233 protein-coding genes, 2 tRNA genes and 8 pseudogenes (2 of these 243 only partly in view) are annotated in these 226,347 nt (G+C 54.5%); 113 read left to right on the plus strand and 130 right to left on the minus strand.

Features of this window, described 5'->3' with window-relative positions; genetic code table 11:
• From DBQ51_RS04415 to DBQ51_RS04445, 7 genes are all read right to left on the minus strand, one after another.
• Positions 1-1,070, minus strand: partial view of a glycerol dehydrogenase gene (locus DBQ51_RS04415; RefSeq protein ID WP_054326805.1) — the 5' portion only. It extends 43 nt beyond the left edge of the window; 1,070 of the gene's 1,113 nt are visible here — the first part of the coding sequence; it begins with the start codon at positions 1,068-1,070; the stop codon falls past the left edge of the window.
• A gap of 40 nt (positions 1,071-1,110) precedes the next feature.
• Positions 1,111-2,079: a transketolase family protein gene (locus DBQ51_RS04420; RefSeq protein ID WP_107630889.1), complete on the minus strand. Its 969-nt coding sequence runs from the start codon at positions 2,077-2,079 to the stop codon at positions 1,111-1,113.
• 6 nt (positions 2,080-2,085) lie between these two features.
• A complete protein-coding gene (locus tag DBQ51_RS04425) occupies positions 2,086-2,949 on the minus strand; it encodes a transketolase (protein ID WP_107630890.1) in 864 nt (287 codons plus the stop codon).
• A 17-nt stretch (positions 2,950-2,966) separates the two neighbouring features.
• The gene (locus DBQ51_RS04430; RefSeq protein ID WP_107630891.1) at positions 2,967-4,025 is read right to left on the minus strand and encodes a zinc-dependent alcohol dehydrogenase; all 1,059 of its coding nucleotides are present in this window, start codon (positions 4,023-4,025) and stop codon (positions 2,967-2,969) included.
• A 43-nt stretch (positions 4,026-4,068) separates the two neighbouring features.
• On the minus strand, positions 4,069-5,472 hold the full coding sequence (locus DBQ51_RS04435; RefSeq protein ID WP_107630892.1) for an MFS transporter: 1,404 nt from the start codon (positions 5,470-5,472) through the stop codon (positions 4,069-4,071).
• A gap of 133 nt (positions 5,473-5,605) precedes the next feature.
• Complete coding sequence (locus DBQ51_RS04440) at positions 5,606-6,433, minus strand: sugar phosphate isomerase/epimerase family protein (protein ID WP_159068067.1); 828 nt, start codon at positions 6,431-6,433, stop codon at positions 5,606-5,608.
• A gap of 359 nt (positions 6,434-6,792) precedes the next feature.
• Complete coding sequence (locus tag DBQ51_RS04445; RefSeq protein WP_054326799.1) at positions 6,793-7,377, minus strand: GerMN domain-containing protein; 585 nt, start codon at positions 7,375-7,377, stop codon at positions 6,793-6,795.
• Positions 7,378-7,615: 238 nt separating this feature from the next.
• On the opposite strand from DBQ51_RS04445, the gene DBQ51_RS04450 reads away from it, so the two are divergent.
• Positions 7,616-8,293, plus strand: coding sequence for a TIGR00266 family protein (locus DBQ51_RS04450; RefSeq protein ID WP_054326798.1), 678 nt, complete (start codon positions 7,616-7,618; stop codon positions 8,291-8,293).
• A 63-nt stretch (positions 8,294-8,356) separates the two neighbouring features.
• Here the strand turns inward: DBQ51_RS04450 and trpA are convergent, their stop codons facing one another.
• The 10 genes from trpA to DBQ51_RS04500 form a co-directional block, all read right to left on the minus strand.
• The gene (gene trpA, locus DBQ51_RS04455; protein ID WP_054326797.1) at positions 8,357-9,133 is read right to left on the minus strand and encodes a tryptophan synthase subunit alpha; all 777 of its coding nucleotides are present in this window, start codon (positions 9,131-9,133) and stop codon (positions 8,357-8,359) included.
• Entirely contained in the window at positions 9,126-10,310 is a 1,185-nt protein-coding gene (trpB, locus tag DBQ51_RS04460; protein ID WP_054326796.1) for a tryptophan synthase subunit beta, read from the minus strand. Before trpB ends, trpA begins: the two co-directional genes overlap by 8 nt.
• Positions 10,307-10,918 (minus strand): phosphoribosylanthranilate isomerase, encoded by a 612-nt coding sequence (locus DBQ51_RS04465; RefSeq protein ID WP_107630894.1) that lies wholly within the window; start codon positions 10,916-10,918, stop codon positions 10,307-10,309. Before DBQ51_RS04465 ends, trpB begins: the two co-directional genes overlap by 4 nt.
• Positions 10,915-11,697 carry an indole-3-glycerol phosphate synthase TrpC gene (trpC, locus tag DBQ51_RS04470; RefSeq protein ID WP_107630895.1) on the minus strand — a complete coding sequence of 261 codons (783 nt, stop codon included), beginning with the start codon at positions 11,695-11,697 and terminating at the stop codon, positions 10,915-10,917. Before trpC ends, DBQ51_RS04465 begins: the two co-directional genes overlap by 4 nt.
• Positions 11,694-12,710 (minus strand): anthranilate phosphoribosyltransferase, encoded by a 1,017-nt coding sequence (gene trpD / locus DBQ51_RS17050; RefSeq protein ID WP_054326793.1) that lies wholly within the window; start codon positions 12,708-12,710, stop codon positions 11,694-11,696. The genes trpC and trpD overlap by 4 nt, the downstream gene beginning before the upstream one ends.
• An 18-nt stretch (positions 12,711-12,728) precedes the next feature.
• Positions 12,729-13,298, minus strand: coding sequence for an anthranilate synthase component II (locus tag DBQ51_RS17055; protein WP_107630896.1), 570 nt, complete (start codon positions 13,296-13,298; stop codon positions 12,729-12,731).
• Positions 13,298-14,755, minus strand: coding sequence for an anthranilate synthase component I family protein (locus tag DBQ51_RS04485; RefSeq protein WP_107630897.1), 1,458 nt, complete (start codon positions 14,753-14,755; stop codon positions 13,298-13,300). The genes DBQ51_RS17055 and DBQ51_RS04485 overlap by 1 nt, the downstream gene beginning before the upstream one ends.
• A 446-nt stretch (positions 14,756-15,201) precedes the next feature.
• The gene (locus DBQ51_RS04490) at positions 15,202-15,378 is read right to left on the minus strand and encodes a ribbon-helix-helix domain-containing protein (protein WP_082396942.1); all 177 of its coding nucleotides are present in this window, start codon (positions 15,376-15,378) and stop codon (positions 15,202-15,204) included.
• 73 nt (positions 15,379-15,451) lie between these two features.
• The gene (locus DBQ51_RS04495) at positions 15,452-15,709 is read right to left on the minus strand and encodes a hypothetical protein (RefSeq protein WP_054326790.1); all 258 of its coding nucleotides are present in this window, start codon (positions 15,707-15,709) and stop codon (positions 15,452-15,454) included.
• Positions 15,710-15,723: 14 nt separating this feature from the next.
• Positions 15,724-16,734 carry an SPFH domain-containing protein gene (locus DBQ51_RS04500; protein ID WP_107630898.1) on the minus strand — a complete coding sequence of 337 codons (1,011 nt, stop codon included), beginning with the start codon at positions 16,732-16,734 and terminating at the stop codon, positions 15,724-15,726.
• A gap of 160 nt (positions 16,735-16,894) precedes the next feature.
• On the opposite strand from DBQ51_RS04500, the gene DBQ51_RS04505 reads away from it, so the two are divergent.
• Together DBQ51_RS04505 and DBQ51_RS04510 are read left to right on the plus strand one after the other, a co-directional pair.
• A complete protein-coding gene (locus DBQ51_RS04505; RefSeq protein ID WP_107630899.1) occupies positions 16,895-18,175 on the plus strand; it encodes a glycosyl hydrolase family 18 protein in 1,281 nt (426 codons plus the stop codon).
• A gap of 167 nt (positions 18,176-18,342) precedes the next feature.
• Complete coding sequence (locus DBQ51_RS04510) at positions 18,343-19,155, plus strand: CAP domain-containing protein (RefSeq protein ID WP_199855179.1); 813 nt, start codon at positions 18,343-18,345, stop codon at positions 19,153-19,155.
• A gap of 78 nt (positions 19,156-19,233) precedes the next feature.
• On the opposite strand, the gene DBQ51_RS04515 is transcribed toward DBQ51_RS04510, so the two are convergent.
• The 4 genes from DBQ51_RS04515 to DBQ51_RS04530 form a co-directional block, all read right to left on the minus strand.
• Positions 19,234-20,256: a hypothetical protein gene (locus DBQ51_RS04515; protein ID WP_107630900.1), complete on the minus strand. Its 1,023-nt coding sequence runs from the start codon at positions 20,254-20,256 to the stop codon at positions 19,234-19,236.
• Entirely contained in the window at positions 20,253-20,735 is a 483-nt protein-coding gene (locus DBQ51_RS04520; protein WP_242977825.1) for a sigma-70 family RNA polymerase sigma factor, read from the minus strand. Before DBQ51_RS04520 ends, DBQ51_RS04515 begins: the two co-directional genes overlap by 4 nt.
• Positions 20,736-20,921: 186 nt before the next feature.
• A complete protein-coding gene (gene cysK / locus DBQ51_RS04525) occupies positions 20,922-21,854 on the minus strand; it encodes a cysteine synthase A (RefSeq protein WP_054327746.1) in 933 nt (310 codons plus the stop codon).
• Between the two features lie 257 nt (positions 21,855-22,111).
• On the minus strand, positions 22,112-23,302 hold the full coding sequence (locus DBQ51_RS04530) for a glycoside hydrolase family 3 N-terminal domain-containing protein (protein ID WP_107630901.1): 1,191 nt from the start codon (positions 23,300-23,302) through the stop codon (positions 22,112-22,114).
• Positions 23,303-23,405: 103 nt separating this feature from the next.
• On the opposite strand from DBQ51_RS04530, the gene gluQRS reads away from it, so the two are divergent.
• Positions 23,406-24,323 (plus strand): tRNA glutamyl-Q(34) synthetase GluQRS, encoded by a 918-nt coding sequence (gene gluQRS / locus DBQ51_RS04535; protein ID WP_107630902.1) that lies wholly within the window; start codon positions 23,406-23,408, stop codon positions 24,321-24,323.
• A 42-nt stretch (positions 24,324-24,365) separates the two neighbouring features.
• Here the strand turns inward: gluQRS and DBQ51_RS04540 are convergent, their stop codons facing one another.
• From DBQ51_RS04540 to DBQ51_RS04595, 11 genes are all read right to left on the minus strand, one after another.
• Positions 24,366-24,533: a FeoB-associated Cys-rich membrane protein gene (locus tag DBQ51_RS04540; protein WP_082397256.1), complete on the minus strand. Its 168-nt coding sequence runs from the start codon at positions 24,531-24,533 to the stop codon at positions 24,366-24,368.
• A 33-nt stretch (positions 24,534-24,566) separates the two neighbouring features.
• Entirely contained in the window at positions 24,567-27,068 is a 2,502-nt protein-coding gene (gene feoB, locus DBQ51_RS04545) for a ferrous iron transport protein B (protein ID WP_107630903.1), read from the minus strand.
• Positions 27,069-27,118: 50 nt separating this feature from the next.
• A complete protein-coding gene (locus tag DBQ51_RS04550; RefSeq protein ID WP_054327742.1) occupies positions 27,119-27,340 on the minus strand; it encodes a FeoA family protein in 222 nt (73 codons plus the stop codon).
• Positions 27,341-27,353: 13 nt separating this feature from the next.
• Complete coding sequence (locus DBQ51_RS04555; RefSeq protein ID WP_207724445.1) at positions 27,354-27,563, minus strand: FeoA family protein; 210 nt, start codon at positions 27,561-27,563, stop codon at positions 27,354-27,356.
• Between the two features lie 571 nt (positions 27,564-28,134).
• Complete coding sequence (locus DBQ51_RS04565; protein ID WP_054327740.1) at positions 28,135-28,566, minus strand: flavodoxin; 432 nt, start codon at positions 28,564-28,566, stop codon at positions 28,135-28,137.
• 64 nt (positions 28,567-28,630) lie between these two features.
• A complete protein-coding gene (locus DBQ51_RS04570) occupies positions 28,631-29,194 on the minus strand; it encodes a DUF3793 family protein (protein ID WP_054327739.1) in 564 nt (187 codons plus the stop codon).
• 461 nt (positions 29,195-29,655) lie between these two features.
• Complete coding sequence (locus tag DBQ51_RS04575) at positions 29,656-30,066, minus strand: secondary thiamine-phosphate synthase enzyme YjbQ (protein WP_054327738.1); 411 nt, start codon at positions 30,064-30,066, stop codon at positions 29,656-29,658.
• Positions 30,067-30,069: 3 nt separating this feature from the next.
• A complete protein-coding gene (locus DBQ51_RS04580) occupies positions 30,070-30,639 on the minus strand; it encodes an HD domain-containing protein (protein WP_054327737.1) in 570 nt (189 codons plus the stop codon).
• A complete protein-coding gene (locus tag DBQ51_RS04585) occupies positions 30,605-31,963 on the minus strand; it encodes a CCA tRNA nucleotidyltransferase (RefSeq protein WP_107630904.1) in 1,359 nt (452 codons plus the stop codon). Before DBQ51_RS04585 ends, DBQ51_RS04580 begins: the two co-directional genes overlap by 35 nt.
• Positions 31,963-32,175 carry a DUF896 domain-containing protein gene (locus DBQ51_RS04590; RefSeq protein ID WP_054327735.1) on the minus strand — a complete coding sequence of 71 codons (213 nt, stop codon included), beginning with the start codon at positions 32,173-32,175 and terminating at the stop codon, positions 31,963-31,965. Before DBQ51_RS04590 ends, DBQ51_RS04585 begins: the two co-directional genes overlap by 1 nt.
• Positions 32,176-32,255: 80 nt before the next feature.
• Positions 32,256-32,516 (minus strand): hypothetical protein, encoded by a 261-nt coding sequence (locus DBQ51_RS04595; RefSeq protein ID WP_054327734.1) that lies wholly within the window; start codon positions 32,514-32,516, stop codon positions 32,256-32,258.
• An 89-nt stretch (positions 32,517-32,605) separates the two neighbouring features.
• Here DBQ51_RS04595 and DBQ51_RS04600 point away from each other — a divergent pair, with 89 nt between their 5' ends.
• The 5 genes from DBQ51_RS04600 to DBQ51_RS04620 all read left to right on the plus strand — a co-directional run bounded on the left by DBQ51_RS04600 (position 32,606) and on the right by DBQ51_RS04620 (position 37,183).
• Positions 32,606-32,827 carry a helix-turn-helix domain-containing protein gene (locus DBQ51_RS04600; RefSeq protein ID WP_107630905.1) on the plus strand — a complete coding sequence of 74 codons (222 nt, stop codon included), beginning with the start codon at positions 32,606-32,608 and terminating at the stop codon, positions 32,825-32,827.
• Between the two features lie 528 nt (positions 32,828-33,355).
• Positions 33,356-34,624 (plus strand): O-acetylhomoserine aminocarboxypropyltransferase/cysteine synthase family protein, encoded by a 1,269-nt coding sequence (locus tag DBQ51_RS04605; RefSeq protein ID WP_054327733.1) that lies wholly within the window; start codon positions 33,356-33,358, stop codon positions 34,622-34,624.
• A gap of 62 nt (positions 34,625-34,686) precedes the next feature.
• Positions 34,687-35,142, plus strand: a complete 456-nt coding sequence (locus tag DBQ51_RS04610; protein ID WP_054327732.1) for a GNAT family N-acetyltransferase — start codon at positions 34,687-34,689, stop codon at positions 35,140-35,142.
• 81 nt (positions 35,143-35,223) lie between these two features.
• Positions 35,224-36,573 carry an MATE family efflux transporter gene (locus tag DBQ51_RS04615; RefSeq protein ID WP_107630906.1) on the plus strand — a complete coding sequence of 450 codons (1,350 nt, stop codon included), beginning with the start codon at positions 35,224-35,226 and terminating at the stop codon, positions 36,571-36,573.
• Positions 36,574-36,661: 88 nt separating this feature from the next.
• Positions 36,662-37,183 carry an HD domain-containing protein gene (locus DBQ51_RS04620; RefSeq protein WP_107630907.1) on the plus strand — a complete coding sequence of 174 codons (522 nt, stop codon included), beginning with the start codon at positions 36,662-36,664 and terminating at the stop codon, positions 37,181-37,183.
• 44 nt (positions 37,184-37,227) lie between these two features.
• Here DBQ51_RS04620 and DBQ51_RS04625 read toward each other — a convergent pair whose 3' ends face one another.
• The 6 genes from DBQ51_RS04625 to DBQ51_RS04650 form a co-directional block, all read right to left on the minus strand.
• Positions 37,228-37,659 carry a hypothetical protein gene (locus DBQ51_RS04625; protein WP_147573870.1) on the minus strand — a complete coding sequence of 144 codons (432 nt, stop codon included), beginning with the start codon at positions 37,657-37,659 and terminating at the stop codon, positions 37,228-37,230.
• A gap of 12 nt (positions 37,660-37,671) precedes the next feature.
• Complete coding sequence (locus DBQ51_RS04630; protein WP_107630908.1) at positions 37,672-37,995, minus strand: hypothetical protein; 324 nt, start codon at positions 37,993-37,995, stop codon at positions 37,672-37,674.
• A 1-nt stretch (position 37,996) separates the two neighbouring features.
• A complete protein-coding gene (locus DBQ51_RS04635; RefSeq protein ID WP_054327727.1) occupies positions 37,997-38,299 on the minus strand; it encodes a DUF2089 family protein in 303 nt (100 codons plus the stop codon).
• Positions 38,300-38,409: 110 nt separating this feature from the next.
• Positions 38,410-38,901 carry a GNAT family N-acetyltransferase gene (locus DBQ51_RS04640; protein ID WP_054327726.1) on the minus strand — a complete coding sequence of 164 codons (492 nt, stop codon included), beginning with the start codon at positions 38,899-38,901 and terminating at the stop codon, positions 38,410-38,412.
• Between the two features lie 3 nt (positions 38,902-38,904).
• Entirely contained in the window at positions 38,905-39,678 is a 774-nt protein-coding gene (locus DBQ51_RS04645; RefSeq protein WP_107630909.1) for an alpha/beta hydrolase, read from the minus strand.
• Positions 39,679-39,700: 22 nt separating this feature from the next.
• Positions 39,701-40,483, minus strand: a complete 783-nt coding sequence (locus tag DBQ51_RS04650; RefSeq protein WP_107630910.1) for an IclR family transcriptional regulator — start codon at positions 40,481-40,483, stop codon at positions 39,701-39,703.
• Between the two features lie 195 nt (positions 40,484-40,678).
• Between DBQ51_RS04650 and eda the strand changes: the two genes are divergently transcribed.
• Genes eda through DBQ51_RS04665 form a run of 3 tightly spaced genes read left to right on the plus strand, consistent with a single transcriptional unit; the run spans position 40,679 to position 42,718 of the window.
• Positions 40,679-41,323: a bifunctional 4-hydroxy-2-oxoglutarate aldolase/2-dehydro-3-deoxy-phosphogluconate aldolase gene (gene eda, locus DBQ51_RS04655; protein WP_107630911.1), complete on the plus strand. Its 645-nt coding sequence runs from the start codon at positions 40,679-40,681 to the stop codon at positions 41,321-41,323.
• Entirely contained in the window at positions 41,316-41,663 is a 348-nt protein-coding gene (locus DBQ51_RS04660; RefSeq protein WP_054327722.1) for a VOC family protein, read from the plus strand. Before eda ends, DBQ51_RS04660 begins: the two co-directional genes overlap by 8 nt.
• A 29-nt stretch (positions 41,664-41,692) precedes the next feature.
• The gene (locus tag DBQ51_RS04665; protein WP_107630912.1) at positions 41,693-42,718 is read left to right on the plus strand and encodes a sugar kinase; all 1,026 of its coding nucleotides are present in this window, start codon (positions 41,693-41,695) and stop codon (positions 42,716-42,718) included.
• Between the two features lie 109 nt (positions 42,719-42,827).
• Here the strand turns inward: DBQ51_RS04665 and DBQ51_RS04670 are convergent, their stop codons facing one another.
• The 14 genes from DBQ51_RS04670 to ychF form a co-directional block, all read right to left on the minus strand.
• On the minus strand, positions 42,828-43,538 hold the full coding sequence (locus DBQ51_RS04670; RefSeq protein WP_107630913.1) for a hypothetical protein: 711 nt from the start codon (positions 43,536-43,538) through the stop codon (positions 42,828-42,830).
• On the minus strand, positions 43,531-45,714 hold the full coding sequence (locus DBQ51_RS04675) for a M1 family aminopeptidase (protein ID WP_107630914.1): 2,184 nt from the start codon (positions 45,712-45,714) through the stop codon (positions 43,531-43,533). The genes DBQ51_RS04670 and DBQ51_RS04675 overlap by 8 nt, the downstream gene beginning before the upstream one ends.
• Positions 45,711-46,565, minus strand: a complete 855-nt coding sequence (locus DBQ51_RS04680) for an ATP-binding cassette domain-containing protein (RefSeq protein WP_107630915.1) — start codon at positions 46,563-46,565, stop codon at positions 45,711-45,713. Before DBQ51_RS04680 ends, DBQ51_RS04675 begins: the two co-directional genes overlap by 4 nt.
• A 100-nt stretch (positions 46,566-46,665) precedes the next feature.
• Positions 46,666-48,165 (minus strand): sensor histidine kinase, encoded by a 1,500-nt coding sequence (locus DBQ51_RS04685; protein WP_107630916.1) that lies wholly within the window; start codon positions 48,163-48,165, stop codon positions 46,666-46,668.
• Positions 48,143-48,814: a response regulator transcription factor gene (locus DBQ51_RS04690; protein ID WP_054327718.1), complete on the minus strand. Its 672-nt coding sequence runs from the start codon at positions 48,812-48,814 to the stop codon at positions 48,143-48,145. Before DBQ51_RS04690 ends, DBQ51_RS04685 begins: the two co-directional genes overlap by 23 nt.
• A 166-nt stretch (positions 48,815-48,980) precedes the next feature.
• Positions 48,981-49,056 (minus strand) — tRNA-Ala (locus DBQ51_RS04695).
• 84 nt (positions 49,057-49,140) lie between these two features.
• Entirely contained in the window at positions 49,141-49,911 is a 771-nt protein-coding gene (locus DBQ51_RS04700; protein ID WP_107630917.1) for a TatD family hydrolase, read from the minus strand.
• Between the two features lie 16 nt (positions 49,912-49,927).
• Complete coding sequence (locus DBQ51_RS04705; protein WP_107630918.1) at positions 49,928-50,692, minus strand: HAD hydrolase family protein; 765 nt, start codon at positions 50,690-50,692, stop codon at positions 49,928-49,930.
• 257 nt (positions 50,693-50,949) lie between these two features.
• Positions 50,950-51,159: a DUF4177 domain-containing protein gene (locus DBQ51_RS04710; protein WP_107630919.1), complete on the minus strand. Its 210-nt coding sequence runs from the start codon at positions 51,157-51,159 to the stop codon at positions 50,950-50,952.
• A 287-nt stretch (positions 51,160-51,446) separates the two neighbouring features.
• A complete protein-coding gene (metG, locus tag DBQ51_RS04715) occupies positions 51,447-53,399 on the minus strand; it encodes a methionine--tRNA ligase (RefSeq protein ID WP_107630920.1) in 1,953 nt (650 codons plus the stop codon).
• 21 nt (positions 53,400-53,420) lie between these two features.
• Complete coding sequence (locus DBQ51_RS04720; RefSeq protein WP_054328312.1) at positions 53,421-53,954, minus strand: N-acetyltransferase; 534 nt, start codon at positions 53,952-53,954, stop codon at positions 53,421-53,423.
• 562 nt (positions 53,955-54,516) lie between these two features.
• A complete protein-coding gene (locus DBQ51_RS04725) occupies positions 54,517-55,461 on the minus strand; it encodes a DUF975 family protein (protein ID WP_107630921.1) in 945 nt (314 codons plus the stop codon).
• A gap of 56 nt (positions 55,462-55,517) precedes the next feature.
• Entirely contained in the window at positions 55,518-57,221 is a 1,704-nt protein-coding gene (locus DBQ51_RS04730; RefSeq protein ID WP_159068068.1) for a VanW family protein, read from the minus strand.
• Positions 57,222-57,504: 283 nt separating this feature from the next.
• Positions 57,505-58,608 (minus strand): redox-regulated ATPase YchF, encoded by a 1,104-nt coding sequence (gene ychF / locus DBQ51_RS04735; RefSeq protein WP_186949735.1) that lies wholly within the window; start codon positions 58,606-58,608, stop codon positions 57,505-57,507.
• A gap of 159 nt (positions 58,609-58,767) precedes the next feature.
• Between ychF and DBQ51_RS04740 the strand changes: the two genes are divergently transcribed.
• Positions 58,768-59,664, plus strand: coding sequence for a hypothetical protein (locus DBQ51_RS04740; RefSeq protein ID WP_107630924.1), 897 nt, complete (start codon positions 58,768-58,770; stop codon positions 59,662-59,664).
• Between the two features lie 211 nt (positions 59,665-59,875).
• The gene (locus DBQ51_RS04745) at positions 59,876-61,105 is read left to right on the plus strand and encodes a M23 family metallopeptidase (RefSeq protein WP_159068069.1); all 1,230 of its coding nucleotides are present in this window, start codon (positions 59,876-59,878) and stop codon (positions 61,103-61,105) included.
• A 104-nt stretch (positions 61,106-61,209) separates the two neighbouring features.
• On the opposite strand, the gene DBQ51_RS04750 is transcribed toward DBQ51_RS04745, so the two are convergent.
• Both DBQ51_RS04750 and DBQ51_RS04755 read right to left on the minus strand, forming a co-directional pair.
• Entirely contained in the window at positions 61,210-61,764 is a 555-nt protein-coding gene (locus DBQ51_RS04750; protein ID WP_107630926.1) for an ECF transporter S component, read from the minus strand.
• Positions 61,765-61,915: 151 nt separating this feature from the next.
• Entirely contained in the window at positions 61,916-63,259 is a 1,344-nt protein-coding gene (locus DBQ51_RS04755) for a butyryl-CoA:acetate CoA-transferase (protein ID WP_054328306.1), read from the minus strand.
• A gap of 241 nt (positions 63,260-63,500) precedes the next feature.
• Between DBQ51_RS04755 and DBQ51_RS04760 the strand changes: the two genes are divergently transcribed.
• The 10 genes from DBQ51_RS04760 to DBQ51_RS04805 all read left to right on the plus strand — a co-directional run bounded on the left by DBQ51_RS04760 (position 63,501) and on the right by DBQ51_RS04805 (position 74,159).
• Entirely contained in the window at positions 63,501-64,352 is an 852-nt protein-coding gene (locus tag DBQ51_RS04760; protein WP_054328305.1) for a transporter substrate-binding domain-containing protein, read from the plus strand.
• Between the two features lie 78 nt (positions 64,353-64,430).
• Complete coding sequence (locus DBQ51_RS04765) at positions 64,431-65,162, plus strand: amino acid ABC transporter permease (protein WP_054328304.1); 732 nt, start codon at positions 64,431-64,433, stop codon at positions 65,160-65,162.
• A 13-nt stretch (positions 65,163-65,175) separates the two neighbouring features.
• Positions 65,176-65,964 (plus strand): amino acid ABC transporter ATP-binding protein, encoded by a 789-nt coding sequence (locus DBQ51_RS04770; protein ID WP_107630927.1) that lies wholly within the window; start codon positions 65,176-65,178, stop codon positions 65,962-65,964.
• Positions 65,965-66,244: 280 nt separating this feature from the next.
• Positions 66,245-67,426: a 4-hydroxybutyrate dehydrogenase gene (locus DBQ51_RS04775; RefSeq protein ID WP_242977827.1), complete on the plus strand. Its 1,182-nt coding sequence runs from the start codon at positions 66,245-66,247 to the stop codon at positions 67,424-67,426.
• 95 nt (positions 67,427-67,521) lie between these two features.
• Entirely contained in the window at positions 67,522-68,967 is a 1,446-nt protein-coding gene (locus tag DBQ51_RS04780; RefSeq protein WP_390125245.1) for a 4-hydroxyphenylacetate 3-hydroxylase family protein, read from the plus strand.
• 82 nt (positions 68,968-69,049) lie between these two features.
• Positions 69,050-69,316: a hypothetical protein gene (locus tag DBQ51_RS04785; RefSeq protein ID WP_054327257.1), complete on the plus strand. Its 267-nt coding sequence runs from the start codon at positions 69,050-69,052 to the stop codon at positions 69,314-69,316.
• 47 nt (positions 69,317-69,363) lie between these two features.
• A complete protein-coding gene (locus DBQ51_RS04790) occupies positions 69,364-70,932 on the plus strand; it encodes an acyl CoA:acetate/3-ketoacid CoA transferase (protein WP_054327256.1) in 1,569 nt (522 codons plus the stop codon).
• A gap of 186 nt (positions 70,933-71,118) precedes the next feature.
• Positions 71,119-72,306: an acetyl-CoA C-acetyltransferase gene (locus tag DBQ51_RS04795; RefSeq protein WP_054327255.1), complete on the plus strand. Its 1,188-nt coding sequence runs from the start codon at positions 71,119-71,121 to the stop codon at positions 72,304-72,306.
• Positions 72,307-72,428: 122 nt separating this feature from the next.
• Positions 72,429-73,244: an enoyl-CoA hydratase-related protein gene (locus DBQ51_RS04800; RefSeq protein ID WP_054327254.1), complete on the plus strand. Its 816-nt coding sequence runs from the start codon at positions 72,429-72,431 to the stop codon at positions 73,242-73,244.
• A 45-nt stretch (positions 73,245-73,289) separates the two neighbouring features.
• The gene (locus DBQ51_RS04805) at positions 73,290-74,159 is read left to right on the plus strand and encodes a 3-hydroxyacyl-CoA dehydrogenase family protein (protein ID WP_054327253.1); all 870 of its coding nucleotides are present in this window, start codon (positions 73,290-73,292) and stop codon (positions 74,157-74,159) included.
• 166 nt (positions 74,160-74,325) lie between these two features.
• Here the strand turns inward: DBQ51_RS04805 and DBQ51_RS04810 are convergent, their stop codons facing one another.
• Positions 74,326-74,847: a nucleoside recognition domain-containing protein gene (locus DBQ51_RS04810; protein ID WP_242977829.1), complete on the minus strand. Its 522-nt coding sequence runs from the start codon at positions 74,845-74,847 to the stop codon at positions 74,326-74,328.
• A gap of 142 nt (positions 74,848-74,989) precedes the next feature.
• The gene (locus DBQ51_RS04815) at positions 74,990-75,574 is read right to left on the minus strand and encodes a nucleoside recognition domain-containing protein (RefSeq protein WP_054327251.1); all 585 of its coding nucleotides are present in this window, start codon (positions 75,572-75,574) and stop codon (positions 74,990-74,992) included.
• Positions 75,575-75,686: 112 nt separating this feature from the next.
• On the opposite strand from DBQ51_RS04815, the gene DBQ51_RS04820 reads away from it, so the two are divergent.
• A complete protein-coding gene (locus DBQ51_RS04820) occupies positions 75,687-75,929 on the plus strand; it encodes an AbrB/MazE/SpoVT family DNA-binding domain-containing protein (RefSeq protein ID WP_054327250.1) in 243 nt (80 codons plus the stop codon).
• A gap of 34 nt (positions 75,930-75,963) precedes the next feature.
• Here DBQ51_RS04820 and DBQ51_RS04825 read toward each other — a convergent pair whose 3' ends face one another.
• From DBQ51_RS04825 to DBQ51_RS04850, 6 genes are all read right to left on the minus strand, one after another.
• Entirely contained in the window at positions 75,964-76,260 is a 297-nt protein-coding gene (locus DBQ51_RS04825; protein ID WP_054327249.1) for a sporulation transcriptional regulator SpoIIID, read from the minus strand.
• A 144-nt stretch (positions 76,261-76,404) separates the two neighbouring features.
• Entirely contained in the window at positions 76,405-76,980 is a 576-nt protein-coding gene (locus tag DBQ51_RS04830; RefSeq protein ID WP_159068070.1) for a TetR/AcrR family transcriptional regulator, read from the minus strand.
• A gap of 181 nt (positions 76,981-77,161) precedes the next feature.
• Positions 77,162-78,313: a sodium ion-translocating decarboxylase subunit beta gene (locus DBQ51_RS04835; protein ID WP_107630929.1), complete on the minus strand. Its 1,152-nt coding sequence runs from the start codon at positions 78,311-78,313 to the stop codon at positions 77,162-77,164.
• A 15-nt stretch (positions 78,314-78,328) separates the two neighbouring features.
• Positions 78,329-78,706, minus strand: coding sequence for a biotin/lipoyl-containing protein (locus tag DBQ51_RS04840; protein ID WP_107630930.1), 378 nt, complete (start codon positions 78,704-78,706; stop codon positions 78,329-78,331).
• A 15-nt stretch (positions 78,707-78,721) separates the two neighbouring features.
• Positions 78,722-79,063, minus strand: coding sequence for an OadG family protein (locus DBQ51_RS04845; protein ID WP_199855180.1), 342 nt, complete (start codon positions 79,061-79,063; stop codon positions 78,722-78,724).
• 2 nt (positions 79,064-79,065) lie between these two features.
• A complete protein-coding gene (locus DBQ51_RS04850; protein ID WP_242977964.1) occupies positions 79,066-80,433 on the minus strand; it encodes a pyruvate carboxylase subunit B in 1,368 nt (455 codons plus the stop codon).
• 439 nt (positions 80,434-80,872) lie between these two features.
• On the opposite strand from DBQ51_RS04850, the gene DBQ51_RS04855 reads away from it, so the two are divergent.
• From DBQ51_RS04855 to DBQ51_RS05120, 53 genes and pseudogenes are all read left to right on the plus strand, one after another.
• A tRNA-Arg gene (locus DBQ51_RS04855) sits at positions 80,873-80,949 on the plus strand.
• A 569-nt stretch (positions 80,950-81,518) separates the two neighbouring features.
• Positions 81,519-81,722 (plus strand): hypothetical protein, encoded by a 204-nt coding sequence (locus tag DBQ51_RS04865; RefSeq protein ID WP_223385014.1) that lies wholly within the window; start codon positions 81,519-81,521, stop codon positions 81,720-81,722.
• Positions 81,719-82,648, plus strand: coding sequence for a DUF6017 domain-containing protein (locus tag DBQ51_RS04870; RefSeq protein WP_002304312.1), 930 nt, complete (start codon positions 81,719-81,721; stop codon positions 82,646-82,648). The genes DBQ51_RS04865 and DBQ51_RS04870 overlap by 4 nt, the downstream gene beginning before the upstream one ends.
• A gap of 6 nt (positions 82,649-82,654) precedes the next feature.
• Positions 82,655-83,482: a ParA family protein gene (locus DBQ51_RS04875; protein WP_002304313.1), complete on the plus strand. Its 828-nt coding sequence runs from the start codon at positions 82,655-82,657 to the stop codon at positions 83,480-83,482.
• Positions 83,439-84,365, plus strand: a complete 927-nt coding sequence (locus tag DBQ51_RS04880) for a ParB/RepB/Spo0J family partition protein (protein ID WP_002304314.1) — start codon at positions 83,439-83,441, stop codon at positions 84,363-84,365. Before DBQ51_RS04875 ends, DBQ51_RS04880 begins: the two co-directional genes overlap by 44 nt.
• An 8-nt stretch (positions 84,366-84,373) precedes the next feature.
• Positions 84,374-84,901 (plus strand): hypothetical protein, encoded by a 528-nt coding sequence (locus tag DBQ51_RS04885; RefSeq protein ID WP_002304315.1) that lies wholly within the window; start codon positions 84,374-84,376, stop codon positions 84,899-84,901.
• Between the two features lie 54 nt (positions 84,902-84,955).
• Positions 84,956-85,597 (plus strand): DUF3846 domain-containing protein, encoded by a 642-nt coding sequence (locus tag DBQ51_RS04890; protein WP_002588969.1) that lies wholly within the window; start codon positions 84,956-84,958, stop codon positions 85,595-85,597.
• A 10-nt stretch (positions 85,598-85,607) separates the two neighbouring features.
• A complete protein-coding gene (locus DBQ51_RS04895) occupies positions 85,608-85,919 on the plus strand; it encodes a DUF5720 family protein (protein WP_002304317.1) in 312 nt (103 codons plus the stop codon).
• A gap of 36 nt (positions 85,920-85,955) precedes the next feature.
• Positions 85,956-86,438 (plus strand): PcfB family protein, encoded by a 483-nt coding sequence (locus tag DBQ51_RS04900; protein WP_002304320.1) that lies wholly within the window; start codon positions 85,956-85,958, stop codon positions 86,436-86,438.
• Positions 86,438-87,433, plus strand: a pseudogene (locus tag DBQ51_RS17520) (type IV secretory system conjugative DNA transfer family protein); the annotation flags it as partial. The gene DBQ51_RS04900 and the pseudogene DBQ51_RS17520, both read left to right, overlap by 1 nt.
• 43 nt (positions 87,434-87,476) lie before the next feature.
• Positions 87,477-89,345, plus strand: a complete 1,869-nt coding sequence (locus DBQ51_RS17525) for a recombinase family protein (RefSeq protein WP_055163286.1) — start codon at positions 87,477-87,479, stop codon at positions 89,343-89,345.
• Positions 89,342-89,740 (plus strand): TnpV protein, encoded by a 399-nt coding sequence (locus tag DBQ51_RS04915; RefSeq protein ID WP_055163287.1) that lies wholly within the window; start codon positions 89,342-89,344, stop codon positions 89,738-89,740. Before DBQ51_RS17525 ends, DBQ51_RS04915 begins: the two co-directional genes overlap by 4 nt.
• Positions 89,741-90,022, plus strand: coding sequence for a DUF6809 family protein (locus DBQ51_RS04920; protein ID WP_055163288.1), 282 nt, complete (start codon positions 89,741-89,743; stop codon positions 90,020-90,022).
• A gap of 122 nt (positions 90,023-90,144) precedes the next feature.
• The gene (locus DBQ51_RS04925; protein ID WP_070101529.1) at positions 90,145-90,423 is read left to right on the plus strand and encodes a hypothetical protein; all 279 of its coding nucleotides are present in this window, start codon (positions 90,145-90,147) and stop codon (positions 90,421-90,423) included.
• Positions 90,416-90,706, plus strand: coding sequence for a hypothetical protein (locus DBQ51_RS04930; protein WP_055163289.1), 291 nt, complete (start codon positions 90,416-90,418; stop codon positions 90,704-90,706). The genes DBQ51_RS04925 and DBQ51_RS04930 overlap by 8 nt, the downstream gene beginning before the upstream one ends.
• A gap of 216 nt (positions 90,707-90,922) precedes the next feature.
• Positions 90,923-91,171: a helix-turn-helix domain-containing protein gene (locus DBQ51_RS04935; RefSeq protein WP_055163290.1), complete on the plus strand. Its 249-nt coding sequence runs from the start codon at positions 90,923-90,925 to the stop codon at positions 91,169-91,171.
• Positions 91,171-91,839, plus strand: coding sequence for a response regulator transcription factor (locus DBQ51_RS04940; protein ID WP_055163291.1), 669 nt, complete (start codon positions 91,171-91,173; stop codon positions 91,837-91,839). Before DBQ51_RS04935 ends, DBQ51_RS04940 begins: the two co-directional genes overlap by 1 nt.
• 1 nt (position 91,840) lies before the next feature.
• Positions 91,841-92,848, plus strand: coding sequence for a sensor histidine kinase (locus DBQ51_RS04945; protein WP_055163292.1), 1,008 nt, complete (start codon positions 91,841-91,843; stop codon positions 92,846-92,848).
• 100 nt (positions 92,849-92,948) lie between these two features.
• Complete coding sequence (locus DBQ51_RS04950) at positions 92,949-93,629, plus strand: ABC transporter ATP-binding protein (protein ID WP_055163293.1); 681 nt, start codon at positions 92,949-92,951, stop codon at positions 93,627-93,629.
• Positions 93,629-96,133: an ABC transporter permease gene (locus DBQ51_RS04955; protein ID WP_055163294.1), complete on the plus strand. Its 2,505-nt coding sequence runs from the start codon at positions 93,629-93,631 to the stop codon at positions 96,131-96,133. The genes DBQ51_RS04950 and DBQ51_RS04955 overlap by 1 nt, the downstream gene beginning before the upstream one ends.
• A 42-nt stretch (positions 96,134-96,175) precedes the next feature.
• Complete coding sequence (locus tag DBQ51_RS04960; protein WP_055163295.1) at positions 96,176-96,538, plus strand: hypothetical protein; 363 nt, start codon at positions 96,176-96,178, stop codon at positions 96,536-96,538.
• A 463-nt stretch (positions 96,539-97,001) separates the two neighbouring features.
• The gene (locus DBQ51_RS04965; protein WP_055163297.1) at positions 97,002-98,237 is read left to right on the plus strand and encodes a hypothetical protein; all 1,236 of its coding nucleotides are present in this window, start codon (positions 97,002-97,004) and stop codon (positions 98,235-98,237) included.
• 60 nt (positions 98,238-98,297) lie between these two features.
• Complete coding sequence (locus DBQ51_RS04970) at positions 98,298-98,918, plus strand: CHC2 zinc finger domain-containing protein (RefSeq protein ID WP_055163298.1); 621 nt, start codon at positions 98,298-98,300, stop codon at positions 98,916-98,918.
• 16 nt (positions 98,919-98,934) lie between these two features.
• Positions 98,935-100,200, plus strand: a complete 1,266-nt coding sequence (locus tag DBQ51_RS04975) for a virulence-associated E family protein (RefSeq protein WP_227589489.1) — start codon at positions 98,935-98,937, stop codon at positions 100,198-100,200.
• A gap of 252 nt (positions 100,201-100,452) precedes the next feature.
• Positions 100,453-100,641 carry a transposon-encoded TnpW family protein gene (locus DBQ51_RS04980; protein WP_055163299.1) on the plus strand — a complete coding sequence of 63 codons (189 nt, stop codon included), beginning with the start codon at positions 100,453-100,455 and terminating at the stop codon, positions 100,639-100,641.
• Positions 100,642-100,671: 30 nt separating this feature from the next.
• Positions 100,672-101,475 (plus strand): annotated as a pseudogene (locus tag DBQ51_RS04985) (VirD4-like conjugal transfer protein, CD1115 family); the annotation flags it as partial.
• A 12-nt stretch (positions 101,476-101,487) separates the two neighbouring features.
• Positions 101,488-101,808: a hypothetical protein gene (locus DBQ51_RS04990; RefSeq protein ID WP_002304332.1), complete on the plus strand. Its 321-nt coding sequence runs from the start codon at positions 101,488-101,490 to the stop codon at positions 101,806-101,808.
• Between the two features lie 5 nt (positions 101,809-101,813).
• Positions 101,814-102,206, plus strand: a complete 393-nt coding sequence (locus tag DBQ51_RS04995) for a helix-turn-helix domain-containing protein (RefSeq protein ID WP_002304334.1) — start codon at positions 101,814-101,816, stop codon at positions 102,204-102,206.
• An 83-nt stretch (positions 102,207-102,289) separates the two neighbouring features.
• Positions 102,290-102,505, plus strand: coding sequence for a Maff2 family mobile element protein (locus tag DBQ51_RS05000; RefSeq protein ID WP_002576404.1), 216 nt, complete (start codon positions 102,290-102,292; stop codon positions 102,503-102,505).
• 25 nt (positions 102,506-102,530) lie between these two features.
• Positions 102,531-103,397: a VirB6/TrbL-like conjugal transfer protein, CD1112 family gene (locus DBQ51_RS05005; RefSeq protein WP_002304374.1), complete on the plus strand. Its 867-nt coding sequence runs from the start codon at positions 102,531-102,533 to the stop codon at positions 103,395-103,397.
• Positions 103,398-103,414: 17 nt separating this feature from the next.
• On the plus strand, positions 103,415-103,849 hold the full coding sequence (locus DBQ51_RS05010; RefSeq protein ID WP_002304375.1) for a PrgI family protein: 435 nt from the start codon (positions 103,415-103,417) through the stop codon (positions 103,847-103,849).
• The gene (locus tag DBQ51_RS05015; protein WP_002588967.1) at positions 103,809-106,196 is read left to right on the plus strand and encodes a VirB4-like conjugal transfer ATPase, CD1110 family; all 2,388 of its coding nucleotides are present in this window, start codon (positions 103,809-103,811) and stop codon (positions 106,194-106,196) included. Before DBQ51_RS05010 ends, DBQ51_RS05015 begins: the two co-directional genes overlap by 41 nt.
• Before the next feature lie 3 nt (positions 106,197-106,199).
• Positions 106,200-107,936, plus strand: coding sequence for a C40 family peptidase (locus DBQ51_RS05020; RefSeq protein WP_002304377.1), 1,737 nt, complete (start codon positions 106,200-106,202; stop codon positions 107,934-107,936).
• Positions 107,937-107,950: 14 nt separating this feature from the next.
• A complete protein-coding gene (locus DBQ51_RS05025; RefSeq protein WP_002304378.1) occupies positions 107,951-108,208 on the plus strand; it encodes a DUF4315 family protein in 258 nt (85 codons plus the stop codon).
• Positions 108,198-108,881 carry a DUF4366 domain-containing protein gene (locus DBQ51_RS05030; RefSeq protein WP_002578950.1) on the plus strand — a complete coding sequence of 228 codons (684 nt, stop codon included), beginning with the start codon at positions 108,198-108,200 and terminating at the stop codon, positions 108,879-108,881. The genes DBQ51_RS05025 and DBQ51_RS05030 overlap by 11 nt, the downstream gene beginning before the upstream one ends.
• 151 nt (positions 108,882-109,032) lie before the next feature.
• Positions 109,033-110,265, plus strand: coding sequence for an ATP-binding protein (locus DBQ51_RS05035; protein WP_002304383.1), 1,233 nt, complete (start codon positions 109,033-109,035; stop codon positions 110,263-110,265).
• A 177-nt stretch (positions 110,266-110,442) separates the two neighbouring features.
• Positions 110,443-111,840 (plus strand): annotated as a pseudogene (locus tag DBQ51_RS05040) (DNA topoisomerase); the annotation flags it as partial.
• 50 nt (positions 111,841-111,890) lie between these two features.
• Complete coding sequence (locus DBQ51_RS05045) at positions 111,891-113,753, plus strand: DUF4368 domain-containing protein (protein WP_107630934.1); 1,863 nt, start codon at positions 111,891-111,893, stop codon at positions 113,751-113,753.
• 186 nt (positions 113,754-113,939) lie between these two features.
• The gene (locus tag DBQ51_RS05050; RefSeq protein ID WP_107630935.1) at positions 113,940-114,254 is read left to right on the plus strand and encodes a hypothetical protein; all 315 of its coding nucleotides are present in this window, start codon (positions 113,940-113,942) and stop codon (positions 114,252-114,254) included.
• A gap of 84 nt (positions 114,255-114,338) precedes the next feature.
• A complete protein-coding gene (locus DBQ51_RS05055) occupies positions 114,339-114,899 on the plus strand; it encodes an RNA polymerase sigma factor (protein ID WP_107630936.1) in 561 nt (186 codons plus the stop codon).
• A complete protein-coding gene (locus DBQ51_RS05060; protein ID WP_107630937.1) occupies positions 114,896-115,744 on the plus strand; it encodes a hypothetical protein in 849 nt (282 codons plus the stop codon). The genes DBQ51_RS05055 and DBQ51_RS05060 overlap by 4 nt, the downstream gene beginning before the upstream one ends.
• Positions 115,745-115,896: 152 nt before the next feature.
• Positions 115,897-116,190 carry a DUF3847 domain-containing protein gene (locus DBQ51_RS05065; protein ID WP_008982219.1) on the plus strand — a complete coding sequence of 98 codons (294 nt, stop codon included), beginning with the start codon at positions 115,897-115,899 and terminating at the stop codon, positions 116,188-116,190.
• A 233-nt stretch (positions 116,191-116,423) separates the two neighbouring features.
• Positions 116,424-117,938: a MobQ family relaxase gene (mobQ, locus tag DBQ51_RS05070; RefSeq protein ID WP_107632130.1), complete on the plus strand. Its 1,515-nt coding sequence runs from the start codon at positions 116,424-116,426 to the stop codon at positions 117,936-117,938.
• 16 nt (positions 117,939-117,954) lie between these two features.
• The gene (locus tag DBQ51_RS05075; RefSeq protein WP_107630938.1) at positions 117,955-119,856 is read left to right on the plus strand and encodes an AAA family ATPase; all 1,902 of its coding nucleotides are present in this window, start codon (positions 117,955-117,957) and stop codon (positions 119,854-119,856) included.
• Positions 119,857-119,974: 118 nt separating this feature from the next.
• Positions 119,975-120,166: a transposon-encoded TnpW family protein gene (locus DBQ51_RS05080; RefSeq protein WP_055059682.1), complete on the plus strand. Its 192-nt coding sequence runs from the start codon at positions 119,975-119,977 to the stop codon at positions 120,164-120,166.
• A gap of 29 nt (positions 120,167-120,195) precedes the next feature.
• Positions 120,196-120,873 (plus strand): annotated as a pseudogene (locus DBQ51_RS05085) (DNA topoisomerase); the annotation flags it as partial.
• Entirely contained in the window at positions 120,870-121,715 is an 846-nt protein-coding gene (locus tag DBQ51_RS05090) for an LPD16 domain-containing protein (RefSeq protein ID WP_002304387.1), read from the plus strand. The pseudogene DBQ51_RS05085 and the gene DBQ51_RS05090, both read left to right, overlap by 4 nt.
• Positions 121,716-121,728: 13 nt before the next feature.
• Positions 121,729-122,325: a YodL domain-containing protein gene (locus tag DBQ51_RS05095; RefSeq protein ID WP_002304389.1), complete on the plus strand. Its 597-nt coding sequence runs from the start codon at positions 121,729-121,731 to the stop codon at positions 122,323-122,325.
• A complete protein-coding gene (locus DBQ51_RS05100; RefSeq protein ID WP_015564218.1) occupies positions 122,325-122,528 on the plus strand; it encodes a transposon-transfer assisting family protein in 204 nt (67 codons plus the stop codon). The genes DBQ51_RS05095 and DBQ51_RS05100 overlap by 1 nt, the downstream gene beginning before the upstream one ends.
• Positions 122,529-122,546: 18 nt before the next feature.
• Positions 122,547-130,877 (plus strand): LPD11 domain-containing protein, encoded by an 8,331-nt coding sequence (locus DBQ51_RS05105; protein ID WP_107630939.1) that lies wholly within the window; start codon positions 122,547-122,549, stop codon positions 130,875-130,877.
• On the plus strand, positions 130,877-131,209 hold the full coding sequence (locus tag DBQ51_RS05110; RefSeq protein WP_002578947.1) for a plasmid mobilization protein: 333 nt from the start codon (positions 130,877-130,879) through the stop codon (positions 131,207-131,209). Before DBQ51_RS05105 ends, DBQ51_RS05110 begins: the two co-directional genes overlap by 1 nt.
• Before the next feature lie 116 nt (positions 131,210-131,325).
• Positions 131,326-131,610, plus strand: a complete 285-nt coding sequence (locus tag DBQ51_RS05115) for a hypothetical protein (protein ID WP_002578946.1) — start codon at positions 131,326-131,328, stop codon at positions 131,608-131,610.
• Between the two features lie 62 nt (positions 131,611-131,672).
• Complete coding sequence (locus tag DBQ51_RS05120; protein ID WP_002578945.1) at positions 131,673-133,085, plus strand: relaxase/mobilization nuclease domain-containing protein; 1,413 nt, start codon at positions 131,673-131,675, stop codon at positions 133,083-133,085.
• Positions 133,086-133,363: 278 nt separating this feature from the next.
• Here the strand turns inward: DBQ51_RS05120 and DBQ51_RS05125 are convergent, their stop codons facing one another.
• The 14 genes from DBQ51_RS05125 to DBQ51_RS05215 all read right to left on the minus strand — a co-directional run bounded on the left by DBQ51_RS05125 (position 133,364) and on the right by DBQ51_RS05215 (position 143,030).
• A complete protein-coding gene (locus tag DBQ51_RS05125) occupies positions 133,364-134,233 on the minus strand; it encodes a zinc metalloprotease HtpX (protein ID WP_002588966.1) in 870 nt (289 codons plus the stop codon).
• Between the two features lie 49 nt (positions 134,234-134,282).
• Complete coding sequence (locus tag DBQ51_RS05130; RefSeq protein WP_002304397.1) at positions 134,283-134,546, minus strand: DUF1292 domain-containing protein; 264 nt, start codon at positions 134,544-134,546, stop codon at positions 134,283-134,285.
• A 16-nt stretch (positions 134,547-134,562) separates the two neighbouring features.
• Entirely contained in the window at positions 134,563-134,817 is a 255-nt protein-coding gene (locus DBQ51_RS05135) for a hypothetical protein (protein ID WP_002588965.1), read from the minus strand.
• A gap of 9 nt (positions 134,818-134,826) precedes the next feature.
• Positions 134,827-135,867: a hypothetical protein gene (locus DBQ51_RS05140; protein WP_002304399.1), complete on the minus strand. Its 1,041-nt coding sequence runs from the start codon at positions 135,865-135,867 to the stop codon at positions 134,827-134,829.
• Positions 135,868-135,886: 19 nt separating this feature from the next.
• Positions 135,887-136,756 (minus strand): hypothetical protein, encoded by an 870-nt coding sequence (locus tag DBQ51_RS05145; protein WP_002578944.1) that lies wholly within the window; start codon positions 136,754-136,756, stop codon positions 135,887-135,889.
• 1,093 nt (positions 136,757-137,849) lie between these two features.
• The gene (locus DBQ51_RS05165) at positions 137,850-138,395 is read right to left on the minus strand and encodes an AAA family ATPase (RefSeq protein ID WP_002304402.1); all 546 of its coding nucleotides are present in this window, start codon (positions 138,393-138,395) and stop codon (positions 137,850-137,852) included.
• Positions 138,396-138,442: 47 nt separating this feature from the next.
• Positions 138,443-138,604: a hypothetical protein gene (locus tag DBQ51_RS17685; protein WP_002304403.1), complete on the minus strand. Its 162-nt coding sequence runs from the start codon at positions 138,602-138,604 to the stop codon at positions 138,443-138,445.
• 1 nt (position 138,605) lies between these two features.
• Positions 138,606-138,878 carry an antitoxin gene (locus DBQ51_RS05175; protein WP_000301765.1) on the minus strand — a complete coding sequence of 91 codons (273 nt, stop codon included), beginning with the start codon at positions 138,876-138,878 and terminating at the stop codon, positions 138,606-138,608.
• Positions 138,879-138,894: 16 nt separating this feature from the next.
• Positions 138,895-139,104 carry a peptide-binding protein gene (locus DBQ51_RS05180; RefSeq protein ID WP_000527318.1) on the minus strand — a complete coding sequence of 70 codons (210 nt, stop codon included), beginning with the start codon at positions 139,102-139,104 and terminating at the stop codon, positions 138,895-138,897.
• A gap of 97 nt (positions 139,105-139,201) precedes the next feature.
• Positions 139,202-140,056 carry a ParA family protein gene (locus DBQ51_RS05185; RefSeq protein ID WP_002594335.1) on the minus strand — a complete coding sequence of 285 codons (855 nt, stop codon included), beginning with the start codon at positions 140,054-140,056 and terminating at the stop codon, positions 139,202-139,204.
• A gap of 144 nt (positions 140,057-140,200) precedes the next feature.
• Positions 140,201-140,485: a topoisomerase C-terminal repeat-containing protein gene (locus DBQ51_RS05190; RefSeq protein ID WP_073459356.1), complete on the minus strand. Its 285-nt coding sequence runs from the start codon at positions 140,483-140,485 to the stop codon at positions 140,201-140,203.
• A 145-nt stretch (positions 140,486-140,630) separates the two neighbouring features.
• On the minus strand, positions 140,631-141,368 hold the full coding sequence (gene erm(B) / locus DBQ51_RS05200; protein WP_002292226.1) for a 23S rRNA (adenine(2058)-N(6))-methyltransferase Erm(B): 738 nt from the start codon (positions 141,366-141,368) through the stop codon (positions 140,631-140,633).
• Positions 141,369-141,475: 107 nt separating this feature from the next.
• Entirely contained in the window at positions 141,476-141,859 is a 384-nt protein-coding gene (locus DBQ51_RS05210) for a helix-turn-helix domain-containing protein (protein ID WP_099323097.1), read from the minus strand.
• A 34-nt stretch (positions 141,860-141,893) separates the two neighbouring features.
• The gene (locus DBQ51_RS05215; RefSeq protein ID WP_002304408.1) at positions 141,894-143,030 is read right to left on the minus strand and encodes a tyrosine-type recombinase/integrase; all 1,137 of its coding nucleotides are present in this window, start codon (positions 143,028-143,030) and stop codon (positions 141,894-141,896) included.
• Positions 143,031-143,412: 382 nt separating this feature from the next.
• On the opposite strand from DBQ51_RS05215, the gene DBQ51_RS05220 reads away from it, so the two are divergent.
• Positions 143,413-143,790: a helix-turn-helix domain-containing protein gene (locus DBQ51_RS05220; protein ID WP_002578940.1), complete on the plus strand. Its 378-nt coding sequence runs from the start codon at positions 143,413-143,415 to the stop codon at positions 143,788-143,790.
• A gap of 162 nt (positions 143,791-143,952) precedes the next feature.
• Here DBQ51_RS05220 and DBQ51_RS05225 read toward each other — a convergent pair whose 3' ends face one another.
• Positions 143,953-144,507 carry an ImmA/IrrE family metallo-endopeptidase gene (locus DBQ51_RS05225; RefSeq protein ID WP_002304410.1) on the minus strand — a complete coding sequence of 185 codons (555 nt, stop codon included), beginning with the start codon at positions 144,505-144,507 and terminating at the stop codon, positions 143,953-143,955.
• A 51-nt stretch (positions 144,508-144,558) separates the two neighbouring features.
• Complete coding sequence (locus DBQ51_RS05230; RefSeq protein WP_002304411.1) at positions 144,559-145,008, minus strand: helix-turn-helix domain-containing protein; 450 nt, start codon at positions 145,006-145,008, stop codon at positions 144,559-144,561.
• Positions 145,009-145,294: 286 nt separating this feature from the next.
• On the opposite strand from DBQ51_RS05230, the gene DBQ51_RS05235 reads away from it, so the two are divergent.
• From DBQ51_RS05235 to DBQ51_RS05285, 11 genes are all read left to right on the plus strand, one after another.
• On the plus strand, positions 145,295-145,858 hold the full coding sequence (locus tag DBQ51_RS05235) for a hypothetical protein (protein WP_002304412.1): 564 nt from the start codon (positions 145,295-145,297) through the stop codon (positions 145,856-145,858).
• A 262-nt stretch (positions 145,859-146,120) separates the two neighbouring features.
• On the plus strand, positions 146,121-146,426 hold the full coding sequence (locus DBQ51_RS05240; protein ID WP_002304413.1) for a helix-turn-helix transcriptional regulator: 306 nt from the start codon (positions 146,121-146,123) through the stop codon (positions 146,424-146,426).
• Between the two features lie 517 nt (positions 146,427-146,943).
• Positions 146,944-147,348: a type II toxin-antitoxin system PemK/MazF family toxin gene (locus DBQ51_RS05245; protein WP_002304415.1), complete on the plus strand. Its 405-nt coding sequence runs from the start codon at positions 146,944-146,946 to the stop codon at positions 147,346-147,348.
• A 6-nt stretch (positions 147,349-147,354) separates the two neighbouring features.
• On the plus strand, positions 147,355-147,591 hold the full coding sequence (locus DBQ51_RS05250) for a helix-turn-helix domain-containing protein (protein ID WP_002304418.1): 237 nt from the start codon (positions 147,355-147,357) through the stop codon (positions 147,589-147,591).
• A 117-nt stretch (positions 147,592-147,708) separates the two neighbouring features.
• Entirely contained in the window at positions 147,709-148,332 is a 624-nt protein-coding gene (locus tag DBQ51_RS05255) for a helix-turn-helix domain-containing protein (RefSeq protein ID WP_002304420.1), read from the plus strand.
• 4 nt (positions 148,333-148,336) lie between these two features.
• Positions 148,337-149,710, plus strand: coding sequence for a site-specific integrase (locus tag DBQ51_RS05260; RefSeq protein WP_002304423.1), 1,374 nt, complete (start codon positions 148,337-148,339; stop codon positions 149,708-149,710).
• Between the two features lie 85 nt (positions 149,711-149,795).
• Positions 149,796-150,101, plus strand: a complete 306-nt coding sequence (locus tag DBQ51_RS05265) for a hypothetical protein (protein WP_002304425.1) — start codon at positions 149,796-149,798, stop codon at positions 150,099-150,101.
• 576 nt (positions 150,102-150,677) lie between these two features.
• Complete coding sequence (locus DBQ51_RS05270; RefSeq protein ID WP_186950121.1) at positions 150,678-151,301, plus strand: TlpA family protein disulfide reductase; 624 nt, start codon at positions 150,678-150,680, stop codon at positions 151,299-151,301.
• Positions 151,298-151,444 (plus strand): CD1871A family CXXC motif-containing protein, encoded by a 147-nt coding sequence (locus DBQ51_RS05275; protein ID WP_054327901.1) that lies wholly within the window; start codon positions 151,298-151,300, stop codon positions 151,442-151,444. Before DBQ51_RS05270 ends, DBQ51_RS05275 begins: the two co-directional genes overlap by 4 nt.
• A gap of 19 nt (positions 151,445-151,463) precedes the next feature.
• Positions 151,464-152,312 (plus strand): 4Fe-4S binding protein, encoded by an 849-nt coding sequence (locus DBQ51_RS05280; protein WP_054327902.1) that lies wholly within the window; start codon positions 151,464-151,466, stop codon positions 152,310-152,312.
• A 125-nt stretch (positions 152,313-152,437) separates the two neighbouring features.
• Entirely contained in the window at positions 152,438-153,100 is a 663-nt protein-coding gene (locus DBQ51_RS05285; RefSeq protein WP_054327903.1) for a 4'-phosphopantetheinyl transferase family protein, read from the plus strand.
• Between the two features lie 99 nt (positions 153,101-153,199).
• On the opposite strand, the gene DBQ51_RS05290 is transcribed toward DBQ51_RS05285, so the two are convergent.
• From DBQ51_RS05290 to DBQ51_RS05300, 3 genes are read right to left on the minus strand one after another with little or no spacing between them, the layout of a single operon-like run.
• Positions 153,200-153,457 carry a TIGR03905 family TSCPD domain-containing protein gene (locus tag DBQ51_RS05290; protein WP_054327904.1) on the minus strand — a complete coding sequence of 86 codons (258 nt, stop codon included), beginning with the start codon at positions 153,455-153,457 and terminating at the stop codon, positions 153,200-153,202.
• A 14-nt stretch (positions 153,458-153,471) separates the two neighbouring features.
• A complete protein-coding gene (locus DBQ51_RS05295; RefSeq protein ID WP_054327905.1) occupies positions 153,472-154,176 on the minus strand; it encodes an HAD family hydrolase in 705 nt (234 codons plus the stop codon).
• Between the two features lie 7 nt (positions 154,177-154,183).
• Positions 154,184-154,744, minus strand: a complete 561-nt coding sequence (locus tag DBQ51_RS05300; RefSeq protein ID WP_107630940.1) for a TIGR01440 family protein — start codon at positions 154,742-154,744, stop codon at positions 154,184-154,186.
• Positions 154,745-154,870: 126 nt separating this feature from the next.
• Between DBQ51_RS05300 and DBQ51_RS05305 the strand changes: the two genes are divergently transcribed.
• The 3 genes from DBQ51_RS05305 (at position 154,871) to DBQ51_RS05315 (ending at position 156,383) form a co-directional block, all read left to right on the plus strand.
• Positions 154,871-155,068 (plus strand): spore coat associated protein CotJA, encoded by a 198-nt coding sequence (locus DBQ51_RS05305; RefSeq protein ID WP_054327907.1) that lies wholly within the window; start codon positions 154,871-154,873, stop codon positions 155,066-155,068.
• Entirely contained in the window at positions 155,065-155,322 is a 258-nt protein-coding gene (locus DBQ51_RS05310) for a spore coat protein CotJB (RefSeq protein WP_107630941.1), read from the plus strand. Before DBQ51_RS05305 ends, DBQ51_RS05310 begins: the two co-directional genes overlap by 4 nt.
• Before the next feature lie 167 nt (positions 155,323-155,489).
• Entirely contained in the window at positions 155,490-156,383 is an 894-nt protein-coding gene (locus DBQ51_RS05315; protein ID WP_107630942.1) for a LysR family transcriptional regulator, read from the plus strand.
• A gap of 113 nt (positions 156,384-156,496) precedes the next feature.
• On the opposite strand, the gene DBQ51_RS05320 is transcribed toward DBQ51_RS05315, so the two are convergent.
• Entirely contained in the window at positions 156,497-157,831 is a 1,335-nt protein-coding gene (locus tag DBQ51_RS05320; protein WP_107630943.1) for an SLC13 family permease, read from the minus strand.
• A gap of 585 nt (positions 157,832-158,416) precedes the next feature.
• Between DBQ51_RS05320 and DBQ51_RS05325 the strand changes: the two genes are divergently transcribed.
• The 10 genes from DBQ51_RS05325 (at position 158,417) to DBQ51_RS05370 (ending at position 169,419) form a co-directional block, all read left to right on the plus strand.
• Complete coding sequence (locus DBQ51_RS05325; protein WP_159068071.1) at positions 158,417-159,691, plus strand: SLC13 family permease; 1,275 nt, start codon at positions 158,417-158,419, stop codon at positions 159,689-159,691.
• 89 nt (positions 159,692-159,780) lie between these two features.
• Positions 159,781-160,923 (plus strand): acyl-CoA dehydrogenase family protein, encoded by a 1,143-nt coding sequence (locus tag DBQ51_RS05330; protein WP_054327911.1) that lies wholly within the window; start codon positions 159,781-159,783, stop codon positions 160,921-160,923.
• Positions 160,924-161,034: 111 nt separating this feature from the next.
• Positions 161,035-161,811: an enoyl-CoA hydratase/isomerase family protein gene (locus DBQ51_RS05335; RefSeq protein WP_054327912.1), complete on the plus strand. Its 777-nt coding sequence runs from the start codon at positions 161,035-161,037 to the stop codon at positions 161,809-161,811.
• 33 nt (positions 161,812-161,844) lie between these two features.
• Complete coding sequence (locus tag DBQ51_RS05340) at positions 161,845-163,032, plus strand: CaiB/BaiF CoA transferase family protein (protein WP_107630945.1); 1,188 nt, start codon at positions 161,845-161,847, stop codon at positions 163,030-163,032.
• Positions 163,032-163,811, plus strand: a complete 780-nt coding sequence (locus DBQ51_RS05345; RefSeq protein WP_054327915.1) for an acyl-CoA dehydratase activase — start codon at positions 163,032-163,034, stop codon at positions 163,809-163,811. The genes DBQ51_RS05340 and DBQ51_RS05345 overlap by 1 nt, the downstream gene beginning before the upstream one ends.
• Positions 163,812-163,849: 38 nt before the next feature.
• Entirely contained in the window at positions 163,850-165,127 is a 1,278-nt protein-coding gene (locus DBQ51_RS05350) for a 2-hydroxyacyl-CoA dehydratase subunit D (protein ID WP_054327916.1), read from the plus strand.
• The gene (locus DBQ51_RS05355) at positions 165,127-166,251 is read left to right on the plus strand and encodes a 2-hydroxyacyl-CoA dehydratase subunit D (RefSeq protein WP_107630946.1); all 1,125 of its coding nucleotides are present in this window, start codon (positions 165,127-165,129) and stop codon (positions 166,249-166,251) included. The genes DBQ51_RS05350 and DBQ51_RS05355 overlap by 1 nt, the downstream gene beginning before the upstream one ends.
• Positions 166,252-166,292: 41 nt before the next feature.
• The gene (locus DBQ51_RS05360; protein ID WP_054327919.1) at positions 166,293-167,096 is read left to right on the plus strand and encodes an electron transfer flavoprotein subunit beta/FixA family protein; all 804 of its coding nucleotides are present in this window, start codon (positions 166,293-166,295) and stop codon (positions 167,094-167,096) included.
• Positions 167,097-167,112: 16 nt separating this feature from the next.
• Entirely contained in the window at positions 167,113-168,117 is a 1,005-nt protein-coding gene (locus DBQ51_RS05365) for an electron transfer flavoprotein subunit alpha/FixB family protein (protein ID WP_054327920.1), read from the plus strand.
• A gap of 159 nt (positions 168,118-168,276) precedes the next feature.
• Positions 168,277-169,419, plus strand: coding sequence for an acyl-CoA dehydrogenase (locus DBQ51_RS05370; protein ID WP_107630947.1), 1,143 nt, complete (start codon positions 168,277-168,279; stop codon positions 169,417-169,419).
• 92 nt (positions 169,420-169,511) lie between these two features.
• On the opposite strand, the gene DBQ51_RS05375 is transcribed toward DBQ51_RS05370, so the two are convergent.
• Positions 169,512-170,984 carry a recombinase family protein gene (locus DBQ51_RS05375; protein ID WP_107630948.1) on the minus strand — a complete coding sequence of 491 codons (1,473 nt, stop codon included), beginning with the start codon at positions 170,982-170,984 and terminating at the stop codon, positions 169,512-169,514.
• Position 170,985: 1 nt separating this feature from the next.
• On the minus strand, positions 170,986-171,120 hold the full coding sequence (locus tag DBQ51_RS17340) for a hypothetical protein (RefSeq protein ID WP_256435212.1): 135 nt from the start codon (positions 171,118-171,120) through the stop codon (positions 170,986-170,988).
• Between the two features lie 573 nt (positions 171,121-171,693).
• Here DBQ51_RS17340 and DBQ51_RS05380 point away from each other — a divergent pair.
• Positions 171,694-173,640, plus strand: coding sequence for an oxidoreductase (locus tag DBQ51_RS05380; RefSeq protein WP_107630949.1), 1,947 nt, complete (start codon positions 171,694-171,696; stop codon positions 173,638-173,640).
• An 88-nt stretch (positions 173,641-173,728) separates the two neighbouring features.
• Positions 173,729-174,835: an NAD(P)-dependent alcohol dehydrogenase gene (locus DBQ51_RS05385; protein WP_107630950.1), complete on the plus strand. Its 1,107-nt coding sequence runs from the start codon at positions 173,729-173,731 to the stop codon at positions 174,833-174,835.
• A 68-nt stretch (positions 174,836-174,903) separates the two neighbouring features.
• Here the strand turns inward: DBQ51_RS05385 and DBQ51_RS05390 are convergent, their stop codons facing one another.
• From DBQ51_RS05390 to DBQ51_RS05400, 3 genes are read right to left on the minus strand one after another with little or no spacing between them, the layout of a single operon-like run.
• Entirely contained in the window at positions 174,904-176,442 is a 1,539-nt protein-coding gene (locus DBQ51_RS05390; protein WP_242977833.1) for a glycine betaine ABC transporter substrate-binding protein, read from the minus strand.
• Positions 176,439-177,065 carry an ABC transporter permease gene (locus DBQ51_RS05395; protein WP_054328561.1) on the minus strand — a complete coding sequence of 209 codons (627 nt, stop codon included), beginning with the start codon at positions 177,063-177,065 and terminating at the stop codon, positions 176,439-176,441. Before DBQ51_RS05395 ends, DBQ51_RS05390 begins: the two co-directional genes overlap by 4 nt.
• Positions 177,066-177,069: 4 nt before the next feature.
• Entirely contained in the window at positions 177,070-177,423 is a 354-nt protein-coding gene (locus DBQ51_RS05400) for a CBS domain-containing protein (RefSeq protein WP_082397435.1), read from the minus strand.
• A 284-nt stretch (positions 177,424-177,707) separates the two neighbouring features.
• On the opposite strand from DBQ51_RS05400, the gene DBQ51_RS05405 reads away from it, so the two are divergent.
• Positions 177,708-178,919 carry an IS110 family RNA-guided transposase gene (locus DBQ51_RS05405; RefSeq protein ID WP_107630951.1) on the plus strand — a complete coding sequence of 404 codons (1,212 nt, stop codon included), beginning with the start codon at positions 177,708-177,710 and terminating at the stop codon, positions 178,917-178,919.
• A 481-nt stretch (positions 178,920-179,400) separates the two neighbouring features.
• Here the strand turns inward: DBQ51_RS05405 and DBQ51_RS05415 are convergent, their stop codons facing one another.
• The gene (locus DBQ51_RS05415; protein WP_307718888.1) at positions 179,401-180,282 is read right to left on the minus strand and encodes an ABC transporter ATP-binding protein; all 882 of its coding nucleotides are present in this window, start codon (positions 180,280-180,282) and stop codon (positions 179,401-179,403) included.
• 277 nt (positions 180,283-180,559) lie between these two features.
• On the opposite strand from DBQ51_RS05415, the pseudogene DBQ51_RS17080 reads away from it, so the two are divergent.
• Positions 180,560-180,748 (plus strand): annotated as a pseudogene (locus DBQ51_RS17080) (manganese catalase family protein); the annotation flags it as partial.
• Positions 180,749-180,754: 6 nt separating this feature from the next.
• Here the strand turns inward: DBQ51_RS17080 and DBQ51_RS05425 are convergent.
• Together DBQ51_RS05425 and DBQ51_RS16475 are read right to left on the minus strand one after the other, a co-directional pair.
• Positions 180,755-182,254, minus strand: a complete 1,500-nt coding sequence (locus tag DBQ51_RS05425; protein WP_159068072.1) for a recombinase family protein — start codon at positions 182,252-182,254, stop codon at positions 180,755-180,757.
• The gene (locus DBQ51_RS16475) at positions 182,251-182,445 is read right to left on the minus strand and encodes a hypothetical protein (protein WP_054328488.1); all 195 of its coding nucleotides are present in this window, start codon (positions 182,443-182,445) and stop codon (positions 182,251-182,253) included. Before DBQ51_RS16475 ends, DBQ51_RS05425 begins: the two co-directional genes overlap by 4 nt.
• Positions 182,446-182,673: 228 nt before the next feature.
• Between DBQ51_RS16475 and DBQ51_RS05430 the strand changes: the two genes are divergently transcribed.
• The gene (locus tag DBQ51_RS05430; protein ID WP_107630953.1) at positions 182,674-184,197 is read left to right on the plus strand and encodes a 4Fe-4S dicluster domain-containing protein; all 1,524 of its coding nucleotides are present in this window, start codon (positions 182,674-182,676) and stop codon (positions 184,195-184,197) included.
• A 59-nt stretch (positions 184,198-184,256) separates the two neighbouring features.
• Here DBQ51_RS05430 and DBQ51_RS05435 read toward each other — a convergent pair whose 3' ends face one another.
• Positions 184,257-185,297: an alcohol dehydrogenase gene (locus DBQ51_RS05435; RefSeq protein WP_054328487.1), complete on the minus strand. Its 1,041-nt coding sequence runs from the start codon at positions 185,295-185,297 to the stop codon at positions 184,257-184,259.
• A gap of 28 nt (positions 185,298-185,325) precedes the next feature.
• The gene (locus DBQ51_RS05440; RefSeq protein WP_054328486.1) at positions 185,326-185,712 is read right to left on the minus strand and encodes a (deoxy)nucleoside triphosphate pyrophosphohydrolase; all 387 of its coding nucleotides are present in this window, start codon (positions 185,710-185,712) and stop codon (positions 185,326-185,328) included.
• A 98-nt stretch (positions 185,713-185,810) separates the two neighbouring features.
• On the opposite strand from DBQ51_RS05440, the pseudogene DBQ51_RS05445 reads away from it, so the two are divergent.
• Positions 185,811-186,035, plus strand: a pseudogene (locus tag DBQ51_RS05445) (manganese catalase family protein); the annotation flags it as partial.
• 28 nt (positions 186,036-186,063) lie between these two features.
• On the opposite strand, the gene DBQ51_RS05450 reads toward DBQ51_RS05445, so the two are convergent.
• The 9 genes from DBQ51_RS05450 to DBQ51_RS16480 form a co-directional block, all read right to left on the minus strand.
• Entirely contained in the window at positions 186,064-187,629 is a 1,566-nt protein-coding gene (locus tag DBQ51_RS05450; RefSeq protein WP_242977834.1) for a recombinase family protein, read from the minus strand.
• Positions 187,630-187,702: 73 nt separating this feature from the next.
• Positions 187,703-187,849, minus strand: a complete 147-nt coding sequence (locus DBQ51_RS16800; protein WP_162838366.1) for a hypothetical protein — start codon at positions 187,847-187,849, stop codon at positions 187,703-187,705.
• 403 nt (positions 187,850-188,252) lie between these two features.
• Positions 188,253-188,465 (minus strand): helix-turn-helix domain-containing protein, encoded by a 213-nt coding sequence (locus tag DBQ51_RS17535; protein WP_107630955.1) that lies wholly within the window; start codon positions 188,463-188,465, stop codon positions 188,253-188,255.
• 26 nt (positions 188,466-188,491) lie between these two features.
• On the minus strand, positions 188,492-189,046 hold the full coding sequence (locus DBQ51_RS05460) for a hypothetical protein (protein ID WP_159068074.1): 555 nt from the start codon (positions 189,044-189,046) through the stop codon (positions 188,492-188,494).
• Positions 189,047-189,383: 337 nt separating this feature from the next.
• Positions 189,384-190,199: a DEAD/DEAH box helicase gene (locus DBQ51_RS05465; protein WP_107630957.1), complete on the minus strand. Its 816-nt coding sequence runs from the start codon at positions 190,197-190,199 to the stop codon at positions 189,384-189,386.
• On the minus strand, positions 190,157-190,831 hold the full coding sequence (locus DBQ51_RS05470) for a hypothetical protein (RefSeq protein ID WP_107630958.1): 675 nt from the start codon (positions 190,829-190,831) through the stop codon (positions 190,157-190,159). Before DBQ51_RS05470 ends, DBQ51_RS05465 begins: the two co-directional genes overlap by 43 nt.
• A complete protein-coding gene (locus DBQ51_RS05475) occupies positions 190,828-191,841 on the minus strand; it encodes a hypothetical protein (RefSeq protein WP_107630959.1) in 1,014 nt (337 codons plus the stop codon). Before DBQ51_RS05475 ends, DBQ51_RS05470 begins: the two co-directional genes overlap by 4 nt.
• 313 nt (positions 191,842-192,154) lie before the next feature.
• A complete protein-coding gene (locus tag DBQ51_RS05480; protein WP_054328139.1) occupies positions 192,155-192,724 on the minus strand; it encodes a DNA-3-methyladenine glycosylase I in 570 nt (189 codons plus the stop codon).
• 132 nt (positions 192,725-192,856) lie between these two features.
• Entirely contained in the window at positions 192,857-193,348 is a 492-nt protein-coding gene (locus DBQ51_RS16480; protein ID WP_159068075.1) for a hypothetical protein, read from the minus strand.
• A 104-nt stretch (positions 193,349-193,452) separates the two neighbouring features.
• Between DBQ51_RS16480 and DBQ51_RS05490 the strand changes: the two genes are divergently transcribed.
• The 3 genes and pseudogenes from DBQ51_RS05490 to DBQ51_RS05500 all read left to right on the plus strand — a co-directional run bounded on the left by DBQ51_RS05490 (position 193,453) and on the right by DBQ51_RS05500 (position 197,340).
• Positions 193,453-193,878, plus strand: a complete 426-nt coding sequence (locus DBQ51_RS05490; protein ID WP_107630961.1) for a MarR family winged helix-turn-helix transcriptional regulator — start codon at positions 193,453-193,455, stop codon at positions 193,876-193,878.
• 8 nt (positions 193,879-193,886) lie between these two features.
• Positions 193,887-195,605: pseudogene (locus tag DBQ51_RS05495) on the plus strand (ABC transporter ATP-binding protein).
• Positions 195,605-197,340, plus strand: a pseudogene (locus DBQ51_RS05500) (ABC transporter ATP-binding protein). The pseudogenes DBQ51_RS05495 and DBQ51_RS05500 overlap by 1 nt, the downstream one beginning before the upstream one ends.
• 41 nt (positions 197,341-197,381) lie before the next feature.
• Here the strand turns inward: DBQ51_RS05500 and DBQ51_RS05505 are convergent.
• The 23 genes from DBQ51_RS05505 to DBQ51_RS05605 all read right to left on the minus strand — a co-directional run bounded on the left by DBQ51_RS05505 (position 197,382) and on the right by DBQ51_RS05605 (position 220,680).
• The gene (locus DBQ51_RS05505; protein WP_107630962.1) at positions 197,382-198,443 is read right to left on the minus strand and encodes an ABC transporter substrate-binding protein; all 1,062 of its coding nucleotides are present in this window, start codon (positions 198,441-198,443) and stop codon (positions 197,382-197,384) included.
• On the minus strand, positions 198,440-200,041 hold the full coding sequence (locus tag DBQ51_RS05510) for a response regulator transcription factor (RefSeq protein WP_107630963.1): 1,602 nt from the start codon (positions 200,039-200,041) through the stop codon (positions 198,440-198,442). Before DBQ51_RS05510 ends, DBQ51_RS05505 begins: the two co-directional genes overlap by 4 nt.
• 3 nt (positions 200,042-200,044) lie before the next feature.
• A complete protein-coding gene (locus DBQ51_RS05515; protein WP_107630964.1) occupies positions 200,045-201,805 on the minus strand; it encodes a cache domain-containing sensor histidine kinase in 1,761 nt (586 codons plus the stop codon).
• 134 nt (positions 201,806-201,939) lie between these two features.
• The gene (locus DBQ51_RS05520; RefSeq protein WP_107630965.1) at positions 201,940-203,253 is read right to left on the minus strand and encodes a transaldolase family protein; all 1,314 of its coding nucleotides are present in this window, start codon (positions 203,251-203,253) and stop codon (positions 201,940-201,942) included.
• A gap of 113 nt (positions 203,254-203,366) precedes the next feature.
• Positions 203,367-204,359, minus strand: a complete 993-nt coding sequence (locus DBQ51_RS05525) for an ABC transporter permease (protein ID WP_107630966.1) — start codon at positions 204,357-204,359, stop codon at positions 203,367-203,369.
• Positions 204,356-205,843 (minus strand): sugar ABC transporter ATP-binding protein, encoded by a 1,488-nt coding sequence (locus DBQ51_RS05530; RefSeq protein WP_107630967.1) that lies wholly within the window; start codon positions 205,841-205,843, stop codon positions 204,356-204,358. The genes DBQ51_RS05525 and DBQ51_RS05530 overlap by 4 nt, the downstream gene beginning before the upstream one ends.
• A 91-nt stretch (positions 205,844-205,934) precedes the next feature.
• Positions 205,935-207,053: a sugar ABC transporter substrate-binding protein gene (locus DBQ51_RS05535; RefSeq protein WP_107630968.1), complete on the minus strand. Its 1,119-nt coding sequence runs from the start codon at positions 207,051-207,053 to the stop codon at positions 205,935-205,937.
• A gap of 37 nt (positions 207,054-207,090) precedes the next feature.
• A complete protein-coding gene (locus DBQ51_RS05540; protein WP_107630969.1) occupies positions 207,091-207,822 on the minus strand; it encodes a cyclase family protein in 732 nt (243 codons plus the stop codon).
• Between the two features lie 104 nt (positions 207,823-207,926).
• Positions 207,927-209,528, minus strand: a complete 1,602-nt coding sequence (locus DBQ51_RS05545) for a response regulator transcription factor (protein ID WP_107630970.1) — start codon at positions 209,526-209,528, stop codon at positions 207,927-207,929.
• Positions 209,503-211,293 carry a cache domain-containing sensor histidine kinase gene (locus DBQ51_RS05550; RefSeq protein ID WP_107630971.1) on the minus strand — a complete coding sequence of 597 codons (1,791 nt, stop codon included), beginning with the start codon at positions 211,291-211,293 and terminating at the stop codon, positions 209,503-209,505. The genes DBQ51_RS05545 and DBQ51_RS05550 overlap by 26 nt, the downstream gene beginning before the upstream one ends.
• Positions 211,294-211,369: 76 nt before the next feature.
• The gene (locus DBQ51_RS05555; RefSeq protein ID WP_199855231.1) at positions 211,370-212,086 is read right to left on the minus strand and encodes an ABC transporter ATP-binding protein; all 717 of its coding nucleotides are present in this window, start codon (positions 212,084-212,086) and stop codon (positions 211,370-211,372) included.
• Positions 212,055-212,852, minus strand: coding sequence for an ABC transporter ATP-binding protein (locus DBQ51_RS05560; RefSeq protein ID WP_199855181.1), 798 nt, complete (start codon positions 212,850-212,852; stop codon positions 212,055-212,057). Before DBQ51_RS05560 ends, DBQ51_RS05555 begins: the two co-directional genes overlap by 32 nt.
• 1 nt (position 212,853) lies before the next feature.
• The gene (locus DBQ51_RS05565) at positions 212,854-213,858 is read right to left on the minus strand and encodes a branched-chain amino acid ABC transporter permease (protein ID WP_107630973.1); all 1,005 of its coding nucleotides are present in this window, start codon (positions 213,856-213,858) and stop codon (positions 212,854-212,856) included.
• Between the two features lie 16 nt (positions 213,859-213,874).
• Complete coding sequence (locus DBQ51_RS05570; protein ID WP_107630974.1) at positions 213,875-214,741, minus strand: branched-chain amino acid ABC transporter permease; 867 nt, start codon at positions 214,739-214,741, stop codon at positions 213,875-213,877.
• An 80-nt stretch (positions 214,742-214,821) separates the two neighbouring features.
• Positions 214,822-216,006, minus strand: coding sequence for an ABC transporter substrate-binding protein (locus tag DBQ51_RS05575; RefSeq protein WP_107630975.1), 1,185 nt, complete (start codon positions 216,004-216,006; stop codon positions 214,822-214,824).
• A 228-nt stretch (positions 216,007-216,234) separates the two neighbouring features.
• Positions 216,235-217,272, minus strand: coding sequence for a zinc-dependent alcohol dehydrogenase (locus DBQ51_RS05580; protein ID WP_107630976.1), 1,038 nt, complete (start codon positions 217,270-217,272; stop codon positions 216,235-216,237).
• 203 nt (positions 217,273-217,475) lie between these two features.
• Positions 217,476-218,078: a DUF4368 domain-containing protein gene (locus DBQ51_RS17540; protein WP_407923223.1), complete on the minus strand. Its 603-nt coding sequence runs from the start codon at positions 218,076-218,078 to the stop codon at positions 217,476-217,478.
• Complete coding sequence (locus DBQ51_RS17545; RefSeq protein ID WP_407923281.1) at positions 218,000-218,392, minus strand: recombinase family protein; 393 nt, start codon at positions 218,390-218,392, stop codon at positions 218,000-218,002. Before DBQ51_RS17545 ends, DBQ51_RS17540 begins: the two co-directional genes overlap by 79 nt.
• Positions 218,295-218,984 (minus strand): recombinase family protein, encoded by a 690-nt coding sequence (locus DBQ51_RS17550; protein WP_407923224.1) that lies wholly within the window; start codon positions 218,982-218,984, stop codon positions 218,295-218,297. Before DBQ51_RS17550 ends, DBQ51_RS17545 begins: the two co-directional genes overlap by 98 nt.
• 84 nt (positions 218,985-219,068) lie before the next feature.
• Positions 219,069-219,236 carry a hypothetical protein gene (locus DBQ51_RS05590; protein ID WP_107630977.1) on the minus strand — a complete coding sequence of 56 codons (168 nt, stop codon included), beginning with the start codon at positions 219,234-219,236 and terminating at the stop codon, positions 219,069-219,071.
• Positions 219,237-219,343: 107 nt separating this feature from the next.
• Positions 219,344-219,775 carry a transposase gene (locus DBQ51_RS05595; RefSeq protein WP_107630978.1) on the minus strand — a complete coding sequence of 144 codons (432 nt, stop codon included), beginning with the start codon at positions 219,773-219,775 and terminating at the stop codon, positions 219,344-219,346.
• Positions 219,776-219,781: 6 nt separating this feature from the next.
• Positions 219,782-220,222 (minus strand): transposase, encoded by a 441-nt coding sequence (locus DBQ51_RS05600; RefSeq protein WP_159068077.1) that lies wholly within the window; start codon positions 220,220-220,222, stop codon positions 219,782-219,784.
• Positions 220,223-220,227: 5 nt separating this feature from the next.
• A complete protein-coding gene (locus DBQ51_RS05605) occupies positions 220,228-220,680 on the minus strand; it encodes a transposase (protein WP_107630980.1) in 453 nt (150 codons plus the stop codon).
• A gap of 127 nt (positions 220,681-220,807) precedes the next feature.
• On the opposite strand from DBQ51_RS05605, the gene DBQ51_RS05610 reads away from it, so the two are divergent.
• A complete protein-coding gene (locus tag DBQ51_RS05610; RefSeq protein WP_407923225.1) occupies positions 220,808-221,455 on the plus strand; it encodes a recombinase family protein in 648 nt (215 codons plus the stop codon).
• 482 nt (positions 221,456-221,937) lie between these two features.
• Here the strand turns inward: DBQ51_RS05610 and DBQ51_RS05615 are convergent, their stop codons facing one another.
• The 6 genes from DBQ51_RS05615 to DBQ51_RS05640 all read right to left on the minus strand — a co-directional run.
• A complete protein-coding gene (locus DBQ51_RS05615; RefSeq protein WP_107630981.1) occupies positions 221,938-222,762 on the minus strand; it encodes a hypothetical protein in 825 nt (274 codons plus the stop codon).
• Entirely contained in the window at positions 222,755-223,219 is a 465-nt protein-coding gene (locus tag DBQ51_RS05620) for a hypothetical protein (RefSeq protein WP_159068078.1), read from the minus strand. Before DBQ51_RS05620 ends, DBQ51_RS05615 begins: the two co-directional genes overlap by 8 nt.
• Before the next feature lie 83 nt (positions 223,220-223,302).
• A complete protein-coding gene (locus DBQ51_RS05625; protein WP_107630983.1) occupies positions 223,303-223,578 on the minus strand; it encodes a hypothetical protein in 276 nt (91 codons plus the stop codon).
• 39 nt (positions 223,579-223,617) lie between these two features.
• Entirely contained in the window at positions 223,618-224,388 is a 771-nt protein-coding gene (locus tag DBQ51_RS05630) for a replication initiator protein A (RefSeq protein WP_107630984.1), read from the minus strand.
• Positions 224,385-226,340 carry a VirD4-like conjugal transfer protein, CD1115 family gene (locus DBQ51_RS05635; protein WP_107630985.1) on the minus strand — a complete coding sequence of 652 codons (1,956 nt, stop codon included), beginning with the start codon at positions 226,338-226,340 and terminating at the stop codon, positions 224,385-224,387. The genes DBQ51_RS05630 and DBQ51_RS05635 overlap by 4 nt, the downstream gene beginning before the upstream one ends.
• 3 nt (positions 226,341-226,343) lie before the next feature.
• Positions 226,344-226,347, minus strand: partial view of a C39 family peptidase gene (locus tag DBQ51_RS05640; RefSeq protein WP_107630986.1) — the 3' end only. 992 nt of this gene lie beyond the right edge of the window; only the last 4 of its 996 coding nucleotides appear in the window; its start codon lies beyond the right edge, outside the window; it ends in the stop codon at positions 226,344-226,346.

The raw sequence follows: 226,347 nt of genomic DNA on the forward strand, positions 1-226,347 counted from the left end.
TCTGCCGCCTTATAAGCCCCAAGCACCTTCTCATAAGTGACCTCAAACGGCTGGTTGTGTATGAAGCCCTGCTCCAGCGCCGCTTTTGTCATGATATCGTACTCTTCGTCCGTCAGGTCGCTCAAATGCATATCATCAAAGGTGATGGGCAGGCCCACATCCCGACAGAAGCGGTAAACCTCGTCAAGCTGTTCATTGGATGCGCCCTGCATCACGAGCTGGCAGCAGGTGGAGAACGCCACGCCCTCGCCGTGGTAAACATATTCCTCTCGGTCCGGCAGCGCCAAGGTGCCGAAATAAAAGCTGTGATCCGAAGAAGAGCCGTTGTTTTCAAACCCCATGCCGCTCATCAGTATGTTCACTTCTATTATAGCATTATATGCGTCGCTCAGCGCCCTTTTTTCCGCGGCCAGCTTGGCCTGCCGGCCGTACCGGAACAGCATGTCGTAGGACAGCTTGGCGATCGCCAGCGCGCTGTGCGTACCCACGCCGCCGTGGTGATTATTAAAATAATTGTCCTGACACACTAGGCCGCCGACATAGGTGGAAAGCGCGTCGCCCATGCCAGAGACGAATTGGCGTACCGGCGCTTTCAGCAGGATCTCGGTATCCACCAGCACAAGGTCGGGGTTTTTGGGGGAGTTGATCGCCTCGGTCATCATGTGCGTCTGTTCGTCGTAAATGCAGGACGCCGCGCTGGTATAGGCGTCGGTCGCCGCAATTGTCGGAATGATGACCTCGTTGAGCAGCCCGCCCTTAAACGCCGCCGCCTTGACCGAATCCACCACCTTTCCACCGCCAATGCCAATCAGCGTCTGTGCGCCGAACGACTGCGCCGCGTCCATCAGCTTCTGGATATTGGACCAGCTGCATTCGCCGGAAAACTCATAAAAGGAGACTTCTTTTCCCGCGAGCGCGACGGATATGGTGTCCTTCAGGTCGCGCATCCGGTTTTTGCTGGCGACGACCAGAAATTTTGAACCCATCCAGTCCACATATTTGTTCAGGTCGTGAAGCACGCCGTAGCCCTGCACATACTTTCCGCAGCAGCCCATGACTTGTGTCATCATTTCAGTATTCCCTCGCTTTCCCTCTAAAACAGTCGTCCGGTCACAGGCGCAGCATCTCTTCCAGCTTTGCCGTGATGCCATCGCGGTCCATGCCGTAATAATGGTAGATGTCGTCCGTCGAGCCCAGCACAGCGAACTCATCCGGCATGCCGACACGGCGGAAATTGCCCTTGTAGCTGACCTCGCACAGAACCTCGGCCACCGCGCCGCCCAGACCGCCGTTGATCGAGTGGTCCTCTACGGTGACGATATTGCCGGTCTTCTGCGCCACACGCAGGATGGCGTCCTCGTCGAGCGGCTTGATGGTGTGCATATCCAGAACGCCGATGCTCGAGCCATGCTTTTCCTTCATCATTTTGGCCGCCATCAGGCACTCGTACAGGTTGGAGCCGCACGAGATGATGTAGGCATCCGTACCCTCCAGCGTCTCGATCGCCTTGCCAATGGTCAGCTCATAATCCTCGGCGTAGACGTTCGGCGAGCCTGCGCGGTCGATGCGGATAATCATGGGGCCTTCGTAATCCATCGACGCACGGATAAACTTGCAGCACTGCGCCGCATCAGCAGGAACGACGACCGTCAGGTTGGGGATAGCGCGGTAGAGCGCCAGGTCTGCGATATCGTTATGGGTCGGGCCGCCGCCCGCGGTCACGCCCGAATGGGTGCCGATGAGACGGACCTTCACGTCGTTATACGCAATGTCGGTATGGATCTGGTCGGCCGCGCGCAGGGGCAGGAACGGACCGAACACCTGAGAGAACACCGTGCAGCCGGACAGCGCCAGACCTGCCGACGCGCCGACCTGGTCGGGCTCGGCGATGCCAAAGTTGAAGCACCGCTCCGGAAACTCCTTGAGCAGCTTGCCCGCCGAGGAGGACGGCGCCACATTATCACTGAAGGTAAACACAAAATCCTTGCCCTCGCAGGCCATCTTGTAAAGCTCCTCGCCGTACGCCTCGCGGGCGTTGGAGAGCATCATATCAAAATCGTAAGTCGTTTTCGCTGCCATCGTTCATCACGCCTTTCTCATTTTTGCAACGTCCGCGAGCGCGGTCTTGAGATCCTCTTCACCGATGCCGCCGCCGTGCCACTTGTGGTTGCCTTCCATGAAGGAAACGCCCTTGCCCTTGACCGTGTTGGAGATAATGAACGTCGGCTTGGCGCGCTTTGCATAGTCGCGCTCCGGCAGGTGGTCGAGCGCCGCGCAGACCTGCGCCATGTCGTTGCCGTCCTCGATTTCGATGACCTCCCAGCCGAATGCGCGCACCTTGTCCGCCACCGGATCTATGTTCATGACATGTTCGGTCGTACCCGTCATCTGCAGGCCGTTTTTGTCCAGGATGCAGGTCAGGTTGTTTAGCTGGTAATGGCCGCCCGCCATCAGGGCCTCCCAGTTGGTACCCTCGTCGAATTCGCCGTCGCCGATCATGACGATAACGCGGTAGTTTTCCTTGCGGTAGCGCGCGCCGAGTGCATAGCCGACCGCGATCGGCAGGCCGTGGCCGAGCGAGCCAGCCGAAACCTCGATCTGCGGGCATTTCTTTCGGTTGGAGTGCATGCCAAACTTGTACTGGTCGAGGTTTTCAAAGTGCTCGACCATGTAGTCCTGCGTGTACGCCCCCAGATCGGAAAAGATGGTGTACAGCGTCTCCGAGCAATGGCCCTTGGAGAGGATGAAGCGGTCGCGGCCCTCCTTGTGCGGGTCCATGACGTCAAAGTTCAGGTATTTGTAATACAGCGCGACCGCCATCTCCACAATGGACAGCTCGCCGCCCAGATGGCCCATGCCGATGCGGTAAATAAAATTCAGCAGATCGCTCCGGATATCGACGCACTTGTCCTCCAACTCCGCAATCGTCAACAGCTTTTTCTCGCTCATCTTCAAGACCCTCCTTGTTATTCCCCGTCAAACCGGTTGCAGCGGATGACGATTTTCGGATATTTGCCGCTCAGGTGCGCCGCAAACGCCTGCTCGCAGTCATCGATATCAAAGATCTGCTCCGGCTTTGTGAACGCGCTGAAATCCATATCCGGCAGCATCAGCGCCGTGCGCTCAAAGTTGAAATGCGTGCAGTAGGTGCCGCTGACCGTGATCTGCCGGTTATAGCAGTACTCGTACAGGTTGAACGGCAGGTCGTACGAATTCGGGAACATCGCGGAAAACAGCACGGTGCCGCACTTTGCCGCAAGCGGCAGCACAGACTGCGCCGCGCCCGGCACGCCGGAAACCTCGACAATCACGTCATAGCCATGCCCCTCGGTGATCTCCATGCCGCGCGCAAACAGGTCCTCTTTCGTGGGATCGACCGTGTAATCCACGCCGATGCTCCTGGCGATCGCGCAGCGCTCCTGGTTCGGCTCGGACAGGGTCAGGCAGGCCGCGCCGCGCTTTTTGAACAGCTGGCAGGTGATCAGGCCGATCGGACCGCCGCCGGAAACCAGCACGCGGCCGCCGGTCTGCAGGTTGGACTTATCCATGATGCGCACGCCGATGGAAAGCGGCTCCATCATGCAGCCCTGTAGCAGGCTGACGCCCTTGGGCAGCTTGACCACCTGGGACTTGTGCCAAACGACATACTCCGCCATGCATGGCTCATTGCCCGCGTTCTCACAGTATTCCGGATTGCCGGTCTTGCAGTAATAGCAGCTTCCGCAGTAATGCAGGAAATTGCCGCCCACACGGTCGCCCACCTTGAGTCCAGTATCGCCGGCGCGCTCGCCCAGCTCGACGATCACGCCCGACATCTCATGCCCCAGGCCGAACGGCGGCTCCAGACCAAACGCGCCGCCCACGATATGCGGGTCCGAGCCGCAGATCGAGCAATACGCAACCTTGATCTTCACTTCCTCCGGCCCGACCGGCTTTACCGCAAAGTCGACAATGCCGACCTTACCCCGCTTCGCCTCGTCCGGATCCTTCATATTACCGACCTTAATACCGCATACCACTTTCATTGCGTTTAGCCTCCTTATTCTTGTTGCGTTGTTGTGTTGCAGCTCAGTCCTCCGCCTGCTTGGCAGCCATACGGCGGCGGGTCAGCTCCTCTACGATCTCGTCAAACCGCTTTTCGGTCAGCGAGTACCGCGTATAAACCAGAATGCCAATGATCAGGATGACCGCCGGCACCAGAGAATTCAGCGCCTTGATAACGGTCAGCGTCGCTTCGTTCTGCACCGCGTTCGCCACATAGCCGGTGAAGCTGAACAGGATGGTCGGCAGGATGCCCGCGATCGTCATGGAGATCTTGATCGAGAACGATGCGAGCGAGAAGATCAAGCCGCCGCAGCGGCGTCCGGTGACATATTCGCCGTATTCCACGCAATCCGGCAGGGTGGACCAGATCGTTGCCAGCGTCATACCGTAGCCGAACGAGCCGAGCGCCTTGCCAATGCAGAAGCCGATCATCATTGTGTTTGGCATGACAAAGAACAGCAGCATGCCGATCGTGGAGATCGCGCAGCCGTAAATTACGGTCATTTTTTTGCCCACGCGCCGTGCAATCGCCGGTACGAACAGCATCGGGATAATGGACGGAAGCGTTTGCAGCAGATTCCAAGTACCCATATCCATCGAGGTAGAGATGTTATACTGCACCACGTTGTACTGCAGGAAGTAAGTGCCGACCGAGGAAACCAAGATGTTGTAGGTGTAGGCCGCCAGATACATGACAAACAGGATGAGCAGCGGCTTGTTCTTTGCAAACTGCGTACCGATATCCCGCCAGCGGAACGGCTCCTCCTTATCCATCGCGGATTCCGGCACGCGCTCCTTGCACACCTTACCAGCCACAAGGAACGAAATCACCATTACGACCGAGAGGATCAGCATGGCGCGCTGGTAGCCGTTTTGCGGCGTAGTACCCAGCGATTCTGACAGCTTTGGCACCAGAATAGAGCAGGCCACGCCGCCGATACCCGAGCAGAACATACGGAACGAATTGAGTTTAGCGCGCTCAATCGGGTCCTGCGTCATGGAAGAGGACAGCGAGGTCACCGGAATGATGATGCCGGTAAACAGCATACCAAACAGGATATAAGTAAACCACGCGTACGCAACCTTGCTGATGCTTTCCGGCGTTGTGAATACCAGCACCGTCGAAATGCCGTACGGGATACACAGCCCCACGAACCAGGGGATGTATTTGCCATGCTTGAAATGACATTTTTCCACGATCGCGCCCATCAGAGGGTCGTTGATCGCGTCCCAGACACGCGCGGCCAGGAACAGTGCGGTTACCTGAGCAGGCGTGATGCCGAAGATATCCGTGTAGAAAAACGTTAAGTAAATCGTGATCGTCTGGAATACCAGGTCGCTGCCAAAGCCCCAGAAGCCATAGGCGAGCTTTTCTCCGGTACCAATTTTGACATAGAAGCGTTTGCTTTCATTTTGTAAATTCGTCATACCGTTCTCCTATTCCGTATCATTGTTTTATCCTCTTTTCCGCTTATGCTTGATTCCGTCTCCCCCTCCTAACGCATGCATCATTCCTCAATCCGCGGCTGTCCTGCAGCAACAGCCGCGCATCAATCGCACATCAATCGACGAATTTCCCCATTTTCTCATAGGCCTCAGGGATAACCGTCTCCGGTCCTTTCGCCCAGATCTCCGAATTGAGCACCTCAACCGATACCGGACCGTCATAGCCGCAGGCGCGGACGCATTCCATGTATCGCCGCACGTCGATCCGCCCGTCTCCCGGCATGCAGCGGTGGTTCTGGTCAAGCCGCGCAAACGGAATCTTTTCCGCATCGTTGAGATGCACCATGAACACCTTTTCCGGCGCGATGCGGCAGATCACATCAAAGTCCGCGCCCACATCCCACAGGTACAGGTTGAAATCGTCGATCACCAGCCCGACCTCCGGCCGGTCCGCCGCCTGCACCAGCCGCCAAGCGGTGCCGATATCCCCGATCGCCATGGTTCCGACCGGCTCGAAAGCGATCTTCATCCCTCTCGCCCCGCCCCTGTCCGCCAGGCGATGCAACGCCTGCAGCGTGTCCGTGAAAATCGCTTCGTCGGTGACGCCTGCCGGCAGATCGGCCCGTTCGTTAGAAAGGACGATCACCCGATCCGCACCGGCCGCTTCCCCCAGGTCGCAGGCGAAGTCCAACTGGGCGCATACGTCCTCCCACTGCTGCTCTGTGCAAAAGTTTATGGAAAATATTGCATTTATCGAGGCGCACCGCATCCGGTGCGCTTGCATCAGCCGGCTGAGATCCTGCAGCGTGTGTTCCTGCAGATAGTTTCTTGCCTTTTGAAAATCGATTTCCACCGAGGAAAAACCCACGTCCGCGCAAAGCCTGATATCCTGCTCCAATGATGAATTCGCCGCGCAGGTCTGCAAATTGTAACATCGTTCCATATCCTGTCCTCCTCCGCCTCCAATCGTACCATTGCATATATTTTTTCTTTTTGTACGTTTCATTTTAAGCAATTCGCACAAACTTTCCATGTTTCAGAGGGACAGCTTCCAACTTTTTAGGTCCATCTGAATAAAGATTTAACACACTCCCGACAATAATCACAAATTTCCCTACGGCGCTTTGTCAGGATTGCTACAATAAAAATTTATAACCCCGCAAAGAAAAAAGCCGCCGGACGCCTCGGGTGCGTCCGGTGGCTTACCGCCTGTGCTTTTTATCAATATGAATTATCCCCTGTCTTTTCCTGCATATGGCGCAAAAAACGGCCCCTGCGTTTTCGCAGGGGCCGTCCATACCTTTACGGGTTGCTGTTTGCCGTTAACGGATAGTCATAGATATCGTGTCCGGTTTCGAGCGGAGCGCCGTCCACTGTGATCAAAACCTGATCCACGCCGCGCGCCTGCGCGAACGTATTGACCAGCGAATAGATCAGCATGCTCTCTCCCGTGGTGCCGGACGCGCGGACCGCCTCGCCATAGGCGGCGTTCATGTCCAGCTTGAGTACGCTGTCCTCCACGGACGACGACTGGACCTCGACACCAGCCGGCAGGGAATTGGCCGCGATCAGCGCGTCCACCAATGCCTGATCCGAGTCGTCCTTCGCGTCCGCGCCGACCGGCGTCAGGGTTTCGCCCTGTTCATCCGGCACATACACGATCACCGACTCCCCGCCCGAAGGGTTGGGGTTGTCTGGCTGCACCGGCTCCTCGTCCGGCTTGTCCGGCGTATCCGGCCCTTCCGGCTCCGCTGGCTTTTCCGGTTCGCTGACGGGCGGCTCTTCCTGTGTCTGCTGCCGCCCCGACACATAGCCATATACGCATGCCGCCGCGATCAACGCGACTACTATCAGGACCACAATAACAATCAAAGTACGTTTTTTCATCCAAAACGCCTCCTTCCTTTTGCATCACAGCGCCACGGCAGCAGCCTTCCGGCACAAGGGCCGCGCACAGCCAAACCCGCCCTGGCAAATCGGTATTCCTTTTATTATATTTTCAATTATATCATATTAGACGAACCGGATACAAGCCTTGTTCCATTTGCTTGACAGCATCCCGTTTCCACGATACTATAAAAATGGAAGTTTTATTCACCTCAGCACTGTAAAAGGAGGATACCGTATGAATTATGAAATCAAGGGCGGCGTATTTCCGGTCGTGGTCTGCCAGTTGGCCGACGGCGAGCAGATGATCACGGAAAAGGGTTCTATGGTCTGGATGAGTCCCAATATGCAGATGGAAACGCGCGGCGGCGGCCTTGGGAAAATGTTTTCCAAAGCTTTTTCCGGCGAAAGCATGTTCCAGAACATCTATACCGCGAACGGCGCGGGCATGATCGCTTTCGGCTCCAGCTTCCCCGGCAAAGTCCTGCCGCTCGATATCGCCCCCGGCCGCGAAATGATCGTGCAAAAAAACGCATTCCTCGCCTCGGAAGCGGGAGTTGAGCTTTCCATCCATTTCAATAAAAAGCTGGGCGCAGGCTTTTTCGGCGGTGAGGGCTTCATTATGCAGCGCCTGTCCGGTTCCGGCACCGCCTTTGTTGAGATTGACGGCGAGTTGGTCGAATACGATCTGGCTGCGGGGCAGAAAATGGTGGTTGACACCGGAAACGTCGCGGGCTTTGAGCCGAGCGTGTCCATCGATATCCAGCAGGTACCCGGCCTGAAAAACAAGCTGCTCGGCGGTGAGGGGCTGTTTAACACTACCCTGACCGGCCCGGGCAAAATCTGGCTGCAGACCATGCCGATCTCCGGCGTCGCCATGGCCATCCGCCCGTTCATCCCTACGGGCAACGGCTGACCGGCTGGTCATTATTTGCAAAAAAGTGGAGGAAACAGGAGTTTCCTCCACTTTTTTGCATTTTTACAGCGCATGCACTGCCTGTACCATCTCGCGTACATAGGCTGTGACCGGCGGCACGCAGTCCGCGCCGTACTGGGCGCACAGCTTGACGATCGCCGAGCCGACAATCGCGCCGTCCGACTTCGCCGCCATTTCCGCCGCCTGCGCGGGTGTGGAAATGCCGAAGCCGACCGCGCACGGGATATCGCGCTCCTCCCGCACCAGCCGCACCATCGCGCCCACGTCGGTCGTGATATGTGAGCGCACGCCGGTCACGCCGAGCGAGGACACGCAATACACAAAGCCCTCGGCCGCGCGCGCAATCGCACGGACACGCTCGTGCGAGGTCGGCGCGACAAGCGAGATCAGATCAAGCCCGTACTGCCGGCACAGCGGATCAAATTCACCCTTTTCCTCATACGGCAGATCGGGCAGGATCAGCCCGTCCATGCCGGCCTCCGCCGCAGTGCGGATAAACCGTTCCGCCCCATAAGAGAACACCACGTTGGCATAGGTCATGAATACCATAGGCACGTCGGTTCTGGCGCGCAAACGGCGCACCATGTCGAAAATCTTATCCGTCGTCACGCCGCCCGCGAGCGCACGTTCGTTCGCCGCCTGAATGACCGGCCCCTCCGCGGTCGGGTCGGAAAACGGAATGCCAAGCTCGATCAGGTCCGCGCCCGCTTCCGCCATTGCGCAGACCAGCGCCTCGGTCACCGCGAGCGACGGGTCGCCGCAGGTGACGAACGGGATGAACGCCTTGCCGCGGGCAAATGCCTGCCTTACCTTACTCATGGATATCCTCCCCCCGATAACGCGCGATCGCGGCGCAGTCCTTATCGCCGCGGCCTGAAATGTTGATGACAATGATCTGGTCTTTGCCCATCTGCGGCGCGAGCTTCATCGCATGCGCGACCGCGTGCGCGGACTCGATCGCCGGTATAATGCCCTCGGTTCGGGACAGGTACTCGAACGCTTCCACCGCCTCGTCGTCCGTGACGGCGACGTATTCCGCGCGGCCGATGTCGTGCAGGTAGGCATGCTCCGGCCCGATGCCTGGGTAGTCCAGCCCTGCGGAAATCGAATACACCGGCGCGATCTGGCCGTACCCGTCTTGGCAGAAATAGCTCTTCATGCCATGGAAAATGCCCAGCCGTCCGGTGGCGATAGTGGCGGCAGTCTCGGCCGTGTCCACGCCGCGGCCCGCGGCCTCGCAGCCGATCAGCCGCACGCCCTTATCCTCAATGAAGTGGTAGAACGCGCCGATGGCGTTCGAGCCGCCGCCCACGCAAGCCAGCACCGCGTCCGGCAGGCGGCCTTCCCGCTCCAGCACCTGCGCCCTGATCTCCCTGGAGATCACCGCCTGGAAATCGCGCACAATGGTCGGGAACGGGTGCGGCCCCATGCACGAGCCGAGGACGTAATGCGTATCCTCGATGCGGCTGGTCCACTCGCGCATGGTTTCACTGACCGCGTCCTTGAGCGTACCCGTGCCGTTGTCCACCGGATGCACCCGCGCGCCCAGCAGCCGCATGCGGTACACGTTGAGCGCCTGCCGCTCGGTGTCCTCGCGCCCCATGAACACCTCGCACTCCATGTCCATCAGCGCGGCGGCGGTTGCTGTAGCCACACCGTGCTGTCCCGCGCCAGTCTCCGCGATCACGCGGGTCTTGCCCATTCTTTTGGCCAGCAGCACCTGCCCGAGCACGTTGTTGATCTTGTGCGCGCCTGTGTGGTTCAGGTCCTCGCGCTTGAGGTAAACCTTCGCTCCTCCCAGATCGCGCGTCATGCGCGCCGCATGATACAGGCGGCTCGGACGGCCTGCATAATCGTTCAGCAGTCCGGTCAGTTCCGCTTGAAAGGTGGGGTCGTTTTGATAGCGCTCATACGCCTGTTCGAGTTCAATGACCGCGTTCATCAGTGTTTCCGGCATGTACTGTCCGCCGTGTACGCCAAATCGTCCTTTGCTCATGGCTGTTCTCCCCTTACCAGCGCCGCCACGCGGCGCATTTTTGTTTCGTCCTTGACGCTGTCCGTTTCGATCCCGCTCGACAGGTCGAGCGCGTACGCGCCCGTGCGCAGGGCGAGCGGGAGGTTGCTTTCATTCAGGCCTCCGGCGAGGAAGTACGGCTTTTCCACCGCCCCGATCAGCGACCAGTCAAATGTGTGTCCGCTCCCACCGCAGACGCCTTTTATCGAAGCATCCAACAGCAGGAATTCCACTGGATAGTCTTTTACCCGTTCAATATCCGCATACGCCCCCACACGGACCGCATACAGCACCTGCGCGCCTGTCATACCGCGCAGGCGATCGAGATACGCCCTGTTTTCCCCGCCGTGAAGCTGCACCAGGTCGATTACGCCCGCGTTTACCAGCGCTGCGATGCGCTCCGGTTCGTCATTGACAAACACGCCCACGGCCTGTATGCCCGGCGCAAGCTGCGCGCGCAGCCGCGCCGCCTGTTCCTCGGTCACACGGCGGCGGCTGTCCGCAAACACAAAGCCGACATAGTCGGGGCGGGCCGCATTTGCAGCCAGGATATCCTGCATGCGGGTCAGGCCGCAGAATTTGAGCTTCATTTCACCGCCTCCCTCAGGCCGCGCAGCGCCTCCTCCTTATCGAGCGACCGCATCAGGTATTCGCCCACCAGCAGCGCGTCCGCCCCAGCCTGCCGCAGCGCAGCCGCGTCCGCCGGACAGGATACGCCGCTCTCTGCGACAAAGACCGCGCCCGCCGGCACGCCCGCGCGCAGCCGCGCTGCATTGTTCAAATCGACCGAGAAATCCTTCAGGTTGCGGTTATTCACGCCGATTACCCGCGCACCCGCTGCAGCTGCGGAACGCAACTCCGCTTCGTCGTGCGTCTCCACCAGCGCGGACAGGCCGAGCGCGTCACAGATCGCGAGATATCGCCGCAGCGTATTCGTATCCAGCAGCCCACAGAGCAGCAGTACCGCGTCCGCGCCCAACACCTTCGCCTCGTAGAGCTGATATTCGTCCACCGTAAAATCCTTGCGCAGCAGGGGAACATCGACCGCCAGCCGTACCGCACGGAAGATATCGTCCGAGCCGAGGAACCATTTCGACTCGGTCAGCACCGAGATGCAGTCCGCGCCCGCCTCCTCGTACTGCCCGGCAATGCCAAGGTAGTCGAACTGCGGATCGATCACGCCCTTGGAGGGGCTGGCCTTTTTGATCTCGCAGATGAATGCGGCTTCTCTGCCCGCGAGCGCCTTTTCAAAGCGGAAGTCTCCGCGCGGCAGGGCTTCGGCCCGCGCCCTGAGCTCCTCCAGCGGGACACGCGCCCTGGCTGCCGCGACCCGCTCGCGCGCATGGGCGGCAATTTCGTCCAGGATCATGCGGATACCTCCTGTGTCGTCCGGATAAACTGTCCCAGCTTAGCATACGCTGCGCCGCTGTCGATCAGCTCCGCGGCCTTTTTGATGCCATCTGCGAGCTGGATGCCGTCGATACCAAGGTAGAGCGCGATACCCGCGTTGAGCAGTATCTCGCTGCGCTTCGCGCCGCGCTCTTTGCCCGAAAGTACGTCGCGCGTGATCTGCGCGTTCTCTTGCGGCGAGCCGCCGCGCAGGTCGGCCACCGTGCAGGACGGCAGGCCGAGGTCGGCCGGCGTGAACGCATACGGCGTCAGCTTGCCGAAGCGGATCTCGCACACCTTGTTCTCCCCGAGCAGGCTCGCCTCGTCCATGCCCCCGCCGCAGACCACCATGCCGCGCGTCACGCCGAGGTTGGAGAGTACCTGCGCCATCGGCAGCACCAGCTTTTCGTCGTACACGCCGAGCAACTGCATGGTCGCGCGCGCCGGATTGGACAGCGGCCCCAGCACGTTGAACAGCGTGCGCTCGCGCATACCCTTGCGCACGGGCGCAACGTTTTTCATCGACTTGTGATAGCCCTGCGCGAACAGGAAGCAGATACCGGTTTCCGTGAGCACGCGCTCGTTCTGCTCTGGGGACAGGTCGATCGCCGCGCCCAGCGCTTCGAGCACGTCTGCCGCGCCCGACTTGGACGACACCGAGCGGTTGCCGTGCTTGGCGATCGGCACTCCGCCCGCCGCCGCGACAAAGGACGCGGTGGTCGAGATGTTGAACGAGCCGACCTCGTCCCCGCCGGTGCCGACAATGTCCATCACCGCGCCGCGCGGCTCGATATGCGCGCCCTTTTCGCGCATCACCTCGGCACAGGCCGTGATTTCGGTGATGGTTTCGCCCTTCATGCGCAGGGCGGTGAGCAGCGTCGCCATCTCGATATCGGTCGCCGTACCGTCCATCATCTCCTGCATCGTGGCGCGGGCGGTGTCATAATCCAGATCCCTGCCGTTGATCACTGTGTGGATCGCCTGCTGTATCATTTGCTTTGCCTCCTTAGCTCAATGGGTGGATAGGAAATTTTTCAGTATCGTATCGCCCCGCGGGGTCAGGATGGATTCCGGATGGAACTGCACCCCGTAAACGGGCCACGTTTTGTGCCGCACGGCCATGATCTCGCCGTTCCCATCGCGCGCGGTCACGACAAGGCAGTCCGGCAGGGTGTCCGGCTCGGCCACCAGCGAGTGGTAGCGCGCGACCGTCACCTGCCCTTCCAGCCCGCGGAACAGCGGATCGTCTGGATCGAGTGTGACCGTACTCTGCTTGCCGTGCATCAGCCGTTTCGCGTGTACGATACGCGCGCCGAATACCTCGCAGATCGCCTGATGCCCGAGGCACACGCCGAGAATGGGGATGCGGCCGCCCAGGCGCCGGATCACGTCCTCGCAGACGCCCGCGTCCTTCGGGTAGCCTGGGCCGGGCGACAGGAGGATGTGCGAGGGCTGCATCTGCTCGACCGCGCCGGCCGTTACCGCGTCGTTGCGCACCACCCGAATATCCGGCCGGATCGCCGCGGCCTGCTGGTACAGGTTGTAGGCAAAGGAATCGTAATTGTCGATCAGGAGTATCATCAGCCGTCCACCTCCGATGCGCGTTCGATCGCGCTCATCACCGCGCGCGCCTTGTTCGCGCTTTCCATATATTCGTTATGCGGCACGGAGTCCGCCACGATACCGCCGCCCGCCTGCACGGTGACCATGCCCTCCTTCTTCGCCGCCATGCGGATGGCGATGCAGGTGTCCATATTGCCCGCCAGATCCAAATAGCCGAGCGCGCCGCCGTATACGCCGCGCGGCGCGCGCTCCAGCTCCTCAATGATCTCGCACGCACGTATTTTAGGCGCGCCGGACAGCGTACCCGCGGGCAGCACCGCCTCGAGCGCGTCGAGCGCGTCGCAGCCGTCCGCGAGATCGCCCTCGACCTGCGAGCAGATGTGCATGATCTTGGAATAGCGGTGAATCATCTGATAGGCGGTCACCTCCACCGAGCCGATCCGCGACACCCTCCCCAGGTCGTTGCGTCCCAAATCGACCAGCATATTATGCTCGGAAAGCTCCTTTTCGTCCGCCAGCAGCTCGCGTTCGAGCGTCTTGTCCTCGGCCGGTGTCGCGCCGCGCGGGCGGGAGCCGGCGACCGGAAAGGTGGTCAGCCGCCTGTCCTGCAGACGCACCAGCGTTTCGGGCGAGGAACACATGATCTCGTCTCCGTCGATGGACAAAAACACCATGTAGGGCGAGGGGTTGGTCGTGCGCAGCACACGGTAGGCCGGAAGCAGGCTGCCCGTATAGGGGCTGGTGAACTGCCGCGACTGCACTGCCTGAAAAATATCGCCGTTATAGATGTATTCCCGCGTTTTGCGGACAACTGCCGCGTACTGTTCCTCGGTTATGCTGCAGGAGAAGCAGGGCGTTTCCGCGGCCTGCAGCGGCGGGAGCGGGCTTTGGTCGTTCACCAGTGCGGCCATGTTTTCCAGCTCGGCGCAGGCTTTGCCGTAATTCTCCATCACGCTGTCCGTACTCATGTTGACAACCAGCACGAGCTTTTGCCGCAGATGGTCGTAGGCGATCACCTTGTCGAACAGCAGCAGGTCGAAGTCCTCCCACGCGCCGCGCCGGATGCGCAGCTTAGGTTCGGCGTAGCCCAACATTGCGTAAGCGAAGTAGCCCACGAACCCGCCGGTAAACGGCGGCAGTCCCTCGATGCGGGGCGCGCGGTACTTGCCCAGCAGCTCCCGCAGCACATCGAGCGGCTTTGCGGTCTGTATGGTGCGGTTTTCCGCGCCCTCGATCGTGACCACGCCGTTTTTACACCGTGCGCGCAGCACCGGATCGTAGCCGAGGAAGGAGTAGCGCGCCCATTTTTCGCCACCCTCCACGCTTTCCAGCAGGAAAAACCGTCTGGACCGCGCCTGCAGCCGCCGCAGCAGCGCGATCGGCGTGACCATATCCGCGTAGATTTCGCGGCAGACCGGAATGGTCGCATACCGCTCCGCCAGTTTTACGATTGCATCACAGCCTGGTGTTATCATATTTACCGCCCTCCGTTTGAAAACGATCTGGGCATCGGGGCAAGAAAAAAAGCCTTTGCCCTCACGATGCCGTCCTGCATCATGGGACAAAAGCCGAAACTTCTGCGGTGCCACCCAAATTGGCGTAAAAACGCCCGCTCAACAGCGCGCCAACACGCGCCCTCCCCTGGTAACGGCGGGATGCCCGTCAGCCATACTCTCCGGCGCGCCGGATTTGGGGCTGCCCTCACAAGTCCATTCGGAAACGGCCTTCGCTGCCACCCTCGCACCAACGGGCGGCTCTCTGGGAGCGCGGTCTCGCTCTTACTTACTCTTGCTCTGCGGTTTTGCCTTGTTCTGGTACACAGTATATGCTTTCTATAATAATTTGTCAAGCATTTTCTCTTCATTTTTTATTACTATAAAAATGGACAGGCCGCCGCACAGCAGCCTGTCCGGTTTGTCCGCTACTCGTCATCCTTCGTCTGTACTTTTTTCCTTTTGCGCACCGCTTCGGTGAGCAGGTACTCGATCTGGCCGTTGACCGAGCGGAACTCATCCTCTGCCCATCGGGCCAGCTCGTCGTACAGCGAGGCGGACAGCCGCAACGGCACCTGCTTTTTCGCTTTTTCCTTGTCCGCCATGGCCGCGCCCCCTTAAATCATTTTTCAAACTCGGATATATACCGCTCACACCGCCACCCAGCCGTTTTTCAGGCTATGCCTCATTATGCAAAATGCGCCGCACAAAACGTACCAGTCGTGCCAGGCCTATCACGCCCAGCGCCGCAATCAGCAATGCCGCCACCATGTTCTCACGCATTGACCACGCGAGGAACAGGCAAAAGCCGGAAGCAGCGGTAATCAGCACAAGGAACAGTATACGCAGCACATACCGCAACGGTTTAGGCAAGATTTCCGATGCGGCAGCATTCATCGCGGCATTGCGCGCGAGCCGCACAAAAAACGTAAACATGTTTTATCCCTCTTTTAGTAAATACTGCCCGAATTAACAACAGGCTGCGCGTCCTTTCCTGCGCAAAGCACAACCATCAGGTTGGAAACCATCTGCGCCTTGCGCTCATCGTCCAGATCCACCACCTGCTTGGCGCTCAGCTCTTCCAGCGCCATTTCGACCATACCTACCGCGCCCTCGACAATCATCTTGCGCGCGTCCACAACCGCGCTCGCCTGCTGGCGCTGCAGCATGGCCGCCGCGATCTCGGGCGCATAGGCCAGCGTAGTGATGCGCGCCTCTTCAATCCGCAGACCTGCGCATGCTACGCGTCCCTGTATCTCCTCCGCCAGTACGGCGGCAATCTCCTGCGCGGACCCACGCAGGCTTTTTTCGTCCCCTCCCTCGGATACATCGTAGGGGTACAAGCGTACCGTATTGCGCAGCGCCGTGTCCGACTGAATGGACAGGAACTCCTGATAGTTATCCACCGCGAACACCGCCTTTGCCGTGTCCTCAATATGCCAGATGACCGCGATGCCAATGACGATCGGATTGCCGAGCAGATCATTGATCTTCTGCTTGTCGTTGTTAAGCGTCATGGTCTTGAGCGAAAGCTTTTTGCTCATGCTCGCCGCCTTGACAATCTTACCACTCGAAGTATTTTCATTCTTGGCAAGATCATCGAGCGCTTTCTCGCTGGCGCTTTCTACCGTCGGATTGACCGAGCTGCAAAACGGATTGACAAAAAAAATGCCCTCACCCTTGAGCGTACCGATGTACTTGCCGAACAGCGTCAGTACGAGCGCCTCATTCGGCCGCAGCACCTTGATGCCGCACGCCAGCAGCCAACTCGGCACCGCCAGATATACGATGCCCACAACCAGCATAGCAGCCGCCATGCCTCCCATTTCATCCAGATTGACCGCGCCCAGTATGATCAGCGCGACCGCTGCGATGCATAGCAGGATGTCCAGCAGCAAAATCCCCAGTCCATTGGGCGCGCGCAGCGCTTTTTCCTCGTAAAATATGTTCTTTTCGTTCATGCTCTATCCCTCACAATGATATTAATTTAATATCATTATAATACACTTCCCTTTCCCCTTTGTCAACCGCTTTTTCGCTTTTCCGAAATCCATGCGCCGCGCACGACTATTGGCAACCTCTCCCATTCCAGCATAGATTGCAGGGAAAGGTGGTTTTTCTATGGTAATTCATGTCGTACAGCCCGGCGATTCGCTTTACCGCATCGCACAGACGCACGGCGTGCCGCTCCCGTTCCTCATCCAGCAGAACGAGCTGCGCGAACCGGCGCGGCTGACTCCTGGACAGACGATCGTGGTGCCGCAGCCCTCCGAAACCTATCTGGTCAAACGCGGGGATACGCTCGGCAGCATTGCGGCGCGGCACGGCACGACCGTCCTGTCCCTCTGGCAGAACAACCCGCAACTCGGCGGCACAGACCGCATCTATCCCGGCCAGATGCTCGTGCTTTCCTATCCGACGCCCAAGCTCGGCGCCTTTGCGGTCAACGGATATGCGTATCCGAATATCGACCCGCGCTTGCTGCGCAAGACCCTGCCCTATCTGACGTACTTATCCGTTTTTTCCTACGGCTTTGACCGTACCGGCCGCATTCTCCCACAGAATGCCGACCTGCTGATCCGCATGGCGCGGCAATATCAGGTCAAGCCGCTGCTGGTTCTGACCACGCTCGGCGAGGATGGCCAGTTTTCCGGCGAACGAGCGCATCTTGTGCTGCAAAATCCGTCCACGCGCGCGGCGCTGATCGATAACCTTGTTCAAACCCTGGAAAAACAGGGATATGCTGGCGTGGACATTGATTTTGAGTACATCCCGCCCGAGGACGCGGAAAGCTATACCGCTTTCATCCGTGAGGTGCGCGCGCGGCTGGAGCCGCTCGGCAAGATCGTCATGGTCGCGCTCGCCCCCAAAACCTCGGCCGGGCAGCGCGGGCTCCTATACGAGGCGCACGATTACCAAATGCTTGGCGAGGCCGCGGACTATGTGCTGCTGATGACCTATGAATGGGGATACGCCCTTTCCGAGCCTATGGCGGTCGCCCCCATCAACAAGATAGAGCCAGTCGTCCGGTTCGCCACCTCGGTCATCCCGCCCGCGAAAATCTTTATGGGCATTCCAAATTATGGTTACGTCTGGTCTCTCCCCTATATAAAAGGACAGACGCGCGCACGGAGCCTCGGCAATGTTCAGGCGGTCGAGCAGGCGATCCAAGTCGGCGCGCCCATCCAATTCGACGAAACCGCCCAGTCGCCGCATTATAATTACTGGCGCGACCGTGCCGAGCACGAGGTCTGGTTCGAGGACGCCCGTTCGATCCGCACCAAGCTTGCGCTGGCCGGCGAATACCAGCTGCACGGCATCAGCATCTGGAATATCATGCGGTACTTTCCCCAGCTTTGGCTGGTACTCAACAACCTCTATGAAATTGAAAAACTCCCATAAAATACGGGAAATCCGGCCGGAAAATTCCTTTTCCGGCCGGATTCTGCTGTATATATCCGTGGGCGGCAGCTATTTCCATTGCAAAACGGTTACAAAATGCGCTATACTTTGCCCCAGAGAGTAAAACAATCCAGTTTACTCTACGAAAACCAAGGAGGTATCCAAATATGCAGTTCAAGAAAATCGTACCGTTGGCGTTAGCGCTGACCATTTCGACCACCGCTGCGGCCGGCGCGGCCAATCTCGATATGAGCAAATTCTACAACCCCACCATATTCGCTTCCCAGTCCCAGCGCCAGCTGCTCCAGCGGTTGTGCGACCGCTTTGATATTTCGTTCTGCGGCCAGCAGGTCAACTGTCCGGTCGTAAAGCCTGACAACAAGCCGGAGCAGACGCCGGACGAAACGCCCGACCAACAGCCGGAGGATACACCGGAGCAGACACCGGAGGATACGCCGGGCGAAGAGCTTCCCGACCAGACGCCGGACGACGAGCCGGAGAACCAGCCGGACGACCAGCCCGGCCAGCTTCCAGACAACAACCGTCCCGAGGGTACGCCGGACAATGATACCGAGCAGACGCCGGACGGCGATACCGGCTCCTCCCAGGGCAGCTTCGCCTCCCAGGTCGTCGCGCTGGTAAATGCGGAACGCGCCAAGGAGGGCCTGTCTCCCCTGACGATCGACGCCCGCGTGCAGCAGGCGGCGCAGGTGCGCGCACAGGAATCCGCGCAGTCCTTCTCGCACACCCGTCCCAACGGCTCCTCTTTTTCGACTGCGCTGACCGAGGCCGGCGTTTCCTACCGCGGCGCGGGTGAAAACATCGCCTACGGCCAGAGTACGCCGCAGGCGGTCGTCACCGCGTGGATGAACTCGTCCGGACACCGCGCGAATATTATGAGCAAGAACTTCACCACCATCGGCGTCGGCTACTCCGTGGTAGGCGGCACGCCGTACTGGGCTCAGTTGTTTACCTATTAATTTTATTTTTGCGCTTCCGGCACCGCCGGGTGAAAAAACAGGCCGCAAACCGCGGCCTGTTTTGCTTTTCCCTCTAGGTCAGGCGGAAAGCGGATACTCGGTATCGTTTATAACGACCGCCTGCACATCCGCAAGGTCAAAGGTCCGCGCAAGCACATACACGGCGGCTTCGTAGTCAAAGCCGGCATCCGCGCCAAAGCCAAGCGCATACAGGGTGCGGTCGATATGGTTTGCCTGGTCGGTGATAACTACTACAGAGCCATCCCGCATCTTCACCGCAATGTATTCCACCGCGTCCACGATTATATCCCCCGTCTGCTGCGAGGTGATGCGCAGGCCGATCTGAGACAGCGTGACGGCCCTGTCCGCGCTCGTGTAGCTGGGCATCCGCTGGAATTCCGGCAGAGGCACCTCCAGCGCGACCAGGCCGATGCTTGCACCGTTGGAAACCACCTGCTCCCTGCCCTGTTCCTGCATAACAAGGCGCAGGGGCGTACCCGCCGAGTAGTCGCCGCTGGGGATGAAAGCGCCTTCCAAATAGTAATCGTTTTCGGTCGAACGGCTCTTATCCAGATAGAAGCGGCTGCCGCAGAAGCCATATTCGCCGTACATCACGCTGAAATTGTACTGCCCATCCTGCACGGCGCAGCATTCGGACAGAGTACTCCAAACCAGGTCGGGCTGGTTTTGATACTCTGGCAGCAGCTCGATCACGGCGAACGGCATCACCCCATCGCCCGACTTATTCTGCAGGTGCAGGCTGACGATGCCCACGCCCGCGCTCTCGTCAAACAGAACCGATTCCACCGACAGGCGGTATTGGTCGTTCTCATCCGTCAGCGTACCCGGCTCGGAGGCGGCGACATAGTCCGTGAGGGGCGCGTCCGTGCCGTTGGGGAAAAGCAGCGGAAAGCCGCCGCTGACGCCCGCCGCAAACGCTGTGCCGCCGATGCACAGCGCGGCGGCACAGCCGATCGATACCACGCGCTTCCATGGGAAACGCCGCGTCCGGCACGGACGCTCGGGCAGGCTCTCCAGCGCCGCGCGGACGCGCTGGTCAAACTGCGGGGTCATCTGGGGAAAATCATTCGGGTGCATCATGCAAAACACGCTCCTTCCAAATCCTTGCGGAGCAGCTCGCGCGCTGTCCGCAGCCTGCTTTTGACCGTACCCTCCGGCACCCCGAGCAGGCTGGCGATCTCGCGCGTTTTGAAGCCCTCCAGGTAAAACAGCACCACCGGCAGGCGGTATTTTTCATCCAGCGACAGCAGCGCTTCATACAGGTCGCTGTGGTCGTCCGCCGCCGGTGCGGGGATACACTCGGCCTGCTCCTGCTTATAGGGCGCGAGCCGCTGCCGCAGGCGCAGGATCGCGCGGCATTCATTAATCAGGATGCGCGTCAACCAGGTTTTGAAATATTTCGGCCGGCGCAGCGTATCCAGCTGCTCCCACGCGCGCAGGATAGCCTGCTGCGCTGCGTCCGCGCAGTCCTGCTCGCTGCGGAGCATGGCCTTTGCGACGCGGTATAGCGCCGGCTCTGCTTCCAGCACTGCGGCGGTGAATTCTGCTTTGTCCATCATAGGCGGGTCGTTCCTTTCCGAAAGCGTTTGGCGGCCGCCTCAACCTGCTTTCGCTTCATTAGATGGAACAGGCGGGGCTTTGGTTCGGCCTTTCAAAAATTTTTCTTTCCCCGCCCTTTTCTGGGCGTAAAAAGCGGCGGAGCATATGCTCCGCCGCTTGCTGTATCGAATGGAAGAGCCGCAGGCTCAATCGCTGACCAGCGGGGTGGACAGATACCGGTCGCCCGTATCGGGCAGGAGCGCGACAATGGTCTTGCCTGCGTTCTCCGGTCGCTTGGAAAGCTCGACCGCCGCCCACAGCGCCGCACCGGACGAAATACCGACGAACAGACCCTCGCTGTGCGTGAACACCCGCGCGGTCGCGAACGCGTCCTCGCCCTTGACGCGCATGACCTCGTCATACACCTTGGTATCCAGCACCTGCGGCACAAAGCCCGCGCCAATGCCCTGTATCTTATGCGGACCGCCCTTTCCAGTGGACAGCACGGGGGATTCATCCGGCTCCACCGCCACGACCTTGACGTTCGGGTCCTGCTCCTTGAGATACTGGCCGACGCCGGTAACCGTGCCGCCCGTGCCGACGCCCGCGACAAAAATATCCACCTTGCCGCCCGACTGGCTCCAGATCTCCGGTCCCGTACTCGCACGGTGCGCCGCCGGGTTGGCCGCGTTGACAAACTGGCCGGGAATAAAGCTGTTCGGGATGTTCTTTGCCAGCTCATCCGCACGCGCGATCGCGCCGGACATACCCTTCGCCCCCTCGGTCAGTACCAGCTCCGCGCCGTATGCTTTCAGCATATTGCGACGCTCGACGCTCATGGTTTCCGGCATAGTGAGGATGATCCGGTAGCCACGCGCCGCCGCGACCGCCGCCAGGCCGATGCCAGTGTTACCGCTCGTCGGCTCGATGATGGTCGCGCCGGGCTTTAACGCGCCGCTCGCCTCTGCGTCGTCGATCATCGCGTTGGCGATGCGGTCCTTGACCGAGCCCGCAGGATTGAAATACTCCAGCTTTGCCAGGATCTCGGCGCCCGCGCCGGACTTCTGAGCAAATTTATCCGCCGCGTACAGCGGGGTGTTGCCGATCAGTTCGGCAAAGCTTCTTTTAATATCAGACATGGTGAATTACCGCCTTTCCGTTATGTGAATATTTATCGAACCAGGGCCTGTCTATGTTACAGCCCGCCGGTACATCGTTTCCCTCGCGGAAGCATCATGGACTGCCGCCTCCCTTTATTTCCACTATTCATAGGTGTTTTATATGAATTAGGATACAGGGGTTTGCAGCATTTGTCAAGTAGTATTTGCAAAAAAACAGGAAAAGCTGCTCAGCTACAGACTGGTAATAAAAAATCTCCCCGAGGGGAGATTTTTTATCAAACCGCCAGCAGGCCGAGATCGATTTTCCACTGGATCACGCGGATCGCGGATTCCCGTATCCGGTCAGCGCTGATCGTACCGTCCTGCACCGCCGCCAGCACCGCGTTATACTGCGTAACGAAATCCGAGGAAACCAGCATATCGTTGCCCGCCTGCACCGCCAGCACCGCCGCGTCCGCGCCGCCCGTATAGTCCGTGATCGCCTCCATGATAAGGTCGTCGGTCATGACCACGCCGTCAAAGCCCAGTTCGTCCCGCAGCACCTGATGCACCGCGGGGGAGAGCGAGGCGGGCAGCTCGGCGTCCATGCAGGTCACGATATTATGGCTGACCAGGACCGATTGCGCGCCCGCGTCGATCCCCGCTCGGAACGGCAGGAAATCGCTTTCCCGAAATGATTCGATGGGCCGCTCGTCGATGGCGATGCCGGTATGCGTGTCCAAATTATTGCCATAGCCTGGGAAATGCTTGAGCACCATGCCGATCTGGTCGGACAGCATCTGCGCGACGACCGTGCGGACGTATTCGCTGGTCTGCGCTGCGTCCCTGCCGAAAGCGCGGGCGTTGATGAAGTCCGCGGGGTCGGTGGATACATCGCACACAGGCGCAAAGTTGACGTTTACACCGATCGAGGCGAGCAGCTCGTCCTTTTCCTTGGCATCGCTCGTGATCAGCGCAAAGCCGCCCTCGTTATACAGCGCCTGCGGCGACCAGAACCTGTCCGCGCGGAAATTGGGGTTGGAGCTAATACGGACGACCGTTCCGCCCTCCTCGTCCACGCCGATCAGCATGGGGGTCGCCGCCGCATCCTGATAGGATTGGATGACCGCGGCCACGCTCTCCTTGGTCTGCCCCTCAAAGTCGCGGCCGAACAGGATATAGCCGCCGATATCGTACTGACCGGCGAGTACCGCCGCGTCGGCCTCCGGACAGCGCGCAAAAAACATCTGCGCGACCTGGGATTCGAGCGGCAGGTTATTGACATAATGCTCGGCCGCGGAGATATCCTCTTCCGCAACGCCCGCCGCTGCTTCCACGCTGTCTTCCGCCGCTTCGCCGCCGGTTCCCGTCTCTACCTGCGCAGGCGCGTCCGGCGGCGCCGTATCCGCCGGCGTATCCCCCTTGCACGCTGCCAGCCCGCACAGGCACAGCACGGCGAGCAATAGGGAAAGCCATTTCTTTTTCATTTTTCCACCTCCTGAATATTGTTTCTATTATACCGAAAAAAACCGCCGTTGCAAAGCCCATTCCATTTATGGTAAGATAGGGAGGCGAAAGGGGGCTTTGCCCATGCATACCATCGGACGCTTTGCGCCCAGCCCGAGCGGGCGCATGCACCTGGGGAACGTGCTGTGCGCGCTGCTGGCATGGCTGAGCGCGCGGCGTCAAAACGGGCGCTATCTGCTGCGCATTGAGGATCTGGACGCAATGCGCTGCCCGCGCCGCTATGCGGACCTGATCCTGGACGACCTGCGCTGGCTCGGTTTGGATTGGGACGGCGAGGTTCCCTATCAATCCGAGCGCGCCGCTGTTTACGAAACATACGAGACTATGCTGCGCGGCAAGGGGCTGCTCTACCCCTGCTTCTGCTCGCGCGCCGCGCTGCACGCCGCCAGCGCCCCGCATCTTTCCGATGGGCGCGTGGTCTATGCCGGCACCTGCCGCGGGCTGACGGCTGAGCAGGCTGCGGAAAAGTGGAAAACACGCGCCCCGGCAACACGGGTGCGAGTGCCGGACGAAACCGTTTCGTTCACGGACGGGGTGTTCGGCGCATACAGCGAAAACCTCGCGCGGGAGTGCGGGGACTTTATTATCCGCCGGTCGGACGGTGTGTTCGCCTACCAGCTTGCGGTCGTTGTGGACGACGCGCTCTCGGGCGTGACCGAGGTAGTGCGCGGGGCTGACCTGCTCTCCTCCACGCCGCGCCAGATCTGGCTGCACCGGCTATTCGGCTTTCCGTCGCCCGCGTTCTTCCACATCCCGCTGCTCTGCGACCATGACGGGCGCAGGCTGAGCAAGCGGGACGAAGACCTTGACCTCGGCCGGCTGCGCCAGCGGTTCTCCCCCGAGCAGGTCGTCGGCGCGCTGGCTTATGCCGCCGGCCTGACCGAACGGCCAGAGCCGGCCGCCGCGCGCGAACTGATCCCCCACTTTTCCTGGGCGCGTATCCCCCGGCGCGACCTGTTCCTGCCCGACCTGTTCCGTTGACATGATAAAACGCCCATCCGGCAGTGCCGGATGGGCGTTTCTTTACTTTTTCGGCTCGCAGTGGCAGCTTCCACCGCTGCATTTGCCGCAGCCGCCCGAACAACCGGAACAGCCGCCGGATTGGAATTGGCGGTAAACACTGCGCGCTGCGAAGAATATGGCGGCGGCAACGAGCGCGCCGACCACAAGGTTAGAAACGATAGATAACATAGTCACGCTTCCTTTCCAGGGTGCCGCGCGGCGTTACGCCTGCACGCTCATTTTGCGAAGCCCCTCGGCACCGTCGGCCTTGGCCGGCTTACGGACCAGCAGGTAGATCATCAGCGCCAGGACGATAACCGCCGCAATGGTACCCACGCCGAACGAAAGCTCGCCCGTGAGCAGGCCGCCGAACTGGTAAACCATCAGGGCAACCGCATACGCAAACACCATCATATAGCCAATCGCAAAGCAGGTCCACTTGGCGTTGTTCATCTCACGCTTGATTGCGCCCATCGCCGCGAAGCACGGTGCGCAAAGCAGGTTGAAGCACATGAACGAATACGCGCTGACCGCGGTGAAGGAAGCCTGCAGGTTGGCCCAGATTTCCACGCCATCTTCCGCGACCTCGGCAAAGCCATAGGTCTGTCCAAAGGTGGCGACGACGTTCTCCTTGGCGATCCAGCCGGTGACGGTTGCCACCACGTTCTGCCAGCTTGCCCAGCCAAGCGGCGCAAAGATCGGTGCAAGCGCGTTGCCGATGCCGGCCAGAATGCAGTTGTCGATATTCTCGACCGCGCCGAACGCGCCGTTCTCCCAGCCATAGCTCTGGAGGAACCAGAGGACGATGGTGGAGAGCAGAATGATCGTACCGGCCTTTTTAATGAACGACCAGCCGCGCTCCCACATCGAGCGGAGCACGTTGACCAGAGTGGGCGTATGGTAGGCAGGCAGCTCCATAACAAACGGCGCCGGTTCGCCCGCGAACATCCTGAACTTTTTGAGCATGATGCCCGAAACAATAATGGCCAGCACGCCGATCACATAGGCGGAGAACGCAACCCAGCCCGCGTTGTCGAACAGCGCGCCCGCGATCAGCGCGATGATTGGCAGCTTCGCGCCGCAGGGTACAAACGTAGTCGTCATGATCGTCATGCGCCGGTCGCGCTCCTGCTCGATCGTGCGCGACGCCATGACGCCGGGTACGCCGCAGCCCGTGCCGATCAGCATGGGGATAAAGGACTTGCCCGAAAGGCCGAACTTGCGGAAAATACGGTCCATGATGAACGCGACGCGCGCCATGTAGCCGCAGTCCTCCAGCAACGCCAGGAAGATGAACAGCACCAAGATCTGCGGGACAAAGCCCAGCACCGCGCCGACGCCGGCAACAATTCCATCCATAATCAGGCTGTACAGCCAGTCAGCGATGCCAAGGCCGCCCAGCGCGCCTTCCAGCAACACGGGAATGCCAGGCACCCAAATGCCATAGTTCGCCGGATCCGGCTCCTCGGCCGCCATCGCGGTTTCAAACATACCGAAGTCAACCGCTTCCTCGGTGACCGTGCCGGTCTCCTCGTCCTCAAACGCCGCGGTGCCTACGATATCGGCTGCGGAAGCGTCCGCAGCCAGCGCGGCGGTTGCGCCCGCAAGCACGTCGGCGTCAGGCTCCTCGGCCTCCAACTGCTCGGTAATGGCCGAAACATCCACGCCGCCCTCTTCCGCGGCCGCCAGCCATGCGTCGCGGTAAGCGGTCTGCGTTTCGTATTCCGCTCCGGCTTCCTCATACGCGCCCGCGCCATAGCCGGCCAGATGCCAGCCGTCGCCGAACACGCCGTCGTTGGCCCAGTCGGTCAGGATGGTGCCGACCGTGGTCACCGATACATAATACACAATGAACATGACCAGCGCAAAGATCGGTAGCGCCAGGATGCGGTTGGTCACGATATGGTCGATCTTGTCCGACACGGTCATGCCGGTCTTTTTCTTTTTGACGCAGGCCTTGACAATGCCGCCGATATACTGGTAGCGCGCATCCGTAATGATGGATTCCGCGTCATCGTCCAGTTCCTCCTCGACGGCGCTGATGATGGCTTCCAGCTTTGCCTGCGTATCCACGCTGAACTGGAAACGGGCCATCACCTTCTGATCGCGCTCGAACAGCTTGACCGCATACCAGCGGCGCTGGCTTTCCTCGGTCACGCCCGCGATCATGTCCGTGATCTGCTGCAGCGCCTTTTCAATATTCTCCGGAAATTCATGCTGGGGCGGGAGCTTGCCGGCAGACACCGCCTTCTTCGCGGCCTCCACCAGTTCCTTTGTCCCTTTGCCCTTGACCGCCGCGGTTTCCACGACCGGCACGCCCAGCAGGCTGGACAGCTTCTTCACGTCGATCACATCGCCGCGCTTCTCCACAATGTCCATCATGTTCAGGGCCACGACGACCGGAATACCCATTTCGAGCAGCTGGGTGGTTAAGTACAGGTTGCGCTCTATGTTGGACGCATCCACCAGATCCATGATGGCATCCGGCTTTTCCCCCACCAGATAGTCGCGTGCGACCACTTCCTCCAGCGTATACGGCGAAAGCGAGTAAATACCCGGCAGGTCGGTGATACGGATTTCCTTGTCCGCTTTCCAGCGGCCCTCTTTCTTTTCCACGGTAACGCCCGGCCAGTTGCCGACATACTGCGTCGCGCCGGTCAGGTCGTTGAACATCGTGGTCTTGCCGCAGTTCGGGTTGCCGGCAAGCGCCAAACGAATAGACATGTTGTTTCCCCTTCCTTTCAATTAGCTTTCGCTAACCTATGTGCAATTTTTTAGTCAACCAGTACTTTTTCCGCATCCGCCTTGCGCAGCGAAAGCTCATAGCCGCGCACCGTGACTTCGATCGGATCGCCCAGCGGCGCCACCTTGCGGACATATACCTCAGCCCCGCGCGTCAGCCCCATATCCATGATGCGGCGACGGGTCGCGCCCTCGCCCTCGATCTTACGCACGGTAACAGTTGCGCCGCACGGCGTAGTTCTCAGATTGCCCATTGTTTTTCCCCCTTCAGACATAGATACGAGACGCCATCTGCTGCGAAATCGCAACGCGGACGTCTTTTACGGATACGATCAGGTTGCCCTGCAAAGAAGAGACGACCCTCACCTTCGCCCCCTCGACAAAACCAAGGTTCTGCAGGAACCGGCGTGTCTGATCCCGACCGTGGATCTGTTTTACCGTAGTCTCCACACCGGCGTCTATCATCGTAAGCGGCATAATAGCAATCCTCTCCTTTTCTTTGTTAGTAGGAGCTAACCCAAACCCTGTAAAGCAGGGGTTAGCTCTTTCTAACCCCTTAACCGTGCTAAGTTTACCATCGCTAACTTTATTTGTCAAGCGGACCGGAACAGGTTTGTCAATTCTCACCAAGAACAGCAGGGTTTGCGGCAGCTAATTTGTACAGTGCTTCCCATTCCTGCCAGTCGGGCAGGAGGAAGCCCGCAGCCGTTGTTCCGGACAGCCGCGGGCTCATGTTATGTTGGGCATACCGGGCAGTATACCCTGGGGTTTCCCCCGGGACAAGAAAGGATATTTGTATCATAACCACCGCCGTCGCGGCGGGTATGACCGGTTTATTTTCGATGGAAGCCGACGGCTTCCATCGAGGGACGCACCGCGCTGCGCGCGGATGCGCCTGCTGCTTCGAAACGCTCCGGCACGCGAAGCCTTTCTCCGCACGGGTATTCAAACACACGCTGTGTGTTTCCGCGGCTTTCCGCGGAAAACCGCGGAAAGCCAATCGAATACGCGCTTCGCGCGAAAAGGCGCGCCGGCGCGGGAAATTGTCTTAGTAAGCGGCAAAGCCTTTGCCGAACTCCCTGCACTTGGCCAGCCCGTCTTCGTCGGGCGTCTCGTTGATCATCAGGCCTTCGTCCGTGTAAATATTGGCGTTTGCATCGTTGGTGCGCTGCACCCAGTCGCGCATCCACTGTCCGTCGCCCCAGCCGTAGGAGCCGAACAGCGCGACCTTGCGGCCCGCGAGCCTGTTCTCCAGCTCGGTGAAGAACGGATCGAACTCCGCTTCCTCGAGCACCTCCGCGCCCATCGCCGGACAGCCAAGCGCAATCTTATCGTATCCTGCCGCAGCGCCGGCGTTGGTATCCGCCACGTTCAGCAGATCGCATTCCATGCCGCCCTCGCGGATTCCTTCCGCGATCGCGGTTGCCATTTGCTCGGTATTGCCGGTCTGGCTCCAATAAATTACTGCAGCTTTGCTCATTTCTGTCAAATCCTCCTGTTGATTATTGTTGATTATTTTAGATGCATTATGAAACGCTTTGCGCCTATGCCGCGGCAAACACCTCGAGCAGCGTTTCCCCTTGCTCGATCCGTTTTGTCACCGCGCGGCACACCCGCGAAAGGCGGTCAAACAACCGCGACGCAGCCTGCGCGTCGCCATATACTTTCCAGTAGCCGCTGAGCTTGCAGCCCCGTCCGGCATTCCGGATAAACCCCACGACATCTTCGATCGGATATCCCAGGAACAGACCGATTTCATGCGGGAAGGTTTCGGAAAGCGCGATCCTGCGCTTCAGCTCCCGCAAGAGGTCCTGCAACGGCTGGCCGGCTGGGTAGCCGAACGACGCCAGCACATGCTGCACACAAGGCTCCGCCATATGCCGCTCGAGCGCCTGCTTTTGGTAGACCATCAGCAGATACCGCCCGCGGCAGGCACAGACGATCTCAAAGCACATGCCGCGCGGGGCAAACGCCTCGCGGTAAGTTTTCAGACGCTGTGGCAGATCGGGATACAGCGCGCGGTCGAACGATACCAGGCTTGCTGGTTTAATCCCCGCCAGCGTCGGCGAGCAATACGCCGCGAGCTGTCGGTCCAGTTGGTTCATCATCTTGTCACGCACCTCCTGCCCTGTATTTTTACCGGATCAGTTTCCTTTATCCGCAACGTTCCGAACAGCGCGGCCGCGGTTAGCCATACGGCCGCGCAGTCTTAACGGTCTGTTTTGTTCGGATAGATGCGCAAAATACAGAGGAAGCTGTGTATGTATGGTGCGCCGCTCCGTTCCGCGAAAGCGGCACCGGTCATCGAGCATATCAGTAAGCCTCGGCTAACCTGAATATAAGTTAGCATAAGCTAACCAAAATGTCAAGTACTTTTTTTCAAATTTCTCTGAGAATTTTCCGCAGGAGTGATTCTTTGTTTTTTCTCACCCAAAACCATATTTTTATTCTGTGCATTTTTCTGACAGTCCTGCTTGTATCCGCAACACAAAGACCGGCCGGATACGGCCGGTCTGCAGCATGCTTCCCGTTTCCTATCCGTCAGCGGTATCCCCTCTGCGGAACAGGCTCATCCGACGGCGCTATCCCCCAGCACCTTTACCTGAAAGCGTCTGGTGCGCGGGCCGTCGAACTCACAGAAATACACACCCTGCCAAGTCCCCAGCAGCAGGCATCCGTCCTCGACCAGCACCAGTTGGCTCGTGCCAACGCAACTCGACTTCAAATGCGCGGCGGAGTTCCCCTCCGCATGCCGGAACGCGCGCCGGTCGGGAAAGGCTTCGCGCAACCCCAGCAGCAAGTCGTGCCGCACGTCCGGATCAGCGTTTTCATTGATCGTGATGCCGGCGGTCGTGTGCGGACAGTATATGACCGCAGCACCGCTCTGCACGCCACTTTCCCGCACTGCTTCGCGCACCTGCGCGGTCACGTCGTACAGGCCCTCCCGTTCGGTATGCAGGGTATATTCCTTTGTTTTCATGCCTTACTCGCTCCTATTCTCATGCAGATAAGTAGCTTCCAGATCGGACAGATGCAGCTTGACCGCGAGCGGATACTTTTCGAATGCGTGCGCAAGCGAAAAGCTGCCGCCGCGCACGGAATCGTCAAACCCGCCCATATGCCAGCGGATCGCCATTGCCTCCTCGGTTTTCAGGCGCATGAAGCGCTCGATCAGGTACACCGATTTCTCGCCGTGTCCATAGGGAAACTGGTCGTCGATCGCGTAAACCGGCACCTTTTCCCACTCGCCGCGGTCGTTCTTGCGGTTGCGCAGCTCGGTCTTGTAAAAGCCCGCCTTGCACAGATCATGCAGCAGCGAGGCGATCGTAAAGCTCTCGATATCATCGCCCGCCGGATCGTAGTGCTTGGAGATCAGCACATTGTATACGTTAAGCGAGTGGTCGAGCAGGCCGCCCTCATACGCGGCGTGAAAGCGCGTGGACGCGGGAGCGGTGAAAAAGTCCGTGCTTTCCATCCACGCCAGCAGCTTTTCCGCGCCCGGGCGGCGGATATTCTTGTTATAAGTCTCGATAAACAGTTCTTTGCTCGTCATGTCGTTCCTCCATTCGGGCGCGGGCGAGCGCGAGGAGCGCCTCCCGCGTGTTTGCGGCCTGTTCCTCGATCACCGCGTCGAGCAATGCGCGCAGCATCTCCCCGACCGCCGGGCCGGACAGGCCGAGCGTCTTGATGTCGTTTCCATCCACCGCGAGCCGGCGCAGAGAAAAGCAATCCTCCGCCGCCAGCACGCCGTTCAGCCGTTTTTCGATCGCATGCAGCCAAGCGATATCCTCCGGATGCGTTCCCTGTCCGACCGCGTCCCCTTTTTTGATGGCCAGCAGGTCGCGGAACCTGGCCTCCCCGATCTGCGACAGACGGCGGCGCACCTGCCGACCATTATCGCCCAGAGGGAGGTCGTGCTGTTCGACCAGCAGCAGGATGCGGGCCGTATCCTCGCCCGAAAAACGCAGGCGGCGCAAGATACCAGCCGCGATTTCACGGCTGGCCTTGGGGTGGCCGTAAAAATGGCCGACGCCATTTGCATCCACGGTTTTGCAGGCGGGCTTGCCGCAGTCGTGCAGCAGCATGGACCAGCGCAGCACAGGTTCTGCCGGCACCTGCCCGACCGCGCGGACGCTGTGCTCCCACACATCGTACCGATGGTGCGGGTTTTGCTGGGCGCAGCCGAGCATCGGCCGCAGTTCGGGCAGCGCCGCGGCAAAAATATCGGAAAAGCCCATCAGCGCGCGCTGCGCGAACCGTCCGCACAGCGTGTCGGTCAGCTCCGCGCGCACGCGCTCGGCGGCAATGCATTCCAGTCGCCCTGTCTGGCGGCGCATGGCGGCTGCGGTCCGCGGCTCCACTGTAAAGCCGAACTGGGCGGCAAACCGCACCGCGCGCAGAATGCGCAGCGCATCCTCTTGGAAGCGTGCATCCGGATCGCCGACCGCGCGCAGGATACCATTTTTCAGGTCGTCCCGCCCGCCGAACGGGTCGCACAGCCCGCGCTGCGGGTGCCATGCCATTGCTCCTACCGTGAAATCGCGCCGCGCCAGATCAGCGCGCACCTCCGGCACGAACAACACGGTGTCTGGATGCCGCCCGTCCGAATAACCGGCATCCGCGCGGAAGGTCGTGATTTCCAGCGGACCTTCTTCCGTCAGCAGGGTCAGCGTGCCATGCTTCAGGCCGGTTTCCAACACGCGCGCACCCGCAAACACCGCCCGCATCTCCTCCGGCCGCGCGGCGGTACACAAATCCCAATCATGCGGCGGATCACCTCGCAGGCTGTCGCGCACACAGCCGCCGACCGCCCAGGTTTCAAACCCCGCCGCCTCCAGGCGCATGATCGCGGCGGCAACATGCTCCGGCAGGCGCATCAATGCCCGCCTTTTTTCTGCCGCAGCTTGTAGGAGGTGCCGTCCGGATTGAGGACGACCGTCCGGTCCAGTTGTGCCTTCAAGCTTTTGCGGAAGCCCGCTATATATTCCTCGCGCAGGGCTTTCTGCTCGGCCTTTTCCGCCTCGCTCAGCCCTTCGGCCTTGGCTTTTTTCGCCAGCTCGTTGATGCGCGCGATTTTTTCATCGGTCATTGCCGTATTCCTCCATAGATTTTTCTATGCCCCTATTATAGCAAAGCGGGCGGGCAAAGTCCACGGAAATCCTTGCGCGGCTATGCTCCGTCGAGCGCCCGCGCGTCCGCCATCAGCAGCAGGCCGCAGCGCAGCCCGAGCAGGAAGCAATCCTCGCCATGCTCTGCGGCCGCGGCAACCGCCTGGTCGCACACCCGACGGAAGCTGCGGTGGAGGACGCGCGGCAGAAGCGCGTCAAATTCATCCTGCGCCTGGTTCAGGTTTTGCCATGCTGGGCCGTCCTTGCTGACGCATACACGCTCGGCGGCGGCCTGTAATTCCTGATAAATGGATCGGTTCACACAAATCACCTCTCATTAACTTTAGCATATTTTATTCTATATTTCAATAGAATATTTTGTTCTGTTAAAATATTTAATGAGGTGATAATATGTTATATAAGCGTATACGAAATTTACGCGAGGATAACGATTTGAGTCAGCAGCAGGTCGCAAGCTATCTGCATATTTCACAGCGAACTTATAGTTACTATGAAAACGGCGAGCATAATATGCCCCTCTCCATACTGGTAGGACTGGCCGATTTTTATAATACCTCAACCGATTATCTCCTTGAGCGCACCAACGATCCCGCACCGCCGCGCAAACGGTAAGCGTCTCCGCTTGGGTCAAGCGGGGAAACTGCGCCTGCGCGGCGCGGGCGGACAAGAGGGGAGAAACCAACGGTTTCTCCCCTCTTGCCAATCACCCCTTTTCCCTGATGCGCAGGCCGGAGGCCGGAACGGCTGCGCCGTTCCTATTTCTGACCAGGACCGCTCCGAAAAAATACGGAGACTGTTGCGGGAGCTCTGTTCGCGCGGAGGTTAGAACTGGACAGCGGGAAAACGGATACCGCCTGTCCGAAACGGTCCATGCGCGCGTAACAGCGCGCGCGGAAGGGAGGAGACGCTGCCTGGGTTTCCCTGCACCCCCTAGGGTGGAAGCCGTTGCGCTTACCGTGATAAGGAAAGCAGGGAAATTCAAAAGGGGAGGAAACCCCATGCGGGTTGTCCTCCCCTTTTGCCCCCGCACCGGGCGGCGCGTCGTTCCCACGTCAAGGGGCGCAATTCCCTTGACCCTCCCTCCCCCGCGTGTTAAAATACCCTTGTGCAAAAAATTCCTGCAAAGGAGCTATAATAAATATGAAGATCGAAACAAAATGCCTGCATGAGGGCTACAAGCCCGAAAACGGCGGCCCAGGCGTCATGCCCATCGTTCAGTCTACCACCTACCGGTTCGATTCGACCGAAAAGATCGCATCCCTGTTCGATATGCCGACCGAGTACATGTACTCGCGCTTTGCCAATCCGACCTGCGACGCGGTGGAAAAGAAAATCGCCGCGCTGGAGGGCGGCGTGGGCGCGATGCTCACCAGCTCCGGCCAGGCGGCGAGCCTGCTCGCCATCCTCAACCTCTGTTCCGCGGGGGACAGCTTCATCGCGGCTTCCACGATCTATGGCGGCACGATCAACCTGTTCGGCGTGACGCTCAAAAAGCTCGGCATCGAGTGTATCTGGGCGGATGCGGAAGCAGACGCGAAAGAAATCCAGAAGCTGTTCAAGCCCAACACCAAGGCTGTGTTTGGTGAAACGCTCGCCAATCCGGCGCTGACCGTGTTCGATATCCAAAAGTGGGCGGATATCGCGCACAAAAACGGCGTGCCGCTAATCATCGATAATACGTTTGCCACGCCCATCCTGTGCCGCCCGATCGAATGGGGCGCGGATATCGTCATCCATTCCACCACAAAATATATGGACGGCCACGCGGTCCAGGGCGGCGGCGTCATCGTGGACGGCGGCCGGTTCGATTGGGCCGCCTCAGGCAAATTCCCCGACTTCACCGAGCCGGACGAGAGCTATCACGGCGTTGTCTATACCCGTGAATTCGGCAGCATGGCTTATATCATTAAGGCGCGCATGCAGCTTATGCGTGATTTCGGCTGTTATCCGGCGGCGCACTCCGCATTCCTTTTGAACCTCGGCCTGGAAACCCTGCCCGTGCGCATGAAGCGGTACTGTGAAAATGCGCTCACGGTCGCCGAGTACCTACAGGCGTCGGACAGGATCGCTTCCGTGCGCTACCCCGCCCTGCCCGGCAACGAACATTACGAACGCGCGCAGAAGTATCTGCCGCTCGGCACCTCGGGCGTGATGTCGGTCGATATCAAGGGCGGCCGCGGCGCGGCCATGCAGTTCATGGACAGCCTGCAGCTTGCCTGCAACGAGGTCCATGTGGCGGATATCCGTACCTGCGTGCTGCATCCGGCCAGCGAAACCCACCGCCAGCTCACGGACGAGCAGCTCGTCGCCGCAGGTATCGAGCCGGGCCTTGTGCGGGTTTCGGTCGGCCTGGAAAATGTGGAGGACATTATCGCGGACCTTGACCAGGCTCTCGCTCAGCTCGGCTGAAGCCGCTGTCTGGGAGCAAAGGCACGCGAAACACCGTTTTTTGTCAAACAGGAGGTTTTCCTATGCATATCCGATCGATCGAGCCGCGCGACCGCGACTTTTTCCTCAGCCGCAACGCGGCGTTCTACCGCTCTTCCGCCTGCGACCATGCAATCCCGCCGCAGAACGCCGAGCGCACGTTCGAACTGCTGCTGCACGGCACGCCCTACGCGGACTGCCTGATCGCGGAGGACGACGACGGCGCGCCCTGCGCCTACCTGCTGCTCGCGCTCACCTGGTCGAATGAGGCGGGCGGGCTGTGCGTATGGCTGGACGAACTGATGGTGGACGAGACCGTGCGCGGCACGGGCATCGGCCGCAAAATGATCGCTGCCGCACACGAAAAATACAACAGCGCCGCGCGCTACCGGCTGGAGGTGACCGAAAGCAATGTGCGCGCCGCCGCGCTGTACCGGATGCTCGGCTTCGAGGAGCTGGCCTACCGCCAGATGATTATGGACACGCCGGTCGGCCTGTGAGCCGAACAGAGCCGCAGTTTAAAGCTGCGGCTTTTTCTTTGCCGGTTTATCTGTTATAATAGTAAAAACGGGGTGAAGCATATGGCCGGTGAAAATAAAATGGGGACCATGCCCGAAGGGCGGCTGATCGTTACCATGTCGTTTCCGATCATGCTGTCCATGCTCGTGCAGGCGCTGTACAACATTGTGGACAGCGCTTTTGTCGCGCGCATCAGTGAGGACGCCCTGACCGCCGTTTCCCTTGCGTTTCCGGTGCAGCTTTTAATGATCGCGGTTGCGACCGGCGCGGGCGTGGGCGTCAACGCGCTGCTGTCGCGCCGGCTGGGACAGAAAAAGCAGGCGGAAGCGGACGCGGTCGCGGTCAACGGCATTTTTCTTTCCATTTGCTTCTGGCTGGTGTTCGCTGTGCTGGGGCTGCTGTTCGGACGCGACTTTATCGCGCTGTTCACCGATGTACCCGCTGTCGTCGATATGGGCGCCGGCTATGTGACGGTGGTGACTACCGCATCCTGCGGCGTTTTCCTGCTGTTTGTCGCGGAACGGCTCATGCAGGCGACCGGCAACACGGTCTACCACATGGTCACGCAGCTCATCGGCGCGCTGCTCAACTGCGTCCTCGACCCGATCCTGATTTTCGGGCTGTTCGGCTGTCCCGCGCTCGGTACCACGGGCGCGGCGCTCGCGACCGTCCTCTCCCAGATCACCGCCATGTCAATCGGTTTTTTCATCAATGTGCGCTTCAATCGGGATGTCCGCATCCATGTACGCGGCTTCCGGCCGGATGTCCGCATCCTTGCGGAGATCGTGCGCATCGGCCTGCCCGCTGCCTTGCAGCAATCCCTGCTGAGCGTGCTCACGGTCGGCCTCAACCGCATCCTGATGCCGTTCTCCCAGACCGCGGTCGGCTTTTACGGCGTGTACTACAAGCTGCAGAACTTCCTGTTCATGCCGGTCTACGGTCTCAACAACGCGCTCATCCCCATGATTGGCTTCAACTATGGTGCGAAAAACCGCCGCCGCATCGAGCGGATCACCCGATATGCGCTGCTGCTCGCGCTCGGCATCATGGCGGCGGGTACGCTGCTGTTCGAAGCTCTGCCCGTACCGCTTCTGCGGCTGTTCGACGCCTCGGATGCCATGCTCGCCCTCGGCGTCCCCGCCATCCGCATCATCTCCGCTTCGTTCTGCCTTGCCGGCATTTCCGTCATCCTGTCCGGCTGCATGCAGGGATTGGGCCGCGGGAGCGAGTCGCTTATCGTGGCGTTGCTGCGTCAGCTTGTCCTCCTCCTGCCCGCCGCCGTGCTGCTCTCGCACGTCAGCCTTTCGGCCCTCTGGCTGGCGTTCCCGCTTGCGGAGGCCTGCGGCCTTGCCGCGGCGGTACTGCTCCACCGGCGGGTATGCCGCCGGCTTTTATCAGGCTCGTCCGAATAAACGTCACAAAAATGTAACAAACGCCCTCTTGTTTTTGTGCATTCTGCGGCATATAATAAAGACAGAAAACTGGAAAGGGGTGAGTCCCATGGAGAGTGAGATACAGCGGCTTGCAGGGGATATCCTGAAGCATCCCCGCTATCTGCAGCTTCTGCAGTTCCAGCACCACGGCGCGGAAAATTCCGTGTACGACCATTCGGTCGCCGTGGCTCAGGCGGCGTATGCCATCGCCCGCCGGATGCGTCTGTCCGGGGACGAAACCGCCTCTGTAATCCGCGCGGCGTTGCTGCACGATTTCTTCGGTTACGACTGGCACGGCGAGCGTTTCCGCCGTTACCTGCGCCGGTATTCCGGCCTGCGGCGTGTGATGCGCATGCACGCGTTTGTACACGGCCATATCGCGGCCGACCGCGCGAAGCATACGTTCGGCCTGACCGAGCGCGAATGCGAGGCAATCGCGCGGCACATGTTCCCGCTCGCGGCCATGCCGCGCACGCGGATCGCATGGATCGTGACGCTGGCGGACAAAGCCGTTGCTTCCAGAGAGATGGCCGCTGCGCTTGGCGGCTATATATCCCTTGCCTGCCGCAAGCTGTTTGCTTATAACTGAAAACGCCGTCCGGATGCGTCTGTCTGGAACGGCGTTTTTCTGTTTTACAGATCCTGTATGTTCATCTTTTCCAGCAATCTTTCCCGCCGGAGCTTTTCCCGCCCGATATAATACGCCCCCAACAGCACGAAGGTTGGGATGTTGCTTACCAGCAGGATAATCCCGACCTGCACGGTATCGCCCAGTGTCCAGTCCGACGTTTGTTCCACCCGCCGCTCCTCATAGAGTACCTCGCCGGTCTCTTCATCGACCACCTGCAGCCCGCTCGCCGCGCCGCCTATGGAGGTAAACACCACGCCGCCCAGCACCAGCAGCAGCGACAGCATAAGCGACAGAGCAGGCATAATCAGCCCCGGCCACCGGCTTTTGCGGCGCGACAGCCAGACCTCAAGCACGATCACGCCCGCCAGCACCGCCACCAGCACCAGCGTGTTCAGCACGGTCACCACGATTGACATTGTCATTATTCCCGCCAAAACGATTCCCCCTTACAAATCCTGTATCTTTATCTTTTCCACCTGCTCGCGGTGTTTTCCGCTGCGGCGGCAGTGCCAGTAAATCGCCAGCAAAACGAGCGCCGGCGCGAAAAAGAGCAGCCCCATGAGCAGCGACAGCACCTTTTGCAGCGAATTTTCCGCCACACCGAGCGCGTTCAGCACCACGTTCGGCAGGACAAACAGTACAGGCGGCAGCAGGCACAGGGGCAGCACCAGCCCGGGCCACCACGCCCGCCGCTTGGACAGAAACACCTCCAACGCGCAGACCGCCGCGAACAGCGCCAACCAGAAAACCAACTTAATTGGATTTATCATGCTAACCCTCCTCGTTCTTCTGCTTCTTATACTCGTTAATCAGGATTTTCGCCGTGTCGAAATCCAGCTTGTCGTTGACTGCCAGCCGTTTGATGAGCGCGATATACGGCTCCTCCCCTTCGCGCTCGCCGATCTCGATTTTCTGGATCAGCCGGTCAAGCCGCAGGCGCACGGTCGGATAGGTCACGCCGTACACGCCCGCGACCTCTTTGAGCGAGCCCGAGGCCAAAATAAATTTTTTGATGAAAGAGACGTCCTCATCGTCAAGCTGCGCCATCCACTCCGGTACTACCTCGATCGCCACGCCATCACTTCCTTTCCTGTGGCCTTAGTATAATATTTAATTTTATAAAAGTCAATCTTTAATTTTATTTATATCGAAGAAAAATCCTGTCTATAAAAGACAGGATTTTTTTATCGACTCCGTTTCTGATAGGCCAATCGCTCGCCGCGCCCGTTTTTCAGGTCGATCAGGCCGCAGAACGTGTATCCCAGCCGCGCCAGCAGGCGCTGCATGGGCTGGTTGTCACGGTGGGTGTCGATACGGATGTTGCCGCACCGCGCCAGGCACCATTCCAGGCAGAACGCCGCCGCACCGCGCCCGTGCTCCGCCGCCGCAATCCGGTGTACCACGCCGTAGGGGGCGTCGTCCAGCCAGGCGCCCTCCCGAATCACCCGATAGGTCGGCTCCTCCTCCGTGGTAAAGCAGAACGCCGCCGCGAGCCGCCCCTCGTCCTCGCAGATGTAGCTGCGCTGCGCGCTGATATCCGCTTCGAGCATCTCTTTCGTGGGGAAGCGTCTGCCCCATTGATGCGGGTTGCCGTTTTGCGCCATAAACCGACGCGCCGCGTCGAACAGCGCGAGCAGGTCGGGCAGGTCGGCCGGCGCCGCATGCCGTATTTCCATGTTTTACAGCTCCTTTATCCATTCCGCGCAGAGCGCCTGCCAGCGGTTCACATGCCGATCCGGCCGGCGCCCTCTTGCCGGGTCACAGGTTTCCAAATCCGCCAGCGCCAGCCCATGCACGCCATGCGGGAACAGGTGTACCTCATGTGGCACACCCGCTTTCCGCAGCGCCGCTTCGAGCAGCAGCGTGTTCTCGACCCGTGCGGTCTGATCCTCCAGCGTGTGCCACAGAAACACCGGCGGCGTTCGCGCGTCCACCAGCATTTCCAGCGAAAACGCACGCTGTTTTTCCGGATCCGTGCCGGCCAGACGAGCAAAGCTGCCGCGATGGCCGTATTCCCCCGCCGTCACCACCGGATAGCACAGCACCGCCGCGTTCGGCCGGTGGCACTGCAGGTCGGTATCGGGCGCAAACCATTCCGGCCGGTGCCAGACCGCCGCCAGCATCCCCGCCAGGTGCGCGCCCGCGGAAAAGCCCCCGACCGCGATGCGGTCTGGAGCGATCCTGAGTTGCGCGGCATTCCGCCGCACCCACGCGACCGCCGCGGCCAGCGTATGCAGCGGCATCGTGTCCAGCGGCACGGGCGCACAGTCGTATTCCAGCACGAACGACTCGACACCGTCCCGCGCAAAGGCGCGCGCTGCAGGCGCGCCCTCCCGAATCGAGCAGAATTCGTACCCGCCGCCCGGACACAAAATGAGCGCGGGCTTGGGACCGTGCTGCGCGGCGGCATAGCGGGTCAGCTTGCCGTGCGGCAGCGTGAGTACCTGTGGCATCTTACCTTCTCCCTTTCCGCGATTACCGCTTTCCGTACATGCCGCCGCCGATCGCCTCCGCGATCTCGTCCCGCGTTTCAAGCAGCGGCACACGCAGCGCGGCGATGCGCTCGTCCGACATGCGCGTCAGCGGCGCGGAAACCGAGATCGCATACGAGGCGCGCCCCCGATAATCCGGAATCGCCGCCGCGATGCAGCGCACGCCCAGCTCGTTTTCTTCGTTATCCATCGCGTAGCCCAGCCGCCGGACCTGCACCAGCTCCTGAAAAAACGCGGCTTCATCCACGATCGTATAGGGTGTCCACGGACGGACGTCGCTGGCGCGCCAGAGCTCGCGCGCTTCCTCGTCCGGCCAGGTGGCCAGGATGGCCTTGCCCACGCCCGTGCAGTACAGCGGGCGGCGCATGCCGATACGCGAAAACATGCGGATCGCGCCGCTCACGCTTTCTACCTTATGAATATAAACAATATCGCGCTCTTCCTGTAGGACCAGGTGGACAGTCTCTCCAGTTTCATGCCCCAGACGCTCCAACGGCGCGCGGGCGCGCTCGATCACATCCATGTTCTCCACAATATAGCTGCTCAGCTCGCACAGGCGCATGCCCGCGCGATAAACGCTGGTTTCCGCGTCCCGCTGCACATAGCCACGCGTACACATCGTTGCCAGCAGCCGGTGTACCGTGCTTTTATGCAGGCCGGTTTCCGCCGACAGCGTGCCGATCGTCATGCCGTTCCGGCTGCGGCACAGCTTTTCCAGCAGGTCAAACGCCCGCTCCAACGACTGGACCGACGAGGATTCTGCCATGGAATTTCCTCCCTTTTGTTCCGCATTATAAAACCTTGTTTCATTTTAATAGATTTTACACAAAAACACAAGAGAAACTTTGCACAGATTGTTAGCAGAAAACTCTTGCAATCTGACGGTAAAGTAATATAATTAAATCAGCAAGTGAATTCGTGAAACAATATTCCACAATATGAAACACGGAGGATGATCGCAATGAATGAAATCGAGAAAAAGGTCCAGTCCATCGGTGTCGTACCGGTAATCAAGCTCAACAACCCTGACCGTGACGCGGTTCCGCTGGCAAAGGCGCTGATCGACGGCGGCGTACCGGTTGCCGAGGTCACGTTCCGTGCGGCGGGCGCCGCCAAGGCCATCAAGGCCATGCACGACGCCTATCCGGAAATGCTCGTGGGCGCGGGTACTGTCCTGACCACCGACCAGGTAGACGAGGCGATGGCCGCTGGCGCGCAGTTCATCGTCACCCCCGGCATGGATCCCGAAATCGTCGCCTACTGCAAGAAAGTCGGCGTGCAGATCTTCCCCGGTTGCACCACCCCGACCGATTATCACACCGCCTATAAGTTCGGCCTCGAGGTCCTCAAGTTCTTCCCCGCCGAGCAGTCCGGCGGCATCGCCAAGATCAAGGCTATGAGCGCCCCGTTCCCGATGTTCAAGGTTATGCCGACCGGCGGCATCTCGCTGAAGAACCTGGCGGACTATGCCAAAAATCATGTCATCGCTGCCTGCGGCGGCTCCTACATGGTCACCGCCGACCTGATCGAGGGCGGCAAGTGGGATGAGATCACCGACCTGTGCAAGAAGTCGGTCGAGATCGTGAAAGAGGCGCGCAATGGCTGAGTATTCTCTGGCGCACATCGGCATCAACGCCGCGAATGAGCAGGAAGCCCTCAAGACCGCTGAAATGTTTTCCGCCCTGTTTGGCTTTGCGGTAAAGCCGGGCAACAGCTCGGTCTTCGCCGGAACAGGCATCGAGGTGATGAAGGAGCCCTATAAGGGCCGGAACGGACACATCGCCATCGGGACGCCGGACGTCGCCGCCGCCAAAGCGGATCTGGAGGGGCGCGGCTTTACATTCGACGACGCGACCGCCAAGTTCAAGGCTGATGGCACGCTCAACGCAATTTACCTGACCGACGAAATCTGCGGCTTCGCCGTACATCTGGTCGGCAAGAAATAATCACAACCTATCTTTACGGAGGGAAAATCATGAAAATCGTAACCTTTGGCGAGCTTATGATCCGTCTGCAGCCGTACAATTACGAACGCTTCGTACAGGCTGACCATCTCGAATTCACCTTTGGCGGCGGCGAAGCCAACGTTGCTGTTTCGCTGGCGAACTACGGCATGGACGCCGCGTTCGTCACCAAACTGCCGGCGCACACCATCGGCCAGTGCGCGGTCAACTCCCTGCGCCGCTACGGTGTGGATACCAGCAAGATCGTCCGCGGCGGCGACCGTGTCGGCATCTACTTCAACGAGAAGGGCGCTTCCCAGCGCGGCTCGGTCTGCATCTACGACCGCGCGCATTCCGCGATCCAGGAAGCGACCACCGCTGATTTTGACTGGAACAAAATCTTTGAGGGCGTGGACTGGTTCCACTTCACCGGCATCACTCCGGCGCTCGGCCCGAATGTTGTCGATATCTGCCGCGAGGCCTGCCAGGCGGCCAAGGCGCACGGCGTCAAGATCTCCTGCGACCTGAACTACCGCGGCAAGCTCTGGACCCGCGAGCAGGCGCGCGAGGCCATGACCGATCTGTGCCAGTATGTGGACGTGTGCATCTCCAACGAGGAGGATGCCAAGGACGTGTTCGGTATTGAGGCTGAATCCACCGATATCTACGCGGGTGAGATCAACCACGAGGGCTACAAGTCTGTCGCCAAGCAGCTGGCGGACAAGTTCGGTTTTGAAAAGGTTGCCATCACCCTGCGCGAGTCCCACTCCGCTTCCGACAACGGCTGGAGCGCGATGCTGTTCGACGCGAAGACCGGCGAGTACTGCTTCTCCAAGAAGTATGAGCTGCGCATCATCGACCGCGTCGGCGGCGGCGACAGCTTCGGCGGTGGCCTGATCTACGCGCTGCTGAACGGGAAGTCCACCCAGGACGCGGTGGAGTTTGCTGTCGCGGCTTCCGCGCTCAAGCACACCATCGAGGGCGACTACAACATGGTTACGGTCGCCGAAGTCGAGAAGCTCGCCGGCGGCGACGGCTCCGGCCGCATCCAGCGCTAAACCTTACCCATAGCAACGGCATTTGCCGTTTTCCTCATCATTTTGATACCTCCCCTATCCTAACAAAGCGGAAAGCCCGCACTCCATTCGGAGTGCGGGCTTTCCGTATTCATAGTCTGCCGCGCCGGAAAATCCGCATGCCCAGCAGCAGGATTCCGGCCAGCAGCAAAAGCCCCTGCGCCACCCACACCGCGGCCGGCAACGTGAAAGGCGGGTCAGCCGGCAGGGTGAGCGGATAGCTCCGCAGTAGCGTGCCGTTCCACAGGCCGAGCGCCTCGGGCAGCGGCAGCGCGGACAGGATAAACGGCGCGAGCATCCACCCGTATACCAGCCACGGGCATGCGCCGCCCAGCAGCCAACCGCTCCCCGCCGCAAACACAAGCGGCGGCACCGCGACTGCCAGCAGAGGAAGCAGCAGGCTCCCCCAGTCGTGCCAGTGCAGCGTATAGGCAAAGAATACCGCGGCCAGCAGCACGGCGGCGCCAAGCAGCAGAAGCATCCCTAGCAGCAGCGCCATGCAGCGCACGCCCGCAAAGCGGCGCGGGTCCACCGCAGTCGCGCCGGTCAGCACCGCGGTCCGCCGTTCGCCCTCCGAGGTGAAGAAGGTCAGGAAAAACAGCGTACCCACCCACAAAAGGGGCAGCAGCCGCGCCAGATAATATCCAAAGCTCCACGGCGAGAACGGCGCGGTGTACGCAACGCCCAGTATCACCTCTCCGGAAAGTAGCAGCCAGCCGTAGAGAAGCACCGCCGCCAATATGCCGAAGAAAAATTTATTCAGCAGGAGCCGGCGCAGCTCGCACACAAACACCTTACGCACGTCCGATCTCTCCTTCCTCCAAGTCGCAGGCGTTCAGAAAATCACCCAGCGTGATATACGGCGGCAGCTCGCCGCCCCCCTGCGTATACAGCCGCGCCAGCACCGCGTCCAGCCTTTCCCGCCCGATCTTCTGCTCCGCGCGGTAGATCATCAGCGCCGTGCCGTCGTACCAGTTGACCGAATCGGCTGCAGCCTTTACCTCTGCCGCATATGCTTCAGGCAGGACCGCCAGATATTCCGGATGCCGCATATAAAACGACTGCGCGTTCTGCGACGTGGTGCGCTCCCACTTTTCGACATAATTTGCGCGGGCATACTCCTCTCCTTTCAGTTCAGCCATCAGCCGGTAGGTCGAGTAGGTCGTCATGCCCTCGTCCGTCCAGTTCGCGTCCTCCATATCGGCCAGGGAAACGCCCAGCCCCCACCACTGATGGATGATCTCATGCGCCAGCACCTCGGCGCTGTCCGCGCCCTTGTCCGGAGAGGCCAGGTTTTGATCGCTGAAATAGCTCTCCCCCATTTGGCTGATGTTCCCACTCGCGCTCCCGCCAAACTGGAACACCGTGCTCTGCACAATCTTGAACGGCTTGTCCTGCGTAAAGGTACGCGGGCCATAGTGTTCGGTGCAATAGTCAATCGCCTCCTGCATGATGTCAATCCCCTCGCCCGCAAGGCGCGGCTCGTATTTAGCGCTGTACCAGAATTCGATCGGGAAGCCGCCGCCCTCCAGCGTCCGGCACATATAGTCGCCCGCGAAAATGCGTAGTTCGCCTGCGCCTGCGTCCTCGGCATGCCAGTTGGTCGTCCCGTCGCCATTCGGCGCCCCCCTGCGCGTCGTTCCGGAGGACACCAGCGTCATCGAATCCCGCAGCGCGATATCCAGCGTGACCGGCGTTTCCTCCCCCGCCAGCTGCAGGAGCAGGGACGGGGCGAGATGCGACCCGAACAGCTCGATCCCTTTTCCGCTGATGAATCCGGCGCTGCTCATCAGTTCTTCCTGTGCGTTCCACATTTTCGGCATGCCGCCGTACTCCACGACCAGCGTGATCTGTTCCTCTGCGGGGAGTACACAGCGCACCTCGCGCGCGGCGATATAATCGTTGCACATATCCTCCCATTCCACAGGGTTGCCATTGGCCGTGACCTCCCGCACCCGATAGCCGGAATCCAGCTCGAAATACAGCTCCTGCGACTCCCCCGACGTATTGGTAATCCGATAGGAGGCTGTGCCGGACAGCGTACCCAGCAGGTAGCTTTCAATACGCGCTTCGATCTCCGTGCCGGCCAACGTCAGGGCCGTGTTGCTGCGGTCCTCCGGCTGGTAGCTCATCCAATCCGACGGGCTGTGGTCTATAAACGGCTGCCGCGCCCACAGGATGCCGCCTCCGGCCGCCAACGTGGCCGCCAGCAGCGGCAGGGCGGCAAACCGCAGATGGCGTGCAAACGATCCTATCAGCCCGCGGCCATATTGCCGCACCCCCAGCAGCGACAGCAAGTACAGGCTGGTCAGCAGACACAGCCAGACGATACGGCTGTACAGTGCGGTGCGCCAAATCACCGCGCTACCGAACGCATCCGACAAGGCGGTAACAAGCGGCACGCACCACTGGGCGAGGAAAAAGCGGCTGCACCACGCGCCCTGTGAGAAAACGATGCATGCCAGCACAACAGCCAGGCTGATATCCAGCCGGTACGCGAACTGATCGACCGCCGCCGCCAGCAGCGTTCCCATGACCGGACCGGACAGCAGGATCAGCGCAGTCGCGAGCCAGTAATCCCCCAGGGAAAAGACAATGTCGAGCTTGTACCAGGTATAGGGCAGGTACAGCAGGCCGGTTGCCAGCACGGTCAACACGGCCATAGCCAGCACGGAGAACAGCCGCACGGCTGCGAGCCGGAGCGGGGACAGCGCCGCGTCGGTGATTGCGGCGATCCGGCTGCGGCGCGGCTTTTCCAGGCTCGCCAGCATCAGCAGCGCGAAAGCCGCCGCCCCGATCAGCCCGCCGGTCAGCATGGGGTTGGCCAGATACAGGGACGCCATGGAATCCCCATACGCCGGTCGGTACAGCCCGTATCCCGCCAGCGGCCCCAGCAGGGTCGCCGCGACCGCCAGCCAAGTCAACCGCCCGCACAACAGCCGCCCCAGCTCAACGCGGAACAATGCACGCAGGCTCATGTTTCCGCCTCCTCGATCAGGTAGAGGTAGGCGTCCTCCAGCGTCGGCTCAGCCGGCTGGGCGTAGGCGGGCAGCGTGCGCGCCACCGCGCGGCACTGGACCCCGTCCGCGGTATTGACGCGCGCGGTGATATGCAGCGCCGCGTCCTCCTCCGGCCGTTCGGAAAAGGTGCAGACATGTCCCCGCGTCATGCGGATCAGCTCCTGCGGCGTACCCGAAAAGCGAATACGGCCATGATGGATGACGATAAGCCGGTTGCATACGGACTGCACATCCTCGATGATATGAGTGGACAGCAGCACCAGCTTATCCTGCGCCGCGCGCGAAAACAGGTTGCGGAAATGGATGCGCTCCTCCGGATCCAGCCCGACGGTCGGCTCGTCAAAGATCAGGAACCGCGGCTCCCCCAGCAGGGCCTGCGCGATGCCGACCCGCTGCCGCTGCCCGCCGGACAGCGTGCGTATCCGCGCGCGCCGTTTTTCCTCCAAATTGACATCCGACAGCACGGCCTGCACCGCCTTTTTCTGGTCGTGCAGTCCCTTGAGGGCGGCCATGTACTCCAGAACCCGTTCGCCCGTCAGTTCGTCATACAGGCCGAAGCTCTGCGGCAGATAGCCCAGTCGCCGTTTATAGGCGGTTTCGTTTTCCCGCAGCGGCGCGCCGTCGGCCAGAATCGTCCCCGCCGATTCGGTCAGCCCTGCCACGAGCAGCTTCATGAGGGGGGGTTTTCCCGCGCCGTTCGGCCCCCGCAGGCCGACCAGGCTGGGGCTTTCCAGTTCAAGGGAGATGTCCTGCAGCGCCTGCTTGCCGTTGGGATAGGTCATGGACAGGCTGTTGATACTGATTTTCATATGTCAGCGTCCTTTCTTGCGATTTCTGACGCCCAGTATATACGCGCCGCATGGAACCAGTTTGAAGCTAATGTGTGTTTTATATGAAGAAGCCCGCCGCTCAATCGAGCGGCGGGAACGTAATGGTAAAGGATACCCCCTCCGGCGTGTTGCAGGCCGTGCAAACGGCATGGCACCGCTGCAAAATCATACGCACCAGATACAACCCCAACCCGCTGCCGCCCGTCCGGCGGTTGCGGGACTGCTCGGCGCGGTAAAACGCTTCAAACAGATGCGGGATATCCCCTTCCGACAGGTGCGCGCGGGTATTTTCGACCGTCAGCACCGGCCGGCCGGCCCGTAGTCGGGTGCTGACGCGGACCTCGGCTCCCGCGGGCGAATAATGCGCGGCGTTAGACAGCAGGTTTTCTACCGCCCTGCCCAGCAGGGCGCGCTCCCCCAGCACCGTCACCCCATCCGACAGGGACACCCGAAAGCGCAGGCCGCGCTGCTCGAACAGCGCTTCATCCTGCTCCAACTGCTCCTGCACCAGCTCGGACAGGTCGAGACGCTCCATTTTTACCGGCTCGCCGTCCGATTCCAGCCGCGAAACGGTCAGGATCTCGCGTATCAGCTCTTCCATACGCGCGGTCACAGCAAGCGACCGCGCGAGATATTTGTCACGGTCCCGATATACGGAAACCCCGTCCAGCATGCCGGTCAACTGTCCCTTGAGGATCGTAACCGGCGTTTTCAGCTCATGCGACGCGGCGGAAAAAAACGCCAGTCGCTGCCGTTCCAGCTTCCGCTCGCGCTCCATATCACTGCGGAGCGCCTCATTCGCAGCCTGCAGGCCGGTCAGGGCCTCCTTCAGCTTTTGCGCCATGCCGTCCAGGCTGCGGCCCAGCACGCCGATCTCGTCGCGGCGTTTTTCCTCGCACTGCCAGTCGAAATCCAGATGTTCCATGCGGCGCGCGATGCCGCTCAGCCGGATGATCGGCCGCGTGATGTAGCGAGAATACAGCAGCGCGCAGCCCGCCGAAAACACCAGCATTGCGAGCAGCAGCCATGGCGCGGCGCGCAGCAGTGCCTGCACCGCCTGATTCTCCGGCTGCGCATACGGCTGGACGTACAGCTCGTAGGAGGTGGCGTCGTGCAGGAAGGTGACCTCCGCAGTCAGGGCGCTGGTTGCCGTTCCGGTGATTGACAGCACGCTGTCCTCCCACATGCTGTCCGCCATCCCAAACGCTATACCGTCGCTTTTTCCGCTATCCTCCGCGGCCACAACCACCACATTGTCGTTTTCATACAGCGAATAGACCGCAAGCTGCGAGCCGGTGTCCACCACCTTGCCATCCGCACCCAGCAGCATGGCTTCCGCGCCCGCGCTGCGGATAAATTCATCAAGCAGCGGCCCGCAGTCCTCACGCTCTGTTTGCGCCAGCCGGTCGACCAATTCGTTCATCTGTTCCTCTATCGCGCTGCTTATGACCGCCGTATAGGTGATCGGCGTCGCCCAGGCGATGCAGCCGAAAGTGATCGCGCCCGCGCCCAGCAGCAGGGCGAAAGTCATCAGGAAGATACGCGCGGTCAGGCTTTCACGGATTTTCTTTCGCAGCACGGTAGCCCACCCCTCTCACAGTCTCAATATAATCCACGCCGAGCTTGCGGCGCAGGTTTTTGATATGGCTGTCCACCACGCGCTCGTCCCCGAAGAAATCATAGCCCCATATCTTGGCCAGCAGCACCTCGCGCGTGAACACCCGCCCTGGGCTGGATATAAAGGCGCGGAGCAGCTCGAACTCACGCGCAGTCAGCTCCAGCGGGCGGCCCTCCAGCCGCGCCTCCATCATGTCCGGATCGAGCGTCAGCCCGCGGTAACGTATCACATGCGAAACGCCGATCCCGCCTCCCACGCGGCGCAGCACCGCCGCCACCTTGCGCAGCAGGATGGGCATGGAAAACGGCTTTACAATATAATCGTCTATTTCCAGGTCGAAACCGCGGAGCTGCTCGGCCTCCCCGTCGAGCGCGGTCAGCATGATGACTGGCAGGCGCGATTCCCGCCGGATCAGCTCGCACACGCCGAACCCATCGATCTTGGGCAGCATCACATCGAGCAGCGCCAGATCGAACGGCGCTTCATGGAAGCGGTCGAGCGCCTCCACCCCGTCCGACGCCAGTACCGTGTCATAGCCCGCATCCCGCAGGTAGGCGTCCAGTAGCTCCTGAATATCCAGGTCGTCCTCCACAATCAATATGCGTTTCATCCAAGTCCCCCCTCATCCGGTAGTATAACAGGGCTTTATGGATTTTACATGAAGAACGGAAAAATCCCCTTTCCCCGCCTTGCCGGGCAGCACGTGGCGCCTTGTAGGGGTCCGGCTTCCGAAAAAAGAAAAGCCGCACTTTTTCGGAATGAAAAAGTGCGGCTTCTGGTGGAGACGGTGAGGATCGAACTCATGACCTCCACACTGCCAGTGTGGCGCTCTCCCAGCTGAGCTACGCCCCCAAAAGGTCGTCCGCTTTGTTCTGACGACGAAATATATTATACACAAATACACTTTCCCTGTCAAGAAAAAATGCAAATTTTTCGTCACGCAATCCCAAACAATCTTTTGCCGTTTTCTGTTGTGATCCTTTCGACCGCTTCCGCTTCCATCCCTTTGACCTGCGCAATCGTTTCCGCCATACGGTGTACATATAGCGACGAATTGCGGCGTCCGCGATACGGTTCGGGCGCCATATAGGGGGCGTCCGTTTCAATCATCAGCCGGTCGAGCGGTGTCTCCCTGATAATCTCCAATGCCTTGCGCGCGTTTTTGAACGTGATCACACCGGTGAATGACAGATAGTATCCCAGCTTGAGCAGCTCTCGCGCCATCTCCACGCTGCCCGCGAAGCAATGGTACACACCTGTGACGCCGGCATACTGGCGCGCGATCTCCATGCAGTCGCCGTGCGCATCGCGGTCATGCACGATAACCGGCTTGCCCAGCGCGCGCGCAAGCTCCATCTGCCGCGCAAACACCACCTGCTGCCGCGCGCGCGCCCGCTCGTCCTTTTCCCAGTAATAATCCAGCCCGATCTCGCCAATCGCACGCACCTTCGGCTCCGTCTGCGCCAGTTCTTTGATGACCGCAAGGTCGTTATTCCAATTTTCGTCAATATTTTCAGGATGTATCCCCACGGCAGCGTATATAAAAGGGTATTTTTGTGCATAGCCGACCGCCTTGCGAGAGCTCTCCAAATCACAGCCCGGGTTGAGGATCAGCCCTACACCGTTTTCCGTCATGGCCGACAGCAGCGCATCCCTGTCCTCGTCAAAGCGCTCGTCATCATAATGCGCATGGGTATCAAACAGCATCGTTTTACTTTCCTCCTCATATCCAGCCGAAATGCCGGCAGGCATTCCACAGTCCGTCCTGGTCAACCGATGTCGTAATGTAATCCGCCTTTTCTTTCAGCGCCGCGCAGGCGTTCCCCATCGCCACCGAAAGCCAGCCCTGCCCGAACATACAAACGTCGTTCGTACCGTCTCCGAAGACTGCGACGTCCTCATCCAGCACGCCCAGCACGTCCAGCATGCGCCGGATGCCGCGCTGCTTGCAGACCGGCTCGATAAACAGCACATCCTGGTTGTAGCGGACCGTCGGCAGGCCGCCGAGGTCGATCTCCCCTTGATTTTCCGGCGTGCAGGCGATATATACCTTATACAGCTTGTCCATCCCGCGGTAATCAAAGGCCGGATCGACCGTGACCGGAAAATAATTGCTTGGCGCGACAGCCAGATACCGCTCATCCGCCGTAAGGCAGACCCGCTCGTTTTCGAGCGTTACCGCCCAGGGGACGCGCTGCCGCTCCAGCCGGTCCAGCAGGGCGACGCAATCCGTCACGGGCAGGCTCTGCATCTCAATGACCTCTCCGTCCAGCGTCAGGCTGTAACCACCGTCGGCCACGATATGCGTAAAGCCGTACCGCTGTGCGACCACGGCGGCGGAAGCCTGCAGCCGGCCGGTTGCGATCGCGGTAAAATGGCCGTTCGCGCGTAGCCGCTCCAGGCAGCGCGCCCCGCTTTCCGGCATCACGGTCGTCAGGCCGGTCGCCAGCGTGCCGTCAATATCAAAAAAGAGGTATTTCTTTCGCATGGGTTCATCCTTATCGCTTGTATTTTTTGTAGATATATCTGTAAATGCCGATCAAAGCGTCCAGCCTGCACCGTACCCCCTCCACAGCCGCGCACAGACGCGGTTATAAGCTGGGATATCGCGGATTTCCTCCGGTTTGACCGTGCTGCCCGCTCAGAAGTGCATCGAGTCGCGCCGTATGGCCGCCCAGCAGCCGCCGACAGCAAATACCGCCGCGCAGAAGCACAGGATGACTGCCATCGGAATGTTTGCCGCGTTCATTTTTCATCCTCCACAGGCCTTCCAAGCACCAGGTCGGCCTCTTTCATCAGGCCACTATCGCCGGAAAGCTTTATCGGCAAACAGCCGGCATACCGCCACCTCTGCGCCGCATACCGGTCGATGATTTTCCGCTGCTTACATTCCGCATTGTTGATCCAAAAGCCGCCGCCCCTGTACAGCGAAACGTATTCGTCTTGATACATCATCCAGACCCCCACCCATAAAAAGCGAGCCGCGGCGCCAGCCGCAGCCCTTCGCTCTTTTATTGTAGCACAGCTTCGCGCCGCCTGCAATCCCCGCCTCCAAACAGCAAAACGGCGGCTCTCTGAACCGCCGTTCCACCGCGCCGCAGCGCGCATCCCTCCCCCGCTATGCCGGGTGTTTGGATGCCCCGACCCAGCCGCCTTAGGCGGCGTCATTCGGGTATCGAAAGGCGGTTTCTACTGGAACCGTCTTTCGCATATAGTGGGCTTGTGAAGCCCACTATACTCTGTCAGCAGAGCTTTGCACCCGCTTCAATACCATCATCCAGCATGAGCAGATCGAGCTTGCCGTCCTTCTCCGCGGAGAGCAGCATGCCGCATGACTCCTGCCCCATCATCTTGCGCGGCGGCAGGTTGGTGACCGCAACGACCGTCTTGCCTACCAATTCCTCGGCCTTGTAATACTTGGCGATGCCGGACAGGATCTGGCGCGGCGTACCCGATCCGTCGTCGAGTTGGAATTTTAAGAGCTTCTCACTCTTCTTGACGTTCTCGCACGCGAGCACCTTGCACACGGTCATATCCACCTTGCAGAAGTCGTCGAACGGGATATCCGGCAGGAAAGTGACCACCGGCTGCTCCGCCGTCTGCGCGGCCTGCTTCTCCGCCTCGATCTCCGCGAGCTTTTTCGGGATGTCGATGCGCTCGAACAGGATGGACGCCTCGCCCACCTGCGCGCCCGCCTGTATGCCGCCAAACGAAGCAAGGCTCTCCACACCATTGTCCGCGGTGTTCAACTGCACAAAGATCTTGTCCGCCGTTTCGGGCAGGTAGGGGCGCAGCATGGTCGCCGCAAAGCGGATGGACTCCAGCAGGTTATACAGCACCGTACCCAGGCGGTCGCGCTTGGCCTCGTCCTTGGCCAGCGCCCAGGGCATGGTTTCATCAATATATTTGTTCGAGCGGCGCAGAAGCGTGAACACCTCGTCGATCGCGTCAGCGACGTGCAGGTCGGCCATGCGCTTTTCGAGTGCCGCGGGCAGGCCGAGCGCGACCGTTTTCAGCTCGTCGTCCACCGGCTCCGCCGCAATCGGGGCGGGGATAACGCCACCGAAATACTTCTTGGTCATGGCGATTGTCCGGTTGACCAAGTTGCCCAGCACGTTGGCAAGGTCGGAGTTGATGCGCTCGCAAATCAGCTCATAGGAGATCACGCCGTCGTTGGCGAACGGCATCTCGTGCAGCACATAGTAGCGCACCGCGTCCACACCGAACAGGCGCACCAGATCGTCCGCGTAGATCACATTGCCGAGTGACTTCGACATCTTGCCCTCACCCACGAGCAGCCACGGGTGGCCGAACACCTGCTTCGGCAGTTCCTCGCCCAGCGCCATCAGGAAGATCGGCCAGTAGATGGTGTGGAAACGGATGATGTCCTTACCGATCAAATGCACGTCCGCGGGCCAGAAGCGCTTATAGTGCTCATCGTGGTTCCCATCAGGATCGTAGCCGCAGAAAGTGATATAGTTGGTCAGCGCGTCCAGCCAGACATAAACCACATGCCCTGGGTCAAAGTCCACCGGAATCCCCCAGGAGAACGAGGTGCGGGACACGCACAGGTCTTGTAGGCCGGGCTTTAAGAAGTTGTTGACCATCTCGTTCTTGCGGCTCTCCGGCTGTATGAACTCGGGGTGGTCTTCAATATGCTTCATCAGGCGGTCGGCGTACTTGCTCATGCGGAAGAAGTAGGCTTCCTCCTCCGCGTCCACCACCGGCCGGCCGCAGTCCGGACAGCATCCGTCCTTAAGTTGCGACTCGGTCCAGAACGACTCGCAGGGCTTGCAGTACTTGCCCTTGTACGCACCCTTATAGATATCGCCCTGATCATACAGCTTTTTGAAGATTTTCTGTACCTTTTTCTCATGCATGGGGTCAGTCGTGCGTACGAACTTGTCGTAGGTGGTGTTCATCAGGTCCCAGATGTCCTTCACCTGGCCCGCGACGTTGTCCACATGCTGCTGCGGGGTGATGCCCGCGGCCTCGGCCTTTTCCTGGATTTTCTGGCCGTGCTCGTCCGTACCGGTCTGGAAGTACACGTCGTATCCGGTCAGGCGCTTGTAGCGCGCGATCGCGTCGGCCAGCACGATCTCATAGGTGTTGCCGATGTGCGGCTTGGCCGAGGTATAGGCGATCGCCGTTGAGATATAATAGGGTTTCTTGTCCATCACTTTGCTCTCCTTCATAGAAAATGAAATTTTATAAGATCAAAAACAGTCGTACATAACCACATCCTGCAAAAATTTGTAGAATGATTGGTAAGCCGTCTCGGTCAGCGCTTTCGGAAAGGACAGCACGACCAGTCTGTGTCCGCTGTTTTCCACATGATATGGCGGGTGTACATGCGGATACGGATTGGTGCAATATCCGCAGCGCGCATAGAAACCAGCGCGGCGACAGGAAACCCAGTCCTCTGGGGGGTCGATTTCCAAAACAATGGTCTTCCCGCTCTGCTGTAGCAGCGACAGTGTCCTTTGCCCGTAATGGCGATTCCGCAGCTCAGGGAATATACAGAAATGCTCCACATAAATAAAGTCTTTCGTTTCCCAGCACAGTAACAGGCCAACCCATTCCACCCCATCGAAGACCAGTTCAAACCGATACCGTTTGTCCCGCAGGATTGCCTCTTGTGATGCTATCTGTCGTTGCTCATGCGGTGGAAAGCTCTCCGCGTACAAAGCCATTGCAGTATCATACCGCCCATCCTGTATATCTGTCAACCGTTCCAGATGCAAAATCATTTATCTCCTTTCGCACACCAGCGCATACAGCTCGCTATCCGGCAGCCCTCCATTCTTACAATCACGCGCGTCCCGTTCGGTATACGGATACGGGAACACGTCCCGCAGGTTTTCCGCCCCCCGCATCGTTTGCCATTAGGGCGCAGGCCGCCACGTCCGCAGAGCGGCAGGCATGAAAAAAGCCCTCCTCCCGAATGGTTTTCCATTCAAGGACGAGAGCAAAAACGCTTCCGTGTTACCACCTTGCTTCACGCGTCCCTCGCGGCGGCGCGCCTCATCAGGTACTTCCATACCCGAAGCGCTGTAACGGGCGCCCACCCGCCGCAGCCTACCCGCGTACCGCGGCTCGGTGCGGGACTCCAAGGCCATTTTCTGCCGCGGCCCCCGCGTCTCGCTCCCACCATCCGAGACTCGCTTTGCCGTTTTCCACGCCGTACTTTCCTTTTCATCGCCATACTTACCTGTATAACGGTTCCATTATAGCATCACGGTATTTTCCTGTCAAGCGTGCAAACAGCGGCGGCACCTTCAGCTCCCGCCACCGCTTTATCCGTTTTTTCCCTTACTGCTCAGGCTGACTGACATCCTGTGTCCTGCCCGCGTAAAATTCAAACAGGCCGATAAAAGAGGTATTGATGTACGCCGCCAGAAAACCGTTGATCACAACGCCCAAGCAGGCCCCTGCGGCCAGCGCCAGCAGGAACGCCACGAAGCCCGACGCGCCGGGGATAAACACAAAGCCGAACATCGCAATCAGCCAGCAAAGCCCGCTGACAAGGCCGGACAGCACATACCACCAGAAAAAGCTTAAAACAAACAGGAGTACCTTCCCATAATGCCCGTGGAACACACCGCTCCCGTCGCGCGTGGCATCCCACGCGCCGAGTGCCTCATGCTCGCTGATCAGGACCCAGCCCGCCTGATAGGTCATCACCTTGATGCGGATCGGGATCAACACGAGCTGGTAGAATACATAAAGCACCGCCACCGCCACCGTCAAATCCGTTTGCGTCAGGTAATGCCCCGAAGCAACGGCATTCACCAGCAGGCCCATGCCCACAAAGAAAAACAGCGCCGTGGGTAGGACCGACCAGAGGAGCTGCCGGAAAAACAGGCAGAATTCCATCCGCACACCCGCCCAGAACGAGTGCAGCGAGGTAAACGGCTGGAACAGCGCGGAAACGCCCGGCTCCTCCCCACGGAAAAGGCCAATATAAAACCGCATCATGCCATACATCAGCGGGCCGGTGACGACCAGCATGACGAATATCACCAGCCATACCGAATTCAGGTTGCGCTCCATAGCCATGCTAAGCGCGTTTCCCCTGTACCCATTTGCGTACAACGCAAATAAATCTCCGAATATCGTGAGGTACAGAATCAGCACCAGCAGGAAATATGGCACCGCATACAAAAACTGTATCCCCACACAGCGGCCGATCTGCTCCTTGACCCTACGCTTACACTGCCGCTTGATCGTCTTTCTCACCTGTACTCTATCGTGCAACTGCTGTTTCCTCCTATCGTTTCCCCGCTGTCTTTACCGGACCGCGCCCTGTCCGCTCACGCGGAGCCGCCCGCCGGCGTTTCCGGCGCCGCTGCGGAGGACGCGCCCTGTTCCGCTGTTTCTCCGGCTTCCCCGCCGTCGCCGGACGGCTCCTCCGTCTTGGGCGGTTCCTCGGTTTTGGGCTGCTCCGGCTGGATCGTGCCGACGTAGACCACCTTATCCCGCTTGTCATACCGCGAGCTGTTCGCCAGCACCTCGGTCGTCTTCCCGTTTTCCGTGATCTGCTTATAGGTGCGGGTGGAATAGCCCGTGATGCCGCTCACATCCAAGCGCGTCTGGCCCACCTTCATGGAATTATCCTTTTTCTCGATCGTCTGCGGCGAATAGGTTTCCAACACTTCGGTGCGGGTCGTAACCGTCTTGTCGCTCGTCTTGGTGCCGACGAGCGTCATAACCATCTGCCCGCCGCTCTGCTGCGCCAGGATCTTGACCGGATAATCCGTATTATTCTTGAACCGGAAATCCAGATTGCCGTAATCCACGGTCGCATCCTCGCCCAGCGGCGTATAGGCGACTGTATAGGAATGGTTATACCGCTCGGTCACCTCCAGGTCCGCGCGCAGCACGGCCATATACAGCGTGGAGGAGGGCTGGCAGACGCCGCCGCCGAACTCGTCAACGATCTGGCCGTTGACATATGCGTGCGCCGGCTTATATCCGCGCGCCTCGGTGCGCTCTCCGACCACACCGTTATACGAAAATTCATCGCCCGGGTTGAGTATGGTCCCGTTGATGGCCGCCGACGCCAGATTGACGTTGTTGGTGCGCGCGGTATTGCTCTCGTCCAGGTAGGTCACCGCCTGCGCCAGCGTATCCCGAAACAGCTTTTCCTGCAGGTCCGCCGCCGTCACCTTGGGCTGCGTGGTCGTGATCGGGACGGAATAGCTTTGCTCCGTCCCGTCCCCCACGATCTCCCGCGCCTGGTCGATATCGAACTGCACGCCGGGCTTTTCCGGCACAATGGTTTTGCCGTCCTCTTTATTGACCGTCGCGCTCACCGGCTCGCCGATCACCTGCTCGGCGATCTTATCCACATTGATCGCAGGCGTCTCGGTCAGCTCGGTCGAAACCTCATACGGCTCGAAATCCATCAGGCGGATCTTTTCCGTCAGCGCCTGCTCGACCGCATCCGTGTCAAACTGTACGCCAGGCTTGCCGGCATGGATGGTCATGGTATCCGTGCCAATGTCCCAAGTGGGTTCTACCGGCTCGGTCAACGCCTCCGCGGCGATGTCGGACAGTGCCTTTTTCAGCCCCTCCTCATCCACGGTGGCCGCCAGCTGCGCCTCGCCCCTGCCGAAAACCGCTGTGACCACATCCCACATGCGGGCCAGCGGGTTGCCCGTGCGTCCGACCGCATAGGCGTTCTCCGCGGACTGCGCCGCGTCCACATTTTCCAGCACGTCGCGCACCGGAATACGGTAGGTCTGCTCATAAATTGTGACGGAAACGTCCGCGTCCTCATACAGTGGCGCGCTCTGCTTTTCGATCTGCGCCGCGGCGGCGCTCCGGCTCAGCCCGCTGACCGCGATCGGCCCGACCGTCACCCCTGGGAACACATTCGGATAAAGGTAGGTGAACCCGCAGAGCAGGACCAGCAGAGCCGCTGCCACGCCGCCGACTATCTTCAGGGCGAGCGGCACGCGGAGCGTTTTCTTTTCCGCCTTCGGCGCGGCGTTCTTCGCCGTACGCTTCACCATATGCGCCCCTTTCCTTGTTTTATTGATCCGGTTTTCTAACATGATCTTCCCCTGTTTCGCTGTCTTTATATATGCGTAAATGAAAAATATCATACAAAATAAAACGGCAAGCACACCGCTCGCCATTTTTCGACGGTCTATACCATCCTCATTATATACAGAGCTTGTGGGATATGCAATAACAATTCGGTTAAATTCACAATATAATCACAAGAAGTAAACAAATCTACCCTCAAATACAAAAAAGCGCCGTTTTTCACGGCGCTTTTTGAGCAATACTCCCTTATACGTTGAAGCGGAACAGGACGACGTCCCCATCCTGCATCACATATTCCTTGCCCTCCGAGCGGACAAGGCCCTTTTCGCGGGCCGCCGCCAGCGACCCAAGCTCGATCAGATCCTGATAGCCGATCACCTCGGCGCGGATAAAGCCGCGTTCAAAATCCGAATGGATCTTTCCGGCGGCCTGCGGCGCCTTGGTACCCTTTTCAATCGTCCATGCGCGCACCTCCTGCTCTCCCGCAGTCAGGTAGCTCATCAGGCCGAGCAGGTCGTAGCACACGCGGATCAGGCGGTCCAGGCCGGATTCGTGCAGTCCCAGTTCGGAAAGGAACATCTCCTTCTCCTCCGCGTCCATGCCCGCGATATCCTCTTCCAGCTTGGCGCAAATCGGCAGCACCATCGCGCCCTCCGCGTCCGCGATCGCCTGTACTGCCTTCAGGCGCTCGTTCTCGGCCGCGTCGCCGGTAAAGCCCGCCTCGTCCATATTGGCGGCGTAGATCACCTTTTTCGCGGAAAGCAAGTCGCTCTCTTTTACCACGCGGTCAACGTCCTCATCCTCGCCGAAGCCCTCGAACGTGCGCGCGGTCCTGCCCTCCTCCAGATGCGCCTTGAGCGCCTCGAGGAGCTCCACATCCCGACTCAGCTTTTTGTCCGCCTTGGCAGCCTTGCGGGTGCGCTCCAGGCGGCGCTCCAGATGCTCGATATCCGCCAGGATCAGCTCAAGGTTGATGGTTTCAATGTCGCGTGCGGGATCGACCGAGCCTTCGACGTGGACGATATTCTCATTGTCAAAGCAGCGGACGACGTGGACGATCGCATCCACCTCGCGGATGTGGGACAGGAACTTGTTGCCCAGCCCCTCGCCCTTGCTCGCGCCGCGCACCAATCCCGCGATATCCACAAACTCCACCACCGCAGGGGTGGTCTTTTTCGCGTGGTACAGGTCGGTCAGCGGCTGCAGGCGCTCGTCCGGCACGGCCACCATGCCGACGTTGGGGTCGATGGTGCAGAACGGGTAGTTCGCGCTCTCCGCGCCCGCCTGCGTGATTGCATTGAACAAAGTCGATTTCCCGACATTCGGAAGCCCGACGATACCGAGTTTCATGATTGCCATTCCTCCAATTAGGATAAGGGAAGCCCTGTCCCCGTTTTTTGTCTTGCAAATAGTATACCGCTTTCGCTGGCATTTTGCAATCTTTTGCGGTATACTATTGTCACCGTTTCTGGTATCAACATTGCAGGCTGCTGCGGAAAGGGAACCATTATGCCGTCTTATGCCACCCATCATATTTTTGCCGCGACCGTCCAGCGCGTTACAGGAGACTCGGCCGCGCACATCGCCGCCACCTACCCCGCGGGATACCGCTGGGGCGCACAGGGGCCGGACCCGCTTTACTATTACCACGCGCCATTCTCCGGCCCGCTGGGCCGTTTGGCGCGCCGCATGCACACCGAGCCGCCCGGCGCTTTGTTTGAAGCGCTGTGCGTCGCCGCTGTGCAGCAGCATGACGCCGCCGCGCTCGCGTATGTGTTCGGCTTCTGCACACACTACGCGCTCGACCGCGTGACCCACGCTTTCCTGGAGGCGCAGGCCGACCGCCTCTCGCTCTACCTGCCCAATTATTCCGCCGAGGCGCGGCGCAAGCTGGTTGAAAGCGATATCGACGGCATCCTGATCACCAATTACATCGCTGCCGCCCCCGCGGAGTTTGAGGCGTTCCGCCTGCTCGATCCCAGCGCCGCGGAATGCACCGTGCTGGCGCGCGTGCTGGCCGGCGCGGCGAAAAGCGCGTGCGGCGCGCGCGTCTCCCCCGCCGCGGTGTACCGCTCGCTGCACGACATGCGCCGTGTGCTGCACCTGACGCACAGCGGCAGCCATATCCGCGGCCGCCTGGTGCATCTGGAGCGGCTCGCGGGCAAGGCCGGTCTCGCCTCCTCGCTGATCCGTCCCGCCGAACCGCTCGCCGCGGACTGCGCCAACCAGTCGCACCGCCCCTGGTCCTCGGGTAACGGCGAACGAACCGAGTCCTTCTGCGACCTGTTCGACGCGGCCGTGCCGCTCGCCGTGTCGCTTCAGCGCGCAGTCCTCGAACGCTATTATCAGCAAAAGCCCCTCGATCCGCGATTTTTCCCCACGAATTTCTGCGGCGCTGCAACGTAAATTTAATTTTCTGGAGCCAATCGACAGGTTTCGTATGACTTCGCCCTCCAAAGCGGTTAAGGTATCCATTGTTACCAAACTGTAACCTTGGACATTTGGAAAGGAGGGAATATGGAGGAGCGCTTTTCTCCATACTACCGTCATGCGAAACCTGTTATCATTTTTTGCCGGACTTTTTTCCGGCCTGTTATTTGCCCTTGTGCGGGCCATATTGCTGCTTGACCGCCTAATCTGTTGGTTCTGGGATCTGCCCTGCTGGGCGGCGCTTGCCCGCGTATGCCGCGCGGCGGCAAAGCGGCGCGCGGTCTGCGCAGCGGCCGTGTTCCTCCCCGTGTTCTTTGTGCCCAGCGCGCTGCTGCTGCACAGCGGCACCCTGGTGCTGGCGAACGGCAGGCCGCTCGGCCTGGTCGAGGAGGCGGACACGCTCTCCGCTGCGGTCGCGGAAATCGAACAGAGCGCGGGCGCGCTCGCGGGCGGGGAATACACGCTCCCCGTCTGCATTGAAACCAAACCGTCCTATGCACTGGAGGACCAGTTCCTGACCGGCGATACGCTCAAGGCCGAGCTGATCGACGCCAGCGGGGAACTGGACACGCTTGCCGTGATCTCGGTCGACGGCGAGCAGGCGGGCGTCTGCCGCTCGGCGGACGAGGCGCAGGCGCTGCTCGACCGCGTCAAGGCGCAGTACACGACCGCAACCGATGAGGACGCGGACTTCCTGCAGGAGGTGCGTGTGGACAATGTCGTCGCCCAGACCTCGCTGGTTTCGGATTTCGGCGCGCTGTACAGCACGCTCTCCCCCCGCTTGGATGTGACCGCGACGCGCTCGGTCACCTATACTGAGGAAATCCCCTATGAAACGATCACCCGCGAGAACGACCAGCTCGACCAGACCTACCGCGCCACCGTGCAGGAGGGCTGCGCGGGCGAGGCGGTCGTCACCGCCGAGATCGAAACCGTGGACGGACAGGAACATGGCCGCACCATCCTTGCGCGCACGGTGCTGAGCGACGCGAGGAATGAGATCGTCGAGGTAGGCACTAGGAATGTCGGCATCGGCACAGGCGAATTTTCCGTGCCGCTGACGAGCTACACCTTCACCTCTGCGTTCAAATGGCGCTGGGGCAGGCTGCACGGCGGCGTGGACCTTGCGGTGGGAGAAGGCACGCCAGTCTACGCGGCGGACAACGGCAAGGTCATCGTTGCCGAGGATTCGGGCAACGGGTACGGCAACTATATCATCCTCGATCACCAGAACGGCTTCAAGACCCTATACGGGCATAATTCCGAGCTGCTGGTATCGGTCGGGGACGTGGTCGCCAAGGGCGACCGGATCGCGCTTTCCGGCAACACGGGCAATTCGACCGGTCCGCACCTGCATTTTGAGATACAGGTCAACGACGAAAAGGTTGACCCGCAGCAGTACCTGACGCTCTCGTAAACGGAAAAAGCGCTGTGGACAGTGATCCACAGCGCTTTTTATGGTTCATCGAGGAATACCCGTATCTCCATCGCCTCACCGATCTGGGAAAACGGGTCAGTGCTTCAGGTCCGGATGCGTTCGCCCATCTCCGCACTCGCATGCCCCAGCACCGGCAACAGCACCGCGCATACGATCACGCCGGCCAGCCCCTGCACGATATTGAACGGCACGCCGGCCAGTACAGCCGCAACCGCAGCGCCCGCCGCGCTCCCCGCGACCAGCTCCATGCCGACCTCATACACATAATAGCCCGCGACCATCACGATTTCCGCGGGAATACCGCACAGCGCCACGCGTACCGGCATATTCATCCGCTCCCGTCCGGCCATGTGGTGGTAGAGCCAGCCGCCCGCCAGCGCGGTCAGCGCCTTGATGGCGAACGTACCCGGCACCCAGGCCATATAACCGCCGAACAGGTCGGCCAGCATCGAGCCGATGCCCGCCGCGACCGCGCCCAGCCCCGGCCCCAACAGGATGCCGCAGAGCAGCACCAGCCCGTCGCCCAAGTGAATATAGCCGAGCGTCGGCGTCGGGATACGGATAATCATGGTTGCGACCGTCGTCAGCGCCGCGAGCAGAGCAGCAAGGATGATCGTTCTGGTTTTTTTGCTTTTCATATTGTGACACCCTCTCTGTTTTTCCTTTGTTGGTACTATTGTACTCCCTGTATGGCCTTTTACAAAGCGCCAGATCAAACATTTTTCATAATGCCAGACTGCATGAAGAAAAGCGGCCCATCCGCAGATAGGCCGCCTGGTACTTTCCGTCTCAGCGCTTGTTGGAACGCTTCCAGATGTGCATTTTTTCCGCGTCCTGAATGAGCTGCTCGCGGAAGTCGGGATGCGCGACCGAGATCAGCGCCTCCGCGCGCTGCCAGGAGGACAGGCCCTTGAGACACACCTTGCCGTACTCGGTAACGAACCAGTGTACGTTCGGGCGCGCGTCGGTCACGACCGAACCGTCCGCCAGCGTCGGGCGGATGCGGGAAGCGATCGAGCCATCCTTCTGCTTGAATGTGGACGAACAGCAGATAAAGCTCTTACCGCCCTTGGACAGGTACGCGCCCAGCACAAAGTCGAGCTGGCCGCCCGCGCCGGAGATCTGCTTGGTGCCGGCCGTTTCCGCGTTCACCTGGCCGAACAGGTCGATATCCACTGCGTTGTTGATCGAAATAAAGTTGTCGATCTGGGCGATGGTGCGCGCGTCGTTGGTATAGGATACGGGAGCCGCGTAGCATTCCGGATTGTTGTCGATATAGTCATAGAGCTTTTTGGTGCCAGCGCCGAACGCATACACCTGCTTGCCCCGATCGATCCCCTTGCTCAGGCCGTTGATCTTACCCGCCATGGCGATGTCGACAAACGCGTCCACATACATCTCGGTATGTACGCCGAGATCCTTCAGGTCGGATTCCGCAATCATGGAACCGACCGTATTCGGCATGCCGCCGATGCCCAGCTGCAGGCAGGCGCCATTCGGGATCTCCTCCACGATCAGCTTGGCCACCGCGCGGTCAACGTCGGTCGGCGCACCGCCGGCGCCCAACTCCGCGATCGGCGGGTTCTCACCCTCGACGACCATATCTACCTCGGAGATGTGGACCGCTTCCTCAAAGCCGCCCAGGCAGCGCGGCATGTTCTTATTGACCTCGACGATGACAACGTCGGACACGTCGCACACTGCCTTCAGGTGGGACGCGTTCGGGCCGAAGCTGAAGTAGCCGTGGCTGTCCATCGGCGCAACCTGGAACATCGCCACGTTGACGTGCTTGACATTCTCCCGGTAGTAGCGCGGCAGCTCGGAATAGCGCAGCGCATTATAAAAGCCGAAGCCCGCGGTGCAGGCCTTGCGCTCGACGCCGCCCATGTGCCAGGAGTTCCAGGTGATCTTCTTTTCTACGTCCGGAATCTGGAATATAGCGGGCTGCCACATCAGGATGCCGCCGCGCAGGTTGATATCCTCCAACTCGCTCATCCGTCCGGCGAGCGCCTTGTCCAGCGCGCAGGCCGTGCCGGTACACCAGCCGTAGTCCACCCAGTCGCCCGATTTGACCACCTTGACAGCCTCATCCGCCGTGGTCAGCTTCTGCTGATAAAGAGCTTCGTAATCCATGATTGCCCAAACCTCCGTCTTTGTTTATTCTTTAACAATCTTGTTATCTATTATATCTATTGTATATAATACTATATTCCCCCTGTACAGGTCAAGCAAGGAGTTGCCATTTACAACACTTACAACCATTCACCCAGAAAGTGACCAGAAAGTTTTTCTTGATTTTCTTAAATAAAGTGGTACAATGATAAATGACTTTCACAGTACCGTAATTATGCAATGAATTTAGGAGGGCATTCCCATGAAAACCAAAAAGCTTCTGGCGCTGTTGCTCGCCGGCGCGATGAGCGCCTCTCTGCTGGCAGGCTGCGGCAGCGACAGCTCCGCCGATACCACGAGCGGCGACGACGCGGCCAATCCGTCCGACACCGCCGCCGCAGACAGCGACCTGGCGCAGATCGAAGACGCCGGCAAGCTGAAAATCGGCTACACGGTCTATGAGCCGATGAACTATACCGACGAGCAGACCGGCGAATTCACCGGCTTTGACACCGAGTTCGCGCAGGCGGTCTGTGAAAAGCTCGGCGTGGAGCCGGAATTCATCGAGATCGTTTGGGATACCAAGCAGGTCAGCCTGGAAAGTGGTGAGGTGGACTGCCTGTGGAACGGCATGACCATCACGGAGGACCTCAAGCAGAATATTTCGGTTTCCGACCCCTATGTACAGAATACCCAGGTGGTCGTCACCAAGACAGAAAACAAGGATACTTACGCGGATTACGCCAATCTGGTCGGCAAGACGGTGGCGGTAGAGGCCGGTTCGGCCGCACAAAGCGTGGCAGAGGAGGACGAAAACCTCAGCCAGTCCAACCTGGTCACGGTCAGCAAGCAGACCGACGCGCTGCTCGAGGTCAAGTCGGGTACGGCGGACGCCGCAATTTTTGACCAGACCATGGCGGAAAACATGATCGGCGAGGGTACCGACTTCGCGGACCTGACCATCTGCGGCGTATTCCATGAGGAGCAGTATGGCATCGGCTTCCGCAAGGGAAGTGACCTGTGCGACAAGGTCAATGAGATCATGGCTACACTGAATGAAGACGGTACGCTGCAGTCTCTGGCTGAAAAATACGGCCTTTCCCTAGCAGAATAAACAAATTTACCTACACAAATTTTACACCGAACGGGACAGCTTACTGCTGCCCCGCTTGGTTTTGTTTGGAGGAATCCTATGAACCCCTCGGTTATCTTCACCAATCTGTTCCAAAGCTTTGGAATCAACTGCACGATCTTTGTGGTCACACTGCTGGTCGCGCTGCCCGTCGGCCTGCTTGTGGCGTTCGGCGCCATGAACAGGTGGGAACCGTTCCGCTGCCTACGCGGCAGCCGCCTTGCGTCCGGCAAATGGGGCGCCATGCTGGTCGGGCTGCGCCCGATCGCCCTTCTCATCAAGTTCTTTGTGTGGATCGTCCGCGGCACGCCGCTCATGCTGCAGATCATCTTCATCTACTATGGCCCCGGCCTGCTGCACTGGGGCCAGCCGTGGAACGCCATGGGTACGGACGGGCGCGTGGTCGCGACCTGCGCCGCGTTCGCAATCAACTACGCCTGCTATTTTTCCGAGATTTTCCGCGGCGGTATCCAGTCTATCCCGCGCGGCCAGTATGAGGCCGGCCAGGTGCTCGGCATGACCAAACGGCAGATTTTCTTCAAGATCACGCTGCTGCAGGTCGTCAAGCGCGTGATCCCGCCCATGGGCAACGAATTCATGACGCTTATCAAGGATACCGCGCTGGCCAACATCATCGCCACCAAGGAGATCATCATGATGAGCAAGGAATTCATCAACCGCGGCCTGATCTGGCCGTTGTTCTCCACCGCCCTTTTCTTCCTCGTGTTCTGCGGCGTGCTGACGCTGCTGTTCGGCTGGCTGGAAAGGAAAATGGACTATTTCCGTGTATAAGGAGCGAGCCGCAATGCCTATTCTTGAAGTACAAAACATCGAAAAAAGCTTTGGCCCGACCAAGGTGCTACAGGACATCAGCTTTTCCCTGGAACGCGGCAAGGCGCTGGCCATTATCGGCTCGTCCGGTTCGGGCAAGACGACCCTGCTGCGCTGCCTGAACTTTCTGGAAATCCCAAACGCGGGCCGTATCCTGGTAAACGGCGAAACCCTGTTTGACGCCGCCGACCGCGCCGCCAAGAGCGACGCGGAAATCCGCCGCCGGCGCCTGCATTTCGGCATGGTGTTTCAATCGTTCAACCTGTTCCCGCAGTACACTGCGCTTGAAAACGTCATGCTGGCCAGCCTGATGCTCGCCAAGGAGCGGCCGGATTACAAGCAGAACCGGCACGCCATCCATGAGGAGATTGAAAACCACGCCATTGAGCTGCTCGCCCAGATGAGCCTAGAGGGCCGCATGAGCCACTACCCCCACCAGCTTTCCGGCGGCCAGCAGCAGCGCGTGGCCATTGCGCGGGCGCTCGCGCTCCAGCCGGACATCCTCTGCTTTGACGAGCCCACCTCCGCGCTCGACCCGGAGCTGACGGGCGAGGTCCTGCGCGTTATCCGTTCGCTCGCGGACCAGCACACCACCATGATTATCGTTACGCACGAGATGGCTTTCGCCCGCGATGTGGCCGACCACGTGCTGTTCATGGACGCGGGCGTGATTGTGGAGGAAGGCACGCCCAGCGAATTGTTTGAAAATACACAAAATGAGCGTACCCGCGCCTTTTTGAGCCGTTTTTCGCAAAACAACTAAATCCTGTTTGAATCCGCCCATTCTTTTCGGCTATTCTGCCCGTTTTTTCTTTACAGACGGGTTTCGATGCGTTAAAACAGCCCTGTATTCCAAAATACAGGGCTGTTTATTGTCTTTTTGTACAGGATTTGGTGGTTATTTTTTGGTGATTTTTTTGTTCGTTTGTGTTGAAGTTGTGGACGGGATTTGCTACAATAAAAGCGCAGGGCAAATTGCCTGATATGATGCGCATAAAAGCCCGCACGGCCTTTATAAATTTTATGAATGGAGATGTTCAACTATGGCTATGGATGCTTTCAGTGCTTCTTTGATGAAAGACAAAAGAGAGATCGTCATTGCCCCCACTATCTACAAGTTTGAAACGTTCGGCGACTTCGCCGGGGAGTTCAAGCTCGGCGAACGCGACGTCGTTCTGACCAATGAGTTCATCTACAAGCCCTTTATGGCGGAGCTTGGTCTGAAGAGCCAGTTCGTGTTCCAGGAGAAGTTCGGCGCAGGCGAACCCTCCGAAGCCATGATCGAAACCATGTACGAAGCGATCCCGTACGACTCCTACGACCGCGTCATCGCTGTCGGCGGCGGCGCCATCATGGACCTTTGCAAGCTGCTCGGCTGCAAGCGCCCGGCATCTGTACATGAACTGTATTTCAAGCGCGAGCCCGTTGTACATGAAAAAGAAGTCATCGCGATCCCGACCACCTGCGGCACCGGTTCCGAAGTCACCAACATTTCGGTCGCCATCGTCAAGGACGAAAAGGACGGTAAGCTGACCGGCGGCGAAACCAAGCTCGGCCTGGTTTCCGACGATATCATCCCGAACAAGGTCTGTCTGGTGCCCGACCTGCTCAAGACCCTGCCGTACAAGCCGTTCGCCGCTTCCGCGATCGACGCGCTCATCCATGCGACCGAGTCGTTCCTGTCCCCGCACCGCAAGACCGTCACCTCCGAGATGTTCTCGGTCAAGGCGATGGAAATGATCCTCGAAGGCTTCCGCCGCATCGCGCTCGAGGGGCCGGACGCCCGCATCGATTACCTTGGCGAGTTTGTCACCGCTTCCCTGTTCGCCGGCATCGCGTTCCTCAAGGCCGGCTGCGCGACCGTACACGGCATGTCCTTCCCGCTCGGCGGCACCTACCATGTACCGCACGGCGAATCCAACTATGCGCTGTTCAGCAAGATCCTTGAGCTGTACGACGAGTACGAGCCGGCCGGTGAGCTTGGCAAGTTCAAGGAGATCGTCGCCCGCTGCCTCGGCTGCACCAAGGACGATGCGCTGCGCACCCTGAATGTGACCCTCGAAAAGGTCCTCCCGCTCAAGCCGCTGCATGAGTACGGCTTCAAGGAAGAGGATATCAAGAGCTTCCCACTCTCGGTCGAGGCGAACCAGCAGCGCCTGATTACCAACTCTTACCGTCCGTGGAGCATTGAGCTGAGCGAACGCGTATACCGCGAGTGCTTCTAAACCCAGTAAGCATATCGCCTGAACAGGGCGGGGACCCCCGCGTTCCCCGCCCTGTTTTTATAGCAACCTGATAAAAGAAAGGATACTTGATCGATATGATGACCAAAGACCAATATATCGAGTCCCTGCGGAAGCTGCACCTGAACCTGTACAGCTTTGGGGAAAAGGTGGAGAATCCGGTGGATAACGCGATCATCCGCCCGTCGCTGAACTCGTTCGCGGCGACCTATGAGCTGGCGGAGGATCCGCAGTACGAGGACCTGATGACCGCGACCTCCAACCTCACGGGCAAGAAGATCAACCGCTTCACCCATCTGCATCAGTCCACGGACGACCTGATCAAGAAGGTGAAGATGCAGCGCCTGCTGGGGCAGAAGACCGCCGCCTGCTTCCAGCGCTGCGTCGGCATGGACGCGTCCAACGCGGTCTACTCCACCACCTATGAAACCGACGAGGCGTGCGGCACGCATTACTTTGATAACTTCGTGAAGTTCTGGACCGACGTGCAGGAGAACGACTGGGCGGTGGACGGCGCGATGACCGACGTCAAGGGCGACCGCAGCCTGTCCCCCTCCAAGCAGGCGGATCCGGACCTGTTCCTGCATGTGGTGGAGCGCACGGCGGACGGCGTTTACGTCACGGGCGCGAAAGCGCACCAGACCGGTTATATCAACAGCCATTATGTGCTGGTGATGCCGACGATCTCGATGCGCGAGGGGGACGAGGACTACGCGATCTCGTTCGCCTGCCCGACGGACGCGGAAGGCATTACGCTGATCCTTGGGCGGCAGTCGTGCGACACGCGCAAGACCGAGGAATACAACGACATCGACGTGGGCAACAAGGTCTACGGCGGGCATGAGGTGCTGGTGATCTTCGACCATGTGTTCATCCCGAACGAAATGATCTTCCTGAACGGGGAGGTGCAGTTCGCGGGCATGATGGTAGAGCGGTTCGCGGGCTACCACCGCCAGAGCTACGGCGGGTGCAAGGTAGGCGTGGGCGACGTGCTGATCGGCGCGACGGCGCTTGCGGGCGATATGGCAGGCTCGGCGAAGGCCAGCCATGTGAAGGATAAGCTGATCGAGATGACGCACCTGAACGAGACGCTGTACTGCTGCGGCATCGCATGCTCCAGCCAGGGAACGAAGACAAAGAGCGGCAACTACCTGATCGACCTGCTGCTGGCGAACGTATGCAAGCAGAATGTGACGCGGTTCCCGTATGAGATTGCGCGGCTGGCGCAGGACCTTGCGGGAGGTCTGATGGTGACGCAGCCGAGCGAGGCGGACTACCGGAATCCGGCGACGCACGACTACATCGAGAAGTACCTCAAGGGGGTGGCAAGCGTGCCGACCGAGGACCGCATGCGCGTACTCCGGCTGATCGAGAACATGACGATGGGTACGGCCGCGGTTGGCTACCTGCCCGAGTCCATGCACGGCGCAGGCTCCCCGCAGGCCCAGCGCATCATGATCGCACGGCAGTCCAACCTCGAAATGAAAAAAGAACTCGCCAAGAAGATTGCCCGTATCAAGTAATCTCTGAAGCATCCCATAGGCACCCGCGGGCGATCCGTGAGTGCCTATGTTTGCGCTTAGACAAAAGGAGGTTTACGCACCCATGCTGCGCTGCACTGTCAAATTCTGCGGCGGCTGCAACCCGCGGTATGATCGCGGTGCAGCCTATCAAGCCGTGCGCTCCTCCCTTTCGGATGTCGCACAGTTCTCCTATCCGGAGGATGGCACCCACTACGACGCATTGCTGATTATTCGCGGCTGCACCGGCTGTCCCTATCTGTATGAGGACATTGATGCCGACCGCCGCTTCCTGCTGGTGTCGGCGGACGAGATCCCGTCGGTCACTGAGCAGATCCGGCTGCTCGCGTAAATGAAACGGGCTGCGCACGCCCGTTACTCTGAGGAGGATGATAGAACATGAAGAAAGTAAGCATTATCTCTGCAGAAGAGGCCGCCCTGAAAGTACAGGACGGCGACACGATCGCCACCGGCGGCTTCGTCTCCTGCGCCTGTCCGGAAACCCTGTCCAAGGCGCTGGAAAAGCGCTTTCTGGAGACCGGCCATCCGAACAATCTGACGCTGTTCTTCGCGGCCGGCCAGGGCCACCGCGACGGCACCGGCGGCGACCACTACGGCCACGAGGGCATGGTAAAGCGCGTCATTGGCGGCCACTGGGACCGCGCGCCCCGTCTGGGAGAGCTGGCGCTGGCCAACAAGATCGAGGCGTACAACCTGCCGCAGGGCGTTATTTCGCATATGTACCGCGATATCGCGGCGCACAACATTGGCACGATCACCCACGTCGGCCTCAAGACCTTTGCCGACCCGCGCAACGGCGGCGGCAAGCTCAACGATGTGACCAAGGAGGATCTGGTCAAGGTCGTCAACATCGAGGGGCAGGAGCGCCTGCTGTATAAGGGCTTCCCGATCAACGTGGTGTTCCTGCGCGCTTCCTACTGCGACGAATACGGCAACTGCACCGTACACCGCGAGATCGGCCCGCTGGACGTGACCGCGATGGCGCAGGCGTGCAAGAACTCGGGCGGCAAGGTCATCGTGCAGGTCGAAAAGATCGTGCAGGGCGGCTCGCTCGATCCGAAGCTGGTGGCGATTCCGGGTATTTATGTGGATTCGGTCGTCGTCGGCTCGGAGGAGGAAAACATGCAGTGCCTCGGCATGCCGTATGACGGCGCGCTGACCGGCGAATTCCGCATTCCGGTGGACGCCATCCCGCCCATCCCGATGGACGCCAAGAAAATCATCGCCCGCCGCGCGGCTATGGAGCTGCCGCCGGATGCGATCGTCAACCTTGGTACCGGCGCTCCGGAAAAGATTGCCAACGTCGCCGCCGAGGAGGGCATTTCGGACAAGATGACCCTGACCGTCGAGGCCGGCTCGATCGCGGGCGTCCCCTATGGCGGCACCCAGTTCGGCGCGGCCGCCAACGCAATGTGCATCATCCCGCACAACGTGCAGTTTGACTTCTACCAGGGCGGCGGCCTGGACGTCGCGTTCCTTGGCCTGGCTGAAACCGCGCCCAACGGCGATCTGAACGTGTCCAAGTTCGGCACCCGCCTAGCCGGCGCGGGCGGATTCATCGACATCACCCAGAACGCCAAAAAGGTCGTCTACTGCGGCACGTTTACCGCCAAGGGCCTCAAGACCGAGTGCCGCGACGGCAAGCTGATCATCACCCAGGAGGGCGCGAAGAAGAAGTTCGTCAATGCGGTCGAGCACATCACGTTCTCCGGCGACTATGCCAACGAGGTACACCAGCCCGTCCTGTACATTACCGAGCGCTGCGTGTTCGAGTTGCGTCCGGAGGGCGTTACCCTGGTCGAGATCGCGCCCGGCATCGACCTGCAGACCCAGGTGCTCGATCAGATGGAATTCGCGCCCCAGATCGCCCGCCAGGCGGACGGTTCGATCAAGCTGATGGACTCGCGTATTTTCCGCGACGAACTGATGGGTCTGGCAAACGATTAATTCCCGATTTATTCCTTGTGTGTGTTGTGCAAGTTATGGGTATTTTAAGATTTGGGCCATATTCCTTACAAAAACCCCTTGCATTTTTCTGCACATTTGATAAAATATTAACGAACTCGTTAAGAGATGTCACAAACCGCTGCGCCGGCATCACCGGCGTAAGAGAAGAAAAGGAGAAACAGCCAAATGAACGTTTATATCTGTTCCGCAGCCCGTACCGCGATCGGTACTTACGGCGGCACCCTCCGCGACGTACCCGCAGCCCAGCTCGGCGTTGTTGCCGCCAATGCGGCGATCGAGCGCGCCGGTGTGGACAAGGAAGCGATCGATGAAGTAATGTTCGGCCAGGTGCTGCAGGGCGGCTGCGGCCAGAACGTTGCCCGTCAGGTCCTGATTGGCGCGGGCCTGCCGATCACCACCCCCGCCATGACCCTCAACAAGGTCTGCGCGTCCTCCATGCGCGCAATTTCGCTCGGTTCCCAGATCATCCGTTCCGGCGAGGATCAGCTCATGCTGGTCGGCGGCGTTGAGTCCATGTCCGGCGCACCGTACGTTTCCCACAACGTGCGCTGGGGCGCGCGCATGAACGACGTCAAGCTGGTCGATATGATGGTTCATGACGGCGTATTTGATATTTTTAACCAGTACCACATGGGCATCACCGCGGAAAACGTTGCCGAGCAATATGGCATCACCCGCGAGATGCAGGACCAGATCGGCTACGAATCCCAGATGAAGGCCGCCAAGGCGATTTCCTCCGGCCGCTTCAAGGACGAGATTGTTCCGGTAGAGGTCAAGAAGAAGAAGGAAACCGTTATTTTCGATACCGACGAGCACTGCCGCCCGCAGACCACGCTGGAAGGACTGGCCAAGCTGCGTCCGGCGTTCAAGAAGGACGGTACCGTCACCGCGGGCAACGCTTCCGGCATCAACGACGCCGGTGCCGCGATGATTATCGCGTCCGAGGATTATGTGAAGGCGCACGGCCTCAAGCCGCTCGTCAAGATCCGTTCGTTCGGCTCTGTCGGCTGCGACCCGTCCATCATGGGCGTCGGCCCGATCGAGTCCACCCGCCAGGCGCTGGGGCGCGCCGGCCTGACCGTTGCCGACCTCGACCTTGTCGAGTCCAACGAGGCGTTTGCCGCGCAGGCCGCTGCGGTCAACCGCGAGCTGGGCTTTGATATGGACAAGGTCAATGTCAACGGCGGCGCGATCGCACTGGGCCACCCGATCGGCGCGGCAGGCTGCCGTATCACCACCACGCTGATCTACGAAATGATCAAGCGCGACTCCACCCTCGGCCTTGCCACCATGTGCATCGGCGGCGGCATGGGCGAAGCGATCATTGTTGAGCGCGACGAGCTCTGCAAGTAAATCAAACCGGCATGATAGGGGGCTTTTTGCAGGCCCCCTATCTCCAAAGCATTCGATTGCGCAGGTGCGCGGCGCACCTCGTATATAAGATTCCGACATCAATTTGAAGGGAAGTCTTACCAATGACTGATGTAGTAGTTGAAAAGAAAGGCCATGTAGCGGTCGTCAAGATCGAGCACATGAAAGCCATGAACGCGCTGTCCACCGATATGTACGGCCAGCTCGAGGAAGCGTTCGACGAAGTTGCGGCAATGGACGACGTATACTGCGTCGTGCTGACCGGTTCCTCCATGGTAAACAAGAAGGGCAAGACCGTCAACTCTTTCGTGGCCGGCGCGGACATTTCCGAAATGTCCACCCTGTCCGTTGAGGAAGGCAAGAAGTTCGGCAACAACGGCAACCGTGTTTGCTGGAAGATCGAGAACTTCAAGCGTCCGGTCATTGCCGCAATCAACGGCTTCTGCCTGGGTGGCGGCTGCGAGTTGGCGATGTCCTGCGATATCCGCCTTGCATCCGATAACGCGCTGTTCGGCCAGCCGGAGGTTGGCTTGGGCATCACGCCGGGCTGCGGCGGCACGCAGCGTCTGGCCCGCATCGTAGGCCTCGGCAAGGCCAAGGAGCTTATTTATACCGCCCGCGGCAACTACACCGCACAGCAGGCGCTGGAGATGGGCCTGGTCAACTACGTTTACCCGCTGGAGCAGCTGATGGACGAAGCCATGAAGCTGGCCGAGGAGATTGCGGCGCAGGCGCCGATCGCTGTCGCGCTCTGCAAGGAAGCGATCAACGTCGGCATGCAGACCGACCTGAATTCCGCGCTCAAGCTGGAGGGCAACATCTTCGGCGAGTGCTTCGCGACTGAGGACCAGAAGTATGGCATGGCTTATTTCCTTGATAAGAATAAGGAAAAGCCCGCCAAGGAGTTCAAGAACAAGTAAGCGCGTTTGTTTATCTGCAATCATTGAGAGAGAGGGTTATATAATATGAAAGTTTGTGTATTCGGCGCCGGCAACATGGGCGCGCGCATTACGGAAGTTTTCCTGACCAACGGCCATGAGGTAACGATGCTTGACGTAAAGCAGGAGTTCATCGACCGCGGCGTTAAGACCATCACCAACGACCTGTCCTTCCTCGTCAAGAAGGAAAAAATGACCGAAGAGAAGAAGAACGAACTGCTCGCTTCCCTCAAGACCTCGCTGGACCGCAAGGCTGCCGCTGACGCCGACTTCATCATGGAAGTCATCCTGGAGCGCATGGACCTGAAGAAAGAGCTTCTTCAGGAGTTGGACCAGATCTGCCCTGCGCATACCATTTTCGGCTCCAACACCTCCGCGCTGTCCATCACCGAGATGGCCGCCAGCGTGCCGAACCGCGCTGACAAGGTGATCGGCTGCCACTTCTTCAATCCGGCTCAGATCATGAAGCTGGTCGAGGTTACCCGCGCGATCCAGACCTCGGACGAGACGTTCCAGGCCGCGTTCGACCTGATGGCTTCCTTGGGCAAGACTCCGGTATCGGTCAACGAAGGCCCTGGCTTTGTCGTAAACCGTATCCTGATCCCGATGATGAACGAGGCCATGGGCATTGTTGCTGACGGCATCGCTTCCCCTGCTGATATCGACGTTGCCATGCAGCTCGGCGCCGGCATGAAGTCCGGCCCGCTCCACACCGCCGACTTGGTTGGCCATGATGTCAACCTCGCGATCATGGAGACGCTGTACCGCGAGACCGGCGATCCGAAGTACCGTCCGCATCCGCTGATGCGCAAGATGGTCCGCGCCGGCTGGCTCGGCGTCAAGACCGGCAAGGGCTTCTTCGAGTACGACGAGAACGGCAAGGAAATCGTAAAGTAATCAAGCAGAAAAAAGAGGGGACTGTACTTGTACAGTCCCTTCTTTTTGTGAGAAAATTAAACCCATGAAATATCTTGATTTTTGCACAGTTTTTATGAAAGCTGTTTGGATGATTCTACAATTTTTTCTCAACGTATGGTATTTTTCGTGTAAACACGATATAATGTTACATGTATGGAAAATAGAGCCGCACCATCGCCGCCGATACGGCAAAGGCAGTCAAATCCGCGCAAAGGGCGGCAAACACGGCATAGCGGAGCCGGTTTAGCCCTAAATGACCGCTGTAAACGCTGATCGTGTAGAAGCTGGTTTCAGACGAACCCAGCATGACCGCCGCCACGCGACCGGCATAGCTGTCCGGCCCGCAGCGCTGCATGATCTCGCTGCCCAGCGCCAAACCGCCGCCGCCGCTGATCGGTTTCAGCAGGGTCAGCGCGGTGCATTCCTTTGGAATGCCAAGCAAATTCAACAGCGGCGCAAGTGCGGCCGCCGCTAAATCGATTGCTCCGGACGCCCGCAGCATGTAAACGACCGTCAGCATGCCGACCATGGTCGGCAGCAGCTCAACAGCCGTTTTCAGGCCGCTTTTGGCACCGCGCAGAAAAGTGGGAAACACGTCTACCCCTTTATACAGTGCGTATAGCCCCACTGCCGCCAGCAGCATTGGGATAAACGCACTCTGTAGCATCCGCATGTTTCCTCCCCTTTCCCGCTAGCCCGCGTTTATTTTCAAATTTTAGGAAATATTTTTGGAAATAACAGGCAATTCGACATTTTTTGTGCTTTCCATATGCAATAATACAAATTGTAATCCGAACAGGTATTTCCCCTTATTTTTCATCGGGAAATAGCGGGCGGAGGATACGCGCACTCAGCAGGACGACCGCGACAGACGCCACGGACGCCCCCCAAACCGCCGGCATGATGTCAAACGGCGCTGCAGCGCCGCACGACGCGCGTACCGCCGCCACCGTGGACGGGATGATCTGTATGGACGCCGTATTCAAGGTGATCAATGTCAAAACGGTATCCGGCGAACCGCGCCGGCCGGCAAGCGTGTACAGCCGGTCGACTGCGCGCAGCCCCAGCGGCGTAGCCGCATTGGACAGTCCCAGCAGGTTTGCCGTCACATTGGCGCTCACCAGTTCCATGGCCTCTCTGTCGTTCGCTGCCTTGCCAAACAGCGGCCGGAGCAGGGGCGTAAGCGCATGGGACAGCTTTTCCGCCAATCCGGAAGCGCGGATCACCTCCATCACGCCGCTCCAAAAGCACATCAGGCCGGCGATGCTGATGGCTAACGTGACCGCTTCCGACGCGCCTGTTCCCACTGCGGCAGTGACCGCGTCCAACCGGCCGGTCACCGCCCCGCAAAGCAGGGCCAGGGCCAGAAATGCGACCCAGATCACGGAAAGCATTTACGCCTCTCCCCTCCCTTGTAGAAAAAAGCCGGTCTCCTCCATACAGGGAGCCGCAACATGGATTGATGCTGGCAAAGGAATGAATGAAGAATGAAGGAGTGTATATCAAATGAAATCCACTGGTATTGTCCGTAAGGTTGACGAACTGGGCCGAATCGTACTACCGATCGAGCTGCGCAGGACGCTCGATATCGATGTGAAAGACGCCCTGGAAATCTATGTGGAGGGCAGCCAAATCATCCTGAAAAAGTACGAGCCTGCCTGCGTCTTCTGCGGCAGCTCAAAGGACGTAATCCACTTCAAGGATAAAAACGTCTGCCGCAACTGCATTCATGATTTGGAATCTATCTGATTGATCTGATGCGTACATAGGTCGGCCACCCTCTTCAGCAAGGGTGGCCGTTCTTTTTTCCCTGCCGCGCAGTATCCCGCCCCGCCTGGGTGCGGTATTTCTCCCGCGTCGCCATGCCGCCGCGGATGTGCCGCTCCTTTTTATTGGTGTACAGCACCTCCTGCACGCGGTCATACAGCACGGCGTTGAGCTTTTTCAGCCTTGTCGTAATATCCTTATGTACCGTTGATTTAGAAATGCCAAATTTGGCCGCCGTTTGGCGCACCGTCGCCTTTTCTTCGATCATATATTGTGCGAGCCGGACCGCCCGCTCTTCGGGTAAGCCTTTCACGATCGTCCCCCCTGCCTGTCGACGCTTTGATTACTACAAATCTATGCAGCGCAAAAGGCAGGTAGAACGCGCTTTTTGCCGGAGTTGCTCCGGCCGACTTATCCGCAAAACGAGCCGCCGCTTCCCGCAAAAAAATGCGCCGCTTCATTTGAGCAGCGCATTGATCCCTTGTGTATGGTATTCCACCAGCCGGTTCAATCCGGTCCGCACCTCGCGCGGACGGACGCGGTTCTTTAATATCTGCACGGTCCCGTCAATCAGGTTGCGGGCCATGATCTGTGCCAGCAGCAAGCAGTTGTCCTCATCTGCCAGCAGCGGCGCAGTCTTTGCCGCCAGCATATCGATCAGGCTACTGCGCAGCCCCTCATACCGTGTCCCCTGCGACTGCTCCATAATGAGCAGCAGGCCGTATTTCTCGGCCAGCAGCAAAGAAATGACCTCTTCAGTCAGCAGGACCTGGTATTCGCGCGCGCCGGTGCGCGGGTCAAAGCGCTTGTCCCGAAAGCGCATAATCAGGCGCTTGAGCCCCTCCGCGGCGCCGTCCGTCAGCTCGTAAAACAACTCTTCCTTGTTTTTGAAGTAATGGTACAGATTGCTCTTGCTGATATTGACCTTATCCGCAATCATCTGCAGAGAGGTCCGGTCATACCCTTTCTGCAGAAATAGATGCTGGGATTCCAGCAAAATCTTATGCCGTAGCTCGTCTTTCAAAACCTGCACAATAAAGACCACCCGTTCATTTCTTCCTATATTATAGCATTATGGCGTATTTTGTCAATACAAATGGGTTTTACAGGCGTTAAGACTGCGTCAGTTTTCAGGCCTTCCCGCGCCTCTATTCCCACGGAAAAGGGCGCCGGAATCGTCCGGCGCCCTTGCGCTCTGTTTTTGCGGCGCCCGCTTACGCGCCGAATACTTTCAGCAGGAAGCCCGCCGCGACAGCGGAGCCGATTACGCCCGCAACGTTCGGACCCATGGCGTGCATGAGCAGGAAGTTCGCCGGGTTGGCCTTCTGGCCTTCGACCTGCGAAACGCGCGCGGCCATCGGGACTGCGGAAACGCCGGCCGAGCCGATCAGCGGGTTGACCTTGCCGCCCGACAGCTTGCACATGATCTTGCCGAACAGCAGGCCGCCGATCGTGGAGAACATGAACGCGATCAAGCCGAGGACGATGATCTTGATCGTCTCCATGGTCAGGAACTTCTCCGCGACCGCCTTACACCCGACAGACAGGCCGAGGAAGATGGTGACGATATTGCACAGCGTGTTTTGTGCCGTGTCGGACAAACGATCGGTCACGCCGCATTCGCGGAACAGGTTGCCCAGCATCAGCATGCCGATCAGCGGCGCCGTATCCGGAATGAGCAGGATAACCACGGTCGCTACCGCGATGGGGAACACGATCTTCTCGGTCTTGGACACCGGACGGAGCTGCTCCATCTTGATCTCGCGCTCCTTTTTGGTCGTCAGCGCGCGCATCAGCGGCGGCTGTATCAGGGGGATAAGCGCCATATAGGAATACGCGGCGATCGCGATTGCAGGCAGGTAATCCGCAGCCAGACGCGAGGTGACCAGGATAGCGGTCGGGCCGTCCGCGCCGCCGATAATGCCGATCGAAGCAGCTACATTCGGGGCAAAGCCCAGCGCCAGCGCCATCAGGAACGCGGCAAAAATGCCGAGCTGCGCCGCCGCGCCCAGCAACAGCGAGGACGGCCGCGCGATCAAGGGGCCGAAGTCGGTCATCGCGCCGATGCCAAGGAAAATCAGCGAGGGGTAGATCGCATGCTCTACCCCCTGATAGAACACCCACAGCATGCCGGGGCTGGCGCCGTTTGCCGGCGCGTTGAGCAGGCCGGTCAGGGGGAAGTTCGCCAGCAGGATGCCGAACGCGATCGGTACAAGCAGCAGCGGCTCAAACTTTTTGCCGATGCCGAGAAACAGCAGCACAAACGCGATCAGGATCATGACCAGGCTGCGCGGGTCGCTGAACAATGCGGCGAAGCCCGAGCCGGCCAGGATCTCCTCTAGCGCGCCTATAAATGAAAATTGCATGTTACGCGCCTCCCGTTACATCGTGCAAAGCGCCGTACCGGTTTCAACGGTCGCGCCCTTCTGCACGCTGACCGAACCGACGGTACCATCATGCGGCGCACAGATCTCATTTTCCATCTTCATCGCTTCCAAGATGAACAGGACGTCGCCCGCCTTTACCGCCTGTCCCGCCGCGCAGCGGACATCCAGAATCGTACCCGGCATGGGCGCCGCGACGATCTCACCGCCAGCCGGAGCCGCCGGTGCGGGCGCGGCAGCCGGAGCCGGCGCTGCGGCCGGTGCGGGTGCGGCCGCCGGAGCCGCCGGCGCGCTCCCGACGCAGACCGCGCTTGCGGAGCCCTTGTCCACCTCAACCTCATACTGTTTCCCATTGAGTGTAACCAGATATTTCATTGTTTTCTTTCCCCCTTATACAGCCTTGATAGACTTGAACACGAGCTGGTCGAGCGGAATGCCCGTTTCATGGCTTACGATCGCCATTACGCATGCCGCCTGTGTTTCGTCAACGCCCTCCAGCACGACCTGCGGCGCTGCGGCGGCCGGCGCGGGCGCGGCAGCGGGCGCAGCAACCGGAGCCGCTGCGGGCTGGGACGCCGCCGCGACCGGCGCGGCTTTCTTTTCCACGCCGCCGACGATACGGGACACCACAATGATGACGCCCCACAATAATGCCAGCATCAAAAATACGATCACAAAGCCGGACAGCGCAACCATCACTGCCTCGACCGGACTAAGCGGTCCTTGTATCATAGTCAACCGACCTCCTTGAACGAATAACTTGCGGTAAAGGTCTGATCGCGGCGGTCAAAATACTGCTCCGCCTGTTGCGGGAACGCGATGTAGGAAAGCACGTCCTCCTCGCTCCGCGCGCGGCTACCCAGGTAGGCCTTCGCCTCTTCAAATTCCGGCTTGAGCGTATCCGCGAAGCGGCCGGTCATCGGCTGCTCGTCGCCCAGCACCTTTTTCGCCAGCTCCGGAGCAATTTTGCCCGGCGCCTTGCCATATTCGCCCTTGATATAGCTTTTGATCTCCTTGCCGATGGATTTATACCGCTCGCCGAGCAGGACGTTGACCGTTGCCTGCACGCCAACCATCTGCGAAAGCGGGGTGACAAGCGGCGGGTAACCCATGTCCTCACGCACGCGGGGGGTTTCCTCCAGCACGGCCTCCAGTTTGTCAATCGCGTTCTGCGCCTTGAGCTGCGCCACCAGGTTGGACAGCATGCCGCCCGGGATCTGGTAGTTGAGCGCATCGGTCTTGGTGGACAGCACATAGGGGTCGAACAGCCCGTTAGCCGAGAACTTGTCCTTGACCGGCAGGAAGAAGTCGTTTACCTTTTTCAACTGCTTGCTGTCCACGCCGCAGTCAAAGCCCATCTGCGCCAGCGCATAGACCAGCGACTCGGTCGCGGGCTGGCTGGTGCCGCCGGAGAAGCACGAGGTCGCGCAGTCGATGCCGGCCGCGCCCGCTTCCGCCGCCTTGAGGTAGGTCATATAGCCCAGGCCGGTGGTCGCATGGGTATGCACATAAACCGGCAGCTTGATGTTTTCGCGCAGCGCCGTGACAAGGTCGTAGCATTCCTGCGGCGACATGATGCCCGCCATATCCTTGATGCAGAGCGAATTGCAGCCAAGCGCTTCGATCTGCTTGCCCAGGGAGACGAACATCTCCAGATTGTGAATGGGGCTGAGCGTGTAGCAGATACAGCCCTGCGCATGGCCGCCCGCCTTGAGGCATTCATCCACGGCGGTTTCGATGTTGCGCATATCGTTGAGCGCGTCGAAAATGCGGATGATATCCATTCCGTTCTCCACACTCCTGCGCACAAAGCGGCGGACGGTATCGTCCGAATAATGGTGGTAGCCCAGCAGATTCTGGCCGCGCAGCAGCATCTGCAGCTTGGTGTTTTTCATGTGGGATTTGATTTTGCGCAGCCGCTCCCAAGGATCCTCGTGCAGGTAACGCAGGCAGCTGTCGAATGTCGCACCGCCCCAGCATTCGATCGAATGATAGCCGGCCTTGTCCATATCGTCCAGTACGGCTTCAAAATCGTCAAACGGCATACGGGTTGCGATCAACGACTGCTGTGCATCGCGCAGCACGGTTTCGGTGATGTGCATTTGTTTCACGAATATGCCCTCCTTTACCGGCAAAACAGGGTATGAAAACAAAACTCTACCTACTACCCCATTTTACTTAATTTTATCATAGCACTTTCCTCCCAGGCATGCAATGTTTTTATTTTAACAAAGTTGTTTTGCTTATTTTGTCTGTATTTTCATGTGTTCTTGGATTGACAATCGTCCCGTCATACAGTATGATATAAAAATACTGTGCGTATTGCCTTCCCTTTTTAACCGCGGTGTTGTGCCGCGCAGGGGCTTGCCGGAACGCGACCCATCTGTTATAATAAAGGCAATCACAACATATTTATGTCTCCGTACCTCAGCAGGATAGAGGGTCCGCCTCCTAAGGTTGCGTTACAACGGCCACCTCAAAAAAAACTAAATAAGGGATTGCAGTTCGACTTTGATCGGGCTATAATCATATATCAGACACGTCCATATAGCTCAGCTGGATAGAGCACACGCCTCCTAAGCGTGGGGTCGGAGGTTCAAATCCTCTTATGGACGCCAGTGAACAACGCCGAAAGCCTTTGTTTTCAAGGGTTTTCGGCTTTTCTTATATAAAAAGCTACGAAAAAGCTCTTTCACTGTATGAGATAAAATTCTACTCCAAAATTTGATTTTTGACAACCCCTCCAGAATCGAACGGTTGTTATAAGACAAAATCGCCAGCTAATTTTTAGCAGAAAACGGGCTGTTCTTGCTAATGAAAATGCCCTTCCTGCTAATCAGCCCCAAAATCGTGCCAAAAATCCAGCTAATCAAAAAAGGCGGATGTTTTGAATACCATGCAGTTATAGCAGATAAAATTAAATATCGTTATGTACATAGAGCGTCTATTTGCCCCGCATTGGGGATGGATAGGCGCTCTTTTTTTATGCCCAAACCCATGGGCAAATACAAGAGATTGGAGGTGTTTTATTTGAGCAAGCCTGTTTATACCGCAGACAAGCCGAGCGACTGTCATTACTGCTACTTCTGGACGAATGGCAGAAAGGGCTGCCGTCTGGGTAGAAATAATTGCTACTACTTAATCTCTTTGCCGCCGAAACCCAAGTCGGAATGTGATGGCTGTCCCTATGGGCGAGATCACCCGTGCATTGGTTGGTGTACGAAGAAGGTTATGCGTGAAGTGGGGCTTCGTTGATATGGATGTGTATGAACAGGAATACCGCTTCTACTATTTTGCCCGATGTCCTTACGAAAAGACGGATACGACTTTCCGCAGCATTCCGCTGACAACAGAAAGTTTTCCGCAGAAAGAAGGTGGTGAAGCCGTGTGAGTTTTGATTATTTTTACGGTCAGCAATCCGATCTATTCACATTCTATCGAGTTCCGAAGGTGTTGTTCACGAACGAGAGGTTCTGGAATATTTCTGCCGATGCCAAGATGCTGTATGGCATTTTGCTTGACCGCATGAGCCTGTCTGCCAAGAATGGTTGGATAGATAAAAACGGTAGAGTGTATATCATTTTTACAATCGACGAAGCGAAGATGGCTCTGAACTGTGCTGAACAAAAGGCTATCAAGCTGCTCAGTGAACTTGAGAAGAAAGCAGGATTGATTGAACGTAAGCGCCAGGGTTTGGGAAAGCCCAACCTGATCTATGTGAAGAACTTTATCTCTGCTGTGGATTCACAACTCTTGAATTGTGAAAATCACAATTCTGGAACAATGGAAATCACAACTCAAGAACTTCCGAAATCACAATGTAATAATACTGATATTAAAAATACTGAATTTAGTGATACTGATTCTATCTTTCCTTCCGGAAATGGTGGAATGATGGACGAGAATGACCGGTATCAAGAATACTTTGATTATTTCTCGGATCAGCTTAGTATGGATTTGTTGAAGAAGGATTACCCTTACGATTCCGAAATGCTGGATAACATTCTGGAGTTGATCGTTGAAACAGTTTGCACGAAGCGACCGTTGATTCGCATTGGTGCAGAGGAGCGTCCGGCAGAAATTGTCCGCAGTCGGTTTATGAAACTGAATGCCGAACACATTCGATATGTTATGGACTGCTTCAAGGAGAACACCACAAAGATTAGAAATATCCGTCAGTATATGCTGACTACGATATACAATGCGCCGACGACAATAGACACCTACTACGATGCTCTTGTTCGGCACGATATGTCACACGGATATTTGGAAGGAGGATTTAAGAAATTGAAAATGAAGCGAGAGGAAGGAGAGTGACGATAAATGTCGAAAAAAGCAACCATCATTGCGGTGGTCAATCAGAAAGGAGGCACTGGAAAGACCACCACCACCGAGAATCTGGGCGTTGGCTTGGCTCTTGAAGGAAAAAAGGTGCTTCTGGTAGACACCGATCCCCAGGCTTCCCTGACGGTCAGTTTGGGCAATCCCTGCCCGGATGATCTGTCTCCGACACTTTCCGATCTGATGGGAAAGATTATGATGGAAAACCCTATTACTCCCGATGAAGGGATTCTTCATCATCCGGAGGGCGTTGATTTGGTGCCGTCCAACATCGAACTCTCAGGTATGGAGGTAGCACTGGTCAATGCCATGAGCCGGGAAACCATTCTCCGGCAATACCTGGATACAGTCAAACAGAATTATGATTACATTCTTCTTGACTGTATGCCGTCTTTGGGTATGCTGACCGTCAATGCGTTGGCAGCTGCCGACAATGTGCTGATACCGGTTCAGGCAGCATACCTTCCTGCAAAGGGTCTGGAACAGCTGCTTGGAACCATCAACAAGGTCAAGAGGCAAATCAACCCGAAACTGAGGATTGAAGGGATTCTTCTGACGATGGTGGACAGCCGCACCAACTACTCCAAAGACATCAGCAATCTGATTCGGGAGAGCTACGGCGGAAAGCTGAAGGTTTACAAGACCGACATTCCCCGCTCTGTCCGTGCAGAGGAAATCAGCGCAGAGGGAACCAGTATCTTCAAGCATGATCCCAAAGGCAAAGTTGCCGAAGCCTATAAAATTCTGACGAAGGAGGTGTTAAACAATGCAGAAAAAAGGCGCAAACATCAGCTTGAAGGGGTACGATGATATTTTCTCCACCGATCAATCCAGAGCTGAAGCCCAGCAGGAGCGTGTGCAGGAAATTCCGCTTTCTGAGCTACACCCCTTTGAGGGACACCCCTTCCGTGTGGTTGATGATGAAGAAATGATGAAAACGGCAGAGAGCGTCCGAGATTTCGGAGTTCTCACTCCTGCGATTGTCCGTCCTGACCCCGACGGTGGTTATGAAATCGTTTCTGGTCACAGGCGGCACCGGGCATCGGAGCTTGCGGGTAAGGAAACCATGCCTGCGATTGTTCGTGACCTGGACGATGATGCAGCCATTATTTTGATGGTTGATGCGAATTTGCAGAGGGAGAGTATCCTGCCGAGTGAAAGAGCATTTGCTTATAAGATGAAGCTGGATGCGATTAAACATCAAGGTCAACGCACCGATTTAACTTCATCCCAAGTTGGGATGAAGTTGCAGGCAATGGATATAGTCGGTCAGGAGGCAGGAGAAAGCAGAAATCAGGTACACCGTTATATCCGTCTGACCGAACTGATTCCGGAACTGCTGGATATGGTAGATACGGGTCAGATCAAATTCAATCCTGCGGTGGAGCTTTCCTATCTGGCAAGTGAAGAACAGAAGGATTTTCTTTCTGCAATGGATTATGCTCAAGCAGCTCCTTCCCTTTCGCAAGCACAGCGAATTAAAAAGCTCGCACAGGAGGGCGAGTGTACGCTGGATGCGATGTGCGAGATTATGAATGAAATCAAGAAGGGAGAGCTGGACAGAGTAACCTTCAAAACGGATTCGTTGCGAAAATACTTCCCGAAGTCCTATACCAACAAGCAGATGGAGGATAAAATCATTCAGCTTTTGGAGCAATGGCAGAAAAAAAGAGAAAAATCAATGGAAAGGTAAGGTAAAAAATGTTTACACCCAAAAACATTCAGGGCGCTTTGGAAGAACTCTACGACCTTTGCGATCCTGATTATATGGTAGATATGCTCGTAAACTACAGTGAGGAGTTCGATGATATTTCTCCTGCGCTTCTGGCAAAGTCGTTTCAGAAAAATGCCGAGATGATTAGCGAGTATCGAGTATTGTCCTCTGCTGGTGAGGGTATCGACTATCAGGGAAAGGTACTTCTGAACAGCAGAGCCGTGCGGCTTCTGTCCTATGTAGAAGATATGAGCGGCGATGAAAAAGTTCGCACGATTCAGAGCAAGGAGCTGTGGTTAGCAGAAGATATGACATTCTATGTGGTGTCCTGTATGTCTACGATCACGATGGACAAGGAAGAAGCCATTTGTCTTAACGAACACCGCAGCGTGGTTACTACGGTGGAATGCGAGGACGATATTTTCTTCGACATGGGTTCCCTGATTTGCGAACTGGACGATATTTGCTTGTTCGAGCTTTTAGCCGATGTGGATGCGACTATTTATGAACTGTAACAGGTTCATGGATGGTCGCTTTTCTTATTTCCAAAGAAACGGAGGTATCGAAACTTGAAAGAATACGATGTGAAGATCACCGAAACCTTGGAGAAAACGGTTACGGTGCAAGCAGAATCTCACGATGCGGCAGAGGAACAGGTTAGAGCCGCTTATTACAATTCGGAGTACATTCTGGACTCCGAAAACTTTACCGGTGTTGCGTTCGGCACGACCGAGGAACGGGAGGTTCAGAAAGAACAGGCAGATACCATGAATGTGTTGCTGGTAAAGCCGTTCATGTATCCGCAGGCTGTGCAGATCGGCTGTGAGCTGGAGGATTTGCAGAAAGCCGTAGGTGGCGATATTGAGGCAACTTATCCGTTCAATGAGCCGGTTGCACTGGTGATGCACGACGAAGGTAAACTCGTAGGCAAAGAACTGAACCGTGCGCTGCGTGATGATGACGGCGATATTTATGACATTATCGCCGGTGATTTTCTGGTTGTGGGATTGGGCGAGGATGATTTTTGTTCTCTGTCCCCGGAACTGATGAAGCAGTTTGAGGAACACTTTCATCAGCCTGAGACTTTTGTACGCATGGGGCGCAGCATTATGGCGCTTCCCCTGCCGGATGACATGGTGAAGAAAGAAGATGCACCTGTCAAAGCTGATTCGGTTCCCCACAAAAGTAACCCTGACCGAGATGTTCTGTAAGGAGGTTCTTATGCAAAGAAATTCGACGATTGGAGAGCTGATGGAGCGAAAGCGGATTCAGGATGGTGCCAAGGAGTACCAGGGACATACCTATATGGACTTGGCACGATTTGATGACGCCACCAAGCACATGATTATTTTCGATGTGCTGACCGATGAATCGCCTGTCGGTTGGAAAGGCGAAAGAAATCGCCTGTATTTGAGCGATGTGGGTTATCAGAAGGCTCTGGATAACCAGAAAGCTGGCAATATCAAGATTATCAGCCATGCCGCAGTTGCCAAGGGCAATCTGTATTACGACCACAGAGATATGGCACGATAATCTGTTCACTCTACTGCTTGCAGGAGGTGATGAATCATGCAGGAAGAAGTTGAAAACAGAACAGTAAACCTGGCGATCAGCACAACCAAGCTGACGGGGCGCACTATCATTGCCGGTATCCGCAAGTATTTGCAGCACCGGGAAAAAGTGAAGATGAAAAAGGCACGAGACCCTGCCGTTCATGGAAAGCAATCCGTGAAACAGCTTTTGGGACAGAATCAGGGTGCTACGAATGTTGAGATCGACAAAGAGAGTATCCGTGATTTTGAAAAGCTCGCCAAGAAGTATGGCGTGGACTTTGCCGTAAGAAAAGATAAGTCCGTTGATCCTCCCCGGTTTCTTGTTTTTGTCCGTTCTAAAGATGCAGATGCTTTGGATGCAATCTGCAAGGAACATCAGGCAAGGGCATTAACCAAGAATGAAAAGCCGAGCGTTCTGGCGCAGCTGAAGAAGTTCAAGGAAATTGTCGCAGCGATTCCGAAGAAGGTTCGAGAGAAGAAACAGGAGCGTGATCTGTGATGGATAAGAGAAAAATGAAAAAGCTCCTGATTCTGAATTTACCGTATTTTCTGGTAGGGTTGTTCGCTACGAATTTAGGAGAAGCATGGAGATTGGCTGAGGGGGCAGATTCATCTGCGAAAATCCTCAGCTTTTTTCATGCCCTTCCGATAGCCCTGAACAATCCGTTTCCCAGCTTTCACCCGTTGGATTTGCTGATTGGTATTCTCTGCGGCGCAGGACTTCGGCTGGCTGTCTATCTAAAAGGCAAAAACGCAAAGAAGTACCGACACAATGTTGAGTACGGTTCTGCTCGTTGGGGAACGGCAAAAGATATTGAGCCGTTTATTGCACCAAAGTTCGAGGACAATGTGATCCTGACGAAAACGGAGCGGCTGATGATGAGCAATCGCCCGAAGAATCCTGCCAATGCCCGAAATAAGAATGTTCTGATTATCGGCGGTTCGGGTTCCGGTAAAACTCGCTTTTGGTTGAAGCCAAACCTTCTCCAGATGCACAGTTCCTATGTGGTCACTGACCCGAAAGGCAGCATCGTGATTGAGTGCGGCAACGCCCTTTTGAAGCATGGCTACACCATCAAGATTTTCAACACCATCAACTTTCAGAAGTCGATGCACTATAACCCATTTGCCTATATCCATTCAGAAAAAGACATTCTGAAACTGGTGACAACGCTGATTGCCAACACAAAGGGTGATGGAAAAGCCGGTGATGAGTTCTGGACGAAGGCGGAAACGCTGCTCTACTGTGCCTTGATCGGATATATCCACTATGAAGCTCCGGTTGAGGAACAGAATTTCTCCACCCTGATTGAGTTCCTGAACGCAATGGAGGTGCGGGAAGATGATGAGGAGTTCCAGAACCCGGTGGATCTGATGTTTGAAGCCCTGGAAAAGAAAAAGCCGAATCACTTTGCAGTCCGTCAGTATAAAAAATACAAGCTGGCTGCCGGTGTTGTATGCTTTAAGAGACTTATTCATCACGATATGAGTAAGTCTCTTAAAACATATAAGGCTACAAAGCAGAAAGGAGACCCCCATGAGCAAACAGAAAATAACCGCCCTGTATGAGCGTTTGAGCCGTGACGATGAACTGCAAGGCGAGAGTAATTCCATATCCAATCAGAAAAAATTATTGGAGGAATACGCCGCACAGCAAGGCTTTACAAACTGTGTCCACTTTACGGACGATGGAATAAGCGGGACTTGTTTCGATAGACCCGGCTTTCTTGATATGATGCGGCAAGTCGAAGCCGGAAATGTGGACTATCTGTGCATTAAGGACATGAGCCGTCTGGGGCGTGATTATCTCAAAGTCGGTCAGATTATGGAGATTTTACGCCAGAGAGGTGTCCGTCTCATTGCCATCAATGACGGTGTGGACAGTGCCAGAGGAGACGATGATTTTACCCCTTTTCGCAATATCATGAACGAATACTACGCCAGAGACACAAGCCGCAAAATCAAGTCCACTTTCAAGACCAAAGGCATGACAGGCAAGCATCTGACAGGGACGGTCATTTATGGTTATCTCTGGAATGAGACGAGAGACCAATGGATTGTTGATGAATACGCCGCCGAGGTTGTCAAGCGTATTTTTGCTATGACGATTGACGGCTACGGACCGTATCAGATTGCAAAGAAGCTGTCCGAGGACAAGATACTCATTCCCTCTGCCTACCTTGCACAGCATAACGAGGGCGTGAACAAAAACAAGACTTTCAAGGATGTGTACGGTTGGGGTTCTTCCACTATCGTCAATCTGTTGGACAAGCGTGAATATCTCGGTCATACCGTCAATTTCAAGACCCGAAAGCACTTTAAGGACAAGAAAAGCCATTATGTCCCGGAGGACGAATGGACGATTTTCGAGAATACCCACGAAGCCATTATCAGCCAAGAGACTTTCGACCTTGCACAGAAAATCCGAAGCAAGGTCAGACGATACCCCGATGGATGGGGCGAAGCTGCTCCCCTCACAGGCTTGCTCTACTGTGCCGATTGCGGCGGCAAGATGTATGTCCACCGCACTAACAACGGCAAGCGTATCTCTCAATACACTTGCTCACAGTACACAAAAGTCCCTTGTGGAACGCTCTGCAAGACACAGCACCGTATCAATGAAGATGTGGTACTTTCCCTTGTCTCCGATATGCTCCGAGCCATAGCCGAGTATGCAAAGCATGAGCGAGCCGAGTTTGTCCGAGTGGTACAAGAAGCACAGTCCAGTCAGCAGACAAGCGAGGTCAAGAAGCAACGCACAAGGCTTGCTACGGCAAAACAGCGTGTTTCAGAACTGGAAGTTTTGCTCTGTAAAATTTATGAGGACAATGTATTGGGCAAGCTCCCCGATGCCAGATATGCCGTTCTGGATGCACAGTACGCAAAGGAACAGGCGGCACTTACCGCCGAGATTGCAACACTTGAAAAGGCTGTCGGAGATTATGAGAAGCATGAGAAATCCGCAGACCGCTTTATCGCTCTGATTGACAAGTATCAGAACTTCGACAAGCTGACAAATACCATGCTCAATGAGTTTGTCGATAAAATCCTTGTCCATGAGCGAGCCAGAAAAGGCAGTCGAGAGACTACGCAAGAGGTTGAAATCTTCTTTAACTTTGTCGGGCGTTTCGTCCCTCCGGCATTTGCCGAAGTGGAGCTTACACCGGAAGAATTAGAGGAAATCCGCAAGCGTGAGGAACGCAAGGACAAACTTCATCAGAACTACTTGAAGCGTAAAGCCAGCGGTGCCCAGAAGCGTTATGAGGACAAAATCAAGGCGGCAAAGAAAGCCGAGATGGACGAAAAGAAAAATGCCATTCGAGCCGAGGATATTGCAAGGGGCGTATTTATCCCTGTCAGCAATCTTCCGAAGCGAGAACCACAGAAAGGAGCTATCACAGCATGAACGAACTGAAAGCGAGAATCCATGAAAACGGCATTGACTATGTCCTTGTGGGAGATTACTATGTGCCGGATTTGAAGCTGCCGGAGGAAAAGCGACCTATCGGGCATTGGGGCAGACTTCACAAAGCCTATTTGCAGAACTACCGCCCCACCGTTTACAACGAGCTTGTTTTGTCCTGTCGGCTTCATTCCGTCCTTGCGGATCTGAACGAACAGGCAAATGACCGCTTCTCTCTGATTATGGAGCAGATGGCAAGAGCCGAGGGCGTGACAGAGCAAATGAAAGCGGAAAATCAGATGTTGTGGGTGCAGTCTATGAACTCTATCCGCAACCGAGCCGAGGAAATTGTCAAGCATGAAATGATTTACTGCCATTATAGCGGAGGGGGTGATTAAATGATTATGGAAGCGATTTTCGGCGGCGATATGTACCCATTGGAGAACATTGTACCGCAACAGGACGGCTACAAGGCAGAGGTCAAAGCCATTGCCGACCTTATGGACGAACTGGCGAACAGGTTTTCAAAAGCTGACTTTTCCAAAGTGGAGGAGCTTCATCAGCGAATGACGATTATTCAGCAGTACGAAAGCACCGAGCATTTTAAGTGCGGACTGTCCACAGGATTGCTACTTATGAAAGAAGCCTATGAATATCCACTCAATCCCAAAGAGGATTAAAAAAACAAGGTCTGAACCCGACAATTTAATACCGTAATTCAAGCGGCAAGTGTTTCGTTCTTCGTGAAATGCTTGTTGCTTTTATTAACCTTAAATCTTAATCTTTCAAGGAGGAACCCACTATGAATATGAACATCAATGAAAAGAAAGCTCTTTATGCTTTTGGCTGTCCGAATCGAGAAGCGACCGTTCAACGCTTGCGTCTTGTGGCTGCACTTGCTCCCGACCCTGCGGCTAAGAAGCTGTTTTTCGCTCTGGCAGTCAAGTTGAATGACAAGGACTGTGACCGTTGGTATCGCTGTTTCTTCTACAACATGAGGGTGGAAATGGAACGCTTTGCTCACCACAAGTATGTGCCGGACAGCTATCCTGTTCCGATTATGGAGGGGCTTTATGAGTAAGCTGACGAAGTATGAGAAAGAAACAATCGTCCTGTTTAATGAAGCAGACGAAGAAGCTCATATCCAGACTTACAATGCCGGACTTCGGAAACGCCTTGAAGCGTTCAGCAAGAAGTACCCCGACCTCTGCCGTTTGGATATGAGTATGGGGCAAGGCGGTGTGTCCTATTGGATTGACAAGTCCAGATTGTCTATCCGCTTTCAGCCGCCCATGAGCGAGGAACGCAGACGAAAAGCAAGCGAATTGGCGAAGCAAAACGGTTTTAACGGTCAGAACGGATAATGTAGCTTTTCGGGTCTGTTTGCGGTCAAAATGTCGGGTCTGTACCCGATGTTTTGACTGTTACATATCGTCAAGGTATAAAGTCCTTACCTACCCAAAAAAGGAAAAGTATGCGTTATGGAGCTAATATGAACTACGAATTTACCGCAAGAGTGTTGATTTATTCACACTTGCGTGATATAATAATAGAATATGTAAGCACAAGGAGGGTAAGCTATGGCGGTAACATATAAAAAGTTGTTTCATTTAATGATTGACAAGGGTATGAGCAATGCGGAATTGATGGAACAGGCAGGTTTTAGTGCCAACATCATAACCCGATTGAAACGAGATAATTACCTTTCCCTTGACACCATCGAAAAGATATGCAACACACTCCATTGCGGAGTTGATGATATTCTTGAATTTATACCTAACGAAAAAGGCAATGATGCCAGAAATCCTTTCAGCAAGGAGAATACATGATGAGTAAATTATTATTAGTGGAGGATGACCAAAGTATCGTATCCTCATTATCGGACTATTTAGGAAATGAAGGGTTCAAAATCGAAAGTGCTTCCGGGCAAAAAGAAGCAATAGAAAAATTGGATAACGACCAATACGATATAGCCTTGGTGGATATTCAATTATCAAATGGAAATGGCTTTTCTGTTTGTTCTGCAATTAAAGAAAGAGGAACTATGCCGGTTATTTTCTTAACGGCGTCTGATGATGAATATAGTGTTGTGGCAGGACTGGACATGGGAGCTGACGATTATATCAGTAAACCATTTAGACCAAGGGAGCTTCTTTCAAGGATCAACAGCGTATTAAGGAGAACTAAGAACACGCAAAACATTATCAGCTACCATGACTTAGTTGTGGACACAAATCAAGCAACCGTGGTAAAAAACGGAACAGAGATTTTATTGTCTGCTATGGAATATAAGTTGCTGTTAGTCTTTTTGCGTAACAAAGGTATTGTCCTTTCTCGCAGAAGATTGTTGGAGCTTTTATGGGACACTACCGGAGAGTTTATCAATGATAATACGCTGACTGTTTACATGAAAAGGCTGCGTGACAAAATTGAAACAAATCCACAGGAGCCGGAAATCATAATTACCGTTCGTGGGCTTGGCTATAAGGTGGGTTGATATGGACTTTATCAGAAATAAAGAAGTTAAAAGGCAGATTGTTGTCAGCAGTATTCTTATTCTATTTTGGGGCGGCATTGGCATTATCGTTGATAGCAAAGCTGTGTGGATTGTTCTGTCGGCTATCATTTCATCAAGTGCAGTTTCCCTCTTTTTTACATATCAGAGATACAAGAAAATTGCTGATTTTAGTTTGCATATTGATAGGCTGCTGCATGGAGATGAAACGATTTCTTTTGGGCAGTTTCAAGAAGGCGAATTATCTGTTTTACATGATGAAATATCTAAGATGACAAGACGACTTATTGAACAGGCAGAAGCTCTGAAAATGGAGAAAGGTAATTTGGCGAATGCTTTAGCCGATATTTCACATCAATTAAAAACACCTTTGACATCGCTGAATATCCTAAATGCTTCTCTGTGTAATGAGGAACTGACTGACGAAGAAAGGTATGAGCTGATCCGCAAACAGACTATGCTCTTATCAAGAATGGAGTGGCTGATAGCCACACTTCTGAAAATATCCAAGCTGGATGCAGGAACGATTACTCTAAAGCCACAGGAGATATACTTAAAAGATGTGGTAGAAAAAGCAATTCGTCCTCTGGAGATTGCGGCAGAATTAAAAATGCAGACAATAACGCAAGTGATTCCGGCAGAACTGAAACTTGCTCTTGATGCTGATTGGACTGCTGAAGCCTTGGGGAATGTAATTAAAAACTGTATCGAACATTCACCAGAGAGCAGCAGTATTGAAATCAAGGCAATAGAAAGACCTCTTTTGACACAGATCATTATAGCGGATAATGGAGCAGGTTTTCGGAAAAAGGATATACCGCATCTATTTGACCGATTTTATCAAGGAAGTGGCTCTACAATCGGTAATGCCGGTTTGGGGTTGGCTCTGGCAAAAACAATCATCGTCAATCAGGGCGGCGTCATCCAGGCGAAAAACCGGAAGTCAGGCGGTGCAGAATTTGAAATCTGCTTTTATCGGGGGACTGCTTAATGCAGCCCCTTTTTAAGTGACATTTTTGTAATGAAAAAGTAATGAAGCAGTCACTTGGCTTTGCTATACTGAATTGCAAAAATATATGGAGGAACTTTTTATGGAAATATTAAGAGTAGAGAATATCTGCAAAACCTATGAAATGGACAATGCTCCTGTCCATGCTTTGTCAGATGTTTCTTTTTCCGTCGATAAAGGAGAGTTTGTTGCAATCATTGGAGCATCTGGGTCTGGCAAGTCTACCCTGTTGCACATTTTAGGTGGTGTTGACAGACCAACTTCGGGAAAAGTATTTGTGGATGGACAGGATGTTTATGAGCAAAACGAAGATGAATTGGCTGTATTCAGAAGAAGGCAGGTTGGGCTTGTCTATCAGTTTTATAATCTGATCCCGGTTTTGACTGTCGAGGAAAATATCACGCTGCCGATTCGATTGGATGGGCGTAAAATCAATAAGGAGCGTTTGAAAGAACTGCTATCCACGCTCAAACTGGTAAAGCGTAGAAAGCACCTGCCAAGTCAGTTATCCGGCGGTCAACAACAAAGAGTGGCAATCGGACGAGCGTTGATTAACGCACCTGCGATTATCCTTGCGGACGAGCCGACGGGAAATCTGGACACGGAGAACACAAGGGATATTATGAAACTTCTGCGTGAATCCAATGAAGTCTATCGCCAGACAATGATCCTGATTACCCATGACCGTGAAATCGCAATGCAGGCAGACCGTATTCTGGAAATTCAGGATGGCAGACTTGTGAGGGATGAGGTGATACGCTGATGAATATGATTTTCACGCTTACACTCAGGAATCTGCTGTCGAATAAAAAGCGTACCCTACTCACACTTTTAACCATTCTTTTGTCAATCAGTATGATAACCGCTATTCTCTGTGGGGGATGGTCGTTGGTTGATTTTTTGAAAGAGAAAGAAAAAGTGTATGGTGGCGATTATGACTACTACATGGAGGATTTGACTTGGGAGCAGGTTCAAGAGCTATATAGTCAAAACAATGTAGGCGAGGTTTCGCTTCTCCGCTTTGCCGGAAACAGTTTTTACGGGGAGAAATCCAACAGTACAATGCTCTCCGTTGGCGAGATTGACGAGAACTTTACCCAAAGATTTTCGTTAAATCAGTATTTGCTTGCGGGGCGTTTCCCGCAAGATGAAAATGAGCTTGTTATTTCAGAATCTTTTTTGAAGAAAAACAATATGAACACAGAGATTGGAGATACGATTTCTTTAACCCTTGGTTCAAGAATTTGGGATGAATATAATGCCCAGCTTTCCGGGCTGACAAATTATAGGGGCGAAGAAGAAAGTTTCGTTCCAACGAAAGAGAAAGCGTATGTAGTTGTTGGTATTCTGTCAGATGTGAATGACTCAAAAATCGCAGCAAACTATAATGCCTTTGCAGGCGTTGACAAAACGGCATCCGATTTTGCTGCGTATGTCAAGGCAAAGAATTTATCCAATTCGATCTATACAGAAGCCGAAGAAGTGGCTGCGGCAGTAGACAGTCATGTAGCAAAGTTTCATTCTGAACTGTTAGTCTATCATGGAATTACCGGCGGCAAAGGAGCTGCCAAACTGATTGCTTTGGTAGTCATGGTCATTTGCCTTTTGATGGCTGCATCCGCTTCAATGATCAGCAACGCCCTCTCCATTTCCTTGCAGGAACGAATTAAGCAGATGGGAATGTTATCCAGTATTGGAGCCACAAAAGGGCAAAAACGCCTTAGTGTATATTTAGAAGCCTTTCTTTTGGGTGTGGTAAGCATACCTTTGGGATTGGTTGTCGGCATACTGCTGTCTGCTCTGTTGTTAAGTGTGGTCAGGGCAGCTTTTGGAGAAACATTCACTTTTGGCATTGTAGAACTGTCCTTAAAGGTAAACGGACTTATCCTACTCGTCAGCGGATTATCCGGCATTGCTTCTTTGTACTTCGGAAGCAGAAAGCCTGTGAAGCAAGCTGCTAAAATTACAGTTATTGAAGCTATCCGCCAGTCTAACAATGCGGTATCAAAAAAGAAATTCCGTGATGGAAAAATCGTTTCTTTGGTTTTTGGCATTTATGGTTCGCTGGCAGCTAAAAATATTAAGCGTAATCCAAAACGCTTCCGAGCAATTACTGGCTCTATTTTCTTGTCGGTGGTAATTGCCCTTTCCTTATACAGTTTGTCTGATTTTATGCTTTATCAGACATCCTTGGACATGAAGGAGGACGGTTCCTGTTATACTGATGTGATTTCGACGATTCAATACAAAGATATTCCTACCGCAATCGGGGCATTATCGGATGAAAATATCACTGCGGATGTTTCCTATTCTTTTCAGCGATATATGACTGCTGAATTTTCGCAGGAACAAATCAATCCTGATATGCAGGGATATTTTATCAATGGTACGAAAGCAGAGGTATATGTCGTAGGACTGGACGAAGAACATTTTACTTCCTTTTGTGAGGAAAATGGCTTTCATATTATGACTGGCAGCTCCAATCGTGGAATCCTGCTCAATCAGACAATGGGATATTATAATGCGGGTCAAAATCGAGTGATTGCAGGCTCCCCGTTTCTTATTGAACCGGGAACTGAAATCATTCCGTTGGGGGCATCCGAGGATGCCTTGCCGATTATCGTGGAAGAAATCGTTTCAGAAGAAAATGCAAATATCCAATCCATGTTTGTGAGAGATCGAGCTGTCCTCATTGTGCCTTTAAGTTATTTTAACTGGCTGATAGATGATAACGCCTATGTGGAAATGAGAATACAGACAGCACAGCATAAAGAAGCAATGGACTGTCTGGCTGACAGAGGATTTCCGCAAACTGTGGACATTGCAGCCGCAACGAATAATTCCAGACAGGTATATACGATTGCAAAACTGGTAATCTGCCTGTTCTCGATCCTGATGACGGTTATTATCAGTTTGAATGTTTGCAACACTATCTCAAATACAATTCATTTGAGAAGAAGCGAATTTGCTGTTCTGCGTTCTGTTGGTATGACTGCCAAAGGATTGAAATGTACGCTATTGCTTGAAGCTGTTTTGTACGGCGTAAAAGCATTGGTTCTTGCGTTGCCTGTGAGCTTTTTGATTCATTGTGCCATCTACTACTTCATATCGTCGGGTATGACACCATTTGCTTTTTATATCAACGGTGGTATTTATGCTCTTGCAGTTCTGGCGGTCGGTGCTATGGTATGTATCGCTATGCTGTTTGCTGTCAGAAGCGTATCAAAGGTGGAAATTGTAGAGGAACTGAAATTGAGCAATATGTAATCATTCAATCTAACAAAGCAACTGAAACGGAGGTAATAGAAATTGCGTAAAAAGAAACTGGTAAAGAGAGTTGCAGGCATTGCTTTGACTGTTGGTGTAGTTATACTTGCCATTGTATGTGTCGGTAAAGTAAATCGCATTCAGAACGAAAAAGATATTATTGGCACATGGAAGGATACAAATGCGGAGGAGGTATTTACCTTTCAAGAGAACGGGGAACTTGCTGTGAGTAAAGATATGCCCGATTCGGGTCTGTCCTGCGGTAACGCATCTTATGGTTTTTCTTACTCGGATATAATCTGCGTGACACAGGGAGATAGTAGTGTAGAATTTGAGATAGAAGTAGATCATGACGAATTGACAATCTTCTTTATGGGGCAAGAATACTTAGCGTTAGAAAGGTAATGGTAGAAACTCTCTTGTTTCGTAAAAACTGAATAGAATGAACAAACCAAAGGCGACTAACCGTAAAAAGTTGGTCGCTTTTGCTTTGCTCATTTGCAAAGCGGATGTGTCGGAAACGGCATATCCGAAAAGTGGAGAAATCCGATTTGACGAAATTGGACTTCTCCATTTTTTTGTGAAAGTCTCCGATGGAGAGTTTCGCAAAAACCGATGGACTGCAAATGTCGGCAGCTGACGATGTGAAGCAGTTTATCGGGCAGGAGTACAGAGGGCGGCAAGCCCTTTGTGCATGGGTACAGGGAATGCAATATCCCTGTGCAGGTCAAGGGCGGCAGCCTTGCCCAGTTAAGTGGCGTTTCGCCACTTAGTACTGGGTATTACTTGTCGCAAAATTGCAGCAAGGATGGCAGCTTCGCTGCCCCTTTCCCCTGCGGGGAAAATCTGAACGGAGGTTAGAAATGGTTTGAAATTAACAAGACACAACGGTCGCTCCGGCAAGCATGGCACTTACAACCCGAAGCACAATGACCGCACTTTTGATGTGAGCAACAGCGAACACATTGACGAAGAACGAGCCAAGCACAATGTCTATTGGGACTGCTTCAACGGCTATCGCACCTTTGCAGAGAAGCAAGTCCAGAGCGAGCTTGCAGACACTTTCGAGGAAGTGGAGGAACTGTTCTACTCCGCAAAATACGGTGCTTATGTCGAAGCACAGAACGCCAGAAACGATAAGAACAGGCACTCGGAACGCAACCGCACCACAACGGATTTGCTTAAAGACAAAAGGACTTGCCCGGAGGAAACCATCTATCAGATCGGAAAGATGGGCGACCATGTTTCGCCTGATGTTCTGCTGAAAGTCGTGACGGATTTCTTCGTGGAGATGGAACGGCGTTTCGGCTCTCATGTTCACATTCTGGATTGGGCATTACATCTGGATGAAGCGACACCGCACATTCAAGAACGCCATGTATTCGACTGTGAAAACCGCTACGGCGAGATTTGCCCACAACAGGAAAAGGCACTTGAAGCATTAGGCTTTGAACTGCCAGACCCCACCAAGAAGCAAGGCAGACACAACAACCGAAAAATGACTTTCGATTCTGCCTGTCGTGCCATGCTCTTTGATATTGCAAAAAGGCATGGTCTGCATTTGGAGCAAGAGCCGGAATATGGAGGGCGAGCCTATCTTGAAAAACAGGACTTCATTCTTGCCAAACAAAAAGAGCAGTTGGAGGTACAGGAGCAGAGATTAGAGGAACTGACTTTGAAAATCGAGGATGTGGAAACGCTGATTGATGATGTTGCCGATATTGCCTATGACAAGGCGGTGGAGGTCGTGACAGATACAGTCAGAGTGGAAACCCACAAGGAGGACATTCGGCTGATTGAGGAAACAAAGACATGGCTTCAATCGCCGGAACGCAAAGCACCGAAGAAAGAGCGTGACTATGCAATCAGCCGTTTGGATGGCGTGATTGGCAAAATCAAAAATGCCATGCAGTCTGCATTGCAGAAAATCCAGTCCAGACTTCTTTCGCCGGAGGTCAAGAAAACGAGCAAAGAGCAGATTAAGGAAAAGGTCAAGCCCTCCATCCTTGCCAGACTTGAAAGAAACAAGGAACTGGCAAAACAGGAAAATGAAGCGAGACGGAGCGAACACCGTCCGCACAAAAAACAGAATATGGAGCTTTAAGGCACTTGCCATTTTCGATTTGAGAATGACAGGTGCTTTTTCCATTTTGGGAGGTTGATAATGAATGTATTTGAAGCAGTAAAGCAGTCGGTCACGACAAGGCAGGCGGCAGAGTTTTACGGCTTTCGTGTAAACCGAGCCGGAATGATAGCCTGTCCGTTTCACAATGACCGCACACCGAGCATGAAAGTGGATAAGCGTTTTCATTGTTTCGGCTGCGGTGCGGATGGGGATGCCGTTGACTTTGTTTCCCGACTGTTTGAATTGCCGAGCAAAGAAGCCGCTATGAAACTGGCTGACGATTTCGGTATCGCTTATGACCGAAACGGCAAGCCGTCCATCGTGGCAAAAATCCGAGAGCCTACCGCCAAACAGAAGTTTGAAGCGGAGGAAAAACGGTGCTTTCGTGTGCTGTCCGATTACTTCCACAAGCTCCGAGCGTGGGAAAAGGACTATGCACCGAAGCAGCCAGAGGACGAATGGCATCCGCTATTTACAGAAGCCTTGAACAAGAGAGATTATATTGAATATCTCCTTGATATTTTGATTGACGGAACACTTGAAGATAGAAAGGCACTTGTAGCCGAGCAAAGAAACGAGGTGATGAAACTTGAACGAAGATTTGCAGACAGCCGCCAGAGAGGAAATTCGAGACCGATTAGAACTGACACAGCAAGGTAAGCCTGCGAATACCGCCATGAATTACAAGACGGTATTTCAGAATGACCCTCTACTGAAAGGTGCTATCCGCAAAAATCTGTTGACGGAACGCACCGACATTGTAAAGCCGCTTGGTTGGTATCGTGAAAGCTCCACTCTGACCGATGTGGATATTAAATATCTGCTTCTCTACTTTGAAGAACACTACGGCTTGACGGTTGAGAAGAAAATCGAGGATGCCGCATTGGTTATTGCCAACGAAAACCGCTACCACCCTGTCTGCGATTTTCTGAACGGCTTGGAGTGGGACGGACAGGAACGCATACGCTTTTGTCTGCACCGCTTTCTTGGGTCGGATGCCGATGATTATACCTATGAAGCCTTGAAGCTGTTTCTGCTTGGGGCAATCAGCCGAGCCTTTAAGCCGGGGTGCAAGTTTGAAGTCATGCTATGCCTTGTCGGAGGGCAAGGAGCCGGAAAGTCCTCTTTCTTCCGTCTGCTTGCGGTCAAGGACGATTGGTTTACCGATGACCTTAAAAAGCTGGATGATGAAAATGTGTACCGCAAAATGCAAGGGCATTGGATAATCGAGATGTCGGAGATGATAGCCACAGCCAATGCAAAGAGTATTGAGGAAATCAAGTCCTTTTTGAGCAGACAGAAAGAGACCTACAAAGTCCCCTATGAGACACATCCGGCAGACCGCAAGCGACAATGCGTGTTTGGCGGTTCGTCAAATACTCTGGACTTCCTACCCCTTGACCGCACAGGCAACCGCCGTTTCGTGCCGGTCATGGTTTACCCCGAAAGAGCCGAGGTGCATATCCTCGACAATGAGGAAGAATCCAGAGCCTACATTCATCAGATGTGGGCAGAAGCAATGGCGATCTACCGAAGCAGAGACTTCAAGCTGCGGTTTAGCCCGACAATGAATGAGTATCTGAAAGCACATCAAAGGGAGTTTATGCCGGAGGACACCAAAGCCGGACAGATACTTGATTATCTGGACAGCTACACAGGCAATGCCGTCTGCTCCAAACAGCTTTACAGAGAAGCATTGGGGCATGAGTATGACGAGCCGAAGCAATGGGAACTGCGAGAGATAAACGACATTATGAACAATGTTGTCAAAGGTTGGAAGTCTTTCAGCAATCCGAGACACTTCCCGAAGCCGTATCTTCGTCAGAAAGGTTGGGAGCGTGAGTTGCCCGACAACGGAGAAGCTGACAACGGAGACGGAAGATTTATTCCTCTCTCCGATGCGGAGCTTGAACAGATGGAACTGCCGGAGGGATGGCGATAGAAAATTGCTATCCTGTTGTCAGCTTGTTGCCGAGCCGGTTGTCAATCCCGTTGTCGGGCAAAATCCGAAAAAGCCTTGTCAAGACTGGACTTTTCTCTCTCTGACAACCTTGACAACCAAGATTTCAAAGAAAAAGTAAATAGTAAGCAATAAGAGCCGCCCGATAAGATAAAAGGTTTTTGAATGTCCGTTGTCAGGACTTCGTTGTCAGCCTTTCCTTGTCGGGCATTTTTCATTCACAGGAGGTATTGAATGACAGAAAACAGAAACACAGCAGCACAGACCACCACCCAGCACACCGCACCCACCGTCAGAAAGCAGATAAACGGCACGACCTATATCGTCCGTGTCCACTTCAACGAGAACGCCAGAGAGACAATGGAGGACAAAATCAAGCGTCTGCTTCGCAACGAGATTCAGCAAAATGTAACTTGTTTGTGAATTTGATGAAAAAGTCCTTGACTTTTCGTCTCTGGCAAGACCGCTAAGTCGATTTTGATTTCCTGCGGCGCTCGTCTGGCTCCTTTTGATATTCAGGAGGTCAGAGATGTGACTGCCTATGACGAGTTGCAGTTGGATACTCTCGGAGATAAGAAAACGGCGCTCTTTCTGATTATGTCAGATACGGATGCGACGTTTAATTTTTTGATCTCCATGATTTACACACAGCTGTTCAACTTGTTGTGCGAGAAAGCAGATGATGTGTACGGCGGCAGACTGCCGGTTCATGTGCGCTGCTTGATTGATGAGATGGCAAACATCGGTCAGATTCCCAATCTGGAAAAACTGGTAGCGACAATCCGAAGCCGTGAAATATCGGCTTGCCTTGTTCTCCAGGCACAATCACAGCTGAAAGCCATTTATAAAGACAATGCCGATACCATCATCGGCAACATGGATTCCCGAATTTTCCTGGGTGGTTCTGAGCCAACCACGCTCAAAGAACTGAATCAGGCATTGGGAAAAGAAACTATCGACACCTACAACACCTCCAACACCAGAGGTAACAGCCCGTCTTACGGCTTGAATTATCAGAAGTTAGGCAAAGACCTTGCGAGCGTAGATGAGCTTGCGGTTCTGGATGGCAGCAAGTGTATTTTGCAGTTGCGTGGTGTCAGACCGTTTCTTTCTGACAAGTACGATCTGACGCAGCACCCCAATTATAAGTACACATCAGACTTTGATAAGAGAAATGAGTTCAACATTGAGCAGTTTCTGAGTCGAAGGTTGAAGCTCAAGGCAGGTGATGAGTTTGTGGTAGTCGATGCGGATTAAGGAGGTTTCTGTTTGGAAAATCTGAAAACGGTATCTGCCCTGGTTAAGAACATCTTGGAACACGACCACAAGGCAAGAAATACCGACAATCATTTGTACCTGATGGTACTGGAACACTATTCCGGTCTGCGTGGCATCGACATTCATGCCATGACGGTTCCTGTGTTTTTGAAGGAACTGGATAGACGCAGCTTTCCGGGGTTTGAAACTGTCCGCAGAAGCAGACAGAAAGTGCAGGCAACCTACCCTGACCTTGCTCCCAGTGAAGCCGTAGGCAAGCGCAGAGCAAAAAATGAGGTTGTATATCGAGAATTTGCAGAAAGCGAGGTGTAAAAAAAATGACTTGGTGGATCACGGATACCTCTATTGGGCAGCGATTGAAGTTCGTTAGACGATTTCGCCGCCTTACCCAGAAAGAGCTTGGACTCCTGATGGGGTATTCCGAGAAAACAGCGGATGTCCGTATTGCTCAGTATGAGAAAAACGCTCGAACCCCTAATGCAGAAACCACAGCGAAACTCGCAGAGGTTCTGAAGGTTTCACCTGTCGTTTTTTCACCGACAATCTGTGCTTCTCGTGAAGATTTGTTGCAGTCAATGTATTGGCTGTTTCTTATGAAAGGTGGTGGTGATATATATGATTGTGAAACTGAATATGCAAGAAGCAGAATGGAACAGAAACTTGGCGTGATAACCGTCGAGGAGTTCCTTGAAAAGATTCTCGTAAACTAAGCCTTCCGTCCGGTTTTGATGCCGGTAGTACGGAGGGCTTTTTCTATTCTCAAAACAATTTCAAATTTTAGGAGGAAAATATTATGGCATTTTTCAATAGCGCAGTAACCGTTCTTCAGACTCTCGTTATCGCTCTGGGCGCAGGTCTTGGCATCTGGGGTGCAATCAATCTGCTTGAGGGCTACGGCAACGATAACCCCGGCGCAAAGTCCCAGGGCATGAAGCAGCTCATGGCTGGCGGCGGTGTTGCCCTCATCGGCACCACCCTTGTACCTCTGCTCTCCGGACTGTTCGGTTAATCACAAAACAAGGAGGTAATCGCCTTTGGACAGCATACTCCAACAGATCACAGACTGGCTGAAAGAAATGCTCGTTTCAGCTATTATGGGAAATCTGTCGGGGATGTTTGAGTCCGTCAACAACCAGGTTGGCGAGATAGCAACCTCCGTTGGCATGACCCCGGCGAATTTTTCGCCGGGTGTCTTTGCCATGGTACGAAACATCTCCGAGTCAGTGATTATCCCAATCGCAGGCTTGATTCTGACCTTCATTGCCTGTTATGAGCTAATTCAGATGATTATTGACCACAACAATCTGGCAAATTTTGAAACCTGGATCTTCTTCAAATGGGTGTTCAAGACTTTTGTTGCGGTCATGTTAATCACAAACACATTCAATATCACGATGGCTGTGTTTGATGTGACACAGCACGTTATAAACGCAAGCGCCGGTATCATATCCGGAAATACTGCCATAGATGCTTCGGCATTGGAAACAATGGAAGAAACGCTGATGGCAATGGATTTGGGTCCTTTGCTCGGCTTGTTCCTGCAATCCTTTATCGTGCAGGTCACGATGTCCGCTTTGGCAATCATCATCTTTGTGATCGTCTACGGTCGAATGATTGAAATTTATCTGATGGTCAGCCTTGCCCCGATTCCGCTTTCCACTTTTGGAAACAGAGAACAGAGCAATATCGGACAGAATTATCTGCGTTCGCTGTTTGCAATCGGATTCCAGGGATTCCTGATTATGATCTGCGTGGGCATTTATGCGGTGCTGATTCAGTCTATCGCATTCAGTGATGACATCATCGGTTCTATCTGGGGTGTTATGGGCTACACCGTCCTTTTGTGCTTCACCCTGTTTAAGACTGGTTCGCTTGCGAAGGGTGTATTCAGCGCTCACTAAGGGAAGGAGGAAATTGTTTGGCAGCGTATATTCCCGTACCTCGTGACCTGACGAGGGTAAAAACAAAAGTGTTCTTCAATCTGACGAAACGGCAGTTACTTTGCTTTGGTGCGGCGGCGCTCATCGGAGTGCCGATTTTCTTTCTGGTCAAAGCAACCGGAAATGTGAGCCTTGCAGCACTGTCCATGATGATCGTCATGTTACCGTTGTTCTTTCTGGCAATGTATGAAAAGGATAGTCAGCCGTTGGAAGTGGTTGTAGAACACTTCATTCAGACCAAATTCGTTCGTCCCAAGGTTCGCCCTTATCAGACGGACAACTATTATGACGCTTTGATGCGTCAGTACAAACTGGAAAAGGAGGTTGAACGAATTGTTTTTCAAAAAGAAGCCACAGGCAAGAAACATCAAAATGCCTGCAAATCTGAATCGGAAGCAGCAGCGAGAAATTAAAGCTGTTGTGGAACGGGCAAAGAAGGACAACGGTATTCCGCAGACTGCACAGCAGTCCATTCCCTTTCAGAGAATGTTCCCGGATGGCATCTGCCGTGTCACTGACAGTTATTACACCAAGACCATTCAGTTTCAGGACATCAACTATCAGCTGGCACAGCAGGAAGATAAGACTGCCATCTTCGATGAGTGGTGCAGTTTCCTGAATTTCTTTGACAGCTCCATTCACTTTGAGCTTTCCTTTATGAACCTGAGTACCGATGCTGAAAGCTTTGAAAAGAGTATCCGTATCCCGTTCAAGAAGGACAGCTTCAATCCCGTCCGTGCCGAGTATAGCCAGATGCTGAAAAAGCAGTTGGCGCAGGGCAACAACGGCTTGACCAAAACCAAGTACCTGACATTCGGCATTGAAGCCGAATCCATGCGGCAGGCAAAGCCGAGACTCAACCATATCGAAAACGATCTGCTCAATAACTTTCGGCGTTTGGGTGTCATTGCCACTACCATGAACGGCAAAGAGCGGCTGCATCTGATGCACTCTATGTTCCACATGGGTGATAATGATAAGTTCTTCTTCGATTGGAAGTATCTTGTGGAATCCGGGCTGTCCGTAAAGGACTTCATTGCTCCGACGGCGTTTGCCTTTAAGACCAACCGCACCTTCCAGATGGGCAGTATCTTCGGTTCGATGTCTTATCTGGCAATTACGGCATCAGACCTGTCTGATCGTATGCTGGCGGATTTTCTGGATATGGAATCCACGCAGATCGTGACCATGCACATCCAGTCGGTTGACCAGACTGCGGCGATTAAGACCATCAAGAGAATCATCACCGAGCTTGACCGTTCCAAAATCGAGGAACAGAAAAAGGCTGTGCGTTCTGGCTATGACATGGACATTATCCCATCTGACCTTGCTACCTATGGTAAAGATGCGAAGTCACTTCTGAAAGAATTGCAGAGCCAGAATGAGCGAATGTTCATGGTGACATTTCTGGTGCTGAACACCGGGCGCACCGAGCAGGAACTGGAGAACAATGTGTTCCAGGCACAGAGCATCGCCCAGAAGCATAACTGCAATCTGCGTCGTTTGGATTTTCAGCAGGAATCCGGACTGATGAGCAGCCTGCCTTTGGCACAAAACCTGATTGAGATTCGTCGTGGCCTGACTACCAGTTCCACGGCTATTTTTGTGCCTTTCACCACGCAGGAGCTGTTCCAGAATGGTGGAGAAACGCTCTATTACGGGCTGAATGCTCTGTCGAACAACCTTATCATGGTGGACAGAAAGAAGCTCAAGAACCCCAACGGACTGATTCTGGGTACTCCCGGTTCCGGTAAATCCTTTTCCGCAAAGCGTGAAATCACCAATGCGTTCCTGGTTACGGATGACGATATTATCATCTGCGACCCCGAAGCGGAATATGCGGCTCTGGTTCACAAGTTCAATGGTCAGGTGGTAAAAATCAGCTCCTCCAGTACCAACTATATCAACCCTATGGACATCAACCTGAACTACTCTGAGGATGACAACCCGGTAGCACTGAAAGCTGATTTTATCCTGTCCCTCTGTGAGTTGATTATGGGCAGTAAGGATGGCTTGCAGCCTATCGAAAAGACGGTTATCGACCGTTGTGTGCATCAGATTTACCAGAGATATTTCGACAATCCTGCCCCTGAGAATATGCCGATCCTTGAGGATTTGTATGATGCCCTTCTGAAACAGGACGAAAAGGAAGCCCACCATGTAGCGACCGCCTTGGAAATCTATGTTAAGGGTTCTCTGAAACTGTTTAACAACAGAACCAATGTGGATATTCAGAATCGTCTGGTGTGCTTCGACATTAAGGAGCTGGGCAATCAGCTGAAAAAAATCGGTATGCTGATCGTTCAGGATCAGGTCTGGGGGCGTGTAACTGCCAACCGTTCTGCCGGTAAATCGACCAGATATTATATTGACGAGTTCCATCTGCTTCTGAAGGAAGAACAGACGGCAACCTATTCCGTAGAAATCTGGAAGCGATTCCGTAAATGGGGCGGCTTGCCGACCGGTATTACTCAGAATGTCAAAGACCTGCTTCGTTCCCCGGAGATTGCCAACATCCTCGAAAACTCTGATTTCATCTATATGCTGAATCAGGCAAGCGATGACCGAAGTATTCTGGCACAGCGGTTGAACATTTCGCCGCATCAGCTGTCCTATGTAACCAACTCCGGTGAGGGCGAAGGACTTCTGTTCTATGGCAATGTGATTCTGCCGTTCATTGACCGATTCCCGACAGATCTGGAACTGTATCGCATTATGACCACGAAGTTAAACGAGGTGGCACAGGAAAAGGAGGCGTAATGTATGGCGAAAAGACCTACACGACTCCGTTTTACCGAAGATGACCTTGCAGATTCTCATGTGAAGAAAGCTGCCGACCGTGCAGATAAGGCGGTTGATAGGGCTGAAAAAGCGGCAGACAAATTGGCTTCTAAAAAGGCAAAGCCGAAGCTAAAGCTGGAAACAGATGCAGCCGGTTCCCGTAAAGCAAAGCTCCGTTTTGAAAAAGCGGAGTTTACGGAAATCGAGCGCCCATCTGTGGCAAAGCACATGGCAAGCCGTGGTGCCGCAGTCACGCTCACATCCAAAGCACATCGGGCGGTGTCAGAATATGAGGATGATAATATCGGCGTTCAGGCTGTGCAGGAAACGACCAAGGCTGTTGAATCCACTGTCTATACCGTCGATCATGCCGTTTACAGTCACAAGCTGAAAGCCTACGACAAGGCGGAAAAGCTGGTTGAGAAGTCAGATAAAGCAAATGTAAATGCCCTGTATGAGAAGTTCAAAAAGGACAACCCCGATGCCGGTTCCAATCCCTTTTCCCGTTGGCAACAGAAAAGGGCAATCAAGAAAGAATATGCTGCCGCCAAAGCCGGTAAGAATACCGCTTCGACAACGGCTTCTGCATCTAAGGGTGCAGGCAAGGCAACGGGCAAAGCAGCTCAGGGAGCCAAGAACATCACAGAAAGAGTAACGGAGTTCTGCACCACACACTCTAAAACGATTCTGTTTGTTTTGATTGCCGGACTGCTTTTTATGATACTCTCAGGGATGTTCTCGTCTTGTTCGGCTATGTTCCAAGGCGGCACACAGATCATTCTGGGAACTTCTTTTACTGCAAAAGAGGAAGATATTATTGGTGCGGACAATGATTACAAGGCTTTGGAAGCTGCGCTCCGCAATAAAATCAATAATATCGAGCGTACTCATAGCGGATATGACGAGTACCGGTATGACCTTGATGAAATCAACCACAATCCTTATGAGCTGGCGGCGTATTTGACGGTGAAGTTTGAGGATTACACCAGAGATGAGGTGCAGGCTACCCTGCAATGGCTATTTGAGCAACAATATGAGCTGACCCTGACGGAAGTAGTAGAGATTCGTACACGAACAACATCTTCTACTGATCCCGAAACGGGAGAGACAACAACAGAGGAAGAAGATTACGAATATTATATTCTGAATGTGAAGCTCAGAAATAAGGGCTTGAACAGTGTGATTTCAAATTCCGGCTTGTCGGAAGATGATATGGAGCGATATAGAATTTTGCTTCAGACAAGGGGCAACAGACCGGATATTTTCGGAAATGACATTTACGCCACCCCTGGCGGCGAGTACACCGATTATGATATTCCGGGCGAAGCGCTGACAGACACAAGATTTGCCAATATGATTCGGGAAGCTGAAAAATATCTGGGATACCCGTATGTGTGGGGCGGCAGCAGCCCGTCTACCTCCTTTGACTGCTCCGGATTTGTTTCCTATGTAATCAATCACTGCGGAAACGGTTGGAGTGTTGGTCGTTTGACCGCAAACGGTTTGATGGGCGTATGCGACATTATCCCGAAAAGCTCTGCCAAACCGGGAGATTTGATTTTCTTCCAAGGCACTTATGATACCTCCGGTGCATCACACGTTGGTATCTATGTTGGCAATGGTATGATGATCCACTGCGGAAACCCCATTTCCTACGCTTCTATCGAATCGAATTACTGGCAACAGCATTTTTACTGCTTCGGCAGAATCAGAAACTAAAGGAGGGATGGCGATTGAGTGCCAAGTTAGACAGAATAGGTGCAGACCTTGAAAAAGCCCGTAAGAAACGGGCAGAATGGGATGCTAAGGTGAAAGACCTGGAACGCAGATACCGTGAGGAGGAAAATTCCGAAATCCATGAGATGGTTCATGCTGCGAACCTGAATCCCGAACAGCTTTCCGAGCTGCTCCGTATGTTTGCTGCGGATATGGCTCCGAAGCCTGATACGATCAATACTATGAATGAGGAGGAAACGCAGAATGAGATTTAAGAAAATTGGAGCCGCATTGCTGGCGTGTGCAATGTGTTTTGGCGTGTTTTCTACAACGGCATTTGCCTATGTAGATGAAAGCGTAGCGACTGAAGAACCTGCGGTCGAAGAAAAAGTTCCCGAAACAGAGCCGGAGGAGCCGATGCTACCGCTTACTCCCGACGGCAATCTGACTTTGGTTGATGACGCTGGCTCGCCTACGAAAAGCGGAAAGCAGTTCATTACCGCTGTAACCAAAAACGGAAACTACTTCTATATCATCATTGACCGTGATGATAAGGGCGAGGAAACCGTGCATTTTCTGAATCAGGTGGATGAAGCCGACCTGCTCAAGCTGATGGACGAGGAAGAAGTTGCAGAGTTCACCAAGCCGGTTGAGGAAACAAAGCCGGAAGTAGTTGAAACAGTTCCTGAAATTACAGAACCGACACCGGAGGAAAAGCCGAAATCCACAAATATGCTCCCGGCGATTCTTACTCTGATTGTGCTTGCCTGTGGTGGTGGATTCTTCGTATTTAAGAAAGTCCAGGAAAAGAAGAAGGCACAGGAAGCGGCAAAGCCTGACCCAGATGCTGATTATGTGGACGATGACGAGGACTATGGGTACGATCCGGAGTTTGAGGACGACGATGAAGATAGCTCCGTCGATGAAGATGATAATGAACCTGTGTAAACAGGATAGGCTTGATGCCTGGGGCAGCCTTCGGGTTGCCTTTACATAGTTTCCGCTTTCAAAAAATAAAAAAATTTGCGTTTTTGAAAGTGACATCTTGCATATACTATTAGCAGACAGTATAATAAGTACAGCGAAGCGGTTTCGAGAAATGAAAAAACTTCAATTTTTGAAAGCGGGTGACTATATGAAAACAATCACGAGAGCAAAATATCTCGATAGAATCATTGAACTGAATGGTACTCCTGACATCAAGATCATCACGGGCATTCGTCGATCTGGTAAGTCCAAATTGATGCAGGCGTATATTGCGTATCTGAAAAGCAATTTTGAAAACATCAATATTATCTTCATCGACTTCATGGATTTGGCGTATGAAGAAATCAAGGAATACCATGCCTTACACGCCTATGTGGAAGAACATTATCAGGAAGGAAAAACGAACTACCTGTTTGTAGACGAGGTTCAGATGTGTCCCAAGTTTGAGTTGGCAATCAATAGCCTGTACTCTAAGGGAAAATACGACATCTATGTAACAGGCTCTAATGCTTTCCTGTTGAGTGCAGATCTGGCAACTCTGTTTACCGGACGCTATATTGAAATTCATGTGTTTCCTTTCAGCTTCCAGGAATATTGCCAGTATTATGATGATATTAGTGACAAAGATAAGCTCTTTGATGAGTACGCTATCAAGGGCGGTTTAGCAGGTTCCTATGCTTATAGAACCGAAAAAGACAGAACAAACTATATCAAAGAGGTCTACGAAACGATTGTTACAAGGGATTTGGTACAGAAATATACTCTCCCGGACACTTTGGTTTTACAACGTCTGAGCGAGTTCCTTATGGATAATATCAGCAACCTGACTTCTCCGAATAAGGTCAGTCAGCTACTGACAGCAAATGAGACTCCAACCAATCATGTAACCGTCGGCAAGTACATTAAGTATTTGTGCAATGCTTTTGTATTTTATGATATTAAGAGATATGACATCCGAGGTAAGAAATACCTTGAAAGCTCTGAAAAGTTCTATTTGTGTGACAGCGGTATTCGATATGCAATACTGGGAAGCAGAAATATAGACTATGGCAGAGTATATGAAAACGTTGTTTGTATCGAGCTTCTTCGCCGTGGATATGATGTCTATGTCGGCAAGCTCTATCAAAAGGAAATCGACTTTGTTGCTCAGAGAGGTAGCGAAAAGATTTATATTCAGGTCAGCGACAACATTTCCGGGCAGGAAACATTTGAGAGAGAATGCTCTCCTCTGCTTCAGATTCGAGACGCTTATCCGAAAATGATTATTGCCAGAACCAAACATCCCCAATATAGCTATGAAGGAATCGAAATTCACGATATAGCCGATTGGTTGCTACAAGAATAAGCAAGGTGAAATATCTCCGTCATTCTCTTTTGAAATGATGGAGATATTTTTATTATGACGGAGATTGTAGAACAGAAAATTGTATCAGGTTGCAAAAATCCTTTCCGAACTTTTTACATAGCAGTCATGCACTACGGTGTGTGGCTGCTTATTTTTTTGTGAAAGGAGCAGATGCAAATGAAATTAGTTTTGGCTGAAAAGCCTTCGGTTGCACAGAGTATTGCCAAAGTGTTAGGTGCTGCCAAGCGTGAGGATGGCTACTTAGAGGGAAACGGATATGTGGTCAGCTGGTGTGTAGGGCATTTGGTGGAGCTGGCACAGCCGGAAGTCTATGATGCGAAGTACAGCAAATGGGCTTATGCAGACCTTCCTATCTTCCCGATGGACTGGCAGTATGAGGTTTCTGCCGGTACGAAAAAACAGTTTGGGATTCTGAAAAAGCTCATGGCCAGAGAAGATGTTGCGAGTCTTGTGTGTGCAACAGATGCCGGTCGTGAGGGCGAGCTGATCTTTCGGTTGGTGTACCACAAAGCCGGGTGCAGAAAGCCGTTTGAGCGGCTTTGGATTTCCTCGATGGAAGATGTAGCAATCAAGGAGGGCTTTGAAAATCTCAGGTCTGGAACGGAATATGATGCTTTGTATGAAGCAGCACTGTGTCGAGAACGAGCCGACTGGATTGTTGGTATTAACGCTACTCGACTTTTTTCGACCCTTTACGGGCAGACCCTGAATGTTGGTCGTGTTATGACCCCTACCCTTGCTATGGCTGTTATGCGAGAAGCTGCCATTTCCGCATTCAAGCCTGAACTGTTCTACACAGTTCAGATTGGATTGGATGGTTTTACGGCTGCAAGCGAACGCTTCAAAACCAAGGCAGCAGCCGAAGCTGTCAAACAAAGCTGTTCGGTGGCAATCGTTCAGAAAGCTGAATGTAAGGAGAAAACAGAAAAGCCGCCTGCGCTCTATGACCTGACCAGTTTACAGAGAGAAGCCAACCGTGTGCTTGGCTACACGGCACAGCAGACCTTGGACTACACGCAGAACCTCTATGAAAAGAAACTGGTCACTTATCCCCGTACCGACAGCAGGTTTCTGACGGAAGATATGGCACATAGCCTGACCGACCTCGTAAAGCTGGCTTTCCACACATTCCCCGTGGAGGATGTGGATAACATACCAGTTCATGCAGAGCAGGTTGTGAATAACAAAAAGGTCACAGATCACCATGCCATCATTCCGACCAGAGAATTGCAGAAATGCAATCTGAGCGAACTTCCCAAGGGTGAACTTGCAATTTTGCAACTGATCTCGAATCGGTTGTGCGTAGCTGTTGGCGATCCGCACCGATACGCAGAGACAGTTATTGAGCTGGACTGTGGCGGTACCGTGTTTTCCACCAAAGGCAAAACTGTTGTGCAGGATGGATGGAAAGCTCTGGTTCAGAAAAATGATTCGACAAAATCCGACGAAAACGTGCAGACACTCCCTTCTGTTTCCGTTGGTGACGAAATGACCGTCAGCGGCACGGAAATCAAGGAAGGGAAAACATCTCCCCCTAAACACTTTACCGAAGATATATGCTGTGAAAGGGGGATAAGAAATCACCCATAGAAAGGAGCGTTCCCATGAAACCCAAGAAATTAGGCAACGGTAAAATCACCGCCCTTTATGAGAGATTGAGCCGTGACGATGACCTCACAGGTGATAGTAACAGCATTATCAATCAAAAGAAAATGCTGGAGGACTATGCGAAAGCCAACGGTTTTACGAATTGCGTCCACTTCACAGATGATGGTTGGTCTGGTGGAAGTTTTGACCGCCCAAGTTGGAAGCGCATGATTGAGGGCATTGGAAAAGGCGAAATCGCTGCTGTCCTTGTTAAAGATTTGAGCCGCGTCGGTAGAGATTATTTACAGGTGGGCTTTTACACCGAAGTGATGTTCAGAGAGAAAGGTGTGCGGTTTGTTGCCATTACCAACGGAGTAGATAGCGACAAACGGGAAAGCAGCGAGTTTGCACCCTTTTTGAACATTATGAACGAATGGTATATTCGTGATTGCAGCCGTAAGATAACCTCTGTTTTACGGGCAAGAGGTATGTCCGGCAAGCACACAAGCAACCACTGTATCTACGGTTACAAGAAAGACCCCAACGACAAAGACCATTGGATTATCGACGAGGAAGCTGCCGAAGTAGTACGCCGGATTTATCGCATGGCCATTGAGGGAAAAGGCCCGTATGAAATTGCCCGCATATTGGCAACGGAAAAGGTTGAGCGCCCCTCTTACTATCTTGCACAGCGCGGTATGGGAAACCATCAATCAAACTACAATGCCGCAGACCCCTACACATGGCGCGGCGGTACAGTTGCCGACATACTCTCCAAGCAGGAATATATGGGGCATACGGTAAACTTTCGGACTTATAAGGAGAGCTATAAAGATAAGCGCGTCAAAATGACCCCCAAAGAGGATTTAGTCATTTTTGAGAACACACAAGAAGCTATCATCGACAAGGAAACATGGGAACGCGTACAAACTCTACGGAAAACCATTCGCCGGACAGACAGCATAGGAAAGGCCAATCCACTAACCGGCTTGATGTTTTGCGCGGATTGCGGTGCAAAGATGTATAACCACAGGGGCAAGGCCGGAAACGCGCGTGACTGGGCGGGCAGACCCAACGGGAAAAAGCGTCCGGAACGTGACGAGTACAACTGTTCCCGTTATGATTTGGGCAACCAGCATTATGATAAATACTGCACGACGCACCTTATTCGTACTGCTGTTGTAAACGAGCTTTTGTTGGAAGCCATCAAGGGCGTTTGTGACTATGCGTTGAACAATGAAGCTGAGTTTATGGCACAGGTCTGCTCCGCTTCCGAGGACAGGCAGGAAAAAGCTGCAAGATCCATTCGCCAGCGGAAGCAGCGCAACGAGAAGCGTACCGATGAACTGACCCGCCTAATCCGAAAGCTCTATGAGGACAATGTAAGTGGCCGACTTTCCGATACCCTTTTTGAACAAATGCTCAGAGATTTCGAGGCCGAGCTAAGCGATTTGACAGAAATCGTTTCCCAAGACCAACAGGAACTTGAACGCATAAGCAGGGAAACCATCAACGCCGAAAAGTTTCTTTCCCTTGTCAGAAAATATACAGACTTTTCCGAGTTGACCCCTGCCATGATAAATGAGTTTGTAGAAAAAATCCTCGTCCACCAAGCCCAGGGCAAAGGAGCAAGCAGAATACAGGAAATTGAAATTTTCTTTAATTTTGTTGGTAAGGTGGACATCCCTCACAAGGAAGTGGAACTGACCGAGGAAGAAAAGGCCGCGTTAGCGGAACAGGAACGCCGCCGAGCGAAAAAAGCAGAGTACAATCGACGCTATATGGAAAAGAAACGCAGGCAATGGAAAGAGCAGCAGGAGCAGGAGCAAGCCGAGCAACTGCCCCTTGCCGCCGAACAGAAAGGAGAACACATAGCATGAGCTAATTTATGTTTGACGGTCAAGAGCCGGAAAAAACAGAAATCTTGCGATAGGAACCGCCCGGACGAGGAATGGTTCACCGGGGCGGTTTCTATTTGAAAATCCTCATTTTCCCCAAGTCAAGAGCCGGGAAAAACACCCGAAAAATGCCCCTATTGCGTAACAGGGGCGCAGAAAGGAGAGTTTATGAGAACAGGGCTTACGAAGCAGGAAAAGACCACCGATATATGGTTTGACGAGAAAGACCCCCTTATCCATATCCGCACACACAACACCGACTTAAAGAAGCGGCTTGCCGCCTACTCCGGACAGCACCCCGACCAGTGCCGCCAGACCGACGCAGACCCCGAAACGGGCTGCATGGAGTTTGATATTGCAAAGGGGCGTTTCTCTTTCCGTCTGACCGCCCCATACAGTGAGGAACGGAGGAACGCCGCCAGCAAAGCGGCAAAGAAACATTCCGGCAACTTGACACACCCTATTCAAAAAGATGTGCTATAATTTTTTTGAAAAAGTTTCGGATTAGATGTAGTATTTGCCGCTGAAACCGTAGTACATAGGTGAAGCCCGAAAGGAGGCGGTGAGATGATAGACGACGAAAAAATCATAGAAATGCTTTTTGGACGTTCAGAACAAGGCATACGAGAGCTGGATATAAAATACGGAAAGGTCTGCCACAATCTTTCCTACCATATCGTAGGCAGCAGACAAGACGCGGAGGAATGTGTAAACGACGCTTATTTAGGCGCATGGAACGCCATTCCCCCGGCACGACCTAACCCGCTGCTATCTTATCTTGTTAAAATCGTTCGGAACATTTCACTCAAAATCTATTGGAGAAAGGAAGCAGCCAAACGGAGCAGCCATTACACGATTGCTTTGGAAGAAATTGAAGCCTGTATAGCAGCCCCGAATACAGTAGAAGCAGAAATCGAAGCCAAAGAGTTAGCCCGTATCATTGAAGCATTTTTAGACACGCTGACTACCGAAAACCGCGTTATTTTCATGCGCCGCTATTGGTTTTCCGACAGCTATAAGGACATAGCCGAGTTTATGGGGCTTTCAGAAAAAAACATTTCTGTCCGGCTGACCCGTATCCGCGAGAAGATGAAGCAATATTTGATTGAAAGAGAGGTATTCGTATGAATGCAAAGAAGTTTTCCGACGCTATGAGCGAGCTTGACACAAAATATGTCGATGAAGCTCTCAACTACAAGAAGAAAGCCAAAAAGCCCATTTGGGTAAAGTGGGGGGCTATTGCAGCTTGCTTGTGCTTGATGATACCATTGACCGCATTTGCCGTTGATATAATTCAATATAATGCAGCGGTTGATTATCTCAATTCTCTCGGCATTGCTGTTGAAGATTTGAGCGACTATTCTCATAAAGAAATAAAAGAAGCTGCAAAAACGATTGACGCAGGAGAAAGCAACCCGTTGACTGAAGAAATTCTTAGTCTAATACCAGAAAACAAAGAACCGCTCGATACACCGACGCAGGTAACATCTGAGCAAATTAAAGAACTAACACCGACCATGACAAGAGAAGATGTTCTTTCTCTTTTAGGTGACACACAAGATGTTGGCTCAGGCATTTATATATATCTTTACGAAGTAGACCAACAATACCTGCTGCGTATTCCTTTTGCAAGCGATGAAGCACAATTAGGTGTAACAGGAGAAGATTTGCTAAAGGCATTGGTTCCCATTTCTGGAGATATTGCTCCTATGGTCTATGTAAATGATACGCTTTATCAAATCGTTGACTCTCAACCCAACTTCGCAGATGAAAAAAGTTCTTTCAATTTGTTAGGAAAAATCGAAAACACAGTTAGTTCTTCGGAAGAACCAAAAGAAAATTTCCAAGCAAATGATGATATTGTAGGGGCTGCGGTTTATCAGTACGGCGATAACATTGTCGTTGAGTTTGATGGAAAATACTGGTTATATGAACGCTATCATAACACAGACTTTGACGGAAACTCAGACTGATATGCCCCACGCCCAAACAAGCCATACTTCTGATGAAAAAGTATCCGAACAAAACCTTCTTGCAAAGTAAATAAGTTTTCTATTTTACAAGGGCAGCCGAGAAAATCGACTGTCCTTTTTCTATGCTTATGAGCAGAAAGGAGCGCCCAACCATGACAAAGCCAAGAGAGAAAACCCGCGAGGAGTTGCAAGCCGAGATTGAGGACGGAAAGAAGAAAATCCGGCAATTTGAGAACCGGGAAAAGATGTTGCGTCAGAAGCTATCCAAAGAGGAACGCAGAACGCGCAGCCACCGCCTTATCGTCCGGGGCGCAGTCTTTGAAAGCATTGTGCCGGAAGCAAAGAACATGACCGACGAGGAAGCCGCAGCACTTCTTAGGCTCGCCTTGACGAGTGAACCAGCGCGGGAATATCTGAAAAAACGAGCCGAGGGAGCGACAAGCTGAAAATCCCTTAGGCACTAAGGGCGCACTTATACACCCTTACGGGCGTGTGCGCTCTGCCGAGGGCTTATCTCCGCACAGGGAGATTTCCCCGCACTCCGATATGGCGGCTTTGCCGCAACAAGGGGCTGCACCCCTTGCGCCGCTTTGCGGCTATCCCTGCACACCCACAAAAACAGTACACCCGCCGTTGGCGTCTGTACCATTTTTGCGGGTTTTATTATCCTATCCGGGAGGTGATACCCATAGCCATTTACCATTGGAACGTCGGCATTGTGAGCCGAGGAAAAGGCAAATCAGCCGTTGCCGCAGCCGCCTACCGAAGCGGCGAAAAGCTGACAAACGAGTGGGACGGAATGACCCACGACTACACCCGCAAAGGCGGCGTTGTCCATACCGAAATCATGCTGCCGCCCCATGCCCCGCCCTCTTTCTCTGACCGTTCTACCCTATGGAACAGCGTGGAGCTTTATGAGAAAGCCGGGAACGCCCAGCTTGCGCGTGAGATTGACGCAGCACTCCCCATAGAATTATCACGAGAGGAACAGATCCGGCTTGTCCGGGAATACTGTTCCTCTCAATTTGTTTCCAGAGGAATGTGTGTGGATTTTGTTATCCACGACACCAACAGCGGCAACCCCCATTGTCATATTATGCTTACCATGCGCCCCCTTGACGAGCGCGGCGCGTGGGCAGCGAAATCCAAAAAGGAATATGACCTTGACGAAAACGGCGAGCGTATCCGCTTGCCAAGCGGCAGATATAAGACGCATAAGGTTGACCTCACGGGCTGGAACAGCCAAGAAAATGCGCTTGTTTGGCGCAAGGCATGGGCTGATATTTCAAACGACTATCTTGAGCGTGCCGGAAGCCTGGAGCGTATCGACCACCGCAGTAACGCCGAGCGCGGCATTGACGAGATACCCACCGTCCACATGGGCGTGGCGGCTTGCCAGATGGAGAAGAAAGGTATCGCCACCGAGAAAGGCGAACTGAACCGCAGTATTCAAAAGACAAACCGCCTTATCCGGGAAATCCGGGCGCAGATTAGCAAGCTCAAGGAATGGATTGCCGACCTGTTCAAAGCGCGGGAAACCGCCCCGGAACAGCCGCCGCAATCTCCCAACCTTGCAAATCTGCTGATGAAGTATTTGAGCGTTCAGAGAGAAAAGAGCCGGAAGTATTCGCAGCGTTGGCAACAACAGCACACAGCCGATGAACTGAAAACCATAGCGGCAGCGGTCAACTATCTTTCCGAGCATGGTATCTCTAATCTTGATGAACTGGACGCTTCCCTTTCCTCTGTCAGCGATAAAGCCTATTCAATCCGGGCAGGAATGAAAACCGCCGAGGAACGCATGAAGAAGCTACAAAAGCTAATTGAATACGGGAAGAACTACACAGAGTACAAGCCCATTCACGATGAACTGAAAAAGCTGCAAAACGGCTGGACAAACAAGCGCGACAAGTACGAGGAAGCCCACCGCGCCGAGCTGACCCTATGGAACGCAGCAAGCCGCTATCTCCATGCAAATCTGCCGAAAGGAACAAAGACCTTGCCTATTGCGGAATGGGAACAGGAATATGCTGACCTCAAAACACAGAGGGACAGCGATTATACCAAACTGAAAGATACCCGCACCAATGTTTCAGAGCTTCAAAAAATCCGCAGGTGTGTGGATATTGCACTCCGCGCCGACCAACCGGAGCAGACGCAGAGCCGCACCAAGCGGCATGATATAGACCGCTGAAAGGAGTTGAACTTTTATGTATTACACCCAAGAACAGATAGACCGCGCCAACCAAGCCGACCTTGTTTCTTTCCTGCAATCACAGGGCGAGCAGCTTACCCGTGCCGGAAATGAATACCGCTGGAAGCGGCACGACAGCCTGACCGTCCGGGGAAACAAATGGTACAGGCACAGCCAGAGTAAGGGCGGTGCACCCATTGATTTTGTCATGGAGTTTTTCGGCAAGAGCTTCACCGAAGCCGTTGAACTGCTGACAGGCGAAAAAGGAGCCGCCCCGCCGCCGGACAGACCAAGCCCCGCGCCCCTATCCGACTTCCGACTGCCACCCCGCAGCACCGACAACCGCATAGCGAGGAACTACCTCACAGCAGCCCGCCGCATTGATGAAGATGTGACGGGCTTTTTCTTTTCCACCGGGGATATTTACGAGGAAGCCGCCTACCACAACGCCGTATTCGTAGGGCGGGACGAGGACGGAGTACCACGCTACGCCCACCAGCGCGGCACAGCCGGGAGCTTCCGGCTTGATGTGAAAGGCAGTGACAAAGCCTTTAACTTCTGCTACCGGGGCGAGGGCGAAAGATTGTTTGTCTTTGAAGCCCCGATAGACCTGTTATCTTTCCTCTGCCTGTTCAAAAAGGACTGGCAGAAACAAAGCTACCTTGCACTGGGCGGCGTGGGAGAAAAAGCCCTGCTGCGTTTCCTTTCTGACCGTCCGAACATCAAGACCGTGTACCTCTGCCTTGACAGCGACCAAGCCGGAAGCGACGCTTGCAGCCGCCTTGCGGAGTTTGTGCTGGAGGGCTTGACCGTTCACCGCCTTGTGCCGCTTTACAAGGACTGGAACGAGGTATTGCAGCACCGGGCAGAAATCGCGGACGGGAAGTATATCCGTGAAGCGATTTACGGCTTGAAAGAGCCGCCGCAGGAAGAAACCGTTGAGATTATCCGCATGAGCGAGGTTGACACGCAGACCGTTGAATGGCTATGGGAGCCGTATATTCCCTTTGGGAAAGTAACCATTGTGCAAGGCAATCCCGGCGAGGGCAAGACCACCTTTGCCCTACGCCTTGCCGCCGCCTGCACCACCGGGGGAACGCTGCCGGGAATGAAGCCCTTGCCGCCATTCCAAGTGATTTACCAGACCGCCGAGGACGGGCTGGGCGATACCGTCAAGCCTCGCTTGATAGAAGCAGAAGCAGACCTTGACCGCGTGCTTGTGATTGATGAAGCCAAGCGGGAGCTTACCCTCTCCGATGAGCGCATAGAAAAGGCAATCACGCAGAACGGAGCGCGTCTGATTATCCTTGACCCCATACAGGCGTACATGGGCGAAAAGACCGACATGAACCGAGCAAACGAAGTGCGCCCCATGTTCCGCCGCCTTGCCGATGTTGCCGAGCGTACCGGGTGCGCCGTTATCCTTATCGGACATCTCAACAAAGCTGCCGGAGGGCAGAGCGCATACCGGGGCTTAGGTTCTATCGACTTCCGCGCCGCAGCAAGGAGCGTCCTGCTGATCGGGCGCGTGAAGCGAGAACCGAATGTGCGCGTTATCGTCCATGACAAATCTTCCCTTGCGCCGGAGGGCAAGCCCGTTGCCTTTTGCCTTGACCCGGAAACGGGCTTTTCGTGGATAGGCGAATACGACATCACCGCCGACGAGCTGCTGTCCGGCGCGGGCGGCAACACCGCCACCAAGACCGAACAGGCGGAACGGCTGATACTTGACCTGCTTGCAGACGGGAAAGAGCTTGCCAGTGAGGACATTGTAAAAGCCGCAGCCGAAGCCGGAATATCCGAAAGGACGGTACAGAACGCCAAGCGCAACATGGGCGGCATTTTAGGCGCAAGGCGTGTCGGCGGTCAATGGTACAACTTCATCAAGAAGAAGCAGCCACCCGAACCCGCAAGCTGAAAGTGCAAAACGCAGACCCTTTGCGCTTTGCACTTTCGCACTTTCAGAGTTATAGAAGAATGACTATAAGCCCTTGTGCGCCGTAGCATGAGGGCTTTTTTCATGGAAAGGAGAGCCTATGAGCAATAAAGCCAGCACCCCCGCAAACGCTTCCCCTCTGACCGTAAAGGAAGCAGAACAGCCCGATATTGTGAAGAAAATCGGAAACACGACCTATCGGGTGAAAATCCACTTCAGCACCACCAGCAAGGAAACTATGAGCGATAAAATCAAGCGGCTTATTATGAACGATTGCGGGAAAATTTCTTAAAACCACCTTGACAAAATGTATCAGAGGATACTCTGCTTTCTGCTATGGAAACTGCCGGTGCGGACGAAATGCCTGATGAGGTGGAGCGCAAAGGTTTGGGAACGCCTGCGACCCGTGCCGGTATCATTGAGAAGCTGGTTCGCATCGGTTTTCTGGAGCGTAAGGGTGATAAGAAAACCAAACACCTGATTCCGACCCACAAGGGTACGGCTCTGGTAACAGTCATGCCGGAACAGATTCAGTCCCCATCCATGACGGCGGATTGGGAAGAAAAATTGTTGCTCATTGAGAAAGGCGAATATGCCAGCGAGGACTTTATGGACGAGATCAAAGATGTGATTGCCGGTCTGATTCAGAACTATGAAGTAATCCGTGATTCCGAGGTTATGATGTCGAAAGAAGCCAATTCTATCGGCAAATGCCCGCTCTGCGGCAGTGCTGTAGAGGACAAAGCCAAGGCATTTTTCTGTTCCAACAGAGCTTGCAAATTTGCCCTCTGGAAAAACAATCGCTACTTTGCGAGCATCGGCAAGAGCATGACTTCTGCCACGGCGCAGAAATTGCTTGGTTCCGGCAAGGTAAAGCTCAAGAATTGCAAGTCCGAAAGAACGGGCAACACCTTTGATGCCACCGTCTTTATGGAGGTATCAGATGATGGCAAAACGAAGTTCAGTATGGAATTTGAAAATGGAGGAAAGCGCAAATGACAAATGAGTACAACCCGGATGGTAAGGAAATCCGATTTATCGACAGCCATTATAAGGATTTGTTTCATATCCCCGATGGCAGCTGTGTGCAGATTCACTACCCGGATGAAATGGTTGTGAAGCCCTGCACCTTCATTGACGAGTATCATACGCAGATCGGATACAATGTGTTTCATATCTGCCAGTTTGCAGAAATTATGGAGCGCAACGGCGCAAGCTATATGCCGGAGCCTGAGATTATGGGCGATGAAGCCGCATGGAAGGTCGGAAAGGATAGAATCCTTGCGGTGCAGACCTGCGAAGATGGTTACGACTACACCCTGTTGGATGAAAACTACAACGAGATTGATGGCGGTCAGGTTGATAACCCTGAACTGTCCATGCTCGAAGTCCGCCGGGATATTCTGGAATCCTTCGGGCTGGAGCGCCGGGAACTGCGGGCAATGTTCTATGAGGATGTCATGGAGCAGGCTTTTGAAGTCGGCAGACAGGCGGTGGTGGTCAATGACCCTATCGCTGAGCTTGCTTTTAAGCTCGACCGTTTTGCAGAGAACTTCGACCCCTATGAATATATGGATCAGGTCGATGATGTGCAGGCGCATATCCAAGAAATCAAGGCAGATCTTGCCGCTGGTAATACGGCTCCGTATCGTGAGTTCCTGAATACAGCCATTGAAGAAGCCCGTGAGGAAACTGCGGTTGAGGTTGCCAAAGTGCTGAAAAGTCAGCTGGATAAGCTCGACTCTCCGAAGCGTGAGTCGGTCATGGAAAAACTGGCACAGGCCGCAGAAAAAGCTGCGCCTGCCAGTCCCTCTCCCAAACGCAAAGAGCCTGAACGATAAGGAGGACACGGATATGAAAAACGAAAAATGGGATGATGTTCACGGAAATACCACCCCGGATGACAGAATGGTTGCTTTTCTGGAAAGCCCCACGGATTCCTATGCGATTCTTCAGCTGCGGGAAGATGTAGACGATAATATCCCGCTCATGTTTGCAAATTACAGCTACCTTCAGAAGAAAGAAATGGAGCCTGAGATTGACCGTTACGAGGTGGTCTATCATGGCTCCATTTCTATGTCCGAGGATGTGAATCGGCAGCTGGAAGATTTGTATGTAAAGTTCAATATTGACCACCCGGATGATTTCCGTGGTCACAGTATGTCGGTCAGCGACATCGTAGCCTTAAAGGTAGTCGGTGAGGTATCCTTTCACTATGTAGATTCTGTTGGGTTTCAGAAGCTGGAAAACTTTATGAAGTCCGAAAACTACCTGAAAAACGCAGAGATGGCAATGGAAGATGATTATGGGATGATTGACGGTATCATCAATAACGGAAAAGCGTCCGGATTAGAGGAACGTCCTTCGGTGTTGGAGCAGTTAAAGGAAAAGCCCGTGCCGGATGTTTCCCATAAGCCGCCCAAGAGCCACCCGGAAAGGGAGATTGAATGATGGATTTCACACAGGATGAGCGGAACATGATGATGCTTTACAGCCCTGGCACAAGGTCAGGGCTGTGTGAAGCACTGACACTGATGAAGGAACAGCTTTCGGAGGACGAGTCAGAGCTTTTTGCTTTGGCAGACTCGGTTCTCCGTAAAGTTTCAGCCATGGACGATGCCGCCTTTGAGAAGCTGAACCTTTATCCGGATTGATAGGATTGGAGGGATACAATGAACGCAAAAGAGCGATTTTATTCCGGATTAGCAAAAGAAACGATTGGGAAAATCACCTCGAACACAGATAACTGGACTTCGTTTTTGAGAACGATGTCCCGCAACTATGAGTTCACCTATCCGGAACAGGTGATGATTTATGCTCAGCGCCCCAATGCGACCTTTTGCAAGCCCTATGAGGACTGGAACGCTGAAAATTACCGCAGATATGTAAAGCGTGGCTCTACCGGCATTGCTCTGTTTGTGATGAACAGGGATAAACCGTATCTGCGCTATGTGTTTGATGTGGCGGATACCGGCGTTCGCCGTTCTTCCCCGGAACTGAAACCGTGGGAGGTGACGCCTGAAAACCGCTCCTATGTCATGGAAGCGATGGAGCGTACCTTCGGTGTTGCCGCTGACGGGGTACTGGAAGCACAGCTTGAAGATATTGCATCCGCACTGGCGGCTGAGTATTGGGACGATTACAAAAAGCAGTTCCTCGACATCGTTGCCAACAGCTTCCTTGAGGAGTATGATGAACTCAACATCGAAGTAGCTTTCAAAAATGTGGTGGCAAACAGCGTATCCTATACGATGTATTGCCGGTTCGTGGAAAGTCCCGACAACTACTTCGAGCATGAGGATTTCCAGAAGGTGTTTGATTTTAACACCAGACAGACGGTAAATGCCCTTGGTACTGCGGTGAATGCCATCAGCACAAGGATGTTTCAGGAAATCGAAAAAGCGATTGGAGAACATGAGCAGATTAAAGCTACCGAAAGGAGTACAGATTATGAGCGAGATGACTTACAGACAGGCCGGAGATTATCAGATTCCGAACCTTCAGTTGGAGAACGAGGGAGAGAAACCTCTGGGCAAGTACGGCAGGATGCGTCGAGCATTTTTGGAACAGAACAATCCGATGCTCCTGAACGACATGATTCTGACGGAGAGCCTGTTCCCGCACCTGTGGGAGATCGAGGAAACAGCGAAAGCCAGAGTGGAGTTTCTGATGGAGCAGTACCTGAAGGACAGCCCCGCACCGGACAAGGAAACGCAGCAGATGGCGTGGGTGCAGCACATGAACAGCCTGAAAGCACAGGCGGAGGAAGTCGTGATGACGGAGCTTATCAACAGCTGAGTCTGAACCTTTTCCTCTCCGAAAATGAACAAATCAGTTTTATCGACCGAGCAGAGAGCTTTACGCCCTCTGCTTTTTCTTTTGCCCAGGAAGAAATCGACCACTTCCTTCTGCTTGGTAGCAATACCGATGAAGCCCGAAAAGTCGTAGCGCTGGAATATATGAAGCAGAAGCCGTTGGAAGAAATCGTTCAGACCTTAAAGCAGGTCTATCACGGCGGCTATGGTCTGAAAGAAGATAGCGGGAATATCTGTGCGTGGTATGCCGAGGACGGTATCCACCTTGCCAAAGGTTCCTCTGCCATTGACAGCCCCAGAGCGCAGATCGTTTCTTGGGAAACGGTTGCCGAGCGCATTGGAGAACTGCTTGAAAATGGTCGGTTCGCAACTAATGTGGAACTGGTAGAAGCATCCGGATATGAGCGTCAGAAGTTGGCAGAATCCCTGTGGCATCTTTATCACGATTTGAGTGAAGAAGCCCGTTCCAGCAACTATCTGGCAATTCTTCATCAGGAACCGTTTCGTGGTTTCCCTGACGAAACCGCAGACTTGGCTGAAAAGTTGGATGACCCTCGTTTCCACGCAACCTTGGTACAGCAGTATTCGGAATTTAGAAAAACCCTTGCGGAAAATCCCGATCTGCTTCGTTTTCACTATCACAAGCTGAATCTCATTCAGAAACAGCTGTATGAGTTGAATATGCCTTTGCGTGAGTATCAGACCGATATGATGCAGATGCCCCTTGTCCGCCAGTTCATTACGGATGATGAAGTCAATGCAGACTTGACCCGTGGAAGCGGCTTTTCCGGTGGTAAAGCCCGTATTTATAACTACTGGCAGGAGAATCATTCTGCCAAGGAAAAGATGGACTTCCTGAAGCATGAATACGGAACCGGTGGTCATTCCCATGCCTGCTCTGGTGCAACGCACAGCGGTCAGGATCACGATGCCAAGGGTGTTGCTTACACCAAGAGCGGTTGCGATAAATTGCAGATGTCCTGGGCGCAGGTGGTGCAGAGAATCGACGGTCTGATACGAAAGGGACGCTACCTCAGCCCGGAGGAAGAAGCGGAACGACAGGCTATCGAAGAAGCTAAAACTGATCCGTTGGAAGATGTTTATGACCGTTTCGCAGTGATTGATACCGAGGATGGCGAGTATGCGATCTGGGATAATCAGACCGATGACTACTATGTAGACCCGGAAGGCGTTACGGAATACTTCACGGACGAATGGCTTGCCAATGACTATTTGGAGGAAGTTCGTCAGTCCGTAGCTGCGATGGAGTCGGTTCAGCCAGAAGCGCCTGTGGCAGAGCCTGCCGAAGTTGTGGAAGCATCTGCTTCCGAGGAACCGAAATGGAATTATCAGGTCGGTGACACGGTATATCTGGACGATACAGCTTTCCGTGTGGAGCAGATCACGGACAGAGAAGTTCAGCTGCGTGACCCTACGCTTGCTTATCCCATCTTCCGTGCCGAGAATCGTGAGAATTTCGAGCGTATGCTCTCTCAGGACGAAAGAAACCATGCGGTAAGGGTTGATGCCCAAACCGAAGAAAAGCCCGTTACAGAGGATTTTCTGGGCAAAACCGAACCGAGGGACTACACCCCTGAGTATCAGCTGTTAGACCGTCTGCGTATGGACTGCGAATACTTCCTTGGTGCAGGACAGCACAGCGAAAAGCATCTGTGGGCAGGCAACCGCCATGCACAGATTGCCAAGATGCGTGAGCTGTATGAAATGATTCCCGACAAACCAGAATGGCTGACACCTGAGATGATTAACAGCTACGAGGAGCGCATGGCTCCCCGCTATCTGGTTGCCGCCTACCATCACTTTGAAAACGGCTTCGATGATAAACTGGACTACTACACTCTGGAAGAAGCGGAAAAAGCTGCCCAGGGCTATGTGGACGGAACCATGGAGGATGACGGATTCAAGTACGATGGTGCTGCCGTTTACGATCAGCAGGAGCATAAGTGCATCCGTATCTATGGGGACTACCCTGACGAAAAGGCACACGCACAGGTCAGAGCCAGTGCGGAACCCGAACAGCAGGAACCGGAACACTTCATCGATCATTTTTATGTTGCCGAGGACATTCAGAAGCGGGGTGCGCTGGACATCAAGGAATACAGTTCCTTTGATGATGCCCTGCGAGCCTACTATGCACTTCCTGACACGCAGAGAAAAGCCCTGGGTGCAATGAATACCAGAGATCTGCCGGGTAGTCTGGACTTCGTACAGTGCGTAGATGGAAAGGACACCATCATTCAGGATTATGCCCAGGTGGACGGATGGCAGAATGCCGAAGTCATGGACATTATCGCTCAGCTTGAGCAGTCCATCACCACCAGAGAAATCCCACCTGTTCCTGCGGTGAACTTCCACATCACGGATGACAACATCGGTGAAGGTGGACCGAAGCAGAAATTCGCAAGAAACATCGCAGCCATTGAAACTCTGTTCAAACTGGAAAGCGAGAACAGGAACGCCACTACCGAAGAACAGGAGATTTTGTCGAATTATGTCGGTTGGGGCGGTCTGGCAGATGCCTTTGACCCGGACAAGGGAAATTGGGCGAAGGAGTATCAGACACTGAAAAACCTGCTTTCCGAAGATGAATATGCTGCGGCAAGAGCTTCCACCCTGAACGCACATTACACCAGCCCTACGGTCATTCGCTCCATCTACGATGCGGTCGGACAGATGGGCTTTGAAACAGGAAATATTCTGGAGCCTGCTATGGGTATCGGCAACTTCTTTGGTATGCTCCCTCCTGAAATGCAGAGCAGCCGTTTGTATGGTGTGGAACTGGATTCCATCACCGGCAGAATTGCTCAGAAGCTCTATCCCAACGCAGAAATCAAAGTAGCCGGTTTTGAAACGACAGACCGCCGAGACTTTTACGATCTGGCTGTGGGTAATGTCCCTTTCGGCAACTACAAAGTGTCCGACAAGCCGTATGACAAGCTGGGATTCTCCATTCACAACTATTTCTTTGCCAAGGCTTTGGATCAGGTTCGTCCCGGTGGTGTGGTCGCTTTTGTGACAAGCCGTTACACCATGGATTCCAAGAACTCTGACGCAAGGCGATATATGGCGCAGAGGGCGGAACTGCTTGGTGCAATCCGTCTGCCAAACGATGCCTTTAAGAAAAACGCAGGCACGGAAGTCGTGTCCGACATCCTGTTCCTGCAAAAGCGTGACCATCCGATTGACATTGTACCGGAATGGGTAAACCTTGACCGCACCGAAGAAGGACACACCATGAACAGCTACTTTGTCGCTCATCCTGAAATGGTTCTGGGCGATACGGTGGAAGAAAGTACCGCCTACGGCATGGACATTACAGTGCGTCCCATTGAGGGCATGGAACTGTCCGAACTTCTGAAAGAAGCAGTTTCCCACATCCAAGGAACCTATCAGGCTGTGGAGCTTCCCGAAGCTGACAAGGGTAAGGAAATCGAAACCATTCCTGCAACCCCGGATGTAAAGAATTTCTCTTATACCGTGGTGGATGGCAATGTGTACTTCCGTGAAAACTCCCTGATGCGCCGTGTAGACCTGAATGAGAAAGCAAAAGACCGTGTGATGGGCATGGTGGAACTTCGTGGTATCGTCAACGAGCTGATCGAATATCAGCTTGAGGATTACCCGGATGAAATGATTACTCAGAAACAGGCAGAACTGAATGATGCCTACGATGCGTTTGCCGCAAAGAACGGGCTTATCAATAATCGAGCCAATGGTCAGGCATTTGCTGACGATTCCTCCTACTATCTCCTGTGTTCTCTGGAAAATGTGGATGAGGACGGCAATCTGAAAAGCAAGGCGGATATGTTCACCAAGCGAACCATCAAGCCGGAACGCAGAGTGACGAGCGTGGATACGCCGTCCGAAGCTCTGGCAATCTCTATCGGTGAGCGTGGCAAGGTGGATTTGCCGTTTATGGCACAGCTGCTTGGAACACCTGGAGAATACGATGCGATTCAGGCAGAGCTTCGAGGGGTGATCTTCAAAGACCCGATGGCTCCCGATGCTGTGGAAGTTGGATGGCAGACTGCCGATGATTACCTTTCCGGTGATGTAAGAAGCAAGCTGCGTGTCGCACAGATGGCGGCAGACAGGGATTCTTCCTTCCACATCAATGTGGAAGCCTTGCAGAAAGCACAGCCGAAGGACTTGGATGCGTCCGAGATTGATGTGCGTTTGGGTGCAACATGGATTGATGCCGATTATATTCAGCAGTTCATGGAGGAAACCTTTGAAACGCCGTATTACTTGCGCCGTTCCATTGAGGTCAAGTTCTCCGAGCTGACCGCAGAGTGGCGCATCAACGGTAAGAGTTCTCCCAACTACAACGATGTGGCGGCGTATGTCACCTACGGTACAGAGCGAGCCAACGCATATCGGATTCTGGAGGAAACGCTGAATCTGAAGGATATTCGTATCTATGATACGATTGAAGATGCAGATGGTAAGCAGAAGCGTGTCCTCAATAAAAAAGAAACTACCCTGGCACAGCAGAAACAGCAGGCAATCAAGGATGCGTTCCGAGATTGGATTTGGAGAGATCCGCACAGACGAGAAACCCTTTCCACCAAGTACAACGAACTTTTTAACTCCACCAGACCTCGTGAGTATGATGGCTCTCATATCCGTTTCGGCGGCATGAACCCGGATATTACCCTCCGTGAACACCAGAGAAATGCTATCGCTCATGTGCTATATGGTGGAAATACGCTGCTTGCACACGAAGTTGGTGCGGGCAAGACCTTCGAGATGGCTGCATCGGCTATGGAGAGTAAACGGCTTGGATTGAGCCAGAAATCCCTGTTCGTTGTGCCGAATCACTTGACCTTACAGTGGGCAAACGAGTTCCTGCACCTCTATCCGAGTGCCAAGCTCCTTGTTGCCACCAAGAAGGATTTTGAAACAGCAAACCGTAAGAAGTTCTGCGCTCGTATCGCAACGGGTGACTATGATGCAGTCATCATCGGTCACAGCCAGTTTGAAAAAATCCCGCTTTCTGCCGAACGACAGGAACGGCAGCTGCGGGAGCAGATTGATGAGATCGAGGGTGCGATTGCGGAGCTGAAATGGCAGCGTGGCGAAAACTTCACGATCAAGCAGATGGAGAAAACACGAAAATCATTGGAAGCCAGACTGGACAAGCTCCTTGCCGCTGACAAGAAAGATGATGTCATTACCTTTGAGCAGTTGGGTGTAGACCGGCTGTTTGTGGACGAAAGCCATGCGTTCAAGAATTTGTTCCTCTACACAAAAATGCGAAATGTGGCAGGTCTGTCCACCTCCGAAGCCCAGAAATCTTCGGATATGTTTATGAAGTGCCGCTATATGGATGAGCTGACCGGCGGGCGTGGTGTGATCTTTGCAACCGGTACTCCAGTAAGTAACTCGATGACCGAGCTTTATACGGTCATGCGCTATCTCCAGTACAGTACGCTCCAGCAAAAGAACCTGACCCATTTTGATTCCTGGGCATCGACCTTCGGAGAAACAACAACTGCGATTGAGCTTGCACCGGAGGGAACCGGCTATCGTGCCAGAACCCGATTTGCGAAGTTCTTCAACCTGCCTGAACTGATGAATATGTTCAAGGAGGTTGCCGACATCAAGACCTCTGACCAGTTGCATCTCCCTGTTCCCGAAGCAAAGTTTGAAACGGTTGTGGTTCAGCCCTCTGAGTACCAGAAGGATATGGTGGCTTCCCTTTCAGAGAGAGCAGCAGATGTTCATGCCGGTATTGTAGACCCGTCCGTCGATAATATGCTCAAGATTACCAGCGACGGACGAAAATTGGGACTGGATCAGCGGCTAATGAACACCCTGTTACCCGATGACCCTGACAGCAAGCTCAATGCCTGCGTGGGAAATATCCTGCGTATCTGGCAGGACGGTCAGGCTGACAAATTGACCCAGTTGGTGTTCTGCGACCTTAGCACACCGAAAAATGATGGAACCTTCAATGTCTATGATGATGTCAAAACCAAGCTGATTGCAAACGGTGTGCCTGCGGAAGAAGTTGCCTTTATCCATGATGCAGATACCGAGGCAAAGAAAAAAGACCTCTTTGCCAAGGTTCGTACCGGGCAGGTGCGAGTGCTTCTTGGCAGTACGCAAAAGATGGGTGCAGGAACCAACGTCCAGGACAAATTGGTGGCAGTTCACCACTTGGATGTGGGTTGGCGTCCGTCTGATATGACCCAGAGAAACGGTCGTATCATCCGTCAGGGCAACCGGAACAAAGAGGTTCAGGTGTATCAGTATGTGACCGAGGGAACCTTCGATGCCTACCTGTATCAGACCTTGGAAAACAAGCAGAAGTTTATTTCTCAGATTATGACCTCCAAATCACCGGTTCGCTCCTGTGACGATGTGGATGAGCAGGCGCTGTCCTATGCGGAGATCAAGGCGCTGTGTGCCGGCAATCCGCTTATCAAGGAAAAGATGGACTTGGACATTGATGTGGCAAGGCTGAAGGTGCTGAAAGCTGACCACCAGAGCCAGCAGTACCGTATGGAAGATAAGCTTCTGAAATACTTCCCGGCTGAGATTGAAAAGCAGACAGGCTATATTCATGGCTTTGAAGCTGATATTAAAACCGTGGAAGCACACCCGCAGATTGCCGATGGCTTTTGCGGCATGGAAATCATGGGCAAAGCCTACACCGAAAAGGCAGATGCCGGTGAAATCCTCCTTGCGGCTTGTAAGGACACGAAAAGTGCCGATCCGGTTCCTCTTGGCAGTTACCGTGGCTTTCAGATGGAGCTTTCGTTTGACAGTTTCCGGAACGAGTTCGATGTGACCCTGAAGGGCGCTGTGAGCCACAGAGTAGCCCTTGGAACGGACGCACGAGGAAATATCACCCGACTGGACAATGCCCTTGCAGGCATCCTTGAGCGCTTAGAACGAGCCAATGAGCAGTTGAATAATCTCTACAATCAGCAGGAAGCAGCCAAGGCGGAGGTTGGAAAACCGTTCCCGCAGGAAGCAGAGCTGACAGCCAAAAGTCAGCGACTGGCAGAACTGGATGCAGCCCTGAATATGGAGGACTCTGTGGAAAATCGTGACGAAAGAAGCGAGTCAGAGCGTCCTTCTGTGTTGGCTGATCTGAAATCCAAAGCGGAGCATATCCCGCCTGCAAAATACTCTGAAACCCGTGAGGAGGTGTTGTAATGGCAAAGCGAGATCAGGATGTTCATTTCCTTGCATCCAAGGAGGAGGTCGAGCGAATCCATGAGAAGATGGACGAGCTTGGCATCCGCAGCATGGGAGCCTATCTGCGGAAAATGGCTCTGGATGGTTACTGTATCAGACTGGATTTGCAGGATGTGAAAGCCCTGGTTTCGCTCCTGCGAATCTGCTCCAACAACCTGAACCAGTACGCAAAGCGAGCGAACGAAACAGGCAGCATCTATCGTGCTGACATTGAGGATTTGCAAAAACGGCTGGAGGAGATCTGGACGGACATGAGAGAAGTTCTTGTTCGCCTGTCCTCAATCCAGTAATCCGACAACTTGTTGGGAAGTCGCAGTTTCGGCTGCGGCTTTTACATAAGGGTTGACATCATTGCGTTATGGCAGATACCCTTGTACAATATAATTAAAAGAAAGGGGGTGAGCCTATGAAGCTGGTATTGAAGATATTGGCACTGCCGGTGCTGTTCGTTGTAAAAGTGATTTGCATTCTTGGAAATCTGCTTACAAATGTTGTGTCCTATGTAATTGGTTTATTGCTCTTGGTCATTGGCGGATCTGCGATTTACTGCATTGTAAAGGCTTTGTGGCAGTCCCTGCTTATTCTTGTGGTTCTTGGAATTGCGACAATAGCAGCGGTGTTCTTGCTCGTCTGGGCTGTTATGAAAGTCGAGAATATTGGAGAAAGTCTGGGAGCATTTATCAGGTCATAAGATAATATCAGAGAAAAGTCACCGACCGGTGGCTTTTTCTTTTTGGGAAGGAAGTGATGGGAATGGCAGCGACAAGATTGATTGCACTCCATGTGAATAAGGGAAAGACGGTCGCTCAATGTTTGGCAGACAGAACCGACTACTCACAAAATGCCGCAAAAACCAATGATGGCGAATTTATCAGTTCCTATGAGTGTGATCCAAAGACAGCAGATGAGGAATTTCTGCTTTCCAAACGGCAGTATCAGCATATTACCGGCAGACAGCAGAAGAACAATATCATCGCATACCAGATACGCCAGTCCTTTAAGCCGGGAGAAATCACCCCGGAAGAAGCGAACCAAGTCGGCTATGAAACAGCGATGCGATGGACAAAGGGAAAACACGCTTTCATCGTTGCGACCCACATCGACAAATCCCACATTCACAATCATATCATTTATAATTCGACCTCGCTGGATGCCACACGGAAATTCAAAAACTTCTTTCTTTCCGGTCTGGCGGTGCAAAGACTCAGTGATATGGTTTGCCTGGAACACGGGCTGTCCATTATTACACCGAAGCCGTATCGGGAGCGCCAGAAAAGAACTGTTTATCCCAAGAAGCGTACCCAGCGTGACGAATTATGTGATGCGATTGATGCGGTGCTGAAGCAGAAACCAAAGAGCTTTGATGGCTTTGTTCAGGCTCTGGCTGACATGGGATTTGAGTTCAAGGATGGAAAGCAGCCTGCGTTCAAGGGCGAGAATCAGAAGCGTTTCATTCGGCTGCGTTCCCTGGGCGAAGGATATAGCAAAGAGGAAATTCAAGCGGTTATCTCCGGCAAGAACCTGCACAAATCAAAAGGCGGCTCTGCCAAGGCTCCTGCCCCGAAGCAGTTCCAGATGCTGATTGATATTCAGGCAAAGATGGCCGAGGGCAAGACGGTCGGTTATGAAAAGTGGGCGAAGAAGTTCAACCGAAAAGAAGCTGCCCGAACGGTAATCCTACTGAAAGAAAAAGGCTTGGGCAACTACGACGATCTGACTGCTCATATTGAAAATCTGTCTGCCCGGTTCGATGCGCTTTCTGATTCTATCAAGGTCGCAGAGAAACGTATGGTTGAGGTTCAGGCGTTGCAGCAGCACATCAAAAATTATCGCAACACAAGGCAAATTTATATCGAGTACCGCAAGTCTGGATATAGCAAAAAATTCTTTGAAGAACACCGTCAGGAAATCACAATTCATAAAGCGGCGAAGCAAGCCTTTGATGAATTGCAGATTACAAAGCTCCCGTCCATGCAATCATTGTATGAGGAGTTTCATCAGCTGGCAGTCCAGAAAAAGCAGGACTACGCTGAGTACCGTCAGATCAGAAAAGAGAAAGAAGAACTGCTGATTGCCAAACGGACGGTTGAAACGATTTTGAATATCGACAGGCAGAAAGAGCAGGAAAAAGAGAAAGAGAAAGAGGAAAAGAAGAACTTCCGTTAAAGCAAAAAGCCACGGTCTGCACTCCCCAAAGGGTGCGGATCGTGGCTGCTTTTTTGCTTTTCGATTTCGGTGCTTTCAACCATGGGCAAATTTTTATTCTACTGTTCTTTGAGAAACGATTGAAAATCGTGTAGCCATCATCGGCAGATGATGTTCAAAGGGGATTGGGGATGCTTCCCCAACAAGCAAATTTGCGAAGATTGCACCGAAGGGAAAATCGAGAAAATGAGTGAACCTGTACAGGTTTACACTGCTTGCCAATTTGTGAGATTATGAATTTAGTATCGAGAATAGGGTACACCTAAATTTTGCAATGCTGCAACCCTATCATCGTTGCATGGATGAGTTGAGTATATTGCACTGAGAAAACCATCATGCGGAACATCTGAGATATGTTGGTCTAATACCGTCGCTAATTCAAGACCAAAACCAATTTTATAAGCAAATTCATCAGCCAGATACTCATTTTGTCTCATAGACCACATCAGAAAAAGCATACAGAACTTTACCCATAACCAAGAAAGTGCTGTTGATATTCCTGCGAAAACTGCGGTAATTATACCCATTACACCACTACGAGAGCATATTGCGAACAGCCCCATGATTGCAGAAAAAATCCAGTAGGATATTTTGATTAACAGGAGGCACCCGGATATAAATATATTGCCCCCGCCAATCAATAATTGGATAACAGTATGTCCGTATGAGAGATGTCCGATCTCATGGGCGAGAATTCCAAGTATCATATCATCGGAGAGTAAAAGCAATCCGTCAGTTATGCATAGTGTTTGCCTACCTAGAGCAAATGCATTTGGAGCAGGATCATGGATAATCTTCACTTTCACTTTTTTAGGACAGTATGATGTGTTCTCTTTTGCTTTATCTAAAACATATTGAACCAGCGGGACAACTCGAAGTTTTATATCTACTCTTTTTATATCGCTTGCTCCTGCGAAGGCAGCCAGGCACATTTCGCCTAATGGGGATAAGCTGATAGCTACTGTGAAAAAGTAAATACAAATCAGTTCAACAATGCTTCCTGACGAACCGAACACAGCAACAATCAGCAGAATATTAAGAGTAAAGAACAGAAGAGTTCCTAAGTTTGAGAAGCGAACAATTCTGCCTACACGATGCCAAATATCCATAATGCACCCCCCTTTTATCGTGTTGTTGGTTTGAGCTTGCATTGTTTAATTACTCAAATGTAAAGAAATCTTTGTTTCGCTCTTTGAACAGAGCAAAGACAGTCTCTAACACAAATTCGTTTTCAACACCAACATATTCTTCTGTTTCATCGTCAATTTCTTTCAGCTGCAAAATAACAACTTGCCCATCCGAATCTCCAATAGGAAGCAGGACAACATATTCGTTCTGGCGATACGGTATTAAGTCAAGAAATTCAAATTCAACTTCGTTCCCATTCTCATCATTCAAAGTTATAATGTTGTCTTCATCCATGTCGTCGTTCCTTTTCTTAATATAAATAATTATCGTTGATAATGATGCCTAATAGTTCAAAGAGATTATCCTTTTTGGAAAGAATGCATTTTTTCATGGCTTGTTTAATTTGTTCCGTTGAAATGCTATCAGGCAACATTTCCCTTGGGACACCATGACCGAATTGCCGAAAATACTGTTCTTCGATTTCATAATACTCATTATCAATTTTCGGTTCAGGTGTATTAAGGAAGCTATTCATAAAATCTGCAACGCTCTTGTTTTTGTCCATTGTATGCACCTACCTTTCTCTGCTCAAGACCCTAACATGATTATCTGGTCTAATAGAATCAATCATTGAAGAAAAAATACCAAACGCTGTAGGAAAGAAATTTGCTAATAGCTCTAATTTGCCTTGGTCTCCCATAGACGCTTCAAAAAAGTGGGCAAAGGCTTCTGCTTGTAGATTGCCCGGTCTCGTCCAATAGTTCCTTGAGTGACCATAATTTCCGTGCAATTGACCATTTGTTGTCGCATCAATTAAGTCCGAGAAGGAGTGAGCTGAATCCTGCCTAATACGGGTCAGAAAAGCAGTTTGCTTTTCCACTGGAAGATTGTTATATAAGCTCAGGATTCTTTGTCCGTCCTCAACCAGTGCCTCAGCAAATTCTGGAGTATTGGATAGATTGCTCCGATAGTTGCACGAAGCATGGTCGATCATGTGAGCAAGCTCGTGGAAATAAGTTGTTCCTGCACCTCTTGGATTTGTCATATCAGAAGCTGCATTGTAGTAGACTCCTCGTGAATGCCCTATATAATTTCCCGGTGAGTAATGTGCTGTCTGATCCGGTGGATATTCAGAATCTTGTATCATCAGTTTACCAGCGAAATGGTCAAACACTTCTCTGACATTCTGCTCTGCATTTTCATGGCGTTGTGATATAACAGCGATATATCCGTCTGGTGTGCTACCTTGGGTTAGCACGCCAAGGCAATACTGATAAGACGAATTACCAACATTAGGTGTTTGCAGACCCTGGAGGAAAGAATTTCGTGCAGAAGGAGTGTCCAAATTAACATTATCATATTCTTGTACACTTTTGGCAAGTGAAGCAACGTATTTTTCGGCCTGAAGCATAATCTGTAAAATATCATTCAGGGCTTTGTTGCAATCTTTTACGATAGTTCCCAGCTCATCGTACTTCTTGTCATTCCATCCAATTCCCAATTGCTGATATTTCATCTTCACAGAACTTCTTGTAGTTTCGATAGAAGAAATGGAGGTCCGCATATTTTTCAGTATTGTCAGTAATTGAGTTGCATCAGCATTTACGTTGCTCAAACACTCACCTCCTCATTTGTTAATCATTTCGAGTGTAGCTACCTGTTACTAAAACCGGGATATATGTATCAAGCGATTGAGCTGCAAGTGTTCGATGTCGCCCATCACTCTGAAATACATAATAAGAACCTACCTGCGCAACCTGGACAGGATTATTGTAATAGCTACGAATGGTATCATCTAACACTGGGTTTTGTGAAAGCTCATCCAAAGACATTCCTGACTCAGTATTTTGACGAACATCTTGGATGTGCGAAGCTCGCCTTAGAATGTTTTCTCTCGACCATCCCTCTCGACCATTCCGTGTCCAAAATCCTTCCGGGTTCCCAAGTTCTCGGTCACTGAGATAAACTCCTTCAATATCCCTTGCTCTAACGTATACGAGTTCTGGATTTTCATTTCGAGAAAAGGTATAGTTCCCGTTCTCCCAATAATCTCGATATTCTTCATAGTGATTTCCACGGGAAAAATATCGTTCAGCTGATAGTCTGTCTTGAACAAATGCAAGATTAGAACCAAAGGTATTTGACTCAAAGGTGGTTGTATCTGCACTTGATGGTGTAACAGCAAAACTACTGGTCTGAGGTGTGCTTGCAGATATTCCATTTGTAGATCCTAGTTGAACACTTTCGTATTCACTAAGGCTCTTGGCGAGTAAAGCCACATATTTTTCTGCTTGAAGCATAATTACCAATATGTCATTGAGAGCCTTGTTGCAGTCTCTTACAACCACGCCCAACTCGTTGTATTTTTTATCTTGCCATCCAGCACCTAACTGTTCATATTTCATCTTTACAGATTTTTTGGTAGTTTCGATGGAGGAAATGGAATCCTGCATTTTTTTCAGCATTGCGAATAGCTGAACGGAGTCAGCATTTACCATACTCATTTCATCACCTCCTGGCAGCGGATTTTGTGAAGTGCAAAGCGGCGATGTGTCAGGAAAGTCTGACACATCACTGCTTCGGCAAGATTTAATTTAGAGAGGAAAGAAATTGTTCCAACTCAGCAGCGGTCGGTGCAATGTACGGTTTCATCTGGTAAGTATCCTTAACACCGTCTGTGAAGTATACGCTCCTTTCTTTTTTCGTTTTGTTGGTTCATTTTCGCCAGTGTGTTCGTGTCGTTTGCTGTGACGAGAACGCAACATAGACACAAAGAAAACACAAGGGCGAGCTTGCTCGTTTATATACCCTTGTGTTTTCGACTGGATATGTTAAGGTAACAAACAGTAAATGACACGTTACAGACTGCAAAATGTACCAACTGAAAAAAGAAAGAATACCGTTGTGTGCTTTATTTCTCGATCAGCTTTTCAAACATGAGGAAAGGTTTTTATAAAAAAAGAGTAGTTACCGTTTTTTGGTAACTACTCTTTTCCTTTTTTAAGGTTTAAAGTCCTGGAAGTTTAGGTGTTTTGGGTATTGGTGGTGTAGGTAGCTGCAAGCTTTCCAATTTTTGTTGAATTGCTTTAAATTCAGGGGTTTCTTGGTGTTGATTTTGAACCATTTTTTGCTCTATTCTCTCCAAAGTCGGTTGAATTTCTTTCCCTGATACTTTACGATTTAATTCTCTTTCTAAGGTCTCTTTCGGACTAATGGAAGGCGTTTCTAAACTTGAATAGAAGTTTCACTCCTTCTCTATTATAAAGCCTTATATCGCTAAATAAGCCCGTTTTATGAAGGGTTTCTAAGCTGAAATGAACGGGTTTACACCCGGCCTTGACCTCCGCCCGCTGTCCCGCTGAATGGGTGGACAAGGCGGCCAATCCCTCAAAGTGCTTGGACGCTCTCTTTCTGATTTTGGAGCGTTTCTTTTCTAAAAATTGAAATGGGCGGGAAGCCATTTTAGGGCTTTCCCGCCTTGATTACTTTTTAGCAAAGACGGGCGTGACTGTCAACGGCGGCGCATGAAATGCGCCGTTCATCTTGACCGTTGACTGGCTCGGCTGGCTTTGCTATCTTCCTGACAAATGGGAATGTCTAAGATAGTAAAGACGTCCCACATGCAACTCTTTCTTTTATTGCGGAAACCGTATCTTTAATTGTGAATGTAGTTGTGTCTATGACATTTGATTCATATATCCCCAAACCGGAAAATTGCTCCCACATTGTTTCCACTAATTCAATATTTGTTTTTCTATCTAATTTTGAGCGTTCCACAGCTCGCTTCATAGTTTCTTTTTTACTCGCTCTTAATACAATATAGTGTACCTCGTAATCTTCTTGGGCAAGAGCTTTCCATGGCTCCAAAAACCATGGCCCGACAATCCCATCTACAATTACATCATATCCGCCACGAGCATATCGCTTTGCAGCTTCTAAAAAGGCTTCAATGACAACCAGATTTTGCTTGTTGGATTCTGGCAAATGTGGTGGTATTGCGCCTTTGCTTAAGTAATGAAAAAAGTCATCGGTGTGCATATGCACTGATTTATCCATATCTGATTCCTTTGCGACAATTGACGCAGTTGTTGTTTTTCCTGTCCCCGGTGAGCCTGTAATCACAATAATTCTTCCTTGATTCATCTGTATTTTCCCTCACAATTTGAATTTATCACTTTGTTCCTGCCTGCTCAATCATCTTCTTCGCAAACTGGTTTTCCCTGACCCTGATTGCCCACCAAGTAAAAAAGCGGTTGGCGATTCAACCGCTTTTTTACTTGAACCAATTCTTCTAAATTATCATTTAAGCGATTCTCAAACTGTTTGTCAGTAAAATTGACTATATTTGCCATATTAAGCCACTTTCTCTTTATTCAAAACTTGTTTTGAGTAACGATTCATTGACCGCCAATACTCATGAACGGCTTGTAATTCTTCTAAAGAATAATCAAAAAGATTTACACGTTTTGCAAGCTTTAATTGGTTTAATAAATTGACTTCCAATAATTGAGAGTCATTTTTATTTAATTCATGGTTCAAAACATAGTTTAATACTCGATTATAAACGCTTGCCGATAATTCGTTAATGATCTCTATTTCAAATGTTTTTTCATACGTAACTGCCATTTCATTTTCACTCCTTTTAAAGTTTGTCAGGTAAATATTTCCGTATATATTCTTCTAAGGCTTGATCCATAACTTCTTTTACGTTTCCGCCATTCTTTGCTGTTTCGATTTTTATGATATGGTGCAAGTCAGCACGAACACGAACCGTCTTATCTCCCATTATATCTTTTTTTGCACTGATTGGTGTATCATTTCGTTTTGCTTTTTGTGCGCCTAAATTTCCCACAATCACTCACTTCTTTCTATTTCTTCTTATTCTTATTTTATCATCAACAATCACAAATCACAAGTGATTTGTGATTAATCACTTGTGATTTGTGATTCTATTCTTTTTCGTTTTCTAATTGAATGATTCGCTCAAGCATTTCAAAAAATACGTTCTCATACATGGATAAAACTTTTTTGTCATAGCCTTTGTGTTCTGTAATTCCGTTTTTAGACCAGGTACTTACTTTATTACTTCGCTTGATAATATTTTGGAAAACCAAGTTATCTTCTTTATGTTGCTTGTACAGTTCTTCCAGGTTTGATTTTATCGTTGCGCTGTCCGTATCAACTAAATAAGGAACAAAACCGATCATATCTAGTCCAGGGTTAAACTGTTCTTGTAAATCAATCAAATAGGAAATATAGTTTTGAATGTTGTTTGTACTTTCTTCTTCTGCTTGTAAAGGGATCATAACGTAATCACTTGCCACGATTGCATTATTTGTATAAACGCTTGGCGTTGGTACAGTATCAATAATAATGAGATCATAGTCACTTTTTAAAGGTGCTAAAAGAGTAGCAAGCAATCTACTTTCATTTTCAAAAGTCCATGAGCGAGTTAATTTTGGCAGTAACATCAAATCAAACGTGCCAGGGATCAAGTCTAAATTATCAGTCAAATGAACAATAGAAGAAGCCAAGTTTCCATTTTTCAGTCCTTCATAAAAATTAACACGTGGCAATTCTACCTTAAATGTTTTTGCTAAGTCTTTTGTCAATGTTGCTTGTAAGTCCTTATCGATCATTAAAACTTTTAAATTAAATTTGTCTGTCAAGTAAGCAAACATAGTCGATAATTTTGACTTTCCAACACCACCTTTAAAATAATTGTTTAAGATAACAATCGCTTCATTTTTACTGTTTAAAATACGTCTTAATTCTTCAAGTATTTTGAGTTCTTCCTTCTCCATAACTACGCCCCATTCTTTTTTTGTATAGTAATATTGTATCATTAGGAATCACAAATCACAAGTGATTTGTGATTAATCACTTGTGATTTGTGATAAGTGATTTGTGATTAATATATAAAAGCCCTCTTTAAAGGGCTTTTATGCTTATTTTGAAAAAGAGATAAAATCAATATATCCCTTTTCTCCGATTTTTACAACGGCATTGTAGGACTTTCTATCTTTCGTTTTGATTCCTTTTACCAGGGTTTCTTTTCCCTCTAGTAATTCTTTTACATTTGTTTTGGTGAGTTTTTTCTTTCTAAAATGTTCAGCTAAAGTGAAGGTACATTCAGGATAATTTGAACAACCATAAAACGATTTTTTTAATACAATATTGTTGCCACACTTAGGACATTTTCCTACAAGGGGTCCCGAGCGCTTAGTGGGAATTTGTACCCCTTATCGATACAAATTCCCCGTAGGCGCTAGGGACCTCTTTAGCTCCTTGGAAGCTGTCAGTAGTATACCTAATAATTTATCTACATTCCCTTTAGTAACGTGTAACTTTCCAAATTTACAAAAGCGACTCATAGAATTATTTCCTCCCGTTAAATAATAGATAACTATTAAAAATAGACAATACTTGCTCATAAGTAACGGTACTTAAATTGTTTACTTTGGCGTGTTTCATTGCTTGATGAAACTGATTTTTAGTAAACAGTTGACGATATTCTCGATTGACCCATTTTGAAACAAAGTACGTATATAGCTTCCAATATTTATCTGGAACATCTGTGGTATGGCGGGTAAGTTTTATTAAGACACTGTTTACTTTTGGTTTAGGATGAAAGCATTCCGCTGGCAGCTTAAGCAATTGCTGAATCGAGACTTGAGTGTGCAAGAGCAACCCTAGTGTTCGGTGAATATCCAAGGTACGCTTGTAGAATCCTTCTTCAACAATCAGATAGATGTCAGACGCATGGCTTTCAAAAACCACTTTTTTAATAATTTGTGTGCTTAAATGGTAAGGAATACTCCCAACAATTTTATACCTCTGTTTGTTAGGGAATTGAAACTGTAGAATATCTTGGTGAATTAAAGTGACACGAGTATTCAGTTTTAATTTTTCTGACGATAAGTTGAATAGATGACTGTCTAATTCAATAGACGTTACCTGTTTACTTATTTTAGCCAGTTTCGTCGTTAAATGCCCTTTACCTGTTCCAATTTCGTAAACGGTATCGGTTTCTTTTAAATTCAATTGTTTTATTATTTGGTTGAGTACTTTTTCACTCGTTAAAAAGTTTTGAGAATATTTTATATTTTTGTTCATGTAATCACTCCTTCTTAATTACAAATTTTTAGCATCTAATTTAACTTCAATTCCTATTATACAAAATTTTAAGATACTGCACTATCAACACACTCTTAAGTTTGCTTCTAAGTCTTATTTCCATAACTTCTTTCATTTGGGAATAATTCAAGCTGGCGAATCATATAATGTGTACTTGGAATGTAATCAAAATAAAACAATAGTGCTAGATATAAACTCCATGGAATTGGGCGTGTCCGATTTTCGTAGGCACTATAAGTTTGTCGTGAAATACCAACAGCCGAAGCAATTTCTTCTTGTGATGCACCAACTTTTCCTCTGAGTGCGGGTAACTCAATCGCCAATTGAGTGGCCAAGTTCTCTTTCTCATCTTTACTAAAATTCCAAAACTGCTTATAAGCATCTCGCCCTACAAATTGAATCAATAAATCTCCTCCTGGGTATACTCTTTCGTAGAGTACATTACTCCACGAAAAAACACCGCCAAACACTGAAAACTCAGCATTATTTGACGGTGTTGACAATTTATTTGACGGCTAATAAATCAGAAAGCCGTTGCATATTTTCTCTTTTTAAATCCATGGATGGGTGTACATAGCGATTCATTGTAATATTCACGCTGGCATGACCCAATATTTCGCTGAGACTTTTTACATCGAATCCAAGCTCTATGCACCTTGTAGCAAATGTATGACGTAACGAGTGATAATTTGCGGAGGTGATTCCGCTGTTTTTCAATACCTTCTTAAAATGATTTTGCATGGTTCTTGGTTCTAATGGATTCTGATCGCTATTGGTTAGGATGTAGCCAGTAGAAGAAGCTTTGTGTGCTGTAAGAATAGTCATTAAGCCATGGGGTACTGGAATAGTACGGATGGAGCAAGCACTTTTTGGTGTGGTAACAACAATCCTTGTCTTGTATTCACTGTTGGTTCTATCTTGGATTCTCTGGAGCGTTTGATGCACGTGGATTGTGTAATCTGAGAATGAAACATCTTCCCATCGTAACGCACAAATTTCACCTACTCTGAGACCAGTGAATAAACATACTAATATACCAATATTGCAGGAATCAAGATTAGAATACAAGTATTGGCATAATTTTTCCTGTTCAGCACGACTCAAAACTCTCATTTCCTTCGTTTGACGTTTTATCTGTATAGATCGTGCGTCACAAGAAATGGCTTTCCCGTTTCGGGTGGCAAATTGTAAGACATTTCGAATTAGAGATAAAATATCTGAAACAGTTTTAGAGGAAAGTCCATTCTCCTTTAATCCACCAGAAACAAGGAAAAAATTACACTGCGTTTCAATAAACTCGTGTGTTATATCACGCAATTGTTTGCTTCCGAACACAGGAAGTATATACGAGCTGAGAAGATTCCTATATTTGTTGCTTGTAGATTCCTTCACTTTAGGACATATAGCTTGAAACCATTCCATAGCAACCTGTTCAAATTGATCTGAGCTAATTTCTGGATCGACAGTGACAGAATTACTCGTGCACGAACTTTGACTGATAAGTTTTGCCTTGACTTCTCGATATGACTTTGCATAAACATAACCGTAATTGGCTTTGCCTGTAGAAGATCGGGACTTAATGTATCTTCCTTCCCATCTGCCGTCTTTCCTTTTGTAAATATTTTCTCCTTTTCGTGCCATAAGGTACACCTCCTTCAATATGACTATAATTCTGACGGCAAATTGTGACTTTGGAACTTTCTAAGATGGATTTTTGTGCAAAACCTCGTGTTTTATGTCCCTAACATATTGACAAACAGTGCGACAATTTGTAAAATAAAGATATAAACTAAAAAAAACAGAGAAGAATGCGATTCGTGGAGTAATGTACTCTACGAATTTTTTATTTTAAAGAACCTCAAGATAGCTCATATTGTCGTCTTGGGGTTCTTTTCATTCTATCATTTAATGCAATCTGCCTATAAAATTTTATCATATTGCATTTATAAATGCAACTTGCACCCGATGTTGGTTGTTGAGATTTTTGGTACATTTTATAATGTATAGCAGAATCATACACAGCATGGAGGTGATTGAAACGCAACCGGAAATTGATTACGTTAAGATTGGTCAGCGCATTAGAGCTGCCCGACTGGAAAAGGGTTATAGTCAGGCTGATTTGGGTGCGTTGGTTGGTTGCTCGAACAATCATATGAGCCATGTTGAAGTTGGACAGACGAAAGTTTCTTTGGCAATGCTTCTAAAACTGGCATTCGTCTTGGAAAAGAACTTTGACTATTTTTTACTGGATACCCCATATGCAAAATGCGACAGCATCATTGATAATGAGATTGCTGCAAAACTGAAAAAGTGTAATGTAACAACATTGATAACCGTAGGAAAGTTGATTGATGTCTTGATTGACCAGCAAGAGATGATAAAAAAAGCGGAGCTTGATTGATATAATGAAAAAGAAGCCCATTGACGGTACAGAGTGAACTGCTATGGGGTTCTTTTTTGCAGCACAATATACTGATTCTTTAAGAAGCAAAAAGTCCACCAGTCATGATGCACTACGCATCGTACTGGTGGACTTTTTCTGTAAAGATATAAAAATAGATATTCATATATCGCCATAACCAATGTCGTTATCGTAGGCATGAAGATCTTCTTTCAGGAAATCTGCTTTACGAATATACATCGAATTTACCAGCTCTCCTTTTTCGTGGAGCAGGCTGAATTTGTAGTCTAATAATGCTGCCGGTACATAGAGCATTTTAGCCGTTTCAAAAAATGTGTGTTCCGAAAGGCATTCCAGGACTTTCCCATCTTCTAACAGAAGCTCCGCCGCAAAGAAGTTTGCTTCATTTTCTTCGATTGATCTATCATCAAAAACTTCCATTTCTTGAAAGCCGTGCATCATAGCGATTTTTGTATGCAGGACAGCGTGTCCTAATTCATGTGCGACTAATATACGCTCCAGGATACCGTTCACATTGTGATCTATCACGATATTCTTTTGTCTGGACTGGTAATAGAAGAAGCCCTTCAATTTCTTCTGTAAATCGTAATAGTGGATTTTGATACCTAACAGCTGACATAGCTCGTAAGGGTCTCTGGTGTGATATTTTCGCACAAGCTTATCGACAGTTTCAATGATATGCTCTGCCGTTTTCATTTGCTTCACCTCCGAATCGCACACAGAAAACATATTCTGTGCTTGAGGATTTTACTCTTTATCTTTATGCTTTCTGTATTTCTTCGGAGTGTACTTTTCCCGTGCTGTTTTCTTAGAGTCCATATAAACTGACATAATCGCCTGGAAGAATACATCTTTTGCGTCCTCGTCCAATTCTCCACCGGCAAACAGAGAATTTACACGACCCAACACTTCCTGAGCTTCTTTTGCTCCTTTTGAACCGAAGTTTTCCTTTGCCTCTAAAATAAACATATCCTGATCTATATGGCTCTGGCTATCCGTTTCAGATTCGTCCAAAAGATAGGACACAGAGATATGCAGTGCTTCAGCAAGTTTTCTGATGTTGCTTTTTCTGGGGAGTGTTCCGAGCTGCTCATAGGTGTAAAGGGATCTTTCGGAAATGCCGGTCATCTGGGCAAGCTCCGTTTGAGATAGGTTCATAGCCAAACGAGCTTCTTTAATTTTTTCTCCAAATGTCATGGTAGTATCCTTCCTTTCAAAAAATATTTATTCGTAACTTCCGATTATTTGTTGACAAACTTCTGGAAAATGCTATAATAAGAATCATAACAGAAGTTTTAATTCCACTTAATTATATATCGGAACTTTTATAAAGTCAAGAACTTCCGATTTCACTTCTGTTATTTTAATCAAATATCGGAAGTTATAGTCATTCTTGTCCCATGGTATTTGTTTCCCTTTAGCCAAGTGACAGGAGTTAGAAAGGAATTCTTATTTTATGGATTAGGCTGAAAGGAGATTCTGAATGAGCAGATATAATACACAGGTATTAAGCAGTATTCGAATGCTTTGCCGGATGCAGAACATTGACGAGAAGGTTCTGTATGAAAGAGCAAAGCTGATTTTATCCATATATCGAGAGGTGTGCTGGTCTACCATTGATCGTGCGAATGATGTATGTGATACCCTTATTTGTACTTACGGTGACAGCTTAGATGGTGCATTGATTTATCTGGAGAACTTTGCTCCGGATGAAGCGAGAGAACGATTTGAAGAACGCATTCGCAGCTTATTTGAGACAAAGTGGATCATTGAACTGGTAGATATGGCTATGTTGAAAATCAGAGAATATCCAGATAAAGGCGCTCTGTACTGTGAGATTATCTCAAAGGCATATCTCAACCGCTTCAAGTACAGGGAATCAGAAATGCTGGAGGTTTTGAATATGGAACGCAGCACCTACTATGACCGAAAGAAAGAAGCGATACTGTTATTTGGTCTGTCACTTTGGGGAACAGCCATTCCTAAATTGAAAGATTTCCTGGAAAGTGCCCGGGAGGAAGAAGCATTGTGTTATTGTGAATGCTAAGACAGGATTTTAGTCCGACTAAAATCCGATGAAAATACGACGGTTCCCCTACTGAAAGTCCGACTTGTCCAGTGTTAAAATGGCTATGCTGGGAGATAGCGGCATAAAATTGAATAGAGAGAGTTACGCCTCGTGCCTGTAATGGGTACGGGGCTTTTTTTATACCTGCCTATTTTCCCCCATAATTAACACAAAGGCATGAACGAGAGCTTGGAGTAATTTACTCCGGCTCTTTTTTTATGCCTGCAAGGAGGACAGGCAGATGGCAAAGGGTATTGAGAATCGGGCACGATCTCCTCCCGCTGTTTTTGATTTTGCAACTTCACAAATTCAAAAACACGGAGGAACGAAAATGTATTACGACTTGGTTGAAAGCGGAAAAAGAATTAAAGCCTTGAGAAAGGAACATGGGCTTACACAGGAACAGCTTGCGGAGCAGTTAGGTGTTGCCGCAAACACCATTGCACGAATTGAAACCGGCAACAGAGGTATCTCTATTGATTTGGCAATCGAACTGGTTGTGCGCTTTGAGACAACCCTTGATTACATATTTTTAGGTCGTGAATAACCTCAAAACTATACCTACGAGGCAATAAAAACTTGCATGAGGAACAGGTACAATTTAGATACAGCCAAAGAAAATCGGCTGCTTGATCCTTGAAAACTGAATACACAGTCATCGAATACGTTCCTGTTGCCGGTGCGAGAGCATCAGCCACATCAGCGGTACGCCGAGACGTATCGGATAGAGAAACAGAACGACTTTCTTCTATAAATTAAGCGCTTGTCTCTCTCCCGATGCCAGCGATCAATACTGGCTTGTAAATATTGGGTTGCTCCCAATACGGCCATGAAAGCAACAGGATTAAAGATACTTCTCTACGGAGCTGGCGGAGAACCCGGCAGAGGTTAGATTCCTATGGAACTGATTCGCAATCAGTCGTTCGGTGATTCCCTGAGGGCGTAAGCCCTCTTTCCCAGGGGTGCGTGGCAAATATGGGACACATAGACTTTTGGACTGACTGCCTGATTCCTTTCTGGCAGTCAGTTATTACATAGCCAACGAAAGGAGGTCATGGCACATGATGAAAGAAAATTGGGTATATTGCCGTGGTGATATTTATTGCGCCAAGCTGGACCCGGTAGTTGGGTCGGAACAAGGCGGCATCCGTCCGGTTATCGTCATTCAGAACGATACCGGTAATAAACACGCTCCCACATTGATTGTGGCAACGGTCACCACCAGAATCCATAAGAAAGCGAATATGCCGACGCACTTTGTTATTTACGACAATCCTGCATTCAAAGAAGCGTCCGTTGTTCAGCTGGAACAGATTCGTACCATTGATAAAAGCAGGATTGATAATTACTTAGGTAAGGTAACGCCCCGTGAAATGGTAGCGATTGAGAAAGCCTTATCTGTCAGCCTGGCAATGGAACAGCTGAAAAAGCGTTCCCCAAAACATAAAGCAAAGAGAGCGAAGGAGTGAACATAAATGTTTGAAGAAAGAATCGCTGCCATGAATCAGCGCACCGAAGAAGCGATGGCTGCTAACGCAGTTCAGTTTGATAAGAGAACCTATACGGTTGATGAGATTCAGGATATTCTGGGCATCAGCAGAACCAGCGCATACAACCTTGTGAAAAAGAAAGTTTTCCATAGCGTCCGCATCGGTGGCAGTATCAGAATCTCCAAAAAGAGTTTTGATGAGTGGTTGGATCATCAAATGTAAGATTTGTCAAGGGCGTCGTACAACCCGGCGACAAACTTCAAAACATATTGAGAGTTCGATAAAATGTAGCCATGACAAGAAACACATGGCTACATTTTTTACATAGGAGGTTGTACGATGGCGGAAATGAGAAAACGCACGAGTATGTCTGTTCTGGAAATGGGCAGGATGCTCGGTCTTGGTAAAACGGAGTCATACTGGCTCATTAAGAAGAATTACTTCAAAACCATTCTTGTCGGCAACACCATGAGGGTGATGATCGACAGCTTTGAAGAATGGTATGCCAATCAGTTCAAATACCAGAAGGTCGATGGAACCCCTCCCGGCGAGGAATTGAAGAAAACTACATATTCAATGGAGGAGCTTGGACAGCGCCTTGGGCTGAAAGAAGCGACTGCTTACGAACTGGTTGCCAAAGGGCATTTTGATGTGGTCGATGTCCTGGGCAAGCGCAGAGTGACAAAGGAGAGCTTTGAAAGATGGTATGCTTCTCAAACCGATTACCGCACGGTAGAGGATCAGGAACTGGATGCAGATATTATGGCATCCACCTACGGTCTGCCGGAAATGGCAAGAATGCTTGGGGTACATCGTCAGACCATTTACTATATCGTTGCCAATGAAGATTTTGAGCTTATCAAGGTTGGCAGGTATAAGCGAGCTACCAAAGAGAGCTTTGAAAAATGGTATCACAATCAGACCCGCTACCAGTTAGCGGAAGATAGACAGGAAAGGAGCTGATTACATGGCATCTATCGTTAAGAGAAAAAAGAAGTATTCTGTGGTTTATACATACACCGATGAGAACGGCAACAAGCGTCAGAAGTGGGAAACCTTTGAAACGAATGCCGAAGCAAAGAAAAGGAAGTTGCAGGTTGAATATGAGCAGGAGTCCGGAACCTTTATTCCCCCTTCTGCTAAAACCGTCAATGATCTTTTGGATGAGTATATGTCAATCTATGGTGTGAACACCTGGGCGATGTCTACCTATGAAAGCAGAAAGAGCCTGATTGCAAACTATATTCGTCCCCTCATCGGTGATATGAAGCTGGAGGATGTCACGCCGAGAATCATGGACAAGTATTACCGAGATTTGCTTTCTGTCAAAGCGGTTTCTTCTAAGTATGTAAAAGCCCGTACAGAATATCTGACTCCGCATACTGTCCGAGAGGTTCACAAGACATTGCGAAATGCTTTCAATCAAGCGGTCAAGTGGGAATTGATGACCAGAAACCCTGTGGAGCACGCTACGCTGCCGAAAGAAGAACACAAGACCAGGGATATCTGGACAGCAGAAGTGCTCCAGAAGGCTCTGGAAGCCTGTGACGATGATATTCTTCGTCTGGCTATTAACCTTGCCTTCTCCTGTTCCCTGCGAATGGGCGAGCTTCTGGGGCTTACCTGGGACTGTATTGACATTTCCCCCACCAGTATTGAACTTGGTCAGGCAAGCATCTTCGTTGAAAAGGAGTTGCAGAGAGTAAATCGTGAAGCGATGGCAGATCTGGACGGTAAGGACATCATGTTCAAGTTCCCACCGACCTTCGCCAGTACGCATACCGCATTGGTTCTCAAAACTCCTAAGACCAAAACAAGTGTCCGCAAGGTGTTCTTACCGAAAACCGTAGCGGAAATGTTGGTACAGCGAAAGGCTGACATCGAAGAACTGAAAGACCTTTTCGGTGACGAGTTCGTAGACTTCAATCTGGTTTTCTGTTCTTCCAATGGCAAGCCGATTGAGGGGCAGGTTATCAACCGTGCTTTCAATAAGCTGATTGAGGAGAAGGGACTGCCGAAAGTGGTTTTCCATAGTCTCCGACATTCCAGTATCACTTACAAGCTGAAGCTGAACGGCGGCGATATGAAATCCGTTCAAGGCGATTCCGGTCATGCACAGGTCAAGATGGTAGCGGATGTTTACTCCCATATCATCGACGATGACCGCAGACTGAACGCTGAAAGAATGGAAGCTGCGTTCTACTCAGGCAGACAGGCAACGCCTGAGCCGGTTCAACCAGCCGCAACGGAAAGCTCCGCTGATGATAAAGAACTTCTTCTGAAGCTTCTGCAAAATCCGGAAATGGCAGCACTCCTGAAGTCGCTGGCAAAAACATTATAGTAACTGCAAGGGCAGATCCTTTTACATAGCTACAATAGCTGTAAAAGGGTCTGCCCTTATTTTTTTGTTATGGAGGTCAACGAGTATGGATAGAATCTTTATGGACGAGTATTACGAGCATCTGAGAGCTGACAATATCGAGGCATTTTCCAAGGAAAGGAACGACGAATATGTTGGCAGAGCTGAGGAATACAAAGCAGCAAAGTCGGCATTGCTTGAAGGATTGGGACTTGAGCATTTGTTTGACCATAGCCATGAACTGACTCCGAAAGAGAAAGAAATATGGATGCTGTTCGATAGGGTTGATGTAGCAGAGCTTCTTGCAAGGGATGCTTTTGCCAAGGGTGCTTATATGCTCGGCGCTGAGGATAGAGAGATTATGCTGAAATAAAAAAAGACCTGCTTCGGCGGGTCTAAATTACATAGAATCATTGAGTCTGAAAAACCTTTGAAATTCTTAATAATTCTGGTTGAAAAATTCATTTTGAAATGATATATAAAACAGACTGAAATCTGTGTCTAAGGACACCCGCACCCTCACACGAGAATGAATAGGATTTCCTATCATTTCGCATCACGAGAAGTTACATAGTGACATTTACTTGCACTTGCAACGTCCACCAAAAATCGAAAGACTTGCTAATTTCGAGCCAATCGGACGGTGTAAAATCCCTCTGAATTAGCTATCACAGCGTAGTATCAGATGGGATTTGAAATGCTGAAAAACCTTGTATTTCCAAGCATTTTTAAGCATTAGATGCCACTTCCCGATGTCGTATCGGGTCTACTCCTAAGCGGAACGTCGCAGGTTCGATTCCTGTCGGGGACGCCAATCTGCATGCCGTGCCGCGGTCCTTTGTCTGCATAGGGCCGCGGCACTTTCCTTTTGCGCCCTTGACAAGCCCGCCCCCACTCCGTATAATGACAGAAACCGCAATCCTACACATCACTGTTCAGGAGGAGTTCTATGCTGTTGCGATACCGTTTTTCCCTATTGAGCGCCGTGCTCGCGCTCGCACTGTCCCTTGGTGCCTGCGCCCCGATGGAGGATGCCGGCACCGCGCCGCAGGCGCCTGTCTCGGACACGGACACTGCGCCCAATGAAACGCCCGCGGATGATTCTCAAGCGTCGGCCGGCGTTATGAGCCGCTTTACCGCCACCGACCTGGAGGGCGTCGAGGTTGACCAGTCCATTTTCTCGGACTACAAGCTGACGATGGTCAACGTTTGGGCTACGTTCTGCACCCCGTGCATCAACGAAATGCCCGACCTCGGCGAACTGGCGGCCGAATATAGCGATCAAGGCGTGCGTATCGTCGGCCTGGTCCTGGACACCCTGGATTCGGACGGTTCGATCAGCGAAAGCCAGGTGGAGACGGCGAAAGAGATCGTGGACCAGACTGGCGCGGACTACCTGCACCTGCTCCCCTCGCCCGACCTGTATCATATTCTGTCCGACATCACCGGCGTACCGACCACGTTTTTCGTGGACAGCACAGGCGCGCAGGTGGGTCATGCTATTGTCACCGCGCAAAGCAAGGATGCGTGGATCGAAACGATTGACAGCATGCTAGCGGAGGTGGAGGCGTGAGCTTTCTGCGGCGCAACCGGATAGCGGCGGCGTTAATGCTGGCCGCCGTGGTGTGCCTCGCGCTTGGCGTATGGCGCGGGGAAACCGAAACCGTTTTCCGCAAAGCGGTTATGATTTGTATGGAGTGCATCGGCCTTGGGTAGACTGCGGAAGCATGCGCGCATGCTCGTCCAGCTCGCCTTTACCGCCCTGACGAACGGTTACGCCGCCGGCTTTGCAAAGGGCAGCATTTATAAAGGACCTGGAAAATTTATCTGCCTGCCCGGCCTGAACTGCTACTCCTGCCCCGGCGCGCTCGGCTCGTGTCCGATCGGTTCGCTACAGGCGGTCATCGGCAGCCGCAGCTATCGATTCTCCTTTTATATCGCCGGCTTCCTACTCCTGTTCGGCGCGCTGTTCGGCAGGCTGGTATGCGGCTGGCTGTGTCCGTTCGGGCTGGTGCAGGACCTGCTGTATAAAATCCCCTTTGTCAAAAAGCTGCGCCGCCTGCCCGGCGACCGCTGGCTCAAATATCTGAAATACGTCATCCTTGCAGGCTTTGTCATCGTGCTGCCCCTGACCGTGCTGGATATTGTCGGGCAGGGACAGCCTTGGTTCTGCAAATACATCTGCCCCTCCGGCACGCTGTTCGCGGGCATCCCGCTGATTGCCTCCAATCCTCCGCTGCGAGCCGCGCTCGGCTGGCTGTTCACCTGGAAAGCCGCGATCCTTGCCGCTCTGCTGCTGCTTTCCCTGCTGGTATACCGGCCGTTCTGCCGTTATCTCTGCCCGCTCGGCGCCATATACGGGCTGTTCAATCCGGCCGCGCTCTACCGGTTCCGCATTGACAAGGAAAAATGCACGGGCTGCGGTGCGTGCCAAAAGGCGTGTAAGCTGGATATCCCGATCCACCAGACGCCCAACAGTCCGGAATGCATCCGCTGCGGGGACTGCCGGCGCGCCTGTCCGCACGGCGCTATCTGCACCGCAAACCGGCGCGCGGCCAGACCTTTCGGGAAAACGCGGACGTGACCGGTCCCATCCGGTCTTTTCCGGCAGGCACTATTTTTTACAGTTCCTCTCTGATTTTTCATTGTCAAGCGTCGGGCAAATGTGCTATAATACCAAGGCGATAAAAAATTACAGGGGGTATTTCTGTGACTGCTGTATACGTCATTCCAATCACTGCCGTCGATCCTGACGACAGCAAGTCCCGCGCCCGCATCGCCCCCAACCGGCTGGAATGGATTGACCGCCGGCGCGGCACAGCGCGTATACAGAGCTTCGCGGCCATGCTGCTGCTCGAGTACGCGGTCGCGCAACATTTCCCCTGGGTGGTTCATCCGCTTGCGGTTTCCATCGCGGAGGGCGGTAAGCCTTACCTGGTTTCCGAGCCCGGCATCCATTTCAGCCTGTCCCACTCCGGAGACTGGGCGGTGTGCGCGATCAGCGACCATCCGGTTGGCGTGGATATCGAATGGTGCGATCCCAACCGCCGCGATATCGCCTCCCGCTTTTTCCATAAGGATGAGATCCGCTATCTGAATTCGCTGCCCCCCTACGCGCGGACCGACGCGTTTTATTCGCTCTGGACGCTCAAGGAAAGCTTTGTCAAATCCACCGGCCGCGGCCTTGACCTGCCTCTGCGCAGCTTCTGCGTCAAATTACGCTCCAATACCCGCCCTCAGCTCGACTGTCCGGATATGGAGCGACCCTATTCCCTGTTCCTGCCGCCGTTCTCGGCCGACCGTTCCTACCGGCTGGCCGTCTGCATCCAGCAGGCGGGCGCGGAAGATCCTGTCCTGCACATTCTCGACTAAACTGCAAGCAGTGGCTTTGCCGCTGCTTTTTTTATCCCCAAACATCCAGAAAGCGGGCCGGCGCTATTGCGCCGGCCCGCTTTCCGTTCTGCCGCTGTTTTATTTTCCCTGTTCATACGCCGCCCGCACCGCGGCGGCGAGCTGGTCGGAGCATGAGGTCCCCTTGCCGCCGCAGCTGATGCCTTTGAAATATCCTTCGATCTGCGCGACGGTCATTCCCTCGACCACGCGGCTGATCGCCTGCAGGTTGCCGTTGCAGCCACCGAGGAAGGATACGTTATGCACTGTGTCCCCTTCCAGGTCAAACGATATTTTCATTGGGCAGACGCCCCGCGGCCGGTAATCATAATGCTGCATTTTTCCTGTCCTCCTCAGAGCAGGGTACGGATATGCGCCGCCGCCTGCTCGAATGTATGCACCTCGGTATAGGGTCGGTCGTCGTCCGGCCGCGGCAGGTGTGTCCAGTTGAGCCACACGCCCGCGATGCCGACATCGGTCGCCCCCTGCACATCATGCCGGAAGTTATCGCCCACCATCACAGCCTCCCCCGCCAGGCAGCCGCACTTCTGCAGCGCCAGCCAGAAGATCGGAGAGCCGGGCTTATCCATGCCCGCCTCCTCGCTTGACACCAGATAATCGATCCGGTCGGCAAGGCCGAGATATTCGAGCTTTTCCATCTGAATATCCGCCAGCATATCCGTACAGACCGTGGTCTTAACGCCCGCACGCCGCAGCTCTTCCAACAGCGCCGGCACGCCCGGCCGCAGCTCCATTTTAGAGAGGACCGCGTCCCAGTAGACGCGGTGCAGGGCGCGGGCGTATTGCACCGCGTTTAGCCCCATCCGCTCCAGCGCACCCTGCGCGAACAGCACGCGGTCATGTGTGGGCGGCATGCCCGGCTGCTGCCGCGCCAGCTTTTTGCGGTACCATTTGAACTGCCGCGCGAACTCCGCGCCCGAAGCTCCGGTGTGTTCCTCCACCCAGGCGGCCATACGCTCGTATGCGTAGGCGTCGCACGCCTGGAAGCTGCTGTACAGCGTGTCGTCCAGATCGAAAAATACTGCTTTTATTCCCATGTTTCCCTCACAAAAGTTTTTCGTTGTATACGGCGCGGCTACCGCCCACAAATTTCGGCCGGCGGCGCGCGCAAAGCAGAACCGCCTCCCCAATCTGCTTGACTGCAATGCGGAGCGGCACGACAACCGGCTTAATGTGCATACCAATCAGCGTCCCGCCGATGTCCATGCCCGCGGACGCGGATTGACGCAGGCTGTCCACCGCCACCGGATCGCTCAGGCGCTTGTAGGCCGTGGTCGCAAACGATCCGCCCGCTTTTGGCTGCGGGACGACATTCACTTCATCCAGCCGGAAGCGCTCACAGGCGGCGCGCTCGACCACGAGCGCCCGATTCAGATGTTCGCAGCACTGTGCCGCCAAGTAAACGCCACGCTCCCGCAGCACCCCGTAAATGCCCTCGAACACCGCCTCGGCGACCTCCACGCTCGAGTGGGTGCCGATCTTTTCCCCGCACACCTCGCTTGACGAGCAGCCGACCACGAACAGATCTCCCGCGCGCAGCCCCGCCGCGTCGCACACCAGAGCGGCCGCTTTTCCAGCCTGCTCCCTGATCTCAGAAATCTCCATGCTTCATGCCTCCTTTTTTCATAGTATACCACATTCCCGTCCCACTTTCACCGTCTTTTTTCGCGCGGCATACAATGGGATTGAGGCAAGACCTCAAACTGTTTTACGAACAAGGAGAAACCGCATATGAATCAGCCTAACAACCAGACGGATCAGATGCTGCCCGCAGACAGCATCGATCCCCGTCTGCTTTCGCTTGCGATGGCGTTCGTACCGTATCAGAGCTTTGAAACGCCCTATGAGCCGGCGCTTGCGTTCAGCCGCGGCACGATATTCCCCTCGCTCGACAAGCCCTTCCTCGGAGAGGAGGCGGTTCCGAGATGACCGAACGGGAAAAGCTGCTCAACCGTGTCCGGATGTATGACTTCGCGCTCGTCGACGTGATCGAATACCTGGACGGCCATCCGAAAAATACCGCCGCGCTCGCTTATTACAGCGAGATGCGCACCGCGTTCGATAAAGCCGCCGCCGAATACGAAGACGCATTCGGCCCCCTGACCGCCCGCGAGGTCGACACCCGCCCGGGCTTTTGGCGCTGGATCGATGAAGCGGGACACACGGCATACCATAGTTCCTAAAAGTATACTTTTCCAAAGTTCTACAAGTATAAAGATTTTGCAAAATATCGTTATCCAAACAGAATGTTATTTTGCCAAAACAACGCTATTTGCGTGGAAAAAGCTGTATTTTGGAAAAGTATGCTATAATAAACTCGATTATTTTCAGCTTCACAGGAGAATGGGATATGCAGTTACTACATTTATATTATTTTAAGCTCTTGGCTGAGAATGAGCATCTGCTCAACACCGCAAAGATAATTCACATTTCCCCGCCGGCGCTGAGTACGACCATCTCCCGTCTGGAGGATGAGCTGCAGGTCAGCCTTTTCGACCGCGTCGGGCGCAAGATTAAGCTCAACGAAAACGGGAAAATTTTATATATCCATGTATGCAATATCTTTTCCGAACTGGATAATATCAAGCGCGAACTATCCAAGACCGCGACCTCCCAAAAGGATATCGTATATGTGGGTGTCTCCGCGCAGTCGCTCTGGACCGAAGTCATCAGCTCCTTTATGAAGGCGCATCCCTCGGTTACCATCAAGCATGCTTCCCTGACGCTCAAGGAATTACAGGATCCCGACGCGCTCGGACAATACGACCTCGTTATCACTGATGTCGGCGACATCACCAATAAGGCTTGGGAGCATGAATTTATTGTTGAAGATCCGCCCGCGCTTTTGGTAAACTGCGATCACCCATTTGTCCAAAAGGGCGCGATCTCTTTGGCGGAGGCACGGGATGAACCGTTTATCGCATTATCCAAGGGCTATTCCTCCCGCGCCTTTTTTGAAAACGCCTGCAAGCAGTCCGGCTTTATTCCTCGAATCGTGGCGGAGGTGGACTACATCTTACGCACGCAGTTGATTGAGAATGGCTACGGCATTGCATTCAGCAGCGTCCTCGGCGCACGCGCCATCCATTCTTCGCTGGTGCGGATGGTACGCGTCAAATACCCTCCCAACCCCAGAATGCAGACCGTGTTCTGGAAGTCCGGCGTCGCTCATTCCGATACCGTACTCCAATTCCGCGACTACCTGATCGACTTTTACCAAAACAAGGCGCAGCGCGGCATATGAGAAACGCAGGTCCGGCTTATGCCGGGCCTGCGTTTCTTTTGGGGAAAATAGGGGCAAAACCTGCTTCTCCTTTTGGAAAAGCCGATATGGGCAAATTTGCGCTCCGCCGCCCGTCAGAACGTATAAAGTACAGGAGATAGGAACGCGGCTACAAGCATCAGTATGATACACAGCGGGCCGCCTATTTTGACATAGTCCATGTACTTGTAACCAGCCGGCAGGGTCTGGGTGCATGCGGGGGTACCGACAGGCGTTGCACACGCCAGATTCGTAGCAACTGCACCGATCGCAATTACAAACGGGATCGGGCTGATACCCAGTTGCATGGCGATCTCAATGTAGATCGGGGTCATCATCGCTGCCAGCGCCGTATTAGACATAAAGTTCGTCAGCACGGTGGTAACAATGACGCCTACCACCATCAACACCGCCGTGGATGCATTCTGGCCGCCGAACAGATTCAGCACGAACTCCGCGATCACCTTGCCGCCGCCAGAGACGTCCAGGCCCTTGGCAAAGCCCTGCGCCGCCGCGAGAATGACGATGGTGTTCCAGTCCATTTCCGCCAGTGTTTTCTTCAAAGGCATGCAGCCGGAAACAATCAGGATCGTCGCACCCAGCAGACCGATGATGCCAACATCCAGATAGGGATCGAACGCGTCAAAGCCTGTCAGAATGAATCCGACAATGCACAGCAGCAGCACGATGACCGACATTTTCCCTTTCCACGCTGGAATCTTATCGGTTTCCTCGTCGCCCGATTTCTCCGCCAGCTCCGCATAGTAATTGCCTTTGTCAAAATCCGGACTTTCCGGTTTCAGCACCTTTTTGCAGAGCGGATAGCCAATGGTGGCAAAATAAATAATCATGATCAGGCACATGGGCAGCATGAGTTTGGTCTGGTCAAACAGTCCAAGGCCAGCCTCGTAGCCCTCATAGCCCATCAGTACGGAATTGGCGGTAAGCTGCGATGTGGAGCCGACCAGCGTAGCCGCACCGCCGATCGCTGACGCCATGCCTGCCGCTATAATAATCATTTTGGAGCGAACCACACCATGCGATTTTGCCGCACAAGCAGCAATCAGCGGCATCCACATTGCGATCGTACCGGAATTGGACAGAAATGCGGACATAACGGTACAGCAAATGACGACCACAACCATGAACAGCCGCTCGTTTTTAGCTACTGCGCTGTTGCTGATCGCACGGCCGATCTTATTGGCCATACCGGTTTTGAACAGGGCGTCGCCAACGATACACATACCGGCGACCATCATTACGGTCGAACTGGAAAAACCGGAATATACGTCCGAGAGCTTCATTTCCGGCAAAATAATCCCCATTGCCAGAGAAGCGATCATCGCTGTCATGGCCAACGGGATTTTTTCCAAAACAAAGGAAATAATTGTAATTATTGTGATAATTATTGCTATTGTGCTGGAGGGCATACAGACTTCTCCTTTCTACCACCCAATTCTGTAAAATGGGAGCGCAAACCTGCGAAGCGTTTGAGTCAGAGGACGTCTCCTCCAGTCACACATGCATGCTACATTGTCAAAATAACAACAACCTTTGCAATTGTCAAATCCGCCTTACCGGCGGATTTTTTTATAAAAATGTGCATCTTACTCATTTCGAGTAAAATGAAATTGTTTATTTTATATCAATTTTGACGCGATCATTTTTTCTATAATTAATAATTCCTTATCTTTGTTACAAGTAATGATAACATTTCGTAATTTTTACCAGCGCAATAATTTACTTTTTATGTGCATTTTCAATCGCAAAAAATTTATCCGGATAGCACGCCAGTCTGTGGTATCCCGCACCCTTCGGCACCTCTTCCCCGCCGCCTTTATTGTGTATTTTGCATATAAATCTCAATATCTTATTAGGCATTTGCGTCATTGTTAACATCCCACTTAACAAAACCAATGTATTTTGGAAATAGACAGCGCCTACTTGATACGCTATCGTTAAATTATAATCAATGCAAAATCCAGCCTGCCGCAAGGCAAAAGGAGGCACAACTCTTGAGTACTTCGACGATAGCACTGATCATTTTGGTCGTTACGATCATTTTGTTTGCATCCGGCAAGGTTCCCCTCTCCGTGACCGCGGTCGGCGCCGCGCTTGCGATGGGCATATGCGGCGTGATCCCGTTTACCAGTGCATTTGCCGGCTTTGCCAGCGATGTCACGATGATGGTGATCGGCTCCATGATCATCGGCGAGGCTCTGTTTGAAACCGGAGTCGCACAAAAGATCGGAACCTCCATCATCCGAATGGTGGGCATACGGGAAAAGCTGTTTATCGTGGTATGCGTCGTCGTCTCCGCCATACTCTCCGCTTTTCTCAGCAACACCGCGGTCGTCGCAATGATGCTGCCGGTTGTTTCCGCAACAGCGGCCAGTTCGCGCGGCGCTATTTCGCGTAAAAACAGCTTTATGGCCATCGGCTTTGCAGCCAATGTAGGCGGCGGCATGACGCTGGTCGGCTCCACGCCCAACGTGATTGGCCAAGGTATTTTGGCTGATGCGGGTCTGGAAACCATGGGCTTTTTCGACCTGACTTGGGGCAGCATCCCCCGCCTACTTTTTATCATCCTGTTCTATGCAACCATCGGTTACGCCCTGCAAAAGCGGGTTTTCGATTTCGAGGAAAAATACGACCTTGCGCAGGACGCGCAAGAAGAGGAGGAGCAGGCCCAGTACAGCACCGTGAAAATGATTATTTCCTCTGCCATCCTGATCCTTACGGTTATCGGCTTTGTCGTCGGTATCTGGACGGTTGGCGCGGTTGCTATGGTCGCGGGTCTGGCCTGTATCCTGACCGGCTGCATCTCGGTCAAGCAGGTATTCGCCCGCCTCGACTGGACGACCGTATGGGTCCTGGCCGGCTCGCTCGGCTTTGCCGCAGGTATTTCGGAAAGCGGAGCCGGCAAGCTGATTGCGGACACGGTGATCGGCTGGATGGGCGGCAATATCAGCATGTTCAAGCTGCTCATTATCTTCACCATCCTGAGCGTTATCATGAGCAACGTGATGTCTTCGACCGCTTCCATGGCTATGCTTGGCCCGATCGCGCTTTCCATGTGCGCTTCTCTGGGCTATGCAGCCAAACCGGTCATCATGGCGATCATCTGGAGCCTGAATCTTGCGTTCCTGACGCCGATTGCGACACCGCCGGTTACCATGACGCTGCAGGGCGGTTACCGCTTTTTGGACTACACCAAGATCGGCACCCCGTTACTGATCGGCTGTCTCATCCTTACCATCGCCAGCTACCCCTTTGTTTTCCAGCTGTAACCCGTTCGAGACGAACAGCACCACTCGTACCAAATCAGGATATGGACGCCTGTTGGGAATAAAACACATGCTTTAGGAGGAACACGACTATGATGACCGATTATGATTTCATGCTGAATGAAGACCAGATCGAGCTGCGCAATTTGGTCCGCGAGTTTGCGGAAAAAGAGGTACGGCCCACCTGCCGCATCGCGGAGAAAGACGCCATCGTACCCGAGGATCTCGTCAAGACCGCTTATGAAATGGGTCTTCATCTGGTCACCGTTCCCGAGGAGTACGGCGGACTGGGACTGGATAACTTTACATACGCCGTCATCCGCGAGGAACTCGCACGCGGCGACGCCGGTTTCGCCTCCCGCGTATTTGGTTTCGGCTTCGAGCCGCTCAATATCGCCGGTACGGAGGAGCAGAAAAAGTGGGCTGCGGATATCATGGTCAACGGCGGCATCATGGCGTTCGGCCTGACCGAAAGCGTATCCGGCTCTAATGCCGGCGCTATGGTCACGACCGCGCGCAAGGTTGGCGACGATTATGTGATCAACGGCGGCAAGACCTTTATCACCAACGGCGATTGCGCCGATCTCATCACCATCTTCGCCGTTACCGACAAGGAAAAAGGGACAAAGGGCGGCATCACCGCATTCCTGCTTCCCAAGGACACACCGGGCTTCACAGTGGGCGAGCATGAGGATAAAATGGGTATCCGCTGCGTCCATACCAACTCGCTGTTCTTTGACGACATGGTACTCCCGTCCAAGTACCGTCTGGGCGAAGAGGGCCAGGGCTATCAGATTGCCATGAAGATCCTCGACAACTCCCGCCCCTGCACCGCAGCCTCCGCAGTCGGGATTGCACAGGCCGCGCTGGACGAAGCGGTTCCTTATGCTAAGGAGCGCGTCGTTTTCGGCAAGCCGATCTGGAAGCATGAGGGGATCGGTTTCCTGCTCGCGGATATGGAAATCCAGACGCAGGCCGCCCGTCAGATGGTTTGGGGCGCCTGCAAGTCGGCGGACGCCGGCATCATCAACAAAAAGCTGATCGCCTCCGCCAAATGCTTTGCGGGCGATACCGCGGTATTCGTTACCACCAACGCGGTGCAGGTGCTCGGCGGCAACGGCTATTCCCGTGAGTATCCGGTGGAAAAGCTGATGCGCGACGCAAAGATCTATCAGATCTTTGAGGGTACCAACCAGATCCAGCGTGTCGTTATTTCCGGCCAGCTCTGCCGATAAAAACGCTTATACCTCCCATTCCAGTTGCCCGCCGCATACTTCCGGCGGGCAACTGGAGCAATGCTTTGCCGATTCTCCGTGGGAAACAGACATTTGTATTGGAGGCATAACATGGAGTCTGTACTTACAACAGTAAAAAGGGGACGGATCGCGATTTTTACTCTCAACCGTCCGGAAAAGTATAACGCACTCAACCCCGCACTTATTCAGGCGCTGGAAGAGGCTATGCTGGACTTTATGGAAGACCCCGACCTATACGTCGGTATCCTGACTGGCGCGGGCGGCAAGGCTTTTTGTTCCGGCGCGGACGTGACCGAATGGCTCCCGTTCGTCAAGGCCACGGCAGACCGTCCATGGCGCATCCCCCGAACGCCGATGCGCGGACTGTATGTTACGAAACCGTTGATCGCTGCGGTTAACGGCCTTGCTTATGGCGGAGGCGGCGAACTGGCGCTCGCCTGCGACCTGCGCATTGCCGCCGAGCATGCATCGTTCCGCTGGCCGGAGCCGTCGCTCGGGCTGCTGCCCCGCTTTGGCGGGACACAACGCCTGCCGCGCATCATCGGCTATGGAAGGGCCATGCAGATTCTGCTCACCAATGAAAAGGTCGATGCGCAGACCGCGCTTCAGATCGGTCTGGTGAACCAGGTCGTCCCCGCAGAGCAGCTGCTTGACGCTGCGCTGCAGGCTGCGGAAAAGATCTGCCAGCTGGCGCCCCTGGCGGTCAGAAGCATCAAACAATGCCTGTCGCAGGGCTATGACATGCCGCTGCGTGATGGGCTTGCGCTGGAAAACACGCTCGGTATGGCGCTTTACCAAACCGAGGATTATCTGGAGGGCGGCCGCGCGTTCCAGGAAAAGCGGCCGCCGCAATTTCAGGGTAAATAAAACAACTTCATTGGATTTGAAAGGAGCATATTTATGTCCAGACAGGCTTTGGAGGGTCTGAAGGTCGTTGAAGTGGGCAATATCGTGGCCGGCCCTTGGTGCGGCAGCATGCTGGCCGATTTCGGCGCGCGCGTAATCAAGGTCGAGCCGCCCAAGACCGGCGACCTGATGCGCGGCATGGGCCGCATCAAAAACCTGTGGTTCGCCGTCGAAGGCCGCAACAAGCAGAACGTTACCCTCAACCTTAAAACCGAACAGGGTAAAAAAATGCTTTGGCAGCTGATTGAGGACGCAGACGTCCTGATCGAAAACTTCCGCCCTGGCGTGTTCCGAAAGCTCGGCTTCACCTGGGAGGAAATCCACCGGCGCAACCCGCGCCTGATCTACACGGTCGCTTCCGGCTACGGCCAGACCGGCCCCTACGCTCCCCGCCCCGGCTTTGACCGCATGGGCCTTGCGCTCGGCGGCTTTCTGGAGGTCACCGGCTATCCGGATACGCCTCCGGTCAAGCCCGGCATCTCGGTCGCGGACTTCTATACTGCCATGTTCAGTTGCATGGCGGTCATGTTCGCGATCTACGACCGTGATGTCAACGGCTCCGGCGAGGGGCAGATGATCGACTGCGCGCTGACCGAGTCGGTCCTGCGGCTGCAGGAATCCATCATCGCGGAATACTCCTACGACGGTACCATCCGCACCCGTATTGGCAACGGCACAACTGTTACCGTCCCATCCGGCCACTTCCTTACCAAGGACGACAAGTATGTTGCCCTGTCCATCACAGGCGATAAGCTATACCGCGACTGCATGCACCAGATCGACCGCCAGGATCTGATCGACCATCCGGATTACCAGACCACGATCGACCGCGCGGCGCACCGTGAGGAGATCAACGCGGAATTTGCCAAGTGGGCGCGCGCCCATACACTGAAGGAATGCCTTGACATACTGGGCGAAGGTATCCCTGCCTGTCCGATCTACAACGTAGCCGATATTATGGAGGACCCGCAGTTCGCAGCACGCAACGATATCGTCGAGGTCGAAACCGAGCAGTTCGGCAAAATCAAGATGCAGAACGTTTGCCCCAAAATGCTGGGAACGCCGGGTGAAATCAAATGGCCCGGCCAGCCGCTCGGCAAATTCAACAAGGACGTATTCGGCGGATTGCTCGGTTATACGGATGAGCAACTCGCCAAGTTTGCGGAGGACGGGGTGATCTGATGTTTGCAGCCGGCATTGATATCGGTTCCACCGCTTCCAAGGCCGTCATTCTGGCAGCGGACGGCGGCATCGCGGCCAAGGCGATCGTCCCAATCGGCACGGGTACCGTTGGTCCGGCTCGCGTGTTCGCGCAGGCGCTGGAAAAGGCCGGCATCACGCGGGACGATATCCAATGGATTACTGCAACCGGATACGGCCGTTTCTCTTTCGAGGGGATTAACGATCAAAAAAGCGAACTGAGCTGCCATGCCAGAGGCATCGCCCACCTTCTGCCCGCTACCCGTACGATTGTGGATATCGGCGGGCAGGACATCAAGGTTATGCGCATAAACGGCAAGGGCATGCTGTTGAATTTCGTGATGAACGATAAATGCGCGGCGGGTACCGGACGTTTTCTCGACACCATGGCCAAGGTTCTCGACGTAGAGGTGACCGACCTGAGCGATCTCTCTTTCCAGGCGGACGAGGCGGCCGAAATCAGCAGCACCTGCACGGTTTTTGCCGAGTCCGAGGTCATCTCCAAGCTGGCCGCGAACATCAGGCTGGAAAACATTGTTTCCGGCATCCATAAATCCGTGGCGCGCCGCGTCGCATCCCTGGTGCAGCGCTGCGGAATCCAGCCGGAGGTCGCCATGAGCGGCGGCGTCGCACTTAACAAGGGGCTTGTTCATTCTCTGGAGGAGGAGATCAAGCACCCCATACAGGTTCATGAGGACTGTCAGCTCGCCGGTGCGCTCGGTGCCGCACTGTACGCGCTGGGCAGCATGCGGTCCGCCTGAACGCCATATTTTCATTCGCAGGAAAGGATGGAACCCCTATGAGCGAAACTACTGAAGTAAAAAAGCCAAAGCGCCCGCTTCCCAAATCCCGCGTAATGCTGAACGCGCTGGTTGACAGCATCTACCAAGCCGCTTGGGACGCCGAGGCCAAGGGCGAGCCGGTCGGCTGGTCCACCTCTATCTTTCCGCAGGAGCTGTGCGCCACGTTCGACGTACCTGTCCTGTATCCTGAAAATAACGCGGCCGGCGTAGCCGCACGCCATGACTCCCCCCGCTTTATCGCGACCTCGGAGGGAGAGCTGGGTTATTCCAACGATATCTGTTCTTACGCCCGCCTAAGTATCGGCATGGCGCACCAGATGGCCAACGACCCCAACTATGAGCCGCCCTCCGTGCAGCGCATGCCGCGTCCTACATTCCTGCTCTGCGCCACCAACAGCTGCTTTGAACTGCTTAAATGGTACGAATGCCTGTCGCGCGAGCTGGATATCCCGATCTTCATGCAGGACTGCCTGTTCAACTATACGGACGCCAAGCCCGCTAAACACTGGATCGCTTACGGCCGCAGCCAGATCGAGCACAACATCCACCGTATGGAGGAATTTTTCGGCAAGAAATTCGACTGGGATAAATTCCTTGAGTTGCAGAAGATCTCGGTCGAAAACGCGCGGCTGTTTGACGAGTGCGTCCTGATGAACGACCGTAACCCCGCTCCACTCAACGGCTTCGACCTGTTCAACTACATGGCGCCCATGGTCGTCGCGCGCAGCCGGCGTGAAACCACCGAGGTACTCCTGCAGCTCAAGCGCGAGATCCAGGAGCATATCGACAACGGAACCACTACTTTCGGCACCTCTCCCCAGGAGTACCGTGTCGACTGGGAGGGCATCGCCTGCTGGCCGAATCTTGGCTTTAACCTCAAGACCATGAAAAAGTATGGCGTCAACTGCGTTACAAACGGCTATGTCGGCGCCTGGAGCCTGCACTATACGCCGGGTAATCTGGATGAAATGGCCGAGCAGTATATGCTTTCCTCCACCAACGTCGTCAATACGACCACGATGATGGGCAAGCGCGCGGATGTCGCCAACCATTTCCAGTGCAACGGTATGTTCTGCCATATCAACCGCAGCTGCAAATTCATGACCTACCAGATGACCTGCGGGCGGGAGATCGTGGAGGAAAAATGCGGTATCCCCGTCGTGTTCTTCGACGGTGATCAGGCTGACCCAACGATTTTCAACGAAGCCCAGTTTGAAACCCGGCTGCAAAGCCTGGTGGATGTAATGAAAGCAAATAAGGAGGCGGAGCAGTAATGGCTGACGTAAAAAACCTGCTGGCACAGTTTGACGACATCAGCAAAAATCCGCAGCGTCTGCTGAAAGAGTATCTCAATGCCGGCGACAAGGTGATCGCCTGTTTCCCCGTCTATACCCCCCAGCCGCTCGTCCTTGCGGCCGACATGGTGCCGATGGGTATTTGGGGCGGCCAATGCAACCCCCAGATAGCCGGCAAGTACGCCCCTATCTTTACCTGCTCCCTGCTGCGTTCATGCCTGGAGTTCGGTATGACCGGCGCGTATCGGGGCGTCTCCGCGGCGATCATGCCCATCATCTGCGATACGTTCCGCGGCATGAACTCCGCATGGCGCGCAGGCGTTAAGGACATTCGCCCGATCACCTTTATTTATCCACAGAACCGCAAGGATCCCGGCGCGCGTGATTTCCTCATTGAGGAGATCAAGACGGTACGCAGCGCCTTGGAGGAGATCTCCGGCAAGGAAATCACAAACGAAGCCTTGCAGAACGCCATCGCGCTGTGCAACAAACGAAACGCTGTCATGCGGGCCTTCTGCGAAGCGGCGAACGACCATCTCGACCTCATCCGGCCGGCCGACCGCCACCATGTCATGAAAGCCGCCACGTTCCTGCGTCCGGAAAAAACCATTGAAATGGTTTCTGCACTGACCGAGGCGCTCGCCGCTGAGCCGGTCTGCGACTGGAAGGGTAAAAAAGTCATCCTCACCGGCATCACCTGCGAGCCGGACGAGGTACTCGGCTACTTTGCCGACAACAACGTCGCCGTGGTCGGCGACGACCTGGCGCAGGAATCCCGTCAGTACCGCAGCGACTATCCCGCGGCCAACTCCGCAATCGAAAGCCTTGCGCTGCACTGGTTTGCCATTTACGGCTGTTCGACTGCCCACGACGATAACAATACTGCGCGCGGCCAAATGCTTGTCAAGCTGGCAAAGGACAGTGGCGCGGACTGTGTCGTGCTGTGCATGATGCGCTTTTGCGAAATCGAAGAATACGACCAGCCATCGGTAATTGACACTGTGACGCGCGCGGGGCTTATGAGCTTCAGCATCGACATCGACCAAAGCACTACGGAAAGCGGCCAGGCGCTGACCAAGATACAGGCATTTGCAGAAAACTGATTGCCTGTGTTTCATTCATTAAACCAAACAGGAGGAACACCATGAACATTTTAGTATGTATCAAGCAGGTACCGGATACAACGGAGATCAAGATCGATCCGGTGAAGAATACGCTGATTCGGGAGGGCGTGCCGTCGATCGTGAACCCGTTCGACGGCTATGCCCTGGAAGCGGCGGCGCGGATCAAGGACAAGGATCCGAATACGCGGATTGTCGTGCTGTCCATGGGTCCCGAGCAGGCCAAGGCAGCGCTCAAGGAATGCCTGGCCATCGCAGCGGACAAGGCGTATCTTGTATCTGACCGCGCGTTCGGCGGCTCGGACACGCTTGCTACCAGCTATATCATTTCCGAGACGATCAAAAAGGTGGAGGAGCTTGAGGGCAAGTTCGATGCGATCTTCTGCGGTAAGCAGGCGATCGACGGCGACACCGCGCAGGTCGGTCCGGAAATCGCAGAGCATCTGGATTATCCGCAGGTCACCTACGGCCTGGAGGCTGCGGCTGGGGACGGACGCATCCGCGTCAACAAGGAAGTTGAGGAAGGCGTGGAGGTCGTAGAGGTGCAGACGCCGTGCGTAGTTACCTTTACCAAGCCCGCTTGGGACCCGCGTTATCCCACGATCAAGCGCAAAATGGCGGCCAACCGCGCGGACATTCCGACGCTGACCGCCGCTGACCTGCCCACCATCGACCTGGCGCACGCCGGTCTGAAAGGCTCGCCCACCAAGGTGAAAAAGACCTTTGTGCCGCAGAAAAAAACGGGCGGCGTCAAGATCAAGGAAGAAACCGCGGCGGATTCGGCTGTCAAGCTGTTCCAGCTGCTCAGCGACGCGAGCGTCATTTAAGGGAGGCAGGAGAACCATGGAAGCAAAAACGAAAGACCTTTGGGTATTTGTGGAGACAAACGGCGACGGTTCGGCAAAGAACGTCGGCATTGAATTATTGACCCCCGGCCGCATGATGGCGGATAAGCAGGGCGGCGCTCTGGTCGCCATTGTGATCGGCGATCATGTATCGGCTGCGGTCGAGGCGGCGTCCACGCACGGTGCGGATCAGGTCATTGTCGTCGAAGGTGCGGAATACGGACATTACAGCACGGACGCTTATGCTATCGCGCTGTGCGCGCTCGTGGAGAAATACGGCCCGACAAGCATGCTGATCGGCGCGACCAATAACGGCCGCGACCTTGGCCCGCGCGTATCCTGCCGCCTCAGGACCGGTCTGACCGCGGACTGCACCGCGCTGGATATTGATGAAGAAAGCGGCAATGTCGCCTGGACTCGCCCTGCATTCGGCGGCAACCTGATGGCGACCATCCTCTGCCCCGACCACCGGCCGCAGATCGGCACAGTTCGCCCGGGCGTCTTCAAGAAGTGCGAGGAGACCGCGGCAAAGGCTCAGGTTATCCGCGAGGATATCCATGTGGAAGAAAAGGACATCCGCACCAAGGTGATCGAGCTGCTGCGAGACATGGACGAAGAGAACGTCGATCTGGAGGGCGCGGAGATCATCGTATCCGGCGGCCGCGGCGTCGGCGGTCCGGAGGGCTTCGAGCCGGTGCGCGCGCTGGCCAAAGCGCTCGGCGCAACGGTCGGCGCCTCCCGTGCGGCGGTGGATTCCGGCTGGATCAGCCATGCCCACCAGGTCGGGCAGACCGGCAAAACCGTCGGTCCCAAGCTGTACATCGCCTGCGGCATTTCGGGTGCAATTCAGCATCTGGCCGGCATGAGCGGTTCGGATGTGATCGTTGCCATCAACAAGGATCCGGACGCCCCGATCTTTGACGTGGCTGATTACGGCGTGGTTGGCAACTTGTTCGAGGTGCTCCCCGTACTGACCGAGGAGATCCAGAAAGCGCGCGGCTGACAAAACCGATACCTCCCTTGGAAAGCACGGACGCCGTGCGGCGCCTAAACGTACGGTGTAGCGCGCGTTTTCCATAGGGCGTTTGTAAACGCTCAGGGCATGGGGCCGCTGCCGGTGGTTTGGCGGCGGCCTCCTCTGCAACGAGAAAGGAGAACAGATATGAATTTTCATTTTACCGAAGACGAAAAGGATATCCTGAATATGCTGCACGATTTCGCGATCAAGGAGGTCGCGCCGATCGCCGCGGAAGTCGATGAAAACGAGCGTTTTCCCGAGGAAACCTGGCGCAAACTCGCGGAGATGGGTATGATGGGCGTGCCTTATCCGGAGGAATACGGCGGTGCCGGACTGTCCTATGTTTCCTACATCAGCGTTGCGGAAGAGCTTGCGAAATACTGCGCCACGACATCGGTCATGGTTTCCGCCCATACCTCGCTCTGCACCTGGCCGATCTATGCGTTTGGCACGGAAGAGCAGAAGCAGAAGTACCTTCCCGATCTCTGTTCGGGCGAAAAGCTGGGCGCATTCGGCCTGACCGAGCCGGGCGCCGGCACGGACGCCGCCATGCAAAAGACCACCGCCGAGGACAAGGGCGACCACTGGGTGCTTAACGGCACAAAGATATTCATTACTAACGCCGGCTTTGCGGATACTTTCGTCGTTTTCGCCATGACAGACAAATCGCTCGGCACCAAGGGCATCTCGGCGTTCATTGTGGAGCGTGAATTCCCCGGCTTCCGCGTGGGCGCGCATGAGAAGAAAATGGGCATCCGCGGCTCGTCCACCTGCGAGCTGATATTCGAAGACTGCATCGTACCCAAGGGGAACTTGCTGGGCGAAGTCGGAAAGGGCTTCAAGATCGCGATGATGACGCTGGACGGCGGACGCATCGGCATCGGTGCGCAGGCGCTCGGCATCGCCCAAGGCGCGATCGACGAATGCGTCAAGTATGTTAAAGAACGCGTGCAGTTCGGCAAGCGCCTGAGCCAGTTCCAGAACACGCAGTTCGAGCTGGCTGATATGCAGTGCAAGGTAGATGCGGCGCGGCTGCTGATCTATCGGGCAGCGCAGGCCAAGCAGGATGGCGAGCCCTACAGCCACCTTGCCGCGATGGGCAAGCTGTACGCTTCCGAGGCCGCCAGCGACGTTACCCGCCGCTGCCTGCAGCTCGTTGGCGGCTACGGCTATACCCGTGAATATCCTTTCGAGCGTTTCATGCGTGACGCCAAAATCACTGAAATCTACGAAGGCACCTCTGAGGTCCAAAAAATGGTCATCTCCGGTTGGATGGGTGTAAAGTAATCCCGCCTTTCGGAATGTAGCAAAAAACAGCGCCCCGCTCCACTGCGGTACTATGGTATCCGCAGCGAGCAGGGCGCTGTTTTTGATTCTTTTTATATCCGCCAGGTAATGCAGACCTCTCGGCAGGATACCGTTACCTTTTGTACCAGCACGTCGAGCACCGCCCGTTTCCCCTCGAAGCACAGGCTTTCCCATTGTGCCGCGCCATCCGGCGGCACCGCCTCTGTCTCCCGCCGGCCCGCCAGCCGCCGCCGGATCTCGGCTGCCTGTCCGGTCAAGGCGGCGGCGCGTTCGTTAATCAGGCACATGGCCTGTTCATTCGCCTGCGGGATGCGAGCGGCGAGCGCCTCCCGCTCGCTTTCCAGCTCCGCAAGACGGGCGCGCAGCGCGGCGAGTACCGTGTCCGCTTGCCGCTGCGGTTCGAGCGGCCCCAGCTCTGCCAGCCGCGCTCGCACCGCTTCTCCGGCTAGCCGCTCGACCGCATCCGCTTTGGGCAGCCCCGCGACGGTGCAGCCGTGCGCAGCATAGCGGTGCGAGCAGACCAGATAGCGGCTGCCGTTCGTCGCCCGCTTGACGGTCAGCGCATAGCCGCAGGACGCGCATTTGAGGCGTCCTGCCAGCCAAGTCCATTTTGCCTTGTTGCCCGCGGCGACCGGACGGTTGCCCATGCAGCGCCGGCGGCAGGCCAGCCAAACGTCCTCATCCACCAGGCCCTCATGCGGCGCGAGCAGCAGGCGCGCGGCCTCCGGATGGGTCTGCTTACGCTTCCCACTTTCCCCGGAAAACAAAAAGCAGCCGTTCCGGCCCGCAAACAGCTCCGGCTCGCTCAGCATCTCGGTGCCGGCCCGCTGGTAAAATTCATAAACGCCCTGCCCCGCGCGGACATAGACCGGATTGCGGATGGTCTCCCGCACGCGCTCCCGCGTCCACGGCCGCCCCCGCCGGTTTACAACGCCGTTTTCTTCCAGCAGGCGCAGCACATCCCCGATCGAATTTTTCCGGTCCGCGTATAGCGCGCAGATTAGGCGGATATGCTCCGCCTCCTCGGGCTGCGGCACATAGCGCCTGGTATGTACCCCGTCAAGCACGGCGTCCTCCAAAGCAAAGCCATACGGCACATGCCCGCCCATGAAAAAGCCGTGCTTCATGCGGGCGGCATAGGCATCCGCGACGCGCATCTGGATGGTTTCGCGCTCCAACTGCGCGAACACGATGCAGATGCTCAGCATGGCGCGCCCCATCGGCGTGGCGGTATCAAACTTCTCCGTACAGGAAACGAATTCCACGCCCAGGCGTTGGAACTCCTCTATCATGCCCGCAAAATCCAGGATGGAGCGGCTGATGCGGTCCAGCTTGTAGACAATCACCCGCGAGGCGCCGCCCTGCCGCAGCGCCTCCATCATGCGCCGGAATGCCGGCCGGTCGGTGTTTTTGCCGCTGTACCCCTTGTCGGAAAAGATCCGGCACGGTCCGCCCCTCGTCTCATACCGGCAATATTCGATCTGGCTCTCGATCGAAATGCTGTCTGCCTTGTCGACCGACTGGCGGCTGTAGATGAAGTCCACGCTATCCCTCCGCCCGCGCGTATTGCCGGAACACGGCGGCCAGCGCCCGCACGGCTGCCTGCCGCTCCTCCTCCGAAGCCTGCAGCGGACGGATATGGACGACCGCGAGCGCCTCCGCTTCCTGTTTTTCCATCATTTCCGCACCACCTCCGCCTCCACCTTATGCGGCGGGCAGGCGGGGTATGCACACAAGGTAAGGCTCTTGGTTCCCTCCCAGTGGCTTTGTCCCCCCGCATCCGCCATATGTGCAAAAACACGAATTGTTTTTTATTCATTTTCCACAACAATCTTGTTCATCCCGTCATTTTTGGACATAAAATCTTTTTTTCTGTCTCTCACAGTAATCGACAGGAGAAAAAAGCCGCAGTATGATACTGATACAAGAGGGGCGCACACCAAACGCACCGTCATTTTCCACAAAAAACGCAACGCCGTTTTTCCGAAAAGGACGGGTATCCCATAATGCCCGCCCCTTATGAACGCTTTCAGGCGGATTGGTTCCGTCTGGATGGCAAGGCCGCCACGATGACCCGCGCGAATTAAGGCCCCAGCATGACATTCGCCAGGGCAGGCGCGGCCTGTAAGCGAACTCCCCCGCATACGTTTCCGGAAATCGGTTTTACGGAGCGATGCCGTAAAACCGGTTTTCCGCTATCCGTGCTGCTGGGCGGCGCGGCAAACCGGATTTTGGAAAGGATTGATCTCGGCTATGCAGAATAAATATTACCCCCATTTGGCAAGCCCGCTGACCATCAAGGGGCTGACGTTCAAAAACCGGATCCTGGGCGCGCCGATGTCCAATCCGGAGATGGATCCGGACAGCCATATGCGCAAAGAGGACGTGGCGTTCCATGAAAACCGGGCGCGGGGCGGCCTGGCCAGCGTGGCCATCGGCCTGGGCATTGTGGACGCAGTGGGCCGCACGCACACCAAGGAGGTCGCGCTGTACGACGTAGGCTCGCTCCCTTCGCTCAAGGAGGCGGCCAAGGCTATGCACCGCCATGGCTGCAACGCGGTCATGGAGCTGGCGCACGGCGGCAAGTACGCTAACGCCCGAGGGCATGGGCAGGCAGCCGAGCGGTATGCGCTCGGCCCGAACGATGAAGTCAACCCAGACGGCCTGCCGGTGCGCAGTATGACCGAGGACGAGATCGTCCACACCGCCGAGGCTTTCGGCCGCGCGGCCGCGCTGGTCAAGCAGGCGGGCTTTGACATGGTGCTGATCCACGGCGGCCACGGCTGGCTGCTGGGGCAGTTTATGTCGCCGTCCATGAACCACCGCACCGACCGCTGGGGCGGCAGTCTGGAGAACCGCATGCGTTTCCCCCTGCTCGTGATCGAGAAAGTGCGCGAGGCGGTGGGCGACCAGTTCCCGATCGAATTCCGCATGAGCGGCGCTGAGTTGACCGAGGGCGGATACGGGCTGGACGAGGGCATTGCGATGGCCAAGGCCATCGACGGCAAGGTGGACATCATCCATGTTTCCGCCGGCGTACACGAGGGCCCTGGCGTGTTCGTACAGTCGCATCCCTCAATGTTTGTCGAGCACGGCTGCAACGTCTACCTGGCTGAGGAGATCAAAAAGCATGTCAAAACGCCGGTAGCGACACTGGGCGGGCTGAACGATCCGGATATGATGGAGGAGATCATCGCTTCCGGCAAGGCGGACATCATCGAGATCGCCCGCCAGTCGATCTGCGACCCCTATTTTCCGGAAAAGGCGTTCTCCGGCCGCAAGGACGATATCACCCGCTGCTGCCGCTGCTTCACCTGCTTCTACAATTATCTGACCAACCGCACGTTCTGCTGTGCGTTCAACCCCATCGTCGGCCGCGAGATGGAGAGCTTTTACGGCGCGCCAGCGACAACGCCCAAAAAGGTCGTGGTCGTCGGCGGAGGCCCAGGCGGGATGTACGCCGCCATCACGGCTGCCCAGCGCGGCCACACGGTCACGCTGTATGAGAAAAACAGCCGTCGGGGCGGGCAATTGCTCTCCGAGCAGTACATCCCGTTCAAGCAGGACATGTACCGCTTCGTGCAGGTGCTCGAGGGCCGGCTGCGCGAAGCAGGCGTGGATGTGCGCCTGAACACCGCTCTGACCGCGGAACAGGCCGAGGCGCTGCAGGCCGACGTCATCCTCGCCGCCGTGGGCGCGAAGCCCATCGTGCCGCCCATCCCGGGCATCGACAGTACGAAGGTCGTTACCCTGGACGCGCTGCACCAGAAGGACCCTGCCATCGGTCAAAAGGTGGTCATCCTGGGCGGCGGTCTGGTGGGCAGCGAGTGCGCGATCTATCTGGACGGTCTGGGCAAGGACGTGACCATTGTGGAGATGAAGGACGACTGGGCTGCGGACTCCTACTTCATGCACAAGAACGCTATGAAGATCTATATGCGGAACAGCGGCATCCGCATCCATGTAAACACCACCGCAAAGGCCGTAACCGACGCCGGCCTGCTGTGCGACAGCCCGAACGGCGAAAGGCTGCTGGAAGCGGACACCATTCTGCTCGCCGCGGGCATGAAGGCTGACCGCGTGTGCGCGGAAAGCTTCTACAACGCCGCGCCGCGTGTGTTCGAGATCGGCGACTGCATCAGGGCCGGCCGCGTCGTGGACGCGGTCACGGACGGCTACTACCGCGCGCTCGATATTTGAACCGCCGCGCCTATCCCCGCATCCTTGGTCCGCGCCCCGCGGGCCTTTGGAAATTCCATTTTTATCCTGATACGAGGAGGACCACTCCATGAAAATCAAAGCTGCCGTTACCCACGCGCCCGGCGCGCCGTTCCAGATCGAGGAAGTCGAGCTGGCCGCCCCGCAGAAGCATGAAATCCTGGTGAAGATCACCGCCTGCGGCGTATGCCACACCGACGACGCAGCCCGCCAGCAGGTCATTCCGGTCCCACTGCCCGCAGTGCTCGGCCATGAAGGCTGCGGCGTCGTCGAGGCGGTCGGCCCCGAGGTCACGGAATTCCAGCCTGGGGACAAGGTGGGCATATCGTTCGGCTACTGCGGCCGCTGCCACAACTGCATGACCGCCCACCCGCACGCGTGCGAGAACTTCAACGCCAGCAACTTCGGCGGCGTGCAGCCGGATGGCACGTCGCGCCTGTCTGCGCTGGATGGTACGCCGCTGGCTACGTTTTTCGGCCAGTCCTCGTTTGCGACTCATGTGGTCGTCAACGAAGCCAGCGCGGTCAAGGTGCAGTACGACGATATCGACCTTGCGCTCGTCGGGCCGATGGGATGCGGCATCCAGACCGGTGCAGGCGCTGTGCTCAACCGCCTGCGGCCGGAGTTCGGCTCGTCCATAGCGGTGTTTGGCTGCGGTACGGTCGGCATGAGTGCGATTATGGCTGCCAAGATCGCGGGCTGTGAAACGATTATTGCGGTAGGTGGCAACCCGAAGAGCCTGGAGCTGGCAAAAGAGCTGGGCGCGACCCACACCATCAACCGCAAGGAAGTCGACGACATCGTGGGTACAATCAAAAATGAAATCACAGATGGCGGTGTCAATTATGCCATCGACACGTCGGGCGTACCCGATTTTGTCAAGAAAGCCCTGGCGTCCTGCCGCTTCATGGGTACGGCGGTCGTGCTCGGCGCAACCGGCGACGTGACGTTCAACATCCAGGCCGAGCTGATGGGCGACGCCAAGAGCCTGATCGGCATTGTCGAGGGCGATGCCATTCCCAAACTGTTCATCCCCAAACTGCTCGACTACTACAAAAAGGGCATGTTCCCGTTTGATAAACTGATCAAGTTCTATCCGTTCGAGCAGATCAACGAAGCGTTTGAGGAGTCCGGCTCCGGCAAGTGCATCAAGGCGATCCTCCGTATGGACGCCTGACCGCTTTCCTCCATTATACAACACATCAAAAAAACGGTGCGGAATATAGTTCCGCACCGTTTTTGCGTTTATTTTTCCAGCAGTCCCTGCCCGACCAGGAATTCGTGCGCCACCTCGTCGACCGGCCGCCCCTCCACGTCCACCTCATAGGTCAGGCCGCTCATCAGCTCGTCGGTAAAGAGGCCGTTGAGCAGGCTGAGCGTGTCCTCCAGATCCGGCGCCTGCTCTCGAAAGCGCTCAAACACATCGTTCCGCGCCAGAATCGTGCCGTAATAGTCTGGGAAGAAATGGCGGTCATCCTCCAGAATGGTCAGCCCCGCGCGCTTGTTCAGCCCGTCGGTCGCGTAAACCACCATGACATCATACGCGCCCTGCTCGATCGCCTTGTATTTGAGCATAATATCGACATGCCGCACCTCCTTGAAATCCAGGTCGTAGAAATTCACGAACGGCCCGAACTTCATGCTGCCGGCATCGGTGAAAAAGTCCTGCTCCGCACCGAAGCGCAGCTCGCCCGCAACCGGCTGCAGGTCACTGATGGTGGCCACGCCGTACCGGTCCACCACGTCCTGCGTCACGCCGATGGCATAGGTGTTGTTGACGCCGATCTTGCCCATCAGCCGCACATCATATTTATCCTGCAGGCGCTCGTTTACAAAATCGTAGAGCGTCCGCCCCTCCGGTATATCCGCGGTATCCAGACCCATGATGGTCGTCAGGATGGTACCGTCCCAGTTGTACATTAGGTCGCAGCTGTGTCCGTCCCCAACCAGCTCGTCAAAATTGTTCTTGGAGGTCATCTGATCCTTGATCGTCACGGTCAGATCATACCGATCCTCGACCAATTGCTGAATCATGCTGTTGACGAGCTGCACCTCGGAAAATTCGCCCTGGTACAGCACCAGCCCGTCCGCGTCCTGCGGGATGAAATTCCACGCGCACAGCCCCAGCACGCAGACCGCCGCAGCCGCGGCCCCCAGCCGCCTGACCACCCGAAAGCGGTAAGCGGGCGCGGCCGCTGTGCGGCTGTTCATCCGGCGCTCCACAATGCCCATCAGGGTGTCGAGTACCAGCGCCATGAGCATAAGCACGCCCGTGCCGCCGAGGATCGCGTTCATATCATCTTGCCGGATGCCGGTGTTAATCACACCGCCCAGGCCGCCGCCCCCGACAAACGCAGCGAACACGGCCGTTCCCACTGCGTTGACCGCCGCGATGCGGATACCGGTGAAAATGATGGGGGCCGCCATGGGCATCTCCACATGAGCCAAGCGATACAGGCGCGTCATCCCCATCCCCTTTGCCGCTTCGACCAGGTAATCCGGAACCTGGTCCAGCCCCAAGCAGGTATTGCGCACAATGGGCAGCAGGGAATACAGCGCAAGCCCCGTGATGACGGTCGGCTTGCCCGCGCCCAGAAACACCATGATAATGCCGAGCAGGGCAAGCGCCGGCGTAGTCTGGATCAGGTCCACCACGCGCAGGATCACCCTGCGCGCAGCGGGATAAAAATAACATATTACACCCAGCGGCACGCCGGCCAGAATCGCGCACAGCAGAGAAGCGACGACAATGGAGATATGGTCGAGTATCATCACCGCGCTCATACGCCGCCGCCCCCTTTCCGCATGCCCTTGGGTACGACCATGCGCTGTAGCACGTCGATCAGGGAGCCGAGCAGAAATGCCAGCAGCGCGGCCGGTATGGCGCCCATCAGGATCAGGCCGTTGTCATTGGCGCTGATGCCGGTATAGATGAACTCGCCCAGCCCGCCTTGGCCGATCATTGCCGCCAGTACGGTCCAGCTTACGGTATAGATCGTGGACATGCGCAGGCCGCCGATGATGGTCGGCAGCGCCAACGGTATCTCGATCTTGTACAGCCGCTGCAGCGGCGTCATGCCGCAGCCACGGGCGGCCTCGATATACTGCGGGTCAACCGATACCAGACCCGCATAGGTGTTTTTGAGAATCGGGAACATTGCGTAGATCGACAGGGCAATCAGCACGGTCGCGGGCTGCATGCCCAGCCAGATAAAGAGCAGGCCGACGAACACAATGCCCGGCACCGTGTTGAATACGCTCAATACCGGCAGCACCACGCCGGACAGGCGGGGCCGGCGGGACAGCAGGATACCGAACGCAACGCCCAGCACAAAGCCGAAAAACACGGAAACCGCGGTGAAGCCCAAATGCGCCAGCAATGCGCGGGGAAGATCGTGGTAGGTCATATACTCACCCCCACAGCCGTTCCGCCATGGCCGACGCCATGCTGGTCTTGGTCACGATGCCAGCGACCGTTTTATCCGGCCGGAGCACGACCAGATACGGGCTGCCGCTTTCGATCAACTGGTCAAAGCAGGCCCGCGCGTTGTCCTCCGTCTGCACGACCGGCATGTTGCACCGGATCAGTGGAGCGATCGAATCCACCACATGTCCAGTCAGCCGGATATCCGTGATCGAAACCGTACCTAGGTATTTGCCTGCTTCGTCCACAACGAGCAGCGTATCCACGTTGCGGCGCTGCATCCGGCTGATACATTCGTTGACGCCGCGCCCCTGCTCGACCGTATAAACGCCTGTGCGCATAAACTCCTATTACAATAGATTTACGGTTCAAGGCACGGCAGCCAGCCGTGTCTTTTTCCGCGCCGTTGCCAAAGCTGTTAGAATGAGAGTGTCTTGGCCTGATGTTAAACTCCAAGGACCAATGCGTCCGTTGTAAAGTCCGTCAGCCAGCCTCTCCTTCGCAGCGTTCGATTTATGCAGGTTGAGCCGCCACATCGGTGCGCCCGTGTCATCAAATAGATTGGATCGGCAATGATGAAATGGCTGGACGCCAAAAGACAAATCTACGATGAGGAGCGTTGTGCATGAACAATGTAGCAGGGGTCGATGTTTCCAAAGGAAAGAGCATGGTAACTGTTCTCCGTCCCTTCGGGGAAGTGGTGGCAAAGCCGTTTTCTGTTGGTCACACCGGCAGTGAACTCAAGGAGCTGGCAAACTACTTGAAAAACCTGGACGGTGAGACGCGGGTAGTCATGGAGCACACTGGGCGCTACTATGAGCCGGTGGCCCGCTTTCTCCATGAGGAGGGCATCTTTGTTAGCGCAGTCAATCCTAAGCTCATTAAAGACTACGGGAACAACACCCTGCGCAAAGTGAAAACAGATAAGGCAGACGCTAGGAAGATTGCCCGCTATGGGCTTGACAACTGGGTAGAATTGCGCCAACATACTCCTATGGACACGATTCGGATGCAACTGAAAACGCTGAATCGGCAGCAGGGGCTGTACTCCAAAACCAAGACGATGATGAAAAACAACCTCATCGCCCTCTTGGACCAGACCTATCCCGATGTCAACGCCCTGTTTGACAGCCCTGTCCGTGAGGACGGCAGCCAGAAGTGGGTGGACTTTGCCACGACCTTTTGGCACGTGGACTGTGTGCGGGCTATGAGCCTCACTGCTTTTATGGAGCGCTACCGCAAGTGGTGCAAACGCCACGGCTACAACTTCAGCCAGAGCCGGGCCATTGAGATTCACATGGAGGCGCAAGACCTGATTGCCATGCTCCCCAAGGACGCCCTGACCAAAACCATGATCCGGCAGGCCATTGACGCGCTGAACGCCGTCTCCAAATCTCTGGAGCAACTCAAGGTTGAAATGCGCACTCTGGCTGCCCAACTCCCCGAATATCCAGTTGTCATGGCCATGCGCGGCGTAGGCAATTCTCTCGGCCCCCAGCTCATGGCAGAGATTGGTGATGTGACCCGGTTTGCACACAGAGGCTCCATTACGGCTTTTGCCGGTGTTGACCCTGGCGCTGACCAGTCTGGCACCCACGAGGCCAAAAGCAACCGGACATCCAAAAGCGGCCCGCCGGAGCTGCGCCGCGCCTTGTTCCTAGTCATGGACTGCCTTTTGAAAACCATGCCTCAGAATGATCCAGTGTACCGTTTCATGGACAAGAAACGAGCCGAGGGCAAGCCCTACCTGGTTTACATGACAGCCGGCACCAACAAGTTCCTGCGCATCTACTACGGCAGAATAAAAGAATATCTGGCATCTCTGGAGGGAAATTAAGGAAGCATCCTTCCTTGTCGGGGAACGATACTGCATTTACGCTAAAAACATCTTATGACAGAAAGAGAGCGATTAAGATGTTTTTAGACAATTTATCCACCTCCGTCCTCAGATTATGTGATACTCGCAAGCTTAGCTATGAAACTGCCTCGGAACGATGTGACCTCAGTTCTAGGTACTTTGGCGACATTGCCAGAGGCAAAACCGCCCCAACGATCTTGACATTGGAAAAACTCTGCGTTGGTTTTAATCTGACACCAAATGACCTGCTGATTCCCTCGGCAATTTGGAGGGAAATGTCTTTCCGCAAACCCATGCCAGTGACGCAGATCCGCTGCTTTCACTTCCTTCATGGCCTTACTGGCTTCCCAGTCTGCCCCCAATGTAGAAAGACTATGGAACGGGAATACCAGCCTTACTGTGACCGCTGTGGGCAATGCTTGGATTGGAAAGACTTCTCTAAAGCAACCATTCTGCTGCCTCAGGAATAACACTCCTTGATACATATCTTCCTATCTGGCCAGCGCATTTTACCATCTGGCCGCTTTTGGTATGCCCTTTTTCTTTTCATCATTTTTCTCCATTCCCCTATTGACTTTTTATTTGCAGACTTTACCTTGAGGTCGGCGGCCGCGCTGTCCGGCATATGCTTGCCAAGGAAATCGTGGATCAGTCCAGTCGCGGGATGCGCAAGCATTTCCTCGGGCGTGGCCATCTGTTCGATACGGCCGTGGTTCATGAAAATAATCAGGTCAGCCAGGTCGAGCGCTTCCTCCATGTCGTGCGTGACGAACACGATGGTCTTGTTCAGCTTTTGCTGTAAGGATTTCATCTCCTGCTGCAAGGTGCGGCGCGTCATGGGGTCGAGCGCGCTGAACGGCTCGTCCATCAGCACGATCGGCGGCGACGCGGCCAGCGCGCGCAGGATGCCGATACGCTGCTGCTGCCCGCCGGACATTTCAGACGGGTATTTGTGCGCGTACTGCTCATACGGCATATCGACCATGGCGAGCATGTCGCGCACGATCTGCTCGCATTGATCTTTCGGATACTTTAGCAGCCTGGGTACCACGCAGATATTCTGCGCCACCGTCATGTTCGGAAACAGGCCGATTTGCTGGATCACGTAGCCGATGCGGCGGCGCAGCTCGACCTTGTCCTCCTGGGCGATATCCTTCCCATCCACAAAAATACGTCCGCTGTCCGGCTGGATCAGCCGGTTGATCATTTTGAGCGTCGTTGTCTTGCCGCAGCCGGACGGGCCGATCAGGATGGCGAATCTGTTGTCCGGAATCTCGAAGCTCAAATCGAAAATCACCTGCTGGCTCCCATAAGACAGCGAAACATGTTCAAATTTAACCAAAGGCAACTCCTCTCCCTTCTCTGTTCCTGCCTCCGCTTCCGTTTTACGGCAAGCCGCGCAAACGCGCGCGGAGCCCTCTCTCCGCACGGCGCTGCCCCCCTGCAGCGCCGCGTAGTCTCCTTTGTATATTTTGTCTATAAAAATTATGACAGAAAACAGCACTTTTGTCAAATCAAGAAGTTGAAAAGACGCTCCCTCCTTACCTGCGGCGCGCGGGAAAGTCATGGTATGGCGCGTGTCTCGGCGACCCGTGGCCGTGGGAAGGAGAGGATAATTAATGTGGTCATATGATAAACGCTTACAGTTCCCTGTCAAGATCAAAAATCCCGACCCGCAGACCGCCAAGATCGTTATTACCCAGCTTGGCGGACCGGACGGCGAGCTGGGCGCCTCCATGCGTTACCTCAACCAGCGCTATGCCATGCCGTATAAGGAGTGCAAGGCTATCCTGACCGATATCGGTACGGCGGGGTCATACCGGCCCCTTTACGGTGAATACCCATTCCTGCGGTATGCCCTGCAGCCGGAGCGCCGCCGTTCCATCCGGCCGGATCTCCATTCCGTCCAGCAGGGTGCGGTAAAAGGCGTCGCCGCGGCCCGACTCTCGCCGCAGGGCCGCGCGCAGCCGCTCCGCCGCCTCCTGCAAACCGGCCGCCGCCGCGGGCTGTGCCTGCAGGCGCGCGAGCCGCCCGTCATACTGCTCCGTCAGCCCGCGCAGCTCGGCCTGGGTAATCGCCCCCTCCAGAAAAGCGTCCAAGGCGCGCAGCCTTTTCCGCCGCAGTTTTTCGGCCTGCTCCCGCCGTCTTTCCGCGTCCTCCGCGCCGCCGGACTCCATCGCGGCTGTGACCGCCCCGGCCGCTGCCTGCACCGCCGCGTCCCAATCGAATACGAGGCTTTCCACAGCCTGCCGCAGCATGAACCACGCCGCCGCTTCAGGCAGGCCCCAGCCGATGCTGCACGTGTGCTTCCCGCCGCACACGGTCCGGCCGCACACCCAGCGCCGGTATAGGCTCCCGTCTTTCCGGCGCTTTTGGCGCGGCACCAGTGCGCTGCCGCACTGCCCGCACCGCAGCCTGCCGGAAAACGGATGCCCCGCCCCCGCGCCGGCTCCTGCGCCACCGCGCCGCCGCCGCCGTTCCAGCTCCCGCTGCACGGTCTCCCACAGCGTCCGGCTGACGATCGCCTCATGGTGGTCCCGCAGGATGATCTTTTCCTCCTCCCCGTGGTTGTATTTCTTTGCATGGGAAAGGTAGTCCGGCGTGATGCTCTTTTTCTGTATCAGGTCCCCCACATATTTTTCATTTCGGAGGATCTTGACGATATGGCTGCCCGACCACGACGCGCCGCCCCGACTGGTGCGGCAGCCTGCCGCCTCCAAGCCGCGCGCGATTTCGCCGGTACTTTTTTTCTCCTCCCCGTACTGGCGGAAAATCCTCCGGACAACCGCCGCCCCTTCGGGTTCAACCGTAAGTACCCCGTCCCGCACGGTGTAGCCCAGCAGCGAGCGGCCGAACACCACGCCCTGCTCCATGCGGCGCGTCTGCCCCCACTTGACGCGCGCCGAGGTGCGGCGGCTCTCCTCCTGCGCGATCGAACCCATGATGGACAGCCGCAGTTCGGCGTCCGCGTCCCGCGTGTCGATTCCGTCGCTCAGGAACAGCACGCCCACGCCGAGTTGCTTCAGCTCGCGCGTATACGCGACCGTATCCAGGATATTGCGCGAAAAGCGGCTGACCTCCTTGGTCAGAAGCAAAGAAAAACGGCCCGCACGCGCGTCGGCCATCATGCGGTTGAACGCCGCGCGCCGCTTTGTCGAAGTGCCGGTCACGCCTTCATCCGCATAGATCCGGTACAGCGCCCAGTCGGGCTGGCGGCTGATAAACGCCTCGAAATACCGCTGCTGGCTGGCAAAGGAGCCCGCCTGGTCCTCCTTGTCCGTGGACACGCGGCAATAGGCCGCGGCCCGAATCACGGCCGCGCCTCCCGTCCTGCCGCCAGATCGTTCAAACGACGCCGCAGCTCCCGTTCCACCCGCGGGTATGCCGCCGCGTCCAGCAGACCGCAGGCCTCGGCCTCCGCCAGCAGCGCCCTGCCGCAGGCCTCCCAAAAGCGCGGTCCGGCCGGCCGCGCGCGTTCCCCTTTCATCACCGGCTGCCTGTACATTCCATCGCCTCCTCTATCAGGAGGATATGCGCCGCCTCCCCGCCGCTTTCCACTTCCCGCACAGTCGGACGTTGTCCGCACCGCAGAAATTTGTTAAATTTTCTACAATTTCTTTCTTTACAACAATTGTGTTTTGCTGTATGCTTATGATGGTTGTAAAGCAGCCCGATTTTACTGTAAAAACAGGATTTATCATATCATAACTATATTGAGGGGGACGAAGAAAGAATGAGAGGCGTAGAGACCCGTATCCAGGAGATCCGCCACAGGATTTTCCGCGAGGTAGCCCGTATGGCCTACCATACTGAATGGCAGGTGGACAAACGGATCGAAGAGCTTCCCTATGAGATCGTGCCGGGCGAGGTCGGCAATTTCCGCAACGACATCTTTTTGGAACGCGCCATTGTCGGCGAGAGGCTGCGCCTGGCCATGGGCCTGCCCTACCGCAGCGCGGCCGACCACTCTCCCATTTCGGACGGCATCGAGGCCGCCGACAAGCCCGAAACCTATTATACACCGCCGTTGATCAACATCATCAAATTCGCCTGCCACGGCTGCAAGGAGAACCAGGTCGTCGTGACCGAGGGCTGCCAGGGCTGCCTGGCGCATCCGTGTGTCGAGGTCTGCCCCAAGGGCGCCGTTTCGCTCGCCCGCTATAACGGGCGTTCGGTGATCGACCAGGAAAAGTGCATCAAGTGTGGCCGCTGCGTGGAGGTCTGCTCCTACAACGCGATCATCCATCAGAAGCGCCCCTGCGCCGCCGCCTGCGGCATGGACGCCATCCGCACCAACCAGAACGGCAAGGCGGATATCGATTACGACAAGTGTGTTTCCTGCGGCATGTGCCTGGTCAACTGCCCGTTTGGCGCGATCGCGGATAAGTCCCAGATCTTCCAGGTCATCCGCGCGATCCAGTCGGGCGAGCGCGTTTACGCCGCCGTCGCGCCCGCGTTCGTCGGCCAGTTCGGCCCCAAGGTCACGCCCGGCCGCCTGCGCGCCGCGATGAAGCAGCTCGGCTTTGCGGACGTTTTCGAGGTTGCGATCGGCGCGGACCTGTGCGCCGCGCAGGAGGCCGACGACTTCCTGGAAGAGGTGCCGGAAAAGCTGCCGTTCATGGCGACCTCCTGCTGTCCCGCGTGGTCGACCATGGCGAAAAAGCTGTACCCCGATTATGCCAACTGCATCTCCATGGCGCTCACGCCCATGACGCTGACCGCGCGCCTGATCAAGCACCAGCACAAAAACGCCAAGGTCGTATTCATCGGGCCGTGCGCGGCGAAAAAGCTCGAGGCCATGCGCACCGACGTTCGCAGCGAAGTGGATTTCGTGCTCACCTTTGAGGAAATGGCCGGTATCTTTGACGCCAAGCACGTTGAGCTGACCATGGTGCCGGAGGATCCGAACGGCGTCAACGACGCTTCGACCGACGGTCGCAACTTCGCCGTCTCCGGCGGAGTGGCGCAGGCGGTCGTCAACGTCATCAAGGAGAAGTACCCTGAGCGTGAGGTCAAAATCGCCAACGCAGAGGGCCTGCGTGAATGCCGCCACCTGCTTGCCGCCGCCAAGGCCGGCAAGTACAACGGCTACCTGCTGGAAGGCATGGCCTGTCCGGGCGGCTGCGTCGCAGGCGCGGGTACCATGCAGCCGATCCGCAAGTCCGCCGCCGCGGTCGGCATGTACGCCAAGCAGGCCGAGCACAAGACCGCAAGCGGCACGGAATACGTCAAGGAGCTTGACAAGCTCGTTGACTGACCGGCTTGAAAAGCAAAGAAAGGCCGCCCTTTTGGGCGGCCTTTCTGTCATTCCCGTACTTATCCCTCGGTCGTGACCGCGACCTTAACCACATTGTCGCGCCGGTGTTCAAACAGGTCATAGGCCGCGTCGATCTCGCACAGCGGGAAAATATGCGTAATCAGGGGCGTTGTGTCCAGTCGGCCCGCCGCGATCAGGCGCAGGATTTCCGCGCAGTCGCAGCCATCCACGCCGCCGGTCTTGAAGGTCAGGTTTTTGCCGTACATATCGGGCAATGGCAGCATCTGCGGCGCGTCGTACAGCGCAACCACGGTCACCACCGCGTTGGGGCGCGCGCATTCCCAGGCAAGCCGGAAGCTGTCTGCGGTTCCCGCCACCTCGAGCACCGCGTCCGCGCCGCCATGCCGGCTGTATCGCCGGACAAAATCTGGCGCCTGCTCCGGCGTTACGGTCAGCACCTCCGGATACCGCTCCTCCACAAAACGGCGGCGCACCGGATCCGGCTCGCAGACAATCACCCTGCCCGGGCCGCGCAGCCGCGCGCAGAGCAGCGTGCAGATACCCGTCGGGCCGGCGCCCAGAATCAGCACGGTATCTTCGGGCTTGATCTCCGCGATGCGCGCCGCCCAGAAGCCGGTCGCCAACACATCCCCCACAAACAGCGCCTCACGGTCGGAAACGCCGTCCGGAATCACATTCAGCCCCTGGTCGGCATACGGCACGCGGACGTATTCCGCCTGTCCCCCATCGATACGGCAGCCAAGCGCCCAGCCGCCGTTCGGGTCGATACAGTTATTGACATAGCCGTGCTCGCAGAAAAAGCACCGGCCGCAGAACGTTTCGACATTGACCGTCACCCGATCGCCGGGTCTGACCGCCGTGACCGCCGCGCCCACCTGCTCGACCACGCCGACCATTTCATGCCCGACGGTCACGCCCGGCACCGCGCGCGGCACAGAGCCGTGCTTGATATGCAGGTCGCTCGTGCAGATGCTCGCCAGCGTCACGCGCACGACCGCGTCGTGCGGGTCCTGAACGACCGGCACGGGCTTGTTTCTGAGCGCGAATTTCCCGCGCTCCATATAGGTATACGCCAGCATAAACGCCGTCCTCCTTGCGTACTGGTTTTTACTCGGCCGCCCCGCGCAGGCGGGTGAGAATCGCCTCGTCCGCAGGGCAGAATTCATATTCCGGTATTTCCGCCGGTGTGATCCAGCGCAGCGCCTCATGCTCCAGAAGCTGCGGTTCCCCTGCGGTGATGCGGGCATTGAGCAGCGTCAGGTGGATGGACATATCTGGATACACATGCGTGACCTCCATAAACGACGCACCCGGCGCAACGGTGATCGCAAGCTCCTCCCTGCACTCACGGATCAGCGCTTCGGACTGGCTCTCGCCCGGCTCGACCTTACCGCCCACAAATTCCCAGAGCGAGCCGCGCGCCTTATGCGCCGGCCGCTTGCAGATCATAAACCTGTCTCCGTCCCAAATCAGGGCGGCTACGACTTCTTTCATCCGTTCATCCGCTCTTTTCCCTGTACTTAATGCACCTATTATAGCGCCACGGGGCGCGGGCTGTCAAATCCGGCGGGCGTCATTTCGACCCCGCCGCAGGTACAGAGGAGCTGGCGCACATGGAGATGATCTCCGCTATTGTGTACCAGCTCACCCGCAACCTGACGCCCGAACAGATCAAAGAGGGCGGCTTCGACACCTATTTTGTCGATCATACGACCGGTATCTATCCGCAGTTCGCCTCCGGCACGCCGTGGAGCGCCATGACGTTCCAGTCCAAGGGGGATCCGATCACCGACCTGTTCGAGGATATGGCAGCAGATGGTGCAATCATATAAGAACAACTTTAAATTAAAAGTTCCAGTGAATCTCAATCGGAACGTCCCTTGTTCCCTGAATACGCTTGCCGACAGATATGTAATCAATCAGTATTTCCACGATTTCACGATTAAGGTGTTCCAAGCTGGAATATTGTTCGATAATTTGACGGCGGTTATCGCCCACCGTGATTTTTTCCTCGATTTCGCCTAACTGTTTTTGTCCGTCAACAATCCCACGTTCCAATCGGGCTCGCTCCGTAGTAAAGTCCTTTGACATTTCCACATAATCATTTTCGGATATTAACCCCTTTACCTTATCCATATAAAGTTCACGGATACCTTTGGAAAGCTCGGCAATCTTTTTCTCATAAACAGCTATGTCAGAGAGCAAGCATTTTTTCTGTCCCTGCAAGTTATCACAAAATTCTATGTTCTGTTCTAACTCGTCTTTATCAAGATACTCGACCGCCAGTTTATTGATCTCGTCGATAACCATTCTTTCCAGTTTATCAACAGAGATAAAGGAACCAATACAAGCGTCCTTTGTTACATGATGGTTAGAGCATTTTAGATAATGCTTTCCGCCGCGCCGAGGGGCTGATTTAGAAGAACGCATAGTGTAGCCGCAATTTGCACAACGGGCTTTTCTTGCAAATAAACCGACTGTGCCTACGTCAAAGGGCTTTGCTCGCTGTACAAGCAATGCCTGCACCCTATCCCACAACTCCCTGTCAATAATAGGCTCATGTGTTCCCTCAACACGATACCAATCCCTTTTCGGACGCGGCTTATTTTGTTTGGTTTTATAAGACACGCTTCCATATTTTCCCTGCACCATATTGCCAATGTAGATTTCGTTTAGCAGCATATCGGAAATAGAATAGTATTTCCAAAGGGTACTGTTTTTTGTTTTCGGCGATTTATAACGCAAGCCATGCAGACGTTTATATTCTGTTGGATTAGGTATACCCCTGTCATTGAGTATACGGGCGATTGCAGTTTTTCCGTATCCTTGTGAAAACAGGGTGAAAACTTCACGGACAACGGCTGCCGCTTCTTCATCGATTATCAAATGCCCTTTCTGGTCGGGATCTTTCTTGTATCCATAAAGAGCAAATGCACCGATATGAAAACCGTTTTTCCGTCTGTTCGTCAAGACGCTGCGGATATTATCAGACATATCCTCTAAATACCACTCATTGACAAGCCCGTTAATTTGTCGTGATTTTTTGTTGCCCTTGTTTGCGGTATCTGCATTGTCAACTATACTGATAAAACGTATGCCCCATATCGGGAATAAACCGTGAATGTATTTTTCCACCAACTCAAGTTCACGAGTAAAGCGTGATTGCGTCTTACAAAGAATAATATCAAACCTGTGTTGCTCCGCGTCTTTTAGTAGACGGTTAAATTCCGGTCGTCGCCTATCAGCACCGGTATAGTCGTCGTCGCTGTAAATGTTGTAAAGTTCCCACCCCTGTTCCATAGCATATTGCAGCAGCATCGCCTTTTGGTTCTGAATACTGTTGCTGTCATCCGTTTCAAATTGCTTGTTTCTATCTTCTTCAGATAAGCGGCAATAAATAGCTACTTTCATATTCATATCTCCTTAGAGATAGGAACAAGCTGCTTCTTGCATATTATACCATGCAGAAAACAGCTTGTCATTGCTATTTTGTAAGGCGCACCGTCTTGTTTTTCTCTATTCTATTTATCATCTCAGCCCACTTTTTTGTGAATTGAGCCTTTGAAGTCGTGCTTTCGCCACTTTTGAAAACACTTCTGCAAAGTATCTGGTTTTTATCATCATTTGCCATGATTAGCCTCCTTTCCACGATTGGCTAATACATTATATGAATAGCGGTAAGCCCTCTATTCCAATGCAATAGGGTACAGCGGATCATCTCATCTCGCATGACTGTCAATTGCGTTTTTCAATCAGGCTCATCATACGTCTGTGGCACATACCGCCCATATTTCGGTTTCTAATCTTTGTTCATAATTAAACTGCAATTACCATGTTAGGTCCGCAGGTATTCAGCCGCCGATGGTCGCTGTTGATCTGCTCATTTAACCCAGCGGATTGCAACTTTCCGGCGCTTACTTCATAGGAACGCATCCATGCTCTTTACTTGTCAAGGCTCATACTGCAGCCGCCTTTCATCGGCTTCCCCATAATCATTTTATAAATCCCCATGGGGAAGCCGATGAAAAAAGCGATTATTTGTTCCGGTACTTCTGGTAATCCCAATTCGCCCTTAAAAGCCCGTTTTCAATATGCCCCTTGACAAACCGGTCAACGTAAAATGTATAGTTACCCTGCTCATCAATACACGGGCGTAAGGCGTTCGAATGGATTATCGGTTGAAAGAAATGTACAACCCGTAGCATTGCCTGTTCGTCTCCATGTACAGCTTTTTTGGACCGTATCATAGCTTAGAATCCGTTTCTCTTTTGCTTTACTCTTCACACGTTTCCCCCACAAACCGTTCTCGGAGTTGTTTCATCGCTTTCCGTTTCCGATAGCTTACTTTTTTCTGGTCAGCTTCATACTTGAAGCTATCTCCTGATCGGCCTGCTGTATAAAATAAGAACGCAAGATAATCTCCCTGTGTTATCGAAAGCTGTTTTAGTACATCAGCAAGATCGCTGTCATAAACCGGTATGCAAATATCCCCAATTATAAATTCTGTGTCTGTCAGATGTATCACATTTACCGGTTGTGGAATGGCCTCAAAGAACAGCGCACCTGGAATATGGCATAGTGCATCTTTTCGCAAAAATCTGTATACTTCACTTGTCTGATTTTCGATTGCTTTCCAGCAATAGCTGATAAAGCGTTTCACCATGACATCCTGTGGCGTAAGCGACGTAAGCATTACACTCACCACCTTACTACCACTGACTGTAGAATTTACATTGTTATAGGCTGTTGAACCATCAAGTTTTTGGTTAATTTTAATCTCAATAAATTGGAATTTTCCGGAGGTACGAGTTATGAAAAATCGAACCATGATGATAGGGTTAGCCTTACTATTGCTTGGAAATAATTTTGCAGTTCCAGGCACCTTTTTTCTATATCGGTCTTGTTTGGGGTATTATTGAATTGGTTTTGGTTATTTTCGGGAGCAAATCAAAGGAATAGCAGATTCCAATTTATCGACTTATCGGGAACCACGCTTGATATGCGTGGTTCTTTTCATTTGTGGGAAAATCAATGATACTTTTTGTTGCTGTTATGCCAACAGCAGAATTTCTAACAGTCCTCGGGCAGCTTTCGTATCACACGAAATAAGGTGTCCTTACGGACGCACAGCCTTTCTCAATTTTGGCCGGATTGACGATCATCACCTACATGCCCTGCCGGAGGTGGTTTGCCACCCATTCTTCCTGTTTGCGAGGCGGGACGGTATCCTCCATGATCTCGGCGCGGACGCCGGCATCCATGAGAAAGCGCTTGAGCCGTGTCCGGCTGTCCAGACGTACCCAGTTCACGTAGAGCAGTACGCGCTCGCCGGCACTCACCTTGCGGCGAATGATCTCCAGCGTGCGCCGGTCTTTTTCGGTCTGTTCCTCCGGCGCACCGCTGTCCTCCGGCACCAGGATCGGGTCTGCGGTGACCGGATGCAGGACCGGCTCATGGCCGTACGGCTGGTCCGGATAAGCCATCATGAGGTTCAGGGACACGGACAACAGCTTCTGGGCGAGCTTACGCCCTTCGCGGCTGCGGTCCTTGAAGATCCCATGGAAAGCGTGCTCCAGATCGTCATAGGCTCTTTGCTGGTTCTCCGGAAGCCTGAGCGGTACGGGGATCTCCTCGTATTCCGGCAGGTCCTTGCCCATATCCATGAGCGAGAGGAACACGCCGTTCTCCAGCAGGAAGCGGCTGTACACCAGCGGCGAAACGCCCGGCTTCTGACGGGAGCGTTTTTTCCGCTTCGCGGTGCGCCGGTTGCTGTTGTACCCGCCTTCCGTTACTTCGTAAGTGTCCTCTGTCACGCCGTATTCCCGCGCAAACTGCGCGGGGGCGGCATAGCTTTGCCCATCCTGCTCCATACGGTATGCACACATGCGGTAGAGCAGATAGAAGATACCGGAGGCATAGCCGTTGATGAGGGTTGCCGTCATGCCGATGCATTTTTTCGCGGCGGCGAACAACTCGCCCATCGCGTCCCCTGGCCGCTGTCCGCGGAAAACTGGTGCAGTTCATCCGCTATCAGGCCGTCTATCTTCCCTCTGTACCGGTTTTTGATATAGGTGCTGAGCGGGAAGCGGCGGCACGCGCCGCGGGCGGCCATGAAACGGTCCGGCTCGCGCAGCAGGGCGGCAAGCTGCTTTTTCGCCGCCGCTGTTTTGCAGGCGTCCCGCGCAAGGTACGCAAAACGGCGGTGGACATAGCCCAGATGGCTGATGCGCACCCATTCGCTCTGTTCCTCCGCGGTGGTGGCTGTCCAGAGGACAGCGCCGCAGCCTTCGCACTTGCGGTTGGCGCGGGTCTCTGTCCGGAAGTATTCCGGCGTGGCGTCTGTCAATGTCCGCTTACCGCAGTCCATAAATTCCATCTGGATCACGCTGCCGCAGTCCGGGCAGGTAAAGCCCTGCCGCCTTGCGTCCCATCTGGCCGCTGGGCGGCGCATATAGCCGTCCAGCGCGTTTTCCTTGGACATGACTGCAAACACGGTGCGGCCGCCGCGGGCATACCCCGCGTAGAGGGCGTCCATGTCCGCTGACGTCCGCACGATGGCGGCACGCGCGTTTGAGATGGCCTCCTCCAGCTCGCGCACCCATTTGCCTGTCATGTGGGAGGGGCAGAGGACGATATGCAGGCATTTCCTGTGCTTTTGCAATACGACTGCATGGCAATGCTGCCGACCTTAGACTTTCCGCTGCCGCATTCCGCGATGATCAGACCGAACCTGGCGGTCTGCAGCCTGCGCCGCAGCGCTTCCGCGGCGGCGAGTTGGGCGCCGTACAGGTGGTACCCTGCCGTCTGCGCCACGAACTGGTCCAGCCCCAGCACCCCCTCTGACAACGGCTCCTGGGCCGGATCATACAGGGGCTGGAACTGCCCGCGGATGCGGGACGCGATCACGAAACCGAACGCCCACAGGTAGCCGGCTACGCCGTTGATCTCTGTAAACGCGTCCGGCTGGCAGGGCCATGTGCTGGGGATACGGATAACCCCTGCTTTCAAGCCGTCTGTAAGTACGTCCTCGATATTCTGATCGTCCGGCGTGCAGGTGAGCCGCCATATGGCAAAGGGCTCCCCTGTTGTGTACACACGGCACGGCGCCATCATATCCCTTGCCTGGAGCTCGTTTATCATGTAGTCCCTGAATTCCGGCAGCATGGGGATGGTGCTTACTTTGTCGATCTCATGATACAGGGCAGTTTTGTCCCGTACGGGGCAGGCGAGGTAATACACCCTCGCCTCCTGCGCTTTATCTGTTTTCTCCTTTTGTTCCTTTCCCTCCATCTCTTCCGTCTGTTGCTTTTCGCCCTGCTTCCGCGCGCTCTGGTTGTCCCAGAGCAGGGCAGCCACGGCATATGTACCGTCTCTGGATACCGCCTTGCTGTACCGCCCCTGTTGGGGGGTGCATACCAGGGTTTCCCCATCCAGCTGCACGGACAGCGTGCCTCCGCCGCTGACCGCGTTGACAAGGCCGGCTGTCACTTCCGGATAGCCGCTCAGCCGGACCGCGATGAGCAAATTGTCCCGCGGGTCCACGGCAACGGTATCCGCCCAGGCTGTAAGGGTGATTGTTTGGGCTGGGTCACTGTAGATAGCTTTCATCAGCTTTTCTGTCATTGCATATTGATCTTCCTTTCCATCTTTGCGCAAAAAAAGACCGCACAGCACCATTAGGTACTATACGGTCTTTGCGGTGTTCATCAGGCTGCGAAATCATGTACAACTCAGGCAGGCAGACTGCCTCTGGGCGGTTACTCTGACACGAATACTCTGACCTGATTTCTCCTTTATTATATCCTCTTATTCCTCCCTTGTGAAGTGGAGGTTTCCTCCACAAAATGCAGGCCAACAGAATAGATCGACTGGGTCGGTACTCAGAACAAATGTAGCGATATGGAAAATCAACGCTTAAAGGGCATATATAAAATAATTATTCCGGTACATACAAATAGCAACTTTTCACATGGTCATTTACAATTCCGATTGCCTGCATATAGGCATATACAATCGTACTGCCTACAAATTTAAAACCGCGTTCTTTCAAGTCCTTACTTATTTTATCTGAAAGCGGCGTTTTTGCAGGAATTTCAGTTTCCGACTTAAAATGATCAAGGATAGGTTTGTTATCAACATAAGACCAAATAAACGCATCAAAGCTTCCATATTCTTCTTGAACTTTAATAAATTGCTGTGCGTTTATGATTGACGACTTGATTTTCAACCTGTTGCGAACAATATTGGGATTTTGCATTAACTCATCAATTTTAGTTTCGTTATAGAGAGCAATTTTATGATAATCAAACTGGTCAAAGGCTTCTCGAAATGCCATTCTTTTATTTAATATCGTTAGCCATGATAATCCAGCTTGCATACCTTCGAGAATTAGCATTTCAAATAGTTTTCTATCATTATGAACTGGCTTTCCCCACTCTCTGTCATGGTATTCTTTATAGCGTTCCGTAGTTGCCCACGAACACCTTTTTCTATCGTCTTTCTTCATGAGAACCTCCGTTTCGTAAAAATTCCAAGTTGCTCTTACCTGCATTATATCATGCTGTTATAAGCATTGCTATTTATTTTCTGCTTTTGAAAAGCTACTTATTAGCCTTGTATTTTATATGGAGTAGTACTATTACAAATCATATGGATTATTCTTTGTAATATTAGAATAATCATACCATACTCCGCCATTTGCTCGTGCCATAAAGCAACAACTGTTAGCACGGATCGGTGCAATTTTAGCAATTCTATTTTTGGTGCTAACAAAGTTAATATCATATACACAACCGTAGTTGCCCAGGCAGACCCATTTTGTATTTTTTCCATCGGCTCGCTGTGTGCCAATACCATCCTTGCCGGCAGTTGCCTGACTTGCAGAAAGGGGATATTCACCAGGATTGAACGTGAGCGAACTAGATACCGTAGAATCGCCTTCAGCAGCATATAAAAGATATTGTCTTCCTACAACCAGTGTAATCGTGCTGGTTGACCGGTGATTATAAGTGAATACTGCCGATGTGCGATTAAGGTTATCGTCTTCTGCCCGTACAAGATTAGACGCAGTCGGGATATTGACGTAGGTGCTATCATAAAAAACGACATATGCTACAAGTCCAGAGGTCACTGCCTGAATTTCCACTTTTCTGGGAAAAGGCGCACACTATATTAGTACACTAACAGTAAGGAGGCTAACAGATTGTGAAAAAATGAATCGGTGCGGAACTGGGCATGCCCAACAATCTGCTCAAACGGCAGATGGCCTGCATGATGGCCGGCTCGGATGTCGATTGCATCATGGGCATGCAGAGCATGGTATTGCACTATCTGATCCAGAGCGAGGGGCAGGGGAACCGGTTTCAGCGCGATATCGAAACACAGTTTGCCATGCGCTGCTCGACCGCGACCGGCATCTTGCAGCTCATGGAACAGCACGGGTTGCTTTACCGCGAGCAGATAGTGCACGACGCGCGGCTCAAGCGCCTTGTGCTGACCGAAAAAGCGCGCGCACTGAACGCGGAAATACACAAGGGGCTTGAAAAAAACCGAGGCACTTATGCGGGAAGGCATGAGCGAAGCGGAGATAGCCACATGGTTTGCCGTGTGCGGCAAGATTCGGGAGAATCTGGAACGATACCAACGCAAGACTTCGGATGAGACAGAATATGATCAAGCAACTGGCGAAACGAGTGCGCGAGTTCAAGAAGGACGCGCTGCTCACCCCGTTTTTCGTGATTTTGGAGGTCGTGATGGAGTCGTCATCCCAACGGTGATGGCCCTGCTGATCGACCGCGGCATTGACGGGGCGATCTCGGCGAGATCTGGAAATGTGGCCTGATTTTGGTCGGCTGCGCCATGCTCGCGCTGGTGTTCGGCGCGCTGGCGGGTACCTATGCGTCGCGCGCCTCGGCGGGTTTTGCGCGGAACCTGCGGCATGATATGTATTATAAGGTGCAGGATTTTTCGTTTTCCAATATCGATAAATTTTCCACAGGCTCGATCGTCACCCGCTTGACGACTGATGTGACCAACGTCCAAAATTCTTTTCAGATGATCACGCGTATCGCGGTGCGTTGCCGTGTCATGCTGGTGTTCTCGCTCGCGATGGCGTTCCGCATCAATGGGCAGGTTGCGTGGGCGTTTCTGGGCGTGCTGCCCGTGCTGCCCGTGCTGGCAATCGGCCTCGGAATTTTAATGAAGATCGTCAGCCCCGTGTTCGCCCGCGTGTTCAAAACCTACGACCGCATGAACACGGTCGTGCAGGAAAACCTGAGCGGCCTCCGCGTGGTCAAGGCGTATGTGCGCGAAGAGCATGAAACGGCAAAGTTCAAGGGCGTTTCCGGCCTGTTCTATAAGGAATTTTCCAAGGTGCAGAAAACCATGGTCTGCGCCAGGCCGCTCATGCAGCTGTGCTTGTATGCGTGCATCCTGCTGATTTCGTGGTTCGGTGCGCGCCTGATCGTCGGCGGCAGCATGACAACCGGCGAACTGACCAGTCGGTTTTCCTATGTTATGCAGATCCTTATGAGCCTGATGATGGTCGCAATGGTCTTCGTGATGATCACGATGAGCCGCGCGTCTGCGCAGCGCATCAGCGAGCTGCTCACCGAAGAAAGCAACCTGCACGATCCGGGAAAGCCGGCCTATGAGGTCAAGAACGACGATGTGTCGTTCGAACGCGTCAGCTTCAGCTATAAAAAGTTTGCACTGCGCGATGTCAATCTGAATATCAAGCTGGGCAGACGATCGTCATACTGGGCGGCACCGGCTCGGCGAAATCATCACTTGTGCAGCTCATCCCGCCTATACGACGTGACCGAGGGCGGCGTCAAGGTGGGCGGCGTTGACGTGCGCGCCTATCATCTGAATACGCTACGCAGCGAGGTTGCAATGGTGCTGCAAAAAAACGTGTTGTTTTCGGGCACCATTAAAGAAAACCTGCGCTGGGGCGATGAGAGTGCTTCGGACGAGGAGCTTCGCCGCGTGTGCAAGCTGGTGCAGGCCGACGAGTTCATCTCCCAGATGCCCGATGGGTACGACACGCATATCGAGCAGGGCGACACCAATGTGTCCGGCGGCCAGAAGCAGCATTGTGCATCGCCCGCGCGCTGCTGAAAAAGCCTAAAATACTGATTCTGGGCGACTCGACCTCGGCGGTTGACACCAAGACCGACGCGCTGATCCGGAAAGCGTTCGCGGAGGAGATTCCGGACACAACCAAAATCATCATCGCGCAGCGCGTGTTGTCCGTGCAGGACGCAGACCAGATCATCGTGATGGACAATAGTCAGATTAACGCGGTCGGCACGCATGACGAGCTGCTCGCTTCAAACACCATTTACCAGGAAGTATATTGCCAGCAGCAGAAAGGAGGCGAGGAATAATGCTGGGACCCATGGGAGGACGCCGCGGCCGGATGGCCGGAGGCAGGAAAGCGAAAAGCCCGAAAAAGGCGCTTTCGCGCATTCTTTCTTATATTAAAACAGGATAACAGCGCAAAATTCTTCACCGTGCTGGTCTGCATCGTGCTTTCCGCGCTGGCAAACGTCGGCGGCTCGATATTCCTGCGCGTGCTGATCGACGATTATATCACGCCGATGCTTGGACAGGCGAGCCCGGTGTTCAGCGGCCTGCTAAAAGCGCTTAGCCTGATGGCATGTGTCTATGTGGTTGGCATTTTGTCGACGTTCTTGTATAACCGCCTGATGGTTTCGATCTCGCAGGGCGTTTTGAAGACCATCCGCGACCAGATGTTCGCGCATATGCAGACGCTGCCCATCCGCTATTTCGATACCAACACGCACAGCGACGTGATGAGCCATTACACCAATGATACCGATACCCTGCAACAGAAGCTCAGCCAATCGGTGCCACAGATGTTTTCTTCGGCCATCACGATCATCGCAGTGCTTGCCGCCATGCTGTTCATCAACGTGTGGCTGACGCTGTTCGTCCTCGTGGGCGTGTTTGTTATGCTGCGGGTGACTGGTAAGATCGGCGGCAATTCCGCTAAATTCTTTTTGGAACAGCAGAAGTCGCTCGGCAAGGTCAACGGCTATATTGAAGAAATGATCGGTGGGCAGAAAGTCGTCAAGGTGTTCTGCCGCGAGGAGAAATGCAAGGAGCAGTTCGACGTACTCAATGAGGAGCTGCGCCAGAATGCGACCAAGGCGAATACCTTCGCCAACATCCTCATGCCGATCATGATGAACATCGGCAACCTTTTATATGTGCTGGTTGCCATGGTCGGCGGTACGCTGGTGCTGACCGGCGTTTCGGGCGGCATCACGCTCGGCGTGATCGCCTCATTTCTCCAACTCACCAAGACATTCACCCAGCCGGTCAGCCAGATCTCGCAGCAGGTAAACTCGATCGTCATGGCGCTGGCGGGCGCGGAGCGCATCTTCGAGCTGATGGATGAGGAACCGGAGGTGGACAACGGCTACGTCACGTTGGTCAACGCTCGCGTGAATGCCGACGGCAGCCTATATGAAACGCCGGAGAAGACCAACATCTGGGCGTGGAAGCATCCGCATGAGGACGGTACAGTCACCTATGAAAAGGTGCGCGGCGACGTGCGCTTTTACGACCTGGCCGACGGCAAGATTCGTTACGACGGCATCAATATTAATAAAATCAAAAAGGCCGATCTGCGGCGCTCGCTCGGCATCGTTTTGCAGGATACCAACCTGTTCACGGGCACAATCCGCGACAATATCCGCTACGGCAACCTGTCCGCGACTGACGAGGAGGTCGAAGCGGCCGCGTCGCTTGCGAACGCGGACGACTTCATCCGCCGCCTGCCCGACGGGTACGACACCGAGATCGGCGGCGACGGCGGCAGTCTTTCGCAGGAGCGCGGCGGCGTCCGATCCGCCGGTCATGATCCTCGACGAAGCGACGAGCAGCATCGACACGCGCACAGAGTCGATCGTGCAGCAGGGAATGTACGGCCGCACGGTGTTCGTCATTGCGCACCGCCTGAGTACCGTGCAGAATGCCGACGTGATCATGGTACTCGAGCTTGGCCGCATCATTGAGCGCAGCAATCACGCTGAACTCATCGCGGAGTACGGCAAATACTATCAGCTCTATACCGGCGCGTTCGAACTGGAATGAGCGCTAAAAAGCTCCCCGAAGGGCGCCTGCCTTTTTGCCGTTTACCGGGCTTCCTCGATATGTCCGGACTGGATCTGGTAGACCACCATCCCGGTAATGCCAGTGCTTGGGTTCCTGCTGTAATCGTACGGCTGCACAATCCCTTCGATTCGGCCGCAGCGCAGAAGCGTGCCCAACGGCGGGTCGCCCTCCCGCTGCACGCGGAGCATCTGTTCCAGAATCAGCGCCTGATCGGCGCCGTAGTAGCTTTCTGCAAACAGCGGTTCTTCCCCAAAATAGGCGGTGTATTCCCTGATAAACTGCTGCTGCCGCCGCGTGAGTACCTCCGCATTGTGGCGCGGGTCGGTATACTGCGCGGCAAAGCGCAGGCCGGTGGCCTGCCCCGCGTTGATGCCGAGCGACTCATAGCCCGCCAGAAAGGACGGTCCCAGAATCGCGCCCGTGTAGCCCGCGTGCCGCAGGCCGGAGATCATGCGCGGCACTTCGGTCGTATCGCCCCAGACCAGCACGCCGTCCGCCTGCTGGGCGACGATGCTGTCAAGCGCCGCCGTGATGCCGCCGTCCTGATCGGTATAGGCGTACAAGTTGCTTTCCAGATGCGTGCACAGCCATCCCAGCAGTTCGCCCCAGGCTGCCGTACCATCTGGCAGCAGGATGGCGAGCGACTCCATGCCCGTCTCCCCGGCATAGGAAAGCAGCGCCGCCACCTCGTCGTCCCGCCCGGCCGTTGTCCGAATAGCCTGCGCGGGCGTGCCCGTGGTCAGCACCGGTATTTCCCGCCCGTCCGCAAGCAGCGCCGCCTGACCTACATTGGTCAGCACGCCGCAATACTGTTCCTGCACAAGCCGTGCACCCACCTTGCGCAGCGAGGGCAGCGAACCGTCTGTTTCAAACAAGCGCATCTCCAGCCCGTTCGCCTGCGACAGCATGAACTCCGCTCCGTTTGCAAACGCCGCCGCGCGCAGCGGATCGCCGCCCGGTGCGACCACGACCGCAACCCGCTGTACCGGCTTGGCACAGGTTTTCGCCGCCAGCAGGATCAGTACGGTCGCCGCCAGCAGGCAGGCAGCGGCGCGCAGACGGCCCGCGCGCCCGGCCGTCACGGGTTTTCCGCGCCGCCGCTGTGCGCCGCGCGGTACTCCGATGGAGACATGCCGATATGCCGCTTAAAGATCGTGCTGAAATAGGTCGGATTTTCATAGCCGCATTGGTAGCTGACCTCATAGGAGCGATGGTCTCCCGCGCCGAGCAGCCGTTTCGCATGGTCGAGTCGCACCCCGGTCAGGTATCTGATAAAGGACTGCCCCTCGTTCTGCTTAAAAAGCGCGCTGAAATAGTTGGGCGACATGCCGACCGCGCCGGCAACCTCGTCGAGCGTCAAGCCGGACTCGGAGAAATGCCCCTCGATGTACAGCTTGGCGCGCTCGACCACCGTCTTGCTTGCGTCGTGGCTGTCGTCCAGAAAATCGCAGATCTCCGCGATGAACTCGTAAAGCTGGTTCATCATGCCGCTGAGTGTCTGGCACGCGAGAATGCGCTTGTACGCGCCGGTCGAATCCTCCATGATCTCCTGAAGCGGGCAGTGGATATCGGCCAGCAGCTTCATGATCTCGCCATAGACAAAGCTGACCATCATGCGGGTGTATAAAAACGAGTTGTGCCGTGTTTTCCGGATATCCTGCTCGATGGCGTCAAATTCCCTGCGGATGGCCTCTTTGTCAAAGGTCGCTATCGTACGCACCACGCGGCTCACGTCGAACGTATCGGGCAGCCCCGCCGCCTGCTTGTCGGCTTCAGGCTCGACATCCTGATTGACGCCTACGAGAAACGCGCGCTCCAATGTCTGCATTGCCATGTCATAAGCTTCGGGACAGCGGTCGATGGACGGGAATACGGCGGAAACCGCGGTCGTATAATCATGCCCGGTGATCGACATGCGCAGCCTGCGGATATACGAGCGCGCGGCAAAAGCGACATCCGCCTCCGCTTTGCCGTAAAACAGCAGCAGGTACCGCCCGTTGCTCTCCTCAATGACCTGCATCCCGCTTTCGTCGGCCTGCTCAAGCATGACCGCCTCCAGTTCCTGCGTCAACCGGAATATTTCCTCTTCCGGCATACCGCCGGTGAGATGGTCAAACCGGTCGAGCTGCAAAAGCCCGCACAGGCAGAACGCGCTTTCCGCAAGCGTCTGCGGCAGTTCCTCCAAAAACTGCCGGCTGCTGATGCGGCGGCGCACATAACGCAGGATCTTACCGTGCAGCGCGAGCTGGCTATCCTCCTGGATGCGGCGGCGCAGCTCCTCGACCTCGTTTTCCCGGTGGAACTGGGCGTCCAGCTCGTCTTTAATGCCGCGCAGCGTGCGGCACATCGCGGGAACGTCGACCGGCTTCATCACATAATCGGATACGCCGAGCTTGACCGCGGTCTGCGCGTATTCAAACTCGCTGTATCCCGACAGGATGACGACGCGCGTTTGCAGCCCGCTGCCGCGTATCCTGCGGATCAGCTCGATGCCGTCCAGATACGGCATTCGGATATCGGTGAGCACGATTTCGGGATGGCACCGCTCGATGAGCGTCCACGCCTCGACGCCGTTTGCCGCCTGTCCGGCGAGCGAAAGGCCAAGCGTATCCCACGGGATAGCCTTGCAAAGTCCCTCACGGATGATCTGTTCATCGTCTGCTACCATTACCTGATACATCGGTCATTCCTCCAAAAAACGGTTGATGCGGATGGTGATCGACGTGCCGATCCCCTCTTCGCTTTGTATGCGGAAGCTGAACCTGCCGCGCGTCAGCGCCCGGATGCGGTCGTAAACGTTAAGCATGCCGAAGCTCTCAGCGCGCTTGCCGCCCGTCCGCTCGAGCGCGTTTTGCAGCGCGCGGAGCTTGTCCGGCGGCATGCCCACGCCGTTGTCCAGAATTTCAAACAGCACACCGTCCTCCACGCCCAGCACGTTGACGAACAGCATGCATTTGTGCTGGCAGGTTTTAATGCCGTGATACAGCGCGTTTTCGACCAGCGGCTGCAAAATCAGCTTGGGCACCGCGCACGACTCGACCGCCGGATCGACATACAGCATATAATCGAACTGCTGGGCATAGCGCATCTTCTGGATGGTCAGATAGCTGCGCACGTGCCGAGCCTCCTCGGCGACCGTGATGATATCGCGCCCGCGGCTGAGACCGGTGCGGAAAAAGGTGGTCAGCGCCTGCACCATTTCAACGACGGACTGGTTTTTGCCGTCGCGCGACAGCCATGCGATCGAGTCGAGCGTGTTATATAGGAAATGCGGGTTGATCTGCGCCTGCATCGCCTTAAATTCTGCCATGCGGAGCTGTTCCTGCTCCTCCTTAACCGCTTCCATCAGGCTGCCGATGCGCTCGGACATGCTTTGCATGTTTTTGGATAGCTCGCCGATCTCGTCATCCCGCACGGCTTCGAGCGGCTCGCCGAAGCGGCCGTCCCGCACCGAGCGGACATAGGCGATCATCTCGCGGATGGGGCGCAGCTCATAATCGCGAAGCCGCCCCGAAACCGCGATGTTGCACAGCAGCGCAAACCCTGCAATGAGCAAAATGCTCATCAGGATCAGCTTGCCGTTCTGCCGCAGAAAGCTTTTGGGCACCACGCCCGCGATCACCCAGTTGCTGCCCTGCATGCGCTGGAACAGCAGGATGTCCCGCTTGTTGTCCACCACGCGCAGGTCGGTGCCGATCGCCGTGCGGCCGGATACTTCAAGCGTCGAGCGCACGGCCTCGCTTTCCCCATCGACCACCGCGCTCATCAGCTCGTTCTGCGCGTTGAGGAGCAGCACGCTGCCCTCGCGCCCGATGTTGACGTCAAGCATCGAGCGCAGCGTGTCCTGTCGCACTTCGACCAGCACCACGCCGTTCGGCCGCCCGGTCGCGGCATCATTAAGCGCCGCGGCGACTGCCAGCACGCCTCCATCCCGGTTGTCGAGCACGAGCGAACCATGCTCCGAGACGAACCACTCGTCATACGTGCGGTTTTTGATGCGCTCGTAGTCCTCATCCGACAATAACGGCTCGTTCCGCAGGGGATAATAGCGTGATTTTGCCCGCACGCCGCTGTCTGTGCGCACATAAATCGCCTCGATGTCGGTGCGGAACTCGTTGATCGCGCGCAGGCGGTCCTCGATCGTTTGCACCGCCTGTTCGGAGGAAAAAGCGGCGTTTTGCTGCGTTGCCTGCTCGATAAACTTGTCGTTATCCACCAGGCGCGAGATATAGACCATATCGGTCAGCAGGCTGTCCATATCGCCGGACACTTTTTCGACGATCTGCGTGCTCGATTGCAGCGCCATATCGCTGATATGTGCCACTGAGATCGCGTAAACTGAAAAACCTACCAGAGTCAGCGGCACGGCCATCAGCAGCGTGAAGTATAAAAACAGACGGTTGCCCAGCGAATGCAAAAACATACCCTTGATCTTTTCCTTCATACTTCCACCTGCCCGCACCCTGTTTGGGTTTTATTATCGCATGATGTGCGATCTTCCGTCAATGTCAATAAGCGGAAGCCCTGCAGACTGGCACGCCGACAGGGCTTCCGCTCCGTAGAGAGAAAAGAAAAAATTTATTTGACCGCCTTGAGGAACATGCGCTGATAGGTCAGCACGCCCGAGGCGCTCGCGAAACGCGAAAGGTAGCTGGGCGGCGCGGTAACGACCACGCGGTGGATCATATCCTCAAACTCAGGTTCCATCAGCATTTTGTCGATATGGGGATAGATCATCTCGCCGCCCATCGAGCAGATGATCAAGCGGCTCGTCGGCAGGTTGGAATTTCGCAACACGCGCAGCGCGTGGCGGGTGGCATCCAGGCCGTCCGCGCCCTCTTCGTTCAGCGCGTTGCGGTAGGTGAGCGTCCAGCGCGCCTTATCCACCACCTTGCCAAGCGGCCCCGCCGCCTCGGCGGGCGACAGCATATCCTCGGCTGTCATCAACTCGCGCATCTTTTCTGCAAGCGCGATATCGCCCGTGGCTTCGTAATCGGCCATCAAGCCGCGCAGGGCGTAGGTGACGTTGAAGCGCTGCTTGATAAAGGTATTGATGAAATAAGGCTTGGCCTGCAAAGCGAGCGCGATCTGGTGCGGCTCGAACATCAGGGTGAAGTTGGTGCGATAGCCCTTCTGCCACAGGTGGTACGCCAGATTGTGCCCATAGAAATTGGTTTCTACCGTGCCGTCCTCAAAGCCCTTCTGGAAACTGCCGCCGACCAGCGCGGGCGCGTCATCTTTGGCGAGCGGCCCGGTGTGCGGCACTTTGACAACCAGACGGTACGGCGTCAAAATCTCCTCAAAACGGACGATCTCCTCAAGGATCTCGCTTTCGGAGGCAAACGGATTATCAACCTCGACGCTGATATCCACGCCCGGCCCGAGGATCTTACAAAGCTCCTCCATGACCTCGTATCGATCCTTAAACTTATTTCCCACATTGGCCTTGGGGTTATTGATGAAGCTGTCGTAAATGATTGCGGGATTGCAGGTCAGGTTGGCGATAAAGTCCTTGATGGGCTCAACCTCGTAGGGGTTAGCGCTGTCCGCCGAGTACAGCACCCGCGTCGGGCGTTTCACGCCGTTTTCGCCATAAGAAATATCGCGCGTTAGATCGACCTGCGCCGAGCCGCCCGCGCCGTAGCGGAACTCCGGCCGGAAACCCGCGGGCAGTACGCCCTCTGGCACCTTGAACGTGTCGATAACCTTGGAAAACTCATCCGTCACGCCGAGCGCGGACACGCTCCCTGTCAGCAGCGAAATGTCCCCCGCCGGCACCTCGAGCTGACGGATGCGCTTCCACGCGTCCTCGCCGAGTCCGCTTTGTAGCTGCAGCTTTCCCGCTGCGTGCAGCGCGTCCAATGTCACTTTCATGTCTTTCACAGAAATCATACTGTTCTCTCCTTTTGCCGGTCTTTCCGTGTTTCTATACTTTGATGATACCGGATGTCCCGCGCTGTCTCAATTCAAATTGTTTTCACTTTTTCACGAATCCGTTTCACATTTTAACGTTTCTGATCGCGGATGGTCGACAGGATGACCGCCACGACAATGATCGCGCCTTTGAGCATCAGCTGCGGATAATTCGGCACATTCATGAGATCCAGGATGTTGTTGATAATACCCAAGATAAACACGCCGATGACCACGCCGGAAACATTGCCCGACCCGCCCGAAAAGCTGACGCCGCCGATGACGACCGAGGCGATCGCGTCCATGTCCAGCCCCTCGCCGCTGTTCGGCGCGCCCACGCCGAGGCGAGCGGTCAGCAGAATGCCGCCGAGCGCGCAGCAGAACGCCGAGAATGCGTAAGGGAACACCTTCCATTTGGCGACGTTGATGCCGCTGAGCTTTACCGCCTCTTCATTGCCGCCGAGCGAATACAAGATGCGGCCGACTACGGTAAAGCGCATCAGCAGAAACGTCACGGCGATCATCAGCAGCCAGACAAGGCAGATGACCGGCACAGGGCCGAGCGTTCCCGAGCCCAGCCAGAACATGAAGTCCGCACCCAGCGTCGCTTTCCACGAGATCGGCACGGCCTGCGTGTACCAGTAGGCCACGCCGCGCGCGAAGCTCATCATGCCGAGTGTGACGATAAAGGGCGCGATGCGCAGACGCGCCACGATCAGGCCGTTAAAGCAGCCGATCAGCGTGCAAATCAGCATGGTCGCCAGAATGGCGATGCCAACCGGCAGATTCTGCATAAAGCCCGCCACCAGCACGCCTGACACCGCGACGACCGAGCCAACGCCCAGATCGATGCCGCCTGTCAGAATGACGACGAACATACCCATAGCGACGACCATATTGAGCGCGACCTGCACCACCAGGTTGGACGCGTTCGGTTTGGACAGGAATACCGGCGAAATACAAGACGCGATCACGATCATCAGCAGCAAAACGACGAGCGGGATGGCCTGTTCCTTAAAATATCTCTTGACGCCCTGAAAAGCCGTATTCTTCTTTGGCGCCGCCTGCACTGTTTTTTCACTCATGCCGTTTCACTCCTATACATCAGACTGAGGATATGCTCGCTGTCCTCCAAATGGTCCTTGACCTCGCCGACGATGCGGCCGCCGCGCATGACGAGCAGGCGGCTGCAAATGCCCTGCACCTCTTCGATTTCGGACGAAATGACCAGAATGGACATGCCCGCCTTACGCAGGTTTTCGAGCAGCGCATAGATCTCGGATTTTGCGCCCACATCGATACCCTGCGTCGGCTCATCAAATATCAAAATTTCCGGATGTGCGGCGATCGCCTTGGCGACCACCACCTTTTGCTGGTTGCCGCCCGACAGCGTGTTTACTGGGCTTTCGATCGTGTCCGACTTGATGCGCAACTCTTCGCGGAGCGTTTCGATATAGTCCCGCTCCTGTTGCCCGCGGATAATGCCGCCCCTCGCCATGCGACCGAAATTTGACAGCGTCACGTTTTCGCGGATCGAACGGATGAGTACAAGCGCTTCGCCCTTGCGGTCCTCGGGCGCAAGGAACATGCCGTGCCGGACCGCGTCGACCGGCGAGCGCATTTTGACCGGCTTGCCGCCGACCTCGATCACACCGCTTTTCAGCTTATCGAGCCCATACAGCGCGCGCACCATCTCAGTGCGGCCGCTGCCAACCAGCCCTGCCACGCCCAAAATCTCGCCTTTGTGGAGCTGGAAAGAGATGTCGGAAACCTTGTCGGTCGTCACCCCCTTGGCTTCGAGCACAACCTCGTCGGAGCGCTCAAGCGTCTTTTCGGGGAACATTGCGTCCACCCGCCGGCCGAGCATATGTACAATCAGGTCGGCCTTGGTCAGGTGGACGTTGTCCAGAACGGTGATCATCGCGCCGTCGCGCATGACCGCGATGCGGTCGCACAAACGAAACAGCTCCTCCAGCCGGTGCGAAATATAAATCATCGTGGTGCCCTTTTTCTTCAGCACCTCGATCAGGTGGAACAGGATGGTGACCTCCTGGTCGGACAGCACGGCGGTTGGCTCGTCCAGAATGAGCAGCTTGGGCTCGCGCTGCAGCACCTTGGCAACCGCGACCAACTGCCGGTTGGCGACGTTGAGCGTCCCCACCTTGGCGCGCGCGTCGATCGGGATGCCGTATTCGGCGAGCAGCGCCTCGGTGCGGGCAAAAAGCTGCCTCCATTTGACTACGCCGTTCATGAGCTTCTCGCCCAGATAGATGTTTTCGGCCACGGTCAGATCGGGCACCAGCTCAGCCTGCTGGTACACCTGCGCAATACCCAGCCTTTTGGCTGTGATCGTGTCGCGGTAGTCCTCCTTCCGGCCCTCGAACCAGACCTCGCCGCTGTCCTTCGCGTAAGCGCCGGTCAGTATTTTCATCAGCGTGGATTTGCCCGCTCCGTTCTCTCCGGCAAGCGCGATCATTTCACCCTCGCGGATGGACAGCGACACCTCTTTGAGTGCGTGCACCGCGCCAAACCGTTTATCAATGTTTTTCAGCTCCAATATCGGCTTCATAGGCGTTTATCCTTTCTGTTTTTTCCCCGGATGCTGGGAGCACCCTGCTGGGAAACCCGGCAAGGTGCTCCAAAACAGGTGTTTCACGGGATCAGAAACCTTCAAATCCTTCACAGTTTTCCGGGGTGAGAAGCTCGGGCTGCATGGCCATCAGTTTGGAAGCAGGTACCTGCGAGGGGTCGTTGAGCAGGTTGACGATGGTGCGCGCAGCGACCTCGCCGACTACGATCGGGCTGTTGACGCCAAGCGCCTTGATCGAGCCGCCGGCCTGCATGATCTCAACCGCGGCCTTGGAGCCGTCAACCGCGCCCATGATGACGCTCTCATCACGGCCCTGCCGCTTGGCAGCGGCGTAAGCGCCGACAACATGCGCGTCACAGGTGCCGATAATGCATTTCAGGTTCGGGTTTGCGACCAGCATGTTTTCCGCGGTCTCCATGCCGGACTGTTCGGAATAATCGCCCGCATATAGAAACGATACTTCCTTGAGGCGGCCCTCAGTGTCGACCGCGGCGATCGCGTCGCGCGCGCCCTTGTTGCGGTTGGAGGCGATATAGTTGCCCTCGGTACCGCCGATAATGCCGAACTCTACCTCGCCCTCATTGTTCGCGAGCATCTGCTTGGCCAGTTCCTCGCCGACCAGATAGCCAAGCTGGTACGCGTCGGTGATGCAGGCGGACAGGTACTGCGCGCCCTCATCAGGCGGTAGGTCGACCGAGATGACCGGGATGCCCGCGTCGAACGCCTTGTTCAGCGCGATATTGACAGCCTCCTGCGGGTCGGCAGGGTTGACAATGATCGCGTCCACGCCCTGCGCGATAAAGTTTTCGATCTGGGAGACCTGCTTGGTCGCGTCGCTCTCGCAGTCGGCCAGCAGCGCCTTCCCGCCCATGGCTTCGACCTCCGCCTTGCAGGTGTCGGCCAGCGATTTAAAGAAGCCAGTATTCACATTCAGCATCGCAAGGCCGATGGTGTATTCCTTATTCGCCTTGGGCTGGGGCAGCGCGTTGATATCGATGTAGGTCTGGTCGATCGGGATGCTTTTATAGATCGCGCCGAGGTCCATGTCTGTGGACGCGCCCGCGTCCGGCTGTTGGGCGTCGCCGCTCTGTAGCTGCTGCTGTCCGCTGTTGCTGCAGCCCGCGAGCATCGCGGTCATCAAAGCGCCCGCCGTCAATGCGGCAAAGAACCGTTTCATGCTGTTTTTCATAATGCTATCCTCCACTCTTTCTATTTCTGCGTTTTTCTCATACGATGATCGCCGTCGGGCGGATCGGGGAGCCGGAACCGTTTTTGATTTTGAGCGGCAGCGCGGCGAAATAGCACCGCGTCGGCAGCTGATCGAGGTTATGCAGCATCTCCATAATGAAGATCTCGTTCGGCAGCCAGTAGTTCTGGTGCCCAAAGGACTTCATCTCGTAGCCGTTCTGCACCGGCGTGTCGCAGGCGATGGTGTCCGAACCCACAGCTCTCACCTTGCGGTCGGCAAAGAGTTTTACCGCGTCTTCATCAAACCCGGGTTCGTTCGTTGCATAGTATTTCCACTCTTTGTCGAGTTTCCAATACTGCTGCCATCCAAAGTTCAAAAGGACGATATCGCCCTCTGCCGCGCGGTCTCCCATCTGTTCCTCGATCTGCAAAATCTGCGCCGCCGTGATGCGCTGTCCGGGCTTCGCGTCCAGCGGCCGGAGGTCGTAAACGATGGCCGGCGCGAACAGCATGTTCACCGGATACGTGTCGACCGTGCGGTCCATCATGGAAGAAATGATGTGCGCCGGCACATCGACGTGCGCGCCCGAGTGCTCGCCAAGCACCAGGGTTTGGCAATAATAATGGTCGTGCTCGTGCGTGACCGTTGGGTCGACGATCACCGGCGGATGCGTCGGCCACTTGGGCATATTGTGCTCGATCGTCGGGGACAGGTCGATAAACCGCGCCTCCGCGAGTAGCCGTGTGAGCTGCCCCAAGCGTTCCTCCATAAAAAATCCTCCTTTGCGGGTGATACGCTTCTCTGAAGTGTCTCTATTGTACCAACCGCGCAGGAGGATGCAAATTAAATTTTCTATCGCGCCATTTAAGATTTCTACGATTGCCCATTTTCCTGTTTGCGGTATTCGGAGGGGGAAACGCCCACGTAGCGTTTAAAAATGGTGCTGAAATAAGTGGAATTGTCATAGCCGCACATGTAGGCCACCTCGTAGGAGCGGTAGTCCCCCGAGCGGAGCAGGCGCTGGGCGTGGGTCAGACGGGTCTCGGTCAGATAGCCGACGAACGACTGGTTTGCGTTCTGCTTGAACAGCGCGCTCAAATAGGTCGGCGAAATGCCGACCGCTGCGGCCACCAGATCGAGCGAAAGCTTGGAATTTCCATAGTGTTCTTCGATATAGACCTTAGCCCGCTCGACCGCGTCCTGATTGCCGCCCACGTTTTCCTCCAGAAAATCGCACACCAGATCGAGTACGCGCATCAGCTCCCGCATCATGCTGTCGAGCGACTGGCAGGCCATCAGCCGCCGGTATGCGGCCATGGGTTCGGGCAAAATGCTCTGCACTGGGCAGCGCATCTCACCCAAAAGCCTGATGGTTTCGCCATATACAAAGCTGACCAGCATGCTGGTATACAGATAGGAATTGTGCGAGGTTTTGCGGATATTTTCCGCGATCCCTGTCAGCGCGTGATGGATCTCCTCCTTGTGGAAGCCAGACAGCGTCTTGATGATGTTCCGCATATCGATCCCCTCGGGCAGCGGCGAGGCGAACCCCTGCCCCAGCGCCTCTCCCGCTTGAATGTCCTGCCCGGTGCCGAGCAGGAACACCCTGTCCATACAGCGGCGCGTTTCCTCATACGCCTGCCGGCACAGCGCAACGCCGCCCCGCAGGATCGAGGAGGCGATCGTCGTATAGGCGGCCTGCACGCCCGTCGCACGCAGGCGGCGGACATAGGAGCGGATATGGAAGCGCAGTTCTTCCTCCAGCTCGCTGACGAACAGGACGAAATAACGCCCGTTGTCATTTTCTACAATGCGCATATCATCGTTGCTCTGCGCAATCATCGCGGTTTCCAGCTCCTGTGTGAACGAGAAGATCGTCTCCTCGTCCATGTCGCCGGTCAGCCGGTCGAAATCGTCCATCTGTACGAGTACGCCCGCGCAGAACGGCGCGTCCCGCCAGCGGGAGGGCAGGTTTTCCGCCAGCTCGCCCACGCTCGCGCGCCCCGCGAAGAACCGCCCCAGCAGGCGCTGCTGCTGCAAGACCCGTTCTTCCTGCACCTGCTGCTGTAATTGGTCGATCTCATCCTGCCGGCTGCGCTCCGCATCCAGCTCCTGCCGCAGGCGGGTAAGCACGCCGCACAGCGGCGGCAGCTCGACCGGCTTGAGAAGATAATCGCTGACGCCGAGCTGCAAAGCCGTGCGCGCATAAGTAAACTCGCCGTGCCCGGTCAGGATCAGCAGCTTGCAGTCCGGATTCTGCTCGCGCAGGGCGCGGATGAGGTCCAGCCCGTCCATACGCGGCATACGGATATCGGTGATGACGATGTCCGGCTGCTCTTTCTTCGCCAGCGCGAGCGCCTGCGCGCCGTCCTCCGCCACCGCGGCCAGCGTAAGCCCGAGCGTGTCCCACGGCACCGCGCGCCGCACGCCCTCCCGGATAATCTCTTCATCATCTGCCAGCAGAACTCGGTACATTACTCATCCCTCCCAATGTTTTTGGCAGCCGCAGCCGGACCGAGGTGCCGAACCCCGGCTCGCTGACCACTGAAATGCCGTATTCCTCGCCTGCCAGAATGTGGATGCGGTCGTTCACATTGCACATGCCGTAGCTCTCCGCGCGGATGTCCCCGCAATGCGCCAGTGCTTTGCCAAGCGCCTGAAGCTTGCTCTCGGACATGCCCACGCCGTCGTCCCGCACCTCCATCACCAGATCGCCGCCCTCCGAAAGGACGTTTACGAACAGCCTGCATTTGCGCGCGGCCGGCTTGATGCCGTGGTACAGCGCATTTTCCACGATCGGCTGGAGCAGCAGCTTAGGCACCATGCAGCCGCACACGCCGCCGTCCAGATATACCGAATAGTCAAAGATCTTGCTGTACCGGATCTTTTGGATGGTCAGATAGCTCTGTACATGCTGCACCTCGTTTTCAACCGGGATCAGATCGTTCCCGCGGCTCAGGCCGATGCGGAAAAAGCTGGTCAGCGCGGCGACCATCTCGCTCGCCCGGTCGTTTTCACCCGCCCATATCAGCCAGTTCAGGGAATCGAGCGTATTATAGAGGAAATGCGGGTTGATCTGCGCCTGCAGCGCCTTATATTCGGCCCAGCGCAGCCGCTCCTGCTCCTGCTGCACAGTCACAAGCAGGTTTTGGATGTGTCCGGTCATGTTTTTCATGCTGACCGCGAGCGCGCCGACCTCATCCTCCCGCACAATGTCCAGTCCGGCGGAGAAATCCCCGGTCTCCACCTTTTTCACATACTGCATCATTGCCTTGATCGGCCGCAGTTCATAGGCGCGCAGCCAGCGCGACACCGCGATATTGATGAGAAACGCGAACAGGCCGATCCACAAAACGGTTTGCAGGATGTGTCGGCTGTCCTCGCGCAAAAAGTCCTTGTAGACCAGCCCCGCCACCGTCCACCCGCTCGCGGGCAGGCGGCTACACAGCACAAAAAAGTCCTTTTTATCGCGCACCTCAAGCTTACTGCCGATCACTTCCCCCTGCACGAGTTCTGTCACAAGCGACTGCTGCTCGCTGTCTTCCATGAGCGCGGAGAGCACGCCGCCGTCCCGCCCGAGCAGGAACACATTGCTGTTTTCGCCCAGATCGACCCGCATCATGCGCTTGATGGCCGCGAGCTTAATCTCCACCACGATAACGCCGCACGGCTGCCCTGTCTGCGGATGGCTGATGGAGGAGATCGCGCTCAAAACGCCGTCTCCCATGTTGTCCACAATCATCGAGCCGTCTGGGCAGTTGACCCACTGGGTCGCCGCGTGGTCTCGCGCCAGCTGGTACAGCTCCTCCGACATGCCCGAGGTTTCACGCACCGAATAGTAACGCGATTTGGCGGTCACGCCGTTATCCAGCACCAGATAGGCGCCGCTCGTCATATCGTAGTACGCGCCGAGCCGCTTGAGCTGCATGCCAAGCGCTGTTTGAAGCTGCTCTCGCTCCTCTTCGTTCGACGGCTGGCGCATCAGGCACTCCCGCACCGCAGAATCCGCCGCGATCATTGAGGAAAGATCGTCCGCGTCCGCAATCATCTGGTCCAGGTCGAGCGAAACATTATTCATGATCTGCGTGGACAAACGCAGTGCGCCTCTGCTCATGCGCGTGTCGGACACATGGTAGATCACCCAGCCGGCGGCCGCCAGCGGGATCATCATAAGCAGTGTGAAATAGAGCAGCAGCCTTCGCCCCAGCGAGTGCCGGAAAAAGCACCGAAGTCGTCCCATGTGTGGCCTCCCATCTAAAACGACACAAGACCGGACCGCAGTTTTACGGTTCGGTCTATAGTCTTTTCTTGCTTTATTATTCTTCGCCCAGGTACATTTTCCGCACCTTATCGTTGCCGAGCAAAGCCTCGCCCGTGCCCGTCAGCGTAATTTTTCCGGTCTCCATCACATAGCCGCGGTCGGCCACCGCAAGCGCCATGCTCGCGTTCTGCTCGACGAGCAGGATGGTCGAGCCCATCTGCTGCAAACGCGGGATGATGTTGAAGATCTCGTCGATAAAGATCGGCGCGAGGCCGAGCGACGGCTCATCCAAAATAAGCAGCTTGGGGTTTGAGATCATCGCCCGCACCATGACCAGCATCTGCTGTTCGCCGCCGGACAGCGTGCCCGCCGTCTGCCAGACGCGCTCCTTGAGGCGCGGGAATATCTCAAACAGCCCCTCTATCTCGCCCGGGATATTCTGCTTGTCTTTGCGCAAGAACGCGCCCATCTGAATATTCTCCATCACAGTAAGCTTGGGGAACACATGGCGGGATTCCAACACCTGTGCAATGCCCCGTTTGGCGACCTTGTGAGAGGGAAAGCCGTAGATGCTCTCATCCTCAAAGGTAATGCTACCGCCGCAGGGCTTCAATATGCCCGAGATGCAGCGCAGAAGCGTCGTTTTGCCCGCGCCGTTCGCGCCGATCAGCGCGACGACCTCGTTTTCATGCACCTCCAGGCTCACGCCTTTCAGCGACTGGATCGCGCCGTATTTATGCTCAAGATCCTTGACGATCAGCGTGCTTTGCACGTTCGACACCTCCCTTGCCCAGATAGGCCTCGATGACCTGTTCGTTTTTCTGAATATCCGCCGGCAGGCCCTCGGCGAGCTTGGAGCCATGGTCGAGCACGGTGAGCTGGTCGGACAGGCTCATGGCGAGCTTCATGTCGTGCTCGATCATCAGGATCGTGATGCCCTGCCCGCTAATCGCGCGGATAATGCGGATGAGATTGTCCTTTTCCACCGAGTTCATGCCCGCAGACGCTTCGTCCAGCATCATCAGCTTGGGGCGGCTCGCAAGCCCGCGCACGATCTCGAGCAGGCGCTGCTCTCCGTAGGGCAGGTTACAGGCAAGCTCGCCCGCGCGATTTGTCAGGCCGACAAAGTCCAGAAGCTCATAGGCACGCTCAACCATCGCCTGTTCCTCAGCGCGCTCGGCCTTGGTCCGCAGAATGGCCGAGGCGATGCCGGACTTGGTGCGGCAATGCTGGCCAACAATGACGTTTTCCAGCACGTTCATTGTGGAAAACAGGCTGATGTGCTGAAAGGTGCGTGCGATGCCGAGCTGGTTGATCTCATATTTTTCGTTGCCGTTGATTTTCTGCCCCTCGAGATAAACGTTACCGGCAGTCGGCTGGTAGACGCCTGAAATAACGTTGAAGCAGGTGGTCTTTCCAGAACCGTTTGGGCCGAGCAGCCCGTGGATCTCGCCCTTTTCCACGCTCATATCCAGCTCATTGATCGCTTTCAGGCCGCCGAACTGCATGGTCACATTTTGAACTTTGAGTAATTCCATGTCATTTCGCCTCCTGTTTTCCGGCACGGCCCGGCAGCTTGTTGAGCAGATGGTAGTATTTGTTCCGCAGCGTGCCCGCGATGCCGTTCGGCATAAAGAACAGCACGAAGATGATGAGCGCGCCGTAAATCAGCATTTGATAGGTTCCGAACTGCTGCAAAAATTCGGTCACAACGATGATGAGCAGCGAGCCGAGCAGCGGGCCGCAGAATGTGCCCATGCCGCCGACCAAAATCATCACAAGGAACATGCTTGACTGGTCAGCTGAGAACGACTCTGGGCTAATGAAGCGCACCAGATGCGCGTACAGCGCGCCGCCAACGCCCGCATAAAACGCTGCGATGGTGAACGCCATGGATTTATAGCGCGAAAGCTTCATGCCGAACGCCTCGCTCGCGTCCGGATTGCACTTGATCGCCTGCATCGCGCGTCCGACGCGCGAATCGACAATGCGGTGCTTGATGACCAGAAACAGCAGCACGAGCGCAAGCACAAAATATAGGTACGCCGCCTTGCTTGTCAGCTGGAAGCCGAACAGGCTCACCGGCGGAATACCACCGATACCGTTCGCGCCGCCCGTCAGCTTTGTCGGGCCGTTGAGCGCGAGCAGGCGGACGATTTCGCCGAAGCCGATCGTGACGATCGCAAGAAAATGGTGTACCAGTTTGGAACAGGGAATGGCAAGCACATAGCCGACAATGGCCGCAATGGTTGCCGCAAACAGCATGGCGAGCACCACGGGCACGCCCGCCTTGCTCAAAATGGCGCTGAAATACGCTCCGATGGCGTAAAAGCCCGCCTGACCGAGCGAGATCTGTCCGGAATAGCCGAACAGGATGTCGAACCCTGTGTTTACGATCATGTAAATTCCCAGCGTGCAGATGATGAGATGGATATAGGTCGATTCGCGGAACAGAATGGGATACAGCACGGTCACCGCGACCAACACGAGCGCGATCAGCCGCTGCACCTTGGTCTTGGACAGGGTCTTCATAATCTGATTCATTCGCTTCCCCTCCCCCTTAATCCGCTTTTACTTTGAGAATGCCGTGCGGCATCACAAAGAGGACGACGATCAGCACGCCGAACGAAATGATATCCTTAAACGAGGACGAAAGATAGCCTGCGGCCATTGTTTCGACCACGCCGAACATCAGGCCGCCGATGATCGCGCCATACATGTTGCCATAGCCGCCGAGCACTGCCGCGGCAAACCCCTTGGTGGACAGGATGGCTCCCATCTTGGGATATACGCCGTAGATCGGGGCAAGCAGGATGCCCGCCACCGCCGAGAGCGCAGCTGCGAGCGCCCACGCCATGCCGACAGTCAGCGGCACGTTGATGCCGACAACGCCCGCCGCCATCGGGTCCTGCGCGGCGGCGCGCAGGCTGGTACCCAGCTTGGTGCGGCTCATGAACAGGTGCAGCAGCACCATGCACGCGAGCGTCACCACAACAATGGCGATCTGCTGCGGCGAAATGGATATCGGTCCCATCTTGATCGGATTTTCCCCGAACGAGGAGGGGAAATTTTTCACATCCGAGCCCCACAGGATCATAGCGAAATTCTTGAGGAAGATGGACAGGCCGATCGTGGCCAAAACGATGTGGATCTGCTGGCTGCCGCGCCGCAAAAGCGGGCTAATCATGCTGCGTTCGAGCAGCATCCCGAAAGCGAACATAAAGCCGATGGCGATCAGCACGGCCAGCAGAAACGGGATGCCGAGGCCGACGTAGATCGTGAAAGCGACATAGGCGCCGAGCATGAAGATCTCGCCCTGCACGAAGCTCATCAGGCCGGACGCGCTGTAAATCAGGCTGTATCCCAGGCCGATCAGCGCGTAGATGCAGCCAACGGCGATGCCGCCGACGAGTAACTGCAAAAACATAGCATTTCTCCTTTGTTTTGTTTGTAACAGCCGGTCCGGATTGGCGGGCCGGCTGCTTGTACCGCATGGTAGTTTCGGATTTATTCGGCTTCGATGTACTTGCCGTCCTGGATCTGGAAGATGCGCATGGACTCGATACCCTCGCCGTTCTTGCCCTTATAGGAGAACGTACCCGCGAGGCCTACATAGCCGTCAATATCGTTATATGCCTGCCGCAGCTCGGGGCCATGGTCAGCGCCCGAGGCCTCCATGGCTTCCGCGATCATCATGACGCCGTCGTATGCGCGGAACGCGTTGTCAGACGCAGGCGCCGAGCCGAACTCTTCCATATAAGCTTCGAGGAACTTCTTCATGTTGTCGTCCTCTACGTCTTCCGGATTCTCATAAACCAGATACTGCGCCGCGAAACGCACGCCGTTGGTCGCCGCGCCCGCGTTTTCAAGGATCTCGGGCAGCGTGTAGCTCTCCGAGCCGAGGATCGGGCCGTCAAACCCTGACTGGCGGAGCTGCTTGGTGACCGCGCCGAGGTCGTCGCCCAGGCACCAGATGAATACCGCGTCTGGGGCTGCCGCGTTGATCTTGGCAAACTGTCCGGTAAAGTCGCGGTCGCCATTGGTCATGGTCTCGCTCGCGACAAACTCAATGTCATAAGGCTCGCATTCGGTCTTGAAGCCATCCGAACCCGAGGTGCCGTATTCGTCGTTGCTGGTAAACAGCGCGATCTTCTTGTAGCCCTGGTCGGCCGCGTATTTGGCGAGCTGCTTGGCCGATACGGTCGAGTTGGAGATCGAGCGGAACAGGTAGGTATAGCCCTGTTCGAGCCAGGCCGGCGAGGTACCGCCCGCGACGCAGATCGTCTGCGCTTCCTCGATCACCGGGCCCGCCGCCTGCACGTTCGCGCTATGTAAGGAGCCGAAGATCGCGTTTACCTTATCTACCTGCACCAGCTTGGTCGCCGCCTTGACGGCCTCCTCCGGCGAGGATTTATCGTCATAGGATACAATCTCGAGCTGGCGGCCGAGCACGCCGCCGCCCGCGTTGAGCTCATCCACCGCGATCTGCACGCCGTTGAGCGCCGCTTGTCCGGCCTGCGCGGTGCCGCCGGTCAGCGGGCCGAAATAGCCGATCTTGATCGCCTCGCCGTCCGAGGAGGACGCGCCGGGCTCTCCGGCGAGCGCGTTTCCGGAGCCGTCACCGCCTCCGCAGCCTGCGAGCAGGCTTGCCAGTATCGTACCGCACAGGAACCAGCTGAGTTTTCGTTTCATAATGATTCTCCTTTTCTCTTTTCGTTTAGGGCCTCGCTTTTATTGTCTGTATCATACCGCAGCGCAGAAAATCTCTGAATCAAATATCTTATAATTACCTTTCGCTTTTCTATAAAATCATAAAAATACCGTTTTTACATCTTCCGCCTTTTTGTCCAAATGAATTCAGCCGCCGGAACAGAACGTCCGGCGGCTGAACCCTATATAAGAGAAGAGAGGTTTTCAGAATCAGTCGTCAAAGGTCAGAATGACCTTGAGCGCTATTTTCTCCCGCACCAGCCGGAGGACTTCGTCCAAATCGTTATAGGAGACCACATGCGAATAAAAATCCTTTGGATCGACCTTGCCGCTTTCAATCAGCGCGATCGTTTCATCCATAATGGCGTATTCGCCGTAAGGGAAGTTTAGCATATGGAGCGAGGTGTTGCATTGCAGCCGCGAGGTGTCGATCATCAGGTCATTGGTTCTCAGCACGCCGAGCGAGCACACCTTGCCGCCCGGTTTCAGCCGGCCGCTGCCCTCATACAGAATGCTGGTAAAGCCGACCGCGTCCATAACCAGATCGAACTTCCGCCCGGCGAGCACCTCATCGACGGTTTCAGCGGCGAAGTTGATGGTTTGATCAACCTTTGCCACACGCTTTGCCTGCTCGAGCCGATCGGGCACGCTGTCGATCTGCACGACCGTGTCCGCGCCGCGCAGCTTGCAGAACATGGCGAGCGCAATGCCCATCGGCCCTGCGCCGTAGATCAGGATATCCATACCCGGTGCCGCGCCGAAATTCTTGGCCGCGCTGTGGCACTCGGCCAGCGAAAGGAGCACGCCCGCGTCGACAAAGCTGATGCTGTCTGGGAATTTATGCTGCTTCGGGAAAGGGATATCGGCTTCCGCGAAGCCGTCCTCGAGCATGGCCTCGCGGTCGCACACCAGACCGAACTGCGCCATCGAGCCATGCGTTTTGGAATAGCCATTGCCCACATCCGGATGCAGGTTTGGATGGATGAACCGCTCGCCCACCTTGATATGGCGCACCTTTTTGCCGACCGCGACAACCTCGCCCGCGCCCTCGTGCCCCAGTACGGTCGGATAGCCGCCAAAGCCGTTGTCCAGAGTGCCGCCGATAATCTGCGAATCCGTGCCGCTGCAAAAGCCGCAGGCGTGCACGCGGATGAGCGCCTCATAATCGCCGGGCACAGGCTTCGGCACATTGTCTACCACGCGCACATCGCCCGCCGCCAGAACGGCGACCGCTTTCATCAGTTCCATCACGAAATCCTCCTTGTTTATTTTCTGTTTTCACTTTACCATGCGCGCTGTACCGCAGCAATTGCAACTTGCTTCACAATTCAAACAAAACCTTTCACATTTTTACGAAGCGGAAAACGCGCCGAAAAACGGAAAACCGTTTTGGAGTATATTCATAAGGATGTTTATACTTCGGGGAAACGGTGTGATGTGCAATCGGCATGTCACGCCGTTTCTTTTTTGTCGATTGCATGGGAAAGCCCGATTTCACCAATAAAATTATAGTGAATGTCAATTTGCTGGGTTCGGTGTCCGCTGGACTTGTCCGGGGCGTGGACTACAATCTTTTCCACAAAAGCATGAAGCAGTTCGGGAAACAGCTTGTCCGGCACCGTGTATTTCTTCACCAGCTTGATAAAGCTGTCCATGTTGACGCTTTGCTGTTCGCAGGCTTCCACGGTCTGCCACAGTTCCTTGGCGCTCAACTGAAAGCGGGCCTGCTCCTGCTCATAATCAGCAGACATTTTTGAAAAGCGTTCATCAGTCAGTTTGCCGCTGATGTTGTCCTCATACAGCCGCTTGATAATACCGTCGATTTCCGTGATACGCCGCTCCTGCTGCTCCAGCGTCCGCTTGGCCTGGGCCTGCTCTTTCATTTGCGTCTCCATCCGGTTAGACATGGCCTGACGGGTAAAGCCCTCTGTGTCCGCACGGGTAAAGGCAATGACTTCCCGCAGGTTTTCCAGCACTACTGCGCAGATAAAATGAGCGCTACATTCACCCTTTTTCCGCGCCGGTTCTCCCTGTTCTTCTTCACAATCTCCCACGTCTCCTGTGATACAAGGGCCTCATGGGTATTTTCAAAGACTACCTGCTTTTCTTCGGGATTTCGAATTTTCTTTTTGCTTTTGTAGGACTTCTTAGTGGTCTTGAAGTTTACCGTGTGGCCGAGATAATCCCGGTTATTCAGAATGTAGACGATGGTGCTGGACAACCAGAAGCAGGGATTTGACGGGTCATAACGGTGGGTTCTGCCTGTGCGCTCAAATTCCAGTGTTCCCGGCGTGACAATCTCCATTTCCCGCAAGCGACGTGCAATCTTGCTGGGGCCGTTGCCCTCGGCGGCAAGCTGAAAGATCAGGCGGACGACCGGGGCGTCTTCCGGGTCTACGGTCAAGTTTCCCCTCCTTATCACTCAGATAGCCATAGGGTGCTTGCGTAGAGAGACGCTTGCCGCTCATACCCTTTGCCTTGAACACGGCGCGGATTTTCTTGCTCGTGTCTTTCGCGTACCATTCGTTTATGATGTTGCGGAACGGAGTAAAATCGTTGTCCTCGCGTTCGCTGTCTACACCGTCATTGACGGCGATAAACCGTACATCAAATTCAGGAAAGCGGATTTCGGTATACATGCCCACCTCAAGGTAGTTGCGCCCGAAACGGGACATATCCTTGACAATGACCATGCTTACAAGGCCGTTTTCGATATCGGAAAGCATTTCCTGAAAGCCGGGGCGGTTGAAGCTCGTACCAGAATAACCATCGTCTTTATAGATTTTATATTGGGTAATATTATGGTCCTTCGCGTACTTTTTGAGGATTTCGACTTGATGGGCAATGGAGTTGCTGTCGCCCTCGTTATCATCGTCGCGGGAGAGGCGGACATAGAGTGCCGCCCATTTCCCTGCTTCAGAATCGTTGTATGGATAGTTGATAAAAGACTGTCTTTTCATGATAGACCTCCATTCCGGCAGTCACCGCAATCGGCTATTTATAACACTATTATCATGCCAATAATCAATGAATCGTGCAAATTTTCAATAAATCCGCTTTATTTTCTCGTTTTTAGTTGCCGTATCGATTAAACGCCGGATATGGTCGGCTACGGTGCTGCCAGTCTGCTTGAAATGTGAGGTCACAATGTATGTAGTACCATCAATCGTTCTTTCTCTCTTTGGCGGCTTTGCGTGGATATGGCCTGCCATCAAGAACACCTCCTAATACGTCCCAAGTTGGACGTGTTGACAAAGTCGAAAAATAGAGAGCGGCTGTGGGAGAGCAAGAAAAAGACGCCGTTGCGGCGTCATGACATCTACTTTATCATTCTTTTCAGGTTTAAGGCCACGGCAGAAAGGAGGCAGCGGTCCTCCGCTGCCTCTAAACCTCGTCTCCAGACTTGCCTTAAATTGTGGCTCCATTTCTGGATGGCAAAAGTACCCTCGCACCAAATCTGCCTTTTGCGCAGCGCCTGCCGGTATTCAGGTAAGGCGGACTGGGAGAGGTTTGCCTTTGCTGCATCCTCGAATACGCTCCGTACCAGCCGCTTGGCCCCATGCTGCATACTCTGGCTCAGACGCCGCTCCCGCAGCGGGCATGTCTGGCAGTCCGCCTTACTTGCCGTATAGACCCAGTGGAGCGTGCCTGACCCACGGCTCACGGTATTCAGTGTCAACGATCTTCCATTGGGGCAAAAGAAGATATCTTGTTCCCTGTCGTAGCTAAAGTCGTTTCTTCCAAACTTCACCTTCTGCTAAGGCTGAGTTTTCATGGGCCGGACATAAAACGGGATGCCTCGCTCTTTCAATACTTGGTGGAACAGTCCATAGTCATACATGGAATCAGCCGTCGCCCCCTGGACCGGGATAAGGTCCAGGACCCGCTCCATCTGTTCCAGATATGGTGTCTGGTCGCTGGCATCTCCCGCTGTCACCGCCACATCCAAAATAATCCCATGTTTCGTGTCCAATGTCTGGTGGCTGAGATAATGCATCCCTTTAGGCTTGCCGGGCCGGTTGAGGTACCCTGCTTCCGGGTCAGTCCGGCTTACCCGGCGCTGCCTGTGTTTTGCCCTTTTTTTGACCTGTTTGATCCGGCGCTTCCTCCGCTTTCCTGTTTGGCGCTCCAATTCTTCCAGCGCCCTTTCCTCGTAGGCATCAAGCCGCTCCCAATACGTGCCGGGGCTAACCGCCACATCCTCTAAGTACATGGAACCGGGCGACGCGCTGGCTTTGAGTCCGTGACCACTAGCTTCCCACTCACCAGGCCCTTTTCTATGCGCTGCCGCACCACTGCCTCAAACAACCGCCGTACTACTTTCCGGAACGATGGTTTCCTCCGCCGCAGCTGCGAGATCGTGCTGTGGTCCGGCACACGCTCAAATAAATCCAACCCCAGGTACCACCGCATGGCCACATCCGTCTCAATCCGCTGCTCGATCTGCCGCTCTGACGGAATCCCATACAAGTAACCTACCAGCAGATATTTTACCAACACCACTGGGTCAATTGGTGGCCGGCCCAGCCGCCGGTTGTACAGACAGGACGTTTCCTCGCGCACAAACGTCAGGTCCAGTACCGATTCAAGCTTTCGCAGAAAATGCCCCGGCGGCACCAGATCCTCTATCGTCACCATATGTGTCCGTAACTGCATCCGCCCGCCCCCTTTCTTTTATTTTATCACACTTCCCTAGACTTTTCGACTTTGTCAACACGTCCAACTTGGGACGCATTAAATCCCATGAAAGCAGAGGAAACCAATATGCGATACACTAACAACCATGGTAACAGCCTGTGGAAATCTGAACACGGAGGAGGTATTCGGCATCGGAGAACAATACGCATATATCCGCGTCAGCAGCCGCGACCAGAACGAGGACCGGCAGCTTGCCGCTATGCAGGGGCTTTGCATCCCTAAACGGAATATTTACATCGACAAGCAGAGCGGAAAGGACTTCAAGCGGCCGCAGTATAAAAAGCTCGCTCGGTGCATGAAAAAAGACGACCTGCTCTACATCAAGAGCACCGACCGTCTGGGGCGCAACTACAAGGAAATTTTGGAGCAATGGCGCATTTTGACCAAGGAGAAAGGCGCGGATATCGTGGTGATGGACATGCCCCTGCTTGACACCCGGCGCGGCAAAGACCTGATGGGGCCATTCCTCAGCGATATCGTATTGCAAGTGCTGTCCTTCGTCGCGGAAAACGAGCGCAAAAACATCCGCCAGCGGCAGGCCGAGGGCATCGCCGCCGCCAAGGCCCGCGGCGTAAAGTTCGGCAGACCGGCCCTGCCCCTGCCCGACAACTTCTACGAAGTACATAAGGCGTGGCGGGAAAAGAAAACCCCTCTGCAGTTGGCGGCGAAAGCCTGCGGGATGCCGGAGGGGAAGTTCTATGATAGAGCGGTGCGGTTTGAAAAAGGGTGGTAAATAAATCGGGCAAAAGTTTGGAAAAGTGTAGAATCAGGGAGCCGGAGCTTGTTATAATCCATTAGACATTTCAGCCTAGAAGAGAAGTGCGAGAAATTCAGTGAGACTCAACAGCCTTTCAAGGCGTCTCTTAGCCAGAGCGTCTAACAGGGGACAGTTGTGTTTCCAGGTAATTTGAATGCAGTGCGGATGTTCCGTTCCATCCGCTCCCAGTCCGTACCGTATTTCCCGGCAGCATCAGGCATAAAGCCATTTTGTCACCAGCAGAACCCTGCCCCGTTGCTCCATGCACAACTTTATATTTTACAAGCACACCATCGGCTCCTGCAAAAACAATAAAAACCGCCGGCCTGCTAATGCTATTCTGCACTAACAGGCCGGCCTCTGTATTACCGTATCTTCCCTTTAATCTTTCCGCGCAGCCACTGCCGGTCGTCGCTGTACTCCATGCTCTGCACGATCACACTGTCGCCTGCCTCAAACTAGTCGTCGGAAAACTGCTGCGCATACCTGCATACCACCGTGCAGCCGTCCCGCAAGCGTCCAAATATGCCGCCGGTATACTTGTTTGTGATCTTTGCAATCCGCGTGCTCCCCACCCGATGCCGGAACTCCGCGCCAATATAGGGGTTCGGCTCCGCCTCCCGTACAGATACCGCGACCCCCTCCTCGTCCGCGGCCATCACCTTTGCTTTCAGGCTTTGCCCAGGATAGTAGCTTTCGCGCATATCCCCAAGATAAGAATAGGACAGCCCTGCCTGTGCCAGCGTCAGGTCATGCCCGCAGGTTGTCAGGGTGAGGTGGGACGCCCCCACAGCCAGCACCATGCAGTCCACAATATCGCCCTCCTGGACGCCGCGCACACGATGGGCATGCCACCGCTGCCGTTCCATCGCCAGCGCACGGGACGCTACCGCGCACTGCCCCTCACAGTCCACGCCGGTGATGATATAGTCTATCTTCGCCCCTGCCATATGCCCCAGCACATAGGTTTCCCGTTCATCCCCCTCTTTCCATACAAAGGGTTCGGGTATCAGCACCTTTACCCTGTACTGCACCACAGTGAGGCAGGGCATCTCCTTTTTCCCGTCCGTGCCGTCTTCGTCTTCCCCGTCCGGAAGAGGCACCCCCTCCACGCCTATGATCTCCCCGCTCAGTATGGAGCTGGACCGGTAGGACGCGTAGATCGCGTTCCACTCCGCCTGTTCCTTTTCCGTCAGGCTGTAGTCCAGCGCCTTAAAGTCCGTTTCATAAAACCTCAGCCTGGTCAAATTTAATTCGTCCGGCAAACGGTTTTTTTCATTCATTCCGAATCCCCTCCCATTTTTTCAGCTCCAGCTTTTCGTTTTCATCCGGCCAGGCCAGCAGGCACGGCGTTTCCGCTCGCAGCGCCGCAGCCTGTCCCGTTTCATCCAGAAGCAGTGCATACAGCGTTTTCATCGTGTTTTCCACCCGCAGGCTGTCCAGCGTAAGGCAGCGCTTCCGTTCCTTCCCCACAGGGATATACAGCACACACAGCCGCACCTCCCGTTCCGGCAGGTACGCGGTCAGAAATACCGGTTTTTTGCGCGGGAATATATCCGGCGCCCTGCTGCCAGACAGGGCCAGCGAGATATCCACCGCGCGGGCCAGCTGTATGTCAAACCGCCTGTCCGCTGCCAGAACATACGCCCCCATGTCCCGCAGCACGCCGCCGTAGCGCAGCTGGCGGATCGTGCGGTCCACGGCTTTTTTGTCCATCCCAAAGCGCAGCCACAGCAGCATGTACACCTAGCGCTTCCACATCCCGCCCAGTGTCTTGAGCAGTGAAAGAAGCTCTGTCTGCGGCTCGCTGTAATACATTGACTTCATGTCGCCAACCTCCGTTTCACCTGGTTTAGCACGGGGTCGAGCAGCGCTTCGCTCCCCATCTCCACGATCGTACTGAAAATGACCTTGGCGGTGTAGACCAGTGTGTTGGACAGCGCCTCGTTCTCGTTCCGCCGCAGCCTGTACAGCGCTTCGTCGAGTACGTCGGCATTCAGCCGCCGGAGCGTGTCGCGGACATAGCCCTGCGGGTAGGTACAGGCGCCAAGCTGCAGCCGGCCACAGTAGTACAGCCACGAGACCGCGTCACGGAACACCTCCGCTTCCTCCGGCGCATAGCGGGAAAGCGCACATCGCTACAAGATCGCCGCTATGGCCTCGCGTCCGTCCTCCGCGCCCGCGCGTGGGACTGTCGGAAGATCATCATCAGTATCCCTGTACTCTTTCTTATTCTTCTCTTTCTTACTTGTGTGCGTTTTTTGCAGGTCTTGATATGCTGTTTCGGCACCCGAAGAAGTGTGGTTCTGGCAGTTCAAGACCTGCGGTTCCGGTAGGTCTTGATATGCACTTTCCGCAGTTCTTACTATGGTGTTTTCAGCAGCATCCGGCTCGGTTTCGGGAAAACCGTCCTGCATCTCGTTATTATCCGCAAGTTTAATGTTATCATTGTCCGCATCCAGAAGTGCAATTTCTGCAGGTCTTATCTCCGCGCAGAACGGCGCGCAGTCATAACCGTAGGCCGCCTTTCCGTCCAGCGCCACCTCGGCCAGGAAGATGCGGTTAGGCAGCCCGCGGCCCTGCCGCTGCTCCCAGACCAGGCGCCTGTCCGCCAGTTCCTTAAAGCAGGCTATCGCCTTGCGGTAGGAAACCTGCAGCTCCCGTGCCAGATCCTCGCGCGTGTAGATGATGTACACCTCGCCGTGCCGGTTCACCCAGCCGTTGCGGCGGGACAGCTGGTACCGGTTGAGCAGGAACGTGTAGGCCACCTTGCTCTCCAAACCCATATCCATGTAACGCGGGTCGCAGAACAGCCACCGCGGCATCTGCATGTGGAAATAAGAAATGGCGCCGGACAGCTTCATCAGCGTAAAGTCCGGCCGGTCTTCTGCAGCGATGTTCTTTTTCATAAGGCAGCATCCTCGCTTTCGTTGTCTAATTCGTTGTTTCGATCCAGTTCCTGTTGGTATTGGTCGATCTGATCGTCTGTTGGGATAAATGTCGTATGATCGGGCATATCATCCTCCTGATCGGGATCGTCCGGCTGCAACAGGTCGGAATAAGGGGACTTCGGCTCCGGTGGCAGTTCAGGAGGGGGCACCGCCGATCCTGCATCCGGCGCAGGCTGCTTTTTGTTTTCCCCGCCCGCCGCACCGTCCGGCCTGTCCGGCGGGTAGTCATGGATGGACGCCGGCCGCAGCTTGCCGTAATCGGTAAATTCCGGCGGCGTTATCTTGTACAGCAGCATCGGGTACTGGCCGCGCAGCCGGACGATGCACCTGTCGTTGCCCAGCCGCAGCACCTCGTCCGGCTGCATGAGCGCGCGCTGGGTGTTGCTGCGCGTCATGGAATACGGCCGGATGTTGTTCTGCAAGGGGGAGAACAGCGGCGTCTGCGGCTGTTGGTTATTAGTCACGCGGATGGTTGTCATGCCGCATTTCTCCGAAATGAATTTGGCGCTCGTCAGGTCGTTCACACCCAGGCAGATGGTGGCGTCGCAGCAGGCCGCGATCTCCTCCCACTCGTGCCGCGGGTACATGTCCGCCAGCTGGGAGATGGACTGCACCAGCACCTGGCAGCTCATGCCGAACGACCGGGTGAACGCGATGGAGCGCTTGAAATCCCCCAACCTGCCGATGGACGGGAATTCGTCCAGCAGGAAGTTTACCCGCACCGGCAGCTTCCCGTCCTTCGTCTCCTTCCGCGCGTATGCCTCCAGACGGGAGAACAGCATGGTGAAGAACAGCGAGGACAGGAAGGTGTAGGTGCTGTCCTGCGCGGACAGGATGCAGAAATAGGCGCAGGGCTTCTGTCCTGGCAGGGTGAGGTCTATCGTGCTGTCCGAAGTCAGGCTGTCCACCAGCGCATCGTGGAACACGTTCAGCCGGTTGCCGAGACCGATCACGATGTTGCCGCGCAGATTCTCCTTGGCGTTCAGGAACAGGCCGTAGGGGCCTTTGGCCGGATGCCCGGCCGGCAGCCGCTTTATCGTCTCATCTATCTGCTTGAGGCCGTCCTCGCTGGGCAGGGCCAGCACCCTGCCCAGCCGCCGCATCGCCAGCGGCAGTCGCCGTCCGGACTTGTCCTGTTCGTTCTGGACATAGTACAACAGCGCCGTGAGCAGGTTAAGTTCAGCTTTAGACCAGAAATCGTTGGCCTCCTTCTCGCTTGAGGTGTTAGCGATGATGGTGGAGGCAATGACAGGGACAAGGCGAGGGTCGTGGTCCGCCTCGCCGATCGGATCCCAACGGTCCGAGTGCTCCATATCCAGCAGGTTAAACACCCGCACTTCGTAACCCTGATCGATCAAGTAGCCGGCCATGCTTTCATAAAGTTCATTTTTGGGATCGGTCAGGACGATGCTCTCGCGCCGCTTCACACACTGGAGTACAAACGGCCGGACGAACCCCCAGCTCTTGCCGGTACCCGGCGCGCCCACGACCAGCAGGCTGCCGGCGAGGCCAGCCTTTTTGCTGGACGCGACATAGTCCGCATAAGCATCGCTGTCCAGCGGGTCGTCCTTATGCTTGCCGTAGACCGTGCCGGAAAGGCTGTCCAGCCTGCCCACATCCAGTACCCGCCCCATCTCCTCCCGCTTCATGAACCGGCTCGAGCCGTGTGTGCCGTCCGGCAGGATATCGAACCCGCGCCTGTCCTTTACCGGATGATAGCCGGCTATCCAGTTATACCCCTTGCGCGTCAGCAGGCAGGCCATCGTGACCAGTGAGGCGGTGACAAAAATACCGGTGGGGGTAAACGGGGCGATCAGGTTGAGGAACGGGTTTACCGTCCAGATATCCGTGATCCCACTGTCCGCGTCAAAGGACTGGCGGACACCGAGCCGGACGGAGTTTATCAGCATCCCTTAA

It is taken from the genome of Agathobaculum massiliense (assembly GCF_900291975.1).
Taxonomy (GTDB): domain Bacteria; phylum Bacillota; class Clostridia; order Oscillospirales; family Butyricicoccaceae; genus Agathobaculum; species Agathobaculum ammoniilyticum.

What these genes read in the sequence shown, in the direction of transcription:
- DBQ51_RS04420 (WP_107630889.1), bottom strand. Translation starts at nt 2,079, where the DNA reads ATGGCAGCGAAAACGACTTACGATTTTGATATGATGCTCTCCAACGCC.
- DBQ51_RS04425 (WP_107630890.1), bottom strand. Translation starts at nt 2,949, where the DNA reads ATGAGCGAGAAAAAGCTGTTGACGATTGCGGAGTTGGAGGACAAGTGC.
- DBQ51_RS04430 (WP_107630891.1), bottom strand. Translation starts at nt 4,025, where the DNA reads ATGAAAGTGGTATGCGGTATTAAGGTCGGTAATATGAAGGATCCGGAC.
- DBQ51_RS04435 (WP_107630892.1), bottom strand. Translation starts at nt 5,472, where the DNA reads ATGACGAATTTACAAAATGAAAGCAAACGCTTCTATGTCAAAATTGGT.
- DBQ51_RS04440 (WP_159068067.1), bottom strand. Translation starts at nt 6,433, where the DNA reads ATGGAACGATGTTACAATTTGCAGACCTGCGCGGCGAATTCATCATTG.
- DBQ51_RS04445 (WP_054326799.1), bottom strand. Translation starts at nt 7,377, where the DNA reads ATGAAAAAACGTACTTTGATTGTTATTGTGGTCCTGATAGTAGTCGCG.
- DBQ51_RS04450 (WP_054326798.1), top strand. Translation starts at nt 7,616, where the DNA reads ATGAATTATGAAATCAAGGGCGGCGTATTTCCGGTCGTGGTCTGCCAG.
- trpA (WP_054326797.1), bottom strand. Translation starts at nt 9,133, where the DNA reads ATGAGTAAGGTAAGGCAGGCATTTGCCCGCGGCAAGGCGTTCATCCCG.
- trpB (WP_054326796.1), bottom strand. Translation starts at nt 10,310, where the DNA reads ATGAGCAAAGGACGATTTGGCGTACACGGCGGACAGTACATGCCGGAA.
- DBQ51_RS04465 (WP_107630894.1), bottom strand. Translation starts at nt 10,918, where the DNA reads ATGAAGCTCAAATTCTGCGGCCTGACCCGCATGCAGGATATCCTGGCT.
- trpC (WP_107630895.1), bottom strand. Translation starts at nt 11,697, where the DNA reads ATGATCCTGGACGAAATTGCCGCCCATGCGCGCGAGCGGGTCGCGGCA.
- trpD (WP_054326793.1), bottom strand. Translation starts at nt 12,710, where the DNA reads ATGATACAGCAGGCGATCCACACAGTGATCAACGGCAGGGATCTGGAT.
- DBQ51_RS17055 (WP_107630896.1), bottom strand. Translation starts at nt 13,298, where the DNA reads ATGATACTCCTGATCGACAATTACGATTCCTTTGCCTACAACCTGTAC.
- DBQ51_RS04485 (WP_107630897.1), bottom strand. Translation starts at nt 14,755, where the DNA reads ATGATAACACCAGGCTGTGATGCAATCGTAAAACTGGCGGAGCGGTAT.
- DBQ51_RS04490 (WP_082396942.1), bottom strand. Translation starts at nt 15,378, where the DNA reads ATGGCGGACAAGGAAAAAGCGAAAAAGCAGGTGCCGTTGCGGCTGTCC.
- DBQ51_RS04495 (WP_054326790.1), bottom strand. Translation starts at nt 15,709, where the DNA reads ATGTTTACGTTTTTTGTGCGGCTCGCGCGCAATGCCGCGATGAATGCT.
- DBQ51_RS04500 (WP_107630898.1), bottom strand. Translation starts at nt 16,734, where the DNA reads ATGAACGAAAAGAACATATTTTACGAGGAAAAAGCGCTGCGCGCGCCC.
- DBQ51_RS04505 (WP_107630899.1), top strand. Translation starts at nt 16,895, where the DNA reads ATGGTAATTCATGTCGTACAGCCCGGCGATTCGCTTTACCGCATCGCA.
- DBQ51_RS04510 (WP_199855179.1), top strand. Translation starts at nt 18,343, where the DNA reads ATGCAGTTCAAGAAAATCGTACCGTTGGCGTTAGCGCTGACCATTTCG.
- DBQ51_RS04515 (WP_107630900.1), bottom strand. Translation starts at nt 20,256, where the DNA reads ATGATGCACCCGAATGATTTTCCCCAGATGACCCCGCAGTTTGACCAG.
- DBQ51_RS04520 (WP_242977825.1), bottom strand. Translation starts at nt 20,735, where the DNA reads ATGATGGACAAAGCAGAATTCACCGCCGCAGTGCTGGAAGCAGAGCCG.
- cysK (WP_054327746.1), bottom strand. Translation starts at nt 21,854, where the DNA reads ATGTCTGATATTAAAAGAAGCTTTGCCGAACTGATCGGCAACACCCCG.
- DBQ51_RS04530 (WP_107630901.1), bottom strand. Translation starts at nt 23,302, where the DNA reads ATGAAAAAGAAATGGCTTTCCCTATTGCTCGCCGTGCTGTGCCTGTGC.
- gluQRS (WP_107630902.1), top strand. Translation starts at nt 23,406, where the DNA reads ATGCATACCATCGGACGCTTTGCGCCCAGCCCGAGCGGGCGCATGCAC.
- DBQ51_RS04540 (WP_082397256.1), bottom strand. Translation starts at nt 24,533, where the DNA reads ATGTTATCTATCGTTTCTAACCTTGTGGTCGGCGCGCTCGTTGCCGCC.
- feoB (WP_107630903.1), bottom strand. Translation starts at nt 27,068, where the DNA reads ATGTCTATTCGTTTGGCGCTTGCCGGCAACCCGAACTGCGGCAAGACC.
- DBQ51_RS04550 (WP_054327742.1), bottom strand. Translation starts at nt 27,340, where the DNA reads ATGGGCAATCTGAGAACTACGCCGTGCGGCGCAACTGTTACCGTGCGT.
- DBQ51_RS04555 (WP_207724445.1), bottom strand. Translation starts at nt 27,563, where the DNA reads ATGCCGCTTACGATGATAGACGCCGGTGTGGAGACTACGGTAAAACAG.
- DBQ51_RS04565 (WP_054327740.1), bottom strand. Translation starts at nt 28,566, where the DNA reads ATGAGCAAAGCTGCAGTAATTTATTGGAGCCAGACCGGCAATACCGAG.
- DBQ51_RS04570 (WP_054327739.1), bottom strand. Translation starts at nt 29,194, where the DNA reads ATGATGAACCAACTGGACCGACAGCTCGCGGCGTATTGCTCGCCGACG.
- DBQ51_RS04575 (WP_054327738.1), bottom strand. Translation starts at nt 30,066, where the DNA reads ATGAAAACAAAGGAATATACCCTGCATACCGAACGGGAGGGCCTGTAC.
- DBQ51_RS04580 (WP_054327737.1), bottom strand. Translation starts at nt 30,639, where the DNA reads ATGACGAGCAAAGAACTGTTTATCGAGACTTATAACAAGAATATCCGC.
- DBQ51_RS04585 (WP_107630904.1), bottom strand. Translation starts at nt 31,963, where the DNA reads ATGCGCCTGCCGGAGCATGTTGCCGCCGCGATCATGCGCCTGGAGGCG.
- DBQ51_RS04590 (WP_054327735.1), bottom strand. Translation starts at nt 32,175, where the DNA reads ATGACCGATGAAAAAATCGCGCGCATCAACGAGCTGGCGAAAAAAGCC.
- DBQ51_RS04600 (WP_107630905.1), top strand. Translation starts at nt 32,606, where the DNA reads ATGTTATATAAGCGTATACGAAATTTACGCGAGGATAACGATTTGAGT.
- DBQ51_RS04605 (WP_054327733.1), top strand. Translation starts at nt 33,356, where the DNA reads ATGAAGATCGAAACAAAATGCCTGCATGAGGGCTACAAGCCCGAAAAC.
- DBQ51_RS04610 (WP_054327732.1), top strand. Translation starts at nt 34,687, where the DNA reads ATGCATATCCGATCGATCGAGCCGCGCGACCGCGACTTTTTCCTCAGC.
- DBQ51_RS04615 (WP_107630906.1), top strand. Translation starts at nt 35,224, where the DNA reads ATGGCCGGTGAAAATAAAATGGGGACCATGCCCGAAGGGCGGCTGATC.
- DBQ51_RS04620 (WP_107630907.1), top strand. Translation starts at nt 36,662, where the DNA reads ATGGAGAGTGAGATACAGCGGCTTGCAGGGGATATCCTGAAGCATCCC.
- DBQ51_RS04630 (WP_107630908.1), bottom strand. Translation starts at nt 37,995, where the DNA reads ATGATAAATCCAATTAAGTTGGTTTTCTGGTTGGCGCTGTTCGCGGCG.
- DBQ51_RS04640 (WP_054327726.1), bottom strand. Translation starts at nt 38,901, where the DNA reads ATGGAAATACGGCATGCGGCGCCGGCCGACCTGCCCGACCTGCTCGCG.
- DBQ51_RS04645 (WP_107630909.1), bottom strand. Translation starts at nt 39,678, where the DNA reads ATGCCACAGGTACTCACGCTGCCGCACGGCAAGCTGACCCGCTATGCC.
- DBQ51_RS04650 (WP_107630910.1), bottom strand. Translation starts at nt 40,483, where the DNA reads ATGGCAGAATCCTCGTCGGTCCAGTCGTTGGAGCGGGCGTTTGACCTG.
- eda (WP_107630911.1), top strand. Translation starts at nt 40,679, where the DNA reads ATGAATGAAATCGAGAAAAAGGTCCAGTCCATCGGTGTCGTACCGGTA.
- DBQ51_RS04660 (WP_054327722.1), top strand. Translation starts at nt 41,316, where the DNA reads ATGGCTGAGTATTCTCTGGCGCACATCGGCATCAACGCCGCGAATGAG.
- DBQ51_RS04665 (WP_107630912.1), top strand. Translation starts at nt 41,693, where the DNA reads ATGAAAATCGTAACCTTTGGCGAGCTTATGATCCGTCTGCAGCCGTAC.
- DBQ51_RS04675 (WP_107630914.1), bottom strand. Translation starts at nt 45,714, where the DNA reads ATGAGCCTGCGTGCATTGTTCCGCGTTGAGCTGGGGCGGCTGTTGTGC.
- DBQ51_RS04680 (WP_107630915.1), bottom strand. Translation starts at nt 46,565, where the DNA reads ATGAAAATCAGTATCAACAGCCTGTCCATGACCTATCCCAACGGCAAG.
- DBQ51_RS04690 (WP_054327718.1), bottom strand. Translation starts at nt 48,814, where the DNA reads ATGAAACGCATATTGATTGTGGAGGACGACCTGGATATTCAGGAGCTA.
- DBQ51_RS04700 (WP_107630917.1), bottom strand. Translation starts at nt 49,911, where the DNA reads ATGCTGTTTGATACCCATGCGCATTATGATGACGAGCGCTTTGACGAG.
- DBQ51_RS04705 (WP_107630918.1), bottom strand. Translation starts at nt 50,692, where the DNA reads ATGCGAAAGAAATACCTCTTTTTTGATATTGACGGCACGCTGGCGACC.
- DBQ51_RS04710 (WP_107630919.1), bottom strand. Translation starts at nt 51,159, where the DNA reads ATGATGTATCAAGACGAATACGTTTCGCTGTACAGGGGCGGCGGCTTT.
- metG (WP_107630920.1), bottom strand. Translation starts at nt 53,399, where the DNA reads ATGAAGGAGAGCAAAGTGATGGACAAGAAACCCTATTATATCTCAACG.
- DBQ51_RS04720 (WP_054328312.1), bottom strand. Translation starts at nt 53,954, where the DNA reads ATGATTTTGCATCTGGAACGGTTGACAGATATACAGGATGGGCGGTAT.
- DBQ51_RS04730 (WP_159068068.1), bottom strand. Translation starts at nt 57,221, where the DNA reads ATGGTGAAGCGTACGGCGAAGAACGCCGCGCCGAAGGCGGAAAAGAAA.
- ychF (WP_186949735.1), bottom strand. Translation starts at nt 58,608, where the DNA reads ATGAAACTCGGTATCGTCGGGCTTCCGAATGTCGGGAAATCGACTTTG.
- DBQ51_RS04740 (WP_107630924.1), top strand. Translation starts at nt 58,768, where the DNA reads ATGCCGTCTTATGCCACCCATCATATTTTTGCCGCGACCGTCCAGCGC.
- DBQ51_RS04750 (WP_107630926.1), bottom strand. Translation starts at nt 61,764, where the DNA reads ATGAAAAGCAAAAAAACCAGAACGATCATCCTTGCTGCTCTGCTCGCG.
- DBQ51_RS04755 (WP_054328306.1), bottom strand. Translation starts at nt 63,259, where the DNA reads ATGGATTACGAAGCTCTTTATCAGCAGAAGCTGACCACGGCGGATGAG.
- DBQ51_RS04760 (WP_054328305.1), top strand. Translation starts at nt 63,501, where the DNA reads ATGAAAACCAAAAAGCTTCTGGCGCTGTTGCTCGCCGGCGCGATGAGC.
- DBQ51_RS04765 (WP_054328304.1), top strand. Translation starts at nt 64,431, where the DNA reads ATGAACCCCTCGGTTATCTTCACCAATCTGTTCCAAAGCTTTGGAATC.
- DBQ51_RS04770 (WP_107630927.1), top strand. Translation starts at nt 65,176, where the DNA reads ATGCCTATTCTTGAAGTACAAAACATCGAAAAAAGCTTTGGCCCGACC.
- DBQ51_RS04775 (WP_242977827.1), top strand. Translation starts at nt 66,245, where the DNA reads ATGGCTATGGATGCTTTCAGTGCTTCTTTGATGAAAGACAAAAGAGAG.
- DBQ51_RS04780 (WP_390125245.1), top strand. Translation starts at nt 67,522, where the DNA reads ATGATGACCAAAGACCAATATATCGAGTCCCTGCGGAAGCTGCACCTG.
- DBQ51_RS04785 (WP_054327257.1), top strand. Translation starts at nt 69,050, where the DNA reads ATGCTGCGCTGCACTGTCAAATTCTGCGGCGGCTGCAACCCGCGGTAT.
- DBQ51_RS04790 (WP_054327256.1), top strand. Translation starts at nt 69,364, where the DNA reads ATGAAGAAAGTAAGCATTATCTCTGCAGAAGAGGCCGCCCTGAAAGTA.
- DBQ51_RS04795 (WP_054327255.1), top strand. Translation starts at nt 71,119, where the DNA reads ATGAACGTTTATATCTGTTCCGCAGCCCGTACCGCGATCGGTACTTAC.
- DBQ51_RS04800 (WP_054327254.1), top strand. Translation starts at nt 72,429, where the DNA reads ATGACTGATGTAGTAGTTGAAAAGAAAGGCCATGTAGCGGTCGTCAAG.
- DBQ51_RS04805 (WP_054327253.1), top strand. Translation starts at nt 73,290, where the DNA reads ATGAAAGTTTGTGTATTCGGCGCCGGCAACATGGGCGCGCGCATTACG.
- DBQ51_RS04810 (WP_242977829.1), bottom strand. Translation starts at nt 74,847, where the DNA reads ATGCTACAGAGTGCGTTTATCCCAATGCTGCTGGCGGCAGTGGGGCTA.
- DBQ51_RS04815 (WP_054327251.1), bottom strand. Translation starts at nt 75,574, where the DNA reads ATGCTTTCCGTGATCTGGGTCGCATTTCTGGCCCTGGCCCTGCTTTGC.
- DBQ51_RS04820 (WP_054327250.1), top strand. Translation starts at nt 75,687, where the DNA reads ATGAAATCCACTGGTATTGTCCGTAAGGTTGACGAACTGGGCCGAATC.
- DBQ51_RS04835 (WP_107630929.1), bottom strand. Translation starts at nt 78,313, where the DNA reads ATGCAATTTTCATTTATAGGCGCGCTAGAGGAGATCCTGGCCGGCTCG.
- DBQ51_RS04840 (WP_107630930.1), bottom strand. Translation starts at nt 78,706, where the DNA reads ATGAAATATCTGGTTACACTCAATGGGAAACAGTATGAGGTTGAGGTG.
- DBQ51_RS04845 (WP_199855180.1), bottom strand. Translation starts at nt 79,063, where the DNA reads ATGATACAAGGACCGCTTAGTCCGGTCGAGGCAGTGATGGTTGCGCTG.
- DBQ51_RS04850 (WP_242977964.1), bottom strand. Translation starts at nt 80,433, where the DNA reads ATGCACATCACCGAAACCGTGCTGCGCGATGCACAGCAGTCGTTGATC.
- DBQ51_RS04865 (WP_223385014.1), top strand. Translation starts at nt 81,519, where the DNA reads ATGGGCGAGATCACCCGTGCATTGGTTGGTGTACGAAGAAGGTTATGC.
- DBQ51_RS04875 (WP_002304313.1), top strand. Translation starts at nt 82,655, where the DNA reads ATGTCGAAAAAAGCAACCATCATTGCGGTGGTCAATCAGAAAGGAGGC.
- DBQ51_RS04880 (WP_002304314.1), top strand. Translation starts at nt 83,439, where the DNA reads ATGCAGAAAAAAGGCGCAAACATCAGCTTGAAGGGGTACGATGATATT.
- DBQ51_RS04885 (WP_002304315.1), top strand. Translation starts at nt 84,374, where the DNA reads ATGTTTACACCCAAAAACATTCAGGGCGCTTTGGAAGAACTCTACGAC.
- DBQ51_RS04895 (WP_002304317.1), top strand. Translation starts at nt 85,608, where the DNA reads ATGCAAAGAAATTCGACGATTGGAGAGCTGATGGAGCGAAAGCGGATT.
- DBQ51_RS04900 (WP_002304320.1), top strand. Translation starts at nt 85,956, where the DNA reads ATGCAGGAAGAAGTTGAAAACAGAACAGTAAACCTGGCGATCAGCACA.
- DBQ51_RS17525 (WP_055163286.1), top strand. Translation starts at nt 87,477, where the DNA reads ATGAGCAAACAGAAAATAACCGCCCTGTATGAGCGTTTGAGCCGTGAC.
- DBQ51_RS04915 (WP_055163287.1), top strand. Translation starts at nt 89,342, where the DNA reads ATGAACGAACTGAAAGCGAGAATCCATGAAAACGGCATTGACTATGTC.
- DBQ51_RS04920 (WP_055163288.1), top strand. Translation starts at nt 89,741, where the DNA reads ATGATTATGGAAGCGATTTTCGGCGGCGATATGTACCCATTGGAGAAC.
- DBQ51_RS04925 (WP_070101529.1), top strand. Translation starts at nt 90,145, where the DNA reads ATGAATATGAACATCAATGAAAAGAAAGCTCTTTATGCTTTTGGCTGT.
- DBQ51_RS04930 (WP_055163289.1), top strand. Translation starts at nt 90,416, where the DNA reads ATGAGTAAGCTGACGAAGTATGAGAAAGAAACAATCGTCCTGTTTAAT.
- DBQ51_RS04935 (WP_055163290.1), top strand. Translation starts at nt 90,923, where the DNA reads ATGGCGGTAACATATAAAAAGTTGTTTCATTTAATGATTGACAAGGGT.
- DBQ51_RS04940 (WP_055163291.1), top strand. Translation starts at nt 91,171, where the DNA reads ATGAGTAAATTATTATTAGTGGAGGATGACCAAAGTATCGTATCCTCA.
- DBQ51_RS04945 (WP_055163292.1), top strand. Translation starts at nt 91,841, where the DNA reads ATGGACTTTATCAGAAATAAAGAAGTTAAAAGGCAGATTGTTGTCAGC.
- DBQ51_RS04950 (WP_055163293.1), top strand. Translation starts at nt 92,949, where the DNA reads ATGGAAATATTAAGAGTAGAGAATATCTGCAAAACCTATGAAATGGAC.
- DBQ51_RS04955 (WP_055163294.1), top strand. Translation starts at nt 93,629, where the DNA reads ATGAATATGATTTTCACGCTTACACTCAGGAATCTGCTGTCGAATAAA.
- DBQ51_RS04970 (WP_055163298.1), top strand. Translation starts at nt 98,298, where the DNA reads ATGAATGTATTTGAAGCAGTAAAGCAGTCGGTCACGACAAGGCAGGCG.
- DBQ51_RS04975 (WP_227589489.1), top strand. Translation starts at nt 98,935, where the DNA reads ATGAATTACAAGACGGTATTTCAGAATGACCCTCTACTGAAAGGTGCT.
- DBQ51_RS04980 (WP_055163299.1), top strand. Translation starts at nt 100,453, where the DNA reads ATGACAGAAAACAGAAACACAGCAGCACAGACCACCACCCAGCACACC.
- DBQ51_RS04995 (WP_002304334.1), top strand. Translation starts at nt 101,814, where the DNA reads ATGACTTGGTGGATCACGGATACCTCTATTGGGCAGCGATTGAAGTTC.
- DBQ51_RS05000 (WP_002576404.1), top strand. Translation starts at nt 102,290, where the DNA reads ATGGCATTTTTCAATAGCGCAGTAACCGTTCTTCAGACTCTCGTTATC.
- DBQ51_RS05015 (WP_002588967.1), top strand. Translation starts at nt 103,809, where the DNA reads ATGCCTGCAAATCTGAATCGGAAGCAGCAGCGAGAAATTAAAGCTGTT.
- DBQ51_RS05020 (WP_002304377.1), top strand. Translation starts at nt 106,200, where the DNA reads ATGGCGAAAAGACCTACACGACTCCGTTTTACCGAAGATGACCTTGCA.
- DBQ51_RS05030 (WP_002578950.1), top strand. Translation starts at nt 108,198, where the DNA reads ATGAGATTTAAGAAAATTGGAGCCGCATTGCTGGCGTGTGCAATGTGT.
- DBQ51_RS05035 (WP_002304383.1), top strand. Translation starts at nt 109,033, where the DNA reads ATGAAAAAACTTCAATTTTTGAAAGCGGGTGACTATATGAAAACAATC.
- DBQ51_RS05045 (WP_107630934.1), top strand. Translation starts at nt 111,891, where the DNA reads ATGAAACCCAAGAAATTAGGCAACGGTAAAATCACCGCCCTTTATGAG.
- DBQ51_RS05050 (WP_107630935.1), top strand. Translation starts at nt 113,940, where the DNA reads ATGAGAACAGGGCTTACGAAGCAGGAAAAGACCACCGATATATGGTTT.
- DBQ51_RS05055 (WP_107630936.1), top strand. Translation starts at nt 114,339, where the DNA reads ATGATAGACGACGAAAAAATCATAGAAATGCTTTTTGGACGTTCAGAA.
- DBQ51_RS05060 (WP_107630937.1), top strand. Translation starts at nt 114,896, where the DNA reads ATGAATGCAAAGAAGTTTTCCGACGCTATGAGCGAGCTTGACACAAAA.
- DBQ51_RS05065 (WP_008982219.1), top strand. Translation starts at nt 115,897, where the DNA reads ATGACAAAGCCAAGAGAGAAAACCCGCGAGGAGTTGCAAGCCGAGATT.
- DBQ51_RS05075 (WP_107630938.1), top strand. Translation starts at nt 117,955, where the DNA reads ATGTATTACACCCAAGAACAGATAGACCGCGCCAACCAAGCCGACCTT.
- DBQ51_RS05080 (WP_055059682.1), top strand. Translation starts at nt 119,975, where the DNA reads ATGAGCAATAAAGCCAGCACCCCCGCAAACGCTTCCCCTCTGACCGTA.
- DBQ51_RS05090 (WP_002304387.1), top strand. Translation starts at nt 120,870, where the DNA reads ATGACAAATGAGTACAACCCGGATGGTAAGGAAATCCGATTTATCGAC.
- DBQ51_RS05095 (WP_002304389.1), top strand. Translation starts at nt 121,729, where the DNA reads ATGAAAAACGAAAAATGGGATGATGTTCACGGAAATACCACCCCGGAT.
- DBQ51_RS05100 (WP_015564218.1), top strand. Translation starts at nt 122,325, where the DNA reads ATGGATTTCACACAGGATGAGCGGAACATGATGATGCTTTACAGCCCT.
- DBQ51_RS05105 (WP_107630939.1), top strand. Translation starts at nt 122,547, where the DNA reads ATGAACGCAAAAGAGCGATTTTATTCCGGATTAGCAAAAGAAACGATT.
- DBQ51_RS05110 (WP_002578947.1), top strand. Translation starts at nt 130,877, where the DNA reads ATGGCAAAGCGAGATCAGGATGTTCATTTCCTTGCATCCAAGGAGGAG.
- DBQ51_RS05115 (WP_002578946.1), top strand. Translation starts at nt 131,326, where the DNA reads ATGAAGCTGGTATTGAAGATATTGGCACTGCCGGTGCTGTTCGTTGTA.
- DBQ51_RS05120 (WP_002578945.1), top strand. Translation starts at nt 131,673, where the DNA reads ATGGCAGCGACAAGATTGATTGCACTCCATGTGAATAAGGGAAAGACG.
- DBQ51_RS05125 (WP_002588966.1), bottom strand. Translation starts at nt 134,233, where the DNA reads ATGGATATTTGGCATCGTGTAGGCAGAATTGTTCGCTTCTCAAACTTA.
- DBQ51_RS05130 (WP_002304397.1), bottom strand. Translation starts at nt 134,546, where the DNA reads ATGGATGAAGACAACATTATAACTTTGAATGATGAGAATGGGAACGAA.
- DBQ51_RS05135 (WP_002588965.1), bottom strand. Translation starts at nt 134,817, where the DNA reads ATGGACAAAAACAAGAGCGTTGCAGATTTTATGAATAGCTTCCTTAAT.
- DBQ51_RS05145 (WP_002578944.1), bottom strand. Translation starts at nt 136,756, where the DNA reads ATGAGTATGGTAAATGCTGACTCCGTTCAGCTATTCGCAATGCTGAAA.
- DBQ51_RS05165 (WP_002304402.1), bottom strand. Translation starts at nt 138,395, where the DNA reads ATGAATCAAGGAAGAATTATTGTGATTACAGGCTCACCGGGGACAGGA.
- DBQ51_RS17685 (WP_002304403.1), bottom strand. Translation starts at nt 138,604, where the DNA reads ATGGCAAATATAGTCAATTTTACTGACAAACAGTTTGAGAATCGCTTA.
- DBQ51_RS05175 (WP_000301765.1), bottom strand. Translation starts at nt 138,878, where the DNA reads ATGGCAGTTACGTATGAAAAAACATTTGAAATAGAGATCATTAACGAA.
- DBQ51_RS05185 (WP_002594335.1), bottom strand. Translation starts at nt 140,056, where the DNA reads ATGGAGAAGGAAGAACTCAAAATACTTGAAGAATTAAGACGTATTTTA.
- DBQ51_RS05215 (WP_002304408.1), bottom strand. Translation starts at nt 143,030, where the DNA reads ATGGCACGAAAAGGAGAAAATATTTACAAAAGGAAAGACGGCAGATGG.
- DBQ51_RS05220 (WP_002578940.1), top strand. Translation starts at nt 143,413, where the DNA reads ATGGAGGTGATTGAAACGCAACCGGAAATTGATTACGTTAAGATTGGT.
- DBQ51_RS05225 (WP_002304410.1), bottom strand. Translation starts at nt 144,507, where the DNA reads ATGAAAACGGCAGAGCATATCATTGAAACTGTCGATAAGCTTGTGCGA.
- DBQ51_RS05230 (WP_002304411.1), bottom strand. Translation starts at nt 145,008, where the DNA reads ATGACATTTGGAGAAAAAATTAAAGAAGCTCGTTTGGCTATGAACCTA.
- DBQ51_RS05235 (WP_002304412.1), top strand. Translation starts at nt 145,295, where the DNA reads ATGAGCAGATATAATACACAGGTATTAAGCAGTATTCGAATGCTTTGC.
- DBQ51_RS05240 (WP_002304413.1), top strand. Translation starts at nt 146,121, where the DNA reads ATGGCAAAGGGTATTGAGAATCGGGCACGATCTCCTCCCGCTGTTTTT.
- DBQ51_RS05245 (WP_002304415.1), top strand. Translation starts at nt 146,944, where the DNA reads ATGAAAGAAAATTGGGTATATTGCCGTGGTGATATTTATTGCGCCAAG.
- DBQ51_RS05250 (WP_002304418.1), top strand. Translation starts at nt 147,355, where the DNA reads ATGTTTGAAGAAAGAATCGCTGCCATGAATCAGCGCACCGAAGAAGCG.
- DBQ51_RS05255 (WP_002304420.1), top strand. Translation starts at nt 147,709, where the DNA reads ATGGCGGAAATGAGAAAACGCACGAGTATGTCTGTTCTGGAAATGGGC.
- DBQ51_RS05260 (WP_002304423.1), top strand. Translation starts at nt 148,337, where the DNA reads ATGGCATCTATCGTTAAGAGAAAAAAGAAGTATTCTGTGGTTTATACA.
- DBQ51_RS05265 (WP_002304425.1), top strand. Translation starts at nt 149,796, where the DNA reads ATGGATAGAATCTTTATGGACGAGTATTACGAGCATCTGAGAGCTGAC.
- DBQ51_RS05270 (WP_186950121.1), top strand. Translation starts at nt 150,678, where the DNA reads ATGCTGTTGCGATACCGTTTTTCCCTATTGAGCGCCGTGCTCGCGCTC.
- DBQ51_RS05280 (WP_054327902.1), top strand. Translation starts at nt 151,464, where the DNA reads ATGCTCGTCCAGCTCGCCTTTACCGCCCTGACGAACGGTTACGCCGCC.
- DBQ51_RS05290 (WP_054327904.1), bottom strand. Translation starts at nt 153,457, where the DNA reads ATGCAGCATTATGATTACCGGCCGCGGGGCGTCTGCCCAATGAAAATA.
- DBQ51_RS05295 (WP_054327905.1), bottom strand. Translation starts at nt 154,176, where the DNA reads ATGGGAATAAAAGCAGTATTTTTCGATCTGGACGACACGCTGTACAGC.
- DBQ51_RS05300 (WP_107630940.1), bottom strand. Translation starts at nt 154,744, where the DNA reads ATGGAGATTTCTGAGATCAGGGAGCAGGCTGGAAAAGCGGCCGCTCTG.
- DBQ51_RS05305 (WP_054327907.1), top strand. Translation starts at nt 154,871, where the DNA reads ATGAATCAGCCTAACAACCAGACGGATCAGATGCTGCCCGCAGACAGC.
- DBQ51_RS05310 (WP_107630941.1), top strand. Translation starts at nt 155,065, where the DNA reads ATGACCGAACGGGAAAAGCTGCTCAACCGTGTCCGGATGTATGACTTC.
- DBQ51_RS05315 (WP_107630942.1), top strand. Translation starts at nt 155,490, where the DNA reads ATGCAGTTACTACATTTATATTATTTTAAGCTCTTGGCTGAGAATGAG.
- DBQ51_RS05320 (WP_107630943.1), bottom strand. Translation starts at nt 157,831, where the DNA reads ATGCCCTCCAGCACAATAGCAATAATTATCACAATAATTACAATTATT.
- DBQ51_RS05330 (WP_054327911.1), top strand. Translation starts at nt 159,781, where the DNA reads ATGATGACCGATTATGATTTCATGCTGAATGAAGACCAGATCGAGCTG.
- DBQ51_RS05335 (WP_054327912.1), top strand. Translation starts at nt 161,035, where the DNA reads ATGGAGTCTGTACTTACAACAGTAAAAAGGGGACGGATCGCGATTTTT.
- DBQ51_RS05340 (WP_107630945.1), top strand. Translation starts at nt 161,845, where the DNA reads ATGTCCAGACAGGCTTTGGAGGGTCTGAAGGTCGTTGAAGTGGGCAAT.
- DBQ51_RS05345 (WP_054327915.1), top strand. Translation starts at nt 163,032, where the DNA reads ATGTTTGCAGCCGGCATTGATATCGGTTCCACCGCTTCCAAGGCCGTC.
- DBQ51_RS05350 (WP_054327916.1), top strand. Translation starts at nt 163,850, where the DNA reads ATGAGCGAAACTACTGAAGTAAAAAAGCCAAAGCGCCCGCTTCCCAAA.
- DBQ51_RS05355 (WP_107630946.1), top strand. Translation starts at nt 165,127, where the DNA reads ATGGCTGACGTAAAAAACCTGCTGGCACAGTTTGACGACATCAGCAAA.
- DBQ51_RS05360 (WP_054327919.1), top strand. Translation starts at nt 166,293, where the DNA reads ATGAACATTTTAGTATGTATCAAGCAGGTACCGGATACAACGGAGATC.
- DBQ51_RS05365 (WP_054327920.1), top strand. Translation starts at nt 167,113, where the DNA reads ATGGAAGCAAAAACGAAAGACCTTTGGGTATTTGTGGAGACAAACGGC.
- DBQ51_RS05370 (WP_107630947.1), top strand. Translation starts at nt 168,277, where the DNA reads ATGAATTTTCATTTTACCGAAGACGAAAAGGATATCCTGAATATGCTG.
- DBQ51_RS17340 (WP_256435212.1), bottom strand. Translation starts at nt 171,120, where the DNA reads ATGATGGAAAAACAGGAAGCGGAGGCGCTCGCGGTCGTCCATATCCGT.
- DBQ51_RS05380 (WP_107630949.1), top strand. Translation starts at nt 171,694, where the DNA reads ATGCAGAATAAATATTACCCCCATTTGGCAAGCCCGCTGACCATCAAG.
- DBQ51_RS05385 (WP_107630950.1), top strand. Translation starts at nt 173,729, where the DNA reads ATGAAAATCAAAGCTGCCGTTACCCACGCGCCCGGCGCGCCGTTCCAG.
- DBQ51_RS05390 (WP_242977833.1), bottom strand. Translation starts at nt 176,442, where the DNA reads ATGAGCGCGGTGATGATACTCGACCATATCTCCATTGTCGTCGCTTCT.
- DBQ51_RS05395 (WP_054328561.1), bottom strand. Translation starts at nt 177,065, where the DNA reads ATGACCTACCACGATCTTCCCCGCGCATTGCTGGCGCATTTGGGCTTC.
- DBQ51_RS05400 (WP_082397435.1), bottom strand. Translation starts at nt 177,423, where the DNA reads ATGCGCACAGGCGTTTATACGGTCGAGCAGGGGCGCGGCGTCAACGAA.
- DBQ51_RS05405 (WP_107630951.1), top strand. Translation starts at nt 177,708, where the DNA reads ATGAACAATGTAGCAGGGGTCGATGTTTCCAAAGGAAAGAGCATGGTA.
- DBQ51_RS16475 (WP_054328488.1), bottom strand. Translation starts at nt 182,445, where the DNA reads ATGTACAGGCAGCCGGTGATGAAAGGGGAACGCGCGCGGCCGGCCGGA.
- DBQ51_RS05430 (WP_107630953.1), top strand. Translation starts at nt 182,674, where the DNA reads ATGAGAGGCGTAGAGACCCGTATCCAGGAGATCCGCCACAGGATTTTC.
- DBQ51_RS05435 (WP_054328487.1), bottom strand. Translation starts at nt 185,297, where the DNA reads ATGCTGGCGTATACCTATATGGAGCGCGGGAAATTCGCGCTCAGAAAC.
- DBQ51_RS05440 (WP_054328486.1), bottom strand. Translation starts at nt 185,712, where the DNA reads ATGAAAGAAGTCGTAGCCGCCCTGATTTGGGACGGAGACAGGTTTATG.
- DBQ51_RS05450 (WP_242977834.1), bottom strand. Translation starts at nt 187,629, where the DNA reads ATGAAAGTAGCTATTTATTGCCGCTTATCTGAAGAAGATAGAAACAAG.
- DBQ51_RS16800 (WP_162838366.1), bottom strand. Translation starts at nt 187,849, where the DNA reads ATGGCAAATGATGATAAAAACCAGATACTTTGCAGAAGTGTTTTCAAA.
- DBQ51_RS17535 (WP_107630955.1), bottom strand. Translation starts at nt 188,465, where the DNA reads ATGATACGGTCCAAAAAAGCTGTACATGGAGACGAACAGGCAATGCTA.
- DBQ51_RS05460 (WP_159068074.1), bottom strand. Translation starts at nt 189,046, where the DNA reads ATGGTTCGATTTTTCATAACTCGTACCTCCGGAAAATTCCAATTTATT.
- DBQ51_RS05465 (WP_107630957.1), bottom strand. Translation starts at nt 190,199, where the DNA reads ATGGGCGAGTTGTTCGCCGCCGCGAAAAAATGCATCGGCATGACGGCA.
- DBQ51_RS05470 (WP_107630958.1), bottom strand. Translation starts at nt 190,831, where the DNA reads ATGACAGGCAAATGGGTGCGCGAGCTGGAGGAGGCCATCTCAAACGCG.
- DBQ51_RS05475 (WP_107630959.1), bottom strand. Translation starts at nt 191,841, where the DNA reads ATGACAGAAAAGCTGATGAAAGCTATCTACAGTGACCCAGCCCAAACA.
- DBQ51_RS05480 (WP_054328139.1), bottom strand. Translation starts at nt 192,724, where the DNA reads ATGAAGAAAGACGATAGAAAAAGGTGTTCGTGGGCAACTACGGAACGC.
- DBQ51_RS05490 (WP_107630961.1), top strand. Translation starts at nt 193,453, where the DNA reads ATGCCCAACAATCTGCTCAAACGGCAGATGGCCTGCATGATGGCCGGC.
- DBQ51_RS05510 (WP_107630963.1), bottom strand. Translation starts at nt 200,041, where the DNA reads ATGTATCAGGTAATGGTAGCAGACGATGAACAGATCATCCGTGAGGGA.
- DBQ51_RS05515 (WP_107630964.1), bottom strand. Translation starts at nt 201,805, where the DNA reads ATGAAGGAAAAGATCAAGGGTATGTTTTTGCATTCGCTGGGCAACCGT.
- DBQ51_RS05520 (WP_107630965.1), bottom strand. Translation starts at nt 203,253, where the DNA reads ATGATTTCTGTGAAAGACATGAAAGTGACATTGGACGCGCTGCACGCA.
- DBQ51_RS05525 (WP_107630966.1), bottom strand. Translation starts at nt 204,359, where the DNA reads ATGAGTGAAAAAACAGTGCAGGCGGCGCCAAAGAAGAATACGGCTTTT.
- DBQ51_RS05530 (WP_107630967.1), bottom strand. Translation starts at nt 205,843, where the DNA reads ATGAAGCCGATATTGGAGCTGAAAAACATTGATAAACGGTTTGGCGCG.
- DBQ51_RS05535 (WP_107630968.1), bottom strand. Translation starts at nt 207,053, where the DNA reads ATGAAAAACAGCATGAAACGGTTCTTTGCCGCATTGACGGCGGGCGCT.
- DBQ51_RS05540 (WP_107630969.1), bottom strand. Translation starts at nt 207,822, where the DNA reads ATGGAGGAACGCTTGGGGCAGCTCACACGGCTACTCGCGGAGGCGCGG.
- DBQ51_RS05545 (WP_107630970.1), bottom strand. Translation starts at nt 209,528, where the DNA reads ATGTACCGAGTTCTGCTGGCAGATGATGAAGAGATTATCCGGGAGGGC.
- DBQ51_RS05550 (WP_107630971.1), bottom strand. Translation starts at nt 211,293, where the DNA reads ATGGGACGACTTCGGTGCTTTTTCCGGCACTCGCTGGGGCGAAGGCTG.
- DBQ51_RS05560 (WP_199855181.1), bottom strand. Translation starts at nt 212,852, where the DNA reads ATGGAATTACTCAAAGTTCAAAATGTGACCATGCAGTTCGGCGGCCTG.
- DBQ51_RS05565 (WP_107630973.1), bottom strand. Translation starts at nt 213,858, where the DNA reads ATGAATCAGATTATGAAGACCCTGTCCAAGACCAAGGTGCAGCGGCTG.
- DBQ51_RS05570 (WP_107630974.1), bottom strand. Translation starts at nt 214,741, where the DNA reads ATGTTTTTGCAGTTACTCGTCGGCGGCATCGCCGTTGGCTGCATCTAC.
- DBQ51_RS05575 (WP_107630975.1), bottom strand. Translation starts at nt 216,006, where the DNA reads ATGAAACGAAAACTCAGCTGGTTCCTGTGCGGTACGATACTGGCAAGC.
- DBQ51_RS05580 (WP_107630976.1), bottom strand. Translation starts at nt 217,272, where the DNA reads ATGGAACTGATGAAAGCGGTCGCCGTTCTGGCGGCGGGCGATGTGCGC.
- DBQ51_RS17550 (WP_407923224.1), bottom strand. Translation starts at nt 218,984, where the DNA reads ATGAAAAGACAGTCTTTTATCAACTATCCATACAACGATTCTGAAGCA.
- DBQ51_RS05590 (WP_107630977.1), bottom strand. Translation starts at nt 219,236, where the DNA reads ATGGCAGGCCATATCCACGCAAAGCCGCCAAAGAGAGAAAGAACGATT.
- DBQ51_RS05605 (WP_107630980.1), bottom strand. Translation starts at nt 220,680, where the DNA reads ATGCAGTTACGGACACATATGGTGACGATAGAGGATCTGGTGCCGCCG.
- DBQ51_RS05610 (WP_407923225.1), top strand. Translation starts at nt 220,808, where the DNA reads ATGGTAACAGCCTGTGGAAATCTGAACACGGAGGAGGTATTCGGCATC.
- DBQ51_RS05615 (WP_107630981.1), bottom strand. Translation starts at nt 222,762, where the DNA reads ATGAATGAAAAAAACCGTTTGCCGGACGAATTAAATTTGACCAGGCTG.
- DBQ51_RS05620 (WP_159068078.1), bottom strand. Translation starts at nt 223,219, where the DNA reads ATGCTGCTGTGGCTGCGCTTTGGGATGGACAAAAAAGCCGTGGACCGC.
- DBQ51_RS05630 (WP_107630984.1), bottom strand. Translation starts at nt 224,388, where the DNA reads ATGAAAAAGAACATCGCTGCAGAAGACCGGCCGGACTTTACGCTGATG.
- DBQ51_RS05635 (WP_107630985.1), bottom strand. Translation starts at nt 226,340, where the DNA reads ATGCTGATAAACTCCGTCCGGCTCGGTGTCCGCCAGTCCTTTGACGCG.